Genomic DNA, 230,686 nt, shown 5'->3' with positions numbered 1-230,686 from the left:
TGTGGCCGCCCACGGGGTTGCGCAGCCGCAGCGGGTGCAGCGGCTCCCGCGGCCCGTCCTGCGGCTGCCCGTCCTGCGGCTGTCCGTCCGGTGCCTGTCCGTCCGGTGTCTGGCCGTCCCGCGCCGGCCCGGGGCGTGTCCGCCCGTGCTGTGCCCGCTCCACGTATGCCTGCTCCACGTATGCCTACAGTCCCTTGGTCCGGATGGTGATCGTGCTGCCCTCGGGGGCGCTCTGGCCGCCCGTGACCGACTGGGTGTCCACGGTGTCGCCGAAGGAGAGGAAGGGCCGGTCCACCCTGACCTTGAAGCCCGCGCCCTCCAGCGCCGTGCGGGCCGCGTCGAGGTCCTGGCCGGTCACGTCCGGGACCAGGAGCGGGCGGGGGCCCTGGGAGAGGGTCAGGGTGACGGTGTCCCCGGCCGCCGCCTGGGCGCCCGCGGCGGCCGACTGGACGGCGACCGTGCCGGCCGGGGCGAGGGAGTGCACCGGCCCGGCGGCGGTCCCCACCTTGAGACCGAGGGCCTCCAGGCTCGCCCGCGCCTGGTCCAGGGGGACTCCGGTCACGTTCGGCACCTGCACCGGACGGCCCTTGCTGACGACCAGCGCGACCGCCGTGTCCGGGGCGCGCTGCTCGCCCCCGGCCGGGTCGGTGGAGACCACCGAGCCCGGGGCGACGTCCTGGCTGAACGCCTCGGTCACCACGCCCGGCGCCAGCCCCGACGCGGTCAGCTCCTGCCGGGCCACCTCCAGCGGCCGGCCCAGGAGGTTGGGCACGGCCACCGTCTCGGGGCCGCGGGAGAGGGTCAGCGTCACCGTGCCGTTTCCGCGGACCCGCCCGCCGGCCGGGGGATCGGTGTTCATCACCGTGCCGCGCTCGAACGCCTGGCTGAACTTCTTCTCGATCCGCTTCACGCCGAGCCCGGCCGCCGACAGCTCCGACCGGGCCTGCTCCTCGGACTTGCCGAGGAGGCCGGGGACCCGGGTGAACTGGCCCGAGCTGATGTACCAGACCCCGGTGCCCAGACCGAGGGCGACCAGCAGCCCGGCGACGACGAGGAACCTGCCCGGCCGGGGCCGCCCCCGCCGGGGCGGCCGGTGCGCGGCCCCGGCGGTCTCCAGCCGGGAGGTGTGGTGCGCGGGCCGCTCCGCGCCCACCGGGCGCGGGATCACGCCGGTGCGGTCCTCGGAGGCGGTGCGCCGCCCGGCGCGCGCCTGCGGCGGTACGGCGTCCAGCTCGGCGTCCTGGAGCCGGGCGCGGGCCTCGCGGACGAGGCCGAGCAGGGCGGCGGCGTCACCGGGCCGCAGCCGGGGGTCGCGGGCGGTGGCGTCCGCGACGAGCCCGTCGAGGTCGGCGGGGAGCCCGGGGACGGCCTCCGAGGGCGCCGGGACGTCCTCATGGAGATGCCGGTACAGCACCTGGGCGGCGCTGCCCCCGGTGTGCGGCTTGGACCCGGTGAGCATCTCGTACAGGACGACACCGCAGGCGTAGACGTCCACACGGGTGTCGGTGACGCCGTTCTCGATCTGCTCGGGCGCCAGGTAGGAGACGGTGCCGAGGACGGAACCGGTGGTGTCGGTGACCGAGTCCACGGACCGGACCAGGCCGAAGTCGGCGACCTTGACCCGGCCGTCGTCGCCGATCAGGACGTTCTCGGGCTTCATGTCGCGGTGGACGAAACCGGCCCGGTGGGCGGCGCCGAGGGCGGCGAGGACGGGTTCGAGGATGTCGAGGGCGGCCCGGGGCTGGAGCGCGCCGCGCTCGCGGAGCACGTCGCGCAGGGTGCAGCCGGAGACGTACTCCATGGCGAGGAAGACGTACGGCCCGTCCGTGCCCTGGTCGAAGACGGCGACGACGTGCGGGTGGGCGAGCCGGGCCACCGACTTCGCCTCCCGGATGAAGCGGCCGACGAAGGCGGCGTCGGCGGCGAGCGCCGGGTGCATCACCTTCAGCGCGAGGACGCGGTCGAGCCGGGTGTCCACGGCCCGGTAGACCGTGGCCATGCCGCCGGCCGCGATACGGGCGTCGACGCGGTAGCGGCCGTCGAGCACGCGACCGACGAGGGGGTCATCCAGGGTCGTGTCCACCCGGCGATTCTACGAGCCGGTGCGGTGCCGTCGGTGCGGTGCCGCCGGTGCGGGTCGGCCCCGCGGGCGGCGGCCGCGACGCGATCGGCCGGGTGCGGCGCCGTTGCCGGGTGCGCTGCCCCCGGACCCCCGCGCCTCAAACGCCGGCGGGGCCGGGACGGGCCGGGACGGGCCGCCCCGGGGCCGGGGGTCAGAAGGCCGGGCGTTCCGGGTCCAGGGCGGGGCGGCCCGAGGTCGGGGAGGAGGCGAGGGCGAAACGCCGCTGGGGGATGCGGCCCGCGCGGTGGGCCAGGCGGCCCGCCGAGACGGCGTCGCGCATGGCCGCCGCCATCAGGACCGGCTCCTGGGCCCGGGTCACCGCCGAGGCCAGCATCACCGCCGCGCACCCCAGCTCCATCGCCAGCGCGGCGTCCGAGGCCGTCCCGGCGCCCGCGTCCAGGACGACCGGGACCCCGGCCCGGCCGGTGATCAGCTCGAAGTTGTGCGGGTTGCGGATGCCCAGCCCGGAGCCGATCGGCGATCCCAGCGGCATGATCGCCGCGCAGCCCACGTCCTCCAGCTTCCGCGCGAGCACCGGGTCGTCGTTGGTGTACGGCAGGACCGTGAACCCCTCGTCCACCAGGGTCTCGGCGGCGTCCAGCAGCTCGACGCCGTCGGGGAGCAGGGTCCGCTCGTCCGCGACGACCTCCAGCTTGATCCAGTCCGTGCCCAGGGCCTCCCGGGCCAGCCGGGCGGTCAGGACGGCCTCGCCCGCCGTGAAGCAGCCCGCCGTGTTGGGCAGGACCGCGATGCCCAGGCGGTCCAGGACCGACAGGACCGAGCCCTGGACGGTCGGGTCCAGGCGGCGCATGGCCACCGTGGTCAGTTCGGTGCCGGAGGCGGTCAGGGCGCGTTCCAGCACGTCCAGGCTGGGGGCCCCGCCCGTCCCCATGATCAGGCGGGAGGAGAAGGTCCGGCCGCCGAGGGTGAGGAGGTCCTCGTCCGGGGTGGTCACGGTCAGCCCCCCTGGACGGCGGTGAGGATCTCGACGCGGTCGCCCTCGCCCACGGGGGTGAGCCGCCACCGGCCGCGCGGGACCACCGTCTCGTTGAGCGCGGCGGCGACCCCGGCCGGGGCGGCGGTCAGGGTGGCGACCACCACGTCGAGCGTGGTGCCGGCCGCGATCTCGCGCGGCTCGCCGTTGACGGAGATGGTCATGCGTACGACTCCTGACGCGTGGTGGCCTTGGGGGCGGAGAACCGCAGCGGGGTGAACGGGCGCGCGATCGCGGGCAGCTCGCCGGTGGTCAGCAGCTCGGCCATGACCTCGCCGGTGAGCGGGGCCAGCAGCACCCCGTTGCGGTAGTGCCCGGTGGCCAGGTGCAGGCCGGGCAGTGCGGTCGGGCCGAGCAGCGGGGCGTTGTCGGGCGAGCCGGGCCGCAGTCCGGCCAGGGTCTCGGTGAGCGGGAGTTCGGTGATGCCGGGGACCAGCTCGTGGGCGTCGCGCAGGAGTTCGTAGACCCCGCCGGCGGTGACCGTGGTGTCCCAGCCGAGCTCCTCGCTGGTGGCGCCGACGACGAGTTCGCCGTTCTCGCGGGGCACCAGGTAGACGTGGCTGCCGCGCACGACGGCCCGTACGGTCCGCGACAGGAACGGCGCGTACGCGGCCGGCACCGTGAGCCGCAGCACCTGCCCCTTCACCGGCCGGACGGGGGCCACCGCCTCCGGCGGCACCCCGGCCAGCCGGCCGCTGAGCGAGCCCGCCGCCAGGACGACCTGGTCCGCGCGCAGCCGGGTGCCGTCGTCGAGCAGGACGCCCGCCGCCCGGTCGGCGGTGACCAGGAGCCGTTCGGCGCCCGCCCGGCGCAGCTCCACGCCGGAGTGGGCGCAGGCGGCCAGCAGGGCGGCGGCGAGCCGGCGCGGGTCCACCTGGTGGTCGCCGTCGACGCGCAGGCCGCCCCGGACGCCCGGGGCCAGCATCGGTTCCAGGCGGCGGCACTCGCGGCCGGTGAGCCACTGGGACTCCAGGCCGCAGCGGCGCTGGAGGGCGTGGAGTTCGCGCAGGTGGAGCCGGTCGTCGGCGTCGAGGGCGACGGAGAGGGTGCCGCAGGCGCGGTAGCCGATGTCGCTCCCGCCGCCGGCCTCGGCGAGTTCGGCGGCGAAGCGCGGGTAGCGGGCGGCGGAGTCGAGGCCCAGGGCGAGCAGGGCCTCCTCGCCGTAGTGCAGTTCGGTGACGGGGGCGAGCATCCCGGCCGCGACGCGGGCGGCGCCCCCGCCGGGCGCCGGATCGGCGAGCACGGTCCGCAGCCCGGCCCGGGCCGCCCGCCAGGCGGTGACGAGACCGATGATCCCGCCCCCGACGACGAGCACGTCGGACCCGGTTCTCCGTGAGGCGTGCATGGGCGTCCAGCCCCTCCCTTCGCCGGCATGACCCGGATCAGGTTCGTACGGTCGGAGGCCGTCCAGCCTCCCTCTCAGCCCGGTGCGCCCGGACTCCCGCGATAGGTACGGTGGCCAGACTAACCCCGCCGTGGACGGCGGGTAAGGCTGGTCCTGTTCCTGACGGACCATCAGGCAGCGAGTCGGACAGTGAGGGTGGCCGGGTGACCGAGCAGACGGAACGGACCAGCGGCGGCACGGGAGCGGGGCCGGGCGGCGTGGTCGTCGTCGGCGCCGGCCTGGCCGGCGTGCAGACCGCGGTGGCCCTGCGGGAACAGGGGTGGACCGGCCCCGTCACCCTGCTGGGCGCCGAACCCCACCAGCCCTACGACCGGCCCCCGCTCTCCAAGGCGGTCCTCCTCGGCAAGGCCGAGGACTCCGCCTTCGACGTGGACTTCGAGGCGCTCGGCATCACCCTGCGGCTCGGCACCGAGGTCACCGGCCTGCGGGCCGCCGAACACCTCCTGGACACCGGCGCGGGACCCGTCCCGTACGAGGTCCTCGTCCTGGCCACCGGCGCCGAACCGCTGACCCTGCCCGGCACCGAAGGCGTCCCGGGCGTCCACCTGCTGCGCACCCTGGACGACGCCGCCCGGCTCCGGCCGGTCCTGGCCACCGCCCCCGCCGTCGTGGTCGTCGGCGCGGGCTGGATCGGCGCGGAGTTCGCCACCGCCGCGCGCGAGGCGGGCCGCGCCGTGACGGTGGTCGAGGCCGCGGACCGGGTCCTGGCCGGGGCGCTGCCCGCCGAGGCCACCGAACCGATGGCGCGCTGGTACGCCGAGGCGGGCGCCCGCCTGCTCACCGGGGCGAAGGTCGCCCGGGTCGAGGAGGGCCGGGTGCTGCTGGCGGACGGCCGGGAACTGCCCGCCGACGCGGTCGTCGTCGGCATCGGCGCCCGCCCGGCCACCGGATGGCTCGCGGGAACCGGCGTGGAACGGGGCCCCGACGGCTCGGTCACCGCCGACGCCCACCTGCGGACCTCCCTGCCCGGCGTGTACGCGGTCGGCGACTGCGCCTCCTTCCCCTCGGCCCGCTACGGCACCCGGCTCCTGGTCCACCACTGGGACAACGCCCTCCAGGGACCCCGGACGGTCGCCGCCAACATCGTCGCGGGCGGCCCGGAGCGCGCCTACGACCCGGTCCCGTACTTCTGGTCGGAGCAGTTCGGCCGGTTCGTGCAGTACGCGGGCCACCACGGCGGGGCCGACACCCTGATCCGGCGGGGCGACCCGGCCGGCCCGTCCTGGTCGGTGTGCTGGCTGAAGGAGGGCGCGCTCGTCGCCGTCCTCGCCGTGGGCCGCCCCCGCGACCTGGCCCAGGGCCGCAAGCTCATCGAGACGGGCGCCGCCCTGGACCCGGCCGGGGTCGCCGACCCCGGCACCCCCCTGAAATCGGCCACCCTGCGACCCGCCCCCTGACCCGCGTCCCGGTCCGCGCTCCGGTCCGTACGGGCCCGGCGCGCGGCCCCCGGCACCCGGACGGGGCGGCCCGGGTACCGGGGGCCGGTCCGAGATGGCAGGCTTGTCCCCGTGACCGAGATTGACGCAAAGATCGAAGCCCTTGTCCCCGACTGGATGTACCTCCCCGACATCGCGGAGGCGCTCGACATCGAGGTGACCAGGGTCCGCCAGATGGTCAAGGAAGGGCAGCTCCTCGCCGTCCGCCGGGGCGAGAACCGCTCCCTCCAGGTACCGGCCCCCTTCATCGACGGAGACAAGGTCGTCAAGGGCCTCGTCGGACTGCTCACCGTCCTGCGCGACGACGGCTTCTCCGACGGGGAGATCCTGGAGTGGCTCTTCACCTCCGACCCGACCCTGCCCGGCACCCCCGCCGAGGCGCTGAGTGAGAATCGCGGCACGGAGGTGAAGCGCCGCGCTCAGGCGCTCGCCCTGTGACCTGATCCGCTTCACCGCGGTGGGGGGGGGGGCCGGCCCCCCCCCCCCCCCCCCCCCCCGGGGGGCCCCGGGCCCCCCCCCCCCCCCCCCCCCCCCCCCCCCCCCCCCCCCCCGCCACGGGGGTTTGCCCATGTCCGCGACCGACGCCCGCGCCCAGCTGTCCGACGCCCGGCTCTACCTGTGCACGGACGCCCGCAAGCGCCAGGGCGACCTGCCCGAGTTCCTCGACGCCGTCCTGGACGGCGGAGTGGACGTGATCCAGCTCCGCGACAAGGGGCTGGAGGCCGCCGAGGAACTCGAACACCTGCGGCTCTTCGCCGACGCCGCCCGCCGCCACGGCCGCCTCCTCGCCGTCAACGACCGCGCCGACGTGGCCCACGCCGCCGGCGCCGACGTCCTCCACCTCGGCCAGGGCGACCTCCCCGTCCCCGCCGCCCGCGCCCTCCTCGGCCCGGACCCGCTCATCGGCCGCTCCTGCCACACCGCCTCCGAGGTCGACGCCGCCACCGCCGAGCCCGGCGTGGACTACTTCTGCGTCGGCCCCTGCTGGCCCACCCCCACCAAGCCCGGCCGCCCCGCCCCCGGCCTCGCACTCGTCCGCCGCACGGCCGCCCTGGCGCCCCGGCGGCCCTGGTTCGCCATCGGCGGCATCGACAGCACGAATCTGGACGAGGTGCTGGACGCCGGGGCCACCCGGATCGTCGTCGTCCGCGCCCTCACCGAGGCCACCGACCCCGGCGCCGCCGCCGCGGACCTGGCCGCCCGGGTCCGGGCCCGCACCGCCGGATAGGCGCCCGCACCATCGGGCCGGTGTCCAAAAAGATGTCCAAGGAATGGACTCGGCTTCGGCGTCCGCCCAGCCGCGTCTAACCTGCCCGTATGGCCCTCGGAACCGCTTCCACCTGGACGGATCGTGCACACACGGTCCGTGACCTGCTCACGGCCGGACGCTCGTACTCCTTCGAGTTCTGGGCCCCGAAGACGGAGAAGGGCGAGCGCAACCTCTGGAACGCGCTGCGCCGCGTCGAGGCGGTGGCCCCCAGCTTCGTCTCCGTCACCTACGGAGCCGGCGGCTCCACCCGGGGCGGCACCGTCCGCGCCACCCAGCAGATCGCCGCCGACACCACGCTCACCCCCGTCGCGCACCTCACCGCCGTGGACCACTCCATCGCCGAACTGCGCCACGTCATCGGCCAGTTCGCCGACGCGGGCATCCGCAACATGCTCGCCCTGCGCGGGGACCCGCCGGGCGACCCCATGGGCCCCTGGGTGGCCCACCCCGAGGGCGTACGGTACGCCGCCGACCTGGTCCGCCTCCTCAAGGAGTCCGGCGACTTCTGCGTAGGCGTCGCGGCCTTCCCCGAGATGCACCCGCGCTCGGCGGACTGGGACACGGACATCCGGCACTTCGTGGACAAGTGCCGCGCGGGCGCCGACTACGCGATCACCCAGATGTTCTTCGAACCGGAGACCTACCTGCGGCTGCGCGACCGTGTCGCCCAGGCGGGCTGCGAGACCCCGATCATCCCCGAAGTCATGCCCGTTGTGGGCATCAAGCAGCTCGACCGGCTGCCCCAGCTCAGCACCGCGGTCTTCCCGCCGGACGTGAAAGAGCGGATGCTCGCGGTCAAGGACGATCCGGCCGCTGTACGCTCCATTGGCATCGAGTTCGCCACGGAGTTCTGCGCGCGGCTGCTGTCCGAGGGTGTCCCGGGGCTGCACTTCATCACGCTGAACAACTCCACGGCGACGCTCGAAATCTACGAGAACCTGGGCCTGCACCAACGGGCCTGACCGGCCGGCCCCCTTCCCCGGGCGGTCGGCCGCACCGAGAGGGGCCCCGCATGGGTATGACGGTCCTCTACATCGCGTTCGGCTTCGTCGCGCTGTGGCTGCTTGCCGAGGTCCTGATGCAGTACAAGGCCCGGCTCCGCTGGCGCCTGCTCGCCTTCACCGGCTTCCTCGGCGTGGTCGCCGGGGTGGTCCTGCCGTCGGTCCCGGTCATCGTCGCCGGCGCGGTCGCCTTCGCCGTGGGCCAGATCCTGGTGACGCTCTCCTTCCGCAAGGGCTTCGAGGCCGGCTGGGCGCTGCGCCGCGGCGGGGCTCCCGTACGCCGCAGCGGTCGCCGCCGCTCCGGGGGCACCCGCCCGGAGCCGACCCTGCGGGTGACGCCGGTGGAGTACGGGTCCGAGAGCGCGGCAGGGGCCGCCGGGGCCGCCGCCGGGCCGTTCCCGCAGGACGGCCCCCACCACCCGGACCGGGACTTCGCCCCCGCCCCCGCGGGCGGGAACCACCCGCCCGTGCCCGGAGTGGAACAGACCGCGGCCTTCCGCTCGCCCTTCGCCCCGGACGAGCCGGACGCCCACCAGTACGCCGCCCCGCACGACCCGCAGACGCCGGACGGCTACGCCTACGGCGACGGCTACCCGGCGGACGGCCGGCAGGTCTACGCCGCCTACTCGGACCCGTACATCGGCACCGGCGGCGGCCCGCTCCAGCCGGACGCCGGGTACGCCCCCTACGACGACTACCCCGCCTACCCGGACGCCGGCCACCCGGCCTACCCCGACTACGCGCCCTACGGCGGCCCGTACCCCGGCCAGACCCCGGCGCAGTACGCCATGGACACCCCGCCCGGCGGGGTCTGGGTCCCGCAGCAGCGGGCCAACGACCAGACGGCGCAGCCCTACCCGGCCCCGGCGGCCGGGGAGGACCCGGACCGGCCGCCGCAGGACCACCCGCACCAGGGCACGGGCGACCACGGGCAGCACCGCTACTGAGACCCCGCTACGGAGACCCCGCTCCCGGGGCACCGCTCCCGGGGCACGGCCACGGAGGCCGCCGCCGGGTCACCGGGAGCCGCGGAACCCGGCGCCCTCCACGATCAGCCCGGCCACCAGGGCCCCGGTCATCCCGGCGTGCGCCAGCCCGCCGCCGGGATGGGCCCAGCCGCCCGCCAGGTAGAGCCCCGGCAGGGCGGTGGTGTTCGCCGGGTGGAGCAGCCGGCCCCCGGCCCCCGCGAGGGCGGGCGCGGGCACTGCGCCACCGGCCGCCCCGGTCGCCGCCTCCACATCGGCCGGGGTCCGCACCTCCTGCCACAGCAGCCGCTCCCGCAGCCCCGGTACGGCCCGTGCGGCGAGATCCAGCAGCTCCGCCGGCCCGGGAGCCGCTCCCGTGCCCGCAGGGCCGCAGACGGCGCTCACGGTGACCGCCTCGTGGTCCGCGTCGGGCCGCCCGGCCGGGTCGTCGGGGCGGACCACGGTGACCTGCGCGCCGGGGGAGTGGACCAGGGTGCGGTGCACGGCGTCCCCGGGGCGGGCGCCGCGCAGCGCCAGCAGGAGCGTGATTCGCCCGGCCACGTCCTGGCCACCGGCCGCGGCCGGGCCCTCCACCAGGGGCACCGGGCCGGCCGGCAGCTGCCGGGGGTCGATCCCGCACACCACGGAGTCGGCGGCCACCTCGGTGCCGTCGGCCAGCAGCAGCCCGGCCGCCCGGCCGTCCACCGCGAGGACCTCCCGCACGTCCGCGCCGAAGACGAAGGCCACCTTCCGCTCCAGGCACCGCTCGTACACGGCGGTGGCCAGCTCCCGCATCCCGCCGCGCACGTACCAGCTGCCGAAGGTCTGCTCCATGTAGGGCAGGACGGCCGCCGAGGCGGGCGCGGTGAGCGGGTCGATCCCGTACGCCCGCACCCGCGCGGTCAGCAGCTCGCCGAGCCCGCCGCCCAGCTCGCGCCCGGCCACCTCGGCGAGGGTCGGCGGGCGGCGGCGCAGCAGACCGCTCCGGCGCAGCGCCGGGTAGGGGTCGTTCTCCAGCCCCGGCGCGCCGGGGGTCAGCGGCTCCTCCAGGAGCGGGCGCCGGGTGGCGTCCCAGGCGTCCCGGGCGCGGCCCAGCACACCGTTCCAGCGCTCGCCCGCGCCCGCGCCGAAGGCCGTGTCCAGGGCGGCGCCCACCCCGCCGCGCGAGCCGCCGGGCAGGGCGACGTCGACGCCGTGGCCGGGGAGCACGTGCCGCACCGCCGGGTCCGCCTGGACCAGTTCGACGCACTCCTCCAAGGGCCGCTTGCCGGTCTTCACGAACAGGTCCCGGTAGACGGCGGGCAGGTGCAGCAGCCCGGGGCCGGTGTCGAAGACGAACCCCTCGCGCTCGTACCGGCCGACCGCGCCGCCGTAGGTCGCCCCCCGCTCGTACACCGTCACCCGGTGCCCCGCCACGGCCAGCCGGGCCGCCGTCGCCATCGCGCCCATCCCGGCGCCGATCACCGCAATTCGTGCCATGCGACCGAGCCTAGTGGGGCGCCCGGACCGGCCCGCCCGGCGGGTCCAGCCGGGCGGGTCAGCCGGGCGGCGGGGGTCCGGTCGCCCGGCGGGCCCCGGCGGCGAGCCGTTTCTCCTCACGGAGCTGGGCCCGGCGGCGCAGGAAGCGGCGGATGCGGGTCCAGAGGTAGACCAGCAGGGCCAGTCCGGCGGCCAGCAGGACGGCCGCGATGACCGCCGCGGCCTGCGGGTTGAACATGGCGAAGGTGATGATCCCGGCCACGCCGAGGTCCTCGGCGGTGCTCAGCACGATGTTGCTGAACGGCTCGGGCGAGGTGTTGACCGCCATCCGGGTCCCGGCCTTGACGACATGGCTGGCCAGCGCGGTCGAGCCGCCGACCGCCCCGGCGGCGAGGTCGGAGAGCGATCCGCTCTGCGCGGCCAGCAGCGCGCCGACGACGGCGCCGGAGACCGGGCGGATCACGGTGTGGACCGCGTCCCAGACGGAGTCCACGTACGGGATCTTGTCGGCCACCGCCTCGCAGAGGAAGAGCACGGCGGCGACGATCAGCACGTCGGTGCGCTGGAGCGAGGCGGGGACCTCGTCGGTCAGGCCGGCCGCGCCGAAGAGGCCGAGCAGGAGGACCACGGCGTAGGCGTTGATCCCGCTGGCCCAGCCGCTGGTGAAGACCAGGGGGAGCACACTCACCGGCTCATCATGCCGCACGGCGGCGCACCCGGCCGGGTGGAGGCGGAGCGATGAGGGGACGGCCGCCCGGTGGCGGCCGTCCCCTCACCCATGTGGAGTGGGGGCTACTGCCCCTGTTCGTCGCGGCGGCGCTGCCACCGCTCTTCGATGCGGGTCATCATCGACCGACGCTGCCGGTTGCGGCCGTGGGCCGAACCGCCTGCACTGCCGGAGGCGGGCTGTTCGCCGGGCTTGGGGGCCTTGCGCCAGCCGGTGACCACGAGCACGGTACAGCCCAGCATGACGAGGAACCCCACCACGCTGACCCAGAGTACGTTCGGCACGATCACACCGGTCATGAGGAGCGCGATACCGACCACAATGCCTGCGACTGCCTGGTAGACCCGTCGCCGGGTGTACGTGCGCAGTCCGCTTCCCTCAAGCGCTGTCGCGAACTTGGGATCTTCGGCGTACAGCGCTCGCTCCATCTGCTCGAGCATGCGCTGCTCGTGCTCCGAGAGCGGCACGGGAGTCCTCCTCATCCGTCGGTCGCGGGGGGTAGCGACCAGGGGTCCCCTTCAGGATAGGCGGGGAATCGCCCCCGTGATACCCGCCCTCTACGCCATTTCACGAAACGCGACCGCCGCGTGACGACCATTGAGGCGCTTATTCCCCGATGGTCCGTGCACCATGCCGGTCACTGTCCACGATCATACGATGCCCTCCGGCGAAGCGGAGGGTCGGAGAGCGACCCGGTCCGCCGGAAGGCGAGGATCAGCTCCGCTTTCCGCCCAGGATGTGCAGCTGGGTGGCGACGGCGTGGAAGGCGGGCAGCTCGGCGGCGGCCTCCTCCAGACGCAGCAGCGCCTCGACCGCGCCCGGCTCGGTGTCCACCAGGACCCCGGGGACGAGGTCCGCGAAGATCCGGACGCCGTGCACCGGGCCGACCTCCAGGCCGGCGCCGCCGACCAGCGCGGAGAGCTGGTCGGCGGTGAAACGGCGCGGCACCGGGTCGCCGGAGCCCCAGCGGCCGGCCGGGTCGGTGAGCGCGGTGCGGGCCTCCGTGAAGTGCCCGGCCAGCGCGCGGGCGAGGACGGCGCCGCCGAGCCCGGCGGCCAGCAGGCTGAGCGTGCCGCCGGGGCGCAGGGCCGCGACCGTGTTGGCCACGCCCTCGGCCGGGTCGTCCAGGTACTCCAGCACTCCGTGGCAGAGCACCACGTCGTACGCCTCCCGGTCGACCACGTCGAGCAGGCCCTGGGCGTCGCCCTGGACACCGCGGACCAGGTCGGCGACACCGGCTTCGGAGACCCGGCGCTCCAGCCCGAACAGCGCGTTGGGGCTGGGGTCGACCACGGTCACCCGGTGGCCCAGCCGGGCCACCGGCACGGCGAACTTTCCGGTGCCGCCGCCGGTGTCCAGCACGTCCAGCCCGTCCCGCCCGGTCGCCTTCGCCCGGCGGTCGAGCGCCTCCTTGAGGACCTCCCACACCACGGCGGTGCGGAGGGAGGCACGGGGGCGGGAAGTGTCCGACACGGCTGATGGCTCCTCGGCGCGGTAAGGGTGAGCGGTCCGGGCCCACCCTATGGCCTCCGGCTGCCGCGCAGCTCATCGCGCGTCCGGGCGCTCCGGAGGCGGTGGCGGGACGGCCCGCAGCGGCTCCGGCGGCGCCGTGCGGGCCACCGGCGGGAGGGCGAGCAACCGCTCCACCAGCCGCAGGAACGTCGAGACGGCGCGCATCAGGTCGTCCGCGTCCCGGTCGGTCGCCGCGTCCGGTATCCCGGCCTCGGCCCTGGCCCGGCGGGCTGCGCCGGAGGCGAACAGCGCGCTCCACCCGGCCAGCTCCGGAGCCACTTCCGGCAGCACCTCCCACGCGCTGCGTATCCGGGGGCGCCGCCGTGGCCGCACCGGCTCGGGCCGGCCGTGCGCGGCGAGCACGGCCGCGGCGGCGCGCAGCGCGGCCAGGTGCGCGGTGGCGTACCGCTCGCCCGGCCGGGGCAGCCGCGCGGCCTCGGCCAGGCCGCCGCGGGCCTTGGCGAGCAGGGCGCGGGCGGCGGCGGGGTCACCCCACGGCGGAGCCATGGGGGTGGGGTACGGGTGCGGGGACGGTGTGGCCATGACGAACCTCCTCGATGCGGGCGGTGCGTGTGCCGTGCGGGTGGTGCCGTGCGGTATGCGTGCCGTGCCCGGGGCCGTGCGGGCCGTTCGGGCTGTTCGGCCGGGTGTGGCCGGTCGGTTCGGGGGTGGTGGGGCCGGTTCGGTGCGGGTCCTGACCGCTGTGTCGGTGTCCATCGTGACGGGCCCCACTGACAATCGCGCTGACCTGGGCTTTCGCGGTTCCTGCCGCGGTAACTGCCCCCCGTCGCCCACCGGGTGCGCCGGGGGCTGCTAGTTTTTGAACTGACCGGTCAGTTCAAAAAGAGGGGGGACGGCGTGGACAGCCCGCACGGTGCGGCCGTCAGAGCCGAGGGCTTCGGACTCAAGGGCCCGCGCGGCTGGGCCTTCCGGGGCATCGGCCTCGACGCGGCGCCCGGCTCGCTCATCGTCATCGAAGGCCCCTCCGGCAGCGGCCGGACCTGCCTGCTCCTCGCGCTCACCGGCCGGATGAAGCCCACCGAGGGCCACGCCGAGATCGGCCCCCACCGGCTGCCGAAGCGGATGTCCGCGGTCCGCGGGATCGCCGCCCTCGGCCCGGTCCCCGGCGTCAACGACCTCGACCAGGCCCTCACCGTCGCCGAGCAACTGCGCGAGGGCGCCCTGCTCCAGCGCCGCTACGACAGCCCGGTGCGGGCCCTGCTGCGCCCCCGCGAGTGCCGGGAGCGGGCCGCGGCCCGCGTCACCCGGGCCCTGGCCGCCGTCGAGCTGGACCTCGACACCCTGCCCAAGGGCCCGCGTACCTCCGTACGGGACCTGGAACGGCTGGAGTACGTCCGGCTGTCGCTGGCCATCGCCCTGCTGGGCTCCCCGGGGCTGCTGGCCCTGGACGACCTGGACCTCAAGCTCTCCGACGCCGAACGGGCCGAGGCCTGGGCCCTGCTGCGCTCCGTCGCGGCCCGGGGGACCACCGTCCTGGCGGTCTCCAGCGAGGCCCCCGAGGGCGTGACGGTCCTGCGCACCGTCGCCACGGCCCCCGGGGGGACCGCCGGACCCGGGTCCGGCACGACCACCACCGACCCCGCCGCCACCACCGCCGACGGCACACGGACCGACACGCACACGAAGGGGGCGGACGATGCGCTCGCCGAAGCTGGCCGCGCTTGAGATGAAGCGGTTCGGGCGGGGGAAGCTCCCCCGGGCCGCCCTCGTCTCGCTGCTCCTGCTGCCGCTGCTCTACGGCGCCCTGTACCTCTGGTCCTTCTGGGACCCGTACAGCCGCCTCGACAAGGTTCCCGTCGCCCTCGTCAACGCCGACCGGGGCGCGACCGTCGACGGCGAGCGCGTCGACGCCGGTGACGAGATCACCCGCAAGCTCCGCGACAGCAAGACCTTCGACTGGCGCGAGGTGAGCGGGAAGGAGGCGGCCGAGGGGCTGGAGAACGGGACGTACTACCTCTCCCTGACCATGCCCGCCGACTTCAGCGAGAAGATCGCCTCCAGCTCCGGCGAGGACCCCGCCACCGGGGCCCTCCAGGTCCGCACCAACGACGCGAACAACTACATCGTCGGCTCGATCTCGCGCACCGTCTTCGCCGAGGTCCGCACGGCGGCGTCCACCGACGCCTCCCGGGGCTTCCTCGACAAGATCTTCGTCTCCTTCTCCGACCTGCACGACAAGACCGCCGAGGCCGCCGACGGCGCCGACCGGCTCAAGGACGGCGCGGGCAAGGCCCAGCAGGGCGCCAAGGAACTGGCCGACGGCCTCGACACCGCCCAGCGCAAGAGCGGCGAGCTCACCGGCGGCCTGCAGAAGCTCGACTCGGCCGCCGGCAAGCTGGCGGCCGGGACCAAGGACATCGCGGCCGGCACCCAGACCCTCGCCGACAAGGTCCACGGCGCCGCCGGCAAGGCCCGCCCCTTCCTCACGGACCCCCAGCGGCTCGCCGACACCGCCGAGCTGGTCGCCGACACCGCGCAGACCGTCAAGGGCCACCTGGACGCCTTCGCCCGCAACGCCCCGGCCGCCGCCACCGTCACCCAGCGGGTCGCCACCGGCGCCTCCGACGTCTACGCGCGGACCTGCACCGGTGGCGCCCAGCCGGTCCCCGCCGCCTGCCCCGACCTGAAGAAGGTCAAGGACGACGCGGCCGAGGCCGCCGGACTCGCCGGGGGCGTCAGCACCGTGATCAAGGGGGCCGACGGCGATCTCGGCACGCTCCGCACGCACCTGACCGACCTGGAACGCCAGGCCCGTGACGTCGCCGCGAAGGCCCCCGGCCTCTCCGCCGACCTGGACGCGGCCGTCGCCAAGGTCGACGCCCTCAACGCCGGCGCCCGCCAGGTCGCCACCGGGATGGCCCAGCTCCGCACCGGCCTGGGCTCCGCCTCCACCGGCTCCGCCGCCCTCGGCCAGGGCGTCGGCAAGCTCGGCGACGGCGCGCACAGCCTCGACGGCGGCATCTTCAAGCTGGTCGACGGCTCCGGCGAACTCGCCGGCGGGCTGCACGAGGGCGTCGGCAAGATCCCCGACTACGACCAGCGGCAGCGCGAGGCCCGTACCCAGGTCATGGCCGACCCCGTCCAGCTCGCCAGCGAGTCCCTGCACAAGGCGCCCAACTACGGCACCGGCTTCGCCCCGTACTTCATCCCGCTCTCCCTGTGGGTCGGCGCGATGGTCGCCTACATGCTGATCGCCCCGCTCAACCGGCGGGCCCTGGCCGCGGGCGCCTCGCCCTGGCGGGTCGCCCTCGCGGGCTGGCTGCCCGTGGCGGGCCTCGGCGTCCTCCAGGTGGGCGCGCTGATGTCCGTGCTCCACTGGGGACTCGGCCTGGAGATGGCCCGGCCCGCCCTCACCGTCGCCTTCCTGGCCCTGGTCACCGGCTGTTTCGCGTCGATCGTGCAGTGGCTGAACGCCAAGTTCGGCGCCGCCGGGCGCATCCTGGTCCTCGCCGTCCTGATGCTCCAGCTGACCTCGGCGGGCGGCACGTACCCCGTTCAGACCAGTCCCGGTTTCTTCAACGCCGTCCACCCCTACCTGCCGATGACGTACGTGGTGGAGGGCCTGCGACGGCTCATCACCGGGGGCGAGCTGACCCCGGTCTGGCAGGGCTGCGCGGTCCTGGCGGCCTTCACCGCGGGCGCCCTCGCCCTCACGGCGCTCGCCACCCGCGGCAAGCAGGTGTGGACGATGGACCGGCTGCACCCGGAACTGAGCCTGTAGGGGATCTGATGACCTGTGAGAATCAGCGCCATGGATAGCAGCAGCACCGGTACGGGCACCGGCGGTACGGGCACCGGCAGCGGCCGGCGCCGGGCCACCCGGCAGAAGCTCTACGAAGCGGCCGTCACCCTCATCGCCGAACAGGGGTTCTCCGCGACCACGGTCGACGAGATCGCCGAACGGGCGGGGGTGGCGAAGGGCACCGTCTACTACAACTTCGCGAGCAAGAACGACCTCTTCGAGGAGTTGCTGCGCCACGGCGTCGGGCTGCTGACGGCCTCGCTGCGGACGGCGGCCGAGGAGACGGAGGCGCGGGGCGGCAGCCGGGTCGAGGCGCTGGACGCGATGATCCGGGCCGGGCTCGTCTTCATCGACCGCTACCCGGCCTTCACCCAGCTGTACGTCGCCGAGCTGTGGCGGACCAACCGGGCGTGGCAGTCGACGCTGATGGTGGTGCGGCAGGAGGCGGTGGCCGTCGTGGAGACGGTGCTCCGCGAGGGGGTCGAGCGCGGTGAGCTGAGCGCGGAGATCGACGTGCCGCTGACGGCCGCCGCGATGGTCGGGATGGTGCTGGTGGCCGCCCTGGACTGGCAGTCGTTCCAGAGCGAGCGGTCCCTCGACGACGTCCACTCGGCGCTGTCGCTGCTGCTGCGGGGCCGGGTCAGCGGCAACCGCTGACCGCTCCCCGGCGCCTGCTCCCCGGCGCCCGCGCCGCCGTACCCCGGTCGGCGGTGCCGCCGGGGCGCGGCGGCCCGTACAACTGGTGGGGCCCGCCAGGGCGTCCGCGCGCCCGGCCACGGACGGGGGACCCGGTCCGCACCGCCGGCACGGGGCTGCGGAGCGGACCGGGCACCTCCTTCCCCGCCACCGGGCGGCGGACCGGGAGCCGCCGACGCGGAAGGCCGGTGCGGCGGGCCCGGTCCTCCGGGCCCGCCGCACCGGCCTTCGCGCGTTCCCGGGGCGACAGGCCCGGCACGTTCCCGTGCCCGCCACTCCGGCCCGCCGCCCCGGCCCGTCACCTTCCCGGTCCGGGCGGTGCGGTGGGTCAGCCGCGTCCCCGGGGGGAGAGGCGGAGCCGGGCGGCGGCCAGCCGGGCGGAGACCGCCGAGGCCAGTGCCGAGCGCCGGTCCGCGACCGCCCACCGGACCCGCGCCGCCGAGGGCGGGGCCAGCAGGGCGCGCAGCCGCGTACGCCGCTCCGCCCCGGCCAGCAGCCCCGCGCGGGCCCGCAGCACGTCGGCGGCCAGGCCCTCGTCAGCGGAGCCCGTGCCCGGACCCGTGGCCGGGGGCGCGTACAGGGCCCGTTCCACCGCGTCCGCGACCCGGTGCACCGCCCCGGCCGCCTCCGGCTCCAGGGCGCCCAGCTCCACGAGGCGTTCGGCCGCCCGGCGCGGGGAGAGCGCCGGGTCCGGGGCGACGCCCACGTCCCAGGCGGCGTCGCCCAGCTCCCGCCAGGCCGCCAGGACCTGCCCGGAGCCCAGCCGGCGGGAGCGCACCCTGGTCCGCCACAGCAGCGGCAGCAAGGGCGGGACCACCACCGCCAGGGCGATCCCGGCCCAGCCCAGGACGGCCGTCACCGAAGGCCCGCCGCCGGACGCGGAGCCCCGCGCGGCGGGCGGGGTCCCGCACTCGCCCAGCTTCTTCAGCTCCGGCGGGCACGCGTCGGCCCGCGACGGGGCCGGGGCCGGCTGCGAGACGCCCGACGAGGGCAGCGGCGCGGGCGCGGACGGCTGGGACGGGGGCGCCTGCGTACGGGAGTAGTCCGGCACGTTGATCCCCGACCTCGGGGTCGGCTCGAACCGGGTCCAGCCCACGCCCTCGAAGTACAGCTCGGGCCAGGCGTGGGCGTCGCGCATCGTCACGTTCGTGTTGCCGTCCGGCTGCTTCTCGCCCGGGGTGAACCCCACCGCGACCCGCGCCGGGATGCCCAGGGTGCGGGACATCGCCGCCATCGAGAACGCGAAGTGGACGCAGAAGCCCTCCTTCTCGGCCAGGAACCGGGCGACCGCCTGCGGACCGGAGCCGGAGGCCGTCCGCGTGTTGTAGCGGTAGCCGCCGCTCACGGCGAAGTGGTCCTGGAGCCGCACCGCCCGCGTGTAGTCGTCCCTGGCGCCCTCGGTGATCCGGCGGGCCGTCTCGGCGACCACCGGCGGCAGGGTGTCCGGGACCTTCGTGTACTCGGCCCGGACGGCCGGATCGGGCGCCGGGGCGTTCTGCAGCTGCTGCGCCGTCGGCCGCAGCAGCAGGCTCCGTACCGTGTACATGGCGCCCTGGACGTTCTGGAACCGGTCCTTGCCGGTCTGGTCCCCGACCAGGGTCCGGCCGACCGGTTCGAACCGCCACCGCCCGTCGATGTCCACGGCCGTCGCCGGGTACGGCATCGGCAGGTAGCGCTGGGTGTAGGTGTCCGCCGCCGAGATGCTGGTCCGCACCTCCGACGCGGTGTCCCGGACCGGGCCGCCGAGGCCGGGCGGGGCCGGCAGCCGGTCGGGGACCTCGGTCAGGGGTCGGCCGGACGCCTCCCACCGGACCCCGTTGAACTCGTCCAGCGCCAGTATCCGCAGGTACTGCTCGGCCGCGTCCGGGCTGTCCGTGCGGTACTTCAGCACCACCCGGTTGTCCTGCGTGTTCAGGCTGCTCTGGAGGGAGACCAGCGGGTTGACCGAGGACCCGCCCCCGGTCCCCGTGCCCGGGGTCCCCGCCTCGCCGCCCCGCTCGCCCAGCACCCCGCCGCCGAGCGAGGGCAGCGCCGCCGGGACGGCCAGCGCCAGGCCCAGCGCCACCGCGCCGATCCGCCGCCCGGTACGGACCGGGGCCTTCACCCGGCGGTCCGCGCCGGGCCCGCCCCGGGCCGGGGCGGCCGGGGTCCGGCCGCCGGGGGCCGCGCCGAAGACCCGGCCCCACTGCGCGAGGCGGTCCCGGCCCTCGGCCAGCAGCAGCACCAGGTAGCCGCAGCCCGCGAGGAGGAAGGAGAGCCAGGAGGTCCCGCCGCCGCCCGAGAGGCCCTCGGCCACCGAGTACAGCGCGAGCAGCGGCAGCCCGGCCGCGGCGGCCGTACGGACCGTCACCGCCAGCAGGTCCACCAGCAGCCCGATCAGGAGCACCCCGCAGAGCAGCAGCAGCCGGATGCCGTCCGTCAGCGGGGCCGGGATCGCGTACTCGCCCACGTCCAGGGCGCCCTGCCGGAAGAGCGCGCCGAAGTCCGTCACCAGGTAGGCCGACGGCCCGTTCCCGGTGGACTCGCCCTTCCCGGCGAAGAGGAACACCAGCAGCAGCAACGAGACCAGCAGCTGCGTCGCCACGGTCAGTGACCGCGCCAGCGGCACCCGCCGGGCCCCGGCCCCCACCGCGCTCTGCGCGCACAGCAGCAGGGCCGCCTGGAGCAGCCAGGCCGACGACTGCACCAGCGGGGCCAGCGACCAGGAGGTGAGCAGGGTCGCCAGCGCGGCGAAGCACGTCAGTCTGACCTGCCCGCTCATCGTCGTCCTCCCGGGGTTCCCGTGGCCGTCGGGGCGTCCCCGGCCCGGAGCCACAGCTCGCCGAAGGCCGCCCCGGGCGGGACGGCCAGCGCCGTCCAGCCCGCGTCGCGCAGCCGCCGCAGCGGCTCCGCCCGGTCAGCCCGGTCAGCCCGGTCCGTGTGGTCCGTCCGGTTTACGGGGTCCGTCCGGTCCGCGACGAAGGCCACGGCCGCGCCGCTGCGCCGGCGCATCCTGGCCGCCAGCTCGCTCTGCGCGTCGTCCAGCTCGCCGAAGAAGGCGACGAGGAGCCCGTCACCGCCGTCCGTGCCGAAGCCGCCGCCCAGCGCGTCGTAGGCCCGGGAGAGCCCGGCGCCGTCGGAGTGGCCGACGACCGCGAGGGTCTCCAGCATCAGAGCGGCGCCCTCCGCGGACTCCTGCCCGCCGGAGGAGGGGCCCGCGGGGGCCGCCGTGTCCCCGGTGTCGGTCAGCAGCCGGACCGAGAACCCCTGCTCCATCAGGTGGACCACGGCCGAGGCGGCCCCCGAGACCGCCCACTCGAACGCGGAATCCGGTCCCGCGCCCTCGAACGCGATCCGCCGGGTGTCCAGCAGGACGGTGGCCCGGCTGCGCTGGGGCTGCTCCTCGCGGCGGACCATCAGCTCCCCGTAGCGGGCGGTGGAGCGCCAGTGGACCCGGCGCAGGTCGTCGCCGCGCCGGTAGCCGCGCGGGATCATGTCGTCGTCACCGGCCAGGGCGAGCGAGCGGCGGCTGCCGTCGCCGTGGCCGGACGCCTGCCCGCCGAGGCGGAGCGGGGCCAGGGGTTCGGTGCGCGGGACGACCGTGAGCGTGTCGTACGTACGGAACGAGCGGGTCAGCTCGACCATCCCGAAGGGGTCGCCCAGCCGGAGCTGGAGCGGGCCCAGCGGGTAGCGTCCGCGCAGGTCGGAGCGGACCCGGTAGGAGACCTCGCGGCGCCCGCCGGGCTCGACCCGGTCCAGGACGAAGCGGGGCCGGGGCCCCAGCACGTAGGGCACCCGGTCCTGGAGCATCAGCAGGCCGGTGGGGACGCGGGAGACGTTGTCCAGGCGCAGCCGCACCCGGGCCTCGGCGCCCGCGGGCACCCGTCCCGGGGTCAGCCGTCGGCTCCCGGAGACCCGGTGGCGGGTGCGGTGCAGGGCGAGGACGCAGACCAGCGGCAGGGTGGCGAGCAGCAGCCCGACCCGGAGCAGCTCGCCCTGGCCCAGGACGTACGCGCACAGGGCGGCGGCCACCCCGGCGGCCAGGAAGGACCGGCCGCGGGTGGTCAGCCCGGACAGCGAGGCGCGCAGCCCGCCGCCCCGGCCGTCCCCGCCGCCGGCGCCGCGCGGGGCACCGGCGGCCATCACAGGCCCCGGACGCCCGCGCCGGGCGGCGTCCCGCCGCGGGTCTGGGTGGCGGGCACCGGGGTGCGGCGGACGATGTCGGCGACGACCTCCTCGGCGGTGCGCCGGTTCAGCTGGGCCTGCGTGGTGGGCAGCAGCCGGTGCGCGAGGACCGGTCCGGCCAGCTCCTGGACGTCGTCGGGCAGGACGTAGTCGCGTCCGGCGAGCGCGGCGGACGCCTTCACGGCGCGCAGCAGGTGCAAGGTGGCGCGGGGGGAGGCGCCCAGGCGCAGGTCGGGATGGACGCGGGTGGCGGAGACGAGGGTGACGACGTACCGCCGGACGGCCTCGGCCACGTACACCTCGCGGACGGTCTCGATCAGCTTGACGACCTCGTCGGCGTGGGCGACGGCCCGGAGCCCGTCGAGGGGGGAGCGCCCGCCGTGCACGCCGAGCATCCGCAGCTCGGCCTCGGGGCCGGGGTAGCCGACGGAGACGCGGGCCATGAAGCGGTCGCGCTGGGCCTCGGGGAGCGGGTAGGTGCCCTCCATCTCCACCGGGTTCTGGGTGGCGACGACCATGAAGGGGCTGGGCAGCGGGTAGGTGGTGCCGTCGATGGTGACCTGCCGCTCCTCCATCGACTCCAGCAGCGCGGACTGGGTCTTGGGGGAGGCGCGGTTGATCTCGTCGCCGATGACGATCTGGGCGAAGATGGCGCCCGGCTTGAACTCGAACTCGCGGAGCTGCTGGTCGTAGATGCTGACGCCGGTGATGTCGGAGGGCAGCAGGTCCGGGGTGAACTGGATGCGCTGCACCGAGCAGTCGATGGACCGGGCGAGCGTCTTGGCGAGCATGGTCTTGCCGACGCCCGGGACGTCCTCGATCAGCAGGTGTCCCTCGGCGAGCAGCACGGTCAGGGCGAGGCGGACGACCTCGGGCTTGCCCTCGATCACGCTCTCGACCGAGTGGCGCACCCGTTCCGCCGTGCTGGTCAGATCCGCGAGGTCCGCTCGCTCGTCGTACGTGGTCACCTGGTTCTCCTCGGCCCTTTCCCGGGCCGACGCCACCTGGCGCGCGACCGGCCCACCCCGATACGCGGACGCCGCCCCGGGGAGGCCCCGGGCGGCGTCCGCGCGCGTTCTTGACGGCGTGCCGGTCCGGTGTCACTCAACAGGCGGGATCGATCTCCCGCAGGAGCCCGGTGTGCACGTCGAAGACGAAGCCTCGCACATCGTCCGTGTGGGGGAGGAAGGGGCTGGTCCGGACCCGCTGCATGGACTGGCGGACGTCCTGGTCCACGTCCCGGAAGGCCTCGACGGCCCAGGCGGGGCGCTGGCCGACCTCGTCCTCCAGCTCGTGCCGGAAGTCCTCGGTCAGGCTTTCGAGGCCACAGCCGGTGTGGTGGATGAGTATCACGGCGCGGGTGCCGAGGGCGCGCTGGCTGATGGTGAGGGAGCGGATGGTGTCGTCGGTGACGACACCGCCCGCGTTGCGGACGGTGTGGCAGTCGCCGAGCTCCAGGCCGAGGGCGGCGTGCAGGTCGAGCCGGGCGTCCATGCAGGCCACCACGGCCACCTGGAGGACGGGGCGGGCGTCCATGCCGGGATCGGCGAACTTCGCGGCGTAGGCGCGGTTCGCCTCGACCAGGCGGTCGGTGACGGAACCGCCGCCGGATGCCTCGGTGGGGGACTTGGCAGGCAGGGATGCGGAAGTCGTCATGGATACGACGGTAGTGGTCACCGCTCGTAAAGGCAGGGAGCGGGAGTGGACAAAGAAGGTCAACAAGTCAGGTTGTGAGCTAACCCACAGGGCGGAGGAGGCTACGGCCATCCGGGTGATTCGCGGCTTTTGTCGGTTCGGTGGAGGTGGCGCGCACGGCGCGCGGGCCGGTTCGTTGACCCCGGCGACCGTTGCACTAAAGTGACGAGAACCGGCCGGAGCCCGGCCCTGACCGGCCGCCCGGCCCCCTGACCAATGAACTCCGCGTGCGCGGCGCGCACGTACGGCCCGGCCCTCTCCCGCCCACCGGCCGGCCGGCGCCCCTTCCCCGGCGCCGGCGGACCGGCCCCCTTCGGGGCGGGACGGGACCCGGCGGTGCGTACGTCTGCCGCGCCGTTATCTGAGAGGGCGCTTTGACTAGCGAGTCCCGACACGTCCCGGTGATGCTCCAGCGGTGCCTGGACCTGCTGGCCCCGGCACTGGAGAGGCCCGGGGCCGTCGTCGTCGACTGCACCCTCGGCCTCGGCGGGCACAGCGAGGCCCTGCTGACTCGGTTCCCCGAGGCGCACCTGATCGGCCTCGACCGCGACAAGGAGGCCCTGCGGCTCTCCGGCGAACGCCTCGCCCCCTTCGGCGACCGCGCCACCCTCGTCCACGCGATCTACGCCGACCTGGCCGAGGTCCTGGACGGGCTGCGCATCCCGGCCGTCCAGGGCGTCCTCTTCGACCTCGGCGTCTCCTCCATGCAGCTCGACGAGGCCGACCGCGGGTTCGCGTACGCGCAGGACGCGCCGCTGGACATGCGCATGGACCAGAGCACGGGCATCAGCGCGGCCGAGGTCCTGAACACCTACGCGCCCGGCGAGCTGGTCCGCATCCTGCGCCAGTACGGCGAGGAGAAGCAGGCCAAGCGGATCGTCTCGGCGGTCGTGCGCGAGCGGGTGGGCGAACCCTTCACCGACAGCGCCCGCCTGGTCGAGCTGATCCGCGACGCCCTGCCGCAGGCGGCCAAGCGGACCGGCGGCAACCCCGCCAAGCGGACCTTCCAGGCGCTGCGCATCGAGGTCAACGGCGAGCTGTCGGGTCTGGAGCGGGCCATCCCGGCGGCCGTGGACCGGATCGCGGTCGGCGGCCGGATCGCGGTCCTCTCCTACCACTCGCTGGAGGACCGCCTGGTCAAGCAGGTCTTCGCGGCGGGCGCGGCGAACACCGCCCCGCCCGGCCTGCCGGTGGTCCCGGAGAAGTACCAGCCGAAGCTGAAGCTGCTGACGCGCGGCGCGGAGCTGCCGACCGAGGAGGAGATCGCCGAGAACCGGCGGGCCGCCCCGGCCCGGTTCCGCGGGGTCGAGCGGATCAGGGAGGCGCGCCTGTGAGCGCGGTACGGGGAATCCGGTGAGCGGGACGGCCCGCCCCGGCGGCGCGGCCGGCAAGGACGCGCGGACCGCGGCGGCGACCCGCGCCGGGAAGGGCGCCCGCTCCCCGGCGGCCCGCCTGGGCCGGGTGCTGGGCGCCCGCTCCGGCGCCCCGCGCGGCGCGGTCGGGCAGGCGGCCCGGATGCCGTTCGTCCTGCTGGTCGTCGCCCTCCTCGGCGGCGGCCTGATCAGCCTGCTGCTGCTGAACTCGGCGCTGAACGAAGGTTCCTTCCAGCTGAGCAAGCTGAAGAAGGAGACCACCGCCCTCACCGACGAGGAACAGGCGCTCCAGCGGGACGTGGACGCCTACTCCGCCCCCGAGGCCCTCCAGCGCCGGGCCCGGGAACTGGGCCTGGTGCCGGGCGGCAGCCCGGTCTTCCTCGGCCCGGACGGCAAGGTCACCGGCACGGCGGCGGAGGCCGAGGCCCCGCCCGCCCCGCCGTCCGCCGCCCCGTCGTCCCCCGCGCAGCCCCCGGCGCCGCAGTCCTCCGTACCGGCCGCCGCGCCACCGGCGTCCGCGGCGCCCGTGGCGGAGCCGTCCCCGCAGGCCGGTGGCGTGCCCGGTCCGGGAGCCGTCCCCCAGCAGCCCACCCCCAACCCAGGCAGGTGACGTGGTGACCCGTTCTTCAGCCTCGCCGGCGTGCGCGGCACAGGTTCCGCCGCGCGGCCCCGCGAGGCCGGACGCGGACCACGGCCGCCACCCCCTGACCGGCCCGGTCCCGCCCGCGGCGGCCCGGCCGCGGCCGTGGCGGGAGGCGGGCGCGTGACCCCGAAGGACCCGCCCGGGCGGCGCGTACCGGCCCCCGCCGCATCCCGGCGGCCCGGGGAACGCGACCGGACCCGCCCGGCCTCGCGGCCCGCGACCCGGCGCCCGACGGCCCCCCGCACCCCCCACACCATCCGGCTCGGCAGCCCCCGGCCCCGGCTGCGCCTCGTCGGCTTCGGCCTGACCCTGGTCATGCTCGCCTTCGTCGTCCGCCTCCTCCAGGTGCAGGCCGTCGACGCCTCCGCCTACTCCGCCGAGGCGTCCAAGAACCGCTACACCAGCGTCACCCTGGCGGCCGAACGGGGAGAGATCACCGACCGCCGGGGCGTGGCCCTCGCCACCAGCGTCGACGCCTACGACATCACCGCCGACCCGAAGATGTTCACCCCGCAGGACAGCAAGGCCCCGGACGCCCCCGAACAGGCCGCCGCCCTCCTCGCGCCCATCCTCGCCACGGACGCCAAACGCCTCGCCGACCGGCTCAGGACCCCCCACACCCGGTACGTCGTCCTCGCCCACCGCCAGACCCCCCAGGTCTGGAACCAGATCAAGGACCTCAAGCGGGTCTTCGCGGACAAGGCGTCGGCCGACAAGAAGAAGGGCGGCCCCGGCGCCAACGTCCTGGCCGGGATCTTCCACCAGAACAGCAGCAAACGCGTCTACCCGGGCGGCGACCTCGCCGCCGGGATACTGGGCTACGTCAACTCCGAGGGCAAGGGCGGCGGCGGCCTGGAGTCCGCCCTCGACAAGAAGCTGTCCGGCAAGGACGGCAAGGTCACCTACGCCCAGTCCGGCGGCCGGCGGGTCCCCACCGCCGGTTCCAGTGAGAAGCCCGCCGTCCCCGGCGACGACATCGAGCTGACCATCGACCGCGACATCCAGTGGGCGGCCCAGAGCGCCATCACCGAACAGGTCCAGAAGTCCGGGGCCGACCGCGGCTACGTCATCGTCCAGGACACCCTCACCGGCGAGGTGCTGGCCATGGCCAACGCCCCCGGCTTCGACCCGGGCGACCTGACCCGGGCCAGCCCCGCCGCCCTGGGCAACGCCGCCCTCCAGGACGTGTACGAACCCGGCTCCACCGCCAAGGTGGTGTCCATGGCCGCCGTCCTGGAGGAGAAGAAGGCGGCCCCCGACACCCACGTCACCGTCCCCAACCGCCTGCACCGGGGCGACCGCCTCTTCAAGGACGACGTCGACCACCCCACCTGGTACCTGACCCTCAACGGGGTCCTCGCCAAGTCCTCCAACATCGGCACCATCCTCGCCACCGGCCAGCTCGGCGCCACCCAGACCGAGGCCAACAAGGTCCTCCACTCCTACCTGGACACCTTCGGCATCGGCCGCCCGACCGGCCTGAACTACCCCGGCGAGTCCCGCGGCATCCTCGCCCCGCCCCAGTCCTGGTCCACCTCCCAGCAGTACACGATCCCTTTCGGCCAGGGCCTGTCCGTCAACGCCATGCAGGCGGCCTCCGTGTACTCGACCGTCGCCAACGGCGGGGTCCGGATCACCCCGACCCTGGTCCGCGGCACCAAGGGCCCCGACGGCCGCTTCACCCCCGCCCCGGCCCCCGCGCAGAACCGCGTGATCAGCGAGGAGACCGCGAAGACCCTCGCCCAGATGCTCGAATCCGTCGTCGACGACCAGGAGGGCACCGGCACCAGGGCCCGCATCCCCGGCTACCGGGTCGGCGGCAAGACCGGCACCTCCAACCGGGTGGATCCGGCCACCGGCCGCTACAAGGGCTACACCGCCTCCTTCGCCGGCTTCGCCCCCGCCGACAAGCCCCGCGTCACCGTCTACTGCGCCATCCAGAACCCCACCAAGGGCAGCTACTTCGGCGGCCAGATCTGCGGCCCCATCTACAAGAAAGTCATGGAGTTCGCCCTCAAGACCCTCCAGGTCGCCCCTACCGGAACCGCCCCCGCCGGACTCCCGGTCACCTTCGAGCCCGGCCCGCAGGCCGCTCCGTGACCCGCCGTCCCGCACGGCCCGCCCCAGAAACGCGTGAGGCACCATCACCGTGACAACGATCACCCCCGAACCCGGGAACCAGTCGGCCACCGGCTCCGAGGCCGGGCCCTCGCTTCGCGAGCGCCCGGCCGCGCCCGGTACGCTCACCGCCGTGCCCCACGCTGATCAGCCCAGAACCGCCCGGAACGACGCCCCGGCAGCGCCGCCGGGAGCCCCCCGGCCCGCGTCCGCCCACCCGATCCCCCTCGGTGAGCTGGCCGCCCTGCTGGGTCTCCCCGCCCCAGGCGCCGCCCAGGTCACCGGCATCACGCACGACTCCCGCGCGGTCCGCCCCGGAGACCTGTACGCGGCCCTGCCCGGCGCCCGGCTCCACGGCGCCGACTTCGCCGCCCAGGCCGCCGGCCTCGGCGCCGCCGCCGTGCTGACCGACCCGGCGGGCGCCCCGCGCGCCGCCGCGACCGGGCTGCCCGTCCTGACCGTCGCCGACCCGCGCGCCCGGATGGGCGAGCTGGCCGCCGCGATCTACGGCCACCCCGGCGAGGGCCTGCTCCAGATCGGCATCACCGGCACCTCCGGCAAGACCACCACCGCCTACCTCGTCGAGGGCGGCCTGCGCGCCGCGGGACGGGCGAGCGGACTCGTCGGCACCGTCGAGACGCGCATCGGCGACGAACGCATCAAGTCCGAGCGCACCACGCCCGAGGCCACCGACCTCCAGGCCCTCTTCGCCGTCATGCGCGAACGCGGCGTCGAGGCCGTCGCCATGGAGGTCTCCAGCCACGCCCTGGTCCTCGGCCGCGTCGACGGCTGCGTCTTCGACGTCGCCGTCTTCAACAACCTGAGCCCGGAGCACATGGAGTTCCACTCCGGCATGGAGGACTACTTCCAGGCCAAGGCGGAACTCTTCACCCCGGCCCGCACCCGCCTCGGCGTGGTCAACCTGGACGACGAGCACGGCCGCCGGCTCGCCAAGGAGGCCGTCGTCCCGGTCGTCACCTTCTCCGCCGAGGGCGACCCGGCCGCCGACTGGCGCGCCGAGGACGTCGTCCTCGGCCCCGCGAGCTCCACCCTGACCCTCAGCGGCCCCGCCGGACAGCGCGTACGGGCCACCGCCCCGCTGCCCGGCCCGTTCAACGTCGCCAACACCGTCGCCGCGATCGTCACCCTCGCCGCCGCCGGAATCGACCCGCAGACCGCCGCCGACGGCGTCGCCGCGGTCCCCGGGGTCCCCGGCCGGCTGGAGCGGGTCGACGCGGGACAGCCCTACCTCGCCGTCGTCGACTACGCGCACAAGACCGACGCCGTCGAATCGGTCCTGCGCGCCCTGCGCGAGGTCACCGAGGGCCGGCTGCACATCGTGCTCGGCTGCGGCGGCGACCGCGACGTCACCAAGCGCGCCCCGATGGGCGCCGCCGCCGCCCGGCACGCCGACACGGCCGTCCTGACCTCCGACAACCCGCGCTCCGAGGACCCGCTCGCGATCCTCGCCGCGATGTTCGAAGGCGCCGTCTCCGTCCCGGCCGCCGGGCGCGCCACCGTCCTGGTCGACGCCGACCGGGCGGCGGCCATCGCCGCCGCCGTCGCGCGCGCCGAGCCCGGCGACACCGTCCTGGTGGCGGGCAAGGGCCACGAACAGGGCCAGGACACCGCGGGCGTCGTACGCCCCTTCGACGACCGCGCGGTGCTCCGCGCCGCGATCGAACGCAGGCAACAGCAGGCCCGACAGGCCGAGGTGAACCAGTGATCGACCTCTCCCTCGCCGAGATCGCCGACATCACCGGCGGGCGGCCCCACGACATACCGGATACGGCGGTGCGGATCGGCGGACCCGTCGTCATCGACTCCCGCCAGGTGGAGGCCGGCTCGCTCTTCGTCGCCTTCGACGGCGAACACGTCGACGGCCACGACTACGCCGGGCGCGCGGTCGCCGCGGGCGCGGTGGCCGTCCTCGCGGCCCGGCCCGTCGGCGTGCCCGCCGTCGTCGTCCCCGACGTCGAGAAGGCGCTCGGCGCCCTCGCCCGCGCCGTCGTCGAACGCCTCGGCACCGACGTGGTGGCCCTGACCGGCTCCGCCGGAAAGACCTCCACCAAGGACCTCATCGCCCAGGTGCTCCAGGCCCACGCGCCCACCGTGTGGACCCCGGGCTCCCTCAACAACGAGATCGGCCTGCCGCTCACCGCCCTGCGGGCCACCACCGAGACCCGCCACCTGGTGCTGGAGATGGGCGCCCGGGGCATCGGCCACATCGCCTACCTCACCGGCCTGACCCCGCCGCGCATCGGCCTCGTGCTCAACGTCGGCACCGCCCACATCGGCGAGTTCGGCGGCCGGGAACAGATCGCCCGGGCCAAGGGCGAACTGGTCGAGGCCCTGCCGTCGGAGGCCGAGGGCGGGATCGCCGTCCTCAACGCCGACGACCCGCTGGTGCGCGCGATGTCCGCCCGCACGAAGGCCCGTACGGTCCTCTTCGGCGAGGCCGGGGACGCCGACGTACGCGCCACCGAGGTCCGGCTGACCCCCGGCGGACAGCCCGCCTTCACGCTCCACACCCCTACCGGGTGCGGCGAGGTGACCATGCGGCTGTACGGTGAGCACCACGTGTCGAACGCGCTCGCCGCAGCCGCCGTCGCCCATGTCCTGGGCATGTCCGTCGACGAGATCGCCACCGCGCTCTCCGGGTCGGGCACGCTCTCCCGGTGGCGGATGGAGGTCACCGAGCGGGCGGACGGTGTGACGATCGTCAACGACGCCTACAACGCGAACCCCGAGTCCATGCGGGCCGCTCTGCGCGCACTCGCCGCGATGGGCGGCGCCGCCAGGGCGAACGGGGGACGCACGTGGGCGGTGCTCGGCCCCATGGCCGAGCTCGGTGACGCCTCGCTGGCCGAGCACGACGCGGTGGGACGGCTCGCCGTCCGGCTCAACGTGAGCAAACTCGTCGCAGTCGGGGGCAGGGAAGCGTCCTGGCTGCAACTGGGCGCATACAACGAGGGTTCGTGGGGTGAGGAGTCGGTGCTCGTGTCCGACGCGCAGGCGGCGGTCGACCTGTTGCGCAGTGAACTGCGCCCGGGTGACGTCGTGCTGGTGAAGGCTTCCAGGTCGATCGGGCTGGAGCGGGTCGCGCTGGCGTTGCTGGAGCGCGAGGGCGAGGTCGCCGACCGATGAGGCAGATCCTGTTCGCCGGAGTCATCGGACTCTTCCTCACCCTCATCGGCACCCCGCTGCTGATCAAGGGTCTGGCCCGCAAGGGCTACGGCCAGTTCATCCGCGACGACGGCCCCCGCGGCCACGCCGGGAAGAAGGGCACGCCCACCATGGGCGGCATCTCCTTCATCCTGGCCACGCTCATCGCGTACGCCCTGACCAAGGTCATCACGGGCAGTGATCCCACCGCGTCGGGCCTGCTCGTCCTCTTCCTGATGGCGGGCATGGGCCTGGTCGGCTTCCTCGACGACTACATCAAGATCGTCAAGCAGCGGTCGCTGGGTCTGCGGGCCAAGGCCAAGATGTCCGGACAGCTGATCGTCGGTGTCGCCTTCGCGGTGCTCGCGCTCCAGTTCAAGGACGCGCGCGGCCTCGCCCCGGCCTCCACCAGGCTCTCCTTCGTCACGGACTTCGGCTGGTCGATCGGCCCCGTCCTGTTCGTGGTCTGGGCCCTGTTCATGATCCTGGCCATGTCCAACGGCGTGAACCTGACCGACGGCCTCGACGGCCTGGCCACCGGCGCCGCCGTGATGGTCTTCGGCGCCTACACCTTCATCGGCGTCTGGCAGTACCAGGAGTCCTGCTCCGACGCGCTGAACCTGACCAACCCGGGCGCCTGTTTCGAGGTGCGCGACCCGCTCGACCTCGCGGTCGTCGCCTCCGCCCTGATGGGCGCCTGCTTCGGCTTCCTGTGGTGGAACACCTCGCCCGCCAAGATCTTCATGGGCGACACCGGCTCGCTGGCCCTGGGCGGCGCCCTCGCCGGCCTCGCGATCTGCTCCCGTACGGAGTTCCTGATCGCCCTGCTCGGCGGCCTCTTCGTCCTCATCACCATGTCGGTCGTCATCCAGGTCGGCTCCTTCAAGATGACCGGCAAACGCGTCTTCCGGATGGCACCGCTCCAGCACCACTTCGAACTCAAGGGCTGGTCCGAAGTCCTTGTCGTGGTCCGCTTCTGGATCATCCAGGGCATGTGCGTCATCGTGGGCCTCGGTATCTTCTACGCGGGATGGGCAGCCGACAAGTGACCCCCTGGCAGGGCAGCAACATCACCGTCGCCGGTCTCGGCGTGAGCGGCGCCAGCGCCGCCCGCGCCCTGGCCGGCCTCGGCGCTTCGGTCACCGTCGTCGACGGCGGCGACAGCGAGGCGCACCACGCGCGGGCCGACGGACTCAGGGCCGCGGGGATCTCCGTACGCCTCGGCGACGCCGACACCCTCCCCGAGGACACGGACCTCGTCGTCACCTCCCCCGGCTGGAAGCCCGGCAGCCCCCTCTTCGCCGCCGCCGCGGCGGCCGGGGTCGAGGTCGTCGGGGACGTGGAGATCGCCTGGCGGCTGCGCGGCGAGAACGCCGCCCCCTGGCTCGCGGTCACCGGCACCAACGGCAAGACCACCACCACCCAGATGCTCGCCTCCATCCTGCGCGCCGCCGGTCTGCGGACCGCCGCCGTCGGCAACATCGGCACCCCGATCATCGACGTGGTCCTCGGCGAGGAGACCCACGACGTCCTCGCCGTCGAACTCTCCAGCTACCAGCTGCACTGGGCGCCCTCGGTGCGCGCCCACTCCGCGGCCGTCCTCAACCTGGCCCCGGACCACCTCGACTGGCACGGCACGATGGCGGAGTACGCCGCCGACAAGGGCCGGATCTACGAGGGCAACACGGTCGCCTGCGTCTACAACGCGGCGGACCGGGCCACCGAGGACCTGGTGGTGGAGGCGGACGTCGAGGAGGGCTGCCGGGCGATCGGCTTCACCCTCGGCGCCCCCGGCCCCTCCATGCTCGGCGTCGTGGACGGCATCCTCGTCGACCGCGCCTTCGTGGCGGACCGGCACAAGAACGCCCAGGAACTCGCCGAGGTCACGGACGTCAACCCGCCCGCCCCGCACAACATCGCCAACGCCCTCGCCGCGGCGGCCCTGGCCCGCGCCTTCGGCGTGACGCCGCGCGCGGTCCGCGACGGTCTGCGCGACTTCCGCCCCGACGCCCACCGCGTCGCCCACGTGGCCGAGGTGGCGGGGATCACGTACATCGACGACTCCAAGGCCACCAACACGCACGCCGCCGAGGCGTCCCTCGCGGCCTTCGAACCGGTCGTCTGGATCGCGGGCGGCCTCGCCAAGGGCGCGACCTTCGACGAGCTCGTGGAGAAGTCGGCGAAGCGGCTGCGCGGCGCCGTGCTGATCGGCGCCGACCGGGCGCTGATCGCCGAGGCACTGGCGCGACACGCCCCGCAGGTCCCGGTCGTCGACCTCGACCGGACCGACACTGGGGCCATGCTCGCGGCGGTCCGGGCGGCGACGGGGCTCGCCGAGCCCGGCGACACGGTCCTGCTGGCACCGGCCTGCGCCTCGATGGACATGTTCGCGAACTACAACAAGCGCGGGGACGCGTTCGCCGACGCGGTGCGCGAACTGGCCGACGGGAGCTAGGTCCGGGCCCCAGGGCGGTTCCCTCCGGCCGGCCGCTCGCCCCGTACGAGTGGAGGGGAAGATCACAGATGCCGGCCAAGCAGATGCTGCCGGGGCGGCGGCCGTCCGCCCTCAGGGCGCAGGGCCGCAAGCGCCCGGCGCAGGGCGCGGAGCGGGCCGCCGGGCACGGCCCGCCGGCCCGGCTCAGGCGTGTCCGGCGGCGGCTGCTCAAGGCCTGGGACCGTCCGCTCACCGCGTACTACCTGATCCTGGGCAGCTCGCTGCTCATCACCGTGCTCGGCCTGGTGATGGTCTACTCGGCCTCCATGATCAAGGCACTGGAGCTCGGCCTCGGTGACGCGTACTTCTTCAAGAAGCAGCTGCTGGCCGCCCTGATCGGCGGCGCCCTGCTGCTGGCCGCCTCCCGGATGCCGGTCACCCTGCACCGGGCGCTCTCCTACCCGGTGCTGGCCGGCACGCTCTTCCTGATGGTCCTGGTGCAGGTCCCCGGGATCGGCGTGGCCATCAACGGCAACCAGAACTGGATCTCCCTCGGCGGCCCGTTCATGCTCCAGCCCAGCGAGTTCGGCAAGCTCGCGCTCATCCTGTGGGGCGCCGACCTGCTGGCCCGCAAGGGCGACAAGGGGCTGCTGAGCCAGTGGAAGCACCTCCTGGTGCCGCTGGTCCCGGTCGCCTTCCTGCTGCTCGGACTGATCATGCTGGGCGGGGACATGGGCACCGCGATGATCCTCGGCGCCATCCTGTTCGGGCTGCTGTGGCTCGCGGGGGCCCCGACCCGGATGTTCGTGGGGGTCCTGGCCTTCGCGGGTGTGATCGTCGCCCTGCTGATCCGGACCAGCCCGCACCGGATGGACCGGCTCGCCTGCCTCGGCGCGACCGAACCGGGCAGGAACGACCTGTGCTGGCAGGCCGTCCACGGAATCTACGCGCTCGCATCCGGCGGCTGGTTCGGTTCCGGTCTGGGCGCCAGTGTGGAAAAATGGGGGCAACTACCCGAAGCCCACACAGACTTCATCTTCGCCATCACCGGTGAGGAACTGGGTCTGGCGGGGACGCTGTCGGTACTCGCCCTGTTCGCGGCTCTAGGCTATGCGGGTATCCGCGTGGCCGGACGCACGGAGGACTCCTTCGTACGGTTTGCCGCGGGAGGCGTGACCACCTGGATCACGGCCCAGGCCGTGATCAACATTGGTGCGGTGCTCGGTCTGCTGCCGATCGCCGGGGTTCCGCTCCCGCTGTTCTCCTACGGGGGGTCGGCCCTGCTGCCGACCATGTTCGCGGTCGGACTGCTCATCGCCTTCGCGCGGGAGGAACCGGCGGCGCGCGCGGCCCTCGCGATGCGGCAGCCGAAGTCCGGCTGGAAGCGGACCGGGGTGAGATGGAAGTCGATGAGACGGCGCGTCAAGAAGCGTCCGTCCGGAGAGCGGTGAAATTCGGTGCATGTCGTACTCGCCGGTGGGGGGACCGCCGGCCACATCGAGCCGGCGCTCGCCCTCGCGGACGCCCTGCGCAGGCAGGACCCTTCCGTGGGCATCACCGCCCTCGGCACGGAGCGCGGGCTGGAGACCCGCCTGGTGCCGGAACGCGGCTACGAGCTGGGACTGATCCCCGCCGTACCGCTGCCCCGCAAGCCCACGCCCGAGCTGATCACCGTCCCCGGACGGCTGCGCGGGACGATCAAGGCGGCCGAGCAGATCCTGGAGCGGACCAAGGCCGACTGTGTCGTCGGCTTCGGCGGCTACGTGGCCCTGCCCGGCTACCTCGCGGCCAAACGGCTCGGGGTGCCGATCATCGTCCACGAGGCCAACGCCCGGCCGGGACTGGCCAACAAGATCGGCTCCCGGTACGCGCACGCCGTCGCGGTCTCCACCCCCGACAGCAAGCTGCGCGGTGCCCGCTACGTCGGCATCCCGCTGCGGCGCACGATCTCCACCCTGGACCGGGCCGCCGTCCGCCCGGAGGCGCGTGCCGCCTTCGGCCTGGACCCGAACCTGCCGACCCTGCTGGTCTCCGGCGGCTCGCAGGGCGCCCGCCGCCTCAACGAGGTGGTCCAGCAGGTCGCTCCGACCCTCCAGCGCTCCGGGATTCAGATCCTGCACGCCGTCGGGCCGAAGAACGAACTGCCGCGTGTCGACAACATGCCCGGGATGCCGCCCTATGTGCCGGTACCGTACGTGGACCGGATGGATCTCGCGTACGCCGCCGCCGACATGATGCTGTGCCGCGCGGGTGCCATGACCGTCGCCGAACTCTCCGCCGTCGGGCTGCCCGCCGCCTACGTCCCGCTGCCCATCGGCAACGGCGAACAGCGGCTCAACGCCCAGCCGGTGGTCAAGGCCGGCGGTGGTCTGCTCGTGGACGACGCGGAGCTGACGCCCGAATGGGTGCTCAGCCAGATCCTCCCGGTCCTGTCCGACCCGCACCGGTTGTACGAGATGTCCCGCGCGGCCGGTGAGTTCGGCCGCCGGGACGCGGACGACCTGCTGGTCGCCATGGTGTACGAGGCGATCGCGGCCCGCCGGGCCCGCTGAGGCGGGAAGCACTGACGCAGGAGGCACAGGAGTGGCCGGAGCGACGACCGCGCGGCGTGGCGGCCCCGGGGCGGCCCGGAAGGGCTCCGGCCCTCCGGGGCGGGCCGGGTCCGCGGGTCCGTCCCGCAGACCCGGCCCGCGGGGCCCCGGCGGACGCCTGGGCCGGGTCCCCGCCCTGGCCGCCCTCGCCGCCGCGGTGCTCCTCGCCGCTGGCTGCGTCTGGGTGCTCTACGGTTCCTCCTGGCTCCGCGTCGAGAAGGTCACCGCCACCGGCACCCAGGTGCTCACCGCCGAACAGGTGCTCACCGCCGCGGCGGTACCGGTCGGCGCGCCGCTGGTGGGCGTCGACACCGACGAGATCGCCGGCCGCGTGCGCGCCCGGCTGCCCCGCGTCGACTCGGTCGACGTGGTGCGGTCCTGGCCGCACGGGATCGGGCTGAGGGTGACGGAACGCAAACCCGTCCTGCTCGTCAAGGAGGGACCCGGCTTCGCGGAAGTGGACGCCTCGGGTGTGCGATTCGACACGGTGGCCAAGGCCCCCGCGGGCGTTCCGCTCCTCGAAATGGACGCGGACCGCTCCCCGAGCGCCCGCCGTTTCGACGGGGAGCGGCTCCTGCGCGAGGCGGTGACCATCGTCAGCGGCCTCCCGGAGGCGGTCGCGAAGGAGACCGTGCAGGTCAAGATGGACTCGTACGACGCGGTGGTCCTGGGGCTGACCCGGGGCCGGAGCGTCGTGTGGGGGAGCGGCGAACTGGGTGAGGCGAAGGGCCGCGCGTTGACCGCGCTGCTGAAGGCCGCTCCCGGCGCCGCCCACTTCGACGTGAGCGTTCCCACCGCCCCTGCGGTGTCCGGGAGTTGACGTCGAGTCGAACAGCGGACCACCCTGGTTGGCCAGCGATACGGGTGATCACATAGGGTGAAAAGAAAAACGGGAGGTTCGGCGTGTTCGTTGAACCCGCGCTACTTGTCGACTTAGTGTCCTGTTCGGAAGAGTCCAGGGAACAGACACACCCCTCACCCTAAACTTCAGGGTCAGGGTTCGGGTCGGCGCGTTCGGACCGTCCCCATTTCGGCATCAGTCGTCGCAACGCAGGCCCGCGAGGCGGCGACACGTAACTCGAGGCGAGAGGCCTTCGACGTGGCAGCACCGCAGAACTACCTCGCAGTCATCAAGGTCATCGGTGTCGGCGGCGGTGGTGTCAATGCCATCAACCGAATGATCGAGGTCGGTCTCAAGGGCGTCGAGTTCATCGCCATCAACACGGACGCCCAGGCGCTGTTGATGAGCGACGCCGACGTCAAGCTCGACGTCGGCCGTGAACTCACCCGGGGCCTCGGCGCCGGCGCCAATCCGGCCGTCGGCCGGAAGGCGGCAGAGGACCACCGCGAGGAGATCGAGGAGGTCCTCAAGGGGGCCGACATGGTCTTCGTCACCGCCGGTGAGGGCGGCGGCACCGGAACCGGCGGCGCACCTGTCGTCGCCAACATCGCGCGCTCGCTGGGCGCCCTGACGATCGGTGTGGTCACCCGGCCGTTCACCTTCGAGGGCCGGCGCCGCGCGAACCAGGCGGAGGACGGCATCGCCGAGCTCCGCGAAGAGGTCGACACCCTCATCGTCATCCCCAACGACCGCCTGCTGTCCATCTCGGACCGCCAGGTCAGCGTCCTCGACGCCTTCAAGTCGGCCGACCAGGTCCTGCTCTCGGGCGTCCAGGGGATCACCGATCTCATCACCACCCCGGGTCTGATCAACCTCGACTTCGCCGACGTCAAGTCCGTGATGTCCGAGGCCGGATCGGCGCTCATGGGCATCGGCTCGGCCCGTGGCGACGACCGCGCGGTGGCCGCGGCCGAGATGGCGATCTCCTCGCCGCTGCTGGAGGCGTCCATCGACGGCGCCCGCGGTGTCCTGCTCTCCATCTCCGGCGGCTCGGACCTCGGTCTCTTCGAGATCAACGAGGCCGCGCAGCTGGTGAGCGAGGCCGCGCACCCCGAGGCGAACATCATCTTCGGCGCCGTCATCGACGACGCGCTCGGCGACGAGGTGCGGGTCACCGTCATCGCGGCCGGGTTCGACGGCGGACAGCCCCCGGCCCGCCGGGACAACGTCATCGGTGCCTCGTCCGCCAAGCGCGAGGAGCCGGCCCCGGCGCCGGTCCGCGCCGCGGAGCCGGTCCGTCCGGCCTTCGGCGGCCTCGGCTCGGTCACCCCGCGTGAGGAGCACCCGGTTCCGGTCGAGGCGGCTCCGGTGGAGTACCAGGCCCCCGCGCCGCAGGTCCCGACGGCCCGGCCGTACCAGGACAGCCCGGCCGAGGAACTGGACGTCCCGGACTTCTTGAAGTGACGCTGGACCAGCATCACGTGGGCGGCGCCCACTTCGCCTTCACCGACCGGTGGGGCGGGGTGAGCGCCGTTCCGTACGAGGAGCTCAATCTCGGCGGCGCGGTCGGAGACGACCCGGCCGCCGTTCGTGCGAACCGGGCCGCCGCGGCGGACTCCCTGGGCATCGACGCGGACCGGGTGGTCTGGATGAACCAGGTGCACGGGCGGGACGTGGCCGTGGTCGACGGCCCCTGGGGCCCCGGCGCTCCGGTCCCCTCCGTGGACGCGGTGGTGACCGCCCGCCGGGGCCTGCCCCTCGCGGTGCTCACCGCCGACTGCACGCCCGTCCTGCTGGCCGACCCGGTCGCCGGCGTCGTGGGCGCGGCCCACGCCGGGCGGCCCGGCCTGGTCGCCGGGGTGGTGCCCGCCGCCGTCGCGGCGATGGTCTCCCTGGGGGCCGAGCCCGGCCGGATGACGGCCGTCACCGGGCCCGCCGTCTGCGGGCGCTGCTACGAAGTGCCCGCCGAGATGCGGGAGGCGGTCGCCGCGGTGGTGCCGCGGGCCCGTGCCGCGACCAGTTGGGGGACGCCCTCCGTCGACGTGGTCGCCGGGGTCCACGCCCAGCTCGCGGCGGCGGGGGTGACGGACCTGCGTCGCTCCCCGGTCTGCACCCGGGAGTCGCGGGACCACTTCTCGTACCGCCGTGACCGGGTGACCGGGCGGCTTGCCGGATATGTCTGGCTGGGGGACGACCCGGACGGACGTGGGGGGATGACGACATGACGGACCGCAGGACGGAGCTCGCCGCGAATCTCGCGCGGGTGGAGGAACGTATCGTGTCCGCCTGCGCGGCGGCGCGGCGCGCGCGGGAGGAGGTGACGCTCATCGTGGTCACCAAGACCTACCCCGCGAGTGACGTACGTCTGCTGGCGGAGCTGGGAGTCCGTCATGTGGCGGAGAACCGCGACCAGGACGCCGCCCCCAAGGCCGCCGACTGTTCGGATCTGCCGCTCAGCTGGCACTTCGTGGGCCAGTTGCAGACCAACAAGGTCCGTTCGGTGGCGGGATACGCGCATGTGGTGCAGTCCGTCGACCGTCCCAAGCTCGTGACGGCGCTCTCCGCGGCGGCCGTGAACGCCGGCCGGGAGCTCGGCGTCCTCGTCCAGATCGCCCTCGACGCCGAGTCGGGGGAGCGCGGAGCCCGTGGCGGCGCCGCGCCGGAGCAGCTGGCCGGGCTGGCGGAGCTCGTGGCCGGCTCGCCCGGCCTGCGGATCGACGGGCTGATGACGGTGGCCCCGCTCGCGGGTCCGTTCGCGGGCCGCGAAACGGCCGCTTTCGAGCGGCTGCTGGAACTGTCGTCCGGCCTGCGCGTGAACCATCCGGCTGCCACGATGGTTTCGGCCGGTATGAGCGCGGACCTGGAACAGGCCGTGGCGGCCGGTGCGACACATGTACGCGTCGGCACTGCGGTACTCGGCGTGAGACCCCGGCTCGGGTAACGTCGCGAAGAAAGTCGGACCACAGCAGAAAATATGGTCATTCCCGCTGATGAGCGGAGGGGCCACGTGGATCGCGGGCAGTTGGTGACTTTGGTGACACGGCGACACCTGCGACAGGGCGATCCACCACAGAGCGGAGGACTCAGAGAATGGCCGGCGCGATGCGCAAGATGGCGGTCTACCTCGGCCTCGTGGAGGACGACCGGTACGACAACCCGGGGTACGACCCTGACGACGAGTTCGAGCCCGAGCCGGAGGCGGAGCGGGCCCGCGACCGCCGGCAACAGCCGGTGCACCAACCGCCCGTAACGGACGAACCGGTACGAGTTGCACAGCCTCCGGCCCAACGGGAGCCCACTCCCTTGCCGGTAGAAAACGGACGTCCCGCGCGAATTGCCCCCGTGGCATCCATCACACCTGAACGCACGAGCCTGGAGAAGAACGCACCCGTGATCATGCCCAAGGTCGTCTCCGAGCGGGAGCCGTACCGCATCACGACACTGCACCCCCGGACCTACAACGAGGCCCGTACCATCGGGGAACACTTCCGTGAGGGCACTCCGGTGATCATGAATCTCACGGAGATGGACGACACGGACGCCAAGCGTCTGGTCGACTTCGCCGCCGGCCTGGTCTTCGGGTTGCACGGCAGCATTGAACGCGTGACACAGAAGGTGTTCCTGCTGTCGCCTGCTAACGTCGATGTCACGGCGGAGGACAAGGCCCGCATCGCGGAGGGCGGGTTCTTCAACCAGAGCTAGACCGATCCGTCAGATACGGGACCGGGAACAGAGCGAGAGCAGGGGAGAGGGAAGCGCGGGATGGGTGTCGCACTGCAAGTGGTCTACATCGCGCTGATGTGCTTCCTGATCGTGCTGATCTTCCGACTGGTCATGGATTACGTGTTCCAGTTCGCACGTTCATGGACACCCGGTAAGGCGATGGTGGTCGTTCTGGAGGCCACCTACACTGTCACCGATCCACCGCTCAAGCTTCTTCGGCGGTTCATCCCGCCGTTGCGTCTCGGGGGCGTGGCACTCGACCTGTCCTTCTTCGTTCTGATGATCATCGTTTACATCCTCATCAGTTTCGTGAGCACCGCTGCGAGAAGCGTGTGAACGATGTGGCTCCCCGCGGACGCGGGGACAGTCCCGATACGGTCCTGCCGACTGCCGACGACTACGTAGAGGTGAAGAAGACATGCCGCTGACCCCCGAGGACGTGCGGAACAAGCAGTTCACGACCGTCCGCCTCCGAGAAGGCTATGACGAGGACGAGGTCGATGCCTTCCTCGACGAGGTCGAGTCCGAACTGACGCGCCTGCTGCGCGAGAACGAGGACCTGCGCGCCAAGCTGGCCGCCGCCACGAGGGCCGCCGCGCAGAACCAGCAGCAGCAGGGTATGCGCAAGCCCGAGCCCCAGGACCAGCGAGGTCCCGGCGCTCCGGTGCCCGCCGCCATATCGGGACCGCCGCAGCAGCAGCAGCCGCAGATGGGCCCGCCCCAGCTGCCCGGCGGCCAGCCGCAGCTTCCCGCCGGACCCGGTGGACACGGACCGCAGGGTCCGGGCCAGATGGGCGGCCCCATGCAGCAGCACCCGATGGGCGGCCCGCAGGGCATGGGTCAGCAGCAGCAGATGGGCCAGCAGCAGATGGGCCAGCAGCAGTCCATGGGCGGTCAGAACCCGCTCGGCCAGCCGATGGGCCAGCAGATGCAGCCCATGGGCCAGCAGATGGGCCAGCCGATGGGTCAGCAGATGCAGCCCATGGGTCAGCCCATGCACCAGCAGCAGCCGCAGCTCCCGCAGCAGGGTCCCGGTGGGGACAGTGCCGCCCGCGTCCTGTCGCTGGCGCAGCAGACCGCCGACCAGGCGATCGCGGAGGCCCGTTCCGAGGCCAACAAGATCGTCGGCGAGGCCCGTTCGCGCGCCGAGGGTCTGGAGCGGGACGCCCGTGCCAAGGCCGACGCGCTGGAGCGGGACGCGCAGGAGAAGCACCGTGTCGCGATGGGCTCCCTGGAGTCCGCCCGCGCCACGCTGGAGCGCAAGGTCGAGGACCTGAGGGGATTCGAGCGCGAGTACCGCACGCGCCTGAAGTCCTACCTGGAGTCGCAGCTCCGTCAGCTGGAGACCCAGGCGGACGACTCCCTCGCCCCGCCGCGCAATCCGGGTGCCCCCTCGCTGCCGCCGGCGCCGTCCCCGTCGATGGCTCCGGCCGGTGCGATGGGCCACTCGATGGGCGGCCCGTCCCCCATGGGCGGTCCCTCCCCGATGGGTGGTCCGTCCCCGATGGGCAACGCCCCGTCCTACGGTTCCGGTCAGCCGCAGATGTCCCCGGCGATGACCCAGCCGATGGCTCCGGTGCGGCCCGCCGCGCCGCAGCCGATGCAGCAGGCGCCGTCGCCGATGCGCGGCTTCCTGATCGACGAGGACGACAACTAGGCGCCGCCGTCCGTCGGCAGCAGTCCTGAGGGCCGGGCCCGGTTCCCCTGTGGGGGGACCGGGCCCGGCCCGTTCGCGTACCCGGGTGCGGGCGGCCTGGGGCCGACCGGGCCGGGGCCGGGTCCTGCGGGGTGGTCCCCGACCCGCCCTTCCACCGTTCCCGCCTCGACGCCGGCGCGGCTCACCACGGCTCACCGCACGGCGCTCCGCGCCCGCGCCTCACCCGCCGGCGGGGCTGGGGTGGTGCCGGTGGGGGAAGCGGAGCGGGGGCGGGGCTTGGTGGTGGGGTGTGCGGGGGAGGGCAGGTACGCCGAACGGCCCGCATCCCCGGGGTGGTTTCCAGGGGTGCGGGCCGTTCGGGTGGGGGAGGGTCAGGCCTTGCGGAGGCGGAAGGTCAGGGACAGGGACTCGTCCGTGAACGGGTCTCCGTACGTGGGGTCCGCCTCGGACGCCGCGAAGTCGGTCGCCAGGACCTCGTCCGCGATGAGCGCCGCGTGGTCGGTCAGGGCCGTGACCACCTCGGGCGAGTCCGAGACCCAGCGCAGGGCGATCCGGTCCGCCACGTCCAGGCCGGAGTTCTTGCGGGCCTCCTGGATCAGGCGGATCGCGTCACGGGCCAGGCCCGCGAGGCGGAGCTCCGGGGTGATCTCCAGGTCCAGCGCGACCGTGGCACCGGAGTCCGAGGCCACCGACCAGCCCTCGCGCGGGGTCTCGGTGATGATGACCTCCTCCGGGGTGAGGGTCACGGACTCGCCGCCGACCTCCACCACGGCCCCGCCCGACCGCAGGGCCAGCGAGAGCGCCGCCGCGTCGGCCGCGGCCACCGCCTTCGCGACGTCCTGGACGCCCTTGCCGAAACGCTTGCCCAGCGCCCGGAAGTTGGCCTTCGCCGTCGTGTCCACCAGGGAGCCGCCGACCTCCGACAGGGAGGCCAGGGAGGAGACGTTCAGCTCCTCCGTGATCTGCGCCCGCAGCTCGGGCGGGAGCGCGTCGAAGCCCACCGCGCCGACCAGCGCGCGCGACAGCGGCTGGCGGGTCTTGACGCCCGACTCGGCGCGGGTCGCGCGGCCCAGCTCCACCAGGCGGCGCACCAGCAGCATCTGCTGGGACAGGGCCGGGTCGATCGCCGCCGGGTCCGCGACCGGCCAGGACGACAGGTGCACCGACTCCGGGGCGTCCGGGGTCACCGGGACGATCACGTCCTGCCAGACCCGCTCCGTGATGAAGGGGGTCAGCGGGGCCATCAGCCGGGTGACCGTCTCGACCACCTCGTGCAGCGTGCGCAGGGCGGAGGCGTCGCCCTGCCAGAAGCGGCGGCGCGAGCGGCGGACGTACCAGTTCGACAGGTCGTCCACGAACGAGGAGAGCAGCTTGCCCGCGCGCTGGGTGTCGTACGACTCCATCGCCTCGGTGACCTCGGTGGTCAGCGCGTGGAGCTCGGACAGCAGCCAGCGGTCCAGGACCGTGCGGTCCGCCGGGGCCGGGTCGGCCGCCGAGGGGGCCCAGCCGGAGGTGCGGGCGTACAGGGCCTGGAAGGCGACCGTGTTCCAGTACGTCAGCAGGGTCTTGCGGACGACCTCCTGGATCGTGCCGTGGCCGACCCGGCGCGCCGACCACGGGGAACCGCCGGCCGCCATGAACCAGCGGACCGCGTCCGCGCCGTGCTGGTCCATCAGCGGGATCGGCTGGAGGATGTTGCCCAGGTGCTTGGACATCTTGCGGCCGTCCTCGGCGAGGATGTGGCCCAGGCAGACCACGTTCTCGTACGCGGACTTGTCGAACACGAGCGTGCCGACCGCCATCAGCGTGTAGAACCAGCCACGCGTCTGGTCGATGGCCTCCGAGATGAACTGCGCCGGGTAGCGCTTCTCGAAGATCTCCTTGTTCTTGTACGGGTAGCCCCACTGCGCGAACGGCATCGAGCCCGAGTCGTACCAGGCGTCGATGACCTCCGGGACGCGGACGGCCTCCAGCGAGCAGCCCTCGGCCGTGCAGGGGAAGGTGACCGCGTCGATGTACGGGCGGTGCGGGTCCAGGTCCGACTGGTCGGTGCCGGTCAGCTCGGTCAGCTCCGCGCGCGAGCCGACGCAGGTGAGGTGGTTCTCCTCGCAGCGCCAGATCGGCAGCGGGGTGCCCCAGTAGCGGTTGCGGGAGAGCGCCCAGTCGATGTTGTTGTTCAGCCAGTCGCCGAAGCGGCCCTGCTTGACGGAGTCCGGGAACCAGTTGGTCTTCTCGTTCTCCCGCAGCATCGCGTCCTTGACGGCGGTGGTGCGGACGTACCAGGACGGCTGCGCGTAGTACAGCAGCGCGGTGTGGCAGCGCCAGCAGTGCGGGTAGCTGTGCTCGTAGGCGATGTGCCTGAAGAGCAGGCCGCGCGCGTCGAGGTCGGCGGTCAGCTTCTCGTCGGCCTTCTTGAAGAAGACGCCGCCGACCAGCGGGACCTCCTCCTCGAAGGTGCCGTCGGGACGGACCGGGTTCACGACCGGCAGGCCGTACGCGCGGCAGACCGCGAGGTCGTCGGCGCCGAAGGCGGGGGACTGGTGGACCAGACCGGTGCCGTCCTCGGTCGTCACGTACTCGGCGTTGACGACGTAGTGGGCGGGCGCCGGGAACTCCACGAGGGAGAACGGGCGCTCGTACGTCCAGCGCTCCATCTCCTTGCCGGTGAAGGACTCGCCGGTGGCCTCCCAGCCCTCGCCGAGGGACTTCTCCAGCAGCGGCTGGGCGACGACGAGCTTCTCCCGGCCGTCGGTGGCGACGACGTAGGTGACGTCGGGGTGCGCGGCGACGGCGGTGTTGGAGACCAGGGTCCAGGGGGTCGTCGTCCAGACCAGGAGCGCGGCCTGTCCGGCGAGGGGGCCGGAGGTCAGCGGGAAGCGGACGAAGACCGAGGGGTCCACGACCGTCTCGTAGCCCTGGGCCAGCTCGTGGTCGGAGAGGCCGGTGCCGCAGCGCGGGCACCAGGGGGCGACCCGGTGGTCCTGGGTGAGCAGGCCCTTGCCGAAGATCTCCTTGAGCGACCACCACACGGAGTCGACGTACTCGGGGTCCATGGTCCGGTACGCGTCGTCCAGGTCGACCCAGTAACCCATCCGGGTCGTGAGCTCGGTGAAGGCGTCGGTGTGGCGGGTCACGGACTCGCGGCACTTGGCGTTGAACTCGGCGATGCCGTACGCCTCGATGTCCTGCTTGCCGTTGAAGCCGAGCTCCTTCTCCACGGCGAGCTCGACGGGCAGGCCGTGACAGTCCCAGCCGGCCTTGCGGGCCACGTGGTAGCCGCGCATGGTGCGGAACCGGGGGAAGACGTCCTTGAAGACGCGGGCCTCGATGTGGTGCGCGCCCGGCATGCCGTTCGCGGTGGGCGGGCCCTCGTAGAAGACCCACTCGGGGCGGCCCTCGGACTGCGCGAGGGTCTTGTCGAAGGTCTTGTTCTCCTGCCAGAACTCCAGAACGGCGTGTTCCAGGGCGGGCAGATCGACCTGCGCGGGTACGGGGCGGTACTGGGGTGTGGTCATGAGGCGGTGTCTTCCTCCGGCGGCGTGGTGTGTCCGTCGGAGGGACGAGAGCCTCACTGACGCTCCCGCGGTACCACCCTCCTTGGCCTCCGGACGGGTCCGGCGGCCCCCTCATTGGGGTGCGAAGCCGGTTCTACTCGCCGTCCGGGGAACCCGGTGGGCTCCCTGCGGCTTTCTTCCGGCGGCTCAGGGGTGATCCTTCGCATCGCGCTCGCCCCCGGGCTCTCACCGTCCCCGGGTCGCTCCTGGCTGCGTCCGACGCTACTCGTCCCCGTCCATGCCTCTCGCTGGGCCCAGTGTACGGGCCGGTGCGGCGGGCGGCAGACCGGATTTCGCGCGGGGGAGGGGCGGGGGAGGGGCGGGGGAGGAAGGGGGCGCGGGACGGGCGCGGAGCGGAGCACGGGGCGGTGCGGGGGGCGGGCGCCGCCGTGACCCGAATGGGCCGGTGCGCCGGTACGGGCTCCCGTGGGGCGGGAGGGACGGCGTTACCGGGCTCCGCGCTGGGCACAACGGATGCAGACCGGCCCTGAGGGACGCGCGCCCCGTTGCCGTGGGGCCGGAGCCGATTTATCGTTCCGGCACGATTCGCGAGCAATGATCACAGTATGTGAAGGGGCCGCGGCCATGGTGGCGAAGAAGACCGCCGGGAGTACTCCCAAGAAGGCGGCCGAGCAGGCGACGGCCGCCGGGCAGCCCACGACGGGCGGGGGGAACAGCCCCGCCGGACGGGCCTCCGCCGCGAAGACCCCGGCCGCGAAGGCGCCGGCCAAGAAGGCGCCGACGAAGAAGGCATCTGTGAAGTCTGTGAAGAAAGGGCCGGCCGAGAAGGTGGCGGCCGTGGAGGCGCCGGCCGCCCGGGCCGGGACCGAGGGGGCGGCGCAGGCCGCGCGAGAGACGGGAGCCCGCACAGTGGTGGCCAAGAAGAGCACGGGTACGGGTACGGGCGCGGCCAGGGCCCGCCGGACGGCCACGGCGGCCACCAGCGGGCTGCCCCGGACGCAGGCCGCGGAGCCCACCGCACCCGGCGGGCTCCGCGTACGCCCCGGTGAGGAGCCCTGGACCCCGGAGGAGGTCGCGCGGGCGCGTACGGAGCTGACCCGGGAGGTGCTGCGGCTGCGGGACGAGCTGGAGGCGTCCGAGGTGGCCATCTCCGGCCTGATGCGGGACTCGGGCGACGGCGCGGGCGACGACCAGGCCGACACGGGGACCAAGAACATCACCCGGGAGTCGGAGCTGGCCCTCGCCGCGAACGCCAGTTCGATGCTGGAGCAGACCGAGCGGGCCCTGGAACGGCTGGAGGCCGGTACGTACGGGCTCTGCGAGAACTGCGGGAAGCCCATCGGCAAGGCCAGGATGCAGGCCTTCCCCCGGGCCACGCTCTGCGTGGACTGCAAGCAGCGGCAGGAACGACGCCACTAGGCCGCCGGGCCTAGTGCTGTGACCGGAAAGGTTCACCGGCCCTCGACGCCCGGCACGGCGCCTCGCCGCGTTGTCGGACCACGCAAGTACGTCCAGTACAAGCCGTGACCCTCCGCCTTGCGATCCACCGCACCGGACGCCGCGGGCCTACCGGCAAACCTTTCCGGTCACAGCACTAGGGCAGGGCCCGGGCCCGCCCTGTCGCGGCTCTGTCACGCCCTGTCGCGCCCCGTCGCGGTCCGCCTGGGGCCGGTGGGGGCGAAGTGGGCGAAGGGGTGGGCTGGGGCGGCGTCGGGCGGGTGGCCTGACGTACCCTCGTGTCTCGTCAGGGTCCAGGAACCTGACGGGGCTGTCGTCGGCAACCTGGTTCGAGCTAGTTCGAGGGACTCACGTGACAGAGGCGGAGCGCATCATCGGTACGCCGGAGGTCGGGGACGACGCCCGGCCGGAGCCCGTCGAGCCCAAGGGGCGTCGGCGGATCGCGGTGCTGCTCGTCGTGGCGACGTTCGCGTACCTGCTGGACCTCGGCACCAAGATGCTGGTCGTCGCGTTCCTGGAGCACCGGCCGCCGATCGACGTCATCGGCGACCTGCTGCGGTTCGAGGCGGTCCGCAACCCCGGCGCGGCCTTCGGCTTCGGCGAGGCGTTCACGATCATCTTCACCTGTATCGCCGCCACCGTGATCGTGGTGATCATCCGGCTGGCCCGCAAGCTCTACAGCCTGCCGTGGGCGATCGCGCTCGGCCTGCTGCTCGGCGGTGCGCTGGGCAACCTGACCGACCGGATCTTCCGCTCGCCGGGCGTCTTCCGGGGAGCGGTCGTCGACTTCATCGCCCCGGCCCACTTCGCCGTCTTCAACCTCGCCGACTCCGCGATCGTGTGCGGCGGCATCCTGATCGTGCTGCTGTCCTTCAAGGGCCTGGACCCGGACGGCACCGTCCACAAGGACTGAGGGGCCGGGGGGCCGGGGGGACCACCCGACGACGCCGCCGGGCGGTCGGGACACGGGTGAGCGGACGCGCCGGTGGCTCCGGCGGGCTCCCGGAGGCTCCCGCAGGGGTCGAGCGCGGGACCGGGTGTCGGCCGAGTCCTGCATACTCGACAGGTGAGTACGATTCCCGAGATCCGCACCCTGCCCGTTCCCGATGGCCTTGAGGGCGAGCGCGTCGACGCCGCCATCGCCCGTATGTTCGGTTTCTCCCGGACGAAGGCGGCCGACCTCGCGGCTGCGGGAAAGGTGCTGGTCGACGGCAGTGTCGTCGGGAAGTCCGAGCGTGTGCACGGTGGCGCCTGGCTCGAAGTCGAGATGCCCGCCCCGCCGCGCCCCGTCGAACTCGTCGCCGAGCCCGTCCCGGGCATGGAGATCGTCCATGACGACGACGACATCGTCGTGATCATGAAGCCGGTGGGTGTCGCCGCGCACCCCAGCCCCGGCTGGACCGGCACCACCGTCATCGGCGGCCTCGCCGCCGCCGGCTACCGCATCTCCACCTCCGGCGCGGCCGAGCGCCAGGGCATCGTGCACCGCCTCGACGTCGGCACGTCCGGCCTGATGGCCGTCGCGAAGTCGGAGCGCGCGTACACCTCGCTGAAGAACCAGTTCCGCGAGCGGATCGTGGACAAGCGCTACCACGCGCTGGTGCAGGGCCACCCGGACCCGATGAGCGGCACGATCGACGCGCCGGTCGGGCGCCACCCCAACGCGGACTACAAGTGGGCCGTGACCCAGGAGGGCAAGCCCTCCGTCACCCACTACGACCTGATCGAGGCGTTCCGCGCCGCCTCGCTGCTGGACATCAAGCTGGAGACCGGGCGCACGCACCAGATCCGCGTGCACATGTCCGCGCACCGTCACCCGTGCGTCGGCGACCTCACCTACGGCGCGGACCCGACCGTCGCCAAGCGGCTCGGGCTGACCCGGCAGTGGCTGCACGCGGTGCGCCTCGGCTTCGAGCACCCGTCGGACGGGCAGTGGGTCGAGTTCGAGAGCACCTACCCGGCGGACCTCCAGCACGCGCTGGACGTGATCCGGGCCGAGAGCGAGTGAGTGCCTTCACGGTCCGGGTGGCCGTGGACGAGGCCGACCTCGCGGCGTGCTTCGCCGTCCGGACCGACGTGTTCGTGGTCGAGCAGTCGGTACCGGAGTCGATCGAGTACGACGCGTACGACGCGGACGCGGTGCACGTCCTGGCCGTGGGGCCGGACGGAGCGCCGCTGGGCACGGGGCGGCTGCTGCACGGCGCCGCCGCGCTCGGCAAGACCGGAGCCGAAGGGGTCGGCTCGCTGGGCCGGCTCGCGGTGACCGCGTCCGCGCGGGGCCTGGGGGTGGGCGCGGCGCTGGTCCGCGCGATCGAGGCGCGGGCGGCCGGGCTGGGGCTGGCCGCGGTGGATCTGGGCGCGCAGACGCATGCGCTGGGCTTCTACGAGCGGCTGGGGTACGTGGCCTACGGGCCGGAGTTCCTGGACGCGGACATCCCCCACCGCGCGATGCGGCGCCCCCTGGCGTAGCCCTGGCCGGGCGGCCCCGCCACCGGGGGCGCCGCCCCCGGACCCCCCGCGCCTCAAACGCCGGCGGGGCTAGGGGTGCGGCCCTGGAGCCCCGGTGCGTCCGGCACCGCTCAGCGCCTGCTCCGCTCAGCGCCTGCACGGTCCCGCCGCTTCCGACGGCTCGATCCTTTCGGGCCACCCCAAGAAACAACTAAAGCAAAACAGCCCCTCCGTCCGATAAACTCCCAGCTCAACAAGTGTCGCCCCCGCGCCCGCGGGGATGGTCCGGCTTGGTGTGTCTTGCCGGTGCCGGTGGTGCCGTCGCCCCCGCGCCCGCGGGGATGGTCCTCCGGGCGCTACGACCTCAAGTCCCCCCTGATCGTCGCCCCCGCGCCCGCGGGGATGGTCCGCACATCGCGGCCGGGAGAGAGGCGCGTGTGTCGTCGCCCCCGCGCCCGCGGGGATGGTCCGATACGGAGCATGTCCTCGACCGCCGCGAAGGTGTCGCCCCCGCGCCCGCGGGGATGGTCCGACGATGCTGAGCCGACCCGCCCCGGGCCCGCACGTCGCCCCCGCGCCCGCGGGGATGGTCCGTCCAGATGGCGGTACACCCCGTCGTCCCGGAGGTCGCCCCCGCGCCCGCGGGGATGGTCCTATAGGAAAAGCTTCCGCCGGTTCCGCCGGAGCGTCGCCCCCGCGCCCGCGGGGATGGGCCGGTAGGGTAGCTGATCCCAGACGCCTCGGCCAGGTCGCCCCCGCGCCCGCGGGGATGGGCCGGTAGGGACACGGGGGCGGGGCGGGGTTTCACAGGGCCGGTAAAGCGCAGTGGGCTGGCAGGGTGGGGGAGTGGATCAGATCGCTCTGCTCTTCGTGCTGCTGCTCGGGGCCGTGGTCACCGTACCGCTCGGGGACCGGCTCGGGCTGCCCCCGCCCGTGCTCATGACCCTCGGCGGGGTCGCCCTCGCGCTGGTTCCGGCCGTGCCGAGCGTCGATATCCCGCCCGAGTTCATCCTGCCGCTGGTGCTGCCGCCGCTGCTGTACGCCTCCGTCCAGCGGACCTCCTGGCGGCAGTTCGCCGCCAACGTCCGGCCCATCCTCCTGCTGGCCGTCGCCCTGGTCTTCGTCACGACCGCAGCCGTCGCCGCCGTCGCGCACGCCGTCGTCCCCGGGCTGCCGATCGCCGCCGCCGTCGCGCTCGGCGCGCTCGTCGCCCCGCCCGACCCGGTCGCGGCCACCGCCGTCGCCGGGTCGCTGGGGCTGCCCCGCCGGATGGTGTCGATCCTGGAGGGCGAGGGGCTCTTCAACGACGTCACCGCCATCGTGCTCTACCACGTGGCCATCGCCGCCGCCGTCAGCGGCGGCTTCTCCTGGCCCGCCGCGCTCGGCGCGTTCGCGCTCTCCGCCGTCGTCGCCGTCGCCGTGGGCCTGGGCCTCGGCTGGGCCGCCCAGCGGCTGATGGGACGGCTCGGCGACGCCACCCTCCAGATCGGGCTGACGCTGCTGGTGCCGTTCGTCGCCTACGTGGTGGCCGAGGAGTTCCACGGGTCGGGGGTGCTGGCCGTCCTGACGACGGCCCTGTTCCTCGCCGAGTACGCGACCGACGCCGACGACGTGCTGGGGCGGCTGGCCGGGCACACCTTCTGGGAAGTCGTCGACATGCTGGTCACGGGCGTGGCCTTCGGCCTGATCGGGCTCGAACTCCACAACGTGTTCGGCACGGCGGGCGGGCACGCGGGGGAGATGGCCGGGTGGGCGGCGGCCGTGATCGCGGTGGTGGTCGGCGTCCGGCTGCTGTGGCTGCTGCCGGCGGGCTGGCTCGCGAAGAAGCTGCACACGCGGCGCGACTACGACGAGGAGATCCCGCTGAGCTGGCGGGAGTCGGTGGTGATGTGGTGGGCCGGGATGCGCGGGGTGGCCTCGGTCGCCCTGGCCCTGGCCATCCCACTGGAGGTCGACGGCGGTGGGCCGTTCCCGGCGCGGGAACAGATCATCTTCATCGCCTTCGCCGTGATCATGGTGACCCTGCTGGTCCAGGGGCTGACGCTGCCGTGGCTGGTGCGGCGCCTGGGCGTGGAGGCGGACGCGGACGCGGAACGGGAGACGCAGCGGCAGCTGGCGATCCGCGCCGCGAAGGCCGCGAAGCGGCGTCTGAAGGAGATCGAGGAGGTGGAGGACCTCCCGGAGGACCTGGTGGAGACGCTCTACCGGCGCGCGTACGACGTGGGGGCCAGGATCAGCCCCGACATGGTGGACGAGGAGCGGCGGGAGGCGTACGCGCAGCGCGTCGAGCGCATCCGTGACGTCCAGCGCATCCAGCGGGAGATGATGTCCGCCGCCCGCCACGAGATCCTGGCCGCCCGCAGCGAGCCCGGGGCCGACCCGGAGATCGTGGACCGGGTGCTGCGCCATCTCGACGTGCGGAGTCTGCGCAGCCCGTAGCAGCCCGTAGCGGCCTGTGGCCTGTGGCCTGTGGCGGTGCGGGCGGGGCCGGGGGCCGTCGGTGGGAGCTGGCACGATGGAGGCATGAACATCATGCTCTTCCATTCGACGTACGGGCTGCGGCCCGCGGTCCACGAGGCGGCCGACCGGCTGCGTGCCGCCGGGCACCAGGTCCAGGTGCCGGACCTCTTCGAGGGACGCACCTTCGAGACCGCCGAGGAGGGCATGGCCCACCAGGACGAGATCGGCCGTGACGAGCTGCTCAAGCGCGCGGTACTGGCCTCGGCCCCCTTCTCGGACCAGGGCCTGGTCTACGCCGGTCTCTCCTTCGGCGGCTCCGTCGCCCAGCACCTGGCGCTGGCCGACGACAAGGCGCGCGGGCTGCTGCTCCTGCACGGGACGGCGGACCTGGAGGAGGGCGCCTCGGTGGACGAGCTGCCCGTGCAGCTGCACATCGCGGACCCGGACCCCTTCGAGACCCATGACTGGCTGAACGCCTGGTACCTGCGGATGCGGCGGGCCGGGGCCGATGTGGAGATCCACCGCTACCCGGGCGCCGGGCACCTGTTCACCGACCCGGGGCTGGACGACTACGACGCCGAGGCCGCCGAGCGGACCTGGAAGGCCGCGCTCGGCTTCCTCGACACCCTGTAACGAGCCGTAACGAGCCGTAACGAGCCGTGACGAGCTGTGACGTGCGGTAGTGCGTGGCAGGCCCCTGCCGGGCGCCCCCCGGTGCCCGGCAGGGGCCGGACGCGGGTCAGCGCACCGGGTGGTCCGCCCGTTCGATCTTCTGTGTGCCGTTCAGCGTGCGGTACGAGCGCACCCACGCGGTGGTGGCGTCCTGCCGCCGCTTGTCCGAGACGGCGTAGTAGTCCATCTGCGCGTGGTCGGCGGTCACGTCGAGCACGCCGTAGCCGTGCGCGTCCATGTCCACCCACTTCACGTGCCGGTTGGCCGCCTTGACGGCCGACTCGGCGACCAGCGAGGTGGTGCCCGCGCCCACGCGCAGGGTGTCGTCGAGGTTGTCCGCGGTCACCGAGGTCACCACGAACTCCACGCCCGCGGAGCGCGACAGCGGGTAGGTCGCCGCCGTCACCGGGACGTCGTTGGCCCAGGCCATGTGGATGTCACCGGTCAGGAAGACGGTGTTGCGGATGCCCCGCTCCGTCAGGTGGCCCAGCAGCTCCCGGCGGTCGTCGGTGTACCCGTCCCACTGGTCCGGGTTGACCGCGATGCCGCCCTTGGGCAGGCCCAGCAGCCCGGCCAGCGGTTCCAGCAGGTGGGCGGGGAGGGCGCCGAAGGCCACCGGCGAGATCATCACCGAGGTGCCGACCAGCTGCCAGGCCGCCTGCGAGCCCGCCAGGCCCGACTTGAGCCAGTCCAGCTGGGCCCGGCCGGTGAGGCTGCGGTCCGGGGCGTCGGCCTGGCCGCTGCCGACACCCGCCGGCTCGGAGCGGAAGGTGCGCAGGTCCAGCAGGTGCAGGTCGGCGAGGGAGCCGAAGCGCAGCCGCCGGTAGACGGTGCCCTCGGTGGAGGCGCGGACCGGCATCCACTCGAAGTAGGCCCGGCGGGCCGCCGCCGCGCGGACCGCGAAGTCGCCCTCGGTGCCCGGGGTGTGGTTCTCGCCGCCGCCGGACCAGGCGTCGTTGGTGATCTCGTGGTCGTCCCAGATGGCGATCACGGGGTGCGCCGCGTGCAGGGTCCGCAGGTCGGGGTCCGTCTTGTAACGGCCGTGCCGGACGCGGTAGTCGGCGAGGGTCAGGATCTCGTGGCGGGGCTCGTGCGGGCGGACGACGTGCTTCGCCTCCGGGTAGACGCCGCTGCCGTACTCGTAGATGTAGTCGCCCAGGTGCAGGACCGCGTCCAGGTCGCCGCGGGCGGCCAGGTGCCGGTAGGCGGAGAAGTAGCCGGACTCCCAGTTGGCGCAGGAGACCACGCCGAAGCGGATGCCGGGGGTGCGGGCGCCGTCTGCCGGGGCGGTCCGGGTGCGGCCGGTGGGGGAGGCGACGGCCCCGGCGGTGAACCGGTACCAGTACGCCGTCTGCGGGCGCAGGCCCCGGACGTCCGCCTTGACCGTGTGGTCGGTGGCGGCGGTCGCGGTGACCGCACCGGTGGCGATGACCCGGGAGAAGGCCGTGTCCTCGGCGATCTCCCAGGTGACCTCGGTGGCCGGGCCCAGACCGGAGCCGGGTACGGCCTCGGGGGCCGGGGTGACGCGGGTCCACAGCAGGATGCCGTCGGGCAGCGGGTCACCGGAGGCGACGCCGTGCAGGAAGGCGGGGGCGGTGGCGGGGGTGTCCCCGGAGGTTCCCGAGGTCCCGGCGGCGTGGGCGGCGGGAGCGCCCAGGACGGTCACCGGGGCCAGTGCGGCGGTGGCCGCCGCGGCCAGGACGACCGTACGGCGGCGCGGGGACGCGGCGGGTGCGGGAGAAGAAGGGGAGGCGGGAGAAGAAACAGCGGGAGAAGAAACAGGAGAAGAGGCAGGAGAAGAAAAGAGATGACTGGTCACGGATGATCATATTACCGATCGGTACGGCTACTGACGCCCGGCCCGGCAAACAACGGACGGGCGAACTCCATGAGTTCGCCCGTCCGTGGGTGCGGGTGCTGCGCGGGGCCGGTGCGGGGCCGGTGCGGGGCCGTCGGCCGGGTCCGGCCGGCCGTCCCGGGTGAGGCCGTGAACCCGGCTGTCCGGCCCGCCGGTCGGGCGGACGGCCGAACCGCCGGTCCGTCAGTTCACCGGCCCGCGGGGCCGGTCGGGGTCAGCCCGCGAGGGCCTTGTCGATCGCCGCCGCGAACGCCTCCGGCGTCCCCGGGGTCTCGATCTTCTTGCCGTCCATCTTCAGCGTCGGGGTGCCCTGCACACCGGACTTGTCGAACGCCTTCGACATCTCCAGCGCCCACCGGTCGTACGTGCCGTCCTCGACGGCCTTCTTGAACTCGGCGTTGCCCTTGAGCGCCGGGACGGTGTCCGCGACCTTCAGCAGGTAGTCGTCCTTGGCGAAGCTGTCGACGGACTCCTGGGGGTGCAGTTCCTTGGAGTACAGGGCGCCCTTGAAGCCGAGGAACGCCTCGGGGCCGACGTTCAGCGCCGCGCCCAGCGCGCTCAGCGCGTTCTTCGAGCCCTCGCCCTGGGCCATGTTGTCGATGAAGGTCGCGCCGAAGTACTGGAGCTTGTACTTGCCCGCCTCGACGTCCCGCTCGATCTGCTCGCCGACCGACTGCTCGAAGGTGGCGCAGGCCGGGCAGCGGGAGTCCTCGTACAGCTCCAGGGTCTTCTTCGCGTCCGCCTTGCCGAGGACGACCGTGGTGCCGTTCTCGCCCTCGGTGTTCTTCGGCTTGACCAAGGTGGCCTCGGCGGCCTTCTCCCACTGGGTGGGCTCGCCCGCCTGGACGACCAGGTAACCGACGCCGCCCGCCAGGGCGAGGGCGCCGACGACCGCGCAGGCCACGACGACCTGGCGGCGCGCGCGGGCCTTCTTCGCCTGTGACTCGCGCTCGGCGCGCAGTCGCTCGCGGGCCGCCGCCTTGTTGGACTGGCTGTTGCGTGAACTCATCGTGATCTCCGTGAAAAATGTGACATACCGGCCAGCTTGGGCGGGCGGTACGCGGGGGACGGGGGCTGCCGTACGTGACCTCAGGCGCTCGCGAGCACCGGGCGCACCGGCGGCGGGCCCCGCCGTCCCACGGAGTGCACGGGGAAGCGCGTACGGGTCGCCGTGCCCGGGAGCACCGGCCGCGGCGCCCGCCGCGTCCGGTCCGGCGCGGGCGTCCGGGCGGCCTGGGCCAGCAGCAGCGGCCGGAAGGCACAGGCGGTCGCCGCGCGCAGCAGCTGGCCCAGGGCCCGCTCGCCGTACCGCAGCCAGGCGGCGGCCAGCAGCCCGACCGAGACGTGCGTGCCCAGCAGCAGCCAGGGCGTCCAGGGGCCGGGGGAGGCCAGCAGCGCGGCCGGGTCGGCGGCGGGTCCGGCCATCTCGGTCAGCGGGGCACCGACCGGGGCGCCCCCGCAGAGCCCGTCCAGGCCCAGCGCGCGCAGCGGGCCGGAGACCGGCCCGCCCGCCGGGCCGTAGCAGAAGTGCTGCCCGGCGGTGAGGACGGTGTCGGCGGCCAGCTCCAGCGGGACGAGCAGCCCGGCGATCGGGCCGAAGCCCCGCTCGCGGCCCGCCAGCGCGTAGGCGATCACGAAGACGGCGGCGAAGCCGCCCGCGACCAGGGCGGGCGGGAGCGGCGCCCGGGACAGGAGCACGTGCGAGCCGGCCGAGAGCAGCACGACGAGCGCGCTGAACAGCGCGGCCCGCAGCCCTCGGATTCCCGGCCCTGATATGTCCATCGCGGCGAGTCTCGCACGACTCCCTGTGGACGCGGCTGCCAGGTCCCGGACCGGGCCCGCGGGCAGGACCCCGGTCCGGCCCGCGGGGCGGCGTGCGGCTACGGGGTCAGCCGGCCGCCCCGGAACAGGTCCACGAAGATCTGGTGGTCGGCGCGGGCGCGGGCCCCGTACGCGTGGGCGAACTCCACCAGCAGCTCCGCGAAACCCTCCTCGTCGGCCGCGATGGCCGCGTCGATGGCGCGTTCGGTGGAGAAGGGCACCAGCGAGTGGCCGCTCCCGGCCTCGTCGGCCGCGCCGTGCATGGTCGCCGTCGCCCGGCCCAGGTCCGCGACGACGGCCGCGATCTCCTCCGGGTCGTCCAGGTCCGACCAGTCCAGGTCCACCGCGTACGGGGAGACCTCCGCCACCAGCTGCCCGGCCCCGTCCAGCTCGGTCCAGCCCAGCCACGGGTCCGCGTGCGCCTGCAGGGCCCGCTGGGAGATCACCGTACGGTGACCCTCGTGCTGGAAGTACTCCCGCACGGTCCGGTCGGTGACGTGCCGGGAGACCGCCGGGGTCTGGGCCTGCTTGAGATAGATCACGACGTCGTTCTCCAGGGCGTCGCTGTGCCCCTCCAGCAGGATGTTGTACGAGGGCAGGCCCGCCGAGCCTATGCCGACGCCCCGGCGGCCCACGACGTCCTTGACCCGGTAGGAGTCCGGCCGCACCAGGGACTCGTCGGGGAGGGTCTCCAGGTAGCCGTCGAAGGCGGCCAGCACCTTGTAGCGGGTGGCCGCGTCCAGCTCGACCGTGCCCGGCCCGGCCGTGAAGCGGCGCTCGAAGTCGCGGATCTCCGTCATCGACTCCAGCAGCGTGAAGCGGGTACGGGCGCGGGCCGCGCGCAGGGCCCCCAGCAGCGGGCCGTCCGCGGTGTCCAGGGTGAAGGCGGGCGGCTCCTCGTGCGGGGCCCCGGTGGCCAGGGCGCGGACGCGCTCCCGGTAGGCGCCCGCGTAGACCCGTACCAGCGCGGTGATCTGTTCGTCACTGAACGCCTTGGTGTAGCCGATCAGGGCGACGGAGGCGGCGAACCGCTTCAGGTCCCAGGTGAAGGGGCCGATGTACGCCTCGTCGAAGTCGTTGATGTTGAAGACCAGCCGGCCGTGCGAGTCCATGTAGGTGCCGAAGTTCTCGGCGTGCAGGTCGCCGTGCATCCAGACCCGGCCGGTCCGCTCGTCCAGGTACGGGCCGCCGTGCCGGCCGTGCTCCAGGTCGGCGTAGAAGAGGCAGGCCGTGCCCCGGTAGAAGGCGAAGGCCGAGGCGGCCATCTTGCGGAACTTGACCCGGAAGGCGGCGGGGTCCGCGGCCAGCAGCTCACCGAAAGCGGTGTCGAACACATCGAGTATCTGCTCGGCGCGCTGCTCGTCGGTCGTCTCGGGAACCGCCATGACGGATGCCTCCTGGTGGCACGGGGTGGATCGCGTTCTGGATCTTGTTTCGGGTCGTGCGGGCGTACCTCCGCCCGGCTGTGCAACGGACGACCGTACCCGTCGGTGCCCGGGGTGCGTCACTCGGCCGACGTAGACTTCGGGGCTGCCCCCCATCTCTCCCGGCCGGAGGACTCCCACCGTGACCAAGGCGCCGTTCACGCACCTGCACGTCCACACCCAGTACTCGCTGCTGGACGGTGCCGCGCGGCTGAAGGACATGTTCAACGCGTGCAATGAGATGGGCATGTCACACATTGCCATGTCCGACCACGGCAACCTGCACGGGGCGTACGACTTCTTCCACACCGCGCGGAAGGCCGGGATCACGCCGATCATCGGCATCGAGGCGTACGTGGCCCCCGAGTCCCGGCGCAACAAACGCCGCATCCAGTGGGGCCAGCCCCACCAGAAGCGCGACGACGTCTCCGGCTCCGGCGGCTACACCCACAAGACGATCTGGGCGGCCAACGCCACCGGCCTGCACAACCTCTTCCGGCTCTCCTCCGACGCGTACGCCGAGGGCTGGCTGACCAAGTGGCCGCGCATGGACAAGGAGACCATCGCCAAGTGGTCCGAGGGGCTCATCGCCTCCACCGGCTGCCCCTCCGGCGAACTCCAGACCCGGCTGCGCCTCGGCCAGTTCGACGAGGCCCTCAAGGCCGCCTCCGAGTACCAGGACATCTTCGGCAAGGGGCGCTACTTCCTGGAGCTGATGGACCACGGCATCGAGATCGAGCGCCGGGTCCGCGACGGGCTGCTGGAGATCGGCCGCAAGCTCGACATCCCGCCGCTGGTGACGAACGACTCGCACTACACCTACGCCAGCGAGGCCACCGCCCACGACGCCCTGCTCTGCATCCAGACCGGCAAGAACCTCTCCGACCCGGACCGCTTCCGCTTCGACGGCACCGGCTACTACCTGAAGTCCACGGAGGAGATGTACGCCATCGACTCCTCGGACGCCTGGCAGCAGGGCTGCGCCAACACCCGGCTGGTCGCCGACCAGATCGAGACCGAGGGCATGTTCCAGTTCCGGAACCTGATGCCGAAGTTCGACATCCCCGACGGCTACACCGAGGTCACCTGGTTCCGCGAGGAGACCCTGCGCGGCATGCACCGCCGCTACCCCGGGGGCATCCCGGACGACCGGATGAAGCAGGCCGAGTACGAGATGGACACGATCATCTCGATGGGCTTCCCCGGCTACTTCCTCGTGGTCGCCGACTTCATCATGTGGGCCAAGAACCAGGGCATCGCGGTCGGCCCCGGCCGCGGCTCCGCGGCCGGCTCGATCGTCGCGTACGCCATGGGCATCACCGACCTCGACCCGATCACCCACGGCCTGATCTTCGAGCGCTTCCTCAACCCCGAGCGCGTCTCCATGCCCGACGTCGACATCGACTTCGACGAGCGCAGGCGCGTCGAGGTGATCCGGTACGTGACCGAGAAGTACGGCGCCGACAAGGTCGCCATGATCGGCACCTACGGCACCATCAAGGCCAAGAACGCGATCAAGGACTCCGCGCGCGTCCTCGGTTATCCGTACGCCATGGGCGACCGCCTCACCAAGGCCATGCCCGCCGACGTCCTCGGCAAGGGCATCCCCCTCTCCGGCATCCTCGACCCGCAGCACCCGCGCTACGGCGAGGCCGGTGAGATCCGCGGGATGTACGAGAACGAGCCGGACGTCAAGAAGGTCATCGACACCGCCCGAGGCGTCGAGGGCCTGGTCCGCCAGATGGGCGTGCACGCGGCCGGCGTGATCATGTCCAGCGAGACGATCACCGACCACGTGCCCGTCTGGGTGCGGCACAGCGACGGCGTCACCATCACCCAGTGGGACTACCCGAGCTGCGAGTCGCTCGGCCTGCTGAAGATGGACTTCCTGGGCCTGCGCAACCTCACGATCATGGACGACGCCGTCAAGATGGTGAAGGCCAACAAGGGGATCGACATCGATCTCCTGGCCCTCCCGCTCGAAGACCCCAAGACCTTCGAACTGCTCGGCCGCGGTGACACCCTCGGCGTCTTCCAGTTCGACGGCGGCCCCATGCGCTCCCTGCTGCGCCTGATGAAGCCCGACAACTTCGAGGACATCTCCGCCGTCTCGGCCCTGTACCGGCCGGGCCCGATGGGCATGAACTCGCACACCAACTACGCCCTGCGCAAGAACAAGCAGCAGGAGATCACCCCGATCCACCCGGATCTGGAGAAGCCCCTCGAAGAGGTGCTCGCGGTCACCTACGGCCTGATCGTCTACCAGGAGCAGGTGCAGAAGGCCGCCCAGATCATCGCCGGGTACTCGCTCGGCGAGGCCGACATCCTGCGCCGCGTGATGGGCAAGAAGAAGCCCGAGGAACTGGCGAAGAACTTCACCATCTTCCAGGAGGGCGCCCGGAAGAACGGCTACAACGACAAGGCCATCCAGGCCCTGTGGGACGTCCTGGTCCCCTTCGCCGGCTACGCCTTCAACAAGGCCCACTCGGCCGCGTACGGCCTGGTCTCCTACTGGACCGCCTACCTCAAGGCGAACTTCCCCGCCGAGTACATGGCCGGTCTGCTCACCTCGGTCAAGGACGACAAGGACAAGTCCGCGATCTACCTGAACGAGTGCCGCCGGATGGGCATCAAGGTGCTCCCGCCGAACGTGAACGAGTCGGAGCCCAACTTCGCCGCCCAGGGCGACGACGTGATCCTCTTCGGCCTCACCGCCGTCCGCAACGTCGGCCACAACGTCGTGGAGTCGATCATCAGGACCAGGAAGGCCAAGGGGAAGTTCTCCGCCTTCCCCGACTTCCTGGACAAGGTCGAGGCCGTCGTCTGCAACAAGCGGACCGTCGAGTCACTGATCAAGGCCGGCGCCTTCGACGAGATGGGCCACACCCGCAAGGGCCTGGTCGCCCACCACGAACCGATGATCGACAACGTCGTGGCGGTCAAGCGCAAGGAGGCCGAGGGACAGTTCGACCTCTTCGGCGGGATGGGCGACGAGAGCGCGAGCGACGAACCGGGCTTCGGGCTCGACGTCGAGTTCTCGGACGTCGAGTGGGAGAAGTCCTACCTGCTCGCCCAGGAGCGCGAGATGCTCGGCCTCTACGTCTCCGACCACCCGCTCTTCGGCCTGGAGCACGTCCTCTCCGACAAGACCGACGCGGGCATCTCCCAGCTGACCGGCGGCGAGCACAACGACGGCGCCGTCGTCACCATCGGCGGCATCATCTCGGGCCTCCAGCGCAAGATGACCAAGCAGGGCAACGCCTGGGCCATCGCCACCGTCGAGGACCTGGCCGGCTCCATCGAGTGCATGTTCTTCCCCGCGACCTACCAGCTCGTCTCCACCCAGCTCGTCGAGGACACCGTGGTCTTCGTCAAGGGCCGCCTGGACAAGCGCGAGGACGTCCCCCGGCTGGTCGCCATGGAGATGATGGTCCCCGACCTCTCCTCGGCCGGCACCAACGCCCCCGTGGTCCTCACCATCCCCACCGTCAAGGTCACCCCCCCGATGGTGACCCGGCTGGGGGAGATCCTGCGCCACCACCGGGGCAACACCGAGGTGCGGATCAAGCTCCAGGGGCCCCGGACCACCACCGTGCTCCGCCTCGACAAGCACCGCGTCCAGCCCGACCCGGCGCTCTTCGGCGACCTCAAGGTTCTCCTCGGACCGGCCTGCCTGGCGGGCTGACCCCGCTTCCCCGACCACGCGAGGGCCCGTGCACCGCGAGGGCCCGTCACCGCGCGAGGGCCCGCCCGGCACCGCCGGGCGGGCCCTCGCGTCGTCCGCGCGCGGACGTCAGTTGTGGCCGAAGCGCTTCTCCCGGCCCTTGCGGGCCATGTCGCCAGGGGTCGCCTGGGTGATCCGCTGTTCGGTCTGATCCTGCGTGGACGAGCTCTTCGCCTGCTCCGAACCGCGCTCGGGGGCCGCGGTCTTCTGATGCTCGCGGCTCTGCTTCTTGTTCTTGGCCATGGGGGAACCTCCGTGAGGGTCTAGGGGCCAGGGCCGCTTTCACACTCACACAGCGCCATAAACCGCGCATTTTGGATCATTACGGCCCATGATCGGCGGCTTCCCCGTCCATGTCCGTGAGATCCGCCACGCCGAAGATCGAGTTCCGGCCGTCAACACCCGTGCCGTCGGGCAGACTCGGGGAACCCGCCGAGAAGTACACAGGACCCCCAGGAAGAGGGTGGAACGCGTGGACCGCTGCGTCGTCCTGGTGGACGCCGGCTATCTGCTGGGCGCCGCCGCGAGTCTTCTCGCAGGGGAGCCCTCCCGCTCCCGCATCACCGTCGACCACGCCGCCCTCATCCAGGGCCTGCGCGAACGGGCCGAGGCCGACACCGAACAGCCCCTGCTGCGCATCTACTGGTTCGACGGGGCCCCCGACCGGGTGCCCCAGCCCGAACACCGGCGGCTGCGCGTCATGCCCCGCGTCACCGTCCGCCTCGGCGCCCTGACCCGCAGCGACGGCCGCTGGGCGCAGAAGGGCGTGGACGCCGCCATGCACGCCGAGCTCACCGAGCTGGCCCGCAACCGCGCCTGCTCCGACGTCGTCCTCGTCACCGGCGACGGCGACCTGCTGCCCGGCCTGATGTCCGCCAAGGAACACGGGGTCGCCGTCCACCTCTGGGCCGTCCAGGCCGCCGACGGCGACTACAACCAGTCCGAGGACCTCGTCGCCGAGGCCGACGAGCGCCGCGTCCTGGACCGGGCCTGGATCACCCGGGCCGTCCGCGCCAAGGACCTCGCCGGGCTCTGCGCCCCGCCGCCCGCCCCGCGCCCCGACATCGCCGCGATCCTCTCCGCCCCGCTGCCCGAGGCCGCGCTCGCCGAGGCCGCCCGCAACGGCTCCGCCCCGGCCGGACCGGCCGCCGGGGACGGCGCCCCCGTCCCCGCGCCCGCCGCCGGGACGCCCCGGCCCGTACCCACCCCCAAGGACCTCGCCGGCTCCCTGCGGGCCCCCGGACTCCCCGCCCTCCCGCACACCGGCCACCACGGCGGACCGCCCCCGGCCGGCAGCGCCCTGCGCTGGTCCTCCGACAAGGGCTGGATCGACCGGCCCGGCTCCCTCGGCGAACCCGCCGAGACCGCCTCGCTGCCCACCCTCGCCCAGCTCACCAGCGCCGAGCAGCGCTGGGCGGACCGGGAGGAGGACATCACCACCGTCGGCGGCGACCCGTTCGAGGTGGGACAGGTGTTCGCCCGCCGGTGGCTGGAACGGCTCCCCGAGACCGTCCACCTCCAGAAGCTGGCCACGATGTACCCGCGCATCCCGCACCGCATCGACGGGGAGCTGCTCCGCTACGCCGCCCGGTTCGGGCTCCTCGCGCACAAGGACGACCAGATCGACGAACACGACCGGTACGCCATCCGGGCCGGTTTCTGGCGCGAGATCGACGTCCGGGCCGCCGCCGACCACGTCGCCGCCGTGCCGGCCCTGCCCGCCACCGACCACGTGGCCGCCGTCGCCGCGGCCCCGGTGACCCCGGCGGCCGAGTGAGGGCGGGAACACCGTAGGCTGCTCCCTCGTGAGCACGGGCACAGCACAGGCGAGGCCGCCGGGCAGTTCTGACGCGGCAGTGGCCGCACAGGCGCCCTCCGACGTGGTCTGCGCGGTGCGTGACCTGGTCAAGACCTATCCGGCGGTACGGGGCCGGCGCGGGGCTCCCGCGCTGCCCGAGACCCGCGCGACCGACGGCGTCTGCCTGGAGGTGCGGCGCGGCGAGATCTTCGGCCTGCTCGGCCCCAACGGCGCCGGCAAGTCCACCCTGGTCCGCCAGCTCACCGGGCTGATGCGCCCCGACTCCGGCACGGTCCACCTCCTCGGCCACGACCTCGTGCGCCACCCCGGACGGGCCTCCCGGCTCCTCGCCTACCTGGGACAGGAATCCACCGCCCTGGACGAGCTCACGGTGGCGCTGGCCGCCGAGACCACGGGACGGCTGCGCGGACTCGGCGCCCGCCAGGCGCGCACCGAACGCGACCACGTCCTGGAGGAACTCGGACTGACCGCGATCGCCGGGCGCCCCCTGAAGAAACTCTCCGGCGGACAGCGCCGCCTGGCCTGCTTCGCCACGGCCCTCGTGGGGGAGCGGCCGGTCCTGGTCCTCGACGAACCCACGACGGGCATGGACCCGGTGGCCCGGCGGGCGGTCTGGTCCGCCGTCGACCGGCGGCGCGCGCGCCACGGGGCGACGGTCCTGCTCGTCACCCACAACGTCATCGAGGCGGAAACGGTCCTGGACCGGGTCGCCGTCATCGACCAGGGCAAGGTCATCGCCTGCGACACCCCCTCCGGACTGAAGGCCAGGGTCTCCGACGAGGTCCGGCTGGAACTGGTGTGGCGCTCGGCCCCGCCCCTGGAAGTACCGGAGGTCGCGGCGCTGGCGCCGCGCGCCACCGAGTCCGGACGCCGGTGGGTACTGCGGCTCGCACCGGACGAGGCACGGGCCGCGGTGGCCGCGGTGACCGGAGGACCGGCCTTCGCCGCCCTCGACGACTTCACCCTGGCCACCCCGAGCCTGGAGGACGTGTACCTCGCGCTGGGCGGCAGGACGAACGGGCTGGTGAAACTGTGAGCGACCGCTCGACGGGCGCGGTCGCGCCGGTCACCGAACCCGCCGCCGAACCCACGGCCGAACCCGCCGTCGGGGCGGGGGCCGCCGCACCCCTCGCGCCGAAGGCCCGGTTCCTGCCCGCGCTGGCCGCCGTCTACCGGGCCCAGCTCTCCCGGGCCCGGGTGGCACGCATCCCCCTCCTCTTCGTGGCCACCTTCCAGTCCGTCGGCATCATGATCCTGATGCGCGGGGTGGTGGACGGCGGCTCGGAGGCACGGGCCGTCGTCGCCGGCTCCTCGGTCCTCGTCGTCGCCTTCGTCGCGCTCAACCTGCTCGCGCAGTACTTCGGCCAGCTACGGGCCGGCGGCGGGCTCGACCACTACGCCACCCTGCCGGTACCGCCCGCGTCGGTGGTCCTGGGCGCCGCCGCCGCGTACGCCTCCTTCACCCTGCCGGGGACGCTCGTCACCGCCGTCTTCGGGTGCGTCCTGTTCGGGCTGCCGATGGGCGGACTGTGGATCCTGGCCGCCGTGGTGCCGCTCGCCGGGGCCGCGCTGGCCGGCCTCGGGGCGGCGCTGGGACTGCTGGCGCCCCGCCAGGAACTGGCCACGCTCGCCGGCCAGCTCGGCATGTCGGCCGCACTGCTGCTGGGGGTGCTGCCGCCGGAACGGATGCCCGAGGTGATCGTGTGGGCACGGGACCTGCTGCCCTCGACCTACGGCGTGGAAGCCTTCGCACGGACCTTCGCCCCCGAACCCGACTGGGCGGCCGTCGCCCTCGACCTCGGGGTGTGCGCGCTGGTCGGGGTCCTCTCCCTGGCCGTGGCGACCTGGGCGTACCGGCGGGCAGCGGTCCGCTGACACCGGTACCGGGCCGTACCCCATCCCCAGGACCTGGCACGATGTGGGGGTGACCGAAGCCCTGACCCCGCCGTCCCCTTTCGACCCCCCGCCGCTGCCGCCCGGGAAGCCGGAGGACCCCGCGTCCCCCGTCACCGCGGAGGACGTCCGTGACGGGGCCGCCGTCACCCTGGCCGTCGGGGTCTGCGGGGTGCTCCTCGGGGTGCTGTGGGTCTGGCTGGCCCCCCGGGTCCAGTTCGTCTCCGACGGGAAGGCCGTCTTCCTGCGGGACACCGAGAACGAGGGCCGCATCGGCGCCGACGCCACCTTCTTCCTGCTGGCCGTGGGGCTGGGCGTGCTGAGCGCCCTCGCGACGTTCCTGTGGCGGCGCCGGGGCGGAGTGCCGCTGGTGATCGGGCTCGCGGCCGGCTCCTGCTTCGCCGCGCTGCTGGGATGGCGGCTCGGACTCTGGCTGGACCCCTCCGCGGACCTGCCCGCCGTCGCCCGGAAAGCGGGCGAGGGCGTCCCGTTCGACGCCCCACTGCAACTGCTGGCCCACGGCGTCCTGCTGGCCTGGCCGATGACGGCGGTCGCCGTCCACCTCGGCCTGACGGCTGCTTTTTCGAGGGCTCGGTTCACCTCCGGGGCGCTTGCAGCCTGACTCACAGGTCCGTACGTGCTCATACCGCTCGTTCCTCGCGGTCTTCCGCGCGCTCGGACCTGTTCCCCAGGCGCGCCCCTTCGGTTCACTCGCCCGAGGGCCGGGCGGGGGAACGGGTGGTACCCCTTACGGCTGTTGTCCCTCGGCTCGCTCACTGGGCCGGAGGCGGGACGGCCGGTCCCGTAGGCCGTGGCCTACGGCCCTACGGGCGGGCGATCGGGGCCAGGACGGCGGCGGTGAGGGCGGTCAGGACGGCCGGGGCGAGCTCGACCTCCAGGCCGCGGCGGCCCGCCGAGACGCAGACCGTCGGGTGGGCGGCGGCCGAGGCGTCCAGGACCGTCCGCAGCCGCTTGCGCTGGCCCAGCGGGGAGATCCCGCCGAGGACGTAGCCCGTCGTGCGTTCCGCGAGGGCCGGATCGGCCAGCGCCGCGCGCCTGCCGCCGACGGCCGAAGCCAGGGCCTTCAGGTCCAGCGAGCCCGAGACCGGGACCACCGCGACCGTGAGGACCCCGTCCACCTCCGCCACCAGCGTCTTGAAGACCCGCTCCGGCGCGACCCCCAGGGCCTGGGCCGCCTCCTGGCCGTACGAGGGGTGGGCCGGGTCGTGCGCGTACGCGTGCGTGGTGAACTCGGCGCCCGCCGCCGTCAGGGCCGCGACCGCCGGGGTTCCCGCCGTCTGCTGCTTCTTCTTCGCCATCGGTACGGGCCCGCCGTCAGTTCGGGCAGGTGGGGGCGCGGGTGAGTTCCACCGCCGGCAGGGACGGCAGGTGGCGGATCACCGCGGTCTCCGCCCGCAGCAGCTTCAGCTCCTCCGCCAGCCGGGTCGCCGTGTCCGGGGCTTGCAGCAGCCGCTGCTTCGCCGGGACGTCCAGCACCGCCGCGGCGGCCACCAGGTACGAGACCACCGACGGCTCGTCGGGGAGGTCGGTGCCGGTCAGCGACCGCTCACGGGCCCCGGCCAGCCGCTTCTGGTAGGCCCGGAAGGCCCGCAGGACCCCCTCGGCCAGGGCGCCCGCGCCCTCGCCCGCGTCCTCCGCGAGCTCCTCCAGCTCCGCCGTCAGGAAGGGGCCCGAGGCGTCGACCGAGACGATCCGGACCCGGGTGGTGCCCGTCGCCAGGACCTCGAAGGTGCCGTCCTGCCGCTCCCGGATCGTCGCCGCGTCCGCGACGCAGCCCACCCGGTGGAACGCCTGGACCGGGTCCGCGCCGAAGCCCGCGGCCGGGCCGGGCTCGGGCAGCCCCGACGGGCCCGGCAGGCCGGGCGCGGTCGGGGCGACCTCACGGCCGTCGCGGATCGCGACGACCGCGAAGCGGCGCGGCTCGTCCCCGTCCGTCTTCAGCAGTTCGCGCATCATGGCGCGATAGCGCTCCTCGAAGATGTTCAGCGGGAGGACGAGTCCCGGGAACAGCACCGAGTTCAGCGGGAACAGGGGCAGACGAACGGTGGTCACGCGCCACAGCGTAATCGCCGGGGGCCCGGCCCCGTCACCCCCGCCTCAGCAGGCGGGAGGCGCCCGCCGCCACCGTCGTGGCCAGAATCCACCCCAGGATGATCAGGGCGGCCTCCCCCCACTGGAGGCCGCCCGACACCTTCCAGTGGCCCTGCTGACCGAGATCGATCACCGGGAGCAGCAGGTCCAGGGCGTACAGGGTGGCGTTCCACTGCGGGTGCTCGCCCGGCTTGACCGGGGGCGGGTCGTGCCGGGAGAACAGGAGCGTGCCCGCCGCCCACAGGAGCGCCATCCACAGCGCCGCCCGGCCCGGCCGGTACCCGTAGACCACCGTCCAGTCCTGGAGGTACCCCCAGGCCCGCGCGGCGGGCGGCAGCGTGGCCCGGCGCCTGCGCTGCTTGGCCAGCAGCACCTCACGGGCGTCCGCGTCCTCCCCGCCGGCCCGCAGCACGGCGGCCAGCCGCTCGTAGGGCTCCGGCGAGTACTCGGGCGTGGCCGCCTCCACCCAGGCCAGCCGGCGCGCCGGCGGGAAGTGGCCCCGGGGCGCGAGGATCTCGTACGTGAACCCCTCCATGGCGAGCCTGCCGCGCTCCGGCCAGCTCGTGGACCGGTCGACCAGCCGGACCACCGTGGCACCGGAGACCACCACCCGGCCGTGCTCCGGACACTCCCCGACGAAACGCAGCTCGGGGGTCTGGACCCGGCGCAGCGAGATCTCCTGGTCCGGCTGGAGCCGGAAGCGGGCCCCGTGGAAGTCGATGCCGTCACCGAACCGGCCGTCGTCCAGGCGCAGGCCGCCGCTGCACCGGAAGGACTGGGAACGGCTGCCGTCCGTGGGGGTCCGCCCCCACTCGTACGGGGTGGCGCCGTCCCCGCTCCCGGGGCCGAGGGAGACGGAGGTCAGGTAGAGGGTCCGCTCCACGGTCAGGGTCGGGGCGTTCAGGGCGCGCCGCCCGTACGGGTTGCTCAGCCGGGCGCCGCGCAGGCTCATCGAGACGCCGACCTTCGCGCCGCGCAGACTGACCTCCCCGTACGTCTGCACCAGGTCGGCCTGGAAGTCCTGCGCGACGGACATGCCGTCGGCGGCGATGGCCCGCCCCCGGTTGTCCCGCTGGACGACGGCCTGGCTGATCAGCAGATCGGTGCCGATCTGGGCGTCGGTCAGCCGGATGCCGCGCGCCACCCGGCTGCGCGGCAGGTGCAGGTCGCCCGCGGTGTGCAGCCGGGCCGCCTCCAGCCGGGGTATCGCGCAGTTCACCAGCCGCAGCGTGCCGAACCGGGCCTCGGAGAGCTGGATCTCCCGGTCGAAGCGGCACGCCTGGAGCTCCACGTACGGGGCGACGGTGCCCCCGGCGAGGTCCAGGCGCCCGGTGATCCGTACGCCCCGCAGCTTCAGCGAGGAGACCAGCCCCGGCAGCGGCAGCGGCCCGTGGAGCAGCAGCAGCGCCACCACCTGGGCGCGGACGCTGCGCTCGGGGCCCCAGGCCCGCCCGGAGTGCGGGTCGTCGCGGTCGGCGGCGCGGGCGCTCAGATCGCAGACGGCGCCGGTGCGGAAGGCGCCCCACATGCGGCGCTCCGGCCCGGTCAGGTCCGCCGGTTCCCCGTCCGGCCCCTCCCCGGCGGCCCCGGCGGCCCCGCCCGCCGGTCCTCCGCCCGGCCGTTCCTCGTTCGCGCGTTCCTCGTCCGGATGTCCTGCGGTCATGACGGCCCCCTCCGCTGTCACCCGCGTGCGGCCGGATGTCACCCACGCGTGGTCGAACGCTAACGGGCGGCAGTGACAGCCGGGACGTGTATCAGTCAGTGATACAGGCGAACGGCGCTGTGAGCCGGTCTGAGAGAATTGGGGCGTGATCTCTCGTATCGACCTGCGCGGTGACACCCTCCCCGAGGGTGGCGCCCTGCGCGATCTGCTGCCCCGTGCCGAGTTCGACGTGGAAGCCGCCCTGGAGAAGGTGCGGCCCATCTGCGAGGACGTCCATCATCGTGGCACCGAGGCGCTGATCGAGTACGCGCGCAGGTTCGACGGGGTCGAACTCGACCGGGTCCGGGTGCCCGCGCGGGCCGTCGAGGCCGCGCTGGAGCAGCTCGACCCGGACGTCCGCGCCGCCCTGGAGGAGTCGATCCGGCGCGCCCGGATCGTCCACCGCGCCCAGCGCCGCACCGAGCACGTCACCCAGGTGGTCCCCGGCGGCACCGTGACCGAGAAGTGGGTCCCGGTGGAGCGCGTGGGGCTGTACGCCCCGGGCGGCCGTTCGGTCTACCCGTCCTCCGTCGTGATGAACGTGGTCCCGGCGCAGGAGGCCGGGGTCACCTCGATCGCGCTCGCCTCCCCGCCGCAGAAACCCGCTTTTGAAGGAGACCCGGCCGGCGGACTGCCGCACCCGACGATCCTCGCCGCGTGCGCGCTGCTCGGCGTGGACGAGGTGTACGCGGCCGGTGGCGCCCAGGCCGTCGCGATGTTCGCGTACGGCACCGACGAGTGCGCCCCCACGAACATGGTGACCGGACCGGGCAACATCTGGGTCGCCGCCGCCAAGCGCTACTTCACCGGGAAGATCGGCATCGACACCGAGGCCGGCCCGACCGAGATCGCGGTCCTCGCGGACTCCACGGCCGACCCGGTGCACGTGGCCGCCGACCTGATCAGCCAGGCCGAGCACGACCCGCTGGCCGCCGCCGTCCTCGTCACGGACTGCGCCGCCCTCGCGGACGCCGTCGAGAAGGAGCTGGAGCCGCAGGTCGCCGCCTCCAAGCACGTCGAGGACCGGATCAGGCCCGCGCTCGCGGGCCGGCAGTCCGCGATCGTGCTCGTCGACAGTCTGGAGGACGGCCTCGCGGTCGTCGACGCCTACGGCGCCGAGCACCTGGAGATCCAGACGGCCGACGCCGCCGCCTGGGCCGCCCGGGTCCGCAACGCCGGCGCGATCTTCGTCGGCCCCTGGTCGCCCGTCTCGCTCGGCGACTACTGCGCCGGCTCCAACCACGTCCTGCCCACCGGCGGCTGCGCCTGCCACTCCTCGGGCCTGTCCGTGCAGTCCTTCCTGCGCGGCATCCACATCGTCGACTACACGCGCGACGCCCTCGCCGAGGTCGCCCACCACGTGGTGACCCTGGCCGAGGCCGAGGACCTGCCCGCGCACGGGGCCGCCCTGAAGGCGCGGTTCGGCTGGAAGGTGCCCACCGTATGAGCGCCGACCCCGGTACCGACGGCCTCGGTATCGACGACCTCCCCATCCGGGACGAGCTGCGCGGCAAGACCCCGTACGGCGCCCCCCAGCTCGACGTGCCCGTCCAGCTGAACACCAACGAGAACCCGTACGAGCTGCCCGAGGAGCTCGTCCGGCGCATCGCCGAGCGGGTCGCCGACGCGGCCCGCACCCTCAACCGCTACCCCGACCGGGACGCCGTCGAGCTGCGGACCGAGCTGGCCGCCTACCTCACCCGTACGGGCAAGCACCCGGTCGCGCGGGAGAACGTCTGGGCCGCCAACGGCTCCAACGAGGTCATCCAGCAGCTCCTGCAGACCTTCGGCGGGCCCGGCCGCACCGCGATGGGCTTCGAGCCCTCCTACTCGATGCACGCGCTGATCGCGCGGGGCACCGGGACGGGCTGGCTCTCCGGGCCGCGCCGCGAGGACTTCACCATCGACGTCGAGGCCGCCGAACGGGCCGTCGCCGAGAACGCCCCCGACGTCGTCTTCATCACCTCCCCCAACAACCCCACGGGCACCGCCGTCGACGCGGAGACCGTCCTCGCCCTCTACGAGGCCGCGCAGGCGGCCCGGCCGTCCCTGGTCGTCGTGGACGAGGCGTACGTGGAGTTCAGCCACCGGGACTCGCTGCTGCCCCTCATCGAGGGCCGCCCCCACCTGGTGGTCTCCCGGACCATGTCCAAGGCGTTCGGCGCCGCCGGTCTGCGCCTGGGCTACCTCGCCGCGCACCCCGCCGTGGTCGACGCCGTCCAGCTGGTGCGGCTCCCGTACCACCTGTCGGCCGTCACCCAGGCGACCGCCCTGGCCGCCCTGGAGCACACCGACACCCTGCTCGGCTACGTCGAGCAGCTCAAGGCCGAACGGGACCGCCTCGTCGCCGAGGTCCGGGCCATCGGCTACGAGGTCACCGAGTCCGACGCGAACTTCCTCCAGTTCGGGCGGTTCGAGGACGCCCACGCCGCCTGGCGGAGCCTCCTCGACCAGGGTGTCCTGGTCCGGGACAACGGAGTACCGGGATGGCTGAGGGTCACCGCCGGCACCCCGGCCGAGAACGACGCGTTCCTGGAAGCGGTTCGCGCACTCAAGAAGGAGCACCACGCATGAGCCGCATCGGACGGGTCGAACGGACCACGAAGGAGACCTCGGTGGTGGTCGAGATAAACCTCGACGGCACCGGCAAGGTCGACGTCTCGACGGGCGTGGGCTTCTACGACCACATGCTCGACCAGCTCGGCCGCCACGGCCTCTTCGACCTCACGGTCAAGACCGACGGCGACCTGCACATCGACACCCACCACACCATCGAGGACACCGCCCTCGCCCTCGGCGCCGCCTTCCGGCAGGCCCTCGGCGACAAGGTGGGCATCTACCGCTTCGGCAACTGCACCGTCCCGCTGGACGAGTCCCTCGCCCAGGTCACCGTGGACCTCTCCGGCCGCCCGTACCTCGTGCACACCGAGCCCGAGAACATGGCGCCGATGATCGGCGCGTACGACACGACGATGACCCGGCACATCTTCGAGTCCTTCGTCGCGCAGGCGCAGATCGCCCTGCACGTCCACGTCCCGTACGGCCGCAACGCCCACCACATCGTGGAGTGCCAGTTCAAGGCGCTGGCCCGGGCCCTGCGCTACGCCGCCGAGCACGACCCGCGCGCCGCCGGCATCCTGCCCTCCACGAAGGGCGCGCTCTAACCGTGAACGGTCTCAACACCATCCTCATCGTCCTCGGCCTCTTCCTGGCCGGCGGCGTCTACTCCTTCCAGAAACAGCAGATGCCCAGGTCGGTCATCGTGCTGCTCCTCTTCGGCTCCGTGATGTGTCTGCTCGCCGGAGTCCTGCGCATCCAGGGGATCTGGGAATGAGCACTGCCAGCCCGACCAGGAAGGTCGTGGTCCTCGACTACGGCTTCGGCAACGTCCGCTCCGCCGAGCGGGCCCTCGCCCGCGTCGGCGCGGACGTGGAGATCACCCGCGACTACGACAGGGCGATGGAGGCCGACGGCCTCCTCGTCCCCGGTGTCGGCGCCTTCGCCGCCTGCATGCGCGGCCTCAAGGAGGCGCGCGGCGACTGGATCATCGGCCGCCGTCTCTCCGGGGGCCGCCCGGTCCTCGGCATCTGCGTCGGCATGCAGATCCTCTTCGAACGCGGAATCGAACACGGGGTCGAGACCGAGGGCCTCGACGAGTGGCCCGGCGCCGTCGAGCCGCTCACGGCCCCGGTCGTCCCGCACATGGGGTGGAACACCGTCGAGGCCCCGGCCGACAGCCAGGCGTTCGCCGGGCTCGACGCCGACGCGCGCTTCTACTTCGTCCACTCGTACGCCGTCCGGGAATGGGGCCTGGAGGTCACCAACCCGGCGATCCGCGCCCCCAAGGTCACCTGGGCCACCCACGGCGAGCCCTTCGTCGCGGCGGTGGAGAACGGGGCCCTGTGGGCCACCCAGTTCCACCCCGAGAAGTCCGGCGACGCCGGAGCCCAGCTCCTCACCAACTGGATCGAGACCCTGTGATGACCGCACCCGTCACTCCTCCGCTCGAACTGCTGCCCGCGGTCGACGTCCGCGACGGACAGGCCGTCCGCCTCGTGCACGGGGTCTCCGGCAGCGAGACCTCCTACGGCTCCCCGCTGGAGGCGGCCCTCGCCTGGCAGCGCGCCGGCGCCGGATGGCTCCACCTGGTCGACCTGGACGCCGCCTTCGGCACCGGCGACAACCGCGCCCTGGTCGCGGAGATCACCGCCGCCGTGGACATCGAGGTCGAGCTCTCCGGCGGCATCCGCGACGACGCCACGCTCGCCGCCGCCCTCGCCACCGGCTGCACCCGCGTCAACCTGGGCACCGCCGCCCTGGAGACCCCCGAGTGGACCGCGAAGGCCATCGCGGAGCACGGCGACAGGATCGCGGTCGGGCTCGACGTCCGCGGCACCACCCTCAAGGGCCGCGGCTGGACCAGCGAGGGCGGGGACCTGTACGAGACCCTCGCCCGCCTGGACTCCGAGGGCTGCGCCCGGTACGTCGTCACCGACATCGGCAAGGACGGCACGCTGACCGGCCCCAACCTGGAGCTGCTGAAGAACGTCTGCGCCGCCACCGACCGGCCCGTCGTCGCCTCCGGCGGCATCGCCGTCCTGGACGACCTGCGCGCCCTGTCCGAGCTGGTGCCGCTGGGCGTCGAGGGCGCCATCGTCGGCAAGGCCCTGTACGCCAAGGCGTTCACCCTGGAAGAGGCCCTGAAGGCGGTGTCCGCATGAGCGGCTCCCCGGACACCGGCACCGGCACGGGCATCGGCACCGGGGGAGCCGAGGGCGTGCGCCGCATCGCCTCCGGCGGCCCCTACGAGGACGTCATCGGCTACTCCCGCGCCGTCCGGCTCCCGGGCGGCCTCGTCCTGGTCTCCGGCTGCACCGCCATCGACGGCGAGGGCCCCTACGACCAGACGATCGCCGCCTTCGGCGTCGCCTTCGAGGCGCTCGCCCAGGCCGGGCTCGGCCCCGAGCACGTGGTCCGCACCCGGATGTACCTCACCCACGCCCGGGACGTGGACGAGGTGGGCCGCGCCCACAAGGAACTGTTCGACGCGGTCCGCCCCGCCGCATCCATGATCATCGTCTCCGGCTTCGTCGACCCCGCCATGGTCGTCGAGGTGGAGGTGGAAGCCTTCGGTCCCACAGGAGCGTCCGCATGACCCTCGCCGTACGGGTGATCCCCTGCCTGGACGTGGAAGGCGGCCGGGTCGTCAAGGGCGTCAACTTCCAGAACCTGCGCGACGCCGGCGACCCGGTGGAGATGGCCAAGCTCTACGACGCCGAGGGCGCCGACGAGCTGACCTTCCTCGACATCACCGCCTCCTCCGGGAACCGCGAGACCACCTACGACGTGGTGCGCCGCACCGCCGAACAGGTCTTCATCCCGCTGACCGTCGGCGGCGGCGTCCGCACCGCGGACGACGTCGACAAGCTGCTGCGGGCGGGCGCGGACAAGGTGGGCGTCAACACGGCCGCCATCGCCCGGCCCGAGCTGATCCAGGAGATCGCGGAGCGGTTCGGCCGGCAGGTCCTCGTCCTCTCCGTGGACGCGCGCCGCACGGCCTCGGGCTCCTTCGAGGTCACCACGCACGGCGGTCGCCGGGGCACCGGCATCGACGCCGTCGAGTGGGCCCACCGGGCGGCCGAGCTGGGCGCCGGGGAGATCCTGCTGAACTCGATGGACGCGGACGGCACCAAGGACGGCTACGACACCGAGATGATCGCGGCCGTGCGCCGGCACGTCACGGTCCCGGTGATCGCCTCGGGCGGCGCGGGCGCGCTCGCCCACTTCCCGCCCGCGATCGCGGCGGGCGCCGACGCGGTCCTGGCGGCCTCGGTGTTCCACTTCGGTGACCTGCGGATCTCCGAGGTCAAGTCCGCCCTCCGCGAGGCCGGCCACCCGGTCCGCTGACCCCTCCCGCCGCCAGCCAGGCGCCACTTCCGCAACACGCCCTAGATCCCCAGGCGTGTCGTGGTCAGACGGGTCACCGCTTCCTCGGTGCCCGTGGTCTCGACCGAGGCGGCGGACTGGCGGCCGAAGCAGAACAGGGTCAGTTCGCCCGGCTCGCCCGTGACCGTCACCACCGGGGTGCCCTTGTGGGCCACCGCCGTCCGCCCGTCCGGGCGGCGCAGCACCAGGCCGACCGGGGAGCGGCGGCCCGTCAGCCGGGCCAGCCTCTCCAGGCGGGACCAGAGCGCGTCCGCGAAGACCGGGTCCAGCTCGCGCGGCGACCACTGCGGCTGCGCCCGGCGGACGTCCTCCGCGTGGACGTAGAACTCCACCGCGTTCGCCGCCTCGTCGATCGGCTTCAGCGAGTAGGGCGACAGCTTCGGCGGCCCCGTACGGATCAGCTGGACCAGTTCCTCGTACGGCTTGGCGGTGTACTCGTCCATCACCTTGTCCAGCCGCGCCCGCAGCGCGCCCAGCAGGAGCCCGGCCGCCGCGTCCGGCCGGCGTTCACGGACGACGACGTGTGCCGCCAGGTCCCGCGTCAGCCATCCCTCGCACAGGGTCGGGGCGTGCGGTCCGGCCGCCTCCAACAGGTCCGCCAGCAGCAGGCGTTCACGCTTCGCATGGGTAGACATACGGCCCAGCCTACGGCCGCGGGGTGCCGTGCGCCCGCCCATCAGGCGGACGGGGAGTCCGCGCCCCCGCCCCGGCCCGGCACAATGGCGGTATGAGTACGTCCCCCCGCCCCGGCGCCCTCGACCCCGCCGTCGCCGCCCGCCTCAAGCGCTCCGCCGACGGCCTGGTACCGGCCATCGCCCAGCAGTACGACACCGGTGAGGTGCTCATGCTCGGCTGGATGGACGACGAGGCCCTGCACCGCACGCTCACCACCGGCCGCTGCACCTACTGGTCCCGCAGCCGCCGGGAGTACTGGGTGAAGGGGGACACCTCCGGCCACGTCCAGCACGTCAGGTCCGTCGCCCTCGACTGCGACGGCGACACCCTGCTGGTCCGCGTCGACCAGACCGGCGCCGCCTGCCACACCGGCGCCCGCACCTGCTTCGACGAGGACGTCCTCCTCGCCGACACCCCTGACGGGCCCGGACTGGGTAAGGTCGCACGCCATGGATCTTGAGACCTTCCGCAAGCTCGCGGCCGACCGTCGCGTCATCCCCGTCAGCCGCAAACTGCTGGCCGACGGGGACACCCCCGTGGGGCTCTACCGCAAGCTGGCCGCCGAACGCCCCGGCACCTTCCTGCTGGAGTCCGCCGAGAACGGCCGCTCCTGGTCCCGCTACTCCTTCGTGGGCGTCCGCAGCGACGCCACCCTGACCGTCCGCGACGGCCGGGCCCACTGGATCGGCACCCCGCCCGTCGGCGTCCCCACCGACGGCGACCCGCTCGCCGCCCTGCGCGCCACCGTCGAGACCCTGCACACCCCGCGCGACCTCAGCGCGGCCATGCCGCCCTTCACCGGCGGCATGGTCGGCTACCTCGGCTACGACATCGTGCGCCGCCTGGAGCGCATCGGCGACCACGCCACCGACGACCTGGACCTGCCCGAGCTGACCATGCTCCTCACCTCCGACCTGGCGGTCCTGGACCACTGGGACGGCACCGTCCAGCTCATCGCCAACGCGATCAACCACAACGACCTCGACTCGGGGGTCGACGAGGCGTACGCGGACGCCGTGGCCCGCCTCGACGCCATGGAGGCCGACCTGGCCCGCCCCGCCCCCTACACCCCGGCCCCGCTGCCCGCCTCCGAGCCGCCGGGCTTCGAGGACGGCACCGTCTCCGTGCGCTGGGGCGGCGAGACCTACCAGGCCGCCGTCGAGGAGGTCAAGGAGCGCATCCGGGCCGGCGAGGCGTTCCAGGTGGTGCCCTCGCAGCGGTTCGAGACCCCCTGCCACGCCTCCGCCCTCGACGTCTACCGGGTGCTGCGGGCCACCAACCCGTCCCCGTACATGTACCTCTTCCGCTTCGAGAACGGCTTCGACGTGGTGGGGTCGAGCCCCGAGGCGCTGGTCAAGGTCGAGGACGGCCGGGCCATGGTCCACCCCATCGCCGGTACCCGCCACCGCGGCGCGACCCCGCAGGAGGACCACGACCTCGCCGAGGAGCTGCTCGCCGACCCCAAGGAGCGCGCCGAGCACCTGATGCTCGTCGACCTCGGCCGCAACGACCTGGGCCGGGTCTGCGAGCCCGGCTCCGTCGAGGTGGTCGACTTCATGAGCATCGAGCGGTACTCGCACGTCATGCACATCGTCTCCACCGTCACCGGCCGGGTCGCCGGGGGCCGTACCGCCTTCGACGTCCTCACCGCCTGCTTCCCGGCCGGCACCCTCTCCGGGGCGCCCAAGCCGCGCGCCATGCAGATCATCGAGGAACTGGAACCCTCCCGCCGCGGCCTCTACGGAGGCTGCGTGGGCTACCTGGACTTCGCCGGGGACGCCGACACCGCGATCGCCATCCGCACCGCGCTGCTGCGCGACGGCACCGCGTACGTGCAGGCCGGAGCCGGGGTCGTCGCCGACTCGGTGCCCGCGCTGGAGGACGCCGAGTGCCGCAACAAGGCGGCGGCCGTGCTGCGCGCGGTGGGAGCGGCGAACCGCCTGAACGGCGCCTGAGGGCGTAGGGGATAGTGGGGTACGTGAGTGCCGTGCCCCCGCCCCGAACCGATGCCCCCGCGCCCGCCGCCCAACCGGTCCCCGCACCCGGGACCGGCGGCCGTGGCCGCCGCAGCGTCGCCGCCGCCCTGCTGCTCGGCGCGCTCGGCGCCACCGTCGTCCTGCTCGCCTCCGGCCGGACCTGGGTCCGGGGCACCGCCGCCCTCGGGGGCGACGCGCTGCCGCTGACCGCGGACGGGCGGGCCGTCACCGGACTCCCGGCGGCCCTGGCCATCGTGGCCCTGGCCGCGCTGGTCGCCGTCTTCGCGGTCCGCGGCACGGGCCGGCTGCTGGTCTCCGCCCTGCTCGCGCTGAGCGGGCTGGGCGGAGCCGCGGCCGCCCTGCTGGCCGCCGACGACCGGCGGGCCCTGGCCGCGGAGGCCGCCCGGACCACCGCCGACACGGCCGCGCACGTGGCCGGGCTGACCCACACGGCCTGGCCCTACGTCGCCGCCGCCGGAGCCCTCCTGATCCTGGCCGCCGGGATACTGGCCCTGCGCTTCGGCCGGAGCTGGCCCGCGATGGGCGGACGCTACGAGCGGGACGGCGGCCCCCGTGCGAGCGCCCCCGCGACCGTCGGCCCCGACCGGCCCGAGGACCTGTGGAAGGCACTGGACCGGGGCGAGGACCCGACCCGCTGATCCGGCGCCCCGGCCCGGTCCCGGCCCGGCGCGCTGACGCGACCCCCCTGGACGGGGACCCCGTCCTGTGCGGGACAATGACGGTGAGCGTTCGACACAGCACGTGCGACAGAGCAACGAGGAGCAACTCATGGCGGGCACTAGCCACGGACACACCCCGGCCGCCTGGACCGGTGTCATCATCGCCTTCATCGGTTTCTGCGTCTCCGGCGCCTTCATGGTGCTGGCCGACCCGCTCGGTTTCTGGGCCGGTCTCGTCGTCGTCGCGCTCGGCGGTGTCGTCGGCCTCGCGATGAGGGCCGCGGGCATGGGCGCGCCGAAGGCGTCCCACCGTGACCTCGCCGAGGTCATCGCCGCGCGCCGCACCCCGGCCAAGATCTGACGGGCCCGGCGGGCCCGACCGGCACGAGGGTCCGAGGCCGCGCCCGCGCGACCCGCCGAAGGCGCGGCCCTGTCGGGCCGCGCCTTCGGCCATGAGCGGAGACAATCACCGCGTGGACGACCCCCGCCCCTCCTGGCCCGCGCACCCCGGACCCGCGCACCCCGGACGTGCCGCCCCGCCCGCACCCCCCTCCCGGGCCCGGCGGCTCGCCGCGCCCGTGCTCACCCTGGCCGCCGCCGTGGCGGCCTTCGCGTACGTGGGCGCCGTGGACCCCAACGAGCCCGGCCACTACCCGCCCTGCCCGCTGCTGCGGCTGACCGGCATCCTCTGCCCCGGCTGCGGCGGACTGCGCAGCGCGCACGCCTTCGCCCACGGCGACCTGCCCACGGCCCTCGGGGCCAACGCCCCGGCCGTCGCCGCCTACCTCGTCCTCGCCGCCTTCACGGCCCTGTGGCTGGTCCGGGCCTTCCGGGGCGGGCCCGTGCCCCGCCTCGCCCTCAGGCCCGTCCACTGGTGGGCGGTGGGCGCGGCGGGCCTGCTCTTCTCGGTGGTCCGCAACCTCCCCTTCGGCTCGGCCCTGGCCCCCTGAACCCCGGCGTCCACCACGTTCGCGCTGGTCCGGGCGGTGTCCGGGTGTCCACTCACCGGGACGCCGTCCACCGGGTGGGTGGCCCGGGGCATCCTGCGGATACCATTTGAGTGCCGGCCCCGCAGCGGTGACGTCCGCGGGGCGGCCGACCGTCATCGACCCGGAAGGGGGCCGCTCGCGTGAGTGTGCTCGACGAGATCATCGAAGGGGTCCGCGAAGACCTTGCCGAACGGCAGTCCCGCGTCAGCCTCGACGAGCTCAAGGAGCGTGCCGCCAAGGCGCCCCGGGCCAGGGACGGCGTCGCCGCGCTGCGCGGCGACGGCGTCAGGGTGATCTGCGAGGTCAAGCGCTCCAGCCCGTCCAAGGGCGCGCTCGCCGCGATCGCCGACCCGGCCGGGCTCGCCGCCGACTACGAGGCGGGCGGTGCGGCGGTCATCTCCGTCCTCACCGAGCAGCGCCGCTTCGGCGGCTCGCTGGCCGACCTGGAAGCCGTCCGCGCCAAGGTGGACATCCCCGTCCTGCGCAAGGACTTCATCGTCACCGCCTACCAGCTGTGGGAGGCCCGCGCCTACGGCGCCGACCTCGCGCTGCTGATCGTCGCGGCCCTGGAGCAGGAAGCCCTCGTCTCCCTCATCGAGCGGGCCGAGTCCATCGGTCTGACCCCGCTCGTGGAGGTCCACGACGAGGAGGAGGCCGAGCGCGCGGTCGCCGCGGGCGCCCGGATCATCGGCGTCAACGCCCGCAACCTCAAGGACCTGAAGGTCGACCGCTCCACCTTCGAGCGCGTCGCCCCGGAGATCCCGGCCCACATCGTCAAGGTCGCCGAGTCCGGCGTCCGCGGCCCGCACGACCTGATCGCCTACGCCAACGAGGGCGCCGACGCCGTCCTCGTCGGGGAGTCCCTGGTCACCGGACGCGACCCGAGGACGGCCGTCGCCGACCTCGTCGCCGCCGGAGCCCACCCCGCCCTGCGCCACGGGCGGAGCTGACCCTCCCCATGGCCTGCGACCGTCCTCCCGTCCGCACCCGGCCCGGCCGTCGTGGCCCGGCCGCCGTGCCGACGGCGCACGCGCCCCTGGCGCGCGGCTGTCGCCCCCGCGGCTGCCGCGCCCCGGCCCGGCGGGTGCACGGACGGCGGGTCCGGTACGTGATCGGCTCCGAGCCCGGCCAGGTCAACGGCATGCGATGGCGCCGCGCGAGCGCGCCGTAACGAGGAGTGCCGCGCGGCTGACGCCGCGCGCCCTCCGCGTACGGCCCGCCGCCCCGGGCCGTCCGGCCCCGGGCGCGGGCCGCCCCGTACCCCGCCCACCGCACACCCCACCGGGGTGTGCGCGGCGCGGACGGGCGGCGCCCCACGGTGAAGACCACCCTGCCGCATCTCGCACCCCGTAGGAGCACTGGACATGTCCAGCGAGTTCTTCTTCCCGGACCCGGAGGGTCACGTCCCCGACGCCGAGGGTTACTTCGGCGACTTCGGCGGAAAGTTCATCCCGGAGGCGCTGGTCGCCGCCGTGGACGAGGTCGCCGTCGAGTACGAGAAGGCCAAGGGCGACCCGGCCTTCGCGGCCGAGCTGAACGACCTGATGGTTCACTACACCGGCCGCCCCAGCTCCCTCACCGAGGTGCCCCGTTTCGCCGGGCACGCCGGCGGCGCGCGGATCTTCCTCAAGCGCGAGGACCTCAACCACACCGGCTCGCACAAGATCAACAACGTGCTGGGCCAGGCGCTGCTCACCCGGCGCATGGGCAAGACCCGCGTCATCGCCGAGACCGGCGCCGGCCAGCACGGCGTCGCCACCGCCACCGCCTGTGCCCTCTTCGGCCTCGACTGCACCATCTACATGGGCGAGATCGACACGCAGCGCCAGGCCCTGAACGTGGCCCGGATGCGGATGCTCGGCGCCGAGGTCGTCTCCGTGACGTCCGGCTCCCGGACCCTCAAGGACGCCATCAACGAGGCGTTCCGCGACTGGGTCGCCAACGTGGACCGCACCCACTACCTCTTCGGCACCGTCGCCGGACCGCACCCCTTCCCGGCCATGGTCCGCGACTTCCACCGGGTCATCGGCGTCGAGGCCCGGCGCCAGATCCTGGAGCGGACCGGACGGCTGCCCGACGCCGTCGCCGCCTGTGTCGGCGGCGGTTCCAACGCCATCGGCCTCTTCCACGCCTTCATCCCCGACACCGGGGTCCGCCTCGTCGGCTTCGAGCCCGCCGGACACGGCATCGAGACCGGCGAGCACGCCGCCACCCTCACCGCGGGCGAGCCCGGCATCCTGCACGGCTCCCGCTCCTACGTCCTCCAGGACGAGGAGGGCCAGATCACCGAGCCGTACTCGATCTCCGCCGGCCTGGACTACCCCGGCATCGGCCCGGAGCACTCCTTCCTCAAGGACACCGGCCGCGGCGAGTACCGGGCCGTCACCGACGACGCCGCGATGCAGGCCCTGCGCCTGCTCTCCCGCACGGAGGGCATCATCCCGGCCATCGAGTCGGCCCACGCCCTCGCGGGCGCGCTCGACCTGGGCAAGGAACTCGGCGAGGAGGGCCTGATCGTGGTCAACCTCTCCGGGCGCGGCGACAAGGACATGGACACGGCCGCCCGTTACTTCGGGCTGTACGACGGCACCGAGGGAGAGTCGAAGTGAGCACCGGAACGGGCAACATCCAGCTGCTGAGCGACACCCTCGCCAAGGCGAAGTCCGAGGACCGCGCCGCCCTCGTCGCCTACCTCCCGGCCGGGTTCCCGACCGTGGACGGGGCCATCGAGGCGGTCAAGGCCGTCATCGCGGGCGGCGCCGACGTGGTCGAGGTCGGCCTCCCGCACAGCGACCCGGTCCTGGACGGCGCGATCATCCAGACCGCCGACGACATCGCCCTGCGCGGCGGCGTCAGGATCGCCGACGTGCTGCGCACCGTCCGCGAGGCACACGCGGCGACCGGGGCGCCGGTGCTGGTCATGACGTACTGGAACCCCGTCGACCGCTACGGCGTCGAGCGGTTCACCGCCGAGCTGGCCGAGGCGGGCGGCGCGGGCTGCATCCTGCCCGACCTGCCGGTGCAGGAGTCCGCGCTGTGGCGCGAGCACGCGGCGAAGCACGCTCTGGCGACCGTCTTCGTCGTGGCCCCCAGCAGCAAGGACGAGCGGCTGGCCACCATCACGGCGGCCGGCTCCGGCTTCGTCTACGCCGCCTCCCTCATGGGGGTCACCGGCACCCGCGAATCGGTCGGCACCCAGGCCCAGGACCTGGTCCGGCGCACCCGCGCCACCACGGACCTCCCGGTCTGTGTCGGCCTCGGCGTCTCCAACCCGGCCCAGGCCCGGGAGGTCGCCGCCTTCGCCGACGGGGTGATCGTCGGCTCGGCCTTCGTGAAGCTGCTGCTGGACGCCGAGGACCTGCCCGCCGGGCTGGCCGCCGTCCGGGCGCTGGCGGGCGAGCTCGCCGAAGGCGTACGCAGGAGCTGACGCGGGAGCTGACGCCGAAGCGGGCCCCGGCAGGGTTGTCGTCACTCGTTCGGGTGGAAGTGGGAGCGGGGAGGCACGCGAGTGCCTCCCCGCTTCGTTTGGCGGAGCGTGAGCGAGAAGAACGACGGTGCGAACCGCGAAGCGAAACGATCGGCCCGGGAGCGACTCCAAGCGGAGCGCGAGCGGGAGAAGACCCGGGACAAGCGCCGCCGGACCCTCGTGGTGTCGGCGGCGGTGGTCGGCGTACTCGGCCTGGCGGCCGTCGTCGGCCTGATCGCGGCCAACACCGGCAAGAGCGGCGGCTCCGCGAAGGGACCGGTGGTCGCCCCCTCCGGCGCCACCGGCAAGGACGCGCTCGCCCTCCGCACGGGCCAGGACGGGGCCGTGTCCACCCTGACGGTGTGGGAGGACTTCCGCTGCCCGGCCTGCAAGGCGTTCGAGGACAGCTACCGGGTCGTCGTCCACGACCTGGAGGCCAGAGGACTCCTCAAGGCCGACTACCACCTGGTGACCCTGATCGACGGGAACATGGGCGGCAGCGGCTCGCTGAAGAGCGCCAACGCGGCGGCCTGCGCGCAGGACGCCGGGAAGTTCTCCGCCTACCACGACGTGCTCTTCCAGAACCAGCCGCCGGAGACGAACGACGCCTACGGCAAGAACGCCCGGCTGCTGGAGCTCGCGGGCAAGGTGCCGGGGCTGGACACCCCGGAGTTCCGCAGCTGCGTCGAGAACGGCACGCACAACAGCTGGGTGGGGAAGTCGCAGGACGCCTTCCGTGACGGGAAGTTCCGGGGCACCCCCACGGTGCAGCTGGACGGCAAGGACATCTTCTCCGACCAGGCCAATCCGCTGACGCCGCAGAAACTGAAGAACCAGGTGGAGGCGGCGGCCAAGGGCAGCTCCGGCAGCGGCAGCGTGGCCGGGGTGCCCAAGGGGCAGGGCAAGCCCTCCTCGTCCGCCTCCGCTTCCGCCTCCTCCGTTCCCTCGGCCTCGGCCTCCTCGTCACGGGCCGGGTCGAAGGCCGTTCCGGGAGGGGCCGCCGGGGAGTGAGCGGCCCCCGCGCCGTGTGAGGATTTGGTTTCGGCTTGCCGGGCGGGTTGCGGTCGGTACCGCCCGGCAGGGTAGCGTCATGCCTGCCATGGACATTGCTTACATCCCCAGCCCGTCGACCGGCGTGATCCATCTCGGACCGGTCCCGCTGCGCGGCTACGCGTTCTGCATCATCATCGGCGTCTTCGTCGCTGTCTGGCTCGGCAACAAACGCTGGATCGCGCGCGGCGGAAAGCCGGGCACGGTCGCGGACATCGCCGTGTGGGCGGTGCCGTTCGGCCTGGTCGGCGGTCGCCTCTACCACGTGATCACCGACTACCAGCTCTACTTCGGCGAGGGCCGCAACTGGGTCGACGCCTTCAAGATCTGGGAGGGCGGCCTCGGCATCTGGGGCGCGATCGCGCTGGGCGCGGTGGGCGCCTGGATCGGCTGCCGGCTGCGCGGCATCCCGCTGCCGGCCTGGGCGGACGCCCTGGCCCCCGGGATCGCGCTGGCCCAGGCCATCGGGCGGTGGGGCAACTGGTTCAACCAGGAGCTGTACGGCCGGGCCACCGACCTGCCGTGGGCGGTGAAGATCAGCGAGGGCCCCAACCGGGTCGCCGGCACCTACCACCCGACCTTCCTCTACGAGTCGCTGTGGTGCGTCGGTGTCGCCCTGCTGGTGATCTGGGCCGACCGCCGCTTCAAGCTGGGCCACGGGCGGGCGTTCGCGCTGTACGTCGCCTCGTACTGCGTGGGCCGGAGCTGGATCGAGTACATGCGGGTCGACGAGGCCCACCACATCCTGGGCCTGCGGCTGAACGTGTGGACCTCGATCGTGGTCTTCGTCCTGGCCGTGGTCTACCTGGTGCTGTCGGCGAAGCTGCGGCCGGGCCGCGAGGAGAACGTGGAGCCGTCCACGTCCGCACCCACTCCCACCTCCACGCCCACGCCCACCTCCGGTGGTGCGGACGCGGCGTCGAAGGACGTGCCGAAGGACGCACCGAAGGACACCGTGACGGCCGCCGGGGCCAAGGCCGGTGCGGGCGCCGGTGGCGAGGCCACGGCGGGGACGGGTGCCGATGCCGGTGCGGGGTCCCCGGCGCCGGGCGGCGTCAAGACCGGGCTGCGCAAGGCGGAGCCCGGCGAGGGCGAGGCCACGGAGGCCGGGAAGAGCTGACCGGAAGGCACCGCAGGGGGCGTCGCGCAGGTGCGCGGCGCCCCCTGCGGCATGCCGGGCCACAGGCGCGGCCCGGCCGTACGGGGCAGGGCCGGGCCGGGGCGGGTGCCTGAGGCCCCGGGCTACGCGGGCTGGGCGCGGTGGGACAGGGCCAGGGTGCGGTGGGCCTCGGCGACGACCGCCGGGTCCACGAAGCGGCCGTCGGGCAGGGCGAGCGCGCCCGGGGCGGCCCGGACCGCCGTGAGGATCTCCTCGGCGGCCGTCACCTCCTGCGGCGCGGGCAGGTAGGCCCGCTCGATCACCGGGAGCTGGCGCGGGTGGATCGCCGCCCGGCCCAGGAAGCCGAGGGACCGGCCCCGGGCACAGGAGACGGCCAGCGCCTCCAGGTCGCGGATGTCGGGGAAGACCGACTGCGCGGGGGGCGCCAGTCCGGCGGCCCGCGCCGCCACGATCACCCGGGAGCGGCACCAGTCCAGGCCCTCCTCCGAGCTGATGCCCAGATCGGCCCGGAGGTCCCCCTCGCCGAGGGAGAGCCCGTGCAGGGCGGGGTGCGAGCGGGCGATCTTGTACGCGCGCTCCACGGCCAGCGCCGATTCCAGCAGGGCGTGCAGGCGGGCCCCGCCGGAGCGGTCGGCGGCCACGGCGATCTGCTCCGGGGCGCTGACCTTGGACAGCCGCAGCCCGGCCAGTCCGTGCAGCCCGGCCAGGGCGTTCAGGTCGGCGCCGCCCCAGGGGGAGTCCAGGGCGTTGACGCGGACATGGACGGGTACCGGGGTGTGCTCGGAGAGCCGTTCGGCGGTGGCGGCGCGGGCGTACTCCTTGCGGGAGAAGGAGACGGCGTCCTCCAGGTCCACGATGACGGCGTCCGCCCCGCTGGCGAGGGCCTTGGCCACCACCTCCGGGCGGTCGCCGGGCGCGTACAGCCAGGTCAGGATCACCGGCCCTCCCCGGGGACGGGCGTGGAGATCAGCGGCGCGGCGATCAGCGGCGTGTCGGTCAGCGGCGTGTCGGTCCGGGCCGGGGACGGCGGGGTGGTGCGGGGGATGTCGCAGGGGGTGTCGCTCATGATGCGGTTCCGGTCCCGTCCTCTGGTTCTGCTCGCGCCGCGGACGCGGACGCGGACACGTATGCCGACACGGGCGCGGTCACGGGCGCTGCCGCGGGTGCCGGGCCGGGGTGCTCCGAGGCCGTGCGGAAGGCGTCGGTCTCGGCGCGGGACGGCATCGAGTCCTGGGCGCCCGGCCGCTGGACGGAGAGGGCCGCCGCCGACGAGGCCCAGCGCAGGGCCGCCTCCATGGGCACGCCCTCCCCGAGGGCGACGGCGAGGGCTCCGACGAAGGTGTCCCCGGCCGCCGTGGTGTCCACGGCCCGGACCCGGGGCGCGGGCACGGTGAGGGGCTCCCGGCCCCGGGCGGCGTGGAGCACCCCGGCCGCGCCGAGGGTGATCACCACCTCGGGCACGTCGTGGAGCAGGGCCTCGGCGGCCCGGCGCGGATCGGTGAGCCCGGTGAGGGCGGCGGCCTCGTGCTCGTTGGGGACCAGCAGGTCGGTGAGGGCGAGGAGTTCGGGGGGCAGCGGCTGGACGGGGGCCGGGGTGAGGATCGTGCGGACGCCGTGGGCGCGGGCGGCGCGCGCGCCGACGAGTACGGCCCGCAGCGGGAGTTCGAGCTGGAGCAGGAGGGAACCGGCGGCGCCGATACGGCTGTCGTCGCCCGGTTCCAGGCCGGTGACCAGGGCGTTGGCCCCGGGGACGACGATGATGCTGTTGCCGCCCTCGTCGTCCACGGTGATGTGGGCGGTGCCGCTCGGGCCCGCCACGGTGCGCAGGGCCGCCACCGAGACCCCGGCGGCGGTGAGCGCGGAGCGCAGCCGTACGCCGAACCCGTCGCTCCCGACCGCGCCGATCATCACCACCTCCGCGCCGCAACGGGCCGCGGCCACCGCCTGGTTGGCGCCCTTGCCGCCGGGGACGGTGCGGAAGGCGCGGCCGGTGACGGTCTCGCCGAGCCGGGGGGCCCGGGAGACGTAGGCGACGAGGTCCATGTTGGTACTGCCGAGCACGGCGATGGCCGTCATGAGTCTGTTGCCTCCTGGTGCGCTGAGGTGGGGGAGCGTACCGAAAACCGTGCCCCCGCAGCCGGGGGCGCGGGCGGCGGAGTCGCTCCTGTGAGGGACGGCCGTGTGGTCGCGGGAGGTCTCCGGGGCGGCGGGGGCGGCCCGGCGGAGGCGGCGGCGCACCGCGCGCACGGCCCCTTCCGGTACCGGGGCCCCGCCGCAACGGTAGGGTCCCGGACCCCGGCGCGGTACCCGGGGCGGGTTCTGCGTCAGCTCGGTGAGCGGGTGTGCGGCGCCCGGGTCCGTCAGGTGGGCGGCAGGCCGGGCAGTGACCGCCTCCCGGTAGGCGCGCCCACTTGACGGACCCGGGTCGGACTTCTGACGGACTCGCGTCGACGGCTGGGTTATTTGCCCATTTCGAGGGCGTTTTATCGCCCGTGGTGGAGTGCGGTGCGGACGCCCTCGTCGTCCGGTCTCCGGAGCACGAAACCGCAGGTAAGTACGGCCTGCCTTGCTGGCGGGCGGCGAAAATCGTGCGTACTTTCGAGGTGTTCCGGGGGAGCGGAACACCTCATGACGTCCGCCTGAGCAAAAGGGGAGATACGCCGCATGTCCATCATCGACACCGAAGCGCCGCTGCACACCGCCCACCGTGACAACCACACCCACCGTGACGTCAACGGCGGATGGCTGCGCCCGGCCGTCTTCGGCGCCATGGACGGGCTCGTCTCCAACCTGGCCCTGATGACGGGCGTGGCGGGCGGCGCGGTCGCCCCGCACGTGATCGTCGTCACCGGACTGGCGGGTCTCGCGGCCGGAGCCTTCTCGATGGCGGCCGGCGAGTACACCTCCGTCGCCTCGCAGCGCGAGCTCGTCCTCGCCGAACTTGACATAGAGCGCCAGCAGTTGCGCAAGCATCCCGTCGACGAGATGGAGGAGCTGGCCGAGCTGTACGTCTCGCGCGGCGTCGAGCCCCCGCTCGCCCGCGAGGTCGCCATGCAGCTCTCCCGCGACCCCGAACAGGCACTGGAGATCCACGCCCGCGAGGAGCTCGGGATCGACCCCGACGACCTGCCCTCGCCGCTGGTCGCGGCCGTCTCCTCCTTCGCCTCCTTCGCGCTGGGCGCACTGCTCCCCCTGCTCCCGTACCTGCTGGGCGCCACCTCGCTGTGGCCCGCGGTGCTGCTCGCGCTCGCCGGGCTCTTCGCCTGCGGCGCGCTCGTCGCCCGGATCACCGCCCGCTCCTGGTGGTACAGCGGCCTGCGCCAGCTCGCCCTGGGTGGCGCGGCGGCCGGTGTGACGTACATCCTGGGGACCTGGATCGGTGGCGTCGTAGGCTGACCGCGCGAAAGAGTGGGACACTATGCGGAACACCACATAAGTACTCGATTACCCTGCGGTTTCACCCCTGTGACGGCCGGGCATCAGGTCAGGGTGTTCCGGGCAATGGCGCCCGCCCCGTACCGGGACCTCCGCCCCCTTGATGTGCTGCGAAACCCCGCGAAGGTCCCTCTCCCCGCTTCACGCAGTGTCCGCATGCTGGAATGACGTATCCACTTCTCGGGATTGTCGTCATCATGTAATCTGCACGAAATTTCGCAGAGGGCCAACGTCGTCCCTCGGCTATGCACCTTTGCCACGACGACGACGGGAGAGCCGATGCGTTCCGCGTCCACGCACTCCGCGACCGGCCCCAGCGCCACCGCCTGGTCGCCCATGGACGGTCGCCCCGCCCAGCAGGGCATGTACGACCCGCGCAACGAGCACGACGCCTGCGGCGTCGGCTTCGTGGCCAACCTCACCGGCGAGGCCGGCCACACGCTGGTCGAGCAGGCGCTGACCGTACTGCGGAACCTTGAGCACCGCGGCGCGACCGGCTCCGAGCCCGACTCGGGCGACGGTGCCGGAATCCTCTCCCAGGTCCCCGACGCCTTCCTGCGCGAGGTGGCCGGTTTTGAGCTTCCCGAGGCCGGCGCGTACGCCGTCGGCATCGCCTTCCTGCCCGCCGACGACCGGACACAGGCCGTCGCGCGGATCGAGGCCATCGCCGCCGAGGAGAACCTGACGGTTCTCGGCTGGCGCGAGGTCCCGGTCACCCCCGAGCTGCTCGGCAACGGCGCCCGCGCCACCATGCCGGCCTTCGCGCAGCTCTTCGTCTCGGGCCGGGGCCGCTCCGGCGCCCCCGCGCGCGGCATCGAGCTGGACCGCTCGGCGTTCGTGCTGCGCAAGCGCGCCGAGCGCGAGGCCGGGGTCTACTTCCCCTCGCTCTCCGCCCGCACCATCGTCTACAAGGGCATGCTGACCACCGGCCAGCTGGAACCCTTCTTCCCGGACCTCTCCGACCGCCGCTTCGCCTCGGCCATCGCCCTGGTCCACTCGCGGTTCTCGACCAACACCTTCCCCTCCTGGCCGCTCGCCCACCCGTACCGCTTCGTCGCGCACAACGGCGAGATCAACACGGTCAAGGGCAACCGCAACTGGATGCGGGCCCGCGAGTCCCAGCTCGCCACCGAGCTGTTCGGCTCCGCCGACGACGGGCGCGGCGGAGAAGGTGCGCTGGAGCGCATCTTCCCGATCTGCACCCCGGACGCCTCCGACTCGGCCTCCTTCGACGAGGTCCTCGAACTGCTCCACCTCGGCGGCCGGTCGCTCCCGCACAGCGTGCTGATGATGATCCCGGAGGCGTGGGAGAACCACACCTCGATGGACCCGGCCCGCCGCGCGTTCTACAAGTACCACTCCACCCAGATGGAGCCCTGGGACGGCCCCGCCTGCGTGACCTTCACCGACGGCACCCAGGTCGGCGCGGTCCTCGACCGCAACGGCCTGCGCCCCGGCCGCTACTGGGTCACCGACGACGGCCTCGTCGTCCTCGGCTCCGAGGTCGGCGTCCTCGACATCGACCCGGCCAAGGTCGTCCGCAAGGGCCGCCTCCAGCCCGGCAAGATGTTCCTCGTCGACACCGCACAGAAGCGGATCATCGAGGACGACGAGATCAAGGCCGACCTGGCCGGCGCGGCGCCCTACGCCGAATGGCTGGCCACCGGCGAGATGGAGCTGGAGGACCTCCCCGAGCGGGAGCACATCGTCCACACCCACGCCTCGGTCACCCGCCGCCAGCAGACCTTCGGCTACACCGAGGAAGAGCTGCGCGTCATCCTCGCCCCGATGGCCCGTACCGCCGGCGAGCCGCTCGGCTCCATGGGCACGGACTCCCCGATCGCGGCCCTCTCCGAGCGCCCCCGGCTCCTCTTCGACTACTTCACCCAGCTCTTCGCGCAGGTCACCAACCCGCCGCTGGACGCCATCCGCGAGGAACTCGTCACCTCGCTGCTCTCCTCGCTCGGCCCGCAGGGCAACCTGCTGGACCCGACGGCCGCGTCCTGCCGCAGCGTCACCCTGCCCTTCCCGGTGATCGACAACGACGAGCTCGCCAAGCTGATACACGTCAACGCCGACGGCGACATGCCCGGGATGAAGGCCGCCACCCTCTCGGGCCTCTACCGGGTCTCCGGCGGCGGCGCGGCCCTGGCCGCACGCATCGAGGAGATCCGCGCCGAGGCCGACGCCGCCATCGAGAACGGCGCCCGGCTGATAGTGCTGTCCGACCGCCACTCGGACGCCGAGCACGCCCCGATCCCCTCGCTGCTGCTCACCTCCGCCGTCCACCACCACCTCATCGCCACCAAGCAGCGCACCCAGGTGGGCCTGCTCGTCGAGGCCGGTGACGTCCGCGAGGTCCACCACGTCGCCCTGCTCATCGGCTACGGCGCCGCCGCGGTCAACCCGTACCTCGCCATGGAGTCCGTCGAGGACCTGCTGCGCGCCGGGACCTTCCTCTCCGGCCTGGAGCCCGAGCAGGCCATCAAGAACCTGATCTACGCGCTCGGCAAGGGCGTCCTGAAGGTCATGTCCAAGATGGGCATCTCCACCGTCGCCTCCTACCGCGGCGCCCAGGTCTTCGAGGCCGTCGGCCTCAGCGACGACTTCGTCGGCACCTACTTCCACGGCACCGCCACCAAGATCGGCGGCGCCGGCCTGGACGTCGTCGCCCAGGAGGTCGCCGCCCGCCACGCCAAGGCGTACCCCGCCTCCGGCATCGCGGCCACGCACCGCGCCCTGGAGATCGGCGGCGAGTACCAGTGGCGCCGCGAGGGCGAGCCCCACCTCTTCGACCCCGAGACGGTCTTCCGCCTCCAGCACGCCACCCGCAACCGCCGGTACGACATCTTCAAGCAGTACACCGACCGGGTGAACGAGCAGTCCGAACGCCTGATGACGCTCCGCGGCCTCTTCGGCTTCAAGTCAGGGGAGCGCCCCGCGCTCTCCCTCGACGAGGTCGAGCCGGTCTCCGAGATCGTCAAGCGCTTCTCCACCGGCGCCATGTCCTACGGCTCCATCTCGCGCGAGGCCCACGAGACCCTCGCCATCGCCATGAACCGGATCGGCGCCAAGTCCAACACCGGCGAGGGCGGCGAGGACCCGGACCGCCTCTACGACCCCGAGCGCCGCTCCAGCATCAAGCAGGTCGCCTCCGGCCGCTTCGGCGTCACCAGCGAGTACCTGGTCAACGCGGACGACATCCAGATCAAGATGGCGCAGGGCGCCAAGCCCGGCGAGGGCGGCCAGCTGCCCGGCCACAAGGTCTACCCGTGGGTCGCCAGGACCCGGCACTCCACCCCGGGCGTCGGCCTGATCTCCCCGCCGCCGCACCACGACATCTACTCCATCGAGGACCTGGCTCAGCTGATCCACGACCTCAAGAACGCCAACCCGGCCGCGCGCATCCACGTCAAGCTGGTCTCCGAGGTCGGCGTCGGCACCGTCGCCGCAGGCGTCTCCAAGGCCCACGCGGACGTCGTCCTCATCTCCGGCCACGACGGCGGAACGGGCGCCTCCCCGCTCACCTCCCTCAAGCACGCGGGCGGCCCCTGGGAACTCGGCCTCGCCGAGACCCAGCAGACCCTGCTGCTCAACGGGCTCCGCGACCGCATCGTGGTCCAGACGGACGGCCAGCTCAAGACCGGCCGCGACGTCGTCATCGCCGCGCTCCTCGGCGCCGAGGAGTTCGGTTTCGCGACCGCGCCGCTCGTCGTCTCCGGCTGCGTCATGATGCGCGTCTGCCACCTGGACACCTGCCCCGTCGGCATCGCCACCCAGAACCCGGTCCTGCGGGACCGGTTCTCCGGCAAGCCCGAGTTCGTCGTCAACTTCTTCGAGTTCATCGCCGAGGAGGTCCGCGAACTCCTCGCCGAACTGGGCTTCCGCACCGTCGAAGAGGCCGTCGGCCACGCCGAGCTGCTGGACACCGCCGAGGCCGTCACGCACTGGAAGGCCCAGGGCCTCGACCTGGCGCCCCTCTTCCACGTGCCCGCGCTGCCCGAGGGCGCGGTCCGCCACGCCGTCGTCGAGCAGGACCACGGCCTGGCCAAGGCGCTCGACAACGAGCTGATCAAGCTCGCCGCCGACGCGCTGAACGCCGACTCCGCCGAGAGCGCCCAGCCCGTCCGCGCCCAGGTCGCGATCCGCAACATCAACCGGACCGTCGGCACCATGCTCGGTCACGAGGTCACCAAGAAGTTCGGCGGCGCGGGTCTGCCCGCCGACACCGTCGACCTGACCTTCACGGGCTCGGCCGGCCAGTCCTTCGGCGCCTTCCTGCCGCGCGGGGTGACCCTGCGCCTGGAGGGCGACGCCAACGACTACGTCGGCAAGGGCCTCTCCGGCGGCCGGATCGTCGTCCGCCCCGACCGCGGCGCCGACCACCTCGCCGAGTACTCCACCATCGCCGGCAACACCATCGGCTACGGCGCCACCGGCGGCGAGATGTTCCTGCGCGGCCGGACCGGCGAACGCTTCTGCGTCCGCAACTCCGGCGCCCTGGTCGTCTCGGAGGGCGTGGGCGACCACGGCTGCGAGTACATGACCGGCGGTCAGGCCGTCGTCCTGGGCGAGACGGGCCGCAACTTCGCGGCCGGCATGTCGGGCGGCGTCGCGTACGTCGTCGACCTCGACCGCAACAACGTCAACTCCGGCAACGCGGAGGCCGTCGAGGCCCTGTCCGACACGGACGCCCAGTGGCTGCACGATGTGGTGCGCCGCCACGAGGAGGAGACCGGCTCGACCGTGGCCACCAGGCTCCTGGCCGACTGGCCCGCCACCGTGGACCGCTTCAGCAAGATCATCCCGACCACGTACAAGGCAGTGCTCGCCGCCAAGGACGCCGCCGAGCGGGCCGGACTCTCGGAGTCCGAGACCACCGAGAAGATGATGGAGGCGGCGACCCATGGCTGACCCGAAGGGCTTCCTCACCACCCCGCGCAAGACCGCCCGCACCCGCCCCGTCGCCGAACGGCTCAAGGACTGGAACGAGGTCTACGTCCCGGGCTCGCTCCTCCCGATCGTCAGCGAGCAGGCCGGCCGCTGCATGGACTGCGGCATCCCGTTCTGCCACAGCGGCTGTCCGCTCGGGAACCTGATCCCCGAGTGGAACGACTTCGCCTACCGCGAGGACTGGACGGCCGCCTCGGAGCGGCTGCACGCGACGAACAACTTCCCGGAGTTCACCGGGCGGCTCTGCCCCGCCCCCTGCGAGTCCGCGTGCGTGCTCGGCATCAACCAGCCCGCCGTCACCATCAAGAACGTCGAAGTCTCGATCATCGACAAGGCGTGGGACAACGGCGGCGTCACCCCGCAGCCGCCCGAGCGCCTCTCCGGCAAGACCGTCGCCGTCATCGGCTCCGGCCCGGCCGGTCTGGCCGCCGCCCAGCAGCTGACCCGGGCCGGCCACACCGTCGCCGTCTACGAGCGCGCCGACCGCATCGGCGGCCTGCTGCGCTACGGCATCCCCGAGTTCAAGATGGAGAAGGTCCACATCAACCGCCGCATCGAGCAGATGCGCGCGGAGGGCACCAAGTTCCGCACGGGCGTGGAGATCGGCCGCGACCTGGACGCCGTCCAGCTGCGCAAGCGCTACGACGCCGTCGTCATCGCGGCCGGCGCCACCGTCTCCCGCGACCTGTCCGTGCCGGGCCGCGAGCTGAACGGCATCCACTTCGCCATGGAGTACCTGCCGCTCGCCAACAAGGTCCAGGAGGGCGACTACGTCGCCCCGCCGATCACCGCCGAGGGCAAGCACGTCGTCGTCATCGGCGGCGGCGACACCGGCGCCGACTGCGTGGGTACCGCCCACCGCCAGGGCGCCGCCTCGGTCACCCAGCTGGAGATCATGCCGCGCCCCTCCGAGGACCGGCCGACCGGCCAGCCGTGGCCGACCTTCCCCATGCTGTACAAGGTCACCTCGGCCCACGAGGAGGGCGGCGAGCGGATCTACTCCGTCTCCACCACCCACTTCGAAGGCGACGAGGACGGCAACGTCCAGTCCCTGCACCTGGTCGAGGTCGCCTTCGAGGACGGCAAGCTCGTCCAGAAGGCGGGCACCGAGCGGGTCCTGCCGGCCCAGCTCGTCACCCTCGCGATGGGCTTCACCGGCACCGACCAGGAGAACGGCCTGGTCAAGCAGTTCGGCCTGGCCCTGGACGCGCGCGGCAACATCGAGCGCGACGCCGCGTACACGACCAACGTGGCCGGCGTCTTCGTCGCGGGCGACGCGGGCCGCGGCCAGTCGCTCATCGTCTGGGCCATCGCGGAGGGCCGCTCGGCCGCCCGCGGCGTGGACCGCTTCCTGACCGGCACCAGCGCCCTCCCGTACCCGGTCAAGCCGACGGACCGCTCCCTGATGGTGTGATCATCGGGCTGACTGCGGGTACGATCACCTTCCGCCGGCCCGGCCGCCCCCCGGCGGCCTGACCTCCCGGACGGCACCGCCCCCTCGGGGGCCCCAAGACGGCCCGTACAACGGAGTACGGAACCCCGACACAGCGCCCGCCACGTCTCCGACCAGGGATGGCGGGCGCTGTGGCGTCCGGGCTCAGGGCCGGGGCGGGCGCTGTGCCGGGGCCCGGGTGCGCGGCGCGGCCGTGCCGTCGGTTCCGGTGCTGGTCGACGTCATCCGATCCTGATCTCGTACCGCAGTTCCTGACGCCCGGCGGGCATGACCATCACGTCCGCCTGGAGCGGGCGGTCCGCCGCGTCGTAGGTGGTACGGGCGAGCCGGAGGACCGGTTCGCCCGGCGCGAGGCGCAGGTGCTCCCGCTCCCCGGCGTCGGCCGTCCTCGCCGTCACGGTCTCGACGACCCGCACACCGGTGTGCCCGAGCGCGGCCAGCAGGGTCACGGCGCCGCCGCGGATCTTCGCGGTCCCGGCCAGCGCGGTGCCCGCGGCGATCCCGGCGGGGTAGTAGGTGTCGGTCAACTCGACGGGCTCCCCGTCGAGTTCGATGATCCTGCGCCGGACCACGACCACCCCGCCGACGGCCACACCGAGCATCCGGGCCACATCGGGCGGCGCGGAGGTCTCCCCGGCGTGCAGGACGCGCTGCCCGCCCCGGCGGCCCGCCGCCGCGCTCTCACCGGTCCACGCGTCGGGACCCCCGCCGGCGCGCGGGGTCAGGTACGGCATCGACGTACTGGTCCATCCGTCACCGCTCACGTTGCCCCGCTCCCATCGCTTCCCGCGCGTCCGGCCGGATGGGCCGCGCCCGCCCTCGCGACCCTGCCACCTTTCCGTGCCGAGGTGTGTGCCGAGGTGTGTGCCGCTGTGTGTCGCAGGGTCGTCGGGTGGGGGTTCGGGGTGGGGCGGGGTCGCTCGTGAGGGTGGTCCGGTGAGGGCGGGGGCGGGGGTGGTCCGCCGGTCGTGCCGGGCGGCGGTGGACCGGTCGGGAGCCGTTGAACGGCAGGTTCCAGGAGAGGCCGGGACGGGAGGGGTTGGGCCGTATGGCCCGTATGTCGGTGCTTTTGCGTGCAGTTGGGAGGGTCCGTCGTCTGGTACCTATCGCCACCATGGCCTTCCCCCGCTCCCGAACGCTGCTGTGCGCTCTCCTCGGTGCCGCCCTGCTGACGCCCGTCACGCCCGCCTCCACCGCATCCGTCACTCCTGACTCCGCCGTCTCCGGGCCGCTCCCCGTCGCCGAGGACCGGACCGTCGACTACCGGGGGCTGCGCCTGACCGTCCCCGGTGAATGGCGCGTCGTCGACCTCGACCGCAACCCCGCCGCCTGCCTCCGCCTGGACCTGCCCACCCTGTACCTCGGGCCTGCCGGAACCCAGGGCGAATGCACCGGCCGGGCCGTCGCCACCCGCGCCGACACCCTGCACCTGGAACCCCTCGACGGGGCCCCGCCCCGCGCCGACATCCCCACCGTCACGATCGAGGACGGCACCGCCGTCCCGCCCCCGGACCGGACCGCCTCCCACAGCAACGAGCTGCGCTACGCCCTGCGCCGGGCCGGGATCATGGCCACCGTCTCGTACGGGGCCGCGCCCGACGCCGTACGAGGGGTCCTCACCCGGGCCCGCCGGACCGCCGCCGGAACCCCCGGGGCCGCCGGGGTCGCCGGGGCGCCCGGGCCGGACGGCGCCGCCACGGTGCGGGCCGCCGCCCTCACGAAGGCCCGTACCGGGCAGGACGCCTTCACCGGCCAGGGCTTCGACGCCTGCACCGCCCCCACCCAGGGCGCCATGGACAACTGGCGGGACAGCGCGCCCTTCGGCGCGGTCGGCGTCTACATCGGCGGCCGGGCCCGCGCCTGCGCCCAGCCGCAGCTCACGGCCTCCTGGGTCCGGCGGCAGGCCGCCGCGGGCTGGCACCTGATGCCGATCTGGGTGGGCCCGCAGCCCTGGCACAGCAACTCCACCGGGCTCTCCACCGACCCCCACGCGGCCGAAGGACAGGGCCGCTCCGCCGCCGAGGGCGCGGTGGCCGCGGCGCGGACACTGGGCCTGTCCGAGGGCACCGTCCTCTACAACGACGTCGAGAACTACCAGGACCGCGCCACCTGGGACGCCCCGGTGGTCGCGTACGTCTCCGCCTGGACGGTCCGCCTGCGCGAACTGGGCTACCACTCCGCCGCCTACGTCTCGGCGGGCTCCGGGGTCAAGGCGCTGAGCGCGCGCTACTCCCACGACCCCGAGGCCATGCCGGACGTGCTGTGGGTGGCCCACTGGAACGGCTCGGCCTCCGTCAGTGACACCGACATGGGCCTGCCCTCCGGTACGCGGCAGTGGACGGGCCCGCGCCGGGCGCACCAGTTCCGGGGCGGCCACAACGCCTCCTACGGCGGCGTGACGATCAACATCGACAGCAACTGGGTCGACGTCGACCCGGGCGCCCTGGACGGCGGCCCGGACAGTTTCTTCCCGTTCAGCTGACGGAACCCCCGCGCGGCGGCTCGGCCGGGGCCCCTTCCGCACGGCCCGGCCCCGCCGGGTCCGCCCCTCCCCGGGCCGGTTCCTCGCGCGGCGGCTCGTCGTCGTTGCCCCGGCGGACGGCGCGCAGGCCGCGCGCCGGGGTCCACGAGCGGATCACCAGGTCGTCCCCCTCGACCCCGGTGTGGACCACCTCCGTCAGTTCCGCGCGGAAGAGGTGGAAGGGGTGCGGGGTGTCCGCCTCCTCCGCGTAGCGGTGCAGCTCGGGCGGGTCCACGATCTCCACCGCGCGGCCGGAGACCCGTACGTCACCGTCGGGCAGGGACTCGCCCGCGCCGGGGTTGGTGTGCAGGGCGAAGCGGGGGTCGCGCTGGAGGTCACGGGCCTTCATCGAGCCGGGCATCATGCCGAGCCACAGTTCCCCGCCGCGAAAGTCGACGTTCAGGCCGCAGACCCGGGGCGAGCCGTCCTTGCGGAGGGTGGCCAGGACGTGGTGGGGGTACTGCGCGAAGCGGGCCCGGACGGCTGCCGCGAAGTCCGGTTCGCGTTCTTCGAGGACTGCCCAGTTGTCGGTCGTCATTCCTTCATCAAAGCGCGCCGCACCGACAGCCGCCGCCCGACGCGGGCGGACCCGGGGCGGACCCGGGCGGACGTGGGGCGGACCCGGGGCAGGGCCGGAAGGGGGCTGGCGCGGCAGGGGGAAGATCGAAAAGAATGGACGCATGACGACACGCGCCCGGTCCTTCGACGCCGCCGCCGCGCTGTACGGCGCGCACCGGCCCGCCTACCCCCCGGCCCTCTTCGACACCGTCGAGGCCCTGGCCGGGCACCCGCTCGACGGGGCGCGCGTCGCCGACGTCGGCGCCGGTACGGGGATCGCCACCGCCCTGCTGCACGCGCGCGGCGCCCGGGTCGTCGCCGTCGAGCCCGGCGACGGGATGGCCGCCGAGTTCCGGCGGGCCAACCCCGGGATCGCGCTCGTCCGCGGCGACGGGGACCGGCTGCCGCTCGTCGGCGGGGGCTTCGACCTGCTGACCTACGCCCAGTCGTGGCACTGGACCGACCCCGCCCGCTCCGTCCCGGAGGCCCGCCGGGTGCTGCGTCCGGGCGGCGCGCTCGCCCTGTGGTGGAACGACCTGGACCGGACCGTCCCCTGGATCGCCGAGCAGGACGAGCGGCTTCTCCGCTTCCTCGGGGCCGGCCGGAACCCCTTCCGCGCGCTGCCGGACGGGCTCGACTTCACCAGCCGCCAGGTCCGGTGGTCCCGCCGGGTCCCGCTGGACGCGCATCTGGCCAACCACGCCAGCCACTCGGCCTTCCTCCTCCTCGGGGAGGCCGGGACCCGTGCCTTCCTCGACTCCGAACGGGAACGACTGCTCGCGTTCTTCCCCGACGGGTCCGTCGAGGAGCGGTACGTGGTCACTCTCAGCGTCGCCGTGCTGTGACCACCGCTCCGGGCCCGGACCGCCGATCACGACCCGGACCGCCGATCACGACGCGGACCGCCGATCACGACGCGGACCGCCGATCACGACGCGGGGCGCCGCTCCCGCTCAGGGCTGCCGCTCCCGTGACCGGAGGACCTCCGCGCGGCACGCCGACGGGGTGCCCCACGCGTCGCGCAGCGGGCGGGCCTTGCGCAGCCACAGGGACAGGTCCAGTTCCTCCGTGTAGCCGACCGCACCGTGGAGCTGGAGCGCCGACCGGGCCGCCGCGTACGCCGCCTCGCCCGCCGTGAGCTTGGCCGCCGCGATGTCGCCCGGCTCCGTCGAGAGCGCCGCCGCCCACACCAGCGGCCGGGCGAACTCCAGGCCCAGCAGGGTGTCCGCCAGCCGGTGCTTCACCGCCTGGAAGGACCCGATCGGCACCCCGAACTGGGTGCGCCGCTTCGTGTGCTCCACCGTCCGGGCGAGCAGTTCCTCGCCGACCCCCAGGCACTGGGCCGCCGTCAGCAGCCGGGCCCAGCGCCCGGCCGCCCCGGCCGCCGCCGTCACCCGGGGGCCCGTGGCGAGGAGTTCACCGCCGGGGGCGGGGCGCGAGAGCCGCCGGGCCGGGTCCGTCGACCGCAGCACCCCGCCCTCCGAGTCCCCGTCCCCCGCGTCCAGAGGGGCCAGGGGGGCGCCGTCCGTCCGCCGGAGGGCGCCGGTGGGGGAGACCGTGAAGCAGTGGGTGGCCGCGTCCGCGTCCAGGGCGTACGGGCCGCCGTCCGGCAGGGTGAGGGTGGCGAGGGTCTCGCCCGTGACCAGGTCCGGCAGGAACTGGCGGGCCAGGGGCTCGTCCGCCAGTTCCGACAGCAGCACCGCCACCGCCGCGGTCTCCACCAGCGGCCCCGGCACCCCGGCCCGCCCGCACTCCACCAGGGCGAGCGACAGCTCCACCGGGAGCGGGCCCGCGCCGCCGTACGGCTCCGGCGCCGCCAGCGCGAACAGCCCCGTACCCGCCAGCCGCGACCAGATCGCCAGCCCCGGGCCGTGGTCGCCCGCCGCCCAGGCCCGTACCGCCGTCGGCGTGTCCGAGGCCGCGAGCAGCCCGCGTACCGAACGGACGAAGTCCGTCTGCTCGCCGGTGGGCAGGAAACGCATCAGCGGCGGCCCTTCGGGAGGCCGAGCAGCCGCTCGGCGATGAGGTCGCGCTGGATCTCGTTGGTGCCCGCGTAGATCGGCCCGGCCAGCGAGAACAGCCACGGCTGCGCCCACGCGCCCCCGGCCAGCTCCGCGCCGGGGCCCAGCAGGTCGAGCGCCGTCTCGTGCAGGGCGATGTCGTACTCCGACCAGAACACCTTGTTCAGACTGGACTCCGCCCCGCCCGGCCCGGACCGGGAGGCCACTCCGCCCGGCCCGGACCGGGAGGCCGCCGCCCAGGTGAACAGCTCGTAGGCGCGCGCCCCGACCACCGCGTCCGCGACCCGGTCCCGCAGCGCGGTGTCCGCGGGGTCGCCGGCCGTGTGCCAGAGCGCGAGCAGCCGGTCCGCCGCCGCCAGGAACCGCCCGGGGGAGCGGAGCGTCAGCCCCCGCTCGTCCCCCGCCGTGGACATCGCGATCCGCCAGCCCTGCCCCGGCTCCCCGATCACGTCCTCGTCCGGGACGAACACCTCGTCCAGGAACAGCTCCGCGAAGGCGGGCCTGCCGTCCAGCCGGCCGATGGGCCGGACGGTCACCCCCGGCGCCCGCAGGTCGAACATCAGGTACGTCAGCCCCTGGTGCGGCCTCGGGGCGTCCGGGTCGGAGCGGAAGACGCCGAACGCCCGGTCCGCGAAGGCCGCCCGAGAGGACCAGGTCTTCTGCCCCGACAGCAGCCAGCCGCCCGGCGTCCGCACCGCCCGCGCCCGCAGCGAGGCCAGGTCCGAACCCGCCTCCGGCTCCGACCACGCCTGCGCCCAGACCACCTCCCCGCCCGCCATGGGCGGCAGCACCCTGGCCCGCTGCGCGGGGCTCCCGTGGGCGAGGAGGGTCGGGGCCAGCAGGCTGACGCCGTTCTGCGAGACCCGTCCGGGCGCGCCCGCGGCCCAGTACTCCTCCTCGAAGACCAGCCAGGTCACGAGGTCCACGCCCCGGCCCCCGTACTCCTCGGGCCAGGACACCGCCGCCCAGCGGTCCGCGTGCAGCAGCGCCTCCCACTCCCGGTGCGCCGCGAACCCCTCCGCGGTCTCCAGGGAGGGCAGCGGCACGGCGGGGACCCGAGCGCGGAGCCAGGCCCGCGCTTCGGCCCGGAAGGACTCCACCCCGGGGGTGTGCGCCAGGCTCATGACCGGACCGCCCGGCGGGTCCCCTGACGGATCGCCCGCCGGGCCGCTCACCTGACCGTCCGCCCAGTCGCTCACCGGATCGCCCGCCGGATCACCAGCCATCGGACTCCTTCCCCGTCCCCCCAGCCTTCCCTAACAAGTGTTTGGTAGGTTAACGTGCGCCCATGAGCAGTGTCGAGCCCTTCGCGGGGAACGCCGCACCTCCTCCGGGAGGCGCCGGCGGGACCGCCGCCGCACCGCCGTACGTCCCCGGCCACGGCCTGCTGCGGGGCCGCACCGCCGTCGTCACCGCCGCCGCCGGGTCCGGCATCGGCGGCGCCACCGCCCGGCGGTTCCTGGAGGAGGGCGCCCGCATCGTGATCGGCGACGCCCACGCCCGCCGCCTGAAGGAGACCGCGCAGGCGCTCGCGGCGGAGTTCGGCGCGGACCGCGTCACCTCCCTGACCTGCGACGTCACCGACGAGGAGCAGGTAAAGGCCCTGTTCGCGCACGCCGTACGGGTCCACGGCCGCCTCGACATCGTCGTCAACAACGCCGGGCTCGGCGGGACCGCGCTGCTGGCCGACATGACCGACGCACAGTGGTCCCGCGTCCTGGACACCACGCTGAACGGCACCTTCCGCTGCACCCGCGCCGCCCTGCGCGCCTTCCGCGCCGGTGGCGGCGGCGGGGTCGTCGTCAACAACGCCTCCGTCGTCGGCTGGCGCGCCCAGAGCGGCCAGGCCCACTACGCCGCGGCCAAGGCCGGGGTGATGGCACTGACCCGCTGCGCGGCGCTGGAGGCGGCGGAGTTCGGCGTACGGATCAACGCGGTCGCGCCGAGCCTGGCCATGCATCCGCACCTGGTGAAGGTCACCAGCGCCGAACTCCTCGCCGAACTCACCGCCCGCGAGGCCCTCGGCCGGTACGCCGAGCCGTGGGAGGTCGCCAACGTCATCGTCTTCCTGGCCAGCGGCTACGCGTCGTACATGACGGGCGAGACCGTGTCGGTCAGCAGTCAGCACCCGTAGGCCCAGAATGGGCCCGTGCCGAAGAGCGAAGCGAAGAACGAACCGAAGAACGAACCGAACAGTGGCTCGCACCGCAGTCCGGGCAGAAGTCCGGGCAGCGGTACGGGGAGGCCGCAGGTGAGCGCCGGGTCCGGGCGGCGCGGGGAACTGCTCGGCACCGCCGCCGAGGTCTTCGCCGCGCAGGGCTACAACGCCACCACCGTCCGCGAGATCGCCGACGCCGCCGGGATGCTCGCCGGCAGCCTCTACTACCACTTCGATTCCAAGGAATCGATGCTCGACGAGATCCTCTCCGCCTTCCTGACCGAGCTGTGGGCGGGGTACGACGCCGTCCTCGCCGCCGGTCTCGGGCCCCGGGAGACCATCGGGGCCCTCGTCACCGAGTCCTTCCGGGAGATCGACCGGCACCGCGCCGCCGTCGCGATCTACCAGAAGGAGTCGCGCCACCTGTCGGCCCAGCCCCGGTTCCACTACCTCGCCGACTCGCAGCGCACGTTCGAGAACGCCTGGCTGGGAACGCTGGAGCGCGGGGTCGCCGCCGGGGTCTTCCGGGCCGACCTCGACATCCGCCTCACCTACCGGTTCGTCCGCGACACGGTGTGGGTGGCGGCGTCCTGGTACCGGCCGGGCGGACAGCACGGCCCCGAGGAGATCGCCCGCCAGTACTTGTCGATGGTCCTGGACGGGATCGCCCGGCGCACCTGACCGGCCGCCGGGGCCGGGCCTCCCGCAGGCCCGGCCGCCCGCGCGCCCCGACCGAACCGAGGAGTCCCGATGCCCGAGGTCTACATCGTCGAAGCGGTCCGCACCCCCGTGGGACGGCGCGACGGCGGCCTGTCCGCCGTCCACCCGGCCGACCTGGGGGCCCACGTCCTGAAGGCGCTGGTCGAACGGTCCGGGGTGGACCCGGCCGCGGTGGACGACGTGGTCTTCGGCTGCCTCGACGCGGTTGGACCGCAGGCGGGGGACATCGCCCGTACGGCGTGGCTGGCGGCGGGGCTGCCCGAGGAGGTCCCCGGGGTCACCGTGGACCGCCAGTGCGGCTCGTCCCAGCAGGCCGTCCACTTCGCGGCGCAGGGCGTGCTCTCCGGCACCCAGGACCTGGTCGTGGCGGGCGGCACCCAGAACATGTCGATGATCCCGATCGGCTTCGCCTCCCGGCGCGCCGCCGAGCCGCTGGGCCTGACCGAGGGCCCGTACGCGGGCAGCGCGGGCTGGCGCGCCCGGTACGGGGACGCCCCGGTCGACCAGTTCCACGGCGCCGAGCTGATCGCGAAGGAGTGGGGCATCTCGCGCCGGGACATGGAGGAGTTCGCGCTCCGCTCCCACCGGCGGGCGGTCCGCGCGATCGACGAGGGCCGCTTCGCCCGGGAGACGGTCGCGTACGGGGACGTCCGCACGGACGAGGGCCCGCGCCGGGACACGACCCTGGAGAAGATGGCGGGCCTGAGGCCGGTGACGCCGGGCGGCACGATCACGGCCGCCGTCTCCTCCCAGGTCTCGGACGGCGCGGCGGCCATGCTCCTCGCCTCCGAGCGGGCGGTACGGGACCACGGGCTGACCCCGCGCGCCCGCGTCCACCACCTCTCGGCGCGCGGCGAGGACCCGGTCCGCATGCTGTCCGCGCCCATCCCGGCCACCGCCCACGCGCTGAGGAGGAGCGGCCTGCCGCTGGACGCCATCGACCTGGTGGAGATCAACGAGGCGTTCGCCCCGGTCGTCCTGGCCTGGCTGAAGGAGACGGGCGCCGACCCGGACCGGGTCAACGTCAACGGCGGGGCCATCGCCCTCGGTCACCCCCTGGGCGCCACCGGGGTGAAGCTGATGACCACGCTCCTGCACGAACTGGAGCGCACGGGGGGCCGCTTCGGACTCCAGACCATGTGCGAGGGCGGCGGCCAGGCCAATGTGACGATCATCGAGCGGTTGTAGCCGCGGTTGTAGCCGCGGCCGTAGGCGCGGTCGTACCGGCGGTCGCCGGGCGGCTGCGGGCGGGGCCGGGCGCCGGGGTGCTCCGGCCCGGTCGCCCGGCCCGGCCGTGGACCCGCACACGGGCCCGCACACCGGCCGGACCTCGGGTGAAACCTTTCGCCAGGGGGTGCAGATCACACCCCGCCCGGCTCCGGCCCCCGTCCGGGATGTGCTAGCTTAGAGGCGTTGCAGTTGTGGTACCCATGAACTTTATGTGCGCCTGACGGGAATGATCCTCAGGCGCTTTTATTGTTTTGCCGGACTCTCCGGATGGGGCCCTTTGCCGCCTATTCAGGAGATTCAAAATGGCACTTGGCACCGTGAAGTGGTTCAACTCGGAAAAGGGCTTCGGCTTCATCGAGCAGGACGGTGGCGGCCCGGACGTCTTCGCCCACTACTCGAACATAGCCACCCAGGGCTTCCGTGAGCTCCAGGAGGGCCAGCGCGTGTCCTTCGACGTCACCCAGGGCCAGAAGGGCCCGCAGGCCGAGAACATCCTGCCTGCCTGACGTATTCAGCACGCCGGGGTCCGCACCGTGAGGTGTGGGCCCCGGCTTGTCTGCTGTTTCGACCATTTGTTTTACCTGCCGGTTTCAGGAGGGCGTTTTCCGCATGACCAGCTCCAGCTCCGCACGACCCAGCCGCCGCCCCACCCGGGGCCGAGGTGCGGCCCAGGGACGTCCGAAGGCTGGCGCGGGACGGCAGAAGTCCGCCCCCGTTGCCAGGCCCCAAGAATTCACCATGCCCGAACCGCTGACCCCGGCGCTCCCGCCGGTCACCGCCTTCGCGGACATGGACATGCCCGAGGCGCTGCTGAAGACCCTCGCGGCCCAGGGCGTCACCGAGCCGTTCCCGATCCAGGCCGCGACGCTGCCGAACTCCCTCGTCGGCCGTGACCTGCTCGGCCGCGGCCGCACCGGCTCCGGCAAGACCCTCGCCTTCGGCCTGGCCCTGCTGGCCCGCACGGCCGGGCGCCGCGCCCAGCCGAAGGCGCCGCTCGCGCTGGTCCTCGTACCGACCCGCGAACTCGCGCAGCAGGTCACCGACGCGCTGTCCCCGTACGCCACGGCCGTCAACCTGCGCATCGCCACCGTCGTCGGCGGCATGTCGATCAACCGGCAGTCCGGCGCCCTGCGCCGCGGCTCCGAGGTCCTCGTCGCCACCCCCGGCCGCCTGAAGGACCTCATCGACCGCGGTGACGCGGACCTCTCGCAGGTCGCCGTCACCGTCCTCGACGAGGCCGACCAGATGACCGACATGGGCTTCATGCCCCAGGTCACCGCGCTGCTCAAGCAGGTCGAGCCCGGCGGCCAGCGGATGCTGTTCTCCGCGACCCTCGACAAGAACATCGACAAGCTCGTCAAGATGTTCCTCACCGACCCGGTCGCCTTCTCCGTCGACCCGTCCGCCGGCGCGGTCAGCACGATGGAGCACCACGTCCTGTACGTCCTGGACGAGACCGACAAGAAGGCCGTGGCCACGCGGATAGCGGCACGCGACGGCCGGGTGATCATGTTCGTGGACACCAAGCGCGCCGTGGACCGCATGGTCAAGAAGCTCCTCGCCGACGGCGTCCGTGCCTCCGGCCTGCACGGCGGACGCTCCCAGCCGCAGCGCAACCGGACCCTGGACTGGTTCAAGACGGGCGAGGTCACCGCACTGGTCGCCACCAACGTCGCCGCCCGCGGCATCCACATCGACGACCTCGACCTCGTCGTCAACGTGGACCCGCCGACCGACCACAAGGACTACCTGCACCGCGGCGGCCGTACCGCCCGCGCGGGCGAGTCCGGCAGCGTGGTCACCCTGGTCCTCCCCGACCAGAAGCGGGACATGACCCGGCTGATGGCGGACGCGGGGATCTCCCCGCGCACCGCGCAGATCAGGTCCTCCGACGAGGAGCTGGCCCGGCTGACCGGTGCCAAGGAGCCCTCGGGCATCCCGGTGGTGCTGGACGTGCCGCAGCCGACCCAGCCGAAGGCCCGCAACGGCGCCAAGCAGGGCCAGGGCTCCGGCGGTGGCGCCCGCCGCCGCTCGGGCGGGCCGCGCACCGGTTCCGCCACGGGCTCCGCCCCCGCCGCCGGCGGGCGCGGCCGACGCTCCGGCGCCGCCGCCTCCGGGCAGGCACCCGCCGCCGGGTCGGGCCAGGCCCGTCGCGGCCAGGGCGGCGGCCAGGGCACCGGAGCCACCGGCTCCGGCGACCGCGGCCGGCGCAGTGGGGGCGCCGCCTCCGGTGGCGCCGCCGCCGCTTCCTCCCGCAGCCGGGTCGGCACCCAGTCCGCCGGACAGGGCCGCCGCCGCTCCGTCTGACCCCCCTCGTACGGTCCGGGGGCCTTCGACCCGTACCGTTCACCGGCCACGCCGGGCAGCGCCACGCGAGCTGCCCGGCGTCGCCGTTCCCGGACCCGCGACGCAACGGCCCCGCCGGAGGTCACCCCGGCGGGACACCGGGCGGGCGCAGCCGTCCCAGGCCGTCCAGGGCCGTCTGCGCCTCGGCCATCACGCGTGCGACGAGCTCCGCGCAGGACGGCAGGTCCTCGATCACGCCCGCGACCTGCCCCGCCGCCATGACACCGAGGTCCGTACGGCCCTCGACCATGGACGCCCGCAACAGCATCGGCGTGTTCGCGGCCAGCAGGACCTGGCTCCACGACAGCTCCCTGCCGTGCCGCGCCGCGAGCCCGTCCCGCACCATCCGCGACCAGCTCAGGCCCGAGAGCCTGCGGAACCCCGCCGCGTGCCGCACCGCCCGCACCAGCGCCCCGGCCCGCCCCGCCCGCTCCAGGGAGTCGACCAGCTCGCTCCGGAGCATCCGGTGCGGCAGCCCGTCTACGGCCGTGGTGACGGTGACGTCCCGCACCGTGGCCGCCAGGTACCGGGCCTTGACCGCGTCCGGGACGGTGGAGTCCGAGGTCAGCAGGAAACGGGTGCCCATGGCGATGCCCGCCGCCCCGTAGGCGAGGGCCGCGACCAGACCCCGGCCGTCGTGGAAGCCCCCCGCCGCGACCACCGGGATGTCCACCGCGTCGACCACCTGCGGCAGCAGCACCGACGTGGCCACCTCCCCGGTGTGGCCACCGCCCTCCCCGCCCTGCACGATCACCGCGTCCGCACCCCAGGCCGCCACCTTCTCCGCGTGCCGGCGGGCCCCCACGGACGGGACCACCACCACCCCCGCCCCCTTGAGCCGTGCGATCAGCTCCCGGGAGGGCGCCAGCGCGAAGGAGGCGACCCGCACCCCCTCCTCGACGATCACCCCGACCCGCTCGGCCGCGTCCCCGGCGTCCGCCCGCAGATTGACCCCGAACGGGGCCCGCGTCCGCGAACGCACCTCCCGGACCGCCGCCCGCAGCTCGTCCACGCTCATCGTCGCCGAGGCCAGGATGCCCAGGGCGCCCGCCTCGGCCGCCGCCGACACCAGCCGCGGCCCGGCCACCCAGCCCATGCCCGTCTGCACGATCGGATGGGCGACCCCGACCAGCGAGGTGAACGCCGTCTCCACGCCCTCAGCCCCGCACTTCCCGCTCGCGCAGCCCCTCGGGGTCGAGCACCTCACGGATCAGCCGCAGCTCCCGCCCGGTGGGCTCCCGCGTGAACGGGACCCCGTCCCCGACGACCGGCTCGAAACCGGTGGCCTCCCGCACCCCCGCGACCGTGACCCCCGGATGGACCGAGACGAGCCGCATCGCGTGCCCCGGCCCGCCGAAGTCCAGCACCCCGAGATCGCTGACGACCCGCACCAACCGGTGGAAACGGGTCACCCCCGCCTCGGCGGCACGGTCGTAGCCGACCCCGCACACCATGTCGACCCGCTCGACGAAGACCCGGGGCGAGTGCCGGGGAACCCAGTAGCTCACCGGATGGTTCAACGTGTTGACCGGCGCGCCACGGACCCCCAGCAGCTGGCGCGAAGGCCGCTCCCACGCCCCGACGCAGGAGATGTTCTGGTTGCCGAACCGGTCGATCTGACTGGCGCCCATCATCACGTGCCGCCTCCCGCCGGTGACCAGGGCCAGGTGACGGCGGTACGGGAGCCAGCCCTCGACCGCGCCGTCGAGCCCGACGAGCAGCGCCTCGCCGTCGGTCAGCAGGAGATCGGGGGAGAAGGTCCACTTCGCGAGCCGGGCCCCGAGGGAGGGGATCAGGCCCATCGGACTCGCGAGCACCTCACCGGCCCCGCGCCACACCTCGGCACAGGCGACCACGCAGTACTCGGCACGCGTGACCGGTATCGCGGACGCGGACGAGGACGCGGGCGCGGACGCGGATGCGGTGTCCGGCGCAGCGGCCGGGGGAGGGCCGGCGGGCATCGGGGCGGAGGACGTCAACGCTGCTCCTCGTGCCAGGCGCGGACGGCGCGCTGGTAGTCGTGCTCGCTCGCGCCCGACAGGAAGCGCGCCGCGAACTCGGGCCAGGGGGTGGCCGCGTAGAACCGCTGGAACGGCTCGTCGCGGCCGTAGTCGGGGACACAGGAGGTGAAGTGCGCGCCGTTCGGGGTCTCCACCACGCCCGTCACGCTGTGCCGGCTGACCAGGAGGGACTGCGGCGGCCCGCCCCCGGCCAGCTCGGCGCTCCCCACCAGCCGCTCGCAGGAGACGTACGCGGTGTCGGCGGCCTCGCAGAAGAGGTCGTCGAAGTACGGTTCGGGCCCCAGGTACCGGGCGTTGCCGAGCCGGTCGGCGCGGTGCAGGTGGACCAGGGCCGCGTCCATGCGCAGCGCGGGGACGGCGACGAACTCCTCCCCGTCGGCGTAGGGCGAGGTGACGGTCCGCAGCTCCGGGTTGACGCGCATGACGTCGGAGCCGAGACCGGCGCGGACGGGCAGGAAGGGGAGCCGGTGGGCGGCGGCGCGCAGCCCCCACATGAACATGGCCTCGTCCAGCTCGGTGAAGGCGAAGGCGGCCCGCTCGCGGGCGGCCCGGAAACGGGGCTCCAACGGGATCGAGTCGAGGGTCACGAACGGCGCGACGAGCCTGCGGACCCGGCCCGCCGCGGCCAGCAGACCCACATCGGGGCCGCCGTACGAGACCACGGTGAGGTCCGTGATCCCGGACCGGAGCACCGCTCTCACCAGGGCCATCGGCTTGCGCCGCGACCCCCAGCCGCCGATGCCCAGGGTCATCCCGCTGCGCAGCCGCCCGGCCACCTCGTCCGGGGTCATGGTCTTGTCGGTCATGGCGTCACCTCCCCCTCCCCGGCCGGGTCCGGGCCCGTCGCGTCACCGCCGAAGCCGGACCGGACCCGCCCGGCCACCCCGCTGAGGTTCGCCTCGAAGGTGAAGCCCTGCTCGAAGCGGTAACTGCGGCGCACGTCCACCGGGTCGATGCCGTTGATGGCCGCCTTGGCCAGCCGGATCAGACAGCCGTCCTTGCGCGCGATCTCGGCCGCCAGCTCCAGGGCCGCACCGCGCAGCCCCGTACCGGGCACCACCCGCCAGACCGAGCCGTGCGCGTGGAGCTCGGCGGCGGTCGCCGTACGGGAGGTGTAGTAGAGCGTGCGCATCAGGTGCTGCGGGACCAGCCGGGCCAGGTGGGTGGCGGCGCCGAGCGCACCCCGGTCCAGCTCGGGCAGGCCGAAGACGGCGTCCTCGGCGGCGACGATCGCGTCCGCGTTGCCCACCAGGCCGACGCCGCCGCCCAGACAGAACCCCTGCACGGCCGCGACCACCGGCACCTCGCACTCGTACACGGCCGCGAACGCCTCGTAACAGCCGTGGTTGGCACCGATCAGCGCGGTGTGGCCGGGGTCGCGCCGCACCTCCTTGAGGTCGACGCCCGCGTTGAAGCCGCGGCCCTCGGCGGCCAGGACCACACACCGGGTCCCGGGGTCCCGCCCGGCCGCGCGCAGAGCGTCGGCCAGCTCGTACCAGCCCCGCACGGGCAGCGCGTTGACGGGCGGGAAGTCGACGGTGACCAGGGCGACACCCCGGTCCGGGCGGGAGGTGGAGACACCCATGGGCGAATCAGCTACCTTTCCACCAAACGTTTGTTAGGCGAGGAAGGTAGCAGCCCATGGAGCTCGACGGGAGGGTCGCCGTCGTCACCGGCGGAACCCGGGGCGTCGGCGCCGGCGTCGCACGGTCGTTCCTCACCGCCGGCGCACGGGTCGTCGTCTGCGCCCGCAGACCACCGGACCGGCCGGTGACCGCGGACGGCCGGACGGCCTCCTTCACCGCCCTCGACCTGCGCGACCCGGACGCCGTGGGGAAGTTCTTCGAGACGGTCGCCAACCGGTACGGGCGCCTGGACTGCCTGGTCAACAACGCGGGCGGCACCCCCTACCGACTGCTCGACGAGGCCGCCGCGCAACGCCACGCCAGGGTCGTCGAACTGAACCTGCTCGCCCCGCTGACCGCCTCCCTGGCCGCCTACCCGTGGCTGCGCCGCGCGCGGGGCTCGGTGGTGATGATCGGCAGCGTCAGCGGGACCCGCCCCTCCCCGGGAACCGCCGCGTACGGGGCGGCGAAGGCGGGACTGGAACACCTGGCCCGGTCCATGGCCGTCGAGTGGGCCCCCGAGGTACGGGTCAACTCGCTGGTCCTGGGCATGGTGCGGACCGAACTGGCCCACCTGCACTACGGGGACGCGGCGGGCGTCGCCGCGGTGGGCGCGACCGTGCCGCTGGGACGGCTCGCGGAGCCCTCGGAGGCGGGCGCGGCGGCGGTCTTCCTGGCCTCGGACCGGGCGGGGTACGTCAGCGGCGCGAGCCTGCTGGTGCACGGCGGCGGGGAACGCCCGGCCTTCCTGGCCGCGGCGACGGCCGACAGGGCCGACAGGGCCGGTACGGGCGCGACCGACAGGGCCGGTACGGACGGTACGGACGGTACGAGCGGGGACGGAGCCGGGGCTTCCGGCGAGGAGGAGGGCTGAGGGATGGGCATCGCACAGGGCCGCACGGTGGCCGTGACGGGCGCGGGGCGGGGGCTGGGCCGGGCCCACGCGCTGGCCTTCGCGGCGGAGGGCGCGCGGGTCGTCGTCAACGACCTCGGCGTCGGCCCGGACGGGGCGCCGGGGGAGCGGCGGGGCCCGGCGGCGCGGGTGGTCGCGGAGATCCGCGCCCTGGGCGGGGAAGCGGTGGCGCACGCCGGGGACATCGCCACGGCCGGGGGCGCGTCCTCCCTGGTGGAGTGCGCGCTCTCCACGTTCGGCGGGCTGGACACCCTGGTCAACAACGCCGGGTTCCTGCGGGACCGGATGCTCGTCAACCTGGACGAGGACGACTGGGACGCCGTCCTGCGCGTCCACCTCACGGGCCACTTCCTCCCCCTCCGGTACGCGGCGGCCCACTGGCGGGCCGAGGCGAAGGCGGGCCGCCCGGTGGCCGCCCGGGTGGTCAACACCTCCTCGGGGGCGGGGCTGCTGGGCTCGGCCGGCCAGGGCGGCTACAGCGCGGCCAAGGCGGGCATCCTCGGCCTGACCCTGGTCGCGGCGGCGGAGCTGGAGCGGTACGGGGTCCAGGTCAACGCGATCGCCCCGGCCGCCCGGACCCGGATGACACGGGAGGCCTTCGCGCGGACCATGGCGGCCCCCGAGGACGGCGGCTTCGACGCGATGGCCCCGGAGAACGTCTCCCCCCTGGTCGTCTGGCTGGGCTCGGACGCCTCGGCGGGGGTCACGGGCCGGGTCTTCGAGGTGGAGGGCGGCCGGATCACGGTGATGGAGGGCTGGCGCCCGGGCCCCACCGCGGACCGGGGCGCCCGCTGGACCCCGGCGGAGGCGGGAGAGGCCGCGACCGGGCTGCTCTCCTCGGCCGAAGCGCCACTGCCGGTGTACGGGGCGCGCTGAGGCGGGTGCCCGGCCGGGGCGGCGGTCCGGCGGCCTGCCAGGACGGGTGCGCGGCCGGGGTGGGTGCGCGGCCAGGGCCGGGCGGGGGCCGGGCGGGGGAGCGGGGCCGGAGCGGGAAGGGCCCGGCCCCCTGGCGAAGGGTCGGGACCGTATCCCGCACGCGGGCGACGGTCCATCCCTACCCGCCCCACCCGCGCGCCGAACCCCGGGCGCCCCTCGGGTTCTGCCGTTCCGCAGGTGGGACGGGCGGGACGAGGGGGACGGGTGGGGTGGGGCGGCGCGGGCGGAAGGTGCGAGTGGTGCGGGCGGTGTGGAAGGGGTGGGCAGTGCGGAAGTGCGGGCAGTGCGGAAGGTACGGGCGGAAGGGGCGGGTGGTGCGGTCACCGGCCGGTGCGGGTCCGCCGCACCCGGCCCGGTCCGCCGGAACGGCGTGTTCCGTCGCGCCGGTCCGGGCACACCGTCCGCAGGAGTACGACCACGACGATCACCGTGATCCTCTTCGGCGTCTTCGTCCTGTGGGCCCTGGTGAGGTCGTTCCTCGACGGACCCGGCAGCGGCGAGGACGACGACGGAGCCGGCGACGAGGTGTGACGTCACGTCACGTCCCCTCGTCCCGATCCCGTCCGGAAGTTGGCCAAAAACGCGGTCTTGATGCCCGCGGGACCCGTGATGTGACATGGCCCCGTCATTCACTTGATGGCGCGCACAGCCCAACCCCCCACGAAAGGCAGTGTGTCGACTGTGGCCACCCTCGCACGGTTCCTCAAGAGCACCCTCGCCGCAGGCACGATCGCCCTCGCGGCCGTCAGCCTCCAGCCCACCTCCGCGACCGCCTCACCGGCCCCCGTCGTCGGCGGCACCCGGGCCGTCCAGGGCGAGTTCCCCTTCCTGGTCCGCCTCTCCATGGGCTGCGGCGGCTCCCTCTACTCCGAGCAGATCGTGCTCACCGCCGCCCACTGTGTGAACGGCTCCGGCAACAACACCTCCATCACCGTCACCGCCGGCTCCGTCGACCTCAACAGCACCAGCGCCATCAAGGTCAAGTCCACCAAGGTCCTCCAGGCCCCCGGCTACAACGGAGTGGGCAAGGACTGGGCCCTGATCAAGCTCGCCCAGCCCATCAACCTGCCCACCCTCAAGATCGCCGACACGAAGTCCTTCGACAACGGCACCTTCACCGTCGCCGGCTGGGGCGCCACCCGCGAAGGCGGGGCCCAGCAGCGCTACCAGATGAAGGCCACCGTCCCCTTCGTCTCCGACGCCTCCTGCCAGAGCTCCTACGGCGCCGACCTCGTCCCCGGCGAGGAGATCTGCGCCGGCTACGACCAGGGCGGCGTCGACACCTGCCAGGGCGACTCCGGCGGCCCGATGTTCCGCCGGGACAACGCGGGCGCCTGGCTCCAGGTCGGCGTGGTCAGCTGGGGCCTGGGCTGCGCGCGGGCCGGCTACCCCGGCGTCTACACCGAGGTCTCCACCTTCGCCACCGCGATCAAGAACGCGGCGGCCACTCTCTGACCCCGGCTCCGGCCCCGCCTCCCGGCGGGGCCGCTCCGGCCGGAACCCCGGCCGGGCACCGACCCGGACCCCGGCCGCCGCCCAGGCCGGGGCCCGGGTCAGGGCACAGGGTCAGGGCACCGGGCGGGAAACCGGCCGAAGCGGCCACGTATTCTCGGGAACCATGAACACCAGCGACAGCGCCAGCGAGACCGGGCCCGACGAGACCGGGAGCGCGACCGGCGCCGCGACCGGAGCCGGGACCCGGACCGGCGCGAACGTCATCGACGAGAACGTCACCGCCGAGCTGGCCCGACTGCGGGACAGCATCGACAACATCGACGCGGCCGTGGTGCACATGCTCGCCGAGCGCTTCAAATGCACACAGCAGGTCGGCCACCTCAAGGCCGACCACCAGCTGCCCCCGGCCGACCCGGGACGCGAGGCCCGCCAGATCGCCCGCCTGCGCCAGCTCGCCGAGAGCGCCAAACTCGATCCGGCCTTCGCCGAGAAGCTCCTCAACTTCATCATCGCCGAGGTCATCCGCCACCACGAGACCATCGCCGCGGGCGAGGAGTAACACCCCGCGATCCGGCCTGCTGCCCCTTGGGGCAGCATGGCCCCATGTCCGAACTGACGCGCACCGAAGCGCAGCTCCGAGCCCAGCTCATCGACGTCCAGCACTACGCCGTCGCCCTCGACCTCACCGTCGGCGACGACACCTTCGACTCCACCACCGTCGTCCGGTTCCGCGCACACGCCGCCGGGGACACCTTCGTGGAACTGAAACCGGACGCACTGCGCTCCGCGACGCTCGACGGCCACCCCCTGGACCCCGCCTCCCTCACCGACGGCCGCCTCCCCCTCACCGGACTCGCCGAAGGCCCCCACGAGCTGCGCGTCGACGCCCGGATGACCTACTCCCGCACCGGCGAGGGCCTCCACCGCTTCACCGACCCCGCCGACGGCGAGACGTACGTCTACACCCAGCTGTTCATGACCGACGTCCAGCGCGTCTTCGCCGCCTTCGACCAGCCGGACCTCAAGGCCGTCTTCGAGTTCACCGTCACCGCCCCCGCCCACTGGACCGTCCTCGCCAACGGCGTCACCACCCGCACCGGCGACCGCGACGCGTCACACGGGACGGACGCGGCTGACGCGGCGCACGGGGCGGACAGGACAGACACGTCAGACGCGGCGGGCGGCGCCGGGATCTGGACCTCCGCGCCCACCCCCGTCATCTCCACCTACCTCGCCGCCGTCGCCGCCGGCAACTGGCACAGCATCCGCACCACCCACGCCGGACTCCCCTTCGGCATCCACTGCCGCAAGTCCCTCGCCCCCCACCTGGACGCCGACGCGGACGAGATCCTCTCCATCACCACCGCCTGCTACGACCGCTACCACGAGAAGTTCTCCGAGCCCTACCCCTTCGACTCCTACGACCAGGCGTTCGTCCCCGAATTCAACGCCGGCGCCATGGAGAACCCGGGCCTGATCACCTTCCGCGACGAATTCGTCTTCCGCTCCGCCGTCACCGACGCCGAACGCCAGCGCCGCGCCATGGTCATCGCCCACGAGATGGCCCACATGTGGTTCGGCGACCTCGTCACCCTCCGCTGGTGGGACGACATCTGGCTGAACGAGTCCTTCGCCGAGTACATGGGCTACCAGACCCTCACCGAAGCCACCCGCTTCACCGACACCTGGACCCAGTTCGCCATGGAACGCAAGCCCTGGGGCTACGAGGCCGACCAGCGGCCCTCCACCCACCCCGTCGCCCCCGAGGCCGTCCCCGACACCGCCTCCGCACTCCTCAACTTCGACGGCATCTCCTACGCCAAGGGCGCCTCCGCCCTGCGCCAGCTCGTCACCTGGCTCGGCGAGAAGGACTTCCTCGCCGGCATCAACACCCACTTCACCCGCCACCGCTTCGCCAACGCCTCCCTCGCCGACTTCGTGGACTCCCTCGCCGCCCACACCCCACGCCCCGTCCACACCTGGGCCGACGCCTGGCTGCGCACCACCGGCCCCGACACCCTCACCCCGCGCATCGAGGAGGACCCCGACGGCTGGACCCTCACCGTCGACCGCCGGGGCAGCCGCCCCCACCGCATCACCGCCGGCGCCTACGACCGCACCCCCTCCGGGGCCCTCGCCCCCCGCGAACCCCTCCACCTCGACGTCCCCTCCGACGAGGTCGTCTCCGTCAGCGGAACCCGGCCCGACCTGCTCCTCCTCAACGACGGCGACCTCACCTACACCAAGGTCCGCCTCGACGACACCTCCCTCGACACCGCCCTGCGCGACCTCTCCCGCATCCCCGGCCCCCTCACCCGCGCCGTCCTCTGGGCCGCCCTGCGCGACATGGTCCGCGACGGCGAACTCGACCCGCGGGACTACCTGGCGACCGCCGAGGCACACCTGCCCCAGGAGGACGACCTCGCCGTCGTCCAGGGCGTCCTCTCCTTCGCCCGCCACCAGATCACCGACCACTACCTCACCGGCGACGACCGCACCGCGGCCCTCGCCACCCTCACCTCGATCGCCCACCGGCTCCTGGACCGCACCGGGACCCCCGCCGACGCCGACGCCCCCGACTCCGGCATGCGGCTGGCCGCCGTCCGCGCCCTCGTCGACAGCGCCACCGCACCGGACACCCTCGCCGCCTGGCTCGCCGACGACACCGTCCCCGGCGGCCCCGCCCTCGACCCCGACCTGCGCTGGCGCATCCTCGCCCGCCTCGCCGTCCTCGGCGCCGCCACCGGGACCGACATCGCCGCCGCCCTCGCCGCCGACCCCAGCGCCACCGGCGAGGAAGGCGCCGCCCGCTGCCACGCCGCCCTGCCCTCGGCCCAGGCCAAGGCAGCCGCCTGGCAGCGCATGTTCCACGACGACACCCTCTCCAACTACCTGTTCACCGCCACCGCCCAGGGCTTCTGGCAGCCCGAACAGGCCGACCTCGTACGGGAATACGTGCCCCGCTTCTACCCCGAGGCCATCGCCCTCAGCGCCCGGCGCGGCCCGGCCATCGGCGAGGCGGCGGGCCGCTGGGCCTTCCCCGCCCACGCCGTCGACGAGGCCAACCTCCAGACCGGACTCGCCCACCTCGACGACCCCGCGATGATCCCGCTCCTGCACCGCAGGCTCGTCGACCAGCTCGACGACCTCGCCCGCGCCCTGCGCGTCCGCTCCGCCTGACCCACCGCACACCACCACCGCCGCACACCACCGCCCGCCGTACCCCGGACCGCCCGGGACACGGCGGGCGGCCGTGTTCCCGGCGCGGCGTTTCCCGACGAGGCACCCCCGACAGCACCCCGACCCCGGACAGCACCCCGACCCCGACAGCACCCCGACCCCGACAGCACCCCGGCCCCAGCAGCACCCCGACCCCGACAGCACCCCGGCCCAGGCCGGAAATCGATCCCGGACAAACCCCGGCGGTTACCCCATTCGGGTCTGATCGTTGTACCGACCGGATGTCCGGCCCCGGCAGCGGAACAACGCCCCGCCGCCCACCGGCCCGCAGGGCACCGCCGACCCCGCCCGCCTCCGTGAGGACTCCACATGACCCCGCCGCCCGGCCCACCCCCACCCCACCCGCTCGCCGGCGGCCCCCACGGCCCCGAAGCCCTCCGCCCCCTCCTCGACACCGTCCTCGACGCCCTGCGCACCGGAGCCCACGAACGCGGCGGCCCCCTCCCCGCAGGCGGCCCCCACACCGTCACCGCCCGCGTCCACGCCGCACTCGGCGACCTACTGCCCGACCACGGAACCGGCGACCACGAAGCCCTGCGCACCCTCGTCCACACCCTCGCCGCCGGAGCCGCCGACCCCGCCGACCCGCTCTGCGCCGCCCACCTGCACTGCCCACCCCTCGCCGTCGCCGCCGCCGCAGACCTCGCCGCCAGCGCACTCAACCCCTCACTCGACTCCTGGGACCAGGCCCCCGCCGCCTCCGCCCTCGAAACCCTCCTCACCCGCACCCTCGCCGCCGAGTTCTACGACACCCCCCACCCCGACGCCCTCGTCACCACCGGCGGCACCGAAGCCAACCAACTCGCCCTCCTCCTCGCCCGCGAACGCCACGGCCCCCACCTCACCGTCCTCCACGGAGCCAACGCCCACCACTCCGTCCCCCGCTCCGCCTGGCTCCTCGGCCTGCCCCCCACCCACACCCTCCCCACCCCCCGCGGCATCCTCGACCCCGCCACCCTCGCCCACGCCCTCACCACCACCCCCGGCCCCGTCCTCGTCACCGCCACCGCGGGCACCACCGACGCCGGCCTCATCGACCCCCTCGACGCCCTCGCCGACCTCTGCGACCACCACGGCGCCGACCTCCACATCGACGCCGCCTACGGCGGCCTCCTCGCCCTCAGCCCCCGCCACCGCCACCAGCTCACCGGACTCCACCGAGCCCGCTCCCTCACCCTCGACCTCCACAAACTCGGCTGGCAACCCGCCGCCGCCGGACTCCTCGCCGTCCCCGACACCACCCTCCTGGCCCCCCTCACCCACCGGGCCGACTACCTCAACGCCCCCGACGACACCCGAGCCGGCCTCCCCGACCTCCTCGGCCGCTCCCTGCGCACCACCCGCCGCCCCGACGCCCTCAAGATCGCCACCACCCTGCGCTCACTCGGCCGCGACGGCCTCGCCCACCTCATCGACCACACCTGCGCCCTCGCCCACCACCTCGCCCGACTCCTCGACGCCCACCCCCACTTCGAACTTCACGCACCCCCCACCATCACCACCGTCCTCTTCCGCCCCACCCACACCAACGACACCCACACCGCCACCCTCCGCCGCACCCTCCTCCACCAAGGCCACGCCGTCCTCGGCCGCACCCACGCCGACGGCCACCTCTGGCTCAAGGCCACCCTCCTCAACCCCCACACCACCACCAGGGACCTGGACACCCTCGTCACCCTCCTCGACACCCACACCCCCCGAGACCTGGACCCCCTCACCCCCCTCCTGGAAGGCAGCACCCACCGATGACCGCCCAGCTCGACGCACCCCAGGACCTCGTAGGAATCGGCATCGGCCCCTTCAACCTCTCCCTCGCCGCCCTCGCCCACGGCCTCCCCCGACAAGGCGCCACCCCCCTCACCACCGCCTTCTACGACCAACGCCGCGACTTCCGCTGGCACCCCGGACTCCTCATCGACGGAGCCACCCTCCAAGTCCCCTTCCTCGCCGACCTCGTCACCCTCGCCGACCCCGCCAGCCCCTGGAGCTTCCTCAGCCACCTCAAACACAAAGAACGACTCTTCCCCTTCTACTTCGCCGAGCAGTTCCACATCCAGCGCGCCGAATACGACGCCTACTGCCGCTGGGTCGCCGGCCACCTCCCCGGACTCCACTTCGGCCACCAGATCGACGCCGTCCGCTGGAACCACGAACACGACCTCTTCGAAGTCGACTTCACCCAACTCGACGCCGACGGCGAAGCCGAAGCCCTCGGCCGCACCCACACCCGCAACATCGCCCTCGGCATCGGCACCGCCCCCTACGTCCCCGAACCCCTGCGCCCCCTCGCCGACGCCCCCACCGTCCCCGTCATCCACTCCGCCGACTACCTCGACAACCGGCAACGCATCCTCGGCGCCGGACACGTCACCGTCATCGGATCAGGCCAGTCCGGCGCCGAAGTCTTCCTCGACCTCCTCCGCGCCCGCCCCACCGGCCACGAACGCCTCACCTGGCTCGCCCGCACCCCCGCCTTCGCCCCCATGGAGTACTCCAAACTCGGCCTCGAACACTTCACCCCCGACTACACCCGCTACTTCCACTCCCTCCCCGAACCCGTCCGCGACCAGCTCGCCCCCGCACAGTGGCAACTCCACAAAGGCATCGACGCCACCACCATCGCCGCCATCCACGAAGAGCTCTACCGCCGCACCCTCCACGGCGGCTGGCCCGACGCCGTCCTCACCCCCGGCGTCAGCGTCCGCACCGCCGGCCGCGTCGCCACCACCCAAGTCGAACTCCACCTCGAACACCTCGAACAAGGCACCCGCTCCCGCCTCACCACCGACGCCGTCGTCCTCGCCACCGGCTACCGCGAACGCCCCCTCGGCAGCCTCCTCGCAGGACTCGACCCCTACCTCCGCAAGGACTCCTCCGGCCGCCCCCGCATCGACGACCGCTACCGCATGCTCCTCGACCCCACCATCACCGGCAGCGTCTTCGTCCAGAACGGCGAACGCCACACCCACGGAGTCGGCGCCCCCGACCTCGGCCTCGCCGCCTGGCGCAGCGCCGCCATCCTGAACACCCTCACCGGCCAGGACCCCTACCCCCAGCCCCTGCGCACCGCCTTCACCACCTTCGGCCTCGAACAGCGCACCCCCCACCGCCCCCACCCCGCAGGCGAACTCCTCCCCCTGTTCGAACACCCCTGAGGGGCGCCCTCAAGGACACCCCCCCCCAGGACACCCCTCAGGACAACCCTCAGGACAACCCTCAGGAGAAGACCGGAACCCCGGCCCGGGTCAACCGCCACCCCACCGACGCGAACCGCGCCGGGTCCACGGTCCCCTCCGCCCTCACCCACTGAACGATCGTGTTGCGGATCTCGTCCGAATCCGCCCACACCTGCCTCGCCTGCGGCACATGCGGGAAATTCCCGCCCCCCGAAGCCCGGTAGTTGTTCACCGCCAGCACGAACCGCGCCACCGGGTCCACCGGCCGCCCCCCGTACGACAACCCCACGATCCGCGAACCCACCGGCTCCGAAATATCGATGTCGTACGTCAACCCGTACACGGAGTCATAGTTGTAGTCCGGCGTGTTCCCCGCATTCGTCAGCCTCGCCGGGTCCACCACCTCACCAGGCGCCGTCCGCACGAAATACTTCGCCGAATACTCCAGATACTCCTTCACCTGGGCACCCGTCAGCACCCGCGCCTCCAACGTGTTCTCGAACGGATACAGACCCGCCGCATCCCGGATCGTCACCCGCCCCTGCGGTATCCCCGCCGTCCGCGAGAAACACGACGCCTGCGACACCACCGGCAACGCCGCCCACTCCGTACCCACCAACGCCGCCCGCACCGCCTCCGCCTGCACATGACCGATCAGATCGATCACCGGCACATCCCTGACCGGCCCCTCCGCCGAAGACATCGCCTCCGTAGACGTCCCGATCACCTGGTTCACGTACGCCACCACCTTGCGGTGCTCGTCCGACAACAACCGCGTGATCCTCGGGTCCTCCTCGACCGTGTTCGAGTCCAGCACCCGCGCCGCCACCCTCACCACCGACCAACGGCCCTTCACCCACGCCAGCTCGAAGTCGAACAACGTCAGCCGCTGCCCCCACTTCAACGGCTCCGACAACACCACCTCCTCGCCGGTCACCTTGTTCTTCACCCGGTACTCCGGGATCTCCGCATGCGCGTGCCCCACCAGGATCGCGTCGATCCCCGGCACCCGCTCGGCCACCAGACCCGCCGCGTTCTCCACGTACGGCAACTGATCCCCGTACGACGACGTCCCGCTCGAACCCGAATGCGCCGACACGATCACCACATCCGCACCCAGCGAACGCAACCGCGGCACATACTTCGCCGCCTGCTCCTCCAGCCCCGGGAACGTCATCTTCCCCTGCACATGCGCCTTGTCCCAGATCGCGATCCCCGGATTCGTCAGCCCGAGCACCGCCACCTTCACATCCGGCCCGTGCGGAGTCCGCAACCGGTGCACGCTGTACGGAGGAAACGCCGGCCGCAGCGACTTCGCGTCCAGCGCGTTCGCCCCCAGCAGCGGAAAATCACACTGCTCCTCGAACTTCCGCAACAACGGAATCCCGTAATTGAACTCGTGATTCCCCAACGCCGCCGCGTCGTACCCGATCGCGTTCATCGCCTGCGCCATCGGATGCACCGGACCACGCCGCGCCGTGATCGGCTCCACCTTCGCGTAGTAGTACGACAACTGCGTGCCCTGGATCGTGTCACCCGCATCGATCAACAGCGTGTTACGACGACCCTTCTGCGCCCGCACCTGGTTCACCAGCGTCGAGATCTTCGCCAGACCCACATCGTTGTGCGCCTTGTCGTCGAACTCCCGGTCCGTGAAGTAGTCCCAGTTGAAGACGTTCCCGTGCAGATCCGTCGTCCCCATCACCGTGAACGCGTACGTCCGCGCACCCGCCCCCGCACCGGTACCCGGCCCCGCGTGCGCGGCGGCCGGAGCACCCGAAGCCCCCGCCAACGCCGCCCCCGCCACCGCCGAGGACCCCAGAAAAACCCTACGGTCGAACACCATGCCAACTCCCCTTCAACAGACCGGAACGGGCCAGAACAGACCGGAACAGGCGAGAACGACCGCTCCACGACCCGGACAACGCGCGTAGATTCTGACCCGCCCACCACACCCCGCAACACCCCCACCAGGTTGCGATCCGATGACCGGCCCCGCCGAACACCGGCCACCCACAAGCCACAGTGCGACAGTGAACCCATGACCCAGGACCCTTCGCACCAGCCCTACGGAACCCCCGACGTCCCCCGCGTCGCCGTCCGCGGCGAAGCCCGCATCGAAGTCGACCCCGAGATCGCCCGCATCGGCATCACCGTCAACGCCCGCGGCACCGACCGCCGCACCGCCCTCGACGACCTCACCCGCCGCAACAACACCGTCCTCGACCTCCTCAAAAGCTACGGAGACCCCGTCGAGAAGATCGAGACCGGCTCCTTCTCCATCACCCCCGAACTCACCCGCCACGGCCGCGGCGAACGCGTCCGCGCCTACCACGGCCGCGTCCACATCACCGCCGAACTCAACGACTTCACCACCCTCGGCGAACTGACCACCCGCCTCGCCGACCTCGAACTCACCCAGGTCGACGGACCCTGGTGGGCCCTGCGCCCCACCTCACCCGCCCACGGCGAAGCCCGCCGCCAAGCCGTACGCGAAGCCGTCCAGCGCGCCCGCGAATACGCCGAAGCCCTCGGCGCCCGCCTCGCCGCCCTCGTCGAACTCGCCGACCTCGGCGCCGAGAACGCCGCCCCCGTCGCCATGGCCGCCCCCGGCGGCATGATGCGCTCCCTGGCCTACAGCTCCGAAGCCGAAGCAGGAGCCCCCCCGCTCGACCTCGAACCACAGCGCCAGACCGTCTACGCCCAGGTGAACGCCCGCTTCACCATGACCCCGCCACAACTCTGACCCCACACCACGGACCCACGCGGACTCCCCCCGCCCCACCCCTTCGAGAACCCGGAAAACCCCACCCCGGGGGTGCTCATCAGAGCACCCCCACGCACATTCAACAATTGTCAACAAGCCTTCACCCACAGGCCGTTGGGCCGACACCCACAACCAATTTCCTACTGCCTGGTAGGGGCATACGCTCACCCCATGCGCCGAGCAAAAATCGTATGTACCCTGGGCCCCGCCACCGACTCATACGACCAGATCAAAGCCCTGGTCGAAGCCGGAATGGACATCGCCCGCCTCAACCTCAGCCACGGCACCTACGCCGAACACGAGGAGCGGTACCGCCACATCCGCAAAGCCTCCGAAGAAACCGGACGCAGCGTCGGAGTCCTCGCCGACCTTCAAGGCCCGAAGATCCGCCTCGGCCGCTTCCGCGAAGGCCCCGTACTCCTTGAACGCGGCGACGAATTCACCATCACCGTCGAACACCACGAAGGCGACCGCCACACCTGCGGCACCACCTACCCCGGACTCGCCACCGACGTCACCACCGGCGAACTCATCCTCGTCGACGACGGCCGCGTCACCCTCCAGGTCACCGCCGTCGACGGCCCCCACGTCCGCACCCTCGTCATCGAAGGCGGCATGGTCTCCGACCACAAAGGACTCAACCTCCCCGGCGTCGCCGTCTCCGTCCCCGCCCTCTCCGACAAAGACATCGAAGACCTCCGCTGGGCCCTGCGCACCGGCGCCGACATCATCGCCCTCTCCTTCGTCCGCAGCGGCCACGACATCCACGACGTCCACCGCATCATGGACGAAGAAGGCCACCGCCTCCCCGTCATCGCCAAAATCGAAAAACCCCAAGCCGTCGACAACATCGACGACATCGTCGCCGCCTTCGACGGCATCATGGTCGCCCGCGGCGACCTCGGCGTCGAAATGCCCCTCGAACACGTCCCCATCGTCCAGAAACGCGCCGTCAAACTCGCCAAACGCAACGCCAAACCCGTCATCGTCGCCACCCAAATGCTCGACTCGATGATCGAAAACTCCCGCCCCACCCGCGCCGAAGCCTCCGACGTCGCCAACGCCGTCATCGACGGCACCGACGCCGTCATGCTCTCCGGCGAAACCAGCGTCGGCAAACACCCCGTCGAAACCGTCCGCACCATGGCACGCATCGTCGAAGCAGCAGAAGAAGACATCCTCGCCAAGGGCCTCCCCCCACTCACCGACCGCAACAAACCCCGCACCCAAGGCGGCGCCGTCGCCCGCGCAGCCGCCGAAATGGGCGACTTCCTCGACGCCAAATTCCTCGTCGCCTTCACCCAGAGCGGCGACACCGTCCGCCGACTCTCCCGCTACCGCTCACCCATCCCCCTCCTCGCCTTCACCCCCGACCAGGCCACCCGCTCCCAACTCAACCTCACCTGGGGCGTCGAAACCTTCCTCGGCCCCCACGTCGAATCCACCGACGCCATGGTCGCCCAGGTCGAAGAAGAACTCCTGCGCATCGGCCGCTGCGTCCCCGGCGACACCGTCGTCATCACCGCCGGCTCACCCCCCGGCGTCAGCGGCAAGACCAACCTCGTCCGCATCCACCACATCGGCGACGCCGTCCACTGACCCACCCACCACCAGCGGCCCCGCCCCGCCCCGCACGCACACGACGCACCGCGTCGGGCACCCCACCCGGAACACCGCCCGACGCGGACCCCGACCCCCGCCACCGGAAACCCCTACCAACCGAACCGCCGGTCCACCTCCGCCGCGAACTCCTCGAACGACAACACCTCGTCCCCGTTCCGGTCAGCCGCATCGAACAACGCCGACGACGCATCCCCGTCCCCCACACCCCAGAACGGCAACACCCCCCGCGCAGCCAACGTCGGCCCCTTCGACCGCAACGCCGCGATCACCTCGACCCGCGTCAGCTCACCATCCGCGTCCAGATCCAGCGCGTCGAACAACACACGAGCCTTCTCACTCATCACCGAGTCCCCTCTCCGTACGACTGCGGCGCCCCCGACGGCCCTGACACCGCCCCGCCACCGCGCACCCTACGGGCCCCCGCCCTCAGCCCCCCGTAAGCCCCGGCCGCGAAGAAAAACACACGACGGGTCCCACGGCCCATGCCAGGGTGAACACGTGACGAAGACCGTGACAGCCGACACGCGGACCACCCGAAGCCCCCGCAGACCCGAACACCCCGAACACCTCTACAGGTACCGCATCCGCGGAAACGACCGCAGCACGGTGCTCCTGTGGATCGGCGGCCCCGGCGACGAACCCGACCAGATACTCACCGAACCGGTCGCCGACCACCCCCACGTACAAGCATTCGTCACAGCCCGGCAGGCCCGCACCTACGCGACCCGACGCGGCTGGAAACTCGCCGACCCCGCAACCGCCACCCTGGAACTCACCGACGTCCAGCACTGGCTGGCGGCCCCAGCACACCGGAAACCCCCACCGGGCGCGGTCCTGGAAGCATGGAACTTCTTCGAAGACCTGGCCCGGGGCCTCCACACCCCCCACCGGCTGCCCCAGCAGACAGCGGTGCACAACAGCGCCTACGAGAAACTCTTCGCAGGCGAGCCCGGTGCGTGGACCCCCGACGAACAGCACGCGGTACGGGAACTGATCACGGCCGGCGTGGAACTGTGGCACACCTGCCCGATGACCATGAACCCCCGTTCGAGCCGCACCACCGCCTAGTACTTCGGCCCGATGTGCGCGTCCATGAGCGCGACGGACGCCTTGCGGGCGACGGAGACGTTGAAAGGGGCGCCGTCCCGGGCCAGGATCGTCCACTGGACGCCGACCTTGGTGAGGGTGTCGGTGCAGATCGCGCGGATGTCGTCCGACTTGTTGGTGAAGATGTACCGGGGGTACTCGTACCGTTTCCGCTCACCACCGACCATGCGGGTGGTCCAGTTGGTGATCCGGCAGCCGTCGGAGTGGATCAGCCCCCGGACGAAGTCCCACGGATGCGCGTCGACGATCTCCTGCTGCCAGCCTTCGAGGGCGATCCGCCGCTCGTGCTTTCGGCCGGGTCCGTGCTGGGGGAACAGGCATTCAAGGTGCTTCGAGTAGACCTTGACGTTGTGACATCCGATCTTGCGGACCCGGCAGACCTGGTTGAAGGGGAATACCCGCTGTACGGCCTGCTCTGCTGAGTCCATGAGTCCTGGCCAGTGGTCATCGCAGGTGATCATGAGGTTGGGTACTCGGTGACCGGAGTAGTGGCTTATGTGTCCGTCGCCGAGGTAGAGGCCGAGCAGGTACGCGTACGCCTTCCGGTCGAGCGGGCTGCCGTCGCAACGCGGGCACTCCGGACGGTGTCGGCCCGGGCACTCGCCGCGCTTCGCGCGGTCCGTGTGTTTCCAGTAGCCGATGGTGCCCAGTGGTATGCCGAGATGTCGCGACACTTCAGCGTTCTTCATGCCGTCCCGCAGCAGGGACAGGGCTCTTTGCCGCACTTCGGGGCCGTGGAATTTCATGCCGCCACTGTGTGCGACATTCAATGCCTTTGCGTAGCAAAAAGCGGACGTTCACGCGAAGGTGAACGTCCGCTTTGCGGTAACTGTGCCGGGTGCGGGATTCGAACCCGCACGTCCTTTCGGACAGATGTGTTTGAGACATCAGCGTCTGCCATTCCGCCAACCCGGCCAGGTTGCACGTCGCAGTGTACCGGGTGACCATGCGGCGGCGCTGCTAGGTAGGCTCATACAAGCAGTGCAGCCCCGCAACAAGGAGCCCTCCGTGACCGCCGAGCACGAGTCGACGCCCACCCCCGACGCCGACCAGTCGCATGTTCCGCCGCTGACGACGCGGGTCGTCATCGCCGAGGACGAGGCGCTCATCCGTCTCGACCTCAAGGAGATGCTGGAAGAGGAGGGCTACGCCGTCGTCGGTGAGGCCGGGGACGGTGCGACGGCGGTGGAGCTGGCCCGTGAGCACCGGCCCGACCTGGTCATCCTCGACGTGAAGATGCCCGTCCTGGACGGGATCTCCGCCGCCGAGAAGATCGCGGAGGAGTCCATTGCCCCGGTGCTGATGCTGACCGCGTTCTCGCAGCGCGACCTGGTCGAGCGGGCCCGGGACGCCGGGGCCATGGCGTACCTGGTGAAGCCGTTCAGCAAGAGCGACGTGGTGCCCGCCATCGAGATGGCGGTGTCGCGTTTCGCGGAGCTGCGGGCGCTGGAGAAGGAGGTCGCGGACCTTTCGCTGCGGCTGGAGACCCGCAAGCTGGTGGACCGGGCCAAGAGTGTGCTCCAGACGCAGTACGGGCTGACCGAGCCGGCCGCGTTCCGCTGGATTCAGAAGACCTCCATGGATCGCCGGATGTCCATGCAGCAGGTCGCGGAGGCGGTCATCGAGGACGCCGAGGAGAAGAAGAACGCCGCCAAGGGCTGAGTGCCCGGGGTCATGGATGAGGCCCGTCCCTCCCGGGGTGTGTTCCGGGGGAGACGGGCCTTTCGCGTGCCCGGAGCGGTCGTGCCCGGTGCGGTGGTGCCCGCAGTGGTCGGGTCCGGGCCGGGGGTGGGTCAGTCCTCGCCGAGGTAGGCCTTGCGGACGTCCTCGTTGTGGAGGAGGTCCTGGCCGGTGCCGGAGAGGACGATCTTGCCGATCTCCATCACGTGGGCCTGGTCGGCGAGGGAGAGCGCGGCCTGGGCGTTCTGTTCGACGAGCAGGATGGTGGTGCCGGTGGCCTTGAGTTCGGCGATGGTGGCCATGATCTTCTGCATCATCAGCGGGGAGAGGCCCATGGAGGGCTCGTCCAGCATGAGCAGTTTGGGCTGGGACATGAGGGCGCGGCCCATGGCGAGCATCTGCTGTTCGCCGCCGGAGAGGGTGCCCGCGGCTTGTTTGCGGCGTTCGCCGAGGATGGGGAAGAGGTCGTAGGCGCGTTGGATGTCCTTTTCGATGCCGTCTTTGTCGGTGCGGAGGAACGCGCCGAGCTGGAGGTTCTCGGTGATGGACAGGCGGGGGAAGATGTGGCGGCCCTCGGGGGAGTGGGCGAGGCCGAGGGCGACGATCTTGTGGGCGGGGACGTTGCTGAGGGGTTTGCCGTCGAAGAGGATGCGTCCGCCGCTGGGCTTGAGGAGTCCGGAGAGGGTGCGCAGGGTGGTGGTCTTGCCGGCGCCGTTGGTGCCGACGAGGGTGACGATCTGGCCGGCTTCGACGGTGAAGGAGATGCCCTTGACGGCTTCGATCTTGCCGTAGGCCACTTTGAGGTCTTCGACCTCCAGGAGGGCGGTCATGTGGTCTCTCCTTCCGGTTCCGTGCGGGTGGTGCTGGCGGTGCTGGTGGTGCTGGGGGTTTCTGCGGTGTCGGGGTGGGCGTCGAAGGGGGTGCCGAGGTAGGCGGCGATGACGCGTTCGTCGCCCTGGACGACGGTGGCGGTGCCTTCGACGAGTTTTTCGCCCTGGACGAGGCAGGCGACGCGGTCGCAGAGGTTGAAGATGAAGCGCATGTCGTGCTCGATGACGAGGACGGCGATGCCCATGTCGCGGATGGCGAAGATGAGTTCTTCGGCCGCGCGGGTCTCCTGGGGGTTCATGCCGGCGGTGGGTTCGTCGAGGAGGAGGAGGCCGGGGTCGCTGGCGAGGGCGCGGGCGATCTCCAGTTTGCGTTGTTCGCCGTACGGGAGGTTGCGTGCGAGGTGTTCGGCCTTGTGGGCGAGGCCGATGAATTCGAGGAGTTCCATGGCGCGGGCTTCGGAGGCTGCTTCGGCCTTTTTGAAGCCGGGGCCGCGTAGGAGGGCGGACCAGAGTCCTTCTTTGGTCCGGGTGTGGCGTCCGACGAGGACGTTTTCCTTGACGGTCATGTTGGCGAAGAGCCGGATGTTCTGGAAGGTGCGGGCGATGCCGGCCTGGGTGACGAGGTGGGGTTTGGGGGGGAGGACGGTGCCTTTGTAGCTGACGGTGCCTTCGGTGGGGACGTAGAGGCCGGTGAGGCAGTTGAAGAAGGTGGTTTTTCCGGCGCCGTTGGGGCCGATGAGGCCGACGATTTCGCCTGCGTTGACGGTGAGGTCGACGGAGCGGACGGCGGTGAGGCCGCCGAAGCGCATGGTGACGCCGCTGGCTTCGAGGACGGTGGTCCGGGTGGCTGTGGTGTCTGTGGTGGTTGTCATGGTGTTCACGCCCCCGCCTTGGCGGTGGTCAGGTCCGTGGGGGCCTGGTCGGTGGTGTTGTCGTGGTATTCGAGCTTCGCGCGTTTGTCGGCGATGAGGCCTTCGGGGCGGAAGCGCATGAGGAGGATGAGGGCGATGCCGAAGCCGAGGAGTTGGTAGTCCTGGAGGAAGGCGAGTTTGGCGGGGATGAGGAAGAGGAGTGCGGCGCCGAGGATGGGGCCGCGTACGGTGCCCATGCCGCCGAGGATGACGGCGGCGAGGAGGAACGCGGAGTTCGGGGGGACGGGTCCGGCGAAGACGTAGTTCTCGGGGACGACGGTGGTGTTGACGTGGGCCTGGACGGTGCCGGCGAGTCCGGCGAGGGTGGCGCCGAGGGCGAAGGCGATGAGTTTGACGCGGAAGCCGTTGATGCCCATGGCGGTGGCGGCGGTCTCGTCCTCGCGGATGGCGACCCAGGCGCGGCCGATGCGGCTGTTGGTGGCGCGGGCGAAGACGACGATGACCAGGGCCATGACGAGGAGCATGAGCAGGTAGTAGTTGGCGTAGGCGCCGAGTTGGACGCCGAGGACGGTGTGGGACTCGCCGAAGTTGTAGCCGAAGATTTCGAGGTGGGGGATGTTGGGGATGCCGTTGGGGCCGTTGGTGATTTTGGGTCCGGAGACGCCGTCGAGGTTGCCCATGGCGATGCGGAAGATTTCTCCGAAGCCGAGGGTGACGATGGCGAGGTAGTCGCCGCGCAGGCGGAGGGTGGGTGCTCCGATGACGACGCCGAAGATGAGTGAGGCGAGGGCTCCGACGACGACGGCGCCGAGGAAGGGGATGTGGATGCCGAAGGCGGAGGATGCGGCTCCGGAGACGAGGGCGGCGGTGTAGGCGCCGACTCCGAGGAAGGCGACGTAGCCGAGGTCGAGGAGTCCGGCGAGGCCGACGACGACGTTGAGGCCGAGGGCGACGGTGGCGAAGATCAGGATGTTGACGGCGATGAGGGTGTAGGTGTCGCCGCTCTGCTGGATGAAGGGGAATCCGACGGCTGCCGCCATGGTGGCGATGAGGGTGATCTGGCGGTGGTCGGTGGTGATCTTCGTGATCCGGTCGATGAGTCCGGATTTGAGCAGTGCGGTGGCGGCGAAGCCGACGGTGATCAGGTAGGCGACGAAGAGTTGGGGTTCTTTGTCGTCGGTGTCGATGCCGTAGGTGACGACGAAGAGTCCGAGGGCGAAGACGGCGGCGATGACGAGGATCTCGGCCCAGGAGGGGAGTCGTTTCGCCGGTGCGGCTTTTCGGGTGTCGTCGGGGAGTTTGTAGGCGGCCAGGGCGGGGACGAGGGAGCCGGCGAGGGCGAGGTAGGCGCCGGGTTCGAGGTTGACGAGTCCGCCGAGGACCCAGGTGATGGAGAGGACGGTGAACCAGGTGGCGGCGAAGGTGCCGAGGGCCAGGAGCCAGATCGCCTTGCGGGCGCCGTTGGGGGTGAGCCAGCGGAGTCCCTTGATGTCGAGGGCGGCGAGGGCGTGGGCGGTGGTGAGGGTGGCTCCGGCGAGGCTGAGGTATTGGAGGCCTGCGGGGCTGCCGTAGTAGGTGAGGTCGCCGGGGAATTCTGAGGTCCAGGTCCAGGCGAGGAAGGCGCTGGCGAGGGTGAGGAGGCTGCCGGCGATGACCGCGTAGAGCAGGGCGGTGGGCTTGGTGGCCTGTGCCTGTGCCTGGGGCTGGGGGGTGGTGTGGGTGGTCATGGTTGTCACGCCCGATCCGCGACGCGCTCGCCGAGCAGGCCTTGTGGCCGGACGAGGAGGACGACGATGAGGAGGACGAACGCCCAGACGTTGGACCAGGCTCCGCCGCCGAGCTGCTGCATGCCGGGGATGTCCTCGATGTAGGCGATCGAGAGTGCTTCGGCGAGGCCGAGGACGACGCCGCCGACCATGGCGCCGTAGATGTTGCCGATGCCGCCGAGGACGGCTGCGGTGAAGGCCTTGAGGCCGAGGATGAAGCCCATCTCGAAGTTGATCTGGCCTTTGTCGACGCCGTAGGCGACGGCGGCGACGGCGGCGAACGCGGCGCCGATGGCGAAGGCCATGACGATGATGCGGTCGGTGTTGATGCCCATGAGTTTGGCGGTGTCGGGGTCCTGGGCGGTGGCTTGCATGGCGCGGCCGCTGCGGCTCTTGGAGACGAAGACGCCGAGGGCGAGCATGCAGAGCGGGGCGAGGGCGAGGACGAAGGCGTCGGCGCGCTGGATGGCCAGGTTGTGGGTGATCTGGTAGGCGTCGCCCTTGAATTCGGGGAAGCTGACGGCCTTCTTGGCGTCGGGGTAGAACTGCCAGACGAGTTGCTGGAGGGCGATCGAGAGGCCGATGGCGGTGATGAGGGGGGCGAGCCGGGGTGCGCTGCGCAGGGGGCGGTAGGCGAAGCGTTCGGCTGCGGTGGCTACGGCGACGGAGGCGAGGGCGCCTCCGATGATCATGAGGGGTATCGCCACCAGGAGTGAGGTTCCGCTGGGGAGTGCGGTGTAGGTGGTGAGGGCGCCGAAGCCGCCGATCATGAATATTTCGCCGTGGGCGAAGTTGATGAGCTGGACTATGCCGTAGACCATGGTGTACCCGATGGCGATGAGGCCGTAGAGGGCACCGAGGGCAAGGCCGTTGGCCAGCTGTTGCGGCAGTTCGTTCACCGCAGGGCCTCCGATGAGCGTGTCGGATATGACTCCGCGCGAGGGCGCTGTGCGCGCCCTCGCGCGGTGTGGTCCGTGGGGACCGGGTGGTGGTGGGGCCGGGGCCGGTGGGTTACTGGTTGAAGGTGGCGCTCTTGACGGAGACCCACTTGCCGCCTTCGACCTTGTAGACCGTGAGCTGCTTGTTGGTGGTGTCGCCGTACTCGTCGAAGGCGACCTTGCCGGTCACGCCTTCGAAGGAGACCTTGGAGAGGGCTTCGACGACGGCGCCGCGGGCGTCGGTGGGGAGCTTGCCGTTGTTGGCGGCGGCGACGGCCTTGACGGCCTGGATGATGGACCAGCCGGCGTCGTAGGAGTAGCCGCCGTAGGCCGCGTAGGGGTCCTTGTAGCCGGCTGCCTGGTAGTCGGCGATGAAGGTCTTGGCGGTGGCGAGTTCTTCGACGGGGTAGCCGATGGAGGTGGAGAGGTCGCCTTCGTTGGCCTCGCCGGAGGCGCTGATGAAGGCGGGGTCCTGGATGCCGTCGCCGCCCATGGTGGGGATCTTGGCGCCGGTCTTCTTGATCTGGTCGGCGAGGAGGCCGCCTTCGGGGTACTGGCCGCCGAAGTAGACGGAGTCGGCGCCGGAGGTCTTGACCTTGTCGGCGGTGGAGGAGAAGTCGGTCTCCTTCACGGTGATGTGGTCGGTGCCGGCGATCTCGCCGCCGAGGCGCTTGAACTCGGTGGAGAAGATTTCGGCGAGGCCGGCGCCGTAGGTCTGCTTGTCGTCGACGACGAAGACCTTCTTCTTGCCGGCGTCGTTGAAGAGGTACTGGGCGGCGAACTTGCCCTGGACGACGTCGGTGGCGGCGGTGCGGAAGTAGGTCTTGAAGGGGCGCTTGAACTCGCCCTTGCCCCAGTTGTCGCCCTGGCTGAGGGAGGGGTTGGTGTTGGCGGGGGAGATCTGGGCGAGGTTGGCGGCGGCGAAGACGCCCTGCATCTGCTGGGAGACGCCGGAGTTCAGGGGGCCGACGACGCCGACGACGTCCTTGTTGCCGACGAGTTTGGTGGCGTTGGCCTGGCCGGAGGCGGGGACGGCCTGGTCGTCGAGGGCTTCGACCTTGAACTCTATGCCGGGGACCTCGTTGTTCTTGTTCGCGGTCTTGGCGGCGAGGTCCACGGAGTTCTTGATGCCCTGGCCGAGCGCGGAGAGCGAGCCGGTGAGGGGGGCGTCGACGCCGATGACGACGACGGTCTTCTTGTCGCCGCCGGTGTCCCCGGTGGCCTTCCCTTCGTCGCGTGATCCGCAGGCGGTGAGGGTCAGTGCTCCCGTGGTGATCACGGTGGTGAGGACGAGCAAAGAACGGTGTCGCACGTTTCTTCCTTTCCCTGGCGCGGCTCCCTCGGTGGGGTGCCGTGTGGTCGCCGGGCTGCACTGGGAGGTTCACGGCCGTGCTGATGGGTCGCGCCCGGCGGCGCGGTGACTGGCCGTGACTCTAGGCCCGAGGTGGTGAGTGCGGGGAGCGGGGAAAGGAGGATGTGACGCTCTTGTTATGCCGGGGCCGGGAATGTGTGGTGGGAGTGTGGACAGATCGGGCGTTTAGCGGCGTGCGGGAATGTCCGCATGGTGAGAACTCCCTGTTCTTTTAAGGGGCTTGAGGCCCTCATGGTGCTGTCGTCGGTCGAATGGGGCCGAATGTGGCTGCGTGTGTCCGAAAGAATGCGGCGGCTGGTCTTTCTTAGGGGAAAAGGATGATTCCGTAGGGCGCGTGTGTGACGCAGCGTAAGGAATCTCCATGATCCATTCGAAGGGGATGGATCATGTCCCGGTGCCGGAAACCCGCTGCGACCTGCGGTGGGGCCGTATGCCACCGGGTGCCCGGAAGCCGGACAGCGTGCGCGGGATTCCGGTGAACCCCTCAGGGTGCGGGCGGCCGGTCGGCGGGGCTGCCCGTCGCGCCGTCCTCCTCGGCGCAGCGCCGGGCGGTGAACCGGTCGATCAGGGCCAGCGCCGCGTCCCGCCCGTGCGCCCGTTCCTCGGCCCGGCCTGCGGCGACGGCGTCCTCGTGGATCGCGTACTGGGCGGGGGACAGCCCCTTCTGCTCCCAGTCCAGGCCGGACCAGGTGGTGCCCTTGAGGGTCTCCCCGGCCCAGTAGGAGACGAGGACGGCGCAGATCCGGGCGGGGGAGGAGGGGGCCGGGGCCGGGGTGGGAGAGGCCGCCGGGGAGGGTGGGGCGGGAGTGGAGCACGCGGACAGTGCGAGGGCCGCGAAGGCGGCGAGCGCGACGGCGGGAGCGGCGCGACGGGCCGCGGTGCGTGGCGGGGTCCCCATGGGAGGACGGTAGGCGGTCACCATCGGTGAGGCAACGGCGGTGGCGGAACCCGCGCGCGGTGGCGGATTCCGGACGGTGCCGGGCGGGCGGCGGGCGGGTGCCGGACGGGTGGCGGGCGGGTGGCCGGGCCGCCCCTGGCCCGGGAGCTGTCACCGGAGCCGGGGCGGCCCTGCCGTGCCCTGCCGTGCCCTGCCGTGCCGTGGGGTCAGGCCGCGGCGGCCTCCTCCTCGTCGGCGGGGCCGTCCGCGCCGGTGGTTCCCGTGGACCCGGTGCTCTCCCCGGCGCCGGGGAACGCGGCACGGTTCGCGGTCGCGGTCGCGGCGGCGGCCGGGCCGGCGTCCCGCAGCAGGCAGGTCAGCCGGGCGGTGCAGACCCGCCGGTCTTCCTCGTCGGTGATCACGATCTCGTACGTGGCGGTGGAACGGCCCCGGTGGACGGGGGTGGCCACGCCCGTGACCAGGCCGGAGCGGACGCCCCGGTGGTGGGTGCAGTTGAGGTCCACGCCGACGGCGATCCGGCCGATGCCGCCGTGCAGCATCGCGCCGACCGAGCCCAGGGTCTCGGCGAGCACGGCGGAGGCCCCGCCGTGCAGCAGCCCGTACGGCTGGGTGTTGCCCTCGACGGGCATGGTGGCGACGACCCGGTCGGCCGAAGCCTCAAGGACGCGGATGTCCATGCGCTCGCCGAGGTGGCCCGCCGAGAACAGCGAGGGCAGGTCGATGCCCAGGGCCGCGTACTCGTCGAGGACCTCCTGCGGGAACTTCACGGTGTGCTGCTCGCCCATGGGCCGGCTCCGTTCTTCGACACTTGTCGGTCGTCACTGATCACTCGTCGGTCGTCCTGTCCGTCGGCCGTTCTATCAGGCCGGTCCGAAGAGGAGTGGTCAGGCGGGTTCGAAGCGGACGACGACGGACTTGCTCGCGGGGGTGTTGCTGGTGTCCGCGGTGGAGCCGAGCGGGATCAGCACGTTGGTCTCCGGGTAGTAGGCGGCGGCGCAGCCGCGGGCGGTCGGGTAGTGCACGACGCGGAAGCCCGGCGCGCGCCGCTCCACGCCGTCCTTCCACTCGCTGACCAGGTCCGTGTACGCGCCGTCGGCGAGGCCGAGTTCCGCCGCGTCCTCGGGGTGGACCATGACGACGCGGCGGCCTCCGGTGATGCCCCGGTAGCGGTCGTCGAGTCCGTAGATGGTGGTGTTGTACTGGTCGTGGCTGCGCAGGGTCTGGAGCAGCAGCCGTCCCGGCGGGACGTGCGGGTACTCCACGGGGGCGGCGGTGAAGTTGGCCTTGCCGGTGGTGGTGGGGAAGCGGCGTTCGTCGCGCGGGGCGTGCGGGAGCTGGAAGCCGCCGGGGTGGGCCACGCGGGCGTTGAAGTCCTCGAAGCCGGGGACGACGCGGGAGATCCGGTCGCGGACGGTGGCGTAGTCCTGTTCGAACTCCTCCCACGGGGTGGTGGAGGCGGGGCCGAGGACGGCGCGGGCCAGCCGGGCCACGATCGCGGGTTCGGAGAGCAGGTGGGGGGAGGCGGGGGCGAGGTTGCCGCGGGAGGCGTGGACCATGCCCATGGAGTCCTCGACGGTGACGAACTGCTTGCCGGAGCGCTGGACGTCCTTGTCGGTGCGGCCGAGGGTGGGCAGGATCAGGGCGCGGCGGCCGGTGACGGTGTGGGAGCGGTTGAGTTTGGTGGAGACGTGCACGGTGAGGCGGGCGCGGCGCAGTGCGGCCTCGGTGACCTCGGTGTCGGGGGTGGCGGCGGCGAAGTTGCCGCCCATGGCGAAGAAGACCTTGGCCTCGCCGTCGCGGAGGGCTTCGATGGCGCGGACCACGTCGTAGCCGTGCCGGCGTGGTGAGGTGATGCCGAATTCGCGGTCGAGGGCGTCGAGGAAGGCGGGTGCGGGGCGTTCGAAGATGCCCATGGTGCGGTCGCCCTGGACGTTGGAGTGGCCGCGGACGGGGCAGACGCCGGCGCCGGGGCGGCCGATGGCGCCGCGCAGCAGCAGGAGGTTGACGACCTCGCGGATGGTGGCGACGGCGTGTTTGTGCTGGGTGAGGCCCATGGCCCAGCAGACGATGGTGCGCCGTGAGGCGAGGACCATGGCGAGGGCGTGTTCGATGTCGGGGCGGGTGAGGCCGGTGGCGGTGAGGGTCTCGTCCCAGTCGGTCCGGGCGGCGGTGGCCGCGAACTCCTCGTAGCCGTGGGTGTGTTCGCGGATGAAGTCCTGGTCGGTGGCGCCCTCGGTCTCCAGGACCAGTTTGTTGAGGAGACGGAAGAGGGCCTGGTCGCCGCCGATGCGGATCTGGAGGAAGAGGTCGTTGAGGGCGGTGCCCCGGAGCATGCCGAGGGGGGTCTGGGGGTTCTTGAACCGCTCCATCCCGGCCTCGGGGAGCGGGTTGACCGAGATGATCTTCGCTCCGGCGGACTTGGCCTTCTCCAGGGCGGAGAGCATCCGCGGGTGGTTGGTGCCCGGGTTCTGTCCGGCGACGATGATCAGGTCGGCCTGGTGGAGGTCTTCGAGGGAGACGCTGCCCTTGCCGACGCCGATGGTCTGGTTCAGGGCGGAGCCCGAGGACTCGTGGCACATGTTGGAGCAGTCGGGCAGGTTGTTGGTGCCGAACTCGCGGGCGAAGAGCTGGAAGAGGAAGGCGGCCTCGTTGCTGGTGCGGCCGGAGGTGTAGAAGAGGGCTTCGTCGGGGGAGGCGAGGGCGGTCAGTTCCTCCGCGAGGATCGCGAAGGCGCGTTCCCAGCTGACGGGTTCGTAGTGGTCGCGGCCCTCGTCGAGGAGCATGGGTTCGGTGATCCGGCCCTGCTGGCCCAGCCAGTAGCCGGAGCGGTCCGCGAGGTCGGCGAGGGAGTGCGCGGCGAAGAACGCGGGGGTGACGCGGCGCAGGGTGGCCTCTTCCGCGACGGCCTTGGCGCCGTTCTCGCAGAATTCGGCGGTGTGCCGCCTGTCGCCCTCGGGCCAGGCGCAGCCGGGGCAGTCGAAGCCGTTCTTCTGGTTGACCTTGAGGAGGGTGCGGGCGGTCCGGACCAGGCCCATCTGCTGGTGGGCGATCTTCAGGGTGTGCCCGATCGCGGGCAGTCCGGCGGCGGCGTGCTGAGGGGGCGCGACCTGCGGCGCGTCCTGTACGGGATCACCTGCGGGCGGTGTGGAGGCCATGTCGCTCCCCTTCGGGGTCCGGTCGGCGCGGCGGCGCCGCCGCGCGTCTTGGCGTACGTGTGTCGCGTACACCTTTGATCCTGTCACGCTCCTGTGACATCGGGGGGTGCGGGCCGGGGCCCGCCGAGGTCGCCCCCTGTCCGCGCCGCCCCGCCCTTGTCCGGCCCCTGCCGGGCCCGCGTCCGCGCTCGTCCGGGTTTGTCGGTGGGGGCGCCTAGGATCGGGGGTGTGGCAGAGACAGCAGCGAAGACGACCGACCAGACGACCGCGGCGGACCGCCCCCGCCTGATGCTCATGGACGGGCACTCCCTGGCGTACCGGGCGTTCTTCGCCCTGCCCGCGGAGAACTTCACGACGGGCACGGGCCAGCCGACCAACGCCGTCTACGGCTTCGCGTCGATGCTGGCGAACACCTTGCGCGACGAGGCGCCCACGCACTTCGCGGTGGCGTTCGACGTGTCCCGCAAGACGTGGCGGTCGGTGGAGTTCCCCGAGTACAAGGCGAACCGTTCCAAGACGCCCGACGAGTTCAAGGGGCAGGTCGAGCTGATCGGCGAGCTGCTCGACGCGATGCGGGTGCCGCGGTTCGCGGTCGACGGCTTCGAGGCCGACGACGTGATCGCGACGCTGGCGACGCAGGCCGAGGCGCTCGGTTTTGACGTGCTGATCGTCACCGGTGACCGGGACTCCTTCCAGCTCGTCTCCGAGCACACCACCGTGCTCTACCCGACCAAGGGCGTCTCCGAGCTGACCCGCTTCACGCCCGCGAAGGTGGAGGAGAAGTACGGGCTCACCCCGAGCCAGTACCCGGACTTCGCGGCGCTGCGCGGTGACCCGTCCGACAACCTGCCGGGCATTCCGGGGGTCGGGGAGAAGACCGCCGCCAAGTGGATCACCCAGTTCGGGTCGTTCGCGGAGCTGGTGGAGCGGGCCGAGGAGGTCAAGGGCAAGGCCGGGCAGAACTTCCGGGACCACCTGGAGGCCGTGAAGCTCAACCGGGTCCTGACCGAGATGGTCAAGGACGTCGAGCTGCCGATGACCCCGGACGCTCTGGCCCGCGCCCCGTACGACCGCTCCGCCGTCACCGGGGTGCTGGACGTGTTGGAGATCCGCAACGCCTCGCTGCGGGAGCGGCTGCTGGCCGTGGACCCGGGCGCGGCCCAGGAGGAGGCCCCGGCTCCGGCGGCCGGGGTGGAGCTTGACGCGTCCGTGCTGGGCACGGGCGAGCTGGCGCCGTGGCTGGAGAGCCACGCGGGCGGGCCGCTGGGCATCGCGACCGTCGACAGCTGGGCGCTGGGCACGGGCCGGGTCACCGAGGTCGCGCTGGCCGCGGCCGGGGGCGCGGCGGCCTGGTTCGACCCGGCCGCGCTGGACGAGGCCGACGAGCGGGCCTTCGTGGCCTGGGCGTCGGACCCGGCGCGCCCCAAGACGGTGCACAACGCCAAGGGCCTGATGCGGGTCTTCCCGGAGCACGGCTGGAGCCTCGCCGGGGTCGCCATGGACACGGCGCTCGCCGCGTACCTGGCCAAGCCGGGCCGCCGGTCCTTCGCGCTGGACGTGCTCTCCGTGGAGTACCTGGGCCGTGAGCTCCAGCCCGCCGCGGCCGACGGTCAGCTGGCCTTCGGCGCCGACGACACGGCCGAGGCCGAGGCGCTGATGGCGCAGGCCCGCGCCGTCCTGGACCTGGGCGGGGCGCTCACCGGCAGGCTCGCGGAGGTGGGCGCCGCCGGGCTGCTGCACGACATGGAGCTGCCGACGTCGGAGCTGCTGGCGCGGATGGAGCGGGTGGGCATCGCCGCCGACCGCGACCACCTGGAGGGCATGGAGCGGCAGTTCGCGGCGGCCGTGCAGCAGGCGGTGAAGGAGGCGCACGCGGCGGTCGGCCACGAGTTCAACCTCGGCTCGCCCAAGCAGCTCCAGGAGGTGTTCTTCGGCGAGCTGGACCTGCCGAAGACGAAGAAGACCAAGACGGGTTACACCACGGACGCGGACGCGCTGGCCTGGCTGGCGACCCGGACCGACCACGAACTCCCGGTGATCATGCTGCGGCACCGGGAGCAGGCCAAGCTGCGGGTCACCGTCGAGGGCCTGGTCAAGACGGTCGCCGAGGACGGGCGGGTGCACACCAGCTTCAGCCAGACCGTCGCCGCGACCGGGCGGCTGTCCTCCACCGACCCGAACCTGCAGAACGTGCCGGTGCGCACCGACGAGGGCCGGGCGATCCGCCGCGGGTTCGTGGTCGGCGCGGGCTTCGAGTCGCTGATGACGGCCGACTACAGCCAGATCGAGCTGCGCGTCATGGCGCACCTCTCCGAGGACGCGGGCCTGATCGAGGCGTTCGCGACCGGCGAGGACCTGCACACCACCGTGGCCTCCCAGGTGTTCGGCGTGGAGCGCTCCGAGGTCGACGCCGAGATGCGGCGCAAGATCAAGGCGATGTCGTACGGGCTCGCGTACGGGCTGTCGGCCTTCGGCCTGGCCCAGCAGCTGAACATCGACCCGGCCGAGGCGCGGGGTCTGATGGAGACCTTCTTCGAGCGGTTCGGCGGGGTCCGTGACTACCTCCAGCGGGTCGTGGACGAGGCCCGCGCCACCGGGTACACGGCGACGGTCTTCGGCCGCCGCCGCTATCTGCCGGACCTCAACAGTGACAACCGCCAGCGCCGTGAGGCCGCCGAGCGGATGGCGCTGAACGCCCCGATCCAGGGCACCGCCGCGGACATCGTCAAGGTGGCCATGCTCCGGGTGGACAAGGCGATCGCCGAGGCGGGGCTGGCCTCGCGGATGCTGCTCCAGGTCCACGACGAGATCGTGCTGGAGATCGCCCCGGGCGAGCGGGAGCGGGTCGAGGAGCTGGTGCGCCGGGAGATGGCCGCCGCCGTCGACCTGCGGGCCCCGCTCGACGTGTCGGTGGGCGTCGGCCCCGACTGGGAGTCCGCCGCCCACTGAGCCGCGCACCGCCCCCACGCCCGTTCCCGCCGGAGGAGTCAGCCGGCGGGGACGGGCGTTCGCGTGTCTTCGGGACCGGGACCGGGGCCGGGGCGGTGGGTGCGGCCGGAGTGGTTCCCCTCTTGGGCCCGCGTTGCTACCGTGCCCCGCCCTGACCCGTTCCACCGGATCGTGGAGGCCCGGATGCGCGCGTTCCTCGCCGCGGCCGGAGGGCTCGCCCTCGCGGTGCTGCTCGTCCTCGCCGTCACGGCGACGGGGGAGCCCGGGGGCGGGACCTCCCCCAGACCCCTGCTCACCACCGTGCCCACCGCACCCGGACCGTAGGCGGGGCCGCCGTGCGACGCCGTGCGAGTCTGGTCCTGCTGGCCCTGGCCGTGTGCTGCGCGGCCCTCGCGCCACTGCTGCGCTGGTACGCCTACCCCCGGCTGGCCAAGGTCCCGCCGGGCCAGTACCAGGAGACGGTCCTGGAGGCGAGGGACGCGACCCTCCTCGACCACACCGACGGGATGCGGCCCAAGAAGGTCGACAAGGTCACGATCGTCCAGACCCTCAAGGGGAACGTGGAGGCGTCGCGGGAGATCGAGGCGGGCACGGGCCGGGACGTCGTCGTGTGGGACACGCTCTCCCACATCGTCGGCCCGGACGGCCGGACGGTCTCCCAGATCCCCGAGCGCTACATCTTCGACGCGCACACCCAGGAACCGGTGCACGCCCCCGGCGAGGCCGTCGACGGGGACCCGGTCCGGCGCGAGGGCATCGAGTTCAAGTGGCCCTTCTTCGCCGAACCCCGCGACCACCTCTACTTCGACGCGCAGACCCGCACCTCGTCCCCGATCCACTACGTGGGGCCGCGTACCTTCCGCGGCATGGACGTCCACTACTTCGAGCAGACCGTGCCGTGGACCAAGGTCCCCATGCCGAAGAAGATGCCGGTCGAGGGCATCGACCCGGCGACGATCGAACAGAGCACCGGCACCACCCTCTGGTACACGACCAAGCGGATGTTCTGGGTCGAACCGGTGACCGGGGCGCCCGTCAACGGCGAGGAGATCATCCAGCAGGAGATGCGCGGCGGGCTCGCGGCCGGGGCGCCCGACGGCAGGCTCACCGCCTTCGCCGGGCACGTGCGGATGCGCGAGGACTACAGCAGGCACACGGCCGCCCTGGTCGCGGCGAACCGTACGAAGATCCTCGCGCTGCACACCTACGCCCCGGGCGGCCTCGCGGCGGGCGCGCCGGTGCTCCTGGGGCTCGCGCTGTGGCTGGAGGCCCGGGGCCGCCGCCGCGCCGACGGCGAGGGAGGCCCCGGGGCCGGCGGTCCGGTCAGCGCCTGAGCCGGGCGTTGGTGTGCCGGGTGGGCTCGGCGGTCGCCGGGTCCTCGGGCCACGGGTGCTTGGGGTAGCGCCCGCGCAGCTCGGCGCGGACGGCGCGGTAGCCGCCCCGCCAGAAGGACGCGAGGTCGGCGGTGACGGCCGCGGGGCGTCCGGCGGGCGACAGCAGGTGCACGAGTACGGGCACCCCCGCCACCCGGGGCGTCTCGGCCAGCCCGAACAGCTCCTGGAGCTTGACGGCCAGCACCGGCTGTTCCCCGCCGTAGTCGACGCGGACCCGGGAACCGCTCGGCACCTCGATCCGCTCCGGCGCCAGCGCGTCGAGCCGGACGGCCTCGCCCGTGGCCCAGGGCAGCAGCCGGTTCAGGGCCTGCCCGGCGTCGATCCGCCCGAGGTCGGCCCCGCGCCGGGCCCGGGACAGCTCGGGCTCCAGCCAGTCGTCGGCCCGCTCCAGCAGGGCGTGGTCGTCCGCCACCCCGGGCCAGGGCGCGCCGAGCGTCCGGTGCAGGAAGTCCAGCCGGGCCCGGAGCGACCTCGCCTCCGGGGACCAGCGCAGCAGCCCGAGCCCCTCCGCGCGGAGCCCGTCGAGGAGGGCGGCCCGCAGCCGCCCGGGGTCCGGGGCGCGCAGCGGCCGTACGGCCAGCTCGACCGCCCCGAGCCGGGTCACCGACCGGGCGAGGAGCTCCCCCTCCTCCCAGCGGACCTCCTCCACGGTGGCCAGCAGGTGCCCGGCGGCCTCCCGGGCGCTCTCCTCGTCGAGCACGGCGCCCAGCCGGACCCGGGCGGACGCGGCGTGCGCGGCCCGGTCGGCGACCGCGACGGCCAGCCAGGGCGCGCTGCGCAGCCGGGACCCCTCCCCCAGCTCGGCCCCGGTCCCGGAGGCCATGAGGAAGACCCCCTCACCCTTGGCCTTCGCCACCCGCTCCGGGAACGCCAGCGCCGCGACCAGCCCGGCGGCGGCGTCGTCGGGCACGGAGCCCGCCCCCGCCCCGCCCCTCCCCGGACCGGCACCCGCGGGGTCCCGTACGGACCGTTCCAGGCGGCGGGCCTCCGTGCGCCAGCGGGCCGCGTACCCGTCGCCGCCCCGGCGGGCCCGGCGCCACGCCTCGGCCAGGTCGTCGCCGTACTCCCGGGGCGGCTCCTCGCTCAGCAGGGCCACCAGCTCCGCAGCCCGCGGCGCGCCCAGCACCCGCGCGCCGTCCAGCAGGGCGCGGGCCAGCCGCGGGTGCAGCCCGAGCCGGGCCATCCGCAGCCCGCGCGGGGTCGGACGGCCCGCGCCGTCCACCGCGTCCACCGCGCCCAGCACCTCCCGCGCCGCGGCCATCGCCCCGGCCGGCGGCCGGTCCAGCAACGCCAGCCCGGTCGCGTCCGGGTCGCCCCAGCAGGCGGCCTGCAACGCGAACCGGGCCAGGTCCGCGAGCCGGATCTCGGGGGCGGGGAACGCGGGCAGGCGCCCGTCCTCGGCCTCCGTCCAGCACCGGTACACCACCCCCGGCGCCTCGCGCCCGGCCCGGCCCGCCCGCTGGCGCCCGGCCGCGCGGGAGGCCCGTACGGTCGTCAGCGCGCCCAGCCCCCGCGCGTGGTCCGTCCGGGGCTCGCGGGCCAGCCCGGAGTCGACCACCACCCGCACCCCGGGCACGGTCAGGCTCGACTCCGCGACCGCCGTCGCCAGGATCACCCGTCGGTGGTCCGCGGCCGTCAGCGCCGCGTCCTGCACGGCCGCCGGGGCCCGGCCGTGGACCTGGAGCACCTGCGCGTCCACCCCGGCCAGCTGCCCGGCGACCCGGGCGATCTCCCCGACGCCGGGCAGGAAGCACAGGACGTCGCCCGCCCGCTCCGCCAGCGCCCGCCGCACCACCGACGCCACGTGCGTCAGCTGCGCCGGATCGACCCGCATCCCGTGCGGCGGGCGCACCGGCCGGGGCGGCGGGGCCCAGACCGTCTCCACCGGGTACGAGATCCCCGCCGCCTCCACCACCGGGGCGCCGCCCAGCAGCCGGGCCCACCCGGCCGCGTCGGTCGTCGCCGAGGCCGCCACCAGGCGCAGCTCCGGCCGCAGGGTCTCCCGTACGTCCAGGAGGAAGGCGGCGGCCGTGTCGGCGTCCAGGTGCCGTTCGTGGCACTCGTCCAGGACGACCACGTCCGTGCCGGCCAGCTCCTGGTCGCGCTGGAGCCGTTGCAGGAGAACCCCGGTGGTGACCACCTCCACCACCGTCCCGGGGCCCACCACCCGCTCCCCGCGCACGGCGAAGCCCACCGAGGCGCCCACCTGCTCGCCCAGCAGCCAGGCCATCCGCCGCGCCGCCGCGCGGGCGGCGATCCGGCGCGGCTCGGCCACCACGACCCGGCGCCGGGCCCCGCCCCCCACCAGCCCCGCCAGGACCAGGGGCACCAGGGTGGTCTTGCCGGTGCCGGGCGGCGCGCAGAGCACCGCGGTGCCGTGGCCCTCCAGCGCCGCGACCAGCGCGGGCACGGCCTCGCGTACGGGAAGGGCGTCGAGCGCGGCGGTACGGATCACGTCAGCCGCGCTCGCAGACGAAGATCGCCGTGCCGGGGATCAGGTTGCCGCGCAGCGGGGACCAGCCGCCCCACTCCTGGCTGTTCCACTCCGGCCACTGGGGCTCGACCAGGTCCACCAGCCGGAACCCGCCCGCCACCACGTCCCGGACCCGGTCGCCCAGGGTCCGGTGGTGCTCGACATAGACCGCGCGCCCCTCCTCGTCCTGCTCGACGTACGGGGTCCGGTCGAAGTAGGAGGCGGCGACGGAGAGTCCCTCGGGGCCGGGCTCGTCGGGGAAGGCCCAGCGGACGGGGTGGGTGACGGAGAAGACCCAGCGGCCCCCGGGGCGCAGGACCCGGTGGACCTCGCGCATGACGTTCACCGGGTCGGCGACGAAGGGGACGGCCCCGTAGGCGGAGCAGGCGAGGTCGAAGGAGCCGTCGCGGAAGGGCAGCCGCCCGGCGTCGGCCTCGACCAGCGCGACCTCGTCCCCGAGCCGCAGGGCGTGCTGGAGCTGGCGGTGCGAGAGGTCGAGGGCGACCGGGCGGGCGCCCTGGGCGGCCAGCCAGCGCGAGCACTGCGCGGCGCCCGCCCCGATCTCCAGGACGTCCTTGCCGGCGAGGGAGGAGGCGGGCCCCAGCAGGGCCGCCTCCGCCTCGTCCAGCCCCTCCGGGCCCCAGACGAAGCGGTCGTCGCCGAGGAACGCGCCGTGCTCGCTCTGGTACTCGTCGGCGTTGCGGTCCCACCAGCCACGGCTGGCCCGGCTGCTCTCCGTCTCCCCGGCGTCACGCCGGGTGGCCTGGCCCTCGTCGCCGGCCGTGCCTTCGGCCTCGTACGCGTCTTCGGAGGCGTAGTCCTCTTGGTTCATGGGGCCCGTCGTCGTAGTCTGCGGAGTCTCGGAACGCGGCGAGAAAGGCCATCACGGCCTCCCCGCCTACGAATTGTGCCGGTGATGCGGTGATCCGCCCGGAGTGTGCGCCTTCGCGCATTGACCCTGTCCGGCTGCCCCCGTATGCTACAAGTTGCGCTGCGAGCCTGTGCTCCTCAGACCTAGCAGGCTGCGCTTGTATCTGTCGATGTCCCCTCGGTTTTCGAGGCCCTGTCCGTTCCGTGCGGATCAGGGGTCTCCTTGGCTGTCCGGCTTCGGCAGATGCCGATAAGGGCTCCCGGCGTAGCAGTACCTACGACTTTCTGTCCGTAACCGGAGCCCTTACCCACATGACGAGCAGCACCGAGACCACCGCCACCACTCCGCAGGTTGCGGTCAACGACATCGGTGACGAGGCAGCGTTCCTCGCCGCGATCGACGAGACGATCAAGTACTTCAACGACGGCGACATCGTCGACGGCGTCATCGTGAAGGTGGACCGGGACGAGGTTCTCCTCGACATCGGTTACAAGACCGAAGGCGTCATCCCGAGCCGCGAGCTCTCGATCAAGCACGATGTCGACCCGAACGAGGTCGTCAAGGTCGGCGACGAGATCGAGGCCCTGGTTCTCCAGAAGGAGGACAAGGAAGGCCGTCTGATCCTGTCCAAGAAGCGCGCCCAGTACGAGCGCGCCTGGGGCACGATCGAGAAGATCAAGGAAGAAGACGGCATCGTCACCGGTACCGTCATCGAGGTCGTCAAGGGTGGTCTCATCCTCGACATCGGCCTCCGTGGCTTCCTGCCGGCCTCGCTCGTCGAGATGCGTCGCGTCCGCGACCTCCAGCCCTACGTGGGCAAGGAGCTCGAAGCGAAGATCATCGAGCTGGACAAGAACCGCAACAACGTGGTCCTGTCCCGCCGTGCCTGGCTCGAGCAGACCCAGTCCGAGGTTCGCCAGACGTTCCTCACCACCCTGCAGAAGGGTCAGGTCCGCTCCGGCGTCGTCTCCTCGATCGTCAACTTCGGTGCCTTCGTGGACCTGGGTGGCGTCGACGGTCTCGTCCACGTCTCCGAGCTGTCCTGGAAGCACATCGACCACCCGTCCGAGGTTGTCGAGGTCGGCCAGGAGGTCACCGTCGAGGTTCTCGACGTGGACATGGACCGCGAGCGCGTCTCCCTGTCGCTGAAGGCGACGCAGGAAGACCCGTGGCAGCAGTTCGCCCGGACCCACCAGATCGGTCAGGTCGTCCCGGGTAAGGTCACCAAGCTGGTTCCGTTCGGTGCGTTCGTCCGCGTGGACGAGGGCATCGAGGGTCTGGTCCACATCTCCGAGCTGGCCGAGCGCCACGTGGAGATCCCGGAGCAGGTCGTCCAGGTCAACGACGAGATCTTCGTCAAGGTCATCGACATCGACCTTGAGCGTCGCCGGATCTCGCTGTCGCTGAAGCAGGCCAACGAGTCCTTCGGTGCCGACCCGGCGTCGGTCGAGTTCGACCCGACCCTGTACGGCATGGCCGCGTCCTACGACGACCAGGGCAACTACATCTACCCCGAGGGCTTCGACCCCGAGACCAACGACTGGCTCGAGGGCTTCGACAAGCAGCGCGAGGCCTGGGAGACCCAGTACGCCGAGGCGCAGCAGCGCTTCGAGCAGCACCAGGCGCAGGTCATCAAGAGCCGCGAGGCCGACGAGGCCGCCGCTGCCGAGGGTGCTGCCGCTCCGGCCGCCAGTGGCAACGCCGGTGCGACCATCTCGGGTGGTTCCTACTCCTCGGAGTCGGACGAGACCTCCGGCGCCCTGGCGTCGGACGAGGCCCTGGCCGCGCTCCGCGAGAAGCTGGCCGGCGGCCAGAGCTGATCGCAGCGCGCTTCACACCCCGGTGTGAGCAGAGCTGAGTCGAGTTGAACGGTGAGGCCCGTCCCCTTCGGGGGGCGGGCCTCACCGCGTTTCCCCCCTCGCTTTCCCGTCCCGTCCCGCCCTTGTTCCGGCCCCGTCCCGCGCCCCGTTCCGTTGCGATCAGGTGAACCCGGCCCGGGCGGGGAATGGAGACGTGACCTTGGACGTTCTTGCTGAGAACGCGGCGAGGAGGAGTGGTGGCGGTGCTTGATCCACAGGGTTTGTACGAATGGGACGCCAAGGGACTGGCGGTGGCGGACCTGGCGCTGGCCCAGGACTCGGCCGGGCTGATCATGCTCTACCACTTCGAGGGGTACATCGACGCGGGCGAGGCCGGCGAACAGATCGTCGAGCGGCTCCTCGACACCCTGCCCCACCAGGTCGTGGCCCGTTTCGACGCGGACCGGCTGGTGGACTACCGGGCCCGCAGGCCGCTGCTGACCTTCCAGCGCGACCACTGGACCCAGTTCGAGGAACCCCGGCTGGAGGTCCGTCTCGTCCAGGACGCCACGGGCGCGCCCTTCCTGCTGCTCTCCGGCCCGGAGCCGGACGTGGAGTGGGAGCGCTTCGCCGTCGCCGTCCGGCAGATCGTGGAGCGGCTCGGCGTGCGGCTCGCGGTCAACTTCCACGGCATCCCGATGGGCGTCCCGCACACGCGCCCCGTCGGCATCACCCCGCACGGCAACCGCACCGACCTCATGCCGGGCCACCGCAGCCCGTTCGACGAGGCGCAGGTGCCGGGTAGCGCCGAGTCCCTGGTCGAGTTCCGCCTCGCCCAGGCCGGGCACGACGTGCTGGGCGTCGCCGCGCACGTACCGCACTACGTCGCCCGCTCCCCCTACCCGGACGCCGCGCTCACGGTGCTGGAGGCCGTCACGGCGGCGACCGGACTGGTCCTGCCCGCCGTGGCGCACGCCCTGCGCACCGAGGCGCACCGCACACAGACGGAGATCGACCGGCAGATCCGCGAGGGCGACGACGAACTGGTCGCCCTGGTCCAGGGACTGGAACACCAGTACGACGCGGCGGCCGGCGCCGAGACCCGGGGCAACATGATCGCCGAGCCGACGGAGATCCCCTCGGCGGACGAGATCGGCCGCGAGTTCGAACGGTTCCTGGCGGAGCGCGAGGGCGAGGGATAGCCGAGGGCCCGCGCGGGCCGGGGTGGAGCCCGAGGCCGGACCGCCGCCCGAGGGCGGCCGGGGAGCGCTTAGGCTGCGGGCCATGCTGAAAGTGGGCCTGACAGGCGGAATCGGTGCCGGCAAGAGCGAGGTCTCGCGGCTGCTGGCGGGGTACGGGGCGGTCGTCGTGGACGCCGACCGGATCGCGCGGGAGGTCGTGGAGCCGGGCACGCCCGGACTCGCGGCCGTCGTAGCGGCCTTCGGGGAGTCCGTACTGACGGCCGACGGCGCCCTGGACCGGCCGAAGCTGGGGGCGCTCGTCTTCGCGGACCCGGCCGAGCTGCGGACCCTCAACGCGATCGTGCACCCGCTGGTCGGCGCCCGGTCGGCCGAACTGGAGGCCGCCGCGGGGCCGGACGCGATCGTGGTGCACGACGTGCCGCTGCTCACGGAGAACGGCCTGGCACCGCTGTACGACCTGGTGGTCGTGGTGGACGCCGCGCCCCGGACGCGGCTGGCGCGGCTCGTCGGGCGGCGCGGGATGACCGAGGAGGAGGCGCGGTCCCGGATGGCCGCGCAGGCCACCCGGGAACAGCGGCTCGCGGTGGCGTCGCTTGTGATCGACAACGACGGCCCGCTGGAGGAGCTGGAACCCCAGGTGCGCGCGGTGTGGAAGGAACTCACGGCGCGGGCGGCCGGGCGGTGACCCTTGCCCCGGCGGGGCGGTGACCCTGCCCCGGCCGGGCCGCCGCGGCCGGACTCACCGGTTGCGCGGCGGCTCGTACGGGGGGACGTCCGGGCCGGGCTGGTAGTGCGGGCCCTGGTGGATGTGGTGGAGCACCACGGCCAGGTCCACGGCGGCCAGCAGCGCGAGCACCCCGCAGGCCGCCGCCCAGCCGGGGCTGCCCGCCAGCGAGAACACGGCGGCCCCGGCGGCGGCCCAGAGCAGCCCCCACAGACTGAGCCAGAACCGCAGCCGCAGCGGACTGCGGGCGGTCAGCGGCTCGTTTCCGGAACGCATGGCCATCGCCTCGCATCGGCCGCCCGCCCCGGCCCGGCAGCTCCCTGCCGGGCCGGGGCCTTTGTTCCATGGTCCCACCGGGAACCCGCCGGGAGAACGGCGCGAGCCGTCAGGGGACGAGCTTGTGCACGGCCGTGGTGGTGGTCTGCTTGAACGCGGCGACCGGGGCCTCGGGCAGCTGGCCCATCTGCCCCCACTGCACGACGGTCACGGTGGAGCCGTCGCGGCCGATCCCGTAGAGGCCGACGCCGTGCGCGGAGTCGGGGACCGAGACGCCCACCCCGTAGACGTGCGCGCCCTCCTCGACGGGCAGCGTCCCGTAGTCCTGCCAGGAGGCCGTCCCGCCCGGGTTCGTCCGCAGCCAGTCGGCGGCGCAGGCCGCGACCTTGCGCTCCAGGGAGGCGGCGAGCTTGGTGGCGGCGGCGGGCGAGGCGGTGCGTACGGAGATCTGGGTGGCGTGGGCGTCGACCTCGGTGCTGAAGGCACGGTGCCAGGAGCCCGCCGCCGGGAGCACGCCCTCCAGGCAGAACGGCGTGGTCCCGGGCAGCCCCGCGGTGACCGCGCCGGAGGACCAGGGGGAGTGGGGGTTCGCCGGGAGGTCGGAGCCGTTGACGAACCCGGGTGCGGTGGCGGCCGCGGCTGTGGTGGTGAGGAGGAGGGCGCCGGCCGCCGCGACGAGGGCGGTGGCGAGCGTGGCGGTGGTGCCGGAACGTCGGAACACGGTGGGTACTTCCGTTTCTTGATGGGCTGTGGTGTCGCCGGGTACGTCAAAAGCCTCCCCCCGGGCCGGGGCGCCGGGCCATGGATTGGGGCGGATTCGGGACACTGGAACGACCGTACGGTCTCTCACCTGGGGGAACATGCCTGGTATGGAACGCAGTCGTGGGACGGGGAACGTGGTGCGCACGGGTGGGGGCGAGGGGGAACCGGAGCGGTTCGCCCGGCTGATGCGGGAGTTGAAGGGGCGTGCGGGCCTCAGTTACGGGGCGCTGGCGCGCAAGCTGCACACCAGCACCTCGACCCTGCACCGCTACTGCAACGGGGAGGCACTGCCCGCGGAGTTCGCGGTGGTGGATCGTTTCGCCCGGCTCTGCGGGGCCACCCCGGGGGAGGCGGTGGAGCTGCACCGGGCGTGGCTGCTGGCGGACGCGCGACGGCGGGCGACGGCGCGCGTCCCGGAGGCGACGACGGCGACGGGGGCGGTCGCCGTGGCCGTGGCAGGGGCAGTGCCGGAGGTCGTGGAGGCGGTGGTGCCGGAGGTCGCGGAAGGGGCTGCGGAGGAGGGCGTGCCGGAGGTCGTGGAGGCGGCTGTGGGGGCGGGCGCGGAGGTGGAGGTGGCGGTGGACGTCGCGGAGGGCGCGGTGGTGGAGCTCGCCGTGCCGGACCAGGCGCCCCGGCCGCTCTGGTACCGGCGGCGGGCGACGACGGCCGCCGCCGTGGGGGTGACGATGGGCGCGGTGGCCATGGCGGTGCTGGCGGCTGCCGGCGGGCCGGAACGCGGCACGCCGACGGCGGGGCCGGACGCGGGCCGGGCCGCCACGGCGGCGGCTTCCGGAGCGGTCCCGGGGCCGCTCACGCCGTCGGTGCTGACCTCGCGGTCGCCGGGGCTGTCGCCGCCCCCTTCGCCGTCCCCGTTCCTGTCCCCGTCCCCGCTTCCGTCCTCCTCTCCGACGGTCCCGTCGGGCGGTGGGCCGTCGGCTCCCCCTCCGGCGCCGGGACCCACCCCGGCTTCGGCGGCGCCGTTGCGGGCCGCCGTACGGTCACACGTGTGGGCGGCGGGCTGCGACCACTCCTACCTCACCGAGCGGGCCCCGCGGTCCGTGCCCGCGCCGCCCCTGGAGGAGGACGCGTCCGCCTGGGCGTCGGCGCAGCGCGCCGTGCACGCCGGGTCCCAGATCGTGGAGGTCACCCTGCACGGCACGGGTGCGGGCGCGGTGGTCCTGGAGGGCCTGGGGGTACGGGTGACGGACCGGCGCACCCCGCCGGCCTGGAACGTCTACCGGATGTCACTGGGGTGCGGCGGGGCGCTCACCCCGGCGGTCTTCGCCGTCAACCTGGACGCGCCGCGCCCGCTGGCCCGGCCCGTCGAGGGGAACAACGAGGGCACCACGCTCCCGGCCCCCGTCTTCCCGATGAGCGTCTCGGCGGCCGAACCGGTGGTCCTGCGGGTGGAGGCCACCACCGCGGACTGCGACTGCGACTGGTCACTCGACCTGCGCTGGACCGGACCGTCCGGCTCCGGGACCCTGCGCATCGACGACGGAGGCCGCCCGCTGCGCACCAGCGCCGCCGCCGGCCGTCCCGTGTACGGGTACGCGGACGACCTGGGCCGCTGGACCCGCTGACCTGACCTGACCTGAACGGTCCGGGTCCGGGTAGGGGGCGGGGGCCCGGTCCGGGTCCGGGTACGGGGCGAGGGGGCGGGGCCGGGAGCGGTGTCCCGGTGCCCGATCTTCCGTAAGGCCAGGTCAGCGGGTTTGTCAGTGGCCGCGCCTAGACTCGTGGGGACACGTCATTCGCAGCAAACGGGGGGAGGGGACGCCATGACACCGCAGCCGAAGCCGCAGCCGGGCGGGGGTGCGCGGGCGTTGCTGCGGCACGCCTGTGTCTTCCTGCCCGCGGCCGTCCCCCGGGAGGGCCGCGTCGCCTTCTGGGCGCCGGACGGCGACGCCCTGCCCGATGCCGGGACGCCGGTCCCGCTCACCGTCGTCCGCCCGCACGGTGACGGGGTCCGCGGCCGGACCGTGCCCGCCGTGACCTTCCCCGTCGTCGAGGCCCTGCCCCTGTTCGTCCACGCGGCCCGCAGCCCCGCCGCGCACCCCGCCACCCGCGCCTGGGCCACCGCCGCCGTCCAGGCGCTCACCCTGGTCGCCCGGGGCCGGCTGCTGCCCGGGGTCACCCCCGAGGGGGTGGACGCCTGGCGTGCCGGGCCGCTCGACGCAGGGGACGTCGACCACCTCCGCGCGGTCGCCGCCGCCCTGCCGTACGAGGGGTACGCGACCCCGCTGGCGGGCCGCCGTCCGCTCCAGCTGCCCGAACCGGAGGCGCTGGTCCGGGCGTTCCTGGACGCCGTCGCCGACAGCCTGCCCCGGACCCCCGCCGCGCCCGTGGCCGCGGGCCGGCCGTTCGCCGCACAGGAGCCGCAGCGGGTGCCCGGCATGCGGGACTGGGCCGCGCGGGTCGCGGCCGGGGCCGACACCGGTGTCGGTGTCTCGCTCCGGCTCGACCTCTCCGCCTTCCGCCTCTTCGACGAGGCGGAGGGCGAGGAGACCCGGCGGGCCGGGGCCGCCGTCGTCCAGGTCCACAGCCTCGCCGATCCGACCCTGGTCACCGATGCCGGGGCGCTGTGGGCGGGTTCCGCCGCCGCCGGGTTCGGCCCCCGGGCCCGGATCGACGCCGTCCTCGCGCTGCGCCGGGCGGCCAGGGTCTGGCCCCCGCTGCTGCGCCTGCTGGACCAGCCCGTGCCCGATGCCCTGGCCCTGTCCGATCCGGAGCTCGAAGACCTGCTGGGCGTGGCCGCGACCCGGCTGGCGGATGCCGGGGTCCTGGTCCACTGGCCGCGCGAGCTGGCCCGTTCCCTGTCCGCGACCGCCGTCGTACGCTCCACCGCGCCCGGCTCGGCCACGGACGGCACCCCCTTCTTCGACGCGGAGCACCTCTTCGCCTTCTCCTGGGAGCTGGCGCTCGGCGGGGACCGGCTCACCCCGGGGGAGATGGAGACCCTCGCCCAGGCCCACCGGCCCGTGGTGCGGCTGCGGGACCAGTGGGTGCGGGTCGATCCGGAGCTGGTGCGCAAGGCCCGCAAGCGGGAGCTGGGGCTGCTGGACCCGGTGGACGCGCTGGCCACCGTGCTGACGGGGACGGCCGAGGTCGAGGGGGAGGCGGTGGAGGTGGTTCCGGTGGGGGCGCTGGCCGCCCTGCGGGACCGGCTGACGGGCGAGCAGGCACCGGTCCCGCAGCCCGCCGCGCTGAAGGCCACGCTGCGGGACTACCAGGCGCGCGGTCTGGCCTGGCTGGACCTGATGACCTCGCTGGGCCTCGGCGGCTGCCTCGCCGACGACATGGGCCTGGGCAAGACGGTCACGCTGATCGCCCTGCACCTGCACCGCGACCGGCCCGAGCCGACGCTCGTGGTGTGTCCCGCGTCGCTGCTGGGCAACTGGCAGCGGGAGATCGAGAGGTTCGCCCCGGGCACGCCGGTGCGCCGTTTCCACGGCGCCGGCCGGAACCTGGACGGCCTGGCCGGGGGGTTCGTGCTCACCACGTACGGGACGATGCGGGCCGCCGCCCCGGAGCTGGCCGGGCGGAGCTGGGGCATGGTCGTCGCCGATGAGGCGCAGCACGTCAAGAACCCGTACTCGGCGACGGCGAAGGCGCTGCGCACCATCGGGGCTCCGGCCCGGGTGGCCCTGACCGGGACCCCGGTGGAGAACAACCTCTCCGAGCTGTGGGCGCTGCTGGACTGGACCACCCCCGGGCTGCTGGGGCCGCTGACCGCCTTCCGGGCGCGCCACGCGCGTCCGGTCGAGCACCAGCAGGAGGAGGACGGGGGCAACGAGGCGGCGGTGGCCCGGCTGGCCGCGCTGGTACGGCCGTTCCTGCTGCGGCGCCGCAAGTCCGATCCCGGGATCGTGCCCGAGCTGCCACCGAAGACGGAGACCGACCATCCGGTGTCGCTGACCCGTGAGCAGGCTTCGCTCTACCAGGCGGCGGTGGACGAGGCGATGGCCGTCATCGGGGCGAGCGAGGGCATCGAGCGGCGCGGCATGATCATGAAGTTGCTGGCCTCGCTCAAGCAGATCTGCAACCATCCCGCGCAGTTCCTGAAGGAGGAGCAGCCGAGGCTCCCGCACCGTTCGGGCAAGCTCGCCCTGCTGGACGAGTTGCTGGACACGATCCTGGCCGAGGGCGGTGCGGTACTGGTCTTCACCCAGTACGTGACCATGGCCCGGCTCATCGAGCGCCATCTGTCGGCCCGGGGGATCTCCCACCAGTTCCTGCACGGCGGGACGCCGGTGCCGCGCCGTCAGGAGCTGGTGGACCGGTTCCAGGCGGGTGAGGTCCCGGTCTTCCTGCTGTCGCTGAAGGCGGCGGGCACGGGTCTGAACCTGACGCGGGCCGGTCATGTCATCCATTTCGACCGCTGGTGGAACCCGGCGGTCGAGGAGCAGGCCACCGACCGCGCCTACCGGATCGGCCAGACCCAGCCCGTCCAGGTGCACCGGATCATCGCGGAGGGCACGGTCGAGGACCGGATCGCCGAGATGCTGGAGGCGAAGCGGGCCCTGGCCGATGCCGTGCTGGGCTCCGGCGAGTCGGCGCTGACCGAGCTGACCGACCGGGAGCTGGCCGATCTGGTCTCCCTGCGGAGGCCCGCGTGATCACCGTGCGCGACGACCGCCGTCGCACCTTCGAGACGCTGCCCGCCGGGGCGGAGGCGGTGAGCTGGTGGGGCCGGGCCTGGGTGGCCGCGCTGGAGAAGGTCTCGCGTGACGCGGCCCGCCTGGACCGGGGCCGTGCGTACGCGGTCTCGGGCAAGGTCGACGCGGTGACGGTCACGCCCGGCCGGATCGTGGCGTACGTACGGGGCGGCCGGCCCCGCCCGTACCGGACCGAGCTGCTGGTCCCGGCCTTCGCGGACGCGCGGTGGGAGGAGCTCCTGGAGGCGGTGGCGGCCGATCCCGGCGCGCTGGCCGCGCTGCTGGAGCGGGAGGTCCCGGAGGGTCTCGCGGGGGCGGTCCTGCCCGGCGCGGGTGAGCTCCTGCCGCGCTGTTCCTGCCCGGACTCCGGTCCGGCGCCGTGCAAGCACGCCGCGGCCCTCTGCTACCGGGCGGCCCGGATGCTGGACGAGGACCCGTTCGTGCTGCTGCTGCTCCGCGGCCGGGGGGAGCGGGAGCTCCTCGACGAGCTGGCCCGCCGCAGCGCCGCCCACGGTGCCCGTGAGCGGTCCGGTGCCGCGCCGGACTTCCCCGGTGTCCCGGCCCGGTCGGCGCGGGCCCGTACGAGTCTGCCCCCGCTGCCCGCGCCGCTCGGGGCGCCCGCCGCGGTGGGGCACCCGCAGGCGTGTCCGGCCGACGCCTCGGCCCCGGACCCGCTGGCCCTGGACCAGCTGGCCTCCGACGCCGCGGCCAGGGCGTTCGCCCTGCTGGCCACCGCCGAGGACCCGGTCTCGGGGCTCAGCCTCTGGCAGGACGCCGTCCGGCTGGCCTCCGCGCACCCCACGGCGGGGCTGACCGGGGCGGCCCGCGCCCTCTACCGTGACCTGGCCCGTGCGACCGGGCGCACCACGACCGACCTGGCGCGGGCGGCGTCGGCCTGGCGCCAGGGCGGCCGCCCCGCTCTTGCCGTCCTCGAAGAGCCCTGGGACCCTCCGGCCGGTCCCTTCGACCGGGCCCGTCCGGCGCTCCTCGCCGCCGGGCAGGGTTCCTTCCGCCCCGACCGCAACCGTCTCACCGCCGGGGTCCGTCAGCTCCGCCTCGGCCGTGACGGGCTCTGGTACGCCTACGAGTCCCGCCCGGAGGCCGAGGACTGGTGGCCCACCGGCCACTCCGCCCCGGACCCTGTCACCGCCCTGCCGCACTGACCCTCGCCGGGGAGGGCCCCGGCCCCGGCCGGGGCCCCGGTCCTGCGGTGCGGGTCGGCCCGGAGTCCGGTGGCTCCGGTGGGCGCCGGGCCGTGGTCTGCCCCGCCCTGCGGAGCCGAGGCCGGGCCGCTCGGCGGCTGCCGCGTCGGCCCGCGTCGGCCCGGGGCGGCGCGGGCTCAGCGGGGCTCCTGGCCGCCCACGCCACCGTCGTTTCCGCCACCGCCACCGCCCACGCCGCCGTCGTTTCCGCCCACGCCGCCCACGCCGCCGTCGTTTCCGCCGCCGCGCGCGGGGGCGCTCGTGGCGGCGGCCTCCGGGGAGGGCCGGTTCCCGGGCCCCGCCGCCGGGGTGCGCCAGCCGTCGAGGATCGCGTCGATCTCCGAGGCCAGCCGGGCCCTGGCCGCGAAACGGGGGACCCCGGCCATCAGCAGGGCGTCGTACGCGGTGTCGGCGTGCCGCACGGCGGCCCGGACCGCCATGGAGACCGCCGGTTCGCCCAGGGCGCGGCCTGCGGCGCTCCGGCCCACCCTGCCGCTGCCGCGCACCGAGGCGTGGGCGGCGATGGCCGATGCCCGGCCGTCCGGGCACCCGGGGAACAGCCGGCGTATCTCGGCGGCGAAGGCCGCCGTGAACCGGGTGTCCTCGGCCTCCCGGCGCAGCCGGTCACGGGCGCGACGGCGGGCCCGTGCCTCGGCGTCCGCGAGACAGGCGCGCTCCGCGCGGGCCAGGGCGGCGTCCTCGACGAGGAGCCCCTGACGCCGGTACCGGCGGCGGCGCCGGTCGAAGCGGACGACGACCGCCGAGAGCGAACTCGCCTCACGGGCGCGGCGGGTGAGCGCCGCGTCGCCGCGCGGCAGGTAGACCAGATGCCCGAGGTCGGCGCAGTCCAGGCAGCGCGGCACACCGGCCTCGCGCACGAGGTGCCGGAGCGGGCCCCGCCGGCACCGCGCGCAGGAGATCCGCTTCGCCGACTCGAACACGATGAGGCTCATGGTGAGGTGATACCGCCGTGCGCACCTCTTATCACTTTGTACACAGCCGCAGTTGGTGTTTCATCAAGTTCTTCGAGATGTCCTGAACTGCTTCTACCGTGAGGCGGTCGGACCGGATCACGGCCGGTCCGTGGCGAGGAGGGTTCATGCGTGGACGGCAGACGGTGGTGGGGCCGCCGAGGGCGCGCGCCGCGAAGGACCAGCCGGTACGGGAGATCGTCATAGCACCGGGCGGCTGTACGGGCTGGCACTACCACCGTGTCGAACTGCACGCGGTGGTCAGGGCGGGGACCTTGACCCGTGTCCTGAACGACCACACCGTCCAGGTGCATCCGGTCGGAACCCGCTTCGTGGAGCGGGCGGGCATCCTCCACGTCCACCTGGGACACAACCTCGGCACCGAACCGGTCGTGCTCCACGTGACCCCGGTCCTTCCCGAGAGCCCGCCCTTCGCGATATCCGCCCCGGCCCCGTACGGAGCCGCGCCGGGGGTCTGCTGCGGGCACGCCCCGTGAGCGCGCCCGCCTCCGCGAGGCCGGGTCACACGAGTCGGCGTATCTCCCCGCGCACCCGGTAGAAGCCTCCCGAGGCCGCGTGCAGCCCGTCCACCACGTACCGGGCCCCGGCCTCCCGTATCCCGCGCGGGAACTGCACGTTCCAGGTGGGCTCGAAGCCGCCCGACACCACCTGCACCCGCATCCGGCCGCCCTGCTGGACGCACTCCACCACCACACCGCCCGCGGAGGCCGCGGCCACCGAGACCGTCGCGACCGCCGCGGGAGAGGCGGCCGGGGTGAACACGGGCAGCGCCGCCGCCGACTTCACGTCCACCGGGGCGGGGACCGAACCCAGCTGGGCGGAGGCGATCGCCGCCTCGCTCGCGTCCACGCAGACCAGCGAGCCGTCCGTGGTGACCAGGTACAGCCGCTCGTCCAGGTACTGCATGGAGAGCGCCGAACCGCCGCCCGTGCCCAGCTTCCACAGCCGTCTTCCCTCGGCGTCGAAGCAGTACACCGAGGACGAGGAGTCCGCGGCGAAGACGTGCCGGCCGTCGGGGGAGGTCGCGCACGAGTAGACCGCCGCGTCGCACGGGTACGTGGCCTCGACCGCGCCCGTGGCCTTCGCCAGCCGCTGCACGGTGTGGCGGGACGTCCCCGCGTACACCGCGGACTCCTCCTGCCAGCCGAACAGCACCCCTCCGGCGGTCCGGGTGTGCCACAGCTCGCCGCTGCCGTCCGAGGCGTACGCCGTCACACCGGCGCCGTGTCCGTGGTAGACCGCCCGCTCGTCCGCCCGGACCATCCACGCGCCGTACCCGGAGGACTTCCGGGACCACTGGTACTCGTCCTCGTGGTCGATCACGGTCAGACCGCCGCCCGCGTCCGAGACGTTGAGCACGCCCTCGCGGATGTCCAGCCAGTAGATGTCCGTGTCCGCCGTGATGTCGTACGCCGCGAACGGCACCTTCGACGACAGGTCGTACACGGTGCCGTCGTCACAGCCCGCGTATATCCAGAACTCGTCCGCCACCAGGCACTTCACCCCGTCGGGCAGCGAGTACCGGGCCAGCACCTCACCGCCGTGGCTCACCGTGTACACGTCTCCCGCCTGGTTGCCGACCCAGCAGCGGTCCTCGTCCACATGGATGCCGAAGGCGGAGGAGCCGGTGCGGAACCGCCACAGCACCGGGGCCACCGCGCGCGCCGTCGACGGCGCCGAGGTGACCTGGCGGCGGGTCACCGAGCGGGCGGCGCGCTGCCCGGGCACGGCCGGGGCGTACCCCTTGCGGACCTTCTCCCCGATCTTCTTCGCGGCGGCGGCCCGCGCCTTCTCGGCGGTCGGGAAGGCGGAGTTCTGCACCTGGCCGTCCGCGCCGATGCGCCCGTACCGCACGGTGACGGCCGTGCCGTCGACCGTCACCTCGTAGAACTTGTGGGCGCCCGCGCCGTCCTGGGACAGCTCCAGATACGTCGTCTCCCGAGCCATGACAGACCCCTCCCCGAAGGCCGGGCCACCGGTTCCTGTACACCGGTGATCCCTCGTCAAAACGCTAAGGCCCACCACTGACAATGGGCCGGTGAAGCTGGAAGCGATCACCTGGCAGCGGATGGCCGAGCGGCTCGCCGGTCACCTCGACGACCGGGCGGGCGGCCCCGGCACGGCGGCGTGGCAGCGGGTGGGCATCGACGGGGCGCCCGCCGCCGGCACCGCCGCCCCGGCCCGGGTGCTCGCCGACGCCCTGCGGCCGCGCGGCCGTCCGGTGCTGGTGGTGGCGGCCGACGGCTTCCTGCGGCCTGCCTCCCTGCGCTTCGAGTACGGCCGCGAGGACGTGGACTCCTACCTCGGCGGCTGGTACGACACGGCCGCGCTCCGGCGCGAGGTGTTCGGCCCGACCGACCCCGGCGGCAGCGGCCGGGTGCTGCCCGACCTCTGGGACCCGGTGACCGACCGGGCCACCCGCACCCCGTACACCGTGCTCCCGCCGGGCGGCGTGGTGATCGTCCACGGCCCGCTGCTCCTGGGCCACTGGTTCCCCTTCGACCTCAGCGTTCACATCAGCCTCTCGCCGGGGGCGCTCGCCCGCCGCACCGCCGAGTCCGAGCGCTGGACCCTGCCCGCCTTCGCGCGCTACGAGGCCGACACCGACCCCGCCTCGGCCGCGGACGTCCTGGTCAGGGCCGACGACCCGCGCCACCCCGCCTGGACCGGCATCCGCGGCCCCCGGCAGGGGAGCTGACGCCCCGCCCGACGGCCGCCCGCCGAGCACCGCGACGCCGGGCGCCACGTCCCGCCCCGTACCGCCCGCCGGGCCGGCCCCGCGCGGTGGGCTCAGGGACGGCCGCCCAGCCGGGCGACCGCCAGGGCGGCCGTCCGGCACCCGGTGCGGGCCGCCTCCGCCGGAGCCGCGCCCGTCAGCAGGGCCGCGAGGAACCCGCCGGTGAACGCGTCCCCGGCCCCGGTGGAGTCGACGGCCCGCGCCGGATGGGCGGGGACCTCGGCGGTGACCCGGCCGTCCTCGGCGACCAGCGCCCCGGCCGCGCCCAAGGTCACCACCACCAGCGGCACCCGCCGGCTCAGCTCCGCCGCCGCCCCGGCCGCCCCGGCGGGCCCCGGCAGCCCGGCCAGCAGCAGTGCCTCGTCCTCGTTGGGCAGCAGGACGCCCGACCCCGCGACGGCGTCGAGGAAGCGCTCCGGGCCCAGCGCGGCCAGGAACCCGGCCGAGGCGGGGTCCACGCTGACCGGCACCCCCCGGGCGCGGGCCGCCCGTAAGGCGACGAGGGCCAGTTCCCGGCTGCTGTCGGCGAAGAACAGGTAGCCGGACAGGTGCAGCCGGGCCGCCCCGTCCAGCAGGGACGGCGTCCAGTCGGCGGGGGAGAGCCGCAGCGAGGCCCCGCTGTCGGACAGGAACGTCCGCTCGGCGCCCTCGCCGACCAGCGCCACCACCGTCCCGGTCGGCTCGGCCGGGTCGACGACCAGCCGCGGGCTCACCCCCGCGGCCAGCAGGGCCCGCTCGTGCCAGCCCGCCGACTCCGCGCCCACCCGGGCGAGCAGGCGCACCTCCGCCGCCCCGGTGTGCGCCGCCCAGCAGGCCGCGTTGGCCCCGGCGCCGCCCGGGAGGGTCCGGATGCGGGCGGCCGTGTCGGTGGCCGGGGCCAGCGGTCGCCGGTGCACCGCGACCACGTCCGTCACCACGTCCCCGATGACCAGCAGGGCCCCCGCCCCGCTCATGTCCGCGCCGCCCAGGCCCTCGCGATCCGGGCCCCGAGCCGCACGTTGCCCCGTACCGCGGCGAGGTTGGCCTCCAGCGAGGCCCCGCCCGTCGCCCGTACCAGGAACCCCAGGAGGAACGGGGTCACCGCCTGCCCCGTGATCCCCTGCTCCTCGCACGCCGCGAGCGCCTCGGCCAGGACCCGGTCGTGCAGTTCCGGGTCCAACTGCTCCTCCCGCGCGACCGGGTGGGCCACCAGCAGCGCCGACTCCGGCCCGCCCAGCAGGTCCTGGGCGGCCATCACCGCCGCGACCTCCTCGGGCCGGTGCACGGTCCAGTCCACCGGCTCGCCGGAGTCGGCCAGGTAGAACCCGGGGAAACGTTCCGTCCCGTACCCGAGGACGCCCACCCCCAGCGTCTCCAGCCGTTGCAGCGTGGCCGGTACGTCCAGGATCGACTTCACCCCCGCGCACACCACCGTGATCCGGGTCCGCGCCAGCAACGACAGGTCCGCCGACTCGTCCTGGCTCCGCGCCCACTCCCGGTGCACGCCGCCCAGCCCGCCCGTGGCGAAGACCCGCAGCCCCGCCCGCGCCGCCAGGAAGGCCGTCGCCGACACCGTCGTCGCCCCGGTGACCCCCGCCGCGAGCGCGGGCGCCAGATCCCGGTGGCCGAGCTTGCGCACGCCCTCGCCGCCCGCGATCCGCTCCAGTTGCGCCTTGTCCAGGCCCGCGTGGGCCACCCCGTCCACGACCGCGACCGTCGCCGGGACCGCGCCCTGCGCGCGGACCAGCTCCTCCAGTTCCAGGCCCACGGCCAGGTTCCGGGGGCGGGGCAGACCGTGCGAGATGATCGTCGACTCCAGCGCGACGACGGGACGCCGCCGGTCGAGCGCCTCGCGTACCTCTTCCGACAGGACAGGTGCCTCGGATGCTGTGTGTGGTGACATGTCCCCATCCATGGCACGGGATTCACGCCGCCAAACGCGGTTCCGGCAGGCCCGCTGCGGCCTGTCCGGTATCCGCCGGGGCCCGTCCCCCGCGCCCGGTGCGAGCGCCCGCCGCCTGCGCCGCCCCCGCAGGGAACCCGGCGGAGGGGACCCGTCGGAGGGCCCCGGCGGACACCGTCCGCCACCGGCCGGTTCTCGCCCCCGCCCGCCGTCCGTCCGTTCCGTCCGGCCGCTGGACAGGATGACGCCTCCGGCGGGCCGTTCCTGGACGCTCCGTCACCCCCGGAGTCCGTACCGGCCGTACTAGGCTGGCGCGCCATGAACCCCGGTCAGCGCACCTCCGTTCCTGCTCCCTCCGCTCCTGCCTCCTTCGCCGTCTCCGTGCCGGACGTCCCGGACACGGAGCTGGAGGCCGAGCAGCTCGACCCCGCGCAGATCCTCTCCGGCGCGCCCGTCGTCACGGGCAAGGTCCTGTGGGAGTCCCCGGACGGCGGCCAGGTGCGCGGGATCTGGCAGATCACCCCGGGCGTGGTCACCGACACCGAGGCGAACGAGCTGTTCGTGGTGGTCGCGGGCCGTGCCACGATCGAGATCGAGGGCGGCGGGACCCTGGAGGTGGGCCCCGGCTCCGCCTGCGTGCTGAGGGAGGGCGACCGCACGGTCTGGACCGTGCACGAGACGCTCCGCAAGGCGTACCACATCAGCTACTGACCCCCCGGAAGCCGCCGGTCCGCCGGGTCCGCCGGTCCGGCTACCGGCCCCCTCGGCCGCCCTTCCGCGCGGCCCCGGGCAGGGGGTGACGGCGGGCGGTGAGGAGGGCGAGCGCGGCCATCGGCAGCAGCAGGGCGGCGCCGATCGCGTTCAGCCAGCCGTAGCCCGCCTGGGCCATGACCAGTCCGGCGGCGGCGCCCCCCAGACCTGCGGCCGTGTTCATCGTCAGGTCGCTCAGGCCCTGTACGGCGGCCCGCGCCTGCTGCGGCACCGAGTCGGTGAGCAGCGCGGAGCCGGAGACCATCCCGACGGACCAGCCCAGGCCCAGCAGGAACAGGCCGAGCGCGGACCGGCCGTGATCGCCCCCGGCCGTGCCGGCGAGCAGCGTGGACACCGAGAGCAGCCCGGCGGCCAGGCCGATGCCCGACAGCCGGCCCAGCCGGTCGGCGAGCCATCCCATGACGGGCGAGAAGGCGTACATGCCCGCGATGTGGCCGCTGATCACCAGGCCGATCAGCTCCAGCCCGGCCCCGTGGTGGCCCAGGTCGACCGGGGTCATCACCATGATCGAGACCATGGTGGTGTGGCACACCGCGACGGTGACCAGCGCGAGCCGGGCCCGCGGGGACGCCTTGACGGCGGCGAGTCCGGCGCGCAGCGAGCGGCCCTCACGGGTCTGTTCCCCGGGCGCGGACAGGGCCCGGGCCGTCAGCAGCGGGTCCGGGCGCAGGAACACGGCGAGCAGCGCGCCGGTGAGCAGGAAGACGGCGCCGGCCCAGACGAAGGGGCCCGCCGTCTCGGGTATGGAGGTGCCGGCGAAGCCGTGGCTGGCGGGGGCGGAGAGGTTCGGGCCGAGCACCGCGCCGATCGTGGCGGCCCAGACGACGAGGGCGATGGACCGGGCCCGATGGTCCGGGGCGGCCAGGTCGGCGGCGGCGAACCGGCTCTGGAGGCCACCGGCCGAGGCGGCGCCGAAGGCGGCCATGCCGACCATCAGCAGCGGGAAGTTCTTGATCGCGGCGGCGAGTACGACGAGACCCGCGCCGGCCGCGCCGATCGCGTACGCCAGGACCAGGCCGGGCCTGCGGCCCCGGGCGGTCATCAGGGCGGCGAGCGGCAGCGAGACGAGGGCGGCGCCGATCACGGAGGCGGTGGAGGCGAGGCCGGACAGGGCCTCGCTGCCGCTGACCTCGGTCGCGAGCGCCGGGGTCAAGGTGATGCTGATGGGTACGCCGAGGCTCCCCAGGATCTGGCTCGTGATCAGCACCGTGGAGGTGCGGCGCCGGAGCCGGGGCAGCTCCGCGAGGTCGATGGGCGGAGCCGTCCGGGAGGTCTCGGGCGAGGCGGTCACGCCGTACACCCCCTGCGGGGGCCTGGGGCTGCTGGGGCGGGCGCGGCGCGGCCTGGGGCGGCGGCAGGAGTAGTCACCGCAGCAGTCTCGCACCCCTTACCGAAAGGCGGAACCGAGTATGCGGCCCGGCCGTTTCCCGGCCCCGGAGCGGCCCCCGCGCTCGGGAAAACCACAGGCCGCAGCCGTCTCCCGCCACACCGCCCGTCCCACGGGCCGACCGAGCTTCGCACCGCCCGCCCCACGCCCCGGGAGGGGCCGCACGCCACCCCGGGAGGGCCCCGCCCCACGCGCCCCCGCCCGCCCCGCCCCCCCCGGTGTTTCAGAAGAGGGGCTGCGGGAGTATCCCCTCCAGGGCGAGCAGGTGCCGTTTGGCCTCCACGCCGCCGCCGAAGCCGCCGATGCCCCCGTCGTTCTCCACCACCCGGTGGCAGGCCACCACCACCGGCAGCGGGTTCGAGCCCATGGCGTTGCCCACCGCCTGGGCCCCGCCGGGCCGGCCGGTCCGGGCGGCCAGTTCCCCGTACCCGACGACCGTCCCGTACGGCACGCCGCGGTCCAGTTCCTGGAGCACCTGCCGGTTGAAGCCGGAGCTCAGCCGCCAGTCCAGCGGCAGGTCGAAGCGCCGGAGCGTGCCGGCGAAGTACGCGGCGAGCTGGCGTACCGGCTCGGCCAGCAGGACCTCCTCGCCCGGTGCGGGCCGCCGGGCGTCGGCGCCGAGCCGGGAGACGAGCGGGCCTATCATCGCGTCGACCCGGCCGGGCCCGGCATGGAACCCGACCTGGACCAGGCCCTCGGGGGTCGCGGCCAGGAGCAGGGGACCGATGCCGCTGGCGACGACGGTCCATTCGAGGTGCGGCCCGCGGGGCCGCTCGGTGTTGTCCACCCGTCCACGGTACGGCCGGGTACCGACAGCGCGGGACGGGCCCGCGCTCACCCGGCCAGGGCCCGGACCCCGCCCGCAGCCCCGTCGGCCCCGCCCACCGCCTCCCGGACGACGTCCGGGGCGTTGGTGATGATCCCGTCCACGCCCATGCGCCGGACCTTCCGGGCGGTCTCCGCGTCGTCCACGATCCAGGTGTCCACCTCCAGGGGCCGGCCGTGGGCCCCCCGCAGCCGGTGCACCGCCGCCACCCACTCGGCCGAGATCGTCGTGTGCCACGGGTTGATCCGGTCGGTGAACGCCGCGTACCGGGGCAGGTCGGCGACCGGCGGGGTGCCCAGGAAGGCCGTCACGAGGCCCGGGTGCAGCCTGTGGACGGTACGGACGCTGTCCGCGCTGAAGCTCTGCACGACCAGGCGCCCGCCCGCGGACTGCCCGTCCAGCCACCCCGACCCGTCCAGGGTGTCCAGGACCTGCCGCTCGATCCCCGGGTAGAGCTCCGGCTTCTTGATCTCCAGCAGCAGCCGCTGCCGGTTGTGCCGCACCCGGTCGAGGTACTCCCGCAGGGTCGGTACCCGCAGTCCGGCGAACCGGGCCCCGAACCAGCGGCCCGCGTCCAGGCGGGCGATCTCCGCCGCCGTGAAGTCCTTGACCCGCCAGGGTTTGCGATGGGGGAACACCTGCTCGACATCGGTCGTCCGGGCCAGGGTGTCGTCGTGGATCACGACCAGCTCGCCGTCCTTGGTGCGCTGGACGTCGTTCTCCACCCAGTCGAAGCCGAGCTGCCGCGCCCGGTCGATCGCGGCGAGGGTGTTCTCCGGGGCGTACGCGGAGGCGCCCCGGTGGGCGTACACGCCGGGGACGGACGGCCCGGCGGGGGCGGGAGCCGGTACCGGGGTGGTGGTGGCGGAGGAGGCCGTGGGGCCCAGGACGGCCAGGGTGAGGCCCAGCAGGGCGGCGGTGCAGGCCGCGGTGGTGGATCGGACGACGTACATGCGCGTTCTCCTCGGGTCGTGAGCCCTGTCCCCGCGCAAACGGGTGCGGGGCGCCGGACGTTGCGGCGGGGCGTCCCACGGCTGTACGGCGATCATGGGGCGGAAGATCACCGGGCCGCCACCGAACTACGACAAACAGCCCAGACGAGAGCAGAGAGGCCCACCCGCCGGGAGCCGCCGGGGCGCCCCGGACCAGCGCGGACGCGTGGGTGTCAGTGGGGGGTCGTACGGTTGACCCATGCGGCCCGTATCGAAGATCGAACGCACGGTGGCGCCTTTCGAGGTCGTCAGCTCCTACCAGCCCAGCGGCGACCAGCCGGCGGCCATCGCCGAGCTGGAGAAGCGCATCCGTGCGGGTGAGAAGGACGTCGTCCTGCTGGGCGCGACCGGCACCGGCAAGTCGGCGACCACCGCCTGGATGATCGAGAAGCTCCAGCGCCCCACCCTGGTGATGGCCCCGAACAAGACGCTCGCCGCCCAGCTGGCGAACGAGTTCCGCGAGCTGCTGCCGAACAACGCCGTCGAGTACTTCGTCTCGTACTACGACTACTACCAGCCCGAGGCGTACGTACCGCAGTCGGACACCTACATCGAGAAGGACTCCTCGATCAACGAGGAGGTGGAGCGGCTGCGCCACTCCGCGACCAACTCGCTGCTGACCCGGCGCGACGTCATCGTCGTCGCCTCGGTCTCCTGCATCTACGGCCTGGGCACCCCGCAGGAGTACGTCGACCGGATGGTCTCCCTCAAGGTGGGCGAGGAGACGGACCGGGACCAGCTGCTGCGCCGCTTCGTCGACATCCAGTACACCCGCAACGACGTGGCCTTCACCCGGGGCACCTTCCGGGTGCGCGGCGACACCATCGAGATCTTCCCGGTCTACGAGGAACTGGCCGTCCGCATCGAGATGTTCGGCGACGAGATCGAGGCCCTCTCCACGCTCCACCCGCTGACCGGCGAGGTCATCAGCGAGGACCGCGAGCTGTACGTCTTCCCCGCCAGCCACTACGTCGCCGGGCCCGAGCGCATGGAGAAGGCGGTCACCGGCATCGAGGCGGAACTCGCCGAGCGCCTGGCCGAGCTGGAGAAGCAGGGCAAGGTGCTGGAGGCGCAGCGGCTGCGCATGCGCACCACCTACGACCTGGAGATGATGCGGCAGATCGGCTCGTGCTCCGGCATCGAGAACTACTCGCTGCACATGGACGACCGCGAGCGCGGCTCCGCGCCCAACACGCTCATCGACTACTTCCCCGAGGACTTCCTCCTCGTCATCGACGAGTCGCACGTCACCGTGCCCCAGATCGGGGCGATGTACGAGGGCGACGCCTCGCGCAAGCGGACCCTGGTCGACCACGGCTTCCGGCTGCCGTCCGCGCTCGACAACCGGCCGCTGAAGTGGGAGGAGTTCCAGAAGCGGATCGGCCAGACCGTCTACCTGTCCGCGACGCCGGGCAAGTACGAGCTCTCGCGCGGCGACGGCTTCGTCGAACAGATCATCCGCCCCACCGGCCTCATCGACCCGGAAGTGGTCGTCAAGCCCACCGAGGGCCAGATCGACGACCTGGTGCACGAGATCCGCACCCGGGTCGAGAAGGACGAGCGGGTCCTGGTCACCACGCTCACGAAGAAGATGTCCGAGGACCTCACCGACTACTTCCTGGAACTCGGCATCCAGGTCCGCTACCTGCACAGCGACGTGGACACCCTGCGCCGGATCGAGCTGCTGCGCGAGCTGCGGGCCGGCGAGTACGACGTCCTGGTCGGCATCAACCTGCTGCGCGAGGGCCTCGACCTGCCCGAGGTGTCGCTGGTGGCGATCCTCGACGCGGACAAGGAGGGCTTCCTGCGCTCCGGGACCTCCCTGATCCAGACCATCGGCCGCGCGGCGCGCAACGTGTCGGGCCAGGTCCACATGTACGCGGACAAGATGACCCCGGCGATGGAGAAGGCCATCGACGAGACCAACCGCCGCCGGGAGAAGCAGATCGCGTACAACACGGCCAACGGGATCGACCCGCAGCCGCTGCGCAAGAAGATCAACGACATCGTCGCCACCCTGGCCCGCGAGGAGCTCGACACCGAGGAACTCCTCGGCACCGGCTACCGGCAGGCGAAGGACGGCAAGGCCGCCAAGGCGCCGGTGCCCGCGCTCGGCGGCAAGGCGGACCGGACCAGGGCGGGCAAGGCGGCGGGCGCCGCGAAGGGGGCCAAGGGTGGCAAGGGCGCGCAGGCCGGCGCGGTGCTCACCGACCGGCCCGCCGCGGAGCTGGCCGCGCTCATCGAGCAGATGACCGAGCGCATGCGCGGCGCCGCGGCGGAGCTCCAGTTCGAGGTGGCGGCCCGCATCCGGGACGAGGTGGGCGAACTGAAGAAGGAGCTGCGGCAGATGAAGGAAGCGGGCCTCGCCTGAGGCGGGGGCGGTCAGTAGGGTTGGTGCACAGCCGCAGGTACTCGCTGCCTGGGGGTGGCTACGGGAAAGGGGACAGCGCGTGTCCGTCAATTTGACCAAAGGTCAGGCCATCAGTCTGCAGAAGGCGGACGGGGGAACGCTGACCGCCGTCCGGATGGGCCTCGGCTGGCAGGCGGCGAAGCGCCGGGGGCTGTTCGGTTCCCGGACCCGGGAGATCGACCTGGATGCGTCGGCGGTGCTCTTCGCCGACAAGCAGCCGGTGGACGTGGTGTTCTTCCGGCACCTCCAGAGCGACGACGGCTCGGTCCGGCACACCGGTGACAACCTCGTCGGCGGCGTCGGCCAGGGCGGGGACGACGAGGCCATCCTCGTCGACCTCCCGCGGGTGCCGGTCCACATCGACCAGATCGTCTTCACGGTGAACTCCTTCACCGGCCAGACGTTCCAGGAGGTGCAGAACGCGTTCTGCCGCATCGTCGACGAGACCAACGGCCAGGAACTGGCCCGTTACACCCTCGACGGCGGCGGCCAGTACACCGCGCAGATCATGGCGAAGGTGTCCCGCGTGGGTACCGGCTGGCAGATGACGGCCCTGGGCAACCCGGCCAACGGCCGGACCTTCCAGGACCTGATGCCGTCGATCCTGCCGCACCTGTAGGAACCGCCCGGCACGGGCCGCGCCGCACGCCGGGCGGACCCGGAGAAGCAAGAGAAGCAGGTCACGGGGGAGGGGCTGCACGATGACGGCCGAACTGGTCCGGGGACAGAACCACCCCGTGTCCCGGAGCCGGGTGGAGATCAGGGTCTCGGCGGGCACACCCGTGCTCGCCCTGGCCTCGTTCGCCGACGCGGACGGCCGGTACGCCGGCCCCGAGGCGCTGGCCCACCCGTACGCCCGGTCGCTGCCGGGCGTACGGGTCCCCGGGGAGCCCGCCGCCCGGCACGCCTTCCCCGCCGACCTCGACGCCGTGGCCGGGACCGTGCACCGGATCGGGGTGCTGCTCGTACTGGCGCCGGGCGGACCGGCGTGCTTCGGCGCGGTCCCCGCCCCGTACGTGTCCGTGGCCGACCCGGACGGCGCCGAACTGGCCTGCTTCACCCTGACCGGCCTGGCCGACGAGACCGCCGTGGTCGCCCTGGAGCTGTACCGGCGCCAGGGCGACTGGAAGGTCCGCGCCGTCGGCCAGGGGTACGCGGACGGCCTCGGCGCGCTCCTCGCGGACGGCGGACTGGCCGCACCGGACGCCACCGCGCTGGCCACCGCCGCCCTGCGGACGGCCCCGACCCCGGCCCCCGCCGCCCCGGACCGGGCCGCACCGGAGCGCCCGGCCCCCGCCGCTCCCGCCGCGTCCCCGCCGGTCGCCGTCCCCGCGGGGGCCGGGCCGACCGCCGCCGGGGCCCCGCCCGCCGTCAGCTACGCCCACCCGCGCCGCCGCCCGGCCGCCACCGAACCGCCCGAGCCGGCGCCCCGTACCGCCACCCCGCCCCCGGAGCCGGGCCGGGCCCCGCACCCCGTCGCCGGGGACGCCGACGGCTGGTCCCTGGAGGAGCGGCTCCACAACCAGGTCTGGGGCATGTTCGAGGACCTGACCCGCTCGGCCGCCGCCTACCGGGGCGCCGTCGACTTCGCCGACACCCGCATGGACCGCGAGCTGGACCAGGCCCTCGCCGACCCCCGCCACCGCCTCGGCGGCTCCGGCGACCGGGCCCGCGCCACCGCGCGGGCCCGCCGCGACGAGCTGGCCGACCGGGCCCGGGCCGTCCTCGACCGGGACCTCACCCAGCTCACCGCCGAGTCCGAGGTGGTCGAGCCCGCGCTCCCGGCCGCCTACGCCCGCTGGGACAGCCCCGTCTGGCACGGCCCCCTGGCGCCCGCGCAGACCCCGCTCGCCGTACGCCTGGGGGAGCTGCACCTGCCCGAGGCGCCCGGCCTGCGCATCCCCATGCTGGTCCGGCTCCCGCTGGAGCGCGGGATCTGGATCGACAACGGCCGCACCGGCTCCGAGGCCGCGATGACCATGGACACCGACCGGCTGCGCCGGGCCGCCAGGGAACAGGCCGTCGCGCTCGCCGTACGGCTGCTCGCGGTCCACCCCACCGGCCGGCTCCGCGTCCACGTCGTCGACGCGGCCGGGGCCGGAGCCGCCGAGCTGGCCCCGCTCGTCCGGTCCGGGGCGACCGCCGGGCCGGCCGCCGCCGGGGCCGCGGGGGTCGCCGGGACCCTGGAACGGCTGACCCGGCGGGTGGACCTCGTCCAGATGGCGCTGCGGGCCGGAGCGCCCGAGGACCTTCCGCCGGATGTGGACACGGCCGCGCAGCTCCTGATCGTCCACGACTTCCCGCACGGCTTCGACGACCGCTCCGTCACCCGTTTGCGCTATCTGGCCGACGAGGGTCCGGCGGTCGGGGTGCACCTGCTGATGGTGGCGGACCGTGACGAGGCATCGGCCTACGGGCCGCTGCTGGACCCGCTCTGGCGTTCGCTGATGCGGCTGTCGCCGGTGCCGGACCACCATCTCGCCGATCCGTGGGTCGGTCACGCCTGGACCTTCGAACCGGATCTTCCCCCGCCGGGCAGCCACGTCCTGGACCAGGCACTCGACCGGATCGCGGCGGCCCGCCGGGAGACGCGCCCCTGAGCGGGCCGGGACGGCCCCGGCCCGCCGCGCGTTCCCGTGACCCACCCCTCTTTGGCAGCTCTTTACCTTCTCTCCCCGCCCCGGGTACTCTGTCCCTGCGGAGGGGAGTATTCCTGCTATTTCCAGCGCGGCGTTCTCGTCAATACGGACTGTCACCGGTCCCGGGGCGCCGGCCCCCGGCCTCCCGGCCGGCAGGGTGGAAGAGACCTCCGGCAGCGATGACGCTGACCATGTGCTGAGCCATCCGCCGGAGGCGTGTGAATAGTGGACGTTTCATTGACCCTTTGGGTGCTGACCATTCTCGGTCTGGGCATCCTCATCGGCGCCGATTTCTTCATCGGCCGCAAGCCCCATGACGTCTCGGTCAAGGAGGCGGGCATCTGGACGATCGTCTGGATCGTCCTCGCCGCCCTCTTCGGTATCGGCCTGCTGATCTTCGGCAACGGCCAGGCGTCCCAGGAGTTCTTCGCCGGGTACATCACCGAGAAGTCGCTCAGTGTCGACAACCTCTTCGTCTTCGTCCTGATCATGGCGAAGTTCTCGGTGCCCTCGCACCTCCAGCAGCGCGTGCTGCTCATCGGTGTCCTGATCGCCCTGGTGCTCCGCGCGATCTTCATCGCGGCCGGTGCGGCGATCATCACCAACTTCTCCTGGGTCTTCTACATCTTCGGCGCGTTCCTGATCTACACCGCCTGGAAGCTCATCCAGGAGGCGCGTTCCGGTGAGGACGAGGACGACTTCGAGGAGAACCGCCTCCTGAAGTCCGTCGAGAAGAAGTTCGGTGTCGCCGACCAGTACCACGGCACCAAGCTCTTCATCAAGAAGAACGGCAAGCGCATCATGACCCCGCTCATGGTGGTCATGCTCGCGATCGGTACCACCGACATCCTGTTCGCCCTGGACTCGATCCCCGCGATCTTCGGCCTCACCCAGGACCCGTACATCGTCTTCACCGCCAACGCCTTCGCCCTGATGGGTCTGCGTCAGCTGTACTTCCTGATCGGCGGCCTGCTCAAGAAGCTGGTCCACCTCAGCTACGGCCTGTCGGTCATCCTGGGCTTCATCGGCATCAAGCTGGTGCTGCACGCCCTGCACGAGTCCGGTGTGCACGTCCCGCAGATCTCCATCCCGGTCTCCCTGGGTGTCATCTGCGGTGTCCTGGTGATCACCACGATCACCAGCCTGATCGCCTCGAAGAAGCAGGCGGCCGCCGAGGCCGCCCGCTCGGAGAGCATCGACGTCTGAGTCCTTCGGGGACGTTCGGACACTCGAACGATCGCGGGAGCGCGGGACCAGGGTCTCGCGCTCCCGCTCGCCCTGCGGGGCTACACGGGGGCGGCTGCTTCAGCCGCCCCCGTTCCCGTGTCCGCCTTCGCCCCCGCCTCCGGCCGGTCCCGCACCACCGCCGGGCCGGTCTCGGGCAGCAGCGCGAAACAGCCCAGGCTGAGCAGGGCGACCGCGGTCAGGTACACCGCGACGCCCCACGGCGGCCCGGAGCCGTCCGCCAGCGCCGTCGCCACGACCGGGGTCAGCGCGCCGCCCAGCACCCCGCCCAGGTTGTAGCCCACCGCCGCTCCCGTGCAGCGGATGCGCGGCGCGTACAGCTCCGGGAGGTACGCGCCCACCACCGCGAACATCGTCACCATGCTCAGCAGGGAACCCGTGAAGCCCAGCGTCATCAGCAGCGGGTCCCCCGTGCGCAACAGCGCCACCAGCGGGAACATCCACAGCGCGCAGGCCGCGCAGCCGATCAGGCAGAGCGGCCGGCGGCCGTGGCGGTCGCCGATCATCGCGACCAGCGGGGTCACCAGGCCCTTGAGCGCGACCGCCGCCATGATGCAGGCCAGCATCACCGTGCGCGCCACGCCGAGCCGCTCGGTGGCGTAGGAGAGGGACCAGGTGGTGACCGCGTAGAAGACGGCGTACCCGACGGTGAGCGCCCCGCCGGTCAGCAGGAGCAGCCGCCAGTGGTCGCGCACCACCTCGGTCAGCGGGGCCTCCGCCCGCCGGTCCGTCTCGGCGAGCGTCCTGAACTGCGGGGTCTCCTCCACCGAGCGGCGCAGCCACAGTCCGGCCAGTGCCAGCAGCCCCGCCCCCCAGAACGGCACCCGCCACCCCCAGGAGGTGAACTGGGCGTCGGTCAAGGTCGCGGAGAGTGCCAGGATCACGCCGTTGGCCAGCAGGAACCCGACCGAGGGGCCGGTCTGCGGGAAGCTCGACCACAGCCCCCGCTTGTTCTCGGGCGCGTGCTCGGCGGTCAGCAGCACCGCGCCGCCCCACTCGCCGCCGAGGCCGAGCCCCTGCAGGAAGCGGAGCACGAGCAGCAGGACCGGCGCGGCCAGGCCGATCGAGGCGTACGTGGGCACGCAGCCGACCGCGACCGTGGCGAGGCCGGTGAGGAGCAGGGAGCCGAGCAGGACCGGGCGTCTGCCGTAGCGGTCGCCGATGTGGCCGAAGACCGCCGAGCCGATCGGGCGGGCGAGGAAGCCGACGCCGAAGGTGCCGAAGGCGGCGAGGGTCCCGGCGAGCGGGGAGAAGGACGGGAAGAAGAGCGGGCCGAGCACGAGGGCGGCGGCCGTGCCGTAGACGAAGAAGTCGTAGAACTCGATGGCCGTGCCGGCGAGGGCGGCCAGGGCGATCCGCAGCATGCCCGGCGGGGCGGTGGAGGGCGCGGTGCCGGAGGGTTTCGCGGACCGGGGGGAGGGTACGTGGCGCATGGTGCAGCAAGTACCCCCTCCCCGGCCCCGGGGAGGCGCGTTCGGCCGACCTCCACCGGAAGGAGTTCACCCCGCTCCGGGGTTGACGGGAGGGGCCCTCTACCAGCCGCGCTCGCGCCACTGGGCCAGGTGCGGGCGCTCGGCGCCGAGCGTGGTGTCGCCGCCGTGGCCCGGGTAGACCCAGGTCTCGTCCGGCAGCCGCCCGAAGAGCTTCTCCTCGACGTCGCCGAGCAGCCGCGCGAACGCCTCGGCGTCGCCCGAGGTGTTGCCGACGCCGCCGGGGAAGAGGCAGTCCCCGGTGAACAGGTGCGGGTGCCCGTGCGGGTCGTCGTAGACCAGGGCGATCGAGCCGGGGGTGTGCCCCGTCAGGTGCCGCGCGGTCAGTTCGACCCGCCCGACCCGCAGGGTGTCCCCGTCCTCGACGGGGACGTCGGTCGGGACCGGGATGCCCTCGGCGTCGTAGCGGCCCGCGTAGGTGCGCGCCCCGGTCGCGTCGACCACCTCGCGCAGTGCGCCCCAGTGGTCGCCGTGCCGGTGGGTGGTGACGACGGAGGCGATGCCGTCGTCCCCGATCAGGCTCAGCAGGGTGTGCGGCTCGGCCGCCGCGTCGATGAGCAGCTGCTCGCCGGTGGCCCGGCACCGCAGCAGGTAGGCGTTGTTGTTCATCGGGCCCACGGCGACCTTGGAAATCATCAGGTCCGTGAGCTCGTGCACGTCGGCAGGACCGCCGACCTTGACTGCTCCGCTGTACGTCATGCCCCTGATCCTAGAGCGGCGGGAGGGCGGGCAGGGGGCCGCCCTCGGTGGAGAGGCCGGCGCCCCCGGGGCCGCGGCCGGCCAGCCAGCCGAGCAGCCCGGCCGCCGGGCCGGAGACGGTGACCGGGGCGCCCTCGGCGCCGCCCGTGCGCCACACCCCGTCACGGTCGGACGCGGTCAGCGTCACCGGGGGCACGTCCGCCCGGCCCGACCAGCGGTCGGCGAGGAAGGCGGTCTCGCGGGCCGTGAACTCGTCGGAGAGGTCGGTGAGCCCGTAGCCGATGTCCAGGTCGACGTGGTGCAGCTCGATCTCGATCAGCCGGCGGAACGGGACGTTCGCGGCCCGGTCCGTGACGCCGTTGCGCAGCTCGACCGGGCGCGACCAGTCCTGGGCGGACTCGGTGGCGGCCAGGAAGCGGGCCCCGGAATCACGGAGGTCCGCGAGGTGTTCCTCAAGGGTGCGGCCCGCGTCGCGCGCGATGTCCGCTTCGCGCGAGGTGGCGCTCACGTACATCGGACGGCCCTCGAAGACCTCGACGAGGGCGTCGGCGTTGCGGGCGACATGCGCCAGGATGTGACCGCGCGTCCAGCCGGGGAGGTGTGACTCCCCGGCGAGTGCGGCGTTGTCCAGTTCCGCGACCGCGCTCAGCAGCCGCGCGGTGGCCTCACGTACCGATCGCAGGTCGTGCACATGATCGTTCATGGGGCCGAGCCTAGTGCTTCAAGGGCTCTCGCCACACGATCGGGTGAAGCGGTCGGACGGGTGCCGTAATTCGAATGTGCGTGCTATACGCTCGGAAGTCCACCCTCCCACTCCCTCGCAGACCCCATCGCGGAGGCGCCCCCCATACCCTGGGACGGGAGCCCCGTGCCCCGCTCTCTCAAGAAAGGTGCGGACCGGCGTGACCGACCGTCTCATCGTTCGTGGCGCTCGCGAGCACAACCTCAAGAACGTCTCGCTCGACCTGCCCCGCGACTCGCTCATCGTCTTCACCGGACTCTCCGGGTCGGGCAAGTCCTCCCTGGCCTTCGACACGATCTTCGCCGAGGGCCAGCGCCGCTACGTCGAGTCGCTCTCCTCGTACGCACGCCAGTTCCTGGGCCAGATGGACAAGCCCGACGTCGACTTCATCGAGGGCCTCTCCCCGGCCGTCTCGATCGACCAGAAGTCGACCTCGCGCAACCCCCGCTCGACCGTCGGCACCATCACCGAGGTCTACGACTACCTGCGCCTGCTCTTCGCCCGCATCGGCAAGCCGCACTGCCCCGAGTGCCGCCGCCCGATCTCGCGCCAGTCTCCGCAGGCGATCGTGGACAAGGTGCTCGCGCTCCCCGAGGGCAGCCGCTTCCAGGTGCTCTCGCCGCTGGTGCGCGAGCGCAAGGGCGAGTTCGTCGACCTCTTCGCCGACCTCCAGACCAAGGGCTACAGCCGGGCCCGGGTGGACGGGGAGACCGTCCAGCTCTCCGAGCCGCCCGTGCTGAAGAAGCAGGAGAAGCACACCATCGAGGTGGTCGTCGACCGCCTCACCGTCAAGGAGGGCGCCAAGCGCCGCCTCACCGACTCCGTGGAGACCGCCCTCGGACTCTCGGGCGGCATGGTCGTCCTGGACTTCGTCGACCTCGCCGAGGACGACCCCGAGCGCGAGCGGATGTACTCCGAGCACCTCTACTGCCCGTACGACGACCTCTCCTTCGAGGAGCTGGAGCCGCGCTCCTTCTCCTTCAACTCGCCCTTCGGCGCCTGCCCCGAGTGCACCGGCATCGGCACCCGCATGGAGGTCGACCCGGAGCTGATCGTCCCGGACGAGGAGAAGTCCCTGGACGAGGGGGCGGTCTCGCCGTGGTCGCTGGGCCACACCCGCGACTACTTCCAGCGGCTGGTCGGCGCGCTCGCCGAGGAGCTGGGCTTCCGTACGGACATGGCCTGGGCGGGGCTGCCGCTGCGCGCGAAGAAGGCCCTGCTCCACGGGCACAAGACGCAGATCGAGGTCCGCTACCGCAACCGGTACGGGCGGGAGCGGGCGTACACGACGGCCTTCGAGGGCGCCGTGCCGTTCGTCAAGCGGCGCCACGCGGAGTCCGAGAGCGACGCCGGGCGCGAGCGGTTCGAGGGCTACATGCGCGAGGTGCCCTGCCCGACCTGCCAGGGCACCCGGCTCAAGCCGATCGTGCTGGCGGTGACGGTGATGGAGAAGTCCATCGCCGAGGTCTCCGCGATGTCGATCAGCGAGTGCTCCGACTTCCTGGGGCGGATGCGGCTCGACGCCCGCGACAAGAAGATCGCCGAGCGGGTCCTCAAGGAGGTCAACGAACGGCTCCGCTTCCTCGTGGACGTCGGCCTGGACTACCTCTCCCTGAACCGCGCCGCCGGCACCCTGTCGGGCGGCGAGGCCCAGCGCATCCGGCTGGCCACCCAGATCGGCTCCGGCCTGGTCGGTGTGCTCTACGTCCTGGACGAGCCCTCCATCGGCCTGCACCAGCGGGACAACCACCGGCTGATCGAGACGCTGGTGCGGCTGCGGGACATGGGCAACACCCTGATCGTCGTCGAGCACGACGAGGACACGATCAAGGTGGCCGACTGGATCGTGGACATCGGCCCCGGCGCGGGCGAGCACGGCGGCAAGGTGGTCCACAGCGGCTCCCTCGCGGAGCTGCTGGAGAACGACGAGTCGATGACCGGGCAGTACCTGTCCGGCAAGCGGTCCATCCCGCTCCCCGACCTGCGGCGGCCCGTGGACCCGGACCGGCAGCTGACCGTCCACGGCGCCCGGGAGAACAACCTCCAGGACATCGACGTCTCCTTCCCCCTGGGCGTCCTCACCGCCGTGACCGGAGTCTCCGGTTCGGGCAAGTCCACGCTGGTCAACGACATCCTCTACACGCACCTGGCGCGCGAGCTGAACGGCGCCCGCTCGGTGCCCGGACGGCACACGCGGGTGGACGGGGACGACCTGGTCGACAAGGTCGTGCACGTCGACCAGTCGCCGATCGGCCGTACCCCCCGCTCGAACCCGGCGACGTACACCGGGGTCTTCGACCACGTGCGCAAGCTGTTCGCGGAGACGACGGAGGCGAAGGTGCGCGGCTACCTGCCGGGCCGCTTCTCCTTCAACGTCAAGGGCGGCCGGTGCGAGAACTGCTCCGGCGACGGCACGATCAAGATCGAGATGAACTTCCTGCCGGACGTGTACGTCCCCTGCGAGGTCTGCCACGGCGACCGGTACAACCGGGAGACCCTGGAGGTCCACTACAAGGGCAAGTCCATCGCGGAAGTCCTGAACATGCCGATCGAGGAGGCGACGGACTTCTTCGAGGCGGTGCCGACGATCTCGCGGCACCTGCGGACGCTGAACGAGGTCGGGCTGGGCTACGTCCGCCTCGGCCAGTCGGCGCCGACGCTCTCGGGCGGCGAGGCCCAGCGCGTGAAGCTGGCCTCCGAGCTCCAGAAGCGGTCCACGGGCCGGACCGTGTACGTCCTGGACGAGCCGACGACGGGTCTGCACTTCGAGGACATCTCGAAGCTGATCAAGGTGCTGTCGGGGCTGGTCGACAAGGGCAACTCGGTGATCGTCATCGAGCACAACCTGGACGTCGTCAAGACCGCGGACTGGGTCATCGACATGGGCCCGGAGGGCGGGTACGGCGGCGGCCTGGTGGTCGCCGAGGGGACACCGGAGCAGGTCGCCTCGGTGGGGGCCAGCCACACGGGCAAGTTCCTGCGGGACATCCTGGGCGCGGACCGGGTCTCCGACGCCGCCTCGCTCCCGGCGCGCCCGGCGGCGAAGAAGGCCCCGGCGAAGAAGACGGCGGCCGTGAAGGCGGCGACCGCGAAGGCCCCGGCCAAGAAGACGGCGGCGAAGAAGACGGCCACGGCCGGGAAGACGGCGGCGGCCGTGAAGAAGTCCGCCCCGGCGAAGAAGGCGACCCGGGCCCGCAAGGCCTGAGCGCCACCACGGCGGCGGCCGGGGCCCCGTCCCCGGCCGTGCGGCCCGGCCGTCCCCGGCCCGGCCGCGTCACGCCCCGGACCCGGCCCGCCCCCCGGGCCGGAGTTCCGTCGCGTACGGAGGTTCCGCGCCGGGGCGGGTGCAGGTCAGGGCCGCCGCGTGGGCGGCGTAGGCCAGGACCTCCGGCCAGTCCACCGGAACCCCGCCCCGGGGGACCGCGAGCCGGTGCAGCAGGGCGGCGCTGACCGTGTCGCCCGCCCCGATCGTGTCCGCCACGACGACCCGGCGGGCCGCCGCCGTGTGCCGCGCCCCCTCCCGCGTCCACACCGTCAGGCCCGCCGCGCCCCGGGTCAGCACCACCGCCGACGGCCCCGCCGCCAGCCAGTCCGGGACCCCGCCGCCCAGCCACCGCGCGTCCTCCTCCGACAGCTTCAGGACGGACACGTACGCCAGCCGCTCCAGGAAACGGGCCCGGTAGGCCGCCGGGTCCGGGATCAGGGCCGGGCGGATGTTGGGGTCCAGCAGGGTCAGCAGCCCGCGCCCCGACTCCCGGCGCAGCAGGGCCTCGTACGCGCTCGCGCCCGGCTCCAGCACCAGCGAGCAGGTGCCGAGCGCGAGGGCCCGCGTACCCGCCGGGAGGGCGGCGGGCAGGGCGAACAGCCGGTCCGCCGTGCCCTCGGCGTAGAAGCCGTACGAGGCCGAGCCGTCGGGGGCCGGCGAGGGCACGGCCAGGGTGGTCGGCTCCGGGCCGCGCTGGACCAGGGACAGGTCCACCCCGGCCGCCCGCAACCCGGCGAGCAGGGTCTCGCCGAAGCCGTCCGAGGAGACCCGGGAACAGAAGGCCGCCCGGGCACCGAGCCGCCCCAGCGCCAGCGCGGTGTTGTACGGCCCGCCGCCCGGCCGGGGAAGCAGGGCGCCCGGCGGCCGGGCCACGGGCACCAGGTCCATCAGGGCTTCTCCACCGACGACGATCACGCGGGGGAAGGTACCCCATCGGGCGGCGGTATCGTCGGGTGGACCGCTGTCCCCGCACCCATGCCAGGAGCCCCCCATGTCCGCGTCGCCGTCCTCCCCCCGCCCCGGCGGGGAGGTACCGCCCGCCCGCCGTACCGTCCTCAAGGGCGCCGCCGCGCTCGCCGGGGCCGCCGGCGCCGGGGTGACGCTCACGGCCTGCTCCACCGAGACCAACAGCGGCGGTCGCACTCCGGCGGTGCCGGCCGCTCCCGTGGAACTGGGGGCCGCGGCCGACGTCCCGGTCGGCGGCGCGAAGCTGTTCCGGGAGCGCAAGCTGATCGTCAGCTGCCCGGCGGAGGGCCAGTACAAGGCGTTCAGTGCCCAGTGCACCCACGCGGGCTGCGTCCTGGACAAGATCGTCGAGGGCGAGGGCAACTGCCCCTGCCACGGCAGCCGCTTCGACGTGACGACCGGCGAGGTGCTGCGCGGCCCGGCCACCGAACCGCTGCCCGCCGTCCCGGTCCGGGCCGAGGGCGGCAAGCTCGTCGCGGGCTGACCGCACCCGCCCGCAGCCCCCGCGCCGCAGCCCCGCCCCGGACCGGCCCGCCCGGGGCCCGCCGCCCGGGGAACCCCGGCCCGCCCGGGGCCCGCCGCCCGGGCCGGGGTTCAGTCCCAGTCCCAGGCGATCCCGATGACCCCCCGGCGCACCGTCTCCTCGACCAGGTGCACCGCCCGGTGCCGGCCGCTCGGGGTCAGCTCCGAGAGGCCGGCGCGCGGGGCCTGCGGGCCGGCGCGGGTGAAGCGGCGGCAGCGCACCGGCAGGGCCTCCTCGTCGAACTGGACCTGGAGCACGTACTGCCCGCCCGCGTAGCTGAAGCCGCGCACGTACTCGCCGCTGCGCAGGCCCGTGCCGTCCTCGACCCCGTAGGCGAAGACGTAGGTGTCCCCGCGCCGCAGCCGGGCGTCGAAGAGCAGTTCCGCGACCACCACCCCGGCCTCCCGGTGGCACCGCACCCGCCCGGTGCGGCAGTTCTCGTACGCCCGCACCCGCACCCGGGACGCGTCGCACCCCGGATCGCCCTGGTGGACGGCGAGGTAGCGGTCCACGCCGTCGCGGTGGGCCCGGACGATCTGCTGGGACTCGCGGCCCCGCAGCTCGCCGCCCGGCCCGATCCGGACCCGCTCGTGGTGGCCGACCGTGTGCAGGCCGCCGTCCGGCGGGAGTTCCAGCCCCTCCAGCAGCGCCTCCACCGCCGCGCCCACACCGACCAGGGCCCGGTAGGGGCGGGCCGACGGGCGGGCGGTGGTACCGGGCTCCGGGGCGCTCAGCAGCCGTACGAGCGTGCCGTCCGGCAGGTCCAGGATCTGTTCCAGCGCGCCCACGGCTCTGAGGGACTCGGCGTGGCGGGGCCGCCGCACGCCCTGCTGCCAGTAACTCAGGCTGGTCACGCCGACCTTGATGCCCTGCGCCGCCAGCCGGTGCTGCACCCGGTGCAGGGGCAGCCCGCGCGCGGCCAGGGCGGCGCGCAGGGCCAGGTGGAAGGGGCCGTCGTGCAGCAGCTGTCCGAGTTCCGCCGGGTCACCGCTCCGTCGCATGCGACTCCTCTGTGAACGTTCACGCGCGCCGGCGTGGTGGACGGCGTCCACGGAGCCGGGAAACCAGGTGGAACCGGCAGCCGCCGTTCACATCCCCGCCTCACCGTTCACTCCGAAATGTCACCCGGTATTGAAGCGTGTTGACCTGATCGCGACAACACCCCGATGCTCCTGGACAGCGTCCGGACGCGCTCCCCCCACCCGCTCCCCGCCCCCCGCTCCGGGAGGAACGCGATGCGCAACCGAAACAGGCGGTTTTCCCTCGCCGCCTTCATCACCGCCCTGCTCTTCGTCCTGACCGCCGGCGTCGGCACGGCCACCGCCGCCGACACCGGGGCCGGTTCGGCCCTCGCCACCAAACGACTGAACATCACGATGCAGGCCCAGCAGAAGACCAACTGGTGCTGGGCCGCCGCCGGCAACACCATCGCCACCTGGTTCGGCCGCGGCTACACCCAGAACCAGTTCTGCAACGCGGCCTTCAACCGCACCCAGGGCTACGACTGCCCCAACAACCAGGCCACCCTGGGCAATGTGCAGACCGGCCTGAGCTGGGCGGGCGTCAACCCCGGCTCGTACGTGAACGGCTGGCTCCAGTACGCCACCGTACAGACCGAGATCAACGCCAACCGTCCGGTCGAGACCCGCATCCAGTGGTCCAACGGCGGCGGCCACATGCACGTGATCTACGGCTACGACACCGCCAGCAACTGGGTCTACTGGGGTGACCCGTGGCCCTCCAGCGACCGCTACAGCTGGGCCTCGCACGCCTGGTACGTGAACAACAGCACCTTCTCCTGGACCCACTCGCTCTACCGGATCGGGGCGTGACCGCCATGAACCCGCGCGCCGCCGCCGTCCTCGCCACCGCCGCCACCGCCGTCCTGCTCCTCACCCCGCAGGCCTCCGCGGCCCCCGTGCCGCAGCCCCAGTCCGTCACCGCCGAGACCAAGGCCGCCGCCGAACGGGCGGCCTCCGCCCCCGAGACCCTGACCACCCTCTCCCGGTTCTTCTCCCGGGAGGGCAAGGTCACCCTGGCCGCCGCCCAGCCCCGGGTCGAGGGCGAGGCCGTCCCCGTCCACTACCTCTCCCCGGACTTCGTCGCGGGCAAGGCCGGGGCCCCCGTCGCCCGTCTGGAGTTCCTCGCCAGCAGGGCCGTCGCCTCCGACGGCCAGCAGGCCGCGCTGTGGACCGCGAAGACCGAGGCCGGCTGGCAGGTCGTGAACATCGCCACCGGTGACGACGAATTCCGCTACGCCCAGCTGGGCGCCGCGAAACTCCCGGGCGGCACCGTCTTCCGGGAGCCCCAGACGGACGCCTGGTACGTCGCCCAGGGCAGCCAGGTGCTGCCGCTGGACGAGGACGCGGTCAAGGCCGTGGGCGAACGGGGCACCACCCTGAACGCCTACCGGGCCCGCGTCACCAAGGCGTACGGGGACAAGCTCCCCGGCTCCTCCTACGCCAAGGGGGGCAAGGCGGGCGGCTACACGGAGAACTCCGCCGAGGGCTCCGCGCAGGCGGGTACCGAGGCCGGTACCGAGGCCCTCGTGGAGACCGCGGCGGTGGCCTCCGCGCCGCAGGACGCCGGGACCCCGCCGGGCCTGGTGGCCGGGGCGGCCGGCGCGCTCGCGCTCGGCGGCGTCGGGTTCGCCGCCCTGCGCCGGGCCCGCCGGGACGGCGTCCGGAGGTAACCGCTCTTCCCCCGCGGGCCCGGCCCCTGCCAGGGTCCGGGCCCGCGGCGGACCCCGCGCCCGGCGGTGGGGCCGGGCGCGGCGGGGCGGGGCCGGGTCACGCGGCGGGGCCGGGTCCGGTGCGGTGCGACCGGGTCCTCCCCTCCCGGCACCGCCCCGCTGCTCACCCGCCCGCTGCTCACCCGCCCGCTGCTCACCCGCCCGCTGCTCACCCGCCCGCTGCTCACCCGCCCCGCCGCTCACCCGCCCGCCGCTCACCCGCCCGCCGCCGTCCCCGGGGGGCTCCCACCGGCTCCGGGGACCCCGCGCCCGGGGTCCGGGGTCCGGCGACCGCCGCCGCCCCGCCCCGGGGGCTCCACCCGGGCGGGTTGTCGGACCCCGCAAGTAGGCTGGTCCGTATGGCCGACCCTTCCAGCTACCGCCCCGCGCCGGGACAGGTCCCCGACTCCCCGGGGGTCTACCGGTTCCGCGACGAGCACCGCCGGGTGATCTACGTCGGGAAGGCCAAGAGCCTGCGCCAGCGACTCGCGAGCTACTTCCAGGACCTCGCCGGCCTGCACCCCCGCACCGCCACGATGGTGACCACCGCGGCCTCCGTCGAGTGGACCGTGGTCTCCACCGAGGTCGAGGCGCTCCAGCTCGAATACTCCTGGATCAAGGAGTACGACCCCCGGTTCAACGTCAAGTACCGCGACGACAAGAGTTACCCCTCGCTCGCCGTCACGATGAACGAGCAGTACCCCCGCGTCCAGGTCATGCGCGGCCCCAAGAAGAAGGGCGTGCGCTACTTCGGCCCGTACGGGCACGCCTGGGCGATCCGCGAGACCGTCGACCTGATGCTGCGGGTCTTCCCCGTCCGCACCTGCTCCGCCGGGGTCTTCAAGCGCTCCGCCCAGATCGGCCGCCCCTGCCTCCTCGGATACATCGGCAAGTGCTCCGCGCCCTGCGTCGGCCGGGTCACCCCCGAGGAGCACCGCGAACTGGCCGAGGACTTCTGCGACTTCATGGCCGGACGCACCGGCACCTACCTGACCCGCCTCGAAGCGCGGATGCACGAGGCCGCCGAGGAGATGGAGTACGAGAAGGCCGCCCGGCTCCGCGACGACATCGGAGCCCTGCGCCGGGCCATGGAGAAGAACGCCGTGGTGCTCACCGACGCCACCGACGCCGACCTCTTCGCGGTCGCCGAGGACGAGCTCGAAGCCGCCGTGCAGATCTTCCACGTACGAGGCGGGCGCGTGCGCGGCCAGCGCGGCTGGATCACCGACAAGGTGGAGGCCGTCGACACGGCCGGGCTCGTCGAGCACGCCCTCCAGCAGCTCTACGGCGAGGAACGGGGCGAGTCCGTCCCCAAGGAGGTGCTGGTCCCGGTGCTGCCCGAGGACACGCCCGCCCTCGCCGAGTGGCTGGCCGGGCGCCGTGGCTCCCAGGTCTCCCTGCGCGTCCCGCGGCGCGGGGACAAGAAGGCCCTCATGGAGACCGTCCACCGCAACGCCCAGCAGTCCCTGGCCCTGCACAAGACCCGACGCGCGGGCGACCTCACCACCCGCTCCCGGGCCCTGGAGGAGATCGCCGAGGCCCTGGAGCTGGACAGCGCCCCGCTGCGCATCGAATGCTTCGACATCTCCCACCTCCAGGGCGACGACGTGGTGGCGTCCATGGTCGTCTTCGAGGACGGCCTCGCCCGCAAGAGCGAGTACCGGCGCTTCCAGATCACCGGCCGGGTCGGGGACACCCAGGTCTGGCACGGCGAGGGGCAGGACGACGTCCGCTCCATGCACGAGGTGGTCTCCCGGCGCTTTCGCCGCTACCTCCAGGAGAAGCAGAGGACGGGCGAGTGGGGGCCCGGGGAGACCGCAGAGCCCGCAGAGCCCGGGGAGAGGGCCCCGGACACCCCGCAGGACGACGGCCGCCCCCGGCGCTTCGCCTACCCGCCGCAGCTCGTCGTGGTCGACGGCGGCCGTCCGCAGGTCGCCGCCGCCCAGCGGGCCCTGGAGGAGCTCGGCATCGACGACGTGGCCGTGTGCGGCCTGGCCAAACGGCTGGAGGAGGTCTGGCTGCCCGGCGAGGCCGACCCGGTGGTCCTGCCCCGCACCAGTGAGGGGCTCTACCTGCTCCAGCGGGTCCGTGACGAAGCCCACCGGTTCGCCCTGCGCTACCAGCGCGACAAGCGCGGCAAACGGCTGACCTCCGGGCCGCTCGACGAGGTGCCCGGCCTCGGCGAGAGCCGCAAACAGGCCCTCCTCAAGCACTTCGGTTCGGTGAAGAAGCTCAGACAGGCGACAATCGAGCAGATCTGCGAGGTCCCGGGCATAGGCCGCAAGACGGCCGAGACCGTGGCCGTGGCCCTCGCCCGGACGGCTCCCGGCCCCGCGGTCAACACGGCCACAGGAGAGATCATTGAGGACGAGGCACCCGCGTCCGCGGGGGCATCGTCCGAACGGGGGACCACGCCATGACCGAGCACGAGAACACGCACGACCGAGACGGAGCACAGGTGAGTACGGGCACGACAGCGGAGCCCGGCGAGACCGCCGAGGCGGCCATCCCCGAGCTGGTGATCATCTCCGGCATGTCCGGGGCCGGCCGCAGTACGGCGGCCAAGTGTCTGGAGGACCTCGGCTGGTTCGTCGTGGACAACCTCCCACCGGCGCTGATCCCCACCATGGTGGAGCTCGGCGCCCGCTCCCAGGGCAATGTGGCGCGCATCGCCGTCGTCGTCGACGTCCGGGGCCGCCAGTTCTTCGACGCCCTGCGCGAGTCCCTCGCCGACCTCGACAGCCGCGGGGTCACCCGGCGCATCGTCTTCCTGGAGTCCTCCGACGACGCCCTGGTCCGCCGCTTCGAATCGGTCCGCCGCCCGCACCCCCTCCAGGGCGACGGCCGCATCACCGACGGCATCGCCGCCGAGCGCGACCTCCTGCGCGAGCTGCGCGGGGACGCCGACCTGGTGATCGACACCTCCAGCCTGAACGTGCACGAGCTGCGCGCCAAGATGGACGCCCAGTTCGCGGGCGACGAGGAGCCCGAGCTGCGGGCCACCGTCATGTCCTTCGGCTACAAGTACGGCCTCCCCGTCGACGCCGACCTCGTCGTGGACTGCCGCTTCATCCCCAACCCGCACTGGGTCCCGGAGCTGCGCCCCTTCACCGGGCTCAACGAGGAGGTGTCGGGGTACGTCTTCAGCCAGCCCGGCGCCAAGGAGTTCCTCGACCGCTACACCGAGCTGCTCCAGCTCATCGCCACCGGCTACCGCCGGGAGGGCAAGCGGTACGTGACCATCGCGGTCGGCTGCACGGGCGGCAAGCACCGCAGCGTGGCCATGTCCGAGAAGCTCGCCGCCCGCCTCGCCTCCGAGGGAGTCGAGACCGTCGTCGTCCACCGGGACATGGGGCGCGAGTGATCGCACGGACCCCGCGGCTGAACCGCCTGCGCCGGCTCACCCCCGGGCGCGGCGAGACCGGCGGCAGCCGCACCGGCCGCCGCCGCGGCGCGGCCCCCAAGGTGGTGGCGCTCGGCGGCGGCCAGGGTCTGTCGGCCTCCCTCGCCGCCCTGCGCCGGATCACCGGTGAGCTGACCGCCGTGGTCACCGTCGCCGACGACGGCGGCTCCAGCGGCCGGCTCCGCGAGGAGCTCGGCGTGCTGCCCCCCGGCGACCTGCGCAAGGCGCTGGCCGCGCTCTGCGGCGACGACGACTGGGGCCAGACCTGGGCCCGGGTCATCCAGCACCGCTTCCAGTCCCGCGGGGACCTGCACGAACACGCCGTCGGCAACCTGCTGATCGTCGCCCTGTGGGAACAGCTCGGCGACCCCGTCCAGGCCCTGGACCTGGTCGGCAGGCTGCTGGGGGCCCACGGCCGGGTCCTGCCGATGTCGGCGGTGCCGCTGGAGCTCCAGGCCCTGGTCAAGGGGCACGACCCGGCCCGGCCCGAGGCCGTGGACACCGTCCGGGGGCAGGCCACGGTGGCCCTCACCCCCGGCGAGGTGCTCTCCGTCCAGGTCGTCCCGGGCGACCCGCCGGCCGTGCCCGAGGCCGTCGCGGCGGTCCTGGACGCCGACTGGGTGGTGCTCGGTCCCGGGTCGTGGTTCTCCTCCGTGATCCCGCACCTGCTGGTGCCGGAACTGCTCGACGCGCTGGTCGCCACGAAGGCCCGCAGGGTCCTCTCGCTGAACCTCGCGCCACAACCCGGTGAAACAGAGGGCTTCTCTCCGCAGCGTCATTTGGAGGTTTTGGCCCGACACGCCCCTAAACTCGCCCTGGACGTGGTGCTGGCCGACGAGGCCGCCGTGCCCGACCGCGAGTCCCTCGCCGATGCCGCGCAACGGTTCGGCGCCGCGGTCGAGCTGGCGCCGGTCGCCAGGCAGGACGGCTCCCCGAAACATGACCCGGAGCTGCTCGCCGCCGCGTACGACCGTATTTTTCGGATGCATGGAAGGATCGGCCCATGGCGATGACGCCAGCGGTGAAGGATGAGATCTCCCGGCTCCCCGTCACCCGGACCTGCTGCAGGAAGGCGGAGGTCTCGGCGATCCTGCGGTTCGCGGGCGGGCTGCACCTGGTGAGCGGCCGGATCGTCATCGAGGCGGAGCTCGACACGGGGATCGCGGCCCGGCGCCTGCGCAAGGACATCCTGGAGATCTTCGGCCACTCCTCGGACCTGGTCGTCATGGCCCCCGGGGGCCTGCGCCGCGGCAGCCGGTATGTCGTGCGGGTCGTGGCGGGCGGTGACCAGCTGGCCCGCCAGACGGGGCTCGTGGACGGCCGCGGCCGTCCCATCCGGGGACTTCCCCCTCAGGTGGTCTCGGGGGCCACCTGCGACGCGGAGGCGGCCTGGCGCGGTGCCTTCCTGGCACACGGCTCGCTCACCGAACCGGGCCGCTCCTCCTCCCTGGAGGTCACCTGTCCCGGCCCGGAGGCCGCCCTGGCCCTGGTCGGCGCCGCCCGCCGGCTCTCCATCGCCGCCAAGGCGCGCGAGGTGCGCGGGGTGGACCGGGTCGTCGTCCGCGACGGCGACGCCATCGGCGCCCTGCTCACCAGACTCGGCGCGCACGAGTCGGTCCTGGCCTGGGAGGAGCGCCGGATGCGGCGCGAGGTCCGCGCCACCGCCAACCGCCTCGCCAACTTCGACGACGCCAACCTGCGCCGCTCGGCGCGGGCCGCGGTGGCCGCCGGAGCCCGGGTCCAGCGCGCGCTGGAGATCCTCGGCGAGGAGGTCCCCGAGCACCTCGCGGCGGCCGGACGGCTGCGCATGGAGCACAAGCAGGCGTCCCTGGAGGAGCTGGGCGCGCTCGCCGACCCGCCGCTGACCAAGGACGCCGTCGCGGGCCGCATCCGCCGCCTGCTGGCGATGGCCGACAAGCGGGCCCAGGACCTGGGCATCCCGGGTACCGAGTGCAACCTCGACCTCAGCGAGGAGATGGCCGACAACCTGGCCGGATGACCGCGCGCCCCGCCACCGGCGGGGTCCCGCGCGCACCGCGGGGAGGGCCCGCACGCCCAGGCGTGCGGGCCCTTTCGGAACGCCCCATTGACATGATCATGCGGGATCGTGAGCCTGGCGTCCGAACGCTTCCGAGCAGACGACCCCAGGGGGACACATGAGGCACCGCGCGAGAGCCGTCCTCGCCGCAAGCACACTCGTCTTCGCCACCGTCCTCGCCGCGCTGCCCGGCGCGGCCCAGGCCCGGCCCGGCCCCGGGGACGCCCCCGCGGCCGACGAGGTACGGGTCTACGACGCCGACATCACCCGGGAACAGGTCCCGCTCGTCCTCGCCGCCGGCCAGGACGCCCACGAACTCGCCGAACGCGCCCCGGAGACCGGCACCGCCCGGGTCGAGCTCTACCTCACCGCGGGCCAGGCCGGACACCTCACCGCCCAGGGGGTCGGGCTCACCGAGCGCGTCCTCCCCGCCGGGGCCGCCGCCCGCACCCGGGCCGCCGGCGACGGGGTCTTCCGCCCCTACAGCGGCAAGGGGGGCCTCCAGGAGGAGATCCTCGCCACCGCCCAGGCCAGCCCCGGCCTCACCAAGGTCGTCTCCATCGGCAGGACGGTCCAGGGCAAGGACATCCTCGCCCTCAAGGTCACCAAGGACGCCCGCAGGACCGGGGACGGCACCCGCCCGGCCGTGCTCTACCTCTCCAACCAGCACGCCCGCGAGTGGATCACCCCCGAGATGACCCGGCGCCTGATGCACCGGACCCTGGACGGCTACGGCAAGGACCCGCAGATCACCAAGCTGGTGGACTCCACCGAGCTGTGGTTCGTGCTCTCCGCCAACCCCGACGGCTACGACCACACCTTCGCCCAGGACGGCCGCCGGCTCTGGCGCAAGAACCTGCGCGACAACGACGGCGACGGCAGGATCGGCGCGGGCGACGGTGTCGACCTCAACCGGAACTTCTCCTACAAGTGGGGCTACGACAACGAGGGCTCCTCCCCGAGCCCGGCGAGCGAGACCTACCGCGGCCCCGAGGCGTCCTCCGAGCCCGAGACCGTCGCCCTCGACCGGTTCCAGAAGCGCATCGGCTTCCGCTACGCCGTCAACTACCACTCCGCCGCCGAGCTGCTGCTCTACGGCGTGGGCTGGCAGGTGGCCACCTCGACCCCGGACGACGTCGTCTACCAGGCGCTGGCGGGCACCCCGCAGAACCCGGCCGTCCCCGGCTACCACCCGCAGCTCTCCTCCGAGCTGTACACCACCAACGGCGAGGCCGACGGCCACGCCGCCAACGCCAACGGCATCATGATGTTCACGCCGGAGATGACCACCTGCCGGACGGCCTCCGCGATCGACCCCGACGACCGGTGGCGGCCCGAGGACTGCGCCTCCGGCTTCAACTTCCCGGACGACGAGAAGCTCATCCAGGCGGAGTTCGCCAAGAACGTCCCCTTCGCGTACTCCGTCGCCGAGTCGGCCGCCCACCCGGACCGGCCGGTCTCGGCCGTGGGCCTGAAGGCCGCGGACTTCACCCTCGACCCCTTCACCACCTCCTACGCCGCCCGCGGCCAGGACCAGGAGGTCTCCGTCACCGCCCGCAAGGGGCTGCGGGACAAGGAGCTGAACTACCGGATCAACGGCGGTCGCGCCCAGGACGAGGAACTCACCGCCTGGAAGGGCGGCGAGGTCTACGGCGGCGAGGACAACAACTGGTTCGACCGGTACCGGGCGGAGATCGAGGACACGAAGCCCGGAGACCGGGTCGAGGTCTGGTTCACCGGACGCGACGGCTCCGGAGCGCGCGTCACCAGCGAGCGCTTCACCTACACGGTCACGGAGCGTCCGCGCGCGGACGTCCTGGTGATCGCCGAGGAGGGCGTCCGGGCCCTCCACGCCCGGACGTACGTGGACGCGCTGCGCGCCAACGGCAAGGCCGCCGCGGTCTGGGACGTCGCCACCCAGGGCGTCCCGCACGCCCTGGGCGTCCTCTCCCACTTCCGTACGGCCGTCCACTACACCGGGGCCCCGGCCCCCGGCGGCGGGACCCAGCTGGCGCTGCGCGACTTCCTGAACGAGGGCGGCAAGCTGATCGAGGCCGGTGAGCAGGCGGGCGGCAAGGCCCGGGTCGGCCCCGCCCTGACCGACGACTTCAGCCAGTACTGGCTCGGCGCCTACGGCCGGACGAACGCCACCGGCCCCACCGGCTTCACCGGAGCGGGTCCCCTCACCGGGGCCAGGGGCGGCCTCGGTGACGCGGCCGGCAACCCGCTGGACACCCCGGGCGCCTACACCGTGACCTCCGAGACCCTGCCCGTCGACCGGTTCCCGCAGTTCAGGAGCGCGCAGGCGGGCGGGTTCGCCGGGGTCGTGAACCCGTACGCCCCCTACACGGGCACCGGGATGGCCGCGGCCACCCATGCCGACGACGACTGGAAGCGGCTGGCCCGCACGATCGACCTGACCGGGGCCACCGCCGCCGACCGGCCCCGGCTGACGATGGCCCTGAACTGGAACACCGAGCCGGGTTACGACCACGCCCTCCTGGAGGCCCGTACGGCGGGCGGGGAGGACTGGACCACGCTGCCCGAGGCGAGCGGCCTGACCAGCGCCGCCGTGCCCGTGGAGTGCGAGGGCGGCTTCTTCGTGGGCGGCCACCCGTTCCTGCGCCACTACCTCACCCTCGCGGAGGGCGGTTGCACCGCGCGGGGCAGCAGCGGGGCGTGGAACAGCTTCACCGGCTCCTCCGGCGGCTGGAAGCAGGTCTCCTTCGACCTGAGCGCCTACGCGGGCAGGACGGTGGAGGTCTCGCTCTCCTCCGTCACCGACCCGAGCACGGGCGGCCGGGGCGTCTTCGCGGACGAGGCGCGGGTCTCCGTCGCGGGGACGGACCAGCCGGTGGAAGGGTTCGAGACCTCCCTGGGGGGCTGGACCGCCCAGGGCGCACCTGCCGGAAGTCCCGAGGTTCCGGGCGATTGGTCCCGGTCGGGGGAGCTGTTCCGGTCCTACGCGGCGGTCACTACGCGTGACACCGTGCTCCTGGGTTTCGGCCTGGAGCATCTGCCGGCCACTGCGGACCGAGTTCTACTCGTCGGTAAGGCGCTTCGCGCGTTGAACCACTGACCGGCCGACCACCTGTTGGTCACTATGGGTGACCGGGCACAAGGTCCCGCGGTCCCGCACCGGAACCCCCGGCGCGGGACCGTACCGGGGGCTCCCGGCGGAGCGGGGCGAGTGTCAGGCCCCGGTCGATGTCACCCGGAAGCTCACGGAGAGGTAGGGTCGTAAGCGGTCGGGGACTTCCCATACAGCTCGCCGGCGGACAGACCGGCGCACCAACGAGGAGATCGGTTCGTGACGATCCGCGTAGGCATCAACGGTTTTGGCCGAATTGGCCGTAACTACTTCCGGGCGCTCCTGGAGCAGGGAGCGGACATCGAGATCGTCGGTGTCAACGACCTGACTGACAACGCGACCCTGGTGCACCTGCTCAAGTACGACACCATCCTGGGCCGCCTCAAGGCCGAGGTCTCGCACACCGACGACACCATCACGGTCGGCGGCAACACCTTCAAGACCTTCGCCGAGCGCGACCCCGCGAACCTGCCGTGGGGCGAGCTGGGCGCCGACATCGTCATCGAGTCGACCGGCATCTTCACCAAGAAGGCCGACGCCGCCAAGCACATCGCGGCGGGCGCGAAGAAGGTCCTCATCTCGGCTCCGGCCAAGGACGAGGACATCACCATCGTGATGGGTGTCAACCAGGACAAGTACGTCCCGGCGGAGCACCACATCATCTCCAACGCCTCCTGCACCACCAACTGTGTGGCGCCGATGGCCAAGGTTCTCCTGGAGAACTTCGGCATCGTCAAGGGCATGATGACGACGGTCCACGCGTACACGAACGACCAGCGCATCCTGGACTTCCCGCACTCGGACCTGCGTCGCGCCCGCGCCGCCGCCGAGAACATCATCCCGACCACCACGGGCGCCGCCAAGGCGACCGCGCTGGTCATCCCGGAGCTGGCGGGCAAGCTCGACGGCATCGCGATGCGCGTCCCGGTCCCCACCGGCTCCGTGACCGACCTGGTCATCGAGCTGGAGCGCGAGGTCACCAAGGACGAGGTCAACGCCGCGTTCCTGAAGGCCTCCGAGGGCCAGCTGAAGGGCATCCTCGACTACACCGAGGACGCGATCGTCTCCTCCGACATCGTGAACTGGCCGTACTCCTGCACCTTCGACTCCTCCCTGACCATGGTCCAGGGCAAGAGCGTCAAGGTCATCGGCTGGTACGACAACGAGTGGGGCTACTCCAACCGCCTCGTCGACCTCACGGTCTTCGTCGGTGGCCAGCTCTAAGGCCGCAGGCTTCTAAGGCAAGGCACCACGATGTGAGCACAGGGTCCGGGCAGCGCGACGAAGCGCCGCACGGGCCCTGTCGCTTGCCTCGTTCTCCCTTCCTCGCCCCCGGGCGAAGGACTCGAAGGAGTAGACACACATGAAGACGATCGACGAACTGCTCTCCGAGGGCGTCGCGGGCAAGCGGGTCTTCGTCCGCGCCGACCTCAACGTGCCGCTCGCCAACGGCGACATCACCGACGACGGCCGTATCCGCGCCGTGCAGCCGACCATCGCGAAGCTCGCCGAGGCCGGCGCCCGCGTGGTCGTCGCCTCGCACCTGGGCCGCCCCAAGGGCGCCCCGGACCCGGCCTTCTCGCTCGCCCCGGTCGCGGCCCGCCTCGGACAGCTCCTCGGCAAGGACGTCGCGTTCGCCACCGACACCGTCGGCGCCTCCGCCAAGGAGACCGTCGCCGCCCTCGCCGACGGTGAGATCGCCGTCATCGAGAACCTGCGCTTCAACGCCGGTGAGACCGCGAAGGACGACGCCGAGCGCGGCGCCTTCGCGGACCAGCTCGCCGAACTCGCCGACGTCTACGTCGGCGACGGCTTCGGCGCTGTCCACCGCAAGCACGCCTCGGTCTTCGACCTGCCCGCGCGCCTCCCGCACGCGGCCGGCTACCTGATCGCCACCGAGATCGGTGTCCTCAAGAAGCTGACCGACGAGGTCGAGCGCCCCTACGTGGTCGTCCTCGGCGGCGCCAAGGTCTCCGACAAGCTCGCCGTCATCGACGAGCTGCTCGGCAAGGCCGACCGCATCCTCATCGGCGGCGGCATGGCCTACACCTTCCTCTACGCCAAGGGCTACGAGGTCGGCATCTCCCTGCTCCAGAAGGACCAGGTGGACGTCGTCAAGGAGTACATGGAGCGCGCCGAGCGGACCGGCGTCGAGCTGGTCCTGCCGGTCGACATCCTGGCCGCCACCACCTTCCCCGACCTGAAGACGAAGGCCCCCGCGGACTTCGTCACCGTCGCCGCGGACGAGATCCCCGCCGACCAGGAGGGCCTGGACATCGGTCCCAGGACCCGTGAGCTGTACGCCTCGAAGATCGCCGACGCCGGGACCGTCTTCTGGAACGGTCCCGTGGGCGTCTTCGAACACCCCGACTACGCCGGAGGCACCCGCGCCATCGCGCAGGCCCTCGTCGACAGCGACGCGTTCACCGTCGTCGGCGGTGGCGACTCCGCCGCGGCCGTGCGCACGCTCGGCTTCGACGAGAACGCTTTCGGCCACATCTCGACCGGTGGCGGCGCCTCCCTCGAATACCTTGAGGGCAAGACGCTCCCCGGCATCGCCGCACTGGAGGTCTGAACCAAAGTGACTTCGCGTACCCCGCTGATGGCGGGCAACTGGAAGATGAACCTCAACCACCTCGAGGCCATCGCGCACGTCCAGAAGCTCTCCTTCGCCCTCGCCGACAAGGACTACGACGCCGTCGAGGTCGCGGTCCTGCCGCCCTTCGTCGACCTCCGCTCGGTCCAGACCCTGGTCGACGGCGACAAGCTGAAGATCAAGTACGGCGCCCAGGACATCTCGCAGTACGACTCCGGTGCCTACACCGGCGAGATCTCCGGCCCGATGCTCGCCAAGCTGAAGTGCTCCTACGTGGCCGTCGGCCACAGCGAGCGCCGCCAGTACCACGGCGAGACCGACGAGATCTGCAACGCCAAGGTCAAGGCCGCCTACAAGCACGGGATCACCCCGATCCTCTGCGTCGGCGAGGGCCTGGACGTCCGCAAGGCCGGCGAGCAGGTCCCGTACACGCTGCGCCAGCTCGACGGCGGCCTCAAGGACCTCCCGGCCGAGCAGGCCGAGTCCATCGTGATCGCGTACGAGCCCGTCTGGGCCATCGGGACCGGCGAGGTCGCCACCCCCGAGGACGCCCAGGAGGTCTGCGGGGCGATCCGCGGCCGTCTCGCCGAGCTGTACTCCCAGGAACTGGCCGACAAGGTCCGCATCCAGTACGGCGGCTCGGTCAAGTCCGGCAACATCGCCGCGATCATGGCCCAGCCCGACGTCGACGGCGCCCTGATCGGCGGCGCGGCGCTGGACACGGACGAGTTCGTCAAGATCGTCCGCTTCCGCGACCAGTGAGTATCGCTGAGAGTATGCGGTAGGGCGGATACGTCGTACCCTTGCGGGGGCCAGCAGGCTGCACCATCAGCCGGCCGGCCCCCGCTGCACATCCCAGCGAAGCCGCAAAGCCAGAGAAGCCAGAAAGTAGGAATCAGCCGTGATTATGGGGTTCTCGATCGCCCTGGTCGTCTTCAGCGCCCTGCTGATGCTGCTCGTGCTGATGCACAAGGGCAAGGGCGGCGGCCTTTCCGACATGTTCGGCGGCGGCATGCAGTCGTCGGTCGGCGGGTCCTCCGTCGCGGAGCGCAACCTGGACCGCATCACCGTCGTCGTCGGTCTGCTGTGGTTCGCGTGCATCATGGCCCTCGGTCTGCTGATGAAGGCGGGCCGCTGACGGTTGTGACCGTTTTGGCCATTGCGGCGGTCCGGCCGGAGCCGCCCGGCCTATCATGAGGTCCTGCGTCCACACCATGGAATGAGTAACTCCATTCACTGGACGCGCGTTGGGCCTTACGTAGACCCGGGCGCCCGCGGCGGACCTTTCCCTCACGCTCCGCGGCACCATCACGCAGGGAGTTACGACCGTGGCAAGTGGCAACGCGATTCGTGGCAGTCGAGTCGGAGCGGGGCCGATGGGCGAGGCGGAGCGCGGCGAGTCCGCACCCCGTCTGCGCATCTCCTTCTGGTGCTCGAACGGGCACGAGACGCAGCCGAGCTTCGCCAGCGACGCGCAGGTTCCGGAGACCTGGGACTGTCCGCGCTGCGGCTTCCCGGCCGGCCAGGACCGGGACGACCCGCCGGCGCCGCCGCGCACCGAACCGTACAAGACGCACCTGGCGTACGTACGGGAGCGGCGCACGGACGCCGACGGCGAGGCGATCCTCGCCGAGGCGCTCGCCAAGCTCCGCGGCGAGATCTGAGACTCGCGGGCCACAAGGTGACTGGAGGCCCGGTCGCGCAGGAGTCTTCTCCTGCGGGACCGGGCCTCTTTGTGCGCGGTGGCCCGCTCCCGATCCCTTAAGTTGGTGATCGGCGGGGCACACAGGACGGAAGAAGTGGGTTGATGGCCGAGATGAACGCACAGCAGGCCGCCGCGCGGAGCGCGTCGAGCGAGGGTGGCGGTGAGCGGCCACAGGGTCGTACGAAGCTCAACCGGACACCGGAGTGGCTCGCCCTCGGCAAGCACCGGGAAGAGCTGGGCCGCACGCACCTGCGGGAGCTGTTCGAGGCCGATCCGGGCCGGGGCACCGGCTACACCCTGCGCGCCGGGGAGCTGTACGTCGACTACTCCAAGCACCTCGTCACCGACGAGACGCTGGCGCTCCTGTACGAGCTGGCGGACGCGACGGGCGTGGCCGGCCTGCGCGAGGCCATGTTCCGCGGCGAGAAGATCAACACGACCGAGGACCGGGCGGTCCTGCACACCGCCCTGCGCGCCCCCGAGGGCGCCGTCATCGAGGTGGACGGGGAGAACGTCGTCCCCGGTGTCCACGCCGTCCTCGGCAAGATGGCCGCCTTCTCCGGCCAGGTCCGGTCGGGGGAGTGGACCGGCTTCACCGGCAGGCGCATCACGAACGTCGTCAACATCGGCATCGGCGGCTCCGACCTGGGCCCGGCGATGGCCTACGAGGCCCTGCGCGCCTTCAGCGACCGCGAGCTGACCCTGCGCTTCGTCTCCAACGTGGACGGCGCCGACCTGCACGAGGCCGTGCGGGACCTGGACCCGGCCGAGACGCTCTTCATCATCGCCTCCAAGACCTTCACCACCATCGAGACGATCACCAACGCCACCTCGGCCCGCGCCTGGCTGCTGGAGGGCCTCGGCGGGGACCCGGCGGCGGTGGCCCGGCACTTCGTGGCGCTCTCCACCAACGCGGAGAAGGTCACCGAGTTCGGCATCGACCCCGCCAACATGTTCGAGTTCTGGGACTGGGTCGGCGGGCGCTACTCCTTCGACTCGGCCATCGGGCTCTCGCTCATGATCGCGATCGGGGCGGACTCCTTCCGCGAGATGCTCGGCGGCTTCGAGACGATGGACCGGCACTTCCTTACGGCCCCGGCGGAGCGGAACGCGCCGCTGCTGCTCGGGCTGCTGGGCATCTGGTACGGCGGGTTCTACGACGCCCAGTCGCACGCGGTGCTCCCGTACAGCCACTACCTGTCGCGGTTCACCGCCTACCTCCAGCAGCTCGACATGGAGTCCAACGGCAAGTCCGTGGACCGTGACGGCGACCCGGTCCAGTGGCAGACCGGCCCGGTGGTGTGGGGCACGCCCGGCACCAACGGGCAGCACGCCTACTACCAGCTGATCCACCAGGGCACCCGGATGATCCCGGCGGACTTCATCGGCTTCGCGCGGCCGGTGGCGGATCTCCCGCCGCTGCTCGCGGCCCAGCACGACCTGCTGATGGCGAACTTCTTCGCGCAGACCCAGGCGCTGGCCTTCGGCAGGACGGCGGCGGAGGTCCGGGCGGAGGGCGTCCCCGAGCCGCTCGTCCCGCACAAGACCTTCCAGGGCAACCACCCCACGACCACGATCCTCGCCACCGAGCTGACCCCGGCCGTGCTGGGACAGCTGATCGCCCTGTACGAGCACAAGGTGTTCGTCCAGGGCGCGGTGTGGAACATCGACTCCTTCGACCAGTGGGGCGTGGAGCTCGGCAAGGTCCTCGCCAAGCGGGTGGAGCCGGCCCTGACGGAGGGCGTGGACGTGCCCGGCCTGGACCCCTCGACCAAGGCCCTGGTCGCCACCTACCGGGAGCTGCGCGGCCGCGGCTGAGCACCCCGGCCCCGGGACCGGTGTACGCGGGTCGGCGTACGGGGGTGTCTCAGCCCCGCGGGTACATCTCCGGCGGGAGCTGCGCCGCCGCCGCGCGGTCCAGCAGCCACAGGGTGCGGGAGCGGCCGTACGCCTGCGCGGCCGGGGCCTGGACGGAGCCCGCGCCGCCGAGGGCGATGGCCACCGCGCCCGCCTTGTCCTCGCCCGCCGCCAGGAGCCACACCTCGCGGGCCGCCCGGATCGCCGGGAGGGTCAGCGAGATCCGGGTGGGCGGCGGCTTCGGGGCGCCGTGGACGCCGACCACCGTGCGCTCGGTCTCCCGCGCGGCCGGGTGCTCCGGGAACAGGGAGGCCACGTGGGTGTCCGGGCCCACCCCCAGCATCAGCACGTCGAAGCGGGGCACCGGACCGTGGTCCTCGGGCCCGGCGGCCTTCGCCAGCTCGGTCGCGTACGAGGCCGCCGCCGCGTCCGCGTCGGAGCCGTACGGGCCGTCCGAGGCGGGCATGACGTGGACCCGGGCCGGGTCGAGCGGGACGGAGTCCAGGAGCACCTCGCGGGCCTGGACGTGGTTGCGCTCCGGGTCGTCACCGGGGACGTACCGCTCGTCGCCCCACCACAGATCCAGCCGGGACCAGTCGACCGCGTCCCGGGCCGGGGCGGCGGCCAGGGCCGCGAGCAGCCCGTTGCCGTTGCGTCCGCCGGTGAGCACGACGGACGCGGAGCCGCGGGCCGCCTGCGCGTCCACGATCTTCGTGATGAGCCGGGCCGCCGTGGCCTGGGCCATCAGCTCCTTGTCCCGGTGGACGACGACCTGGGGAGTCGTCATACCCATGGTGTTGCCGCCTTCTTGGTAGTTCGGGTGCGGATGCCACTGCGCGGAGCCGTTGCCCGCCCCGCCCCTCGCCGGCCCGGAGGACGGCGAGGGGCGGGGGAGGGGCGGGGCCGCGCAGTGGACCGTGTTACTTGGCCGCGGCCTTCCTGGCCGGCTTCGCGGCCGGAGCCTTGGCCGCCCCGGCCCCGGCCTGCCCGGCCGGAGCCTGCTTGGCGGCAGCCGCTCCCGCAGCCGCGGGAGCCTTGGCCGTCTCCGCCGGCGCGGGCGCCGCCGCAGCGGTGGCCGCCAGCTTCGCCACGCCGAACTTCAGCGAAGCCTCGTACGTGTTGTCCGGGTCCAGCCGGCGCAGCTCCTCCGCCAGCAGCTCGGCCGTGTCACGGCGCTTGAGCGCCACCGCGCGGTCGGGCTGCCCCGGCATGCACAGCGTGGCCAGCGAGCCGTCCGCGCGGTCCAGGACGATCGCGCCGTCCTTGGTCTCCAGGCGTACGGCCGTCAGACCCGGGCCCGACGACAGGGTGCGCTGGACGGGGACGCCGAGCCGGTCCGCGAGCCACATGGCCAGCAGCTCGCAGCTCGGGTTGTCGTCCTCGCCCTCGACGGTCACCGTGCCGACCGACAGGGTCTGCTGGTCCAGCGCCGCCGCCAGCATGGAACGCCACGGGGTGATCCGGGTCCAGGACAGGTCGGTGTCCCCGGGTGCGTAGGCCGCGGCCCGCGCCCCGAGGGCCCCGATCGGGTCCTCGCAGGAGTACGTGTCCGTGATCCGGCGCTGGCCCAGCGAACCCAGCGGGTCGCCCGCCAGGTCCGACGGAGCGCCCTCGGGCCACCAGACGACCACGGGGGCGTCCGGCAGGAGAAGCGGGAGAACCACCGACTGGGCGTGGTCGACCAGTTCGCCGTGGAGGCGGAGCACCACCGTCTCGCCGGTGCCGGAGTCCGCCCCGACGCGGATCTCCGCGTCGAGACGGGCGCCCTGGCGGCTGCGCGGCGAGCGGCTGACCCGCTTGATGACGACGACGATCCGCGAGGGGTGTTCGTGGGACGCGTCGTTCGCCGACTTGAGCGCGTCGTACGCGTTCTCCTCGTCGGTCACGATCACCAGCGTGAGGACCATGCCGATGGCCGGCGTGCCGATGTCCCGGCGTGCCTGCACCAACGCGGCGTTGATCTTGCTGGAGTTGGTCTCCGTAAGGTCGATCTTCATGGCCGGCGCCAGCTCCGTCCGTCTCGTGCGAGCATCTCGTCCGCCTCGACCGGACCCCAGGTGCCCGCCGGGTACTGCGCGGGCTTGCCGTGCTTGTCCCAGTACTCCTCGATCGGGTCGAGGATGTTCCAGGACAGCTCGACCTCCTGGTGACGCGGGAAGAGGTTCGCGTCGCCGAGGAGCACGTCGAGGATGAGCCGCTCGTACGCCTCGGGGCTCGACTCCGTGAAGGACTCGCCGTAGGCGAAGTCCATCGTGACGTCCCGGACCTCCATGGAGGTGCCCGGAACCTTCGAGCCGAAGCGGACCGTCACGCCCTCGTCCGGCTGGACCCGGATGACCAGGGCGTTCTGCCCCAGCTCCTCGGTCGCGCCCGACTCGAACGGGAGGTACGGGGCCCGCTTGAAGACCACCGCGATCTCGGTCACCCGGCGGCCCAGGCGCTTGCCGGTCCGCAGGTAGAACGGGACGCCCGCCCAGCGGCGGTTGTTGATCTCCAGACGGATGGCCGCGTAGGTGTCGGTCTTCGACCTGGGGTCGATGCCGTCCTCTTCGAGGTACCCGACGACCTTCTCGCCGCCCTGCCACGCCGCCGAGTACTGGCCGCGCACGGTGTGCTTGCCCAGGTCGTCGGGGAGCTCCACGGCGGTCAGCACCTTGAGCTTCTCGGCCACCAGCGCCTTGGGGTGGAAGGAGCCGGGCTCCTCCATCGCCGTCAGCGCGAGGAGCTGGAGCAGGTGGTTCTGGATGACGTCACGGGCCGCGCCGATGCCGTCGTAGTACCCGGCCCGGCCGCCGATGCCGATGTCCTCGGCCATGGTGATCTGCACGTGGTCGACGTACGACCGGTTCCAGATCGGCTCGAACATCGTGTTGGCGAAGCGGAGCGCCAGGATGTTCTGGACGGTCTCCTTGCCCAGGTAGTGGTCGATCCGGAAGACCTCGTTGGGCGGGAAGACGTCGTGCACGAGCTGGTTGAGCTCCTGCGCACTGGTCAGGTCGTGCCCGAACGGCTTCTCGATGACCGCGCGGCGCCAGGAGCCCTCCTTCTGGTCCGCCAGCCCGTGCTTCTTGAGCTGGGCGACGACCTTGGGGAAGAACTTCGGCGGGACGGACAGGTAGAAGGCGAAGTTGCCGCCCGTGCCCTGCGCCTTGTCGAGCTCCTCGATCGTCGCCTTCAGCGTCTCGAACGCCTGGTCGTCGTCGAAGTCGCCCTGGACGAAGCGGCAGCCCTGCACCAGCTGCTGCCACACCTCCTCGCGGAAGGGGGTGCGGGCGTGTTCCTTGACCGCGTCGTGGACCTCCTTCGCGAAGTCCTCGTCCTGCCACTCGCGCCGGGCGAACCCGATCAGCGAGAAGCCCGGCGGGAGCAGACCGCGATTGGCCAGGTCGTAGACGGCGGGCATCAGCTTCTTGCGCGACAGGTCACCCGTGACGCCGAAAATGACCAGGCCGGACGGCCCCGCGATACGCGGGAGCCGACGGTCCTGTGCGTCACGAAGCGGGTTCGCCCCGTTTACCGACAAATTACTCAGTCCTCCGCGGGGGCAAGGCGCTCAAGCTCCGCCTCGGTCGACTTCAGCAGGTCGTTCCAGGACGCCGCGAACTTCTCGACGCCTTCGTCCTCCAGCAGCTGCACCACATCGTCGTACGAGATGCCCTGCTCCGCGACCGCAGCGAGCTCGGCGCGCGCCTGCTCGTAGGTGCCGCGCACGGTGTCACCCGTGATCTGCCCGTGGTCGGCGGTGGCCTCCAGGGTGGCCTCCGGCATGGTGTTGACCGTGTTCGGGGCGACCAGGTCGTCCACGTACAGGGTGTCCTTGTAGGCCGGGTCCTTGACGCCGGTCGAGGCCCACAGCGGACGCTGCTTGTTGGCGCCCAGGCGCTCCAGCGCGGTCCAGCGGTCGGAGGAGAAGACCTCCTCGTACGCCTCGTAGGCCAGCCGGGCGTTGGCGAGCGCCGCCTTGCCCTTGAGGGCCTTGGCCGCGTCGGTGCCGACGGCGTCCAGGCGCTTGTCGATCTCGCTGTCCACGCGGGAGACGAAGAAGGAGGCGACCGAGTGGATCAGGGAGAGGTCGAGACCGGCGGCCTTCGCCTCCTCCAGACCCGTCAGGTACGCGTCCATCACCCCGCGGTAGCGCTCCAGCGAGAAGATCAGCGTGACGTTGACGCTGATGCCCTTGCCGATGACCGCGGCGATCGCGGGCAGACCGGCCTTGGTCGCCGGGATCTTGATGAGCGTGTTCGGGCGGTCCACCAGCCAGGCGAGCTGCTTGGCCTCGGCGACCGTCGCCACCGTCTCGTGGGCCAGGCGCGGGTCGACCTCGATCGACACGCGGCCGTCCTGGCCGTCGGTGCGGTCGTGGACCGGGCGCAGGATGTCGGCGGCGTCACGGACGTCCGCCGTCGTGATCATGCGCAGGGCCTCGTCCACGGTGACCTTGCGGGCCGCGAGGTCGGTGAGCTGCTGCTCGTACCCCTCGCCGCCGCTGATGGCCTTCTGGAAGATGGCCGGGTTGGTGGTGACACCGACCACGTGCGACTGGTCGATGAGCTCGGCCAGGTTGCCGGACGTGATGCGCTTGCGGGACAGGTCGTCCAGCCAGATCGCCACGCCCTCGTCGGAAAGGCGCTTGAGTGCGTCTGTCATGGGAATTGCATCTCCTACTGGTTCTGGTACCGGCGTCAGCGCGCGGCGGCGGCGAGGGATTCCTTGGCGGCTGCGGTCACGGCTTCGGCGGTCAGGCCGAACTCGCGGTACAGCACGGCGCCGTCGGCGGAGGCACCGAAGTGCTCCAGCGACACGATCCTGCCCGCGTCGCCGACGTAACGGTGCCAGGTCAGGCCGATGCCCGCCTCGACCGCGACTCGCGCCGTGACCGAGGGGGGCAGGACGCTGTCCTTGTACTCCTGGTCCTGCTCCTCGAACCACTCGACGGACGGCATCGAGACCACACGGGCCGCGACGCCCTCGGCCTGGAGCGCCTCGCGCGCGGCGACGGCGAGCTGGACCTCGGAGCCGGTGCCGATGAGGACGACCTCGGGGGCCGTGTCCTGCCCGTCGGGGCCCGTGGCCTCGAACAGCACGTAGCCGCCCTTGGCCGCGTTCTCGTCGCGCTCGTAGGTCGGCACGCCCTGGCGGGTCAGCGCCAGGCCGTGCGGGGCGCCCTTGCCGAAGACCTTGGTGTGGCGCCTGAGGATCTCGCGCCAGGCGATGGCGGTCTCGTTGGCGTCGGCCGGGCGGACCACGTTCAGGCCCGGGATGGCGCGCAGCGAGGCGACGTGCTCGACGGGCTGGTGGGTGGGGCCGTCCTCGCCGAGGCCGATGGAGTCGTGCGTCCACACGTAGGTGACCGGCACGTGCATCAGCGCGGAGAGGCGGACGGCGTTGCGCATGTAGTCGGAGAACACCAGGAAGGTGCCGCCGTAGATGCGGGTGTGGCCGTGCAGGGCGATGCCGTTCATGGCCGCGGCCATGGAGTGCTCGCGGATGCCGAAGTGGACGGTGCGGCCGTACGGGTCGGCCCCCGGCAGCGGGTTGCCCACCGGCAGGAACGAGGAGTTCTTGTCGATGGTGGTGTTGTTGGAGCCGGCCAGGTCGGCCGAGCCGCCCCACAGCTCCGGGATGACGGCGCCGAGCGCTTCGAGGACCTTGCCGGAGGCGGCGCGGGTGGCGACGGACTTGCCGGTCTCGAAGGCGGGGATCTTCTCCTCCCAGCCCTCGGGCAGCTCGTTCGCGTCGATGCGGTCGAACTCGGCCGCGCGCTCCGGGTTGGCGGTGCGCCAGGCGGAGAACTCCTTCTCCCAGGCGGCCTTGGCCTCACGGCCCCGGTCGAGCGCCTTGCGGGTGTGCGCGATGACCTCGCCGGAGACCTCGAAGGTCTGCTCCGGGTCGAAACCGAGGACGCGCTTGGTGGCCGCGATCTCGGCGTCGCCGAGGGCCGAGCCGTGCGAGGCCTCGGTGCCCTGGGCGTGCGGCGCGGGCCAGGCGATGATCGAGCGGGCCGCGATGAAGGACGGGCGCCCGGTCTCGGCCCTGGCGGCCTGGAGGGCGGCGAAGAGCGCCTTCGGGTCGAGGTCGCCGTTCTCCTGCTGCGCGACGCGCTGGACGTGCCAGCCGTACGCCTCGTAGCGGGCGAGGGTGTCCTCGGAGACGGCCGTCTCGGTGTCGCCCTCGATGGAGATGTGGTTGTCGTCCCACAGGAGCACCAGGTTGCCGAGCTTCTGGTGACCGGCCAGGGAGGACGCCTCGGCGGAGATGCCCTCCTGGAGGCAGCCGTCGCCGGCGATCGCGTAGATCATGTGGTCGAACGGGGAGGTGCCCGGGGCGGCCTCCGGGTCGAACAGGCCACGCTCGTAGCGGGCGGCCATGGCCATGCCGACCGCGTTGGCGACGCCCTGGCCCAGCGGGCCGGTGGTCGTCTCGACGCCGGCGGTGTGGCCGTACTCCGGGTGACCGGGGGTCTTGGAACCCCAGGTGCGGAACGCCTTGAGGTCGTCCAGTTCGAGCCCGAATCCAGCGAGGTACAGCTGGGTGTAGAGGGTGAGGGACGAATGCCCGGCGGAAAGCACGAAGCGGTCCCGGCCGACCCACTCGGGGTCCGCGGGGTCGTGACGCATCACCTTCTGGAAGAGGGTGTACGCGGCGGGGGCCAGGCTCATCGCCGTACCGGGGTGGCCGTTTCCGACCTTCTGTACCGCGTCAGCAGCCAGGATGCGGGCGGTGTCGACGGCCCGCTGGTCCAGTTCGGTCCACACGAGCTCTGTGGTGGTCGGCTTGGTGCTCACCGTTTGTCAGGGCTCCTCTCCACATATCTGTTCCCGGTGACGAACGGTGCACCGGCGCGATTCCGAGCCTACCCCCGCCGGGGCGTGCGGCTATTCGAGTGCCCGCAGTCCGTCACTACGTCGCCGGACCGCGTTCACCTGCCCGCACGCACCCGGTCCGGCCGCCGTCACGGGCCCCGGGCGGCCCGGCCCGGGTGCCCGATCCGATCGGCCCAACACGAGCCGACCCCCGCGCGGGGCGATGTCAGGGCAACGTCTACAGTGGCGTGGTACGCGCAAGCCTTTACCGGACCTTCATGTCGTGAGGGCCGAGTCGGAGCTTGCTGGATTCTCTCTCAGGGGTGTGCGTGACGGCCGTCGAATCCCGTCCAGCGGGCGGGGGCACCTCCCGTGCCCGCAGGGCCACGGGGGAACTCGGGACGAGCCCCGGTCGCCGGCCGTTCGGGGCCCGGTTCATGGCTTTCGTGGCGCTGACCAAGCCGCGGATCATCGAGCTTCTGCTCATCACGACCGTGCCGGTGATGTTCCTCGCGGAACAGGGCGTGCCGTCCCTGTGGCTGGTTCTCGCGACCTGCTTCGGCGGCTACCTCTCCGCGGGCGGCGCCAACGCGCTGAACATGTACATCGACCGCGACATCGACGCGCTGATGGACCGCACGTCCCAGCGCCCGCTGGTGACCGGCATGGTCAGCCCGCGCGAGTGCCTCGCCTTCGGCATCACCCTCGGGGTGGTCTCCACCCTCTTCTTCGGGCTGCTGATCAACTGGCTCTCGGCGGCGCTCTCGCTCGGCGCGCTCCTCTTCTACGTCGTGGTCTACACGATGCTGCTGAAGCGGCGCACCTCCCAGAACATCGTCTGGGGCGGCATCGCGGGCTGCATGCCGGTGCTGATCGGCTGGTCGGCGGTGAAGAACGAGGTCTCCTGGGCCGCGGTCATCCTCTTCCTCGTCATCTTCTTCTGGACGCCGCCGCACTACTGGCCGCTGTCGATGAAGGTGAAGGACGACTACGCGCGGGTCGGCGTGCCGATGCTCCCCGTGGTGGCCGGCAACAAGGTCGTGGCCCGCCAGATCGTCGTCTACAGCTGGGTGATGGTGGCGGTCTCGCTGCTGCTGACCCCGCTGGGGTACACCGGCTGGTTCTACACCTCGGTCGCGCTGCTCGCGGGCGGCTGGTGGCTGTGGGAGGCGCACGCGCTGCACACCCGGGCCAAGTCGGACGTGACGGGTCCGAAGCTCAAGGAGATGCGGCTGTTCCACTGGTCCATCACCTACGTGTCGCTGCTCTTCGTGGCCGTGGCCGTCGACCCCTTCCTCCGCTGACCCGCTCCCTCCGACACCTCCCGGCTCCCTTCCTCCACTGATTACTCGCCGGTAGCATGCCGTTCATGGCAGACACCGCAGAGACCGCAGGCGCGGCGGGCACCGCAGGCGCCGCGGACAGGAAGCAGGACCGCAGGGCGGCCCGGCTGGCCCGCCGGATCGGCGCGTTCGCCGGACGCCACGGCGGCGCCGAGGGCCACCTCGCCCACATCGGCCGGGCCGGCACCCGGATCGTGCTCGTCGGTACGGACGGCGGCTGGGGCGACCTGGTCGCCCCGGACCACGCGGTGGCCGTACTGGCCGCCGGCAAGGCCGGACTGACCCTCCACGAGGAGCTCGACGGCGAGCTGGCCGCGCGGATGCGCACCGGGCCGTACGAGTGGACCCGGATGGCGGGCATCCAGCTCGGCGGCCCCGCCAACCCGGCCGACCCGGCCACCCCCGTCGATCCGGCGGCCTGACCCCTCCCGCACCGCCCCGGTCAACACCTCGGACGCCGTGTCACCCGGTGTCTCCGGCAGACGCCCCGGCTCTCAGGCCGCGGAGCACGTGAACCCCGCGCACCTGTTCAGGGCGCGGGGTTTTTCGCCGCCCGGGGGTGGGGCGCCCGGCTCCGACCACCGCCCGGGGTTCCCCGTACACGGCCCCTGGCCGCGAACGACACCGCCCGCCACGGCCAGGGGCCGGGCGGGCGGTACGGGGCCGGGGGCCGGGCGGTCAGGCCACGGAGAGCGGGGCGCTGTCCCGGGCCGGGAGCTCCGGCTGCTCCGCCGGGCGCTCGCGCAGGCTCAGCGCCACCCGCAGGACCGCGATCCACACCAGGCAGGAGCCCAGCATGTGGGCGCCGACCAGCAGTTCGGGCAGATCGCTGAAGAACTGGACGTAGCCGATGACGCCCTGCGCCAGCAGCACGACCAGCAGGTCGCGGGAGCGGGCCAGGGTGTCGGCGGGGGCGTCCGCGACCCGCAGCAGCAGCCACATCGCCACGGCGAGCGCGCACACCACCCAGGCGGCGACGGCGTGCACGTGCGCGGTGGTGGCCCAGTCGAAGGGCATCCGCGCGATCTCGCTGCTGTCACCGGCGTGCGGACCGGAACCCGTCACCACCGTGCCCGCCGCGATCAGCACGGAGGTGGCCGTCAGCAGCGTCCACGACAGCTTGCGCACCGGGCCGGGCACGCGCGGCCGGGGCGCGTGGTCACCCTCACGGGTGCGCTGCCAGGTGACGGTGGCGACGGTGATCAGCGCGGTCGCGAGCAGGAAGTGCCCGGCGACGCTGTACGGGTTGAGCCCCGTCATGACGGTGATGCCGCCGAGCACGGCGTTGGCCGTCACGATGACGAACTGGAGCCAGCCCAGCCGGGTCAGCGACCGGCGCCACGGCTCGGCCGAGCGCGCCGCGACGATGATCCAGCCGACGGCCGCGCAGAGCACGTACGTCAGCAGCCGGTTGCCGAACTCGATGGCGCCGTGGAGGCCCTGGGCGGGCGTCGCGATCAGACTGTCGTCGGTGCACTTGGGCCAGGTGTCGCAGCCGAGGCCGGAACCGGTCAGCCGTACCGCGCCGCCGGTGACGACGATGACCACGCTCATGAGGAGCGCGGCGGACGCGGCCCGCCGGACGGTCCGGGCGGACGGGGTCCAGCGGCTGGCGATGAAGGCGAGAGGGGTCAACACGGCCACCATCGTAGGCGGCGCCTTGTGCAAAGTTTCACGAGGGGGTCCCGGCGGGTGCGTCGGGCCCGGCGAACAGCCGGTACGCGGCCCCCGCCGGGTCGCCCTCCTCGTGCCACCAGAGCCGGATGCGCCAGGAGCCGCCCTCGCCGGGGCAGTCGGCGCGGGCCCTGAACGCGCGCACCACCCCGGCGGCCACCTCCTCGGCCGTCCGGTCGCGCACCTCGGCCGTGTCGCGCCAGGGCCGGTCCAGCGCCTTCCACAGCCCGTCGGGGGTCCGTACGTCGATCCGCCAGACCGCGAGCCAGGGGGTGACCTCCAGCATGGTGGCGACCTGTCCGGCGCCGAGGCCGAGCCGGGCGGCGATCACGGACCCGTCCGCCCCCCGGACGCGGGCGGCCACCACGGCCTGGGGCAGCAGCGGTTCGGGCAGCAGCCCCCGGGCGCGCAGGCTCACCAGGGAGTCGAAGGACAGGAAGCGCAGCCGCAGCCCGAGCTGGCGGCCGAGGTGGTCCAGGGCCTCCCCGGCCTCCTGGGCCTCCTCGGCGCCGGGGGCCGAGAACAGCAGCCGGCGGAAGTCCTCCTGCGCGTCCACCGCCCAGGCCACCGCCTCCTCGGCGGCGCCCAGCTCGGCGAGCCGGTCCCCGAGGAAGACCTTGGCCTGGGCGAGACCGCGCCGGTTGACCGGGTCCTCCTGGTCCAGCCCGGACCACACCTCGACCGCCGTGCGGGTCAGGTCGCGGGCCCGCTCGCCGGCGGCGCGCTCCATGGCCGTGGGACCCTCGGAGCCGGCCGCGCCCAGCGGATGCCTCGGCAGCCGGTCGCCGTCACTCAGCGGCCAGGCCAGCCACACCCCGTGGTTGATCAGCCCGCGCGCGTACCAGCGGGCGAACTCGGCGGAGTACGGGGCCGCCCGCCCGGAGCTGCGCAGCGACTCCTCGATCGCGCCGAGCGCCGAGGCACGGTCCCCCTCGGCGAAGCGCAGCGCGGCCCGGTCGGCCAGCCGCAGCCCCAGCAGGGCGGTGCGGCCGGGATCGTCCGGCTGGGCGCGTAGGGCGGCGATCAGCTCGTCCAGCAGCCGTTCGCGCTCCTCGGGCGCCACCTCCACGGCCCCCGACCGGACCAGCACCCACCGCTCGTCGAGCCCCGAAACGGCCTCTCGCTCCGCCATGTCCGCCCCCGGCTTCGTGGTCTGCGTCCCTCACGGGTGGGGACGTCCGTCGTCGCGCCACGGCGGAGCCGGGCGGAAGGCTTCCTCTCCGGCGGTTCATTCCCAGCGGAAGAACCGCGCGGCGGCGCCCAGGCCCAGGACGGCCCAGGCCGTCAGGACGGCGGCGTCCGCCCAGGGCAGCGCGCCCCCGTGCTGGAGCACCTCGCGCAGCCCCTCGGACAGGGCCGCGATGGGCAGCAGGCCCAGGACCTCCTGGACCGCTTCCGGGAACTTCTCCAGCGGCACGATCACCCCGCCGCCGACCAGCAGCAGCAGGAAGACCAGGTTCGCGGCGGCCAGGGTCAGCTCGGCCTTGAGCGTGCCCGCCATCAGCAGCCCGAGCCCGGAGAACGCGGCGGTGCCCAGCAGGATCAGCGCGGCGGCCGAGAGCGGGTTCCCCTGCGGGGACCAGCCCAGCGCGAAGGCGATCGCGGTGAGCAGGGCGATCTGGAGCACCTCGGTGACCAGCACCGACAGGGTCTTGGCGGCCATCAGCGCCCACCGCGGCAGCGGGGAGGCCCCGAGCCGCTTGAGGACCCCGTAGCGGCGGTCGAAGCCGGTGGCGATGGCCTGGCCGGTGAAGGCGGTGGACATCACGGCGAGCGCCAGGACGCCGGGCGCGAGGAAATCCACGGACTTCCCGCCGCCGCCCTCCTGGACGGGCACGGTGATGATGTCCACCGAGGAGAACAGGACCAGCAGCAGCGCCGGGATGACCACGGTCAGCAGCAGCTGCTCCCCGTTGCGCAGCAGCATCCGGGTCTCCAGCGCCGTCTGCGCGAGGATCATGCGGGAGACGGGGGCAGCCCCGGGGGCGGGGGTGAACGTACCGGCGCTCATCCGCGCAGCTCCTTGCCGGTCGGCTCCGGGCTGTGTCCTTCCGGGGGGCGGCCCCCGGGCCCCCGGCGGGTGCCGGTTGCGTACGTGGTCATCCGCGCAACTCCTTGCCGGTCAGCTCCGGGCTGTGTCCTTCCGGGGGGCGACCCCCGGGCCCCCGGCGGGTGCCGGTTCCGTACGTGGTCATCCGCGCAGCTCCTTGCCGGTCAGCTCCAGGCTGTGTCCTTCCGGGGGGGCGACCCCCGGGCCCCCGGCGGGTGCCGGTTCCGTACGTGGTCATCCGCGCAGCTCCTTGCCGGTCAGCTCCAGGAACACGTCCTCCAGGGTGTGCCGCTCCACGGAGAGGCTGTCGGGCATCACGCCGTGCTGCGCGCACCAGGAGGCGACGGTGGCCAGCAGCCTCGGGTGGACGTCCCCGGAGACCCGGTAGACGCCCGGGGTGAGTTCGGCGGCCCCGGTGCCGTCGGGCAGCGCCTTCAGCAGGGAGGCGAGGTCGAGGGAGGGGCGGCCGGTGAAGCGCAGCGTGTTCTCGGCGCCGCCCCGGCACAGTTCCTCGGGGGTGCCGTGGGCGATGACCCGGCCCGCGTCCACGATGGCGACCTCGTCCGCGAGCTGCTCGGCCTCGTCCATGTGGTGGGTGGTGAGGACGACGGACACCCCGTCGGCGCGCAGTTCCCGTACGAGTTCCCAGGTCGCCCGGCGGGCCTGGGGGTCCAGGCCGGCGGTGGGTTCGTCCAGGAAGACCAGCTCGGGGCGGCCGACCACGGCCATGGCCAGGGCCAGGCGCTGCTGCTGGCCGCCGGAGAGCCGGCGGTAGGGGGTCCGGCCGCAGCCGCCGAGGCCGAGGCGTTCCACCAGGGTGTCCACGTCGAGCGGGGCGGCGTGGAGGGCGGCCATGTGGCGGAGCATCTCGACGGCGCGCGCGCCGGAGTAGACCCCGCCGGACTGGAGCATCACGCCGATGCGGGGGCGCAGCGCCGCGGCCTGGGCGAAGGGGTCGAGGCCGAGGACGCGGACGGTGCCCGCGTCGGGGCGGCGGTAGCCCTCGCAGGTCTCCACCGTGGTCGTCTTGCCCGCGCCGTTGGGGCCGAGGACCGCGGTGACCGAGGCCCTGCGGACGGTGAGGTCCAGGCCGTCCACCGCCGGCGGGTCCGGGACTGGGCGGTACCGTTTCACCAGTCCGCGGATCTCCACGGCGGGGTCGTTGCTCATGCGGGTGAGTCTACGGAGCGGCGGGAGGGTCCTTGGGCCCGGCCCCGGGGGTCACGGGTCCACCCGTTTCGTGACTTTCCCGGGCGGGGACGGGCGGGCGGCGGGCCTAGCGTCGAGGGGTGGACACCATCGCGCAGAACGTCGAAGCCACCTCGGGGCAGGCCGGGCGCAAGGCCCACGAGCTCCGGCACCCGCCGCGCTACCTCGTCTCGGCGATGCTCGCGGGTGCCTACATCGGGGTCGGCGAGGTGCTGCTGCTGGCCGGGATCTCGCCGTTCGTGGCGGAGGGCTCGGCGGCGACGGCGCTGCTGGAGGGCGCGGTCTTCCCGATCGCGCTGACGATCGTGATGTTCGCGGGTGCCCAGCTCTTCACGAGCAATGTGATGGTCATGCTGGTCGGCGCGCTCTCCGGCCGGACCGGGGTGCGGGACCTGGTCCTGTCCTGGACGTTGTCGCTGGTCGGCAACCTGGCCGGGGCCTTCTCCTTCGGGGCGATGGCGCACGCCTCGGGGGTGACCTCCTCGCCCTCCGCGCGGGCCATGCTCGCGGAGATGGTCCGGGGGAAGACGGCGCTGGACGGCGGCCAGCTCTTCTGGCGGGCGGTCCTGTGCAACATGCTCGTCTGCCTGGCCGTCTGGATGTTCACCCGGGCCCGCGGGGACGTCGCCAGGATCATCGTGCTCTGGCTGCCGGTGGCGGTGTTCGTGGCCGTCGGATTCGAGCACTGTGTGGCGAACATGGCTCTTTTCAGCCTGGCGATCCTGGACGGTTCGGCCGGTTTCGGTGAGCTTTTCCGGAATCTGATGTTCACCGTGCCGGGCAACATCGTGGGCGGAGGTCTGCTGGTGGGAGCCGTGTACTGGTTCCTCGGAGGGGCTCGTCACGAGGGGAGGGCCCTGCCCCGGAGGTGACTCTGCGTCGACAACTAAGGTAACCCTTAGTGATAGAGGCCACCAGGAGTGGCCTCCGTCACGGCTTGTCGGGGCGCCTCTAATTACGCAACAATGGCGTTGTGAAATACAGCGAACGGCAGACCGAGACCCCCCAGGGGGAGCTCGTGACCGGGGAGCGGTCCACCCGCGACCGGGTCGCGCGGTCCATCCTGGACCACGGTCCGTCCACCGTCGCCGACCTCGCCCAGCGCCTCGGCCTCACCCAGGCCGCCGTCCGCCGCCACCTCGACGCGCTCGTCGCCGACGATGTGATCGCCGCCCGCGAGCAGCGCGTCTACGGTGCCCGCACCCGGGGCCGGCCCGCCAAGGTGTTCGCGCTCACGGCCTGCGGCCGGGACGCCTTCGACCAGTCCTACGACCTGCTCGCCGCGGAGGCCCTGCGCTGGATCGCGCACTCCGCGGGCGGCGGGAAACAGGGCGAGGCGGCCGTCGCCGCCTTCGCCAGGGCCCGGCTGGAGGCACAGGCGGAGACCTACCGGGACTCCGTCGAGGCCGCCGCCCCCGAGGAGCGCACCGAGGCCCTGGCCAAGGCGTTGACCAGGGACGGGTACGCTGCTACGGCGAAGAGCGCTCCCGGTCCGCACAGCGGTGAACAGCTCTGCCAGCACCACTGCCCGGTCGCCCACGTCGCCGAGCAGTTCCCGCAGCTGTGCGAGGCGGAGACCGAGGTCTTCTCCCGCCTGCTCGGGACGCATGTGCAGCGCCTCGCCACGATCGCCCACGGCGACGGGGTGTGCACCACGTTCATTCCGCGCAGCGCGAGCGCCCCACAGACCGACACATCAGTATCTGCAAGTACGGCCGGGAGGAACCCCGCATGACCACGGAGACTGCTCACCCTGAGCTCGATGGCCTGGGCACCTACGAATACGGCTGGGCCGACTCCGACGCGGCCGGCTCCGCCGCCAAGCGGGGTCTGTCCGAGGAAGTCGTCCGCGACATCTCGGCGAAGAAGTCCGAGCCGGAGTGGATGCTGAACCTCCGCCTCAAGGGGCTGAAGCTCTTCGGCAAGAAGCCCATGCCGAACTGGGGCTCCGACCTCTCGGGCATCGACTTCGACAACATCAAGTACTTCGTCCGCTCCACCGAGAAGCAGGCCGCTTCGTGGGAGGACCTGCCGGAGGACATCAAGAACACGTACGACAGGCTCGGCATCCCCGAGGCGGAGAAGCAGCGCCTCGTCGCCGGTGTCGCGGCCCAGTACGAGTCCGAGGTCGTCTACCACCAGATCCGCGAGGACCTGGAGGAGCAGGGCGTCATCTTCCTCGACACGGACACCGCGCTCAAGGAGCACCCGGAGCTCTTCCAGGAGTACTTCGGCACGGTCATCCCGGTCGGCGACAACAAGTTCGCCTCGCTGAACACCGCGGTGTGGTCCGGCGGCTCGTTCATCTACGTGCCCAAGGGCGTCAAGGTCGACATCCCGCTCCAGGCCTACTTCCGTATCAACACGGAGAACATGGGCCAGTTCGAGCGGACGCTGATCATCGTCGACGAGGACGCCTACGTCCACTACGTCGAGGGCTGCACCGCCCCGATCTACTCCTCGGACTCGCTGCACAGCGCCGTGGTCGAGATCATCGTCAAGAAGGGTGGCCGCTGCCGTTACACGACCATCCAGAACTGGTCGAACAACGTCTACAACCTGGTCACCAAGCGCGCCGTGGCGTACGAGGGCGCGACCATGGAGTGGATCGACGGCAACATCGGCTCCAAGGTCACCATGAAGTACCCGGCCGTCTACCTGATGGGCGAGCACGCCAAGGGCGAGACCCTGTCCATCGCCTTCGCGGGCGAGGGCCAGCACCAGGACGCCGGCTCCAAGATGGTGCACATGGCGCCGAACACCTCCTCGAACATCGTCTCCAAGTCGGTGGCGCGCGGCGGCGGCCGGACCTCCTACCGGGGCCTGGTCGAGATCGGCGAGGGCGCCCACGGCTCGAAGTCCAACGTGCTGTGCGACGCGCTCCTGGTCGACACCATCTCCCGCTCGGACACCTACCCCTACGTGGACGTCCGCGAGGACGACGTGTCCATGGGTCACGAGGCGACCGTCTCCAAGGTCTCCGACGACCAGCTCTTCTACCTGATGAGCCGCGGCCTGACCGAGTTCGAGGCCATGGCCATGATCGTGCGCGGCTTCGTCGAGCCGATCGCGCGCGAGCTGCCGATGGAGTACGCGCTGGAGCTGAACCGGCTGATCGAGCTGCAGATGGAGGGCTCGGTCGGCTGACCCCGGCCGTCCCCCCACCAGCTCCACGGTCCGCGTCCCCAGCGGGCCGGGGACCGCAACGAAGAAAGTGAGCAAGACGACAGCCATGGCTGAGGCTCAGAATATCCCGGCGGGTTCGACCACCGCCGGCTCGATCGCGGTGGCCGCCGAGTCCACCGTCGCCACCCGGATGAGCGCGCCCCCGTCCTTCGACGTGGCCGACTTCCCGGTCCCGCACGGCCGCGAGGAGGAGTGGCGGTTCACCCCGCTCGCCCGCCTCCGCGGTCTGCACGACGGCACCGCGGTCGCCGACGGCACCATGAAGGCCCAGATCGACGCGCCCGAGGGCGTCACCGTCGAATCCGTGGGCCGCGAAGACGCGCGCATCGGCAAGGCCGGCACCCCGGTGGACCGGATCGCCGCCCAGGCGTTCTCGTCCTTCGAGAAGGCCACGGTCGTCACCGTGGCCAAGGAAGCCGTCCTGACCGAACCGGTCCGCGTCTCGCTGCACGGCGAGGGCGGCACCACCTTCGGTCACACCGTCTTCGACGTGCAGCCCTTCGCCGAGGCCGTCATCGTCATCGACCACACCGGTGACGCCGTGCGCGCCGCCAACGTCGACTTCCTGGTCGGCGACGGCGCCAAGCTCACCGTCGTCTCCGTGCAGGACTGGGACGACAACGCCGTCCACTGCTCCCAGCACAACGTGCTGGTCGGCCGCGACGCCACCTTCAAGTCGGTCGTCGTCACCTTCGGCGGCGACGTCGTCCGCCTGCACCCGCGCGTGAACTACGCCGGCCCCGGCGGCGAGGCCCAGCTCTTCGGCCTGTACTTCACCGACGCCGGCCAGCACCAGGAGCACCGCCTCCTGGTCGACCACGTCGCCCCGCACTGCACCTCGAACGTGGTCTACAAGGGCGCGCTCCAGGGCGAGGGCGCCCACGCGGTCTGGATCGGTGACGTCCTCATCGAGAAGACCGCCGAGGGCACCGACACCTACGAGATGAACCGCAACCTCGTCCTGACGGACGGCGCGCGGGTCGACTCGGTGCCGAACCTGGAGATCGAGACCGGCGAGATCGTCGGCGCCGGCCACGCCTCCGCCACCGGCCGTTTCGACGACGAGCAGCTCTTCTACCTCCAGGCCCGCGGCATCCCGGCCGACGAGGCCCGCCGTCTGGTCGTGCGCGGCTTCTTCGCCGAGCTCGTCCAGCAGATCGGTGTCCCGGACATCGAGGAGCGCCTGCTCGCCAGGATCGAGACCGAGCTCCAGGCGTCCGTCTGATGACCTACGTCAAGGTGTGCGCGCTGAGCGAGCTGGAGGAGGACACCCCCAAGCGGGTGGAACTCGACGGCACGCCGGTGTCCATCGTGTCCACCGAGGGGGAGGTGTTCGCGATCAACGACATCTGCTCGCACGCGAACGTCTCGCTCTCGGAGGGCGAGGTCGAGGACTGCATGATCGAGTGCTGGCTGCACGGGTCGTCCTTCGACCTGCGCACCGGCAAGCCGTCCGGTCTGCCCGCGACGCGCCCCGTACCCGTATACCCCGTAAAGATCGAAGGGGACGATGTACTCGTCTCCCTCACCCAGGAGTCCTGAGGTATCCATGGCAACGCTTGAAATCCACGACCTGCACGTCTCCGTCGAGACGGGCGACTCGGCGAATGGCGCCCGCGAGATCCTCAAGGGCGTCGACCTCACCGTCAAGCAGGGTGAGACGCACGCCATCATGGGTCCGAACGGCTCCGGCAAGTCCACCCTGGCGTACTCGCTGGCCGGACACCCGAAGTACACCATCACCGGTGGCACCGTGACCCTCGACGGCGAAGACGTCCTGGAGATGTCCGTCGACGAGCGCGCCCGCGCCGGTGTCTTCCTCGCCATGCAGTACCCGGTCGAGGTCCCCGGTGTCTCGGTCTCCAACTTCCTGCGCACCTCGGCCACCGCCATGCGCGGCGAGGCGCCGAAGCTGCGTACCTGGGTGAAGGAGGTCCGGTCCGCGATGGAGCAGCTCCAGATGGACCCGGCCTTCGCCGAGCGTAACGTCAACGAGGGCTTCTCCGGCGGCGAGAAGAAGCGCCACGAGATCCTCCAGCTGGAGCTTCTCAAGCCGAAGATCGCGATCCTCGACGAGACCGACTCCGGCCTCGACGTCGACGCCCTGCGCATCGTCTCGGAAGGCGTCAACCGCGTCCGCGAGTCCGGTGAGGTCGGCACCCTGCTGATCACCCACTACACGCGCATCCTGCGCTACATCAAGCCCGACTTCGTTCACGTGTTCGCGAACGGCCGCATCGCCGAGTCCGGCGGCGCCGAGCTCGCCGACCAGCTGGAAGCCGAGGGTTACGACAAGTACGTGAAGGGTGGCGCTACCGCGTGACGCAGCTGCCCGGCCTCCTCGACACCGAGGCGATCCGCAAGGACTTCCCCCTGCTGGATCGTGTGGTCCACGACGGGAAGAAGATCGTTTACCTGGACAACGCGGCGACCTCGCAGAAGCCCCGCCAGGTCCTCGACGCGCTGAACGAGTACTACGAGCAGCACAACGCCAACGTCCACCGCGGCGTGCACGTGCTCGCCGAGGAGGCCACGGCGCTGTACGAGGGCGCTCGCGACAAGGTCGCCGCCTTCATCAACGCACCGAGCCGCGACGAGGTGATCTTCACGAAGAACGCCTCGGAGTCGCTCAACCTGGTCGCGAACATGCTCGGCTGGGCCGAGGAGCCCTACCGGGTCGACCGTGACACCGAGATCGTCATCACGGAGATGGAGCACCACTCCAACATCGTGCCGTGGCAGCTGCTCTCGCAGCGCACGGGCGCGAAGCTGAAGTGGTTCGGCCTCACCGACGACGGCCGGCTCGACCTGTCCGACATCGACGAGGTCATCACGGAGAAGACGAAGATCGTCTCCTTCACGCTGGTCTCCAACATCATGGGCACGGTCAACCCGGTCGACGCGATCGTCCGGCGCGCGCAGGAGGTCGGCGCGCTGGTGCTGATCGACGCCTCGCAGGCCGCCCCGCACATGCCGCTGGACGTGCAGGCCCTCGGCGCCGACTTCGTGGCCTTCACCGGCCACAAGATGTGCGCCCCGACCGGCATCGGCGTCCTCTGGGGCCGCCAGGAGCTGCTGGAGGACCTGCCTCCGTTCCTCGGTGGCGGCGAGATGATCGAGACCGTGTCGATGCACTCGTCCACCTACGCCCCGGCGCCCCACAAGTTCGAGGCCGGTACGCCCCCGATCGCCCAGGCCGTCGGCCTCGGCGCGGCCGTGGACTACCTGACCGCGATCGGCATGGACAAGATCGCCGCACACGAGCACGCGATCACCGAGTACGCGGTCAAGCGCCTCCTGGAGGTGCCCGGCCTGCGGATCATCGGCCCCACCACGGCCGAGGACCGCGGCGCGGCGATCTCGTTCACGCTCGGTGACATCCACCCGCACGACGTCGGCCAGGTACTGGACGAACTGGGCATCGCCGTCCGGGTGGGCCACCACTGCGCCCGGCCGGTCTGCCTGCGGTACGGAATTCCGGCGACGACGCGGGCGTCTTTCTATCTGTACTCCACTCCGGGCGAGGTCGACGCGCTCGTCGACGGGCTGGAACACGTACGGAACTTCTTCCGCTGATGACGGCGGCGAAGAGGACGACGAGGGCGACGAGGACGCGGTGAAGCTGGATTCGATGTACCAGGAACTGATCCTGGACCACTACAAGCACCCGCACGGGCGTGGCCTGCGTGACGGCGACGCCGAGGTGCACCACGTCAACCCGACGTGCGGGGACGAGATCACGCTGCGCGTGAAGTACGACGGCGAGACGCTCACCGACGTCTCGTACGAGGGCCAGGGCTGCTCGATCAGCCAGGCCAGCGCGTCCGTACTGAACGAGCTGCTCGTCGGCAAGGAGCTGGCCGAGGCGCGGAAGATCCAGGGCGCGTTCCTGGAGCTGATGCAGTCCAAGGGCAAGGTCGAGCCGGACGAGGCGATGGAGGAGGTGCTGGAGGACGCGATCGCGTTCGCCGGCGTCTCCAAGTACCCGGCGCGTGTGAAATGTGCTCTGCTGAGCTGGATGGCGTGGAAGGACGCGACCGCCCAGGCACTGGGCGACGCGGAGAGGGAGACGGCATGACCGAGAACGCGACGCCCGGGGCGTCGATCAAGCCGGCCACCGAGGAAGAGGTCCGCGAGGCCCTCTACGACGTGGTCGACCCCGAGCTGGGCATCGACGTCGTCAACCTGGGCCTGATCTACGGCATCCACGTCGACGACGCGAACATCGCCACCCTCGACATGACGCTGACCTCGGCGGCCTGCCCGCTGACGGACGTCATCGAGGACCAGGCGAAGTCGGCGACGGACGGCATCGTCAACGAGCTGCGGATCAACTGGGTCTGGATGCCGCCGTGGGGCCCGGACAAGATCACGGACGACGGCCGCGAGCAGCTTCGCGCGCTCGGCTTCAACGTCTGATCCGGGACGTCCGATCCGGGACGTCCGATCCGGGACGTCCGATCCGGGACGTCCGATCCGGGACGTCTGAACGAAACGTCTGACCGTCGCGCACCGGCGCGGCGAGGGAAGGGCCCCCGGCACCGTCGTGCCGGGGGCCTTTCCCGTCCGTCCGCAGGACGGGCACGGGCCACCGGGGACGGTCCCCCCCCCCCGCTGCCGGGCGCAGGGCGGTCCGGGGCCGTGAACCGGGCGGTGACCGGGCCTGAGCAGGGGGAAAGGGCCTGAGCGGGGAACGGGCGGGGTGCGGGCGGGCGGCCCGCTCCCGGGACCGGCTCCCGGGACCGGCACCTGAGACCGGTTCGCGACCAGGGGCCGTCGCCGGTTAGGTTTCAGGCATGACTGCTACGCGTACCACCGGCGCCGTCGCCGCCGGACTTGCCACCATCGCCGCCGACGGCACCGTCCTCGACACCTGGTTCCCCGCCCCCGAGCTGGTCGCCGACCCCGGCCCGGCCGGCACCGAGCGGCTCACCGTCGAGGAGGCCGTGAAACTGCTCGGCGACACCGCCCCGAAGGCGGTCCGCGCGGACGCGGTGCGCGGCGTCGAGGTCGTGGCCGTCCGCACGGTCGTCTCCTCCCTGGACGACAAGCCGCTGGACGCGCACGACGCGTACCTGCGCCTGCACCTGCTCAGCCACCGCCTGGTCAAGCCGCACGGCCAGAACCTCGACGGGGTCTTCGGCCTGCTGGCCAACGTCGCCTGGACCTCGCTGGGCCCGGTCGCCGTCGACCAGGTCGAGACCGTACGCCTCAACGCGCGCGCCGAGGGCCTGCACCTCCAGGTCACCTCGATCGACAAGTTCCCGCGCATGACCGACTACGTCGCCCCCAAGGGCGTGCGGATCGCCGACGCGGACCGCGTCCGCCTCGGCGCGCACCTCGCCGAGGGCACCACCGTCATGCACGAGGGCTTCGTCAACTTCAACGCGGGCACCCTGGGCACCTCCATGGTCGAGGGCCGCATCTCCGCGGGCGTCGTCGTCGGCGACGGCTCCGACATCGGCGGCGGCGCCTCCACCATGGGCACCCTCTCGGGCGGCGGCAAGCAGATCATCTCGATCGGCGAGCGCTGCCTGGTGGGCGCCGAGGCGGGCGTCGGCATCGCCCTGGGCGACGAGTGCATCGTGGAGGCCGGTCTGTACGTGACCGCGGGCACCCGGGTCACCCTGCCGGACGGCCAGATCGTCAAGGCGCTGGAGCTCTCCGGCGCCGACAACGTCCTTTTCCGCCGCAACTCCGTCACCGGCGCCGTCGAGGCCCGCCCGAACAACGCGGTCTGGGGCGGCCTGAACGAGGTCCTCCACAGCCACAACTGACCCGCACGCCACGCCACGCCACGCCACGGCCCGTCCCCGCACGCCACGGTCGGCCGCGCGGCCGGGCCGTCGCACCGGTGCCCTCCCTCCCCGGCCGGGGAGGAAGGGCACCGGCACGTCCGGGTCCGGTGCCGGTGCACCTTTCCGGTCACCCCATTACGGGCGGAAGCGGAGCACCTGCGGGTCGTGGTCGCTGTTCTGGGCCGCGAACTCCGCGTTGATGTGCACGCTGTCGTACGTGAACTTCTTGATCGCCGGGCTGGTCAGGATCTGGTCCAGCACCTGGGAGTTGCCCTGGTAGACGTACGAGTACCGCTCCGACTTCGGGAGCGAGAGGATCGCCGGGTGGAGCGCCCCGCCGTCCGCCAGCGCCTGCGTGGTCGCCGAGAACTCGAAGTCGTTGATGTCGCCGAGGACCAGGACGTTCGCCTTGGCGTCCACCGCCAGGATCTCCTTGACGAAGCCGTTCACGGCCTGTGCCTGGAGCAGCCGCCTGGCCTCCGAGGAGCGCACCGGCGGCTGGTGGTGCGAGGTCAGACCCTCGTCGCCGCCCTTGGAACCGAAGTGGTTGGCGACCACGAAGACCTTCTTGCCGCGGAAGACGAACTCGCCGGCCAGCGGCTTGCGGCTGTCGTCCCACGCCGGGTCCGCCGGGGCGATCCGGCCGGGGGAGTGGGTCAGGGCGGCCTTGCCGTTCTCCGCGACCACACCGGTCCCGGTCACCGCGTCGCCCGGGGCGCGCTCGGTGAAGGAGACCCGCGCCGGGTTGAAGAGGAACACCTGGCGGATGTTGCCGCCGGGCTGGCCGCCGTCCTTGTTGTCCTGCGGGCTGATGTAGCGCCACTGGTACGCCGGGCCGCCCGCGGCCGTGATCGCCGCCGTGAACTTCGTCAGCGTCTGCTCGGCCGAGACGGTGCCGTCGTTCTTGGTGCCGTTGTCGTCCTGGATCTCCTCCAGGGCGACGACGTCGGGGGAGGCCAGGTTCTCGACGACCGCCTTCGCCAGCGCGTCGAACTTCGTCTGCGGGTCGCCCGGGTCGAGGTTCTCGACGTTGTACGTGGCCACCGCCAGCTCGTCCGCGGCCTGCGCCTTGGTCTTCTCGGGGGCGAGGGTGCCCGCCTTGACGGTGCCGAGGGTGCGGGCCACCAGCGTGTAGCCGCCGAACTGGTTGAAGTCCAGCGGGCCTTCGGTGGGGCCGGTCAGCTTGTCGCCCACGTCGGCGACCGGGAAGGGCTGCTGTGCGAGGGGGGCGAGCTGCTGGATCTGGAGCCGGCCGGTGTTCTGGGAGGCGTAGGAGCCGTAGAGGGTGCCGCCGCGCCGGGTGGGGTTCTCCCAGCCCTTGACGCTGACCCACAGCCCCGCGTACGCGTCGGTGGCGCCGACCACGCGCGAGGTGCCGATGCGGACGTTCATGCCCTCCAGGGACTCGTAGTGGTCCAGGGCGTAGCGCGAGGGCTCCAGGGCCAGGCCGTTGATGCTGCCTGCGGCGGCGGGGTCGCCGGCCGGGGCGTACTCGGCGGGGACGGTGTACTCGTTGACCGGGGTGGGCGCGGGCAGCGCGTTGCCCGAGGAGACCACGGTCACGGCCGGACGGGATATCTGGGTCATCGACTGGTTGCCGGAGGCGAGGCCTCCGGGGACGTACTCGCCGACGGTGCCGGAGACCTTGACCGCGTCGCCCACGGCGACGGACGGGACCGAGCTGGTGAAGACGAAGATGCCTTCGCTGGTGGCGCCGTCGTCGTCGGCGTCCGGGTCCTGCATCCAGAAGCCGCGCGAGCCGTAGGCGCGCACGCCCGTGACGATGCCCTCGACGTCGGCGACCTGCTTGCCGCTGAGCGGGGACGTCCGGGTGGTGCCCTGGATGTCGTGGATACGGACCGGCTCGGCGGACGCCGTGCCTTCGGCCGCACCGGCGGAGCCCGTGAGCAGGCCGGTGGCCAGTGCGGTGGCGACGAGGGCGGCGACGGCGGCGGAACGGGGGTGCGAGGAGCGCATGGGCGGGAACTCCGGTGTGGTTCGAGGGAGACGGAGAGGAGGGTGGGGCAGGTGTGGGACAGGGGGTGGAGCAGAGGTCGAGCGGGGGTGGAACAGGGGTACGGCGGCATGGGGCAGGGGTGGAGCGGGAGCCTTGCGGACTCCGAAACATCTACGCGCGTCAATTTCCTGTGTGGTCAGCAAAGTTGTCAAGGGCTCCAGGGAAGACCGCGGCCGTCCGTGGGATGAACCCGAGGGGACGGCCCGCCGGGCCCGCCCGAATTGCGTCTACGCTGGGACGCCGTACGGAGGCCCGTTCCACCCCCGGTGGCACGTCACGGCCCGTCCCACCGCGCCCGCGAGGAGAACCGCCCCATGTCCGCTGAGCCGCACCCCACGCTGCCGCCGGTCCGGCTGCACTCCGACGCGGAACTGGCCCGCGACGCCCTGGCCGCCCCCCTGTTCGCCCGCGCCGTCCGGCTGGCCCGCTGGGCCGGCCCCGCCACCCGCGTCGACATCGGGGGTGAACTCGTCGCCGACCAGGTGCCCGAGGCCGTCGCGGTGCTCGGTCTCGACACCGCCGACGAGGACTCCCCGGTGTACGCGAGCCAGGCCTGGCGGGTCGCCGTGGACACGGGCCTGGTGGACGTCACCGAACCCGACGAGGACGAGGACGGCGACGGCGGGCCGGGGGCCGCGGCCGGGGAGGCGGCGGGGGAGCCCGAGTACGGCACCGCCGCGCCCGGTGAGGACCTGGCGCTGCTGACGGGCGGCGCACCCGGCGACGTGCTCGACCTGTGGCTGGCCGCCCTGGACACCGTGCTCGCCGACGCGGCCGTCCCCGACCTGGACGACCTCGTGGACGCCCTGGACGCGGGCGGCGAGATCGACTTCGACCAGCTGGACTGGAACCCGCGGCGCGAGGCCGACTTCCTCGACGCGGTCCTGGCCAACCTCTACCTGCTCACCGCCGCCGAGGGCGGCACGGACGGCCCCGTCCCGCTGCCCGTGCTCGCCGCGTCGATGCTGGTGCCCCAGGACATGGGCGAGCCGACCGACGCCGTGCTGGAGCAGGTCTCGGAGGCGATGATGCGCCTCGACGACCAGTTCCGGCAGCTGGAGCCGATCGGCCTGGTGGAGTTCCGGCCCGTCGACGAGGAGCTGATGGCGGAGGCGGACGACGAGGAACTCGCCGCGGGCGGCCCCGGCGCGGACGAGGAGTACGAGGACGACGGAGACATCTCCCGGTACGGGATGGTCCGCCTGACCCCCCTCGGCCTGTACGGAATCCGGGCCCGGCTGCTGGAGGCCGGGATCGAGGCCCCCGCCGTCGGGGAGCTGGCCGGCAAGGGGGCCGACGTACTGCTCCACGCGGTCTCCTCCTACCCGGAGCGCGCGGCCCAGGCCGAGATCGAGGAGTGGCTGTCCGGCCGCGACCCGGCCGCCGCCGTCACCGAGCTGCTCTCCGCGGCCCGGGGCGACGACGAGGGCGCCCCGCTGCGCCGGCTCCGCTGCCAGCAGGCCCTGGCCCTGGTCCCGGCCGGGGCGGCGGCCGGGCCCGCCGTCCGCGCGGTGCTGGACGATCCGGAACTCGGCGGGCTCGCCCGGGTCTGGCTGGCCGAGCGCGGCGCGACCGGCGTCCCGGCGCCGGACGAGGCGATGGTGTTCTGGCTGACGGTCGACACGATCGCGGCGCAACTCGCGGCGGACGGCGAGACCGAGGAACTGCCGCTCCTCATGGAGACCCTGACGGCGCACCACACCGGCTTCTTCGACCGGGTGTGGCGGGTGGACCACCCGGCGACGGCATACGTCCTGGAGGCGATGGGACGGCTGCACCCGGACCGCAGGACGGCGAAGGAGGCCCGCAAGGCCGCCTTCAAGGCCCGTTCCCGGCGGCCGTGAGAGCGGCGCCGGGCCACGAGTGAGGGGCCGGGGCGGGGACCTGGGGTACGGGGGCGGGGGCGAAGGGGCGGGAGGTGAAGGGATGGTGGCGTGGGGCCCGTCCGGGGGTGACGGCGGCGCCCGGGGCGGCGCCGACGGCAGGTCGGCGACATGCCTTCACGGTGAGTTCATCTCCCGTTCACGTACGGCGGCGAGCCTGTGCGCCGACGACCCGTACGACAAGCGCACCGCCTCCCCACCCCCCAGGAGACCTGATGCCGCTCAGCCGTAGAGACTTCACCGCCCGCACCGTCCTCGCCGGTGCGGGCGTCGCGCTCACCGGGACGGTCGGCGCGCTCGCCACCGCCCCGGGGGCGCTGGCGGCCGACGACAGCACGCGCCACGACGAGCACGGCCACGCGCGGGAGCCCGGTTACGGCCCGCTCCTCCCCGACCCGGCGGGCATCCTCGCCCTCCCCGCCGGGTTCACGTACCGGGTGCTCACGCACAGCGGGGTCACCACACTGGAGTCCGGTGAGTCCACCCCGTCCCAGCACGACGGCACGGCGGCCTTCGAGGGCGCCCGGGGGGTGACCCTCCTCGTCAACAACCACGAGATGGACGGCCCGCGCGCGGACTGGCCCTATCCCGTCCCGCTCACCGAGGGCCTCGTCTACGACCCGGCCGCGTCGGGCGGCTGCACGGTCGTCGAGGTCCGGCGCGGCGGCGAGGTCGCCGAATGGGTCGGCGTCGCCGGTACGTCGACCAACTGCGCGGGCGGCGCCACCCCGTGGGGCACCTGGCTGACCTGCGAGGAGAGCGAGGACCTGGCGGGCGTCAACGGGATGACCAAGGACCACGGCTACGTCTTCGAGGTCGACCCGCACGACCGCCGCGCCAACCGCGACCCCCAGCCCGTCAAGGCGTTCGGACGGTTCCAGCACGAGGCCGTGGTCATCGACCCGCGCCGGGGCCACGCCTACCTGACCGAGGACGCCTCCCGGCCCAACGGGCTGCTCTTCCGGTGGACCCCGCCGGAAGAGTTCCGGCACGGGCGCGGCAAGCTCCGTACCCTCGACGCCGACGCGGGCGGGTTCGCCGCCGCCAAGTGCTTCGACAGCGGGGGCCGGTTCGTGGACGACCTCTCGCGGGCGACGACCATCGGCACCGTCTACGGGGTCGACTGGGTGGAGGTGCCGGACCGCGACGCGCGGACCGTGCCGATCCGCAAGCAGTTCGCGGACGGCGCGGTGACCCGGGGACGCAAGCTGGAGGGCATGTGGTGGGCGGACGGAGGCGCGTACTTCGTCTCCTCCTACGCCCGCCTGGAGAGCCCGGGCGCCGCGCACGACGGCCAGGTGTGGTTCTACGACCCCAAGCGGCGCACGATCCGGCTGACCGTCCTCATCGGGGTGAACGCCGACCCCTCGCAGGGCGGCGCCCTCGACGGACCGGACAACATCACGGTCTCCCCGGACGGCGGTCTGGTCATCGCCGAGGACGGATCGGGGCTCCAGCACCTGTTCGGCGCCACCGAGTCGGGCCGCACCTACCCGCTGGCGCGCAACGAGCTGAACATCGGCACGGCCGAGAAGCCCAAGTACTCGGAGTTCGCCGGGGTCTGCTTCTCCCCGGACGGGCGCACGCTCTACACCAACATCATGAAACCGGGCATCCTGCTGGCCGTCACCGGGCCGTGGCGGCGCGACTGCTGAGGCCGCGCCAGGAAGGGCCGCGCCGGGCGGGAGGGCCGGGGCGGGACCCCGCCGGCTCACTGGGCCGCGGAGACCTCCGCGCGGGAGGCCGCGGCCCACTCCTCCAGGAGGAACTCGTAGGCGTCCGAAGGCCAGTCGCCGTCCACCCTGGTCTCCACAAGGTGCCGTATCGCCTCGTTCGCCTCGGCGGCGGACGGGCGGGCGGGACCCGTGAGCCGGAGTGTCTTCTGCATGGGATCAAGGCTACGGGCGGGCACTGACAGCCACCGCCGCATTACACGTGGCTTCCGTCACCCGTGACGGGAGCCCGGTGGCGCCCATGTGCCCGCCCACCTGCTCAGAGTGCCTGCGCGGCCGGCTTGACCATGCCGCGCACTGTGCGCGACTTCACAAACTCACCCATGGCCGTCATCTCCCACTCACCGGAGAACTGCTTGATCAATTTGGCCATGAGGACGCCGGTCTGCGGTTCGGCGCTGGTGAGGTCGAAGCGGACCAGCTCCTCACCGCTCGCCGCGTCGATCAGACGGCAGTAGGCCTTGGCCACCTCGGTGAACTTCTGGCCGGTGAAGGAGTTGACGGTGAAGACGAGACCGGTGGCGTCCGCCGGGATGCGGCCGAGGTCCACGACGATCACCTCGTCGTCCCCGGCGCCGTCCCCGGTGAGGTTGTCGCCCGAGTGCTTGACGGCGCCGCCGAGGATGGACAGCTTGCCGAAGTAGCAGCTGTCGATGTGGTTGCGCTGCGGGCCGTACGCGATGACGGAGGCGTCCAGGTCGATGTCCCGGCCGCGGTACGCGGGCTCCCAGCCCAGGCCCATCTTGACCTGCGAGAGCAGCGGACGGCCGCCCTTGACCAGCGAGACGGTCTGGTTCTTCTGGAGGTTGACCCGGCCCTTGTCGAGGTTGATCTTCCCGGCGCCGAGGGGGGCGGCGGCGGGCGGTGCGGCCGGTGCGGGCGGGGCCGCAGGTGCGACGGGGGCCGCGGAGGCGGCGTAGGCCCGCGTGGCTGCGGGCGCGGTGGGAGATGCGGGCGTGGCGACGGGCGCCGGGGCGGGGGCCGGGGCGGGCTCCTCCACGGAGACGCCGAAGTCGGTGGCGATCCCGGCGAGGCCGTTCGCGTACCCCTGGCCCACCGCGCGCACCTTCCACACGCCGCCGCGCTGGTAGACCTCGACGACCACGAGCGCGGTCTCGCCGCCGAGCTGCGGCGGGGTGAAGGTGGCGATCACCGCGCCGCCGTCCGCGTCCCGCACGGTGGCGGTGGGCTCGATGCCCTGGAAGGTCTGCCCGGCGGCGTCGGGACTGGCCGTGACGACGATCCGCTCGATGCCCGGGGGCACCGCGCCGGTGTCGACGGTGATCGAGTCCGGCGCCGAACCGCCGCCGGAGCGGTGGCTGACACCGGGCCCGGACGGCTGGTTGTAGAAGATGAAGTCGGCGTCGGAGCGCACCTTGCCGTCCGCCGTGAGGAGGAGCCCCGACACGTCGAGCCGCACCGGGGCGGTCACGTCCACCGTCACGCGGGCGGTGGGGAGCGGCAGGTTGGAACCAGGGGTCATAGCGGTCATGCCGGGACAACGACCGGAGATGCCGCGCCGTTCCCCTGCCCCCGCGCGGGATTGCGCCGAGTGGCCGCACGGGTCGCCGCCGCCGGGACGGCCGTACGGGTGGCCGCCCGGCGGCGCCGGCTCACTTCCCCGTGACCCGGCGGGGCAGTCCGCGCGGGTTCGCCTCGCGCAGTTCCACCGGAAGCAGTGCGTCCGGCACCGACTGGTAGGCCACCGGCCGCAGCCAGCGCTCGATCGCGGCCCCGCCGACCGAGGTGGAGTGCGAGGTCGCCGCCGGGTACGGGCCGCCGTGGTGCTGCGCCGGGGCCACCACGACCCCGGTCGGCCAGCCGTTGACCACGACCCGGCCCGCGACCTCCGTGACCTGCCGGATCAGCTCGGCGGCCGGGCCGCCGGCCCCCTCGGCCTCGGCGGCCGACAACTGGAGGGTGGCGCTCAGGTTCCCGGGGAGCCGCCCCAGCACCGAGGCCGCCTCGCCCGGGTCCGCGTACCGGACGACCACGGTGACCGGGCCGAAGCACTCCTCCAGCAGCAGGTCGTACGCCCCGCCGGTGAGCAGGCGCCCGGCCGCCACCGACAGGTACCCGGCGCCGACGGAGTGCTCCCCGCCGGGGCCCGCCGCGACGGGCGCGGCGACGCCGGGCAGCGCGGCCCGCTCGCCGACCCCGGCGAGGAAGTTCTCCCGTATCCGCCGGTCGAGCAGGACCCCCGGCCCGGTCCCGCCGAGGGCTTCGGCCAGCGCCCCGGTGAGCCGGTCGCCGTCGGGGCCCTCGGGGACGAGGACCAGGCCCGGCTTGACGCAGAACTGGCCGACGCCCAGGGTGACCGAGCCCGCGAGCCCCCGGCCGATCTCCCCGGCCCGTTCGGCCGCCGCCGCCGGGGTCACCACGACGGGGTTGAGGGAGCCCAGCTCGCCGTGGAAGGGGATGGGCACGGGCCGGGCGGCGGCGGCGTCGAACAGGGCCCGCCCGCCCCGGACGGAACCGGTGAACCCGGCGGCGGCCACCAGCGGGTGCCCGATCAGCTCCAGGCCCGCGCCGAACCCGTGCACCACGGCGAGGACCCCGGCCGGGAGCCCGGCCAGGGCCGCCGCCCGGCGCAGCAGCGAGGCGCACAGCTCGGAGGTGGCCGGGTGCCCGGGATGGGCCTTGACCACCACCGGGCACCCGGCGGCCAGGGCGCTCGCGGTGTCCCCGCCGGGCACGGAGAAGGCGAGCGGGAAGTTGGAGGCGGCGTAGACGGCGCTCACGCCCAGCGGCACCTTGTACCGGCGCAGGTCGGGCCGGGGCGGGCTGAGGGAGGGGTCCGCCCGGTCGATGCGGACGTCGAGGTAGGAGCCCTCGTCCACGGCGTCGGCGAAGGCCCGCAGCTGGCCGGTGGTGCGGGCGAGCTCGCCGGTGAGCCGGACCGGGCCGAGCGCGGTCTCCGCGTCGGCCGTTTCGACGACGCGCGCGGCGTCCTCGTCGAGCAGCGTGGCGGCGGTGCGCAGGAAGGCGGCGCGGACGGTGGCGTCCGACAGCGCGCCGCGCGCCGCGTGGGCCGCGCGCACGGCCTCGTCCACCGCCCGGGGCGTGGCCTCCGTCGCGACCTGTTCCCGCCGCTCCCCGGTGCGGGGGTCCACACTCCAGACCGGTGCCGGTGTCTGCTCCATGGCCCGCTGCCTCCTGGGGCGTTCAGTAGGCTGAACGCCGTTCCGGTGGATGGATGATCACGTCTGCGGGGGACTGTATTTCCGCGCCCCGCGCCTGACAAGGGGCGGCCGGGGGCGGTGGGGCCACCGGCGGGATAACCGGTGGGCGACCGGTGGGAGATCACCAGAGGGGAAGCGGTCGTATGACGACGAGCGAGCCGACGAGTGGGCCGGTGAGCGGGCCGACGCGCACGGGCCCGGCGGCGGCCGGGGTCTCTGCGTCCCCTGCGGCCCCTGTGGCCTCTGCGGTCCCGGCGGCGCCGGTCACATCGGCGGTGCGGACGGTCCTGCTGCTGGAGCACTTCGCGGCCCGGCCCGGACCGCACAGCCTGGCCGACCTCCACAACGACCTGTCCCTGCCCAAGTCCAGCCTGTACGTGCTGCTGCGCACCCTGGTGGGCCTGGGCTGGGTGGAGACGGACGCGACGGGCACGCGCTACGGCATCGGCGTCCGCGCGCTGCTCGTCGGCAGCGCGTACATCGACGGCGACGAGGTGGCCGCGGCGGCCCGCCCCACCCTGGACCGGCTGTCGGTGGTGACCCGCCGGATGTGAGGCACGGGCTCCCTACGGGGTCCCCTGCCGGGCCCCGGACGAGGAACGGCTGAGAACCGCGCCACACTCGGGGCGGAGCGGAACGGCTCGGGCCGCCGGTACGTCCTTCTGGGGGATGAACAAGACGATCAGGCGTGCGTCGGTCTTCTGTCTGCTTCTGGTGCTGGCCCTGCTGGTCCGTGTCACCTGGGTGCAGGCATACCAAGGCCAGGCCCTCGCAGACGACAAGCACAACCGGCGGAACCTCATCGGGCAGTACGAGAACCCGCTGGGCAACATCATCGTGGGCGGGGAGGCGATCACCGGCTCGACCAGGACCGGCGGCCAGGACTTCGCGTACAAGCGGACGTACGTCGACGGCCCGCTCTACGCGCCGATCACCGGCTACAGCTCGCAGGCGTACGGCACGACCATGCTGGAGGGCGTCTACAAGGACATCCTCAACGGCTCGGACACCCGGCTGAAGACCATGATGGACCTGCTCACCAACAAGCGGGCCGACCCGGGCGACGTCCTGACCACGATCGACCGGGACGTGCAGAAGGCCGGCTACGACGCGCTCCAGGGCAAGCAGGGCGCCGCCGTGGCCATGGACCCCGCCACCGGCGAGATCCTCGCCGTGGTCAACAACCCGTCGTACGACCCGGGCCGCATCACCGGGGCCAACGACGAGAAGGCGTGGGAGGAGCTCTCCGCCGACAAGGGCAAGATCATGGAGAACGTCGCCCTGCGCAAGCCGCAGGCGCCCGGTTCCACCTTCAAGCTCGTCACCCTGGCGGCGGCCATCGAGAACGGGCTGATCAGCTCCATCGACCAGCCGACGGGCGTCCCGGCCCCGTACGCGATCCCCGGCACCCGGGTCGACCTGCCCAGCGAGGCGGGTCCCGCCGCCTGCAACAACGTTTCGGCGCGCACCGCCCTCAAGCTCTCCTGCAACAACGTCTTCGCGGAGCTGGCGCACCGGCTGGGCCAGGACAAGATGCGGGCGATGTCGGAGAAGTTCGGCTTCAACACCGCGATCGACACCCCGGTCCGCACCAACCCGCCGAGCAAGTACCCGTCGAAGAAGATGTCGGTCGACCAGGTCGCGCAGACGGGCATCGGCCAGTTCGACGTCCAGGCCACCCCGCTCCAGATGGCGATGGTGACGGCCGCGATCGAGAACGGCGGCAAGCTCGTCGCCCCGCACATGGTCTCCGAGGTCACCGACTCCAGCGGCAACGTGCTGGAGAGCCTGCGCGACCCCGCGTCTCAGCAGGTCATGAGCGAGCGGACCGCCTCGATGGTCCGCGACGCCATGCGGACGGTCGCCACCGAGGGCGGCGGCAAGGCGGCCCAGGTCAGCGGCGCCGAGGTGGGCGGCAAGACGGGTACCGCCCAGCGCGGAGTCAACAACAGCGTCGCCCCGCTCGCCTGGTTCACCTCGTACGGCAAGCTCGGCGACCAGCAGATCGTCGTCGCGGTGATGGTCGAGAACTCGGACACCGACCGCTCCGAGATCGGCGGCGGCAAGCTGGCCGCCCCCGTCGCCCAGAAGATGATGGCGGCCTGGCTGAAGCGGTAGCCCGGGCGGCGCGGGCGGTGCGGGCGCGGGGGGCCGGTACCGGTCGGCCGGTGGCAAGATCGAGCCGTTGCCGGAGCGGCGACTCCACTCAGCACAGGGGGATGGCATGAGCACCGTCAGCAAGGTCACGCACATCGATCTCAGAGCCCACACGATCACCGTCATGCCGCCTGAGGGGGCGGCCCGGACGCTCAAGGTGGCGGACCCCGCTGAGCAGATGAGGCTCAAGAACCTGCGCGTCGGGCAGACCGTCAAGTACGACGAGCGGACCGGCCCGCACGGCCCCGAGATCTACAGCCTCTCGGCCGACCTGTCCGGAGCGCCGGGAGCGGAGTAGCCGTACGGACGCCCCCGCCGCCGCCCCGGTACGGACCTCGCGGAGCCCGTGCCGGGGCGCGGTGCTGTCCGGGGGCGGGCGGTGGGGGCCTCCGGGTGTGGGATCGGGCTTTCCGGGTGACAGTGGAGGGGTCAGGTATCCGTGAGGAGGACCACCATGTCCATGCTCGACAAGCTCAAAGGCCTGCTGAAGGGCCACGAGGACACGGCCCGCCAAGGGGTCGAGAAGGCCGGGGACGCCTTCGACGCGAAGACGGGGAACAAGTACCAGTCGCAGACCGACACCGTTCAGCAGAAGCTCAACGAGCAGCTCGGCAACCAGCCGCCGGCCGACGAGCAGAAGCCCCCGAGCTGACCCCGCCGAGCCGACCCGCTTCCGGGGCCGCCCACCCGCGTCGGCGAGGCGGAAACCGGCGGGGACCTGGTGGGAAACCGGTGGGAAACCGGTGGGGACCCGGGCCCGGGCCCCTAGGCTCTCTCCATGGCTGAGGCTTTCGTCAACGGTGACGTCCTCCATCGGGCTTGCGGCATCTGCCCCTCGCGCCGGTTCCCCGTCGGGGGATTCGACGTGTGGGAACGGCCGACGAAGGAATGTCCGTTCCACGCGGACGACGGACACCGGTACGCCCCCGACGGAACGCCGGTGTGCGTCCATCCGGAGAGGGTCGGTCTCCCGGTCGGCGCGTACCGGAGCGAGGGCGCCCCGCTGACCGTTTCGCTCGCCCTGCCGCCCGACCCCTCCGCGTTGGCGGCGTACCTGCACGACGTGCTGTACGGAGCCGCGCCCGTCCTGCTCGACGCACTGATCGCGCAGGCGGCGGAAGAGATCCGGATTCATTTCCCGGACCTGGAACCGACCGAAGTCCTGCGTCGGGCCCTGAGCGGGGACGCGTGGACTTCGGGGAACTGATCCGGGATCTCCGCAAGGCTCGTGGCTGGAGCCAGGGGCGGTTGGCTTCCGAGGTCGACAAGGTGCACGGAACGACGTTGACGCGGGAGTACGTGAGCAACTGGGAACGCTCCAAGGTCACGCCCGGCCCGTTCTATCTCGCCGCCCTGTCCGCCGCTCTGGATGTTCCCCTGGCTGTTCTTGAAGGTGAAGTGGACCGACGCGCGTTCCTGACCGATGTCGCCGGGGCGGCCATAGCCCCCGTGATCGCCTCCGACCTGATCAGCGCGGGATTCGCCGCCCGGCTGCGCGGCGGACCCTCGGCGGAGGTGTGGGAGGCGAAGCTGGCGACGTACGGCACCGCGTACATGTCGATGGGGGCGGCCGATATCCAGCGTCGGGTCTCCGGTGAACTCGTCACCGTGCAGCAGCAGCTCGAAGACCCCCGGCTCTGGTCGGTCGCCTCCCGGCTGATGACCCTGTACGCCAAGACCTTCCCGGGCTCGGACGGTTCCCGGGCCGTCCACTGGTACCGGATGGCGGCCAAGGCCGCGGACGAGTCCGGGGACGACGAAGCGCGCGTGTGGGTGCGGGGGCGGGCCGCCATCGCGCTCGGGTACGAGGGCGCGTCGCTAGACGAGTCATTCCGAATGCTGACGGTGTGTCTGGGAACGCAGACAGGGCGTCCAAGATTGTTGTGTGACGAACAACCTGGACGCCCCGCTGACCGCACTGTACGTGAAGATCGATGACGGGATCGGAGGCACCCGATGGCTGGGCCGACCGCCGCGGCTGACGGATTCCGAGCTCGTCTGCC

The 230,686-nt window shown here is 73.0% G+C and carries 199 protein-coding genes, 1 tRNA gene, 2 pseudogenes, 1 CRISPR repeat array and 1 riboswitch (1 of these 204 cut by a window edge); of the genes and pseudogenes, 126 read left to right on the top strand and 76 right to left on the bottom strand.

The window, feature by feature from the left end; genetic code table 11:
* The 5 genes from ACIA5F_RS13775 to thiO form a co-directional block, all read right to left on the bottom strand.
* Positions 1–25: the start of a deoxyribonuclease IV gene (locus ACIA5F_RS13775; RefSeq protein WP_399352379.1), read on the bottom strand. The gene continues 833 nt to the left of window position 1, outside the view; the window shows 25 of its 858 coding nt (coding positions 1–25); the start codon lies at positions 23–25; its stop codon lies beyond the left edge, outside the window.
* 159 nt (positions 26–184) lie between these two features.
* Positions 185–2,083, bottom strand: a complete 1,899-nt coding sequence (gene pknB / locus ACIA5F_RS13770; RefSeq protein WP_399352336.1) for a Stk1 family PASTA domain-containing Ser/Thr kinase — start codon at positions 2,081–2,083, stop codon at positions 185–187.
* Positions 2,084–2,273: 190 nt separating this feature from the next.
* Positions 2,274–3,077: a thiazole synthase gene (locus ACIA5F_RS13765; protein WP_399352334.1), complete on the bottom strand. Its 804-nt coding sequence runs from the start codon at positions 3,075–3,077 to the stop codon at positions 2,274–2,276.
* A 2-nt stretch (positions 3,078–3,079) separates the two neighbouring features.
* On the bottom strand, positions 3,080–3,280 hold the full coding sequence (gene thiS / locus ACIA5F_RS13760; RefSeq protein WP_399352332.1) for a sulfur carrier protein ThiS: 201 nt from the start codon (positions 3,278–3,280) through the stop codon (positions 3,080–3,082).
* Complete coding sequence (gene thiO, locus ACIA5F_RS13755) at positions 3,277–4,461, bottom strand: glycine oxidase ThiO (protein ID WP_399352330.1); 1,185 nt, start codon at positions 4,459–4,461, stop codon at positions 3,277–3,279. The genes thiS and thiO overlap by 4 nt, the downstream gene beginning before the upstream one ends.
* A riboswitch (TPP riboswitch) is annotated at positions 4,459–4,571 on the bottom strand. (Overlaps the previous gene by 3 nt.)
* Before the next feature lie 93 nt (positions 4,572–4,664).
* Here thiO and ACIA5F_RS13750 point away from each other — a divergent pair.
* From ACIA5F_RS13750 to ACIA5F_RS13730, 5 genes are all read left to right on the top strand, one after another.
* Positions 4,665–5,918, top strand: coding sequence for an NAD(P)/FAD-dependent oxidoreductase (locus ACIA5F_RS13750; protein WP_399352328.1), 1,254 nt, complete (start codon positions 4,665–4,667; stop codon positions 5,916–5,918).
* 111 nt (positions 5,919–6,029) lie between these two features.
* Positions 6,030–6,395, top strand: coding sequence for an Rv2175c family DNA-binding protein (locus tag ACIA5F_RS13745; protein ID WP_399352326.1), 366 nt, complete (start codon positions 6,030–6,032; stop codon positions 6,393–6,395).
* Between the two features lie 130 nt (positions 6,396–6,525).
* Positions 6,526–7,185, top strand: coding sequence for a thiamine phosphate synthase (gene thiE / locus ACIA5F_RS13740; RefSeq protein WP_399352324.1), 660 nt, complete (start codon positions 6,526–6,528; stop codon positions 7,183–7,185).
* An 89-nt stretch (positions 7,186–7,274) separates the two neighbouring features.
* Positions 7,275–8,189: a methylenetetrahydrofolate reductase [NAD(P)H] gene (gene metF / locus ACIA5F_RS13735; RefSeq protein WP_399352322.1), complete on the top strand. Its 915-nt coding sequence runs from the start codon at positions 7,275–7,277 to the stop codon at positions 8,187–8,189.
* Between the two features lie 50 nt (positions 8,190–8,239).
* Positions 8,240–9,175 (top strand): hypothetical protein, encoded by a 936-nt coding sequence (locus ACIA5F_RS13730; protein WP_399352320.1) that lies wholly within the window; start codon positions 8,240–8,242, stop codon positions 9,173–9,175.
* Positions 9,176–9,244: 69 nt separating this feature from the next.
* On the opposite strand, the gene ACIA5F_RS13725 is transcribed toward ACIA5F_RS13730, so the two are convergent.
* The 5 genes from ACIA5F_RS13725 to ACIA5F_RS13705 form a co-directional block, all read right to left on the bottom strand.
* A complete protein-coding gene (locus ACIA5F_RS13725) occupies positions 9,245–10,672 on the bottom strand; it encodes a phytoene desaturase family protein (RefSeq protein ID WP_399352318.1) in 1,428 nt (475 codons plus the stop codon).
* A gap of 58 nt (positions 10,673–10,730) precedes the next feature.
* Entirely contained in the window at positions 10,731–11,360 is a 630-nt protein-coding gene (locus ACIA5F_RS13720) for a DUF4126 domain-containing protein (protein WP_399352316.1), read from the bottom strand.
* A gap of 104 nt (positions 11,361–11,464) precedes the next feature.
* Positions 11,465–11,866: a DUF3040 domain-containing protein gene (locus ACIA5F_RS13715; protein ID WP_399352314.1), complete on the bottom strand. Its 402-nt coding sequence runs from the start codon at positions 11,864–11,866 to the stop codon at positions 11,465–11,467.
* A 247-nt stretch (positions 11,867–12,113) separates the two neighbouring features.
* Positions 12,114–12,872: a methyltransferase gene (locus ACIA5F_RS13710; protein ID WP_399352312.1), complete on the bottom strand. Its 759-nt coding sequence runs from the start codon at positions 12,870–12,872 to the stop codon at positions 12,114–12,116.
* Between the two features lie 72 nt (positions 12,873–12,944).
* The gene (locus tag ACIA5F_RS13705) at positions 12,945–13,454 is read right to left on the bottom strand and encodes an SAV_6107 family HEPN domain-containing protein (protein WP_399352310.1); all 510 of its coding nucleotides are present in this window, start codon (positions 13,452–13,454) and stop codon (positions 12,945–12,947) included.
* Between the two features lie 315 nt (positions 13,455–13,769).
* Between ACIA5F_RS13705 and ACIA5F_RS13700 the strand changes: the two genes are divergently transcribed.
* Genes ACIA5F_RS13700 through ACIA5F_RS13690 form a run of 3 tightly spaced genes read left to right on the top strand, consistent with a single transcriptional unit; the run spans position 13,770 to position 17,331 of the window.
* A complete protein-coding gene (locus tag ACIA5F_RS13700) occupies positions 13,770–14,597 on the top strand; it encodes an ATP-binding cassette domain-containing protein (protein ID WP_399352309.1) in 828 nt (275 codons plus the stop codon).
* Positions 14,569–16,653: a YhgE/Pip family protein gene (locus ACIA5F_RS13695; RefSeq protein ID WP_399352308.1), complete on the top strand. Its 2,085-nt coding sequence runs from the start codon at positions 14,569–14,571 to the stop codon at positions 16,651–16,653. Before ACIA5F_RS13700 ends, ACIA5F_RS13695 begins: the two co-directional genes overlap by 29 nt.
* A gap of 30 nt (positions 16,654–16,683) precedes the next feature.
* Positions 16,684–17,331 carry a TetR/AcrR family transcriptional regulator gene (locus ACIA5F_RS13690; RefSeq protein ID WP_399352306.1) on the top strand — a complete coding sequence of 216 codons (648 nt, stop codon included), beginning with the start codon at positions 16,684–16,686 and terminating at the stop codon, positions 17,329–17,331.
* Positions 17,332–17,698: 367 nt separating this feature from the next.
* Here ACIA5F_RS13690 and ACIA5F_RS13685 read toward each other — a convergent pair whose 3' ends face one another.
* From ACIA5F_RS13685 to ACIA5F_RS13670, 4 genes are all read right to left on the bottom strand, one after another.
* Complete coding sequence (locus tag ACIA5F_RS13685) at positions 17,699–20,131, bottom strand: transglutaminaseTgpA domain-containing protein (RefSeq protein WP_399352304.1); 2,433 nt, start codon at positions 20,129–20,131, stop codon at positions 17,699–17,701.
* Positions 20,128–21,492 (bottom strand): DUF58 domain-containing protein, encoded by a 1,365-nt coding sequence (locus ACIA5F_RS13680; protein WP_399352302.1) that lies wholly within the window; start codon positions 21,490–21,492, stop codon positions 20,128–20,130. Before ACIA5F_RS13680 ends, ACIA5F_RS13685 begins: the two co-directional genes overlap by 4 nt.
* A complete protein-coding gene (locus ACIA5F_RS13675) occupies positions 21,492–22,502 on the bottom strand; it encodes an AAA family ATPase (protein ID WP_399352301.1) in 1,011 nt (336 codons plus the stop codon). Before ACIA5F_RS13675 ends, ACIA5F_RS13680 begins: the two co-directional genes overlap by 1 nt.
* A gap of 136 nt (positions 22,503–22,638) precedes the next feature.
* Entirely contained in the window at positions 22,639–23,253 is a 615-nt protein-coding gene (locus ACIA5F_RS13670; RefSeq protein WP_399352299.1) for a beta-class carbonic anhydrase, read from the bottom strand.
* Between the two features lie 350 nt (positions 23,254–23,603).
* Here ACIA5F_RS13670 and rsmH point away from each other — a divergent pair, with 350 nt between their 5' ends.
* From rsmH to ACIA5F_RS13590, 16 genes are all read left to right on the top strand, one after another.
* Positions 23,604–24,563, top strand: coding sequence for a 16S rRNA (cytosine(1402)-N(4))-methyltransferase RsmH (gene rsmH, locus ACIA5F_RS13665; protein WP_399352297.1), 960 nt, complete (start codon positions 23,604–23,606; stop codon positions 24,561–24,563).
* 19 nt (positions 24,564–24,582) lie between these two features.
* On the top strand, positions 24,583–25,212 hold the full coding sequence (locus ACIA5F_RS13660) for a hypothetical protein (protein WP_399352295.1): 630 nt from the start codon (positions 24,583–24,585) through the stop codon (positions 25,210–25,212).
* Between the two features lie 153 nt (positions 25,213–25,365).
* Entirely contained in the window at positions 25,366–27,345 is a 1,980-nt protein-coding gene (locus tag ACIA5F_RS13655; protein WP_399352293.1) for a peptidoglycan D,D-transpeptidase FtsI family protein, read from the top strand.
* Between the two features lie 49 nt (positions 27,346–27,394).
* Complete coding sequence (locus tag ACIA5F_RS13650; protein ID WP_399352291.1) at positions 27,395–29,089, top strand: UDP-N-acetylmuramoyl-L-alanyl-D-glutamate--2,6-diaminopimelate ligase; 1,695 nt, start codon at positions 27,395–27,397, stop codon at positions 29,087–29,089.
* Positions 29,086–30,510 (top strand): UDP-N-acetylmuramoyl-tripeptide--D-alanyl-D-alanine ligase, encoded by a 1,425-nt coding sequence (gene murF / locus ACIA5F_RS13645; RefSeq protein ID WP_399352288.1) that lies wholly within the window; start codon positions 29,086–29,088, stop codon positions 30,508–30,510. The genes ACIA5F_RS13650 and murF overlap by 4 nt, the downstream gene beginning before the upstream one ends.
* On the top strand, positions 30,507–31,577 hold the full coding sequence (mraY, locus tag ACIA5F_RS13640) for a phospho-N-acetylmuramoyl-pentapeptide-transferase (protein WP_399352286.1): 1,071 nt from the start codon (positions 30,507–30,509) through the stop codon (positions 31,575–31,577). Before murF ends, mraY begins: the two co-directional genes overlap by 4 nt.
* A complete protein-coding gene (murD, locus tag ACIA5F_RS13635) occupies positions 31,559–32,983 on the top strand; it encodes a UDP-N-acetylmuramoyl-L-alanine--D-glutamate ligase (protein WP_399352284.1) in 1,425 nt (474 codons plus the stop codon). Before mraY ends, murD begins: the two co-directional genes overlap by 19 nt.
* Positions 32,984–33,051: 68 nt before the next feature.
* Positions 33,052–34,413, top strand: coding sequence for a putative lipid II flippase FtsW (gene ftsW / locus ACIA5F_RS13630; RefSeq protein ID WP_399352282.1), 1,362 nt, complete (start codon positions 33,052–33,054; stop codon positions 34,411–34,413).
* A gap of 6 nt (positions 34,414–34,419) precedes the next feature.
* Positions 34,420–35,514 carry an undecaprenyldiphospho-muramoylpentapeptide beta-N-acetylglucosaminyltransferase gene (gene murG / locus ACIA5F_RS13625; RefSeq protein ID WP_399352280.1) on the top strand — a complete coding sequence of 365 codons (1,095 nt, stop codon included), beginning with the start codon at positions 34,420–34,422 and terminating at the stop codon, positions 35,512–35,514.
* Positions 35,515–35,545: 31 nt separating this feature from the next.
* Positions 35,546–36,373 carry a cell division protein FtsQ/DivIB gene (locus tag ACIA5F_RS13620; RefSeq protein ID WP_399352278.1) on the top strand — a complete coding sequence of 276 codons (828 nt, stop codon included), beginning with the start codon at positions 35,546–35,548 and terminating at the stop codon, positions 36,371–36,373.
* A 279-nt stretch (positions 36,374–36,652) separates the two neighbouring features.
* Positions 36,653–37,858, top strand: coding sequence for a cell division protein FtsZ (gene ftsZ, locus ACIA5F_RS13615; RefSeq protein WP_399352276.1), 1,206 nt, complete (start codon positions 36,653–36,655; stop codon positions 37,856–37,858).
* Between the two features lie 17 nt (positions 37,859–37,875).
* Positions 37,876–38,619 (top strand): peptidoglycan editing factor PgeF, encoded by a 744-nt coding sequence (gene pgeF, locus ACIA5F_RS13610; RefSeq protein WP_399352377.1) that lies wholly within the window; start codon positions 37,876–37,878, stop codon positions 38,617–38,619.
* Positions 38,616–39,335, top strand: a complete 720-nt coding sequence (locus ACIA5F_RS13605) for a YggS family pyridoxal phosphate-dependent enzyme (protein WP_399352274.1) — start codon at positions 38,616–38,618, stop codon at positions 39,333–39,335. Before pgeF ends, ACIA5F_RS13605 begins: the two co-directional genes overlap by 4 nt.
* Before the next feature lie 149 nt (positions 39,336–39,484).
* A complete protein-coding gene (locus ACIA5F_RS13600) occupies positions 39,485–40,096 on the top strand; it encodes a cell division protein SepF (protein ID WP_399352272.1) in 612 nt (203 codons plus the stop codon).
* Between the two features lie 60 nt (positions 40,097–40,156).
* Positions 40,157–40,453: a YggT family protein gene (locus tag ACIA5F_RS13595; RefSeq protein ID WP_030155988.1), complete on the top strand. Its 297-nt coding sequence runs from the start codon at positions 40,157–40,159 to the stop codon at positions 40,451–40,453.
* An 82-nt stretch (positions 40,454–40,535) separates the two neighbouring features.
* On the top strand, positions 40,536–41,774 hold the full coding sequence (locus tag ACIA5F_RS13590; RefSeq protein WP_399352270.1) for a DivIVA domain-containing protein: 1,239 nt from the start codon (positions 40,536–40,538) through the stop codon (positions 41,772–41,774).
* A gap of 371 nt (positions 41,775–42,145) precedes the next feature.
* Here ACIA5F_RS13590 and ileS read toward each other — a convergent pair whose 3' ends face one another.
* Positions 42,146–45,289, bottom strand: a complete 3,144-nt coding sequence (gene ileS / locus ACIA5F_RS13585; protein ID WP_399352268.1) for an isoleucine--tRNA ligase — start codon at positions 45,287–45,289, stop codon at positions 42,146–42,148.
* Between the two features lie 624 nt (positions 45,290–45,913).
* Between ileS and ACIA5F_RS13580 the strand changes: the two genes are divergently transcribed.
* The 6 genes from ACIA5F_RS13580 (at position 45,914) to ACIA5F_RS13555 (ending at position 52,288) form a co-directional block, all read left to right on the top strand.
* Positions 45,914–46,708 (top strand): TraR/DksA family transcriptional regulator, encoded by a 795-nt coding sequence (locus tag ACIA5F_RS13580; RefSeq protein ID WP_399352266.1) that lies wholly within the window; start codon positions 45,914–45,916, stop codon positions 46,706–46,708.
* Between the two features lie 391 nt (positions 46,709–47,099).
* Entirely contained in the window at positions 47,100–47,660 is a 561-nt protein-coding gene (gene lspA / locus ACIA5F_RS13575; RefSeq protein WP_399352264.1) for a signal peptidase II, read from the top strand.
* Positions 47,661–47,813: 153 nt separating this feature from the next.
* Positions 47,814–48,755: an RluA family pseudouridine synthase gene (locus ACIA5F_RS13570; protein ID WP_399352262.1), complete on the top strand. Its 942-nt coding sequence runs from the start codon at positions 47,814–47,816 to the stop codon at positions 48,753–48,755.
* Positions 48,752–49,216 (top strand): GNAT family N-acetyltransferase, encoded by a 465-nt coding sequence (locus ACIA5F_RS13565; RefSeq protein WP_399352260.1) that lies wholly within the window; start codon positions 48,752–48,754, stop codon positions 49,214–49,216. The genes ACIA5F_RS13570 and ACIA5F_RS13565 overlap by 4 nt, the downstream gene beginning before the upstream one ends.
* Before the next feature lie 238 nt (positions 49,217–49,454).
* Positions 49,455–49,972: direct repeats of the CRISPR family, unit length 28 nt; unit sequence GTCGCCCCCGCGCCCGCGGGGATGGTCC.
* A gap of 69 nt (positions 49,973–50,041) precedes the next feature.
* Positions 50,042–51,634: a Na+/H+ antiporter gene (locus ACIA5F_RS13560; protein ID WP_399352258.1), complete on the top strand. Its 1,593-nt coding sequence runs from the start codon at positions 50,042–50,044 to the stop codon at positions 51,632–51,634.
* Between the two features lie 84 nt (positions 51,635–51,718).
* On the top strand, positions 51,719–52,288 hold the full coding sequence (locus ACIA5F_RS13555) for a dienelactone hydrolase family protein (protein WP_399352256.1): 570 nt from the start codon (positions 51,719–51,721) through the stop codon (positions 52,286–52,288).
* A 106-nt stretch (positions 52,289–52,394) separates the two neighbouring features.
* On the opposite strand, the gene ACIA5F_RS13550 is transcribed toward ACIA5F_RS13555, so the two are convergent.
* From ACIA5F_RS13550 to ACIA5F_RS13535, 4 genes are all read right to left on the bottom strand, one after another.
* Positions 52,395–54,026 carry an alkaline phosphatase D family protein gene (locus tag ACIA5F_RS13550; protein ID WP_399352375.1) on the bottom strand — a complete coding sequence of 544 codons (1,632 nt, stop codon included), beginning with the start codon at positions 54,024–54,026 and terminating at the stop codon, positions 52,395–52,397.
* Between the two features lie 373 nt (positions 54,027–54,399).
* A complete protein-coding gene (locus tag ACIA5F_RS13545; RefSeq protein WP_399352254.1) occupies positions 54,400–55,194 on the bottom strand; it encodes a DsbA family protein in 795 nt (264 codons plus the stop codon).
* A gap of 80 nt (positions 55,195–55,274) precedes the next feature.
* A complete protein-coding gene (locus ACIA5F_RS13540; protein WP_399352252.1) occupies positions 55,275–55,967 on the bottom strand; it encodes a hypothetical protein in 693 nt (230 codons plus the stop codon).
* A gap of 98 nt (positions 55,968–56,065) precedes the next feature.
* Entirely contained in the window at positions 56,066–57,391 is a 1,326-nt protein-coding gene (locus ACIA5F_RS13535) for a DUF2252 domain-containing protein (RefSeq protein ID WP_399352250.1), read from the bottom strand.
* Positions 57,392–57,572: 181 nt separating this feature from the next.
* Here ACIA5F_RS13535 and dnaE point away from each other — a divergent pair, with 181 nt between their 5' ends.
* Positions 57,573–61,115: a DNA polymerase III subunit alpha gene (gene dnaE / locus ACIA5F_RS13530; protein WP_399352248.1), complete on the top strand. Its 3,543-nt coding sequence runs from the start codon at positions 57,573–57,575 to the stop codon at positions 61,113–61,115.
* A 108-nt stretch (positions 61,116–61,223) separates the two neighbouring features.
* Here the strand turns inward: dnaE and ACIA5F_RS13525 are convergent, their stop codons facing one another.
* Positions 61,224–61,397, bottom strand: a complete 174-nt coding sequence (locus tag ACIA5F_RS13525; RefSeq protein ID WP_399352245.1) for a hypothetical protein — start codon at positions 61,395–61,397, stop codon at positions 61,224–61,226.
* 220 nt (positions 61,398–61,617) lie between these two features.
* On the opposite strand from ACIA5F_RS13525, the gene ACIA5F_RS13520 reads away from it, so the two are divergent.
* From ACIA5F_RS13520 to ACIA5F_RS13505, 4 genes are all read left to right on the top strand, one after another.
* Positions 61,618–62,931, top strand: coding sequence for an NYN domain-containing protein (locus tag ACIA5F_RS13520; RefSeq protein ID WP_399352243.1), 1,314 nt, complete (start codon positions 61,618–61,620; stop codon positions 62,929–62,931).
* A gap of 79 nt (positions 62,932–63,010) precedes the next feature.
* Positions 63,011–64,009 carry an ABC transporter ATP-binding protein gene (locus ACIA5F_RS13515; protein ID WP_399352373.1) on the top strand — a complete coding sequence of 333 codons (999 nt, stop codon included), beginning with the start codon at positions 63,011–63,013 and terminating at the stop codon, positions 64,007–64,009.
* On the top strand, positions 64,006–64,848 hold the full coding sequence (locus tag ACIA5F_RS13510) for an ABC transporter permease (RefSeq protein ID WP_399352241.1): 843 nt from the start codon (positions 64,006–64,008) through the stop codon (positions 64,846–64,848). Before ACIA5F_RS13515 ends, ACIA5F_RS13510 begins: the two co-directional genes overlap by 4 nt.
* A 49-nt stretch (positions 64,849–64,897) precedes the next feature.
* Entirely contained in the window at positions 64,898–65,488 is a 591-nt protein-coding gene (locus ACIA5F_RS13505) for a hypothetical protein (RefSeq protein ID WP_399352239.1), read from the top strand.
* Between the two features lie 202 nt (positions 65,489–65,690).
* Here the strand turns inward: ACIA5F_RS13505 and ybaK are convergent, their stop codons facing one another.
* The 3 genes from ybaK to ACIA5F_RS13490 are packed head-to-tail and all read right to left on the bottom strand — an operon-like array spanning position 65,691 to position 68,506.
* Positions 65,691–66,185, bottom strand: coding sequence for a Cys-tRNA(Pro) deacylase (gene ybaK / locus ACIA5F_RS13500; RefSeq protein WP_399352237.1), 495 nt, complete (start codon positions 66,183–66,185; stop codon positions 65,691–65,693).
* A 16-nt stretch (positions 66,186–66,201) separates the two neighbouring features.
* A complete protein-coding gene (locus tag ACIA5F_RS13495; RefSeq protein WP_399352235.1) occupies positions 66,202–66,939 on the bottom strand; it encodes an LON peptidase substrate-binding domain-containing protein in 738 nt (245 codons plus the stop codon).
* A gap of 34 nt (positions 66,940–66,973) precedes the next feature.
* A complete protein-coding gene (locus ACIA5F_RS13490; RefSeq protein ID WP_399352371.1) occupies positions 66,974–68,506 on the bottom strand; it encodes an oxidoreductase in 1,533 nt (510 codons plus the stop codon).
* Between the two features lie 280 nt (positions 68,507–68,786).
* Here ACIA5F_RS13490 and hisD point away from each other — a divergent pair, with 280 nt between their 5' ends.
* From hisD to hisF, 8 genes are read left to right on the top strand one after another with little or no spacing between them, the layout of a single operon-like run.
* A complete protein-coding gene (hisD, locus tag ACIA5F_RS13485; RefSeq protein ID WP_399352233.1) occupies positions 68,787–70,127 on the top strand; it encodes a histidinol dehydrogenase in 1,341 nt (446 codons plus the stop codon).
* Positions 70,124–71,254 (top strand): histidinol-phosphate transaminase, encoded by a 1,131-nt coding sequence (locus ACIA5F_RS13480; protein WP_399352231.1) that lies wholly within the window; start codon positions 70,124–70,126, stop codon positions 71,252–71,254. Before hisD ends, ACIA5F_RS13480 begins: the two co-directional genes overlap by 4 nt.
* Entirely contained in the window at positions 71,251–71,844 is a 594-nt protein-coding gene (gene hisB, locus ACIA5F_RS13475) for an imidazoleglycerol-phosphate dehydratase HisB (protein ID WP_399352229.1), read from the top strand. The genes ACIA5F_RS13480 and hisB overlap by 4 nt, the downstream gene beginning before the upstream one ends.
* Before the next feature lie 2 nt (positions 71,845–71,846).
* A complete protein-coding gene (locus ACIA5F_RS13470) occupies positions 71,847–72,014 on the top strand; it encodes a hypothetical protein (RefSeq protein WP_399352227.1) in 168 nt (55 codons plus the stop codon).
* A complete protein-coding gene (gene hisH, locus ACIA5F_RS13465) occupies positions 72,011–72,661 on the top strand; it encodes an imidazole glycerol phosphate synthase subunit HisH (protein WP_399352225.1) in 651 nt (216 codons plus the stop codon). Before ACIA5F_RS13470 ends, hisH begins: the two co-directional genes overlap by 4 nt.
* A complete protein-coding gene (priA, locus tag ACIA5F_RS13460) occupies positions 72,661–73,401 on the top strand; it encodes a bifunctional 1-(5-phosphoribosyl)-5-((5-phosphoribosylamino)methylideneamino)imidazole-4-carboxamide isomerase/phosphoribosylanthranilate isomerase PriA (RefSeq protein ID WP_399352223.1) in 741 nt (246 codons plus the stop codon). The genes hisH and priA overlap by 1 nt, the downstream gene beginning before the upstream one ends.
* A complete protein-coding gene (locus tag ACIA5F_RS13455) occupies positions 73,398–73,835 on the top strand; it encodes a RidA family protein (protein ID WP_399352221.1) in 438 nt (145 codons plus the stop codon). Before priA ends, ACIA5F_RS13455 begins: the two co-directional genes overlap by 4 nt.
* Positions 73,832–74,587: an imidazole glycerol phosphate synthase subunit HisF gene (gene hisF, locus ACIA5F_RS13450; protein ID WP_399352219.1), complete on the top strand. Its 756-nt coding sequence runs from the start codon at positions 73,832–73,834 to the stop codon at positions 74,585–74,587. Before ACIA5F_RS13455 ends, hisF begins: the two co-directional genes overlap by 4 nt.
* A gap of 41 nt (positions 74,588–74,628) precedes the next feature.
* Here hisF and ACIA5F_RS13445 read toward each other — a convergent pair whose 3' ends face one another.
* Positions 74,629–75,261, bottom strand: coding sequence for a TIGR03085 family metal-binding protein (locus tag ACIA5F_RS13445; protein ID WP_399352217.1), 633 nt, complete (start codon positions 75,259–75,261; stop codon positions 74,629–74,631).
* A 92-nt stretch (positions 75,262–75,353) separates the two neighbouring features.
* Here ACIA5F_RS13445 and hisI point away from each other — a divergent pair, with 92 nt between their 5' ends.
* The 11 genes from hisI to lgt all read left to right on the top strand — a co-directional run bounded on the left by hisI (position 75,354) and on the right by lgt (position 84,582).
* Complete coding sequence (gene hisI, locus ACIA5F_RS13440; RefSeq protein WP_399352215.1) at positions 75,354–75,761, top strand: phosphoribosyl-AMP cyclohydrolase; 408 nt, start codon at positions 75,354–75,356, stop codon at positions 75,759–75,761.
* Positions 75,751–77,256 carry an anthranilate synthase component I gene (locus tag ACIA5F_RS13435; protein WP_399352213.1) on the top strand — a complete coding sequence of 502 codons (1,506 nt, stop codon included), beginning with the start codon at positions 75,751–75,753 and terminating at the stop codon, positions 77,254–77,256. Before hisI ends, ACIA5F_RS13435 begins: the two co-directional genes overlap by 11 nt.
* 14 nt (positions 77,257–77,270) lie before the next feature.
* Positions 77,271–77,936, top strand: a complete 666-nt coding sequence (locus ACIA5F_RS13430; protein WP_399352211.1) for a TIGR02234 family membrane protein — start codon at positions 77,271–77,273, stop codon at positions 77,934–77,936.
* Between the two features lie 130 nt (positions 77,937–78,066).
* Positions 78,067–78,318, top strand: a complete 252-nt coding sequence (locus ACIA5F_RS13425) for an HGxxPAAW family protein (protein WP_399352209.1) — start codon at positions 78,067–78,069, stop codon at positions 78,316–78,318.
* A 91-nt stretch (positions 78,319–78,409) separates the two neighbouring features.
* The gene (locus ACIA5F_RS13420) at positions 78,410–78,907 is read left to right on the top strand and encodes a DUF2752 domain-containing protein (RefSeq protein ID WP_399352207.1); all 498 of its coding nucleotides are present in this window, start codon (positions 78,410–78,412) and stop codon (positions 78,905–78,907) included.
* A 179-nt stretch (positions 78,908–79,086) separates the two neighbouring features.
* Complete coding sequence (trpC, locus tag ACIA5F_RS13415; RefSeq protein WP_399352205.1) at positions 79,087–79,896, top strand: indole-3-glycerol phosphate synthase TrpC; 810 nt, start codon at positions 79,087–79,089, stop codon at positions 79,894–79,896.
* 8 nt (positions 79,897–79,904) lie between these two features.
* Positions 79,905–80,117, top strand: coding sequence for a tryptophan biosynthesis modulator TrpM (gene trpM / locus ACIA5F_RS13410; protein ID WP_399352203.1), 213 nt, complete (start codon positions 79,905–79,907; stop codon positions 80,115–80,117).
* 193 nt (positions 80,118–80,310) lie between these two features.
* A complete protein-coding gene (trpB, locus tag ACIA5F_RS13405) occupies positions 80,311–81,555 on the top strand; it encodes a tryptophan synthase subunit beta (RefSeq protein WP_399352201.1) in 1,245 nt (414 codons plus the stop codon).
* Positions 81,552–82,373, top strand: coding sequence for a tryptophan synthase subunit alpha (trpA, locus tag ACIA5F_RS13400; RefSeq protein ID WP_399352199.1), 822 nt, complete (start codon positions 81,552–81,554; stop codon positions 82,371–82,373). Before trpB ends, trpA begins: the two co-directional genes overlap by 4 nt.
* Positions 82,374–82,481: 108 nt before the next feature.
* On the top strand, positions 82,482–83,423 hold the full coding sequence (locus ACIA5F_RS13395; RefSeq protein ID WP_399352197.1) for a thioredoxin domain-containing protein: 942 nt from the start codon (positions 82,482–82,484) through the stop codon (positions 83,421–83,423).
* An 88-nt stretch (positions 83,424–83,511) separates the two neighbouring features.
* Positions 83,512–84,582 (top strand): prolipoprotein diacylglyceryl transferase, encoded by a 1,071-nt coding sequence (gene lgt, locus ACIA5F_RS13390; RefSeq protein ID WP_399352195.1) that lies wholly within the window; start codon positions 83,512–83,514, stop codon positions 84,580–84,582.
* Between the two features lie 122 nt (positions 84,583–84,704).
* On the opposite strand, the gene ACIA5F_RS13385 is transcribed toward lgt, so the two are convergent.
* Genes ACIA5F_RS13385 through rbsK form a run of 3 tightly spaced genes read right to left on the bottom strand, consistent with a single transcriptional unit; the run spans position 84,705 to position 86,658 of the window.
* Positions 84,705–85,520 (bottom strand): HpcH/HpaI aldolase/citrate lyase family protein, encoded by an 816-nt coding sequence (locus ACIA5F_RS13385; RefSeq protein WP_399352193.1) that lies wholly within the window; start codon positions 85,518–85,520, stop codon positions 84,705–84,707.
* The gene (locus tag ACIA5F_RS13380) at positions 85,517–85,648 is read right to left on the bottom strand and encodes a hypothetical protein (RefSeq protein WP_399352191.1); all 132 of its coding nucleotides are present in this window, start codon (positions 85,646–85,648) and stop codon (positions 85,517–85,519) included. Before ACIA5F_RS13380 ends, ACIA5F_RS13385 begins: the two co-directional genes overlap by 4 nt.
* Complete coding sequence (gene rbsK, locus ACIA5F_RS13375) at positions 85,645–86,658, bottom strand: ribokinase (protein ID WP_399352189.1); 1,014 nt, start codon at positions 86,656–86,658, stop codon at positions 85,645–85,647. Before rbsK ends, ACIA5F_RS13380 begins: the two co-directional genes overlap by 4 nt.
* A gap of 588 nt (positions 86,659–87,246) precedes the next feature.
* On the opposite strand from rbsK, the gene ACIA5F_RS13370 reads away from it, so the two are divergent.
* The 3 genes from ACIA5F_RS13370 (at position 87,247) to ACIA5F_RS13360 (ending at position 94,384) form a co-directional block, all read left to right on the top strand.
* Positions 87,247–87,978 (top strand): VIT1/CCC1 transporter family protein, encoded by a 732-nt coding sequence (locus ACIA5F_RS13370; RefSeq protein ID WP_399352187.1) that lies wholly within the window; start codon positions 87,247–87,249, stop codon positions 87,976–87,978.
* 375 nt (positions 87,979–88,353) lie between these two features.
* Complete coding sequence (gene gltB / locus ACIA5F_RS13365) at positions 88,354–92,931, top strand: glutamate synthase large subunit (protein WP_399352369.1); 4,578 nt, start codon at positions 88,354–88,356, stop codon at positions 92,929–92,931.
* Entirely contained in the window at positions 92,924–94,384 is a 1,461-nt protein-coding gene (locus ACIA5F_RS13360) for a glutamate synthase subunit beta (RefSeq protein WP_399352185.1), read from the top strand. The genes gltB and ACIA5F_RS13360 overlap by 8 nt, the downstream gene beginning before the upstream one ends.
* 260 nt (positions 94,385–94,644) lie before the next feature.
* Here ACIA5F_RS13360 and ACIA5F_RS13355 read toward each other — a convergent pair whose 3' ends face one another.
* The gene (locus ACIA5F_RS13355; RefSeq protein ID WP_399352183.1) at positions 94,645–95,187 is read right to left on the bottom strand and encodes a UTRA domain-containing protein; all 543 of its coding nucleotides are present in this window, start codon (positions 95,185–95,187) and stop codon (positions 94,645–94,647) included.
* 350 nt (positions 95,188–95,537) lie between these two features.
* On the opposite strand from ACIA5F_RS13355, the gene ACIA5F_RS13350 reads away from it, so the two are divergent.
* Complete coding sequence (locus ACIA5F_RS13350) at positions 95,538–96,905, top strand: DUF1906 domain-containing protein (RefSeq protein ID WP_399352182.1); 1,368 nt, start codon at positions 95,538–95,540, stop codon at positions 96,903–96,905.
* Here ACIA5F_RS13350 and ACIA5F_RS13345 read toward each other — a convergent pair.
* Positions 96,898–97,482, bottom strand: a complete 585-nt coding sequence (locus ACIA5F_RS13345) for a pyridoxamine 5'-phosphate oxidase family protein (RefSeq protein ID WP_399352180.1) — start codon at positions 97,480–97,482, stop codon at positions 96,898–96,900. The two genes, ACIA5F_RS13350 and ACIA5F_RS13345, sit on opposite strands and share 8 nt — an antisense overlap.
* A 142-nt stretch (positions 97,483–97,624) precedes the next feature.
* Between ACIA5F_RS13345 and ACIA5F_RS13340 the strand changes: the two genes are divergently transcribed.
* Positions 97,625–98,347 carry a class I SAM-dependent methyltransferase gene (locus ACIA5F_RS13340; protein ID WP_399352178.1) on the top strand — a complete coding sequence of 241 codons (723 nt, stop codon included), beginning with the start codon at positions 97,625–97,627 and terminating at the stop codon, positions 98,345–98,347.
* A gap of 108 nt (positions 98,348–98,455) precedes the next feature.
* Here the strand turns inward: ACIA5F_RS13340 and ACIA5F_RS13335 are convergent, their stop codons facing one another.
* The gene (locus tag ACIA5F_RS13335) at positions 98,456–99,484 is read right to left on the bottom strand and encodes an acyl-CoA dehydrogenase family protein (protein ID WP_399352176.1); all 1,029 of its coding nucleotides are present in this window, start codon (positions 99,482–99,484) and stop codon (positions 98,456–98,458) included.
* Positions 99,484–100,647 carry an acyl-CoA dehydrogenase family protein gene (locus ACIA5F_RS13330; RefSeq protein ID WP_399352367.1) on the bottom strand — a complete coding sequence of 388 codons (1,164 nt, stop codon included), beginning with the start codon at positions 100,645–100,647 and terminating at the stop codon, positions 99,484–99,486. Before ACIA5F_RS13330 ends, ACIA5F_RS13335 begins: the two co-directional genes overlap by 1 nt.
* 164 nt (positions 100,648–100,811) lie before the next feature.
* On the opposite strand from ACIA5F_RS13330, the gene ACIA5F_RS13325 reads away from it, so the two are divergent.
* From ACIA5F_RS13325 to ACIA5F_RS13305, 5 genes are all read left to right on the top strand, one after another.
* The gene (locus ACIA5F_RS13325) at positions 100,812–101,657 is read left to right on the top strand and encodes an SDR family oxidoreductase (protein ID WP_399352174.1); all 846 of its coding nucleotides are present in this window, start codon (positions 100,812–100,814) and stop codon (positions 101,655–101,657) included.
* Between the two features lie 117 nt (positions 101,658–101,774).
* Positions 101,775–102,362: a TetR/AcrR family transcriptional regulator gene (locus ACIA5F_RS13320; protein ID WP_399352365.1), complete on the top strand. Its 588-nt coding sequence runs from the start codon at positions 101,775–101,777 to the stop codon at positions 102,360–102,362.
* 69 nt (positions 102,363–102,431) lie between these two features.
* Positions 102,432–103,589, top strand: a complete 1,158-nt coding sequence (locus ACIA5F_RS13315) for an acetyl-CoA C-acetyltransferase (protein ID WP_399352172.1) — start codon at positions 102,432–102,434, stop codon at positions 103,587–103,589.
* Between the two features lie 344 nt (positions 103,590–103,933).
* Complete coding sequence (locus ACIA5F_RS13310; protein ID WP_150520063.1) at positions 103,934–104,137, top strand: cold-shock protein; 204 nt, start codon at positions 103,934–103,936, stop codon at positions 104,135–104,137.
* A 103-nt stretch (positions 104,138–104,240) separates the two neighbouring features.
* On the top strand, positions 104,241–105,938 hold the full coding sequence (locus tag ACIA5F_RS13305) for a DEAD/DEAH box helicase (RefSeq protein WP_399352170.1): 1,698 nt from the start codon (positions 104,241–104,243) through the stop codon (positions 105,936–105,938).
* Between the two features lie 121 nt (positions 105,939–106,059).
* Here ACIA5F_RS13305 and ACIA5F_RS13300 read toward each other — a convergent pair whose 3' ends face one another.
* The 4 genes from ACIA5F_RS13300 to ACIA5F_RS13285 are packed head-to-tail and all read right to left on the bottom strand — an operon-like array spanning position 106,060 to position 109,583.
* Complete coding sequence (locus ACIA5F_RS13300; protein ID WP_399352168.1) at positions 106,060–107,130, bottom strand: NAD(P)H-dependent flavin oxidoreductase; 1,071 nt, start codon at positions 107,128–107,130, stop codon at positions 106,060–106,062.
* A 4-nt stretch (positions 107,131–107,134) separates the two neighbouring features.
* Positions 107,135–107,956: a CoA-transferase subunit beta gene (locus ACIA5F_RS13295; protein ID WP_399352166.1), complete on the bottom strand. Its 822-nt coding sequence runs from the start codon at positions 107,954–107,956 to the stop codon at positions 107,135–107,137.
* Positions 107,953–108,804, bottom strand: a complete 852-nt coding sequence (locus ACIA5F_RS13290) for a CoA transferase subunit A (protein ID WP_399352164.1) — start codon at positions 108,802–108,804, stop codon at positions 107,953–107,955. Before ACIA5F_RS13290 ends, ACIA5F_RS13295 begins: the two co-directional genes overlap by 4 nt.
* Complete coding sequence (locus ACIA5F_RS13285; protein WP_399352162.1) at positions 108,801–109,583, bottom strand: enoyl-CoA hydratase family protein; 783 nt, start codon at positions 109,581–109,583, stop codon at positions 108,801–108,803. The genes ACIA5F_RS13290 and ACIA5F_RS13285 overlap by 4 nt, the downstream gene beginning before the upstream one ends.
* A gap of 56 nt (positions 109,584–109,639) precedes the next feature.
* Between ACIA5F_RS13285 and ACIA5F_RS13280 the strand changes: the two genes are divergently transcribed.
* The 7 genes from ACIA5F_RS13280 (at position 109,640) to ACIA5F_RS13250 (ending at position 119,322) form a co-directional block, all read left to right on the top strand.
* Positions 109,640–110,497: an SDR family oxidoreductase gene (locus ACIA5F_RS13280; protein ID WP_399352160.1), complete on the top strand. Its 858-nt coding sequence runs from the start codon at positions 109,640–109,642 to the stop codon at positions 110,495–110,497.
* A gap of 3 nt (positions 110,498–110,500) precedes the next feature.
* Positions 110,501–111,412, top strand: coding sequence for an SDR family oxidoreductase (locus ACIA5F_RS13275; RefSeq protein ID WP_399352158.1), 912 nt, complete (start codon positions 110,501–110,503; stop codon positions 111,410–111,412).
* A 696-nt stretch (positions 111,413–112,108) separates the two neighbouring features.
* A complete protein-coding gene (locus tag ACIA5F_RS13270; RefSeq protein WP_399352156.1) occupies positions 112,109–112,927 on the top strand; it encodes a serine protease in 819 nt (272 codons plus the stop codon).
* A gap of 163 nt (positions 112,928–113,090) precedes the next feature.
* A complete protein-coding gene (locus tag ACIA5F_RS13265; protein ID WP_399352155.1) occupies positions 113,091–113,486 on the top strand; it encodes a chorismate mutase in 396 nt (131 codons plus the stop codon).
* Between the two features lie 44 nt (positions 113,487–113,530).
* A complete protein-coding gene (gene pepN / locus ACIA5F_RS13260) occupies positions 113,531–116,107 on the top strand; it encodes an aminopeptidase N (RefSeq protein WP_399352152.1) in 2,577 nt (858 codons plus the stop codon).
* A gap of 369 nt (positions 116,108–116,476) precedes the next feature.
* Entirely contained in the window at positions 116,477–117,916 is a 1,440-nt protein-coding gene (locus tag ACIA5F_RS13255) for a pyridoxal phosphate-dependent decarboxylase family protein (protein ID WP_399352150.1), read from the top strand.
* Positions 117,913–119,322: a lysine N(6)-hydroxylase/L-ornithine N(5)-oxygenase family protein gene (locus ACIA5F_RS13250; protein ID WP_399352148.1), complete on the top strand. Its 1,410-nt coding sequence runs from the start codon at positions 117,913–117,915 to the stop codon at positions 119,320–119,322. Before ACIA5F_RS13255 ends, ACIA5F_RS13250 begins: the two co-directional genes overlap by 4 nt.
* A 61-nt stretch (positions 119,323–119,383) precedes the next feature.
* Here ACIA5F_RS13250 and ACIA5F_RS13245 read toward each other — a convergent pair whose 3' ends face one another.
* Positions 119,384–121,189: a bifunctional metallophosphatase/5'-nucleotidase gene (locus tag ACIA5F_RS13245; RefSeq protein ID WP_399352146.1), complete on the bottom strand. Its 1,806-nt coding sequence runs from the start codon at positions 121,187–121,189 to the stop codon at positions 119,384–119,386.
* A gap of 195 nt (positions 121,190–121,384) precedes the next feature.
* Here ACIA5F_RS13245 and ACIA5F_RS13240 point away from each other — a divergent pair, with 195 nt between their 5' ends.
* The gene (locus tag ACIA5F_RS13240; protein WP_399352144.1) at positions 121,385–122,089 is read left to right on the top strand and encodes an SIMPL domain-containing protein; all 705 of its coding nucleotides are present in this window, start codon (positions 121,385–121,387) and stop codon (positions 122,087–122,089) included.
* Between the two features lie 192 nt (positions 122,090–122,281).
* Positions 122,282–123,709, top strand: coding sequence for a pyruvate kinase (pyk, locus tag ACIA5F_RS13235; RefSeq protein WP_399352142.1), 1,428 nt, complete (start codon positions 122,282–122,284; stop codon positions 123,707–123,709).
* A 113-nt stretch (positions 123,710–123,822) separates the two neighbouring features.
* Here the strand turns inward: pyk and ACIA5F_RS13230 are convergent, their stop codons facing one another.
* Positions 123,823–124,074 carry an EF-hand domain-containing protein gene (locus ACIA5F_RS13230; RefSeq protein ID WP_399352140.1) on the bottom strand — a complete coding sequence of 84 codons (252 nt, stop codon included), beginning with the start codon at positions 124,072–124,074 and terminating at the stop codon, positions 123,823–123,825.
* A gap of 157 nt (positions 124,075–124,231) precedes the next feature.
* On the opposite strand from ACIA5F_RS13230, the gene ACIA5F_RS13225 reads away from it, so the two are divergent.
* Positions 124,232–124,801, top strand: a complete 570-nt coding sequence (locus ACIA5F_RS13225) for a hypothetical protein (RefSeq protein WP_399352139.1) — start codon at positions 124,232–124,234, stop codon at positions 124,799–124,801.
* Here ACIA5F_RS13225 and ACIA5F_RS13220 read toward each other — a convergent pair.
* Entirely contained in the window at positions 124,798–125,586 is a 789-nt protein-coding gene (locus ACIA5F_RS13220) for a helix-turn-helix domain-containing protein (RefSeq protein WP_399352137.1), read from the bottom strand. The genes ACIA5F_RS13225 and ACIA5F_RS13220 overlap by 4 nt on opposite strands.
* Positions 125,587–125,672: 86 nt before the next feature.
* Positions 125,673–125,755, bottom strand: a tRNA-Leu gene (locus tag ACIA5F_RS13215).
* Positions 125,756–125,848: 93 nt separating this feature from the next.
* Between ACIA5F_RS13215 and ACIA5F_RS13210 the strand changes: the two genes are divergently transcribed.
* Positions 125,849–126,502, top strand: a complete 654-nt coding sequence (locus tag ACIA5F_RS13210) for an ANTAR domain-containing response regulator (protein ID WP_399352135.1) — start codon at positions 125,849–125,851, stop codon at positions 126,500–126,502.
* A gap of 131 nt (positions 126,503–126,633) precedes the next feature.
* On the opposite strand, the gene ACIA5F_RS13205 is transcribed toward ACIA5F_RS13210, so the two are convergent.
* From ACIA5F_RS13205 to ACIA5F_RS13170, 8 genes are all read right to left on the bottom strand, one after another.
* On the bottom strand, positions 126,634–127,350 hold the full coding sequence (locus ACIA5F_RS13205) for an ABC transporter ATP-binding protein (protein ID WP_399352133.1): 717 nt from the start codon (positions 127,348–127,350) through the stop codon (positions 126,634–126,636).
* Complete coding sequence (locus ACIA5F_RS13200) at positions 127,347–128,222, bottom strand: ABC transporter ATP-binding protein (protein WP_399352363.1); 876 nt, start codon at positions 128,220–128,222, stop codon at positions 127,347–127,349. The genes ACIA5F_RS13205 and ACIA5F_RS13200 overlap by 4 nt, the downstream gene beginning before the upstream one ends.
* Before the next feature lie 5 nt (positions 128,223–128,227).
* Positions 128,228–129,949, bottom strand: a complete 1,722-nt coding sequence (locus ACIA5F_RS13195) for a branched-chain amino acid ABC transporter permease (RefSeq protein ID WP_399352361.1) — start codon at positions 129,947–129,949, stop codon at positions 128,228–128,230.
* 5 nt (positions 129,950–129,954) lie between these two features.
* Positions 129,955–130,887 (bottom strand): branched-chain amino acid ABC transporter permease, encoded by a 933-nt coding sequence (locus ACIA5F_RS13190; protein ID WP_399352132.1) that lies wholly within the window; start codon positions 130,885–130,887, stop codon positions 129,955–129,957.
* 112 nt (positions 130,888–130,999) lie between these two features.
* Positions 131,000–132,238 carry a branched-chain amino acid ABC transporter substrate-binding protein gene (locus ACIA5F_RS13185; RefSeq protein ID WP_399352130.1) on the bottom strand — a complete coding sequence of 413 codons (1,239 nt, stop codon included), beginning with the start codon at positions 132,236–132,238 and terminating at the stop codon, positions 131,000–131,002.
* A 544-nt stretch (positions 132,239–132,782) separates the two neighbouring features.
* The gene (locus tag ACIA5F_RS13180) at positions 132,783–133,196 is read right to left on the bottom strand and encodes a hypothetical protein (RefSeq protein ID WP_399352128.1); all 414 of its coding nucleotides are present in this window, start codon (positions 133,194–133,196) and stop codon (positions 132,783–132,785) included.
* Between the two features lie 206 nt (positions 133,197–133,402).
* Positions 133,403–133,981: a PaaI family thioesterase gene (locus tag ACIA5F_RS13175; protein ID WP_399352126.1), complete on the bottom strand. Its 579-nt coding sequence runs from the start codon at positions 133,979–133,981 to the stop codon at positions 133,403–133,405.
* A gap of 99 nt (positions 133,982–134,080) precedes the next feature.
* Entirely contained in the window at positions 134,081–136,351 is a 2,271-nt protein-coding gene (locus ACIA5F_RS13170) for an FdhF/YdeP family oxidoreductase (RefSeq protein WP_399352125.1), read from the bottom strand.
* Between the two features lie 288 nt (positions 136,352–136,639).
* On the opposite strand from ACIA5F_RS13170, the gene polA reads away from it, so the two are divergent.
* The 3 genes from polA (at position 136,640) to ACIA5F_RS13155 (ending at position 140,634) form a co-directional block, all read left to right on the top strand.
* Positions 136,640–139,300, top strand: a complete 2,661-nt coding sequence (polA, locus tag ACIA5F_RS13165) for a DNA polymerase I (RefSeq protein ID WP_399352359.1) — start codon at positions 136,640–136,642, stop codon at positions 139,298–139,300.
* Between the two features lie 141 nt (positions 139,301–139,441).
* Positions 139,442–139,624, top strand: a complete 183-nt coding sequence (locus ACIA5F_RS13160) for an SPW_0924 family protein (protein WP_399352122.1) — start codon at positions 139,442–139,444, stop codon at positions 139,622–139,624.
* Between the two features lie 11 nt (positions 139,625–139,635).
* Entirely contained in the window at positions 139,636–140,634 is a 999-nt protein-coding gene (locus tag ACIA5F_RS13155) for a DUF3068 domain-containing protein (protein WP_399352120.1), read from the top strand.
* Here ACIA5F_RS13155 and hrpB read toward each other — a convergent pair.
* Complete coding sequence (hrpB, locus tag ACIA5F_RS13150; RefSeq protein WP_399352118.1) at positions 140,624–143,149, bottom strand: ATP-dependent helicase HrpB; 2,526 nt, start codon at positions 143,147–143,149, stop codon at positions 140,624–140,626. The genes ACIA5F_RS13155 and hrpB overlap by 11 nt on opposite strands.
* 1 nt (position 143,150) lies before the next feature.
* Positions 143,151–143,999 carry a class I SAM-dependent methyltransferase gene (locus ACIA5F_RS13145; protein ID WP_399352117.1) on the bottom strand — a complete coding sequence of 283 codons (849 nt, stop codon included), beginning with the start codon at positions 143,997–143,999 and terminating at the stop codon, positions 143,151–143,153.
* Between the two features lie 350 nt (positions 144,000–144,349).
* On the opposite strand from ACIA5F_RS13145, the gene rpsA reads away from it, so the two are divergent.
* The 3 genes from rpsA to coaE all read left to right on the top strand — a co-directional run bounded on the left by rpsA (position 144,350) and on the right by coaE (position 147,724).
* Positions 144,350–145,858, top strand: a complete 1,509-nt coding sequence (rpsA, locus tag ACIA5F_RS13140) for a 30S ribosomal protein S1 (protein WP_399352116.1) — start codon at positions 144,350–144,352, stop codon at positions 145,856–145,858.
* Between the two features lie 242 nt (positions 145,859–146,100).
* On the top strand, positions 146,101–147,039 hold the full coding sequence (locus ACIA5F_RS13135) for a PAC2 family protein (RefSeq protein WP_399352114.1): 939 nt from the start codon (positions 146,101–146,103) through the stop codon (positions 147,037–147,039).
* Positions 147,040–147,121: 82 nt separating this feature from the next.
* Positions 147,122–147,724: a dephospho-CoA kinase gene (gene coaE / locus ACIA5F_RS13130; protein ID WP_399352112.1), complete on the top strand. Its 603-nt coding sequence runs from the start codon at positions 147,122–147,124 to the stop codon at positions 147,722–147,724.
* A 54-nt stretch (positions 147,725–147,778) separates the two neighbouring features.
* Here coaE and ACIA5F_RS13125 read toward each other — a convergent pair whose 3' ends face one another.
* A complete protein-coding gene (locus ACIA5F_RS13125; protein WP_399352110.1) occupies positions 147,779–148,039 on the bottom strand; it encodes a DUF6343 family protein in 261 nt (86 codons plus the stop codon).
* A 109-nt stretch (positions 148,040–148,148) separates the two neighbouring features.
* Complete coding sequence (locus ACIA5F_RS13120) at positions 148,149–148,760, bottom strand: hypothetical protein (protein ID WP_399352108.1); 612 nt, start codon at positions 148,758–148,760, stop codon at positions 148,149–148,151.
* Between the two features lie 148 nt (positions 148,761–148,908).
* Between ACIA5F_RS13120 and ACIA5F_RS13115 the strand changes: the two genes are divergently transcribed.
* From ACIA5F_RS13115 to ACIA5F_RS13105, 3 genes are all read left to right on the top strand, one after another.
* Entirely contained in the window at positions 148,909–150,384 is a 1,476-nt protein-coding gene (locus ACIA5F_RS13115; RefSeq protein WP_399352106.1) for a helix-turn-helix domain-containing protein, read from the top strand.
* Positions 150,385–150,582: 198 nt separating this feature from the next.
* Positions 150,583–153,420, top strand: coding sequence for an SNF2-related protein (locus ACIA5F_RS13110; RefSeq protein ID WP_399352104.1), 2,838 nt, complete (start codon positions 150,583–150,585; stop codon positions 153,418–153,420).
* Positions 153,417–154,622 carry an SWIM zinc finger family protein gene (locus ACIA5F_RS13105; protein ID WP_399352102.1) on the top strand — a complete coding sequence of 402 codons (1,206 nt, stop codon included), beginning with the start codon at positions 153,417–153,419 and terminating at the stop codon, positions 154,620–154,622. Before ACIA5F_RS13110 ends, ACIA5F_RS13105 begins: the two co-directional genes overlap by 4 nt.
* Positions 154,623–154,966: 344 nt before the next feature.
* Here the strand turns inward: ACIA5F_RS13105 and ACIA5F_RS13100 are convergent.
* A pseudogene (locus tag ACIA5F_RS13100) lies at positions 154,967–155,614 on the bottom strand (DUF2293 domain-containing protein); the annotation flags it as partial.
* 146 nt (positions 155,615–155,760) lie between these two features.
* Here ACIA5F_RS13100 and ACIA5F_RS13095 point away from each other — a divergent pair.
* On the top strand, positions 155,761–156,129 hold the full coding sequence (locus tag ACIA5F_RS13095) for a cupin domain-containing protein (protein WP_399352100.1): 369 nt from the start codon (positions 155,761–155,763) through the stop codon (positions 156,127–156,129).
* Between the two features lie 25 nt (positions 156,130–156,154).
* On the opposite strand, the gene ACIA5F_RS13090 is transcribed toward ACIA5F_RS13095, so the two are convergent.
* On the bottom strand, positions 156,155–157,600 hold the full coding sequence (locus ACIA5F_RS13090) for a WGR domain-containing protein (RefSeq protein ID WP_399352098.1): 1,446 nt from the start codon (positions 157,598–157,600) through the stop codon (positions 156,155–156,157).
* 91 nt (positions 157,601–157,691) lie between these two features.
* Here ACIA5F_RS13090 and ACIA5F_RS13085 point away from each other — a divergent pair, with 91 nt between their 5' ends.
* Positions 157,692–158,351, top strand: coding sequence for a uridine kinase (locus ACIA5F_RS13085; protein ID WP_399352096.1), 660 nt, complete (start codon positions 157,692–157,694; stop codon positions 158,349–158,351).
* Between the two features lie 92 nt (positions 158,352–158,443).
* Here ACIA5F_RS13085 and ACIA5F_RS13080 read toward each other — a convergent pair whose 3' ends face one another.
* Both ACIA5F_RS13080 and ACIA5F_RS13075 read right to left on the bottom strand, forming a co-directional pair.
* Positions 158,444–159,343 (bottom strand): carbohydrate kinase family protein, encoded by a 900-nt coding sequence (locus tag ACIA5F_RS13080; protein WP_399352094.1) that lies wholly within the window; start codon positions 159,341–159,343, stop codon positions 158,444–158,446.
* The gene (locus ACIA5F_RS13075) at positions 159,340–160,272 is read right to left on the bottom strand and encodes a pseudouridine-5'-phosphate glycosidase (protein WP_399352092.1); all 933 of its coding nucleotides are present in this window, start codon (positions 160,270–160,272) and stop codon (positions 159,340–159,342) included. The genes ACIA5F_RS13080 and ACIA5F_RS13075 overlap by 4 nt, the downstream gene beginning before the upstream one ends.
* Positions 160,273–160,590: 318 nt before the next feature.
* Between ACIA5F_RS13075 and ACIA5F_RS13070 the strand changes: the two genes are divergently transcribed.
* Entirely contained in the window at positions 160,591–160,983 is a 393-nt protein-coding gene (locus tag ACIA5F_RS13070) for a cupin domain-containing protein (protein WP_399352090.1), read from the top strand.
* A 40-nt stretch (positions 160,984–161,023) separates the two neighbouring features.
* On the opposite strand, the gene ACIA5F_RS13065 is transcribed toward ACIA5F_RS13070, so the two are convergent.
* The 3 genes from ACIA5F_RS13065 to ACIA5F_RS13055 all read right to left on the bottom strand — a co-directional run bounded on the left by ACIA5F_RS13065 (position 161,024) and on the right by ACIA5F_RS13055 (position 164,209).
* Positions 161,024–162,334 carry an MFS transporter gene (locus tag ACIA5F_RS13065; RefSeq protein ID WP_399352088.1) on the bottom strand — a complete coding sequence of 437 codons (1,311 nt, stop codon included), beginning with the start codon at positions 162,332–162,334 and terminating at the stop codon, positions 161,024–161,026.
* A gap of 319 nt (positions 162,335–162,653) precedes the next feature.
* A complete protein-coding gene (locus ACIA5F_RS13060; RefSeq protein ID WP_399352086.1) occupies positions 162,654–163,217 on the bottom strand; it encodes a methylated-DNA--[protein]-cysteine S-methyltransferase in 564 nt (187 codons plus the stop codon).
* Positions 163,218–163,264: 47 nt separating this feature from the next.
* A complete protein-coding gene (locus ACIA5F_RS13055; protein ID WP_399352084.1) occupies positions 163,265–164,209 on the bottom strand; it encodes a glycerophosphodiester phosphodiesterase in 945 nt (314 codons plus the stop codon).
* Between the two features lie 238 nt (positions 164,210–164,447).
* Here ACIA5F_RS13055 and uvrB point away from each other — a divergent pair, with 238 nt between their 5' ends.
* The 4 genes from uvrB (at position 164,448) to ACIA5F_RS13035 (ending at position 170,503) form a co-directional block, all read left to right on the top strand.
* On the top strand, positions 164,448–166,619 hold the full coding sequence (gene uvrB, locus ACIA5F_RS13050) for an excinuclease ABC subunit UvrB (protein WP_399352081.1): 2,172 nt from the start codon (positions 164,448–164,450) through the stop codon (positions 166,617–166,619).
* A 79-nt stretch (positions 166,620–166,698) separates the two neighbouring features.
* A complete protein-coding gene (locus tag ACIA5F_RS13045; RefSeq protein ID WP_399352079.1) occupies positions 166,699–167,277 on the top strand; it encodes a TerD family protein in 579 nt (192 codons plus the stop codon).
* Between the two features lie 82 nt (positions 167,278–167,359).
* Positions 167,360–169,258 (top strand): TerD family protein, encoded by a 1,899-nt coding sequence (locus ACIA5F_RS13040; protein ID WP_399352077.1) that lies wholly within the window; start codon positions 167,360–167,362, stop codon positions 169,256–169,258.
* A gap of 264 nt (positions 169,259–169,522) precedes the next feature.
* On the top strand, positions 169,523–170,503 hold the full coding sequence (locus tag ACIA5F_RS13035) for a TerC family protein (protein ID WP_399352075.1): 981 nt from the start codon (positions 169,523–169,525) through the stop codon (positions 170,501–170,503).
* Positions 170,504–170,583: 80 nt separating this feature from the next.
* On the opposite strand, the gene ACIA5F_RS13030 is transcribed toward ACIA5F_RS13035, so the two are convergent.
* The 3 genes from ACIA5F_RS13030 to ACIA5F_RS13020 all read right to left on the bottom strand — a co-directional run bounded on the left by ACIA5F_RS13030 (position 170,584) and on the right by ACIA5F_RS13020 (position 173,434).
* Positions 170,584–171,906 (bottom strand): MFS transporter, encoded by a 1,323-nt coding sequence (locus ACIA5F_RS13030; protein WP_399352357.1) that lies wholly within the window; start codon positions 171,904–171,906, stop codon positions 170,584–170,586.
* A 168-nt stretch (positions 171,907–172,074) separates the two neighbouring features.
* Positions 172,075–172,731: an MBL fold metallo-hydrolase gene (locus ACIA5F_RS13025; RefSeq protein ID WP_399352073.1), complete on the bottom strand. Its 657-nt coding sequence runs from the start codon at positions 172,729–172,731 to the stop codon at positions 172,075–172,077.
* A gap of 10 nt (positions 172,732–172,741) precedes the next feature.
* The gene (locus ACIA5F_RS13020) at positions 172,742–173,434 is read right to left on the bottom strand and encodes a maleylpyruvate isomerase family mycothiol-dependent enzyme (protein ID WP_399352072.1); all 693 of its coding nucleotides are present in this window, start codon (positions 173,432–173,434) and stop codon (positions 172,742–172,744) included.
* A gap of 199 nt (positions 173,435–173,633) precedes the next feature.
* Here ACIA5F_RS13020 and uvrA point away from each other — a divergent pair, with 199 nt between their 5' ends.
* Positions 173,634–176,678 carry an excinuclease ABC subunit UvrA gene (uvrA, locus tag ACIA5F_RS13015; RefSeq protein WP_399352070.1) on the top strand — a complete coding sequence of 1,015 codons (3,045 nt, stop codon included), beginning with the start codon at positions 173,634–173,636 and terminating at the stop codon, positions 176,676–176,678.
* A gap of 69 nt (positions 176,679–176,747) precedes the next feature.
* Here the strand turns inward: uvrA and ACIA5F_RS13010 are convergent, their stop codons facing one another.
* Positions 176,748–177,653, bottom strand: coding sequence for a carbohydrate kinase (locus tag ACIA5F_RS13010; RefSeq protein ID WP_399352068.1), 906 nt, complete (start codon positions 177,651–177,653; stop codon positions 176,748–176,750).
* 76 nt (positions 177,654–177,729) lie between these two features.
* Here ACIA5F_RS13010 and ACIA5F_RS13005 point away from each other — a divergent pair, with 76 nt between their 5' ends.
* Positions 177,730–178,188 (top strand): Rieske (2Fe-2S) protein, encoded by a 459-nt coding sequence (locus tag ACIA5F_RS13005; RefSeq protein WP_399352066.1) that lies wholly within the window; start codon positions 177,730–177,732, stop codon positions 178,186–178,188.
* A 110-nt stretch (positions 178,189–178,298) separates the two neighbouring features.
* Here the strand turns inward: ACIA5F_RS13005 and ACIA5F_RS13000 are convergent, their stop codons facing one another.
* A complete protein-coding gene (locus ACIA5F_RS13000; RefSeq protein ID WP_399352064.1) occupies positions 178,299–179,228 on the bottom strand; it encodes a hypothetical protein in 930 nt (309 codons plus the stop codon).
* Positions 179,229–179,462: 234 nt separating this feature from the next.
* Here ACIA5F_RS13000 and ACIA5F_RS12995 point away from each other — a divergent pair, with 234 nt between their 5' ends.
* The 13 genes from ACIA5F_RS12995 (at position 179,463) to pgi (ending at position 195,609) form a co-directional block, all read left to right on the top strand.
* Positions 179,463–180,059, top strand: a complete 597-nt coding sequence (locus ACIA5F_RS12995; RefSeq protein ID WP_399352062.1) for a papain-like cysteine protease family protein — start codon at positions 179,463–179,465, stop codon at positions 180,057–180,059.
* 5 nt (positions 180,060–180,064) lie between these two features.
* Positions 180,065–180,919: a hypothetical protein gene (locus tag ACIA5F_RS12990; RefSeq protein ID WP_399352355.1), complete on the top strand. Its 855-nt coding sequence runs from the start codon at positions 180,065–180,067 to the stop codon at positions 180,917–180,919.
* A 398-nt stretch (positions 180,920–181,317) separates the two neighbouring features.
* Positions 181,318–183,378: an excinuclease ABC subunit UvrC gene (gene uvrC, locus ACIA5F_RS12985; protein ID WP_399352061.1), complete on the top strand. Its 2,061-nt coding sequence runs from the start codon at positions 181,318–181,320 to the stop codon at positions 183,376–183,378.
* Entirely contained in the window at positions 183,375–184,322 is a 948-nt protein-coding gene (gene rapZ, locus ACIA5F_RS12980) for an RNase adapter RapZ (RefSeq protein WP_399352059.1), read from the top strand. Before uvrC ends, rapZ begins: the two co-directional genes overlap by 4 nt.
* Positions 184,319–185,374, top strand: coding sequence for a uridine diphosphate-N-acetylglucosamine-binding protein YvcK (gene yvcK / locus ACIA5F_RS12975; protein ID WP_399352057.1), 1,056 nt, complete (start codon positions 184,319–184,321; stop codon positions 185,372–185,374). Before rapZ ends, yvcK begins: the two co-directional genes overlap by 4 nt.
* Positions 185,365–186,360, top strand: a complete 996-nt coding sequence (gene whiA / locus ACIA5F_RS12970; RefSeq protein WP_399352055.1) for a DNA-binding protein WhiA — start codon at positions 185,365–185,367, stop codon at positions 186,358–186,360. Before yvcK ends, whiA begins: the two co-directional genes overlap by 10 nt.
* 157 nt (positions 186,361–186,517) lie before the next feature.
* Complete coding sequence (locus tag ACIA5F_RS12965) at positions 186,518–189,478, top strand: M14 family zinc carboxypeptidase (RefSeq protein WP_399352053.1); 2,961 nt, start codon at positions 186,518–186,520, stop codon at positions 189,476–189,478.
* A 231-nt stretch (positions 189,479–189,709) separates the two neighbouring features.
* Positions 189,710–190,714, top strand: a complete 1,005-nt coding sequence (gene gap, locus ACIA5F_RS12960; RefSeq protein WP_399352051.1) for a type I glyceraldehyde-3-phosphate dehydrogenase — start codon at positions 189,710–189,712, stop codon at positions 190,712–190,714.
* A 139-nt stretch (positions 190,715–190,853) separates the two neighbouring features.
* Positions 190,854–192,065, top strand: a complete 1,212-nt coding sequence (locus ACIA5F_RS12955) for a phosphoglycerate kinase (RefSeq protein ID WP_399352049.1) — start codon at positions 190,854–190,856, stop codon at positions 192,063–192,065.
* A 6-nt stretch (positions 192,066–192,071) separates the two neighbouring features.
* Positions 192,072–192,848: a triose-phosphate isomerase gene (gene tpiA / locus ACIA5F_RS12950; RefSeq protein ID WP_399352047.1), complete on the top strand. Its 777-nt coding sequence runs from the start codon at positions 192,072–192,074 to the stop codon at positions 192,846–192,848.
* A 145-nt stretch (positions 192,849–192,993) separates the two neighbouring features.
* On the top strand, positions 192,994–193,224 hold the full coding sequence (secG, locus tag ACIA5F_RS12945) for a preprotein translocase subunit SecG (protein ID WP_399352353.1): 231 nt from the start codon (positions 192,994–192,996) through the stop codon (positions 193,222–193,224).
* Between the two features lie 190 nt (positions 193,225–193,414).
* The gene (locus ACIA5F_RS12940; RefSeq protein WP_399352045.1) at positions 193,415–193,750 is read left to right on the top strand and encodes an RNA polymerase-binding protein RbpA; all 336 of its coding nucleotides are present in this window, start codon (positions 193,415–193,417) and stop codon (positions 193,748–193,750) included.
* A gap of 152 nt (positions 193,751–193,902) precedes the next feature.
* On the top strand, positions 193,903–195,609 hold the full coding sequence (pgi, locus tag ACIA5F_RS12935; RefSeq protein ID WP_399352351.1) for a glucose-6-phosphate isomerase: 1,707 nt from the start codon (positions 193,903–193,905) through the stop codon (positions 195,607–195,609).
* Between the two features lie 49 nt (positions 195,610–195,658).
* Here the strand turns inward: pgi and pgl are convergent, their stop codons facing one another.
* The 5 genes from pgl to tkt form a co-directional block, all read right to left on the bottom strand.
* On the bottom strand, positions 195,659–196,435 hold the full coding sequence (gene pgl, locus ACIA5F_RS12930) for a 6-phosphogluconolactonase (protein WP_399352043.1): 777 nt from the start codon (positions 196,433–196,435) through the stop codon (positions 195,659–195,661).
* A 133-nt stretch (positions 196,436–196,568) separates the two neighbouring features.
* The gene (opcA, locus tag ACIA5F_RS12925; protein ID WP_399352041.1) at positions 196,569–197,645 is read right to left on the bottom strand and encodes a glucose-6-phosphate dehydrogenase assembly protein OpcA; all 1,077 of its coding nucleotides are present in this window, start codon (positions 197,643–197,645) and stop codon (positions 196,569–196,571) included.
* Positions 197,642–199,171, bottom strand: a complete 1,530-nt coding sequence (zwf, locus tag ACIA5F_RS12920) for a glucose-6-phosphate dehydrogenase (RefSeq protein WP_399352039.1) — start codon at positions 199,169–199,171, stop codon at positions 197,642–197,644. Before zwf ends, opcA begins: the two co-directional genes overlap by 4 nt.
* A 5-nt stretch (positions 199,172–199,176) precedes the next feature.
* Positions 199,177–200,295 (bottom strand): transaldolase, encoded by a 1,119-nt coding sequence (gene tal, locus ACIA5F_RS12915; protein WP_399352037.1) that lies wholly within the window; start codon positions 200,293–200,295, stop codon positions 199,177–199,179.
* Positions 200,296–200,330: 35 nt separating this feature from the next.
* Positions 200,331–202,433, bottom strand: coding sequence for a transketolase (gene tkt, locus ACIA5F_RS12910; RefSeq protein ID WP_399352035.1), 2,103 nt, complete (start codon positions 202,431–202,433; stop codon positions 200,331–200,333).
* Between the two features lie 347 nt (positions 202,434–202,780).
* Here tkt and ACIA5F_RS12905 point away from each other — a divergent pair, with 347 nt between their 5' ends.
* Both ACIA5F_RS12905 and ACIA5F_RS12900 read left to right on the top strand, forming a co-directional pair.
* Positions 202,781–203,755, top strand: coding sequence for a heme o synthase (locus ACIA5F_RS12905; protein WP_399352033.1), 975 nt, complete (start codon positions 202,781–202,783; stop codon positions 203,753–203,755).
* A 65-nt stretch (positions 203,756–203,820) separates the two neighbouring features.
* Positions 203,821–204,216, top strand: a complete 396-nt coding sequence (locus tag ACIA5F_RS12900; RefSeq protein ID WP_399352032.1) for a hypothetical protein — start codon at positions 203,821–203,823, stop codon at positions 204,214–204,216.
* A 256-nt stretch (positions 204,217–204,472) separates the two neighbouring features.
* Here the strand turns inward: ACIA5F_RS12900 and ACIA5F_RS12895 are convergent, their stop codons facing one another.
* From ACIA5F_RS12895 to ACIA5F_RS12880, 4 genes are all read right to left on the bottom strand, one after another.
* Positions 204,473–205,441: a heme A synthase gene (locus ACIA5F_RS12895; RefSeq protein WP_399352030.1), complete on the bottom strand. Its 969-nt coding sequence runs from the start codon at positions 205,439–205,441 to the stop codon at positions 204,473–204,475.
* 25 nt (positions 205,442–205,466) lie between these two features.
* Positions 205,467–206,600: a hypothetical protein gene (locus ACIA5F_RS12890; protein WP_399352028.1), complete on the bottom strand. Its 1,134-nt coding sequence runs from the start codon at positions 206,598–206,600 to the stop codon at positions 205,467–205,469.
* Positions 206,601–206,696: 96 nt separating this feature from the next.
* Positions 206,697–207,479: an ABC transporter permease gene (locus ACIA5F_RS12885; protein ID WP_399352026.1), complete on the bottom strand. Its 783-nt coding sequence runs from the start codon at positions 207,477–207,479 to the stop codon at positions 206,697–206,699.
* Positions 207,480–207,752: 273 nt separating this feature from the next.
* Positions 207,753–208,688 carry an ABC transporter ATP-binding protein gene (locus ACIA5F_RS12880; protein ID WP_399352024.1) on the bottom strand — a complete coding sequence of 312 codons (936 nt, stop codon included), beginning with the start codon at positions 208,686–208,688 and terminating at the stop codon, positions 207,753–207,755.
* Positions 208,689–208,807: 119 nt separating this feature from the next.
* Here ACIA5F_RS12880 and ACIA5F_RS12875 point away from each other — a divergent pair, with 119 nt between their 5' ends.
* The 10 genes from ACIA5F_RS12875 (at position 208,808) to dapD (ending at position 217,690) form a co-directional block, all read left to right on the top strand.
* Positions 208,808–209,599, top strand: a complete 792-nt coding sequence (locus ACIA5F_RS12875) for a formate/nitrite transporter family protein (protein WP_399352022.1) — start codon at positions 208,808–208,810, stop codon at positions 209,597–209,599.
* Between the two features lie 101 nt (positions 209,600–209,700).
* Complete coding sequence (locus ACIA5F_RS12870) at positions 209,701–210,462, top strand: helix-turn-helix transcriptional regulator (protein WP_399352020.1); 762 nt, start codon at positions 209,701–209,703, stop codon at positions 210,460–210,462.
* On the top strand, positions 210,459–211,874 hold the full coding sequence (gene sufB, locus ACIA5F_RS12865) for a Fe-S cluster assembly protein SufB (RefSeq protein ID WP_399352018.1): 1,416 nt from the start codon (positions 210,459–210,461) through the stop codon (positions 211,872–211,874). Before ACIA5F_RS12870 ends, sufB begins: the two co-directional genes overlap by 4 nt.
* A gap of 85 nt (positions 211,875–211,959) precedes the next feature.
* A complete protein-coding gene (gene sufD, locus ACIA5F_RS12860) occupies positions 211,960–213,138 on the top strand; it encodes a Fe-S cluster assembly protein SufD (protein ID WP_399352016.1) in 1,179 nt (392 codons plus the stop codon).
* Entirely contained in the window at positions 213,138–213,455 is a 318-nt protein-coding gene (locus tag ACIA5F_RS12855; RefSeq protein ID WP_399352014.1) for a bifunctional 3-phenylpropionate/cinnamic acid dioxygenase ferredoxin subunit, read from the top strand. The genes sufD and ACIA5F_RS12855 overlap by 1 nt, the downstream gene beginning before the upstream one ends.
* A 7-nt stretch (positions 213,456–213,462) precedes the next feature.
* Positions 213,463–214,236: a Fe-S cluster assembly ATPase SufC gene (gene sufC, locus ACIA5F_RS12850; RefSeq protein ID WP_399352012.1), complete on the top strand. Its 774-nt coding sequence runs from the start codon at positions 213,463–213,465 to the stop codon at positions 214,234–214,236.
* Positions 214,233–215,489, top strand: a complete 1,257-nt coding sequence (locus ACIA5F_RS12845; RefSeq protein ID WP_399352011.1) for a cysteine desulfurase — start codon at positions 214,233–214,235, stop codon at positions 215,487–215,489. Before sufC ends, ACIA5F_RS12845 begins: the two co-directional genes overlap by 4 nt.
* A gap of 40 nt (positions 215,490–215,529) precedes the next feature.
* On the top strand, positions 215,530–215,991 hold the full coding sequence (gene sufU / locus ACIA5F_RS12840) for a Fe-S cluster assembly sulfur transfer protein SufU (RefSeq protein WP_399352009.1): 462 nt from the start codon (positions 215,530–215,532) through the stop codon (positions 215,989–215,991).
* Positions 215,988–216,332, top strand: coding sequence for a metal-sulfur cluster assembly factor (locus ACIA5F_RS12835; RefSeq protein ID WP_399352007.1), 345 nt, complete (start codon positions 215,988–215,990; stop codon positions 216,330–216,332). The genes sufU and ACIA5F_RS12835 overlap by 4 nt, the downstream gene beginning before the upstream one ends.
* 377 nt (positions 216,333–216,709) lie before the next feature.
* On the top strand, positions 216,710–217,690 hold the full coding sequence (gene dapD, locus ACIA5F_RS12830; RefSeq protein ID WP_399352005.1) for a 2,3,4,5-tetrahydropyridine-2,6-dicarboxylate N-succinyltransferase: 981 nt from the start codon (positions 216,710–216,712) through the stop codon (positions 217,688–217,690).
* 156 nt (positions 217,691–217,846) lie between these two features.
* Here dapD and ACIA5F_RS12825 read toward each other — a convergent pair whose 3' ends face one another.
* Positions 217,847–219,688, bottom strand: a complete 1,842-nt coding sequence (locus tag ACIA5F_RS12825) for an endonuclease/exonuclease/phosphatase family protein (RefSeq protein ID WP_399352003.1) — start codon at positions 219,686–219,688, stop codon at positions 217,847–217,849.
* Positions 219,689–220,042: 354 nt separating this feature from the next.
* Between ACIA5F_RS12825 and ACIA5F_RS12820 the strand changes: the two genes are divergently transcribed.
* Complete coding sequence (locus ACIA5F_RS12820; protein ID WP_399352001.1) at positions 220,043–221,572, top strand: hypothetical protein; 1,530 nt, start codon at positions 220,043–220,045, stop codon at positions 221,570–221,572.
* A gap of 254 nt (positions 221,573–221,826) precedes the next feature.
* Complete coding sequence (locus ACIA5F_RS12815) at positions 221,827–223,266, top strand: alkaline phosphatase PhoX (RefSeq protein ID WP_399352000.1); 1,440 nt, start codon at positions 221,827–221,829, stop codon at positions 223,264–223,266.
* Between the two features lie 56 nt (positions 223,267–223,322).
* Here the strand turns inward: ACIA5F_RS12815 and ACIA5F_RS12810 are convergent, their stop codons facing one another.
* The 3 genes from ACIA5F_RS12810 to ACIA5F_RS12800 all read right to left on the bottom strand — a co-directional run bounded on the left by ACIA5F_RS12810 (position 223,323) and on the right by ACIA5F_RS12800 (position 226,487).
* Positions 223,323–223,499: a hypothetical protein gene (locus ACIA5F_RS12810; RefSeq protein WP_399351998.1), complete on the bottom strand. Its 177-nt coding sequence runs from the start codon at positions 223,497–223,499 to the stop codon at positions 223,323–223,325.
* Positions 223,500–223,603: 104 nt separating this feature from the next.
* Entirely contained in the window at positions 223,604–224,827 is a 1,224-nt protein-coding gene (locus ACIA5F_RS12805; RefSeq protein ID WP_399352349.1) for a TerD family protein, read from the bottom strand.
* A gap of 130 nt (positions 224,828–224,957) precedes the next feature.
* A complete protein-coding gene (locus tag ACIA5F_RS12800; protein WP_399351996.1) occupies positions 224,958–226,487 on the bottom strand; it encodes an aldehyde dehydrogenase (NADP(+)) in 1,530 nt (509 codons plus the stop codon).
* Between the two features lie 182 nt (positions 226,488–226,669).
* Between ACIA5F_RS12800 and ACIA5F_RS12795 the strand changes: the two are divergent.
* The 6 genes and pseudogenes from ACIA5F_RS12795 to ACIA5F_RS12770 all read left to right on the top strand — a co-directional run.
* Positions 226,670–227,059, top strand: a pseudogene (locus tag ACIA5F_RS12795) (helix-turn-helix domain-containing protein); the annotation flags it as partial.
* Positions 227,060–227,195: 136 nt separating this feature from the next.
* Positions 227,196–228,644: a peptidoglycan D,D-transpeptidase FtsI family protein gene (locus ACIA5F_RS12790; RefSeq protein ID WP_399351994.1), complete on the top strand. Its 1,449-nt coding sequence runs from the start codon at positions 227,196–227,198 to the stop codon at positions 228,642–228,644.
* Positions 228,645–228,750: 106 nt separating this feature from the next.
* Entirely contained in the window at positions 228,751–228,981 is a 231-nt protein-coding gene (locus ACIA5F_RS12785; protein ID WP_399351992.1) for a hypothetical protein, read from the top strand.
* Positions 228,982–229,137: 156 nt separating this feature from the next.
* Positions 229,138–229,335 (top strand): antitoxin, encoded by a 198-nt coding sequence (locus tag ACIA5F_RS12780; RefSeq protein ID WP_399351990.1) that lies wholly within the window; start codon positions 229,138–229,140, stop codon positions 229,333–229,335.
* 126 nt (positions 229,336–229,461) lie between these two features.
* The gene (locus ACIA5F_RS12775) at positions 229,462–229,890 is read left to right on the top strand and encodes a hypothetical protein (RefSeq protein WP_399351988.1); all 429 of its coding nucleotides are present in this window, start codon (positions 229,462–229,464) and stop codon (positions 229,888–229,890) included.
* Complete coding sequence (locus ACIA5F_RS12770; RefSeq protein ID WP_399351986.1) at positions 229,872–230,621, top strand: helix-turn-helix domain-containing protein; 750 nt, start codon at positions 229,872–229,874, stop codon at positions 230,619–230,621. Before ACIA5F_RS12775 ends, ACIA5F_RS12770 begins: the two co-directional genes overlap by 19 nt.
* Positions 230,622–230,686: the final 65 nt, after the last annotated feature.

Source organism: Streptomyces sp. NPDC051567 (genome assembly GCF_044454165.1).
Taxonomy (GTDB): domain Bacteria; phylum Actinomycetota; class Actinomycetes; order Streptomycetales; family Streptomycetaceae; genus Streptomyces.
Note: the sequence above shows the minus strand (reverse complement) of the source record. Positions and strands in the feature narration are given on the sequence as shown.

Bases quoted from the DNA above. Each gene is read 5' to 3' on its own strand.
- thiS (WP_399352332.1), bottom strand. From the start codon at position 3,280: ATGACCATCTCCGTCAACGGCGAGCCGCGCGAGATCGCGGCCGGCACC.
- thiO (WP_399352330.1), bottom strand. From the start codon at position 4,461: ATGCACGCCTCACGGAGAACCGGGTCCGACGTGCTCGTCGTCGGGGGC.
- thiE (WP_399352324.1), top strand. From the start codon at position 6,526: ATGTCCGCGACCGACGCCCGCGCCCAGCTGTCCGACGCCCGGCTCTAC.
- metF (WP_399352322.1), top strand. From the start codon at position 7,275: ATGGCCCTCGGAACCGCTTCCACCTGGACGGATCGTGCACACACGGTC.
- ACIA5F_RS13730 (WP_399352320.1), top strand. From the start codon at position 8,240: ATGGGTATGACGGTCCTCTACATCGCGTTCGGCTTCGTCGCGCTGTGG.
- ACIA5F_RS13725 (WP_399352318.1), bottom strand. From the start codon at position 10,672: ATGGCACGAATTGCGGTGATCGGCGCCGGGATGGGCGCGATGGCGACG.
- ACIA5F_RS13705 (WP_399352310.1), bottom strand. From the start codon at position 13,454: ATGGCCACACCGTCCCCGCACCCGTACCCCACCCCCATGGCTCCGCCG.
- ACIA5F_RS13695 (WP_399352308.1), top strand. From the start codon at position 14,569: ATGCGCTCGCCGAAGCTGGCCGCGCTTGAGATGAAGCGGTTCGGGCGG.
- ACIA5F_RS13690 (WP_399352306.1), top strand. From the start codon at position 16,684: ATGGATAGCAGCAGCACCGGTACGGGCACCGGCGGTACGGGCACCGGC.
- ACIA5F_RS13685 (WP_399352304.1), bottom strand. From the start codon at position 20,131: ATGAGCGGGCAGGTCAGACTGACGTGCTTCGCCGCGCTGGCGACCCTG.
- ACIA5F_RS13680 (WP_399352302.1), bottom strand. From the start codon at position 21,492: ATGGCCGCCGGTGCCCCGCGCGGCGCCGGCGGCGGGGACGGCCGGGGC.
- mraY (WP_399352286.1), top strand. From the start codon at position 30,507: ATGAGGCAGATCCTGTTCGCCGGAGTCATCGGACTCTTCCTCACCCTC.
- murD (WP_399352284.1), top strand. From the start codon at position 31,559: ATGGGCAGCCGACAAGTGACCCCCTGGCAGGGCAGCAACATCACCGTC.
- ftsW (WP_399352282.1), top strand. From the start codon at position 33,052: ATGCCGGCCAAGCAGATGCTGCCGGGGCGGCGGCCGTCCGCCCTCAGG.
- ACIA5F_RS13605 (WP_399352274.1), top strand. From the start codon at position 38,616: ATGACGGACCGCAGGACGGAGCTCGCCGCGAATCTCGCGCGGGTGGAG.
- ACIA5F_RS13600 (WP_399352272.1), top strand. From the start codon at position 39,485: ATGGCCGGCGCGATGCGCAAGATGGCGGTCTACCTCGGCCTCGTGGAG.
- ACIA5F_RS13595 (WP_030155988.1), top strand. From the start codon at position 40,157: ATGGGTGTCGCACTGCAAGTGGTCTACATCGCGCTGATGTGCTTCCTG.
- ACIA5F_RS13590 (WP_399352270.1), top strand. From the start codon at position 40,536: ATGCCGCTGACCCCCGAGGACGTGCGGAACAAGCAGTTCACGACCGTC.
- ileS (WP_399352268.1), bottom strand. From the start codon at position 45,289: ATGACCACACCCCAGTACCGCCCCGTACCCGCGCAGGTCGATCTGCCC.
- ACIA5F_RS13580 (WP_399352266.1), top strand. From the start codon at position 45,914: ATGGTGGCGAAGAAGACCGCCGGGAGTACTCCCAAGAAGGCGGCCGAG.
- ACIA5F_RS13555 (WP_399352256.1), top strand. From the start codon at position 51,719: ATGAACATCATGCTCTTCCATTCGACGTACGGGCTGCGGCCCGCGGTC.
- ACIA5F_RS13545 (WP_399352254.1), bottom strand. From the start codon at position 55,194: ATGAGTTCACGCAACAGCCAGTCCAACAAGGCGGCGGCCCGCGAGCGA.
- ACIA5F_RS13540 (WP_399352252.1), bottom strand. From the start codon at position 55,967: ATGGACATATCAGGGCCGGGAATCCGAGGGCTGCGGGCCGCGCTGTTC.
- ACIA5F_RS13535 (WP_399352250.1), bottom strand. From the start codon at position 57,391: ATGGCGGTTCCCGAGACGACCGACGAGCAGCGCGCCGAGCAGATACTC.
- ACIA5F_RS13525 (WP_399352245.1), bottom strand. From the start codon at position 61,397: ATGGCCAAGAACAAGAAGCAGAGCCGCGAGCATCAGAAGACCGCGGCC.
- ybaK (WP_399352237.1), bottom strand. From the start codon at position 66,185: ATGGCGAAGAAGAAGCAGCAGACGGCGGGAACCCCGGCGGTCGCGGCC.
- ACIA5F_RS13490 (WP_399352371.1), bottom strand. From the start codon at position 68,506: ATGTGGGGCGCCTTCCGCACCGGCGCCGTCTGCGATCTGAGCGCCCGC.
- ACIA5F_RS13480 (WP_399352231.1), top strand. From the start codon at position 70,124: ATGAGCGCCGACCCCGGTACCGACGGCCTCGGTATCGACGACCTCCCC.
- hisB (WP_399352229.1), top strand. From the start codon at position 71,251: ATGAGCCGCATCGGACGGGTCGAACGGACCACGAAGGAGACCTCGGTG.
- hisH (WP_399352225.1), top strand. From the start codon at position 72,011: ATGAGCACTGCCAGCCCGACCAGGAAGGTCGTGGTCCTCGACTACGGC.
- priA (WP_399352223.1), top strand. From the start codon at position 72,661: ATGACCGCACCCGTCACTCCTCCGCTCGAACTGCTGCCCGCGGTCGAC.
- ACIA5F_RS13455 (WP_399352221.1), top strand. From the start codon at position 73,398: ATGAGCGGCTCCCCGGACACCGGCACCGGCACGGGCATCGGCACCGGG.
- hisF (WP_399352219.1), top strand. From the start codon at position 73,832: ATGACCCTCGCCGTACGGGTGATCCCCTGCCTGGACGTGGAAGGCGGC.
- ACIA5F_RS13445 (WP_399352217.1), bottom strand. From the start codon at position 75,261: ATGTCTACCCATGCGAAGCGTGAACGCCTGCTGCTGGCGGACCTGTTG.
- hisI (WP_399352215.1), top strand. From the start codon at position 75,354: ATGAGTACGTCCCCCCGCCCCGGCGCCCTCGACCCCGCCGTCGCCGCC.
- ACIA5F_RS13435 (WP_399352213.1), top strand. From the start codon at position 75,751: ATGGATCTTGAGACCTTCCGCAAGCTCGCGGCCGACCGTCGCGTCATC.
- ACIA5F_RS13425 (WP_399352209.1), top strand. From the start codon at position 78,067: ATGGCGGGCACTAGCCACGGACACACCCCGGCCGCCTGGACCGGTGTC.
- ACIA5F_RS13420 (WP_399352207.1), top strand. From the start codon at position 78,410: ATGAGCGGAGACAATCACCGCGTGGACGACCCCCGCCCCTCCTGGCCC.
- trpM (WP_399352203.1), top strand. From the start codon at position 79,905: ATGGCCTGCGACCGTCCTCCCGTCCGCACCCGGCCCGGCCGTCGTGGC.
- trpB (WP_399352201.1), top strand. From the start codon at position 80,311: ATGTCCAGCGAGTTCTTCTTCCCGGACCCGGAGGGTCACGTCCCCGAC.
- lgt (WP_399352195.1), top strand. From the start codon at position 83,512: ATGGACATTGCTTACATCCCCAGCCCGTCGACCGGCGTGATCCATCTC.
- ACIA5F_RS13380 (WP_399352191.1), bottom strand. From the start codon at position 85,648: ATGAGCGACACCCCCTGCGACATCCCCCGCACCACCCCGCCGTCCCCG.
- rbsK (WP_399352189.1), bottom strand. From the start codon at position 86,658: ATGACGGCCATCGCCGTGCTCGGCAGTACCAACATGGACCTCGTCGCC.
- ACIA5F_RS13370 (WP_399352187.1), top strand. From the start codon at position 87,247: ATGTCCATCATCGACACCGAAGCGCCGCTGCACACCGCCCACCGTGAC.
- gltB (WP_399352369.1), top strand. From the start codon at position 88,354: ATGGACGGTCGCCCCGCCCAGCAGGGCATGTACGACCCGCGCAACGAG.
- ACIA5F_RS13360 (WP_399352185.1), top strand. From the start codon at position 92,924: ATGGCTGACCCGAAGGGCTTCCTCACCACCCCGCGCAAGACCGCCCGC.
- ACIA5F_RS13350 (WP_399352182.1), top strand. From the start codon at position 95,538: ATGGCCTTCCCCCGCTCCCGAACGCTGCTGTGCGCTCTCCTCGGTGCC.
- ACIA5F_RS13345 (WP_399352180.1), bottom strand. From the start codon at position 97,482: ATGACGACCGACAACTGGGCAGTCCTCGAAGAACGCGAACCGGACTTC.
- ACIA5F_RS13340 (WP_399352178.1), top strand. From the start codon at position 97,625: ATGACGACACGCGCCCGGTCCTTCGACGCCGCCGCCGCGCTGTACGGC.
- ACIA5F_RS13335 (WP_399352176.1), bottom strand. From the start codon at position 99,484: ATGCGTTTCCTGCCCACCGGCGAGCAGACGGACTTCGTCCGTTCGGTA.
- ACIA5F_RS13330 (WP_399352367.1), bottom strand. From the start codon at position 100,647: ATGAGCCTGGCGCACACCCCCGGGGTGGAGTCCTTCCGGGCCGAAGCG.
- ACIA5F_RS13325 (WP_399352174.1), top strand. From the start codon at position 100,812: ATGAGCAGTGTCGAGCCCTTCGCGGGGAACGCCGCACCTCCTCCGGGA.
- ACIA5F_RS13315 (WP_399352172.1), top strand. From the start codon at position 102,432: ATGCCCGAGGTCTACATCGTCGAAGCGGTCCGCACCCCCGTGGGACGG.
- ACIA5F_RS13310 (WP_150520063.1), top strand. From the start codon at position 103,934: ATGGCACTTGGCACCGTGAAGTGGTTCAACTCGGAAAAGGGCTTCGGC.
- ACIA5F_RS13305 (WP_399352170.1), top strand. From the start codon at position 104,241: ATGACCAGCTCCAGCTCCGCACGACCCAGCCGCCGCCCCACCCGGGGC.
- ACIA5F_RS13290 (WP_399352164.1), bottom strand. From the start codon at position 108,804: ATGACCGACAAGACCATGACCCCGGACGAGGTGGCCGGGCGGCTGCGC.
- ACIA5F_RS13285 (WP_399352162.1), bottom strand. From the start codon at position 109,583: ATGGGTGTCTCCACCTCCCGCCCGGACCGGGGTGTCGCCCTGGTCACC.
- ACIA5F_RS13280 (WP_399352160.1), top strand. From the start codon at position 109,640: ATGGAGCTCGACGGGAGGGTCGCCGTCGTCACCGGCGGAACCCGGGGC.
- ACIA5F_RS13275 (WP_399352158.1), top strand. From the start codon at position 110,501: ATGGGCATCGCACAGGGCCGCACGGTGGCCGTGACGGGCGCGGGGCGG.
- ACIA5F_RS13270 (WP_399352156.1), top strand. From the start codon at position 112,109: ATGGCGCGCACAGCCCAACCCCCCACGAAAGGCAGTGTGTCGACTGTG.
- ACIA5F_RS13265 (WP_399352155.1), top strand. From the start codon at position 113,091: ATGAACACCAGCGACAGCGCCAGCGAGACCGGGCCCGACGAGACCGGG.
- pepN (WP_399352152.1), top strand. From the start codon at position 113,531: ATGTCCGAACTGACGCGCACCGAAGCGCAGCTCCGAGCCCAGCTCATC.
- ACIA5F_RS13255 (WP_399352150.1), top strand. From the start codon at position 116,477: ATGACCCCGCCGCCCGGCCCACCCCCACCCCACCCGCTCGCCGGCGGC.
- ACIA5F_RS13250 (WP_399352148.1), top strand. From the start codon at position 117,913: ATGACCGCCCAGCTCGACGCACCCCAGGACCTCGTAGGAATCGGCATC.
- ACIA5F_RS13245 (WP_399352146.1), bottom strand. From the start codon at position 121,189: ATGGTGTTCGACCGTAGGGTTTTTCTGGGGTCCTCGGCGGTGGCGGGG.
- ACIA5F_RS13240 (WP_399352144.1), top strand. From the start codon at position 121,385: ATGACCCAGGACCCTTCGCACCAGCCCTACGGAACCCCCGACGTCCCC.
- pyk (WP_399352142.1), top strand. From the start codon at position 122,282: ATGCGCCGAGCAAAAATCGTATGTACCCTGGGCCCCGCCACCGACTCA.
- ACIA5F_RS13230 (WP_399352140.1), bottom strand. From the start codon at position 124,074: ATGAGTGAGAAGGCTCGTGTGTTGTTCGACGCGCTGGATCTGGACGCG.
- ACIA5F_RS13220 (WP_399352137.1), bottom strand. From the start codon at position 125,586: ATGAAATTCCACGGCCCCGAAGTGCGGCAAAGAGCCCTGTCCCTGCTG.
- ACIA5F_RS13205 (WP_399352133.1), bottom strand. From the start codon at position 127,350: ATGACCGCCCTCCTGGAGGTCGAAGACCTCAAAGTGGCCTACGGCAAG.
- ACIA5F_RS13200 (WP_399352363.1), bottom strand. From the start codon at position 128,222: ATGACAACCACCACAGACACCACAGCCACCCGGACCACCGTCCTCGAA.
- ACIA5F_RS13195 (WP_399352361.1), bottom strand. From the start codon at position 129,949: ATGACCACCCACACCACCCCCCAGCCCCAGGCACAGGCACAGGCCACC.
- ACIA5F_RS13180 (WP_399352128.1), bottom strand. From the start codon at position 133,196: ATGGGGACCCCGCCACGCACCGCGGCCCGTCGCGCCGCTCCCGCCGTC.
- ACIA5F_RS13175 (WP_399352126.1), bottom strand. From the start codon at position 133,981: ATGGGCGAGCAGCACACCGTGAAGTTCCCGCAGGAGGTCCTCGACGAG.
- ACIA5F_RS13170 (WP_399352125.1), bottom strand. From the start codon at position 136,351: ATGGCCTCCACACCGCCCGCAGGTGATCCCGTACAGGACGCGCCGCAG.
- polA (WP_399352359.1), top strand. From the start codon at position 136,640: ATGCTCATGGACGGGCACTCCCTGGCGTACCGGGCGTTCTTCGCCCTG.
- ACIA5F_RS13145 (WP_399352117.1), bottom strand. From the start codon at position 143,999: ATGAACCAAGAGGACTACGCCTCCGAAGACGCGTACGAGGCCGAAGGC.
- rpsA (WP_399352116.1), top strand. From the start codon at position 144,350: ATGACGAGCAGCACCGAGACCACCGCCACCACTCCGCAGGTTGCGGTC.
- coaE (WP_399352112.1), top strand. From the start codon at position 147,122: ATGCTGAAAGTGGGCCTGACAGGCGGAATCGGTGCCGGCAAGAGCGAG.
- ACIA5F_RS13125 (WP_399352110.1), bottom strand. From the start codon at position 148,039: ATGCGTTCCGGAAACGAGCCGCTGACCGCCCGCAGTCCGCTGCGGCTG.
- ACIA5F_RS13115 (WP_399352106.1), top strand. From the start codon at position 148,909: ATGGAACGCAGTCGTGGGACGGGGAACGTGGTGCGCACGGGTGGGGGC.
- ACIA5F_RS13110 (WP_399352104.1), top strand. From the start codon at position 150,583: ATGACACCGCAGCCGAAGCCGCAGCCGGGCGGGGGTGCGCGGGCGTTG.
- ACIA5F_RS13095 (WP_399352100.1), top strand. From the start codon at position 155,761: ATGCGTGGACGGCAGACGGTGGTGGGGCCGCCGAGGGCGCGCGCCGCG.
- ACIA5F_RS13090 (WP_399352098.1), bottom strand. From the start codon at position 157,600: ATGGCTCGGGAGACGACGTATCTGGAGCTGTCCCAGGACGGCGCGGGC.
- ACIA5F_RS13080 (WP_399352094.1), bottom strand. From the start codon at position 159,343: ATGAGCGGGGCGGGGGCCCTGCTGGTCATCGGGGACGTGGTGACGGAC.
- ACIA5F_RS13075 (WP_399352092.1), bottom strand. From the start codon at position 160,272: ATGTCACCACACACAGCATCCGAGGCACCTGTCCTGTCGGAAGAGGTA.
- ACIA5F_RS13070 (WP_399352090.1), top strand. From the start codon at position 160,591: ATGAACCCCGGTCAGCGCACCTCCGTTCCTGCTCCCTCCGCTCCTGCC.
- ACIA5F_RS13055 (WP_399352084.1), bottom strand. From the start codon at position 164,209: ATGTACGTCGTCCGATCCACCACCGCGGCCTGCACCGCCGCCCTGCTG.
- uvrB (WP_399352081.1), top strand. From the start codon at position 164,448: ATGCGGCCCGTATCGAAGATCGAACGCACGGTGGCGCCTTTCGAGGTC.
- ACIA5F_RS13040 (WP_399352077.1), top strand. From the start codon at position 167,360: ATGACGGCCGAACTGGTCCGGGGACAGAACCACCCCGTGTCCCGGAGC.
- ACIA5F_RS13030 (WP_399352357.1), bottom strand. From the start codon at position 171,906: ATGCTGCGGATCGCCCTGGCCGCCCTCGCCGGCACGGCCATCGAGTTC.
- ACIA5F_RS13025 (WP_399352073.1), bottom strand. From the start codon at position 172,731: ATGACGTACAGCGGAGCAGTCAAGGTCGGCGGTCCTGCCGACGTGCAC.
- ACIA5F_RS13020 (WP_399352072.1), bottom strand. From the start codon at position 173,434: ATGAACGATCATGTGCACGACCTGCGATCGGTACGTGAGGCCACCGCG.
- ACIA5F_RS13005 (WP_399352066.1), top strand. From the start codon at position 177,730: ATGTCCGCGTCGCCGTCCTCCCCCCGCCCCGGCGGGGAGGTACCGCCC.
- ACIA5F_RS13000 (WP_399352064.1), bottom strand. From the start codon at position 179,228: ATGCGACGGAGCGGTGACCCGGCGGAACTCGGACAGCTGCTGCACGAC.
- ACIA5F_RS12995 (WP_399352062.1), top strand. From the start codon at position 179,463: ATGCGCAACCGAAACAGGCGGTTTTCCCTCGCCGCCTTCATCACCGCC.
- ACIA5F_RS12990 (WP_399352355.1), top strand. From the start codon at position 180,065: ATGAACCCGCGCGCCGCCGCCGTCCTCGCCACCGCCGCCACCGCCGTC.
- uvrC (WP_399352061.1), top strand. From the start codon at position 181,318: ATGGCCGACCCTTCCAGCTACCGCCCCGCGCCGGGACAGGTCCCCGAC.
- rapZ (WP_399352059.1), top strand. From the start codon at position 183,375: ATGACCGAGCACGAGAACACGCACGACCGAGACGGAGCACAGGTGAGT.
- whiA (WP_399352055.1), top strand. From the start codon at position 185,365: ATGGCGATGACGCCAGCGGTGAAGGATGAGATCTCCCGGCTCCCCGTC.
- ACIA5F_RS12965 (WP_399352053.1), top strand. From the start codon at position 186,518: ATGAGGCACCGCGCGAGAGCCGTCCTCGCCGCAAGCACACTCGTCTTC.
- ACIA5F_RS12955 (WP_399352049.1), top strand. From the start codon at position 190,854: ATGAAGACGATCGACGAACTGCTCTCCGAGGGCGTCGCGGGCAAGCGG.
- secG (WP_399352353.1), top strand. From the start codon at position 192,994: ATGGGGTTCTCGATCGCCCTGGTCGTCTTCAGCGCCCTGCTGATGCTG.
- pgi (WP_399352351.1), top strand. From the start codon at position 193,903: ATGAACGCACAGCAGGCCGCCGCGCGGAGCGCGTCGAGCGAGGGTGGC.
- pgl (WP_399352043.1), bottom strand. From the start codon at position 196,435: ATGACGACTCCCCAGGTCGTCGTCCACCGGGACAAGGAGCTGATGGCC.
- opcA (WP_399352041.1), bottom strand. From the start codon at position 197,645: ATGAAGATCGACCTTACGGAGACCAACTCCAGCAAGATCAACGCCGCG.
- tal (WP_399352037.1), bottom strand. From the start codon at position 200,295: ATGACAGACGCACTCAAGCGCCTTTCCGACGAGGGCGTGGCGATCTGG.
- ACIA5F_RS12900 (WP_399352032.1), top strand. From the start codon at position 203,821: ATGGCAGACACCGCAGAGACCGCAGGCGCGGCGGGCACCGCAGGCGCC.
- ACIA5F_RS12895 (WP_399352030.1), bottom strand. From the start codon at position 205,441: ATGGTGGCCGTGTTGACCCCTCTCGCCTTCATCGCCAGCCGCTGGACC.
- ACIA5F_RS12890 (WP_399352028.1), bottom strand. From the start codon at position 206,600: ATGGCGGAGCGAGAGGCCGTTTCGGGGCTCGACGAGCGGTGGGTGCTG.
- ACIA5F_RS12885 (WP_399352026.1), bottom strand. From the start codon at position 207,479: ATGAGCGCCGGTACGTTCACCCCCGCCCCCGGGGCTGCCCCCGTCTCC.
- ACIA5F_RS12880 (WP_399352024.1), bottom strand. From the start codon at position 208,688: ATGAGCAACGACCCCGCCGTGGAGATCCGCGGACTGGTGAAACGGTAC.
- sufB (WP_399352018.1), top strand. From the start codon at position 210,459: ATGACCACGGAGACTGCTCACCCTGAGCTCGATGGCCTGGGCACCTAC.
- sufD (WP_399352016.1), top strand. From the start codon at position 211,960: ATGGCTGAGGCTCAGAATATCCCGGCGGGTTCGACCACCGCCGGCTCG.
- ACIA5F_RS12855 (WP_399352014.1), top strand. From the start codon at position 213,138: ATGACCTACGTCAAGGTGTGCGCGCTGAGCGAGCTGGAGGAGGACACC.
- sufC (WP_399352012.1), top strand. From the start codon at position 213,463: ATGGCAACGCTTGAAATCCACGACCTGCACGTCTCCGTCGAGACGGGC.
- ACIA5F_RS12835 (WP_399352007.1), top strand. From the start codon at position 215,988: ATGACCGAGAACGCGACGCCCGGGGCGTCGATCAAGCCGGCCACCGAG.
- dapD (WP_399352005.1), top strand. From the start codon at position 216,710: ATGACTGCTACGCGTACCACCGGCGCCGTCGCCGCCGGACTTGCCACC.
- ACIA5F_RS12825 (WP_399352003.1), bottom strand. From the start codon at position 219,688: ATGCGCTCCTCGCACCCCCGTTCCGCCGCCGTCGCCGCCCTCGTCGCC.
- ACIA5F_RS12820 (WP_399352001.1), top strand. From the start codon at position 220,043: ATGTCCGCTGAGCCGCACCCCACGCTGCCGCCGGTCCGGCTGCACTCC.
- ACIA5F_RS12815 (WP_399352000.1), top strand. From the start codon at position 221,827: ATGCCGCTCAGCCGTAGAGACTTCACCGCCCGCACCGTCCTCGCCGGT.
- ACIA5F_RS12810 (WP_399351998.1), bottom strand. From the start codon at position 223,499: ATGCAGAAGACACTCCGGCTCACGGGTCCCGCCCGCCCGTCCGCCGCC.
- ACIA5F_RS12805 (WP_399352349.1), bottom strand. From the start codon at position 224,827: ATGACCCCTGGTTCCAACCTGCCGCTCCCCACCGCCCGCGTGACGGTG.
- ACIA5F_RS12800 (WP_399351996.1), bottom strand. From the start codon at position 226,487: ATGGAGCAGACACCGGCACCGGTCTGGAGTGTGGACCCCCGCACCGGG.
- ACIA5F_RS12790 (WP_399351994.1), top strand. From the start codon at position 227,196: ATGAACAAGACGATCAGGCGTGCGTCGGTCTTCTGTCTGCTTCTGGTG.
- ACIA5F_RS12785 (WP_399351992.1), top strand. From the start codon at position 228,751: ATGAGCACCGTCAGCAAGGTCACGCACATCGATCTCAGAGCCCACACG.
- ACIA5F_RS12780 (WP_399351990.1), top strand. From the start codon at position 229,138: ATGTCCATGCTCGACAAGCTCAAAGGCCTGCTGAAGGGCCACGAGGAC.
- ACIA5F_RS12775 (WP_399351988.1), top strand. From the start codon at position 229,462: ATGGCTGAGGCTTTCGTCAACGGTGACGTCCTCCATCGGGCTTGCGGC.